General features: G+C 55.0%; 216 protein-coding genes, 7 tRNA genes and 1 pseudogene (2 of these 224 only partly in view). 119 read left to right on the forward strand and 105 right to left on the reverse strand.

Annotation, left to right across the window (positions count from 1 at the left end; translation table 11 throughout):
* The 5 genes in view from BLR97_RS02440 to BLR97_RS02460 are tightly spaced (at most 12 nt apart) and all read left to right on the forward strand, a layout consistent with a single transcriptional unit that may run on beyond the window.
* A protein-coding gene (locus tag BLR97_RS02440; protein WP_089702124.1) for a nitrate reductase subunit alpha crosses the window boundary here: on the forward strand, positions 1-798 show its 3' end. 2973 nt of this gene lie to the left of the window's left edge; the window shows 798 of its 3771 coding nt (coding positions 2974-3771); its start codon lies beyond the left edge, outside the window; the stop codon is at positions 796-798.
* Positions 795-2357 carry a nitrate reductase subunit beta gene (narH, locus tag BLR97_RS02445; RefSeq protein WP_089702126.1) on the forward strand — a complete coding sequence of 521 codons (1563 nt, stop codon included), beginning with the start codon at positions 795-797 and terminating at the stop codon, positions 2355-2357. Before BLR97_RS02440 ends, narH begins: the two co-directional genes overlap by 4 nt.
* A complete protein-coding gene (gene narJ / locus BLR97_RS02450; protein ID WP_089702128.1) occupies positions 2350-3138 on the forward strand; it encodes a nitrate reductase molybdenum cofactor assembly chaperone in 789 nt (262 codons plus the stop codon). The genes narH and narJ overlap by 8 nt, the downstream gene beginning before the upstream one ends.
* 12 nt (positions 3139-3150) lie before the next feature.
* Positions 3151-3834 (forward strand): respiratory nitrate reductase subunit gamma, encoded by a 684-nt coding sequence (narI, locus tag BLR97_RS02455; protein ID WP_089702131.1) that lies wholly within the window; start codon positions 3151-3153, stop codon positions 3832-3834.
* Positions 3835-3845: 11 nt separating this feature from the next.
* Positions 3846-4658: a peptidylprolyl isomerase gene (locus BLR97_RS02460; RefSeq protein ID WP_089702133.1), complete on the forward strand. Its 813-nt coding sequence runs from the start codon at positions 3846-3848 to the stop codon at positions 4656-4658.
* 23 nt (positions 4659-4681) lie between these two features.
* Here the strand turns inward: BLR97_RS02460 and BLR97_RS02465 are convergent, their stop codons facing one another.
* Positions 4682-5248, reverse strand: coding sequence for a YIP1 family protein (locus tag BLR97_RS02465; protein WP_089702135.1), 567 nt, complete (start codon positions 5246-5248; stop codon positions 4682-4684).
* A 268-nt stretch (positions 5249-5516) separates the two neighbouring features.
* On the opposite strand from BLR97_RS02465, the gene BLR97_RS02470 reads away from it, so the two are divergent.
* On the forward strand, positions 5517-5822 hold the full coding sequence (locus BLR97_RS02470) for a MarR family winged helix-turn-helix transcriptional regulator (RefSeq protein WP_244511143.1): 306 nt from the start codon (positions 5517-5519) through the stop codon (positions 5820-5822).
* 4 nt (positions 5823-5826) lie between these two features.
* On the opposite strand, the gene BLR97_RS02475 is transcribed toward BLR97_RS02470, so the two are convergent.
* Positions 5827-6354 carry an HPP family protein gene (locus BLR97_RS02475; RefSeq protein WP_089702138.1) on the reverse strand — a complete coding sequence of 176 codons (528 nt, stop codon included), beginning with the start codon at positions 6352-6354 and terminating at the stop codon, positions 5827-5829.
* A gap of 140 nt (positions 6355-6494) precedes the next feature.
* Between BLR97_RS02475 and BLR97_RS02480 the strand changes: the two genes are divergently transcribed.
* The 4 genes from BLR97_RS02480 to BLR97_RS02495 all read left to right on the forward strand — a co-directional run bounded on the left by BLR97_RS02480 (position 6495) and on the right by BLR97_RS02495 (position 9047).
* On the forward strand, positions 6495-6911 hold the full coding sequence (locus BLR97_RS02480) for a DUF488 domain-containing protein (RefSeq protein ID WP_089702140.1): 417 nt from the start codon (positions 6495-6497) through the stop codon (positions 6909-6911).
* Between the two features lie 115 nt (positions 6912-7026).
* On the forward strand, positions 7027-7803 hold the full coding sequence (locus BLR97_RS02485; protein ID WP_211605039.1) for a DUF3750 domain-containing protein: 777 nt from the start codon (positions 7027-7029) through the stop codon (positions 7801-7803).
* A gap of 144 nt (positions 7804-7947) precedes the next feature.
* Positions 7948-8346: an antitoxin Xre-like helix-turn-helix domain-containing protein gene (locus BLR97_RS02490; protein ID WP_089702142.1), complete on the forward strand. Its 399-nt coding sequence runs from the start codon at positions 7948-7950 to the stop codon at positions 8344-8346.
* Positions 8340-9047 carry an RES family NAD+ phosphorylase gene (locus tag BLR97_RS02495; RefSeq protein WP_089702144.1) on the forward strand — a complete coding sequence of 236 codons (708 nt, stop codon included), beginning with the start codon at positions 8340-8342 and terminating at the stop codon, positions 9045-9047. Before BLR97_RS02490 ends, BLR97_RS02495 begins: the two co-directional genes overlap by 7 nt.
* Before the next feature lie 8 nt (positions 9048-9055).
* Here BLR97_RS02495 and mntR read toward each other — a convergent pair whose 3' ends face one another.
* Positions 9056-9532, reverse strand: coding sequence for a manganese-binding transcriptional regulator MntR (gene mntR / locus BLR97_RS02500; RefSeq protein ID WP_089702147.1), 477 nt, complete (start codon positions 9530-9532; stop codon positions 9056-9058).
* 162 nt (positions 9533-9694) lie between these two features.
* Between mntR and BLR97_RS02505 the strand changes: the two genes are divergently transcribed.
* From BLR97_RS02505 to BLR97_RS02515, 3 genes are read left to right on the forward strand one after another with little or no spacing between them, the layout of a single operon-like run.
* On the forward strand, positions 9695-10618 hold the full coding sequence (locus BLR97_RS02505) for a metal ABC transporter substrate-binding protein (RefSeq protein ID WP_089702149.1): 924 nt from the start codon (positions 9695-9697) through the stop codon (positions 10616-10618).
* Between the two features lie 5 nt (positions 10619-10623).
* Positions 10624-11448: a metal ABC transporter ATP-binding protein gene (locus BLR97_RS02510; protein WP_089702151.1), complete on the forward strand. Its 825-nt coding sequence runs from the start codon at positions 10624-10626 to the stop codon at positions 11446-11448.
* Positions 11449-11466: 18 nt separating this feature from the next.
* Positions 11467-12390: a metal ABC transporter permease gene (locus BLR97_RS02515; RefSeq protein WP_089702152.1), complete on the forward strand. Its 924-nt coding sequence runs from the start codon at positions 11467-11469 to the stop codon at positions 12388-12390.
* Between the two features lie 8 nt (positions 12391-12398).
* Here BLR97_RS02515 and BLR97_RS02520 read toward each other — a convergent pair whose 3' ends face one another.
* The 3 genes from BLR97_RS02520 to BLR97_RS02530 all read right to left on the reverse strand — a co-directional run bounded on the left by BLR97_RS02520 (position 12399) and on the right by BLR97_RS02530 (position 15894).
* Positions 12399-13955: a cation:proton antiporter family protein gene (locus BLR97_RS02520; protein ID WP_089702154.1), complete on the reverse strand. Its 1557-nt coding sequence runs from the start codon at positions 13953-13955 to the stop codon at positions 12399-12401.
* 30 nt (positions 13956-13985) lie between these two features.
* The gene (locus BLR97_RS02525) at positions 13986-14435 is read right to left on the reverse strand and encodes an ion channel (protein WP_089702157.1); all 450 of its coding nucleotides are present in this window, start codon (positions 14433-14435) and stop codon (positions 13986-13988) included.
* A 64-nt stretch (positions 14436-14499) separates the two neighbouring features.
* The gene (locus BLR97_RS02530; RefSeq protein ID WP_089702159.1) at positions 14500-15894 is read right to left on the reverse strand and encodes a GntP family permease; all 1395 of its coding nucleotides are present in this window, start codon (positions 15892-15894) and stop codon (positions 14500-14502) included.
* A gap of 199 nt (positions 15895-16093) precedes the next feature.
* Between BLR97_RS02530 and BLR97_RS02535 the strand changes: the two genes are divergently transcribed.
* On the forward strand, positions 16094-17440 hold the full coding sequence (locus tag BLR97_RS02535; RefSeq protein WP_089702161.1) for a Na+/H+ antiporter family protein: 1347 nt from the start codon (positions 16094-16096) through the stop codon (positions 17438-17440).
* A gap of 122 nt (positions 17441-17562) precedes the next feature.
* Positions 17563-18249, forward strand: coding sequence for a type 1 glutamine amidotransferase domain-containing protein (locus BLR97_RS02540; protein WP_089702163.1), 687 nt, complete (start codon positions 17563-17565; stop codon positions 18247-18249).
* A 124-nt stretch (positions 18250-18373) separates the two neighbouring features.
* Here BLR97_RS02540 and BLR97_RS02545 read toward each other — a convergent pair whose 3' ends face one another.
* The 4 genes from BLR97_RS02545 to BLR97_RS02560 all read right to left on the reverse strand — a co-directional run bounded on the left by BLR97_RS02545 (position 18374) and on the right by BLR97_RS02560 (position 21981).
* A complete protein-coding gene (locus BLR97_RS02545; protein WP_089702165.1) occupies positions 18374-19108 on the reverse strand; it encodes an RNA methyltransferase in 735 nt (244 codons plus the stop codon).
* Positions 19109-19232: 124 nt separating this feature from the next.
* Positions 19233-20876, reverse strand: a complete 1644-nt coding sequence (gene groL / locus BLR97_RS02550; RefSeq protein ID WP_089702167.1) for a chaperonin GroEL — start codon at positions 20874-20876, stop codon at positions 19233-19235.
* A gap of 67 nt (positions 20877-20943) precedes the next feature.
* On the reverse strand, positions 20944-21237 hold the full coding sequence (locus tag BLR97_RS02555; RefSeq protein WP_089702169.1) for a co-chaperone GroES: 294 nt from the start codon (positions 21235-21237) through the stop codon (positions 20944-20946).
* A 237-nt stretch (positions 21238-21474) separates the two neighbouring features.
* Complete coding sequence (locus tag BLR97_RS02560; RefSeq protein ID WP_089702172.1) at positions 21475-21981, reverse strand: FxsA family protein; 507 nt, start codon at positions 21979-21981, stop codon at positions 21475-21477.
* Between the two features lie 180 nt (positions 21982-22161).
* Between BLR97_RS02560 and BLR97_RS02565 the strand changes: the two genes are divergently transcribed.
* On the forward strand, positions 22162-22923 hold the full coding sequence (locus BLR97_RS02565; protein WP_089702175.1) for an SDR family oxidoreductase: 762 nt from the start codon (positions 22162-22164) through the stop codon (positions 22921-22923).
* 46 nt (positions 22924-22969) lie between these two features.
* On the opposite strand, the gene BLR97_RS02570 is transcribed toward BLR97_RS02565, so the two are convergent.
* Together BLR97_RS02570 and BLR97_RS02575 are read right to left on the reverse strand one after the other, a co-directional pair.
* Positions 22970-23605: a hypothetical protein gene (locus BLR97_RS02570; protein ID WP_089702177.1), complete on the reverse strand. Its 636-nt coding sequence runs from the start codon at positions 23603-23605 to the stop codon at positions 22970-22972.
* 252 nt (positions 23606-23857) lie between these two features.
* Positions 23858-23942 (reverse strand) — tRNA-Leu (locus BLR97_RS02575).
* Between the two features lie 77 nt (positions 23943-24019).
* Here BLR97_RS02575 and BLR97_RS02580 point away from each other — a divergent pair.
* The 4 genes from BLR97_RS02580 to BLR97_RS02595 all read left to right on the forward strand — a co-directional run bounded on the left by BLR97_RS02580 (position 24020) and on the right by BLR97_RS02595 (position 28119).
* On the forward strand, positions 24020-24727 hold the full coding sequence (locus tag BLR97_RS02580) for a ComF family protein (RefSeq protein ID WP_170832969.1): 708 nt from the start codon (positions 24020-24022) through the stop codon (positions 24725-24727).
* A 54-nt stretch (positions 24728-24781) separates the two neighbouring features.
* Positions 24782-25756: a serine/threonine protein kinase gene (locus BLR97_RS02585; RefSeq protein WP_089702179.1), complete on the forward strand. Its 975-nt coding sequence runs from the start codon at positions 24782-24784 to the stop codon at positions 25754-25756.
* Between the two features lie 247 nt (positions 25757-26003).
* Entirely contained in the window at positions 26004-26558 is a 555-nt protein-coding gene (gene folE / locus BLR97_RS02590) for a GTP cyclohydrolase I FolE (RefSeq protein WP_089702180.1), read from the forward strand.
* A gap of 103 nt (positions 26559-26661) precedes the next feature.
* Positions 26662-28119, forward strand: a complete 1458-nt coding sequence (locus tag BLR97_RS02595; protein WP_089702183.1) for an NAD-dependent succinate-semialdehyde dehydrogenase — start codon at positions 26662-26664, stop codon at positions 28117-28119.
* Positions 28120-28225: 106 nt separating this feature from the next.
* Here the strand turns inward: BLR97_RS02595 and purH are convergent, their stop codons facing one another.
* The 8 genes from purH to ppa form a co-directional block, all read right to left on the reverse strand.
* Positions 28226-29806: a bifunctional phosphoribosylaminoimidazolecarboxamide formyltransferase/IMP cyclohydrolase gene (gene purH / locus BLR97_RS02600; RefSeq protein WP_089702186.1), complete on the reverse strand. Its 1581-nt coding sequence runs from the start codon at positions 29804-29806 to the stop codon at positions 28226-28228.
* A gap of 50 nt (positions 29807-29856) precedes the next feature.
* Positions 29857-30201, reverse strand: a complete 345-nt coding sequence (gene fis, locus BLR97_RS02605) for a DNA-binding transcriptional regulator Fis (RefSeq protein ID WP_089702188.1) — start codon at positions 30199-30201, stop codon at positions 29857-29859.
* A complete protein-coding gene (gene dusB / locus BLR97_RS02610) occupies positions 30198-31238 on the reverse strand; it encodes a tRNA dihydrouridine synthase DusB (RefSeq protein ID WP_089702190.1) in 1041 nt (346 codons plus the stop codon). The genes fis and dusB overlap by 4 nt, the downstream gene beginning before the upstream one ends.
* Positions 31239-31348: 110 nt before the next feature.
* On the reverse strand, positions 31349-32260 hold the full coding sequence (gene prmA / locus BLR97_RS02615; RefSeq protein ID WP_089702192.1) for a 50S ribosomal protein L11 methyltransferase: 912 nt from the start codon (positions 32258-32260) through the stop codon (positions 31349-31351).
* A gap of 74 nt (positions 32261-32334) precedes the next feature.
* Positions 32335-33675: an acetyl-CoA carboxylase biotin carboxylase subunit gene (gene accC, locus BLR97_RS02620; RefSeq protein ID WP_089702194.1), complete on the reverse strand. Its 1341-nt coding sequence runs from the start codon at positions 33673-33675 to the stop codon at positions 32335-32337.
* A 30-nt stretch (positions 33676-33705) separates the two neighbouring features.
* Positions 33706-34173, reverse strand: a complete 468-nt coding sequence (gene accB / locus BLR97_RS02625) for an acetyl-CoA carboxylase biotin carboxyl carrier protein (protein WP_089702196.1) — start codon at positions 34171-34173, stop codon at positions 33706-33708.
* Positions 34174-34460: 287 nt separating this feature from the next.
* On the reverse strand, positions 34461-36347 hold the full coding sequence (gene dsbD / locus BLR97_RS02630) for a protein-disulfide reductase DsbD (RefSeq protein WP_244511150.1): 1887 nt from the start codon (positions 36345-36347) through the stop codon (positions 34461-34463).
* A 177-nt stretch (positions 36348-36524) separates the two neighbouring features.
* Complete coding sequence (gene ppa / locus BLR97_RS02635) at positions 36525-37055, reverse strand: inorganic diphosphatase (RefSeq protein ID WP_089702198.1); 531 nt, start codon at positions 37053-37055, stop codon at positions 36525-36527.
* A 237-nt stretch (positions 37056-37292) separates the two neighbouring features.
* Here ppa and BLR97_RS02640 point away from each other — a divergent pair, with 237 nt between their 5' ends.
* Entirely contained in the window at positions 37293-39008 is a 1716-nt protein-coding gene (locus BLR97_RS02640; RefSeq protein ID WP_089702200.1) for a bifunctional protein-serine/threonine kinase/phosphatase, read from the forward strand.
* A gap of 79 nt (positions 39009-39087) precedes the next feature.
* On the opposite strand, the gene BLR97_RS02645 is transcribed toward BLR97_RS02640, so the two are convergent.
* Positions 39088-40347: a 6-phosphofructokinase gene (locus tag BLR97_RS02645; RefSeq protein ID WP_089702203.1), complete on the reverse strand. Its 1260-nt coding sequence runs from the start codon at positions 40345-40347 to the stop codon at positions 39088-39090.
* Between the two features lie 92 nt (positions 40348-40439).
* The gene (gene rnt, locus BLR97_RS02650; protein ID WP_089702205.1) at positions 40440-41108 is read right to left on the reverse strand and encodes a ribonuclease T; all 669 of its coding nucleotides are present in this window, start codon (positions 41106-41108) and stop codon (positions 40440-40442) included.
* 206 nt (positions 41109-41314) lie between these two features.
* On the opposite strand from rnt, the gene BLR97_RS02655 reads away from it, so the two are divergent.
* From BLR97_RS02655 to BLR97_RS02665, 3 genes are read left to right on the forward strand one after another with little or no spacing between them, the layout of a single operon-like run.
* Positions 41315-42535, forward strand: coding sequence for an argininosuccinate synthase (locus BLR97_RS02655; RefSeq protein ID WP_089702207.1), 1221 nt, complete (start codon positions 41315-41317; stop codon positions 42533-42535).
* 55 nt (positions 42536-42590) lie between these two features.
* The gene (locus BLR97_RS02660; RefSeq protein WP_089702209.1) at positions 42591-42914 is read left to right on the forward strand and encodes an HlyU family transcriptional regulator; all 324 of its coding nucleotides are present in this window, start codon (positions 42591-42593) and stop codon (positions 42912-42914) included.
* 37 nt (positions 42915-42951) lie between these two features.
* Positions 42952-44079, forward strand: coding sequence for a DUF294 nucleotidyltransferase-like domain-containing protein (locus BLR97_RS02665; RefSeq protein ID WP_089702211.1), 1128 nt, complete (start codon positions 42952-42954; stop codon positions 44077-44079).
* Between the two features lie 37 nt (positions 44080-44116).
* Here the strand turns inward: BLR97_RS02665 and BLR97_RS02670 are convergent, their stop codons facing one another.
* From BLR97_RS02670 to BLR97_RS02685, 4 genes are read right to left on the reverse strand one after another with little or no spacing between them, the layout of a single operon-like run.
* The gene (locus BLR97_RS02670) at positions 44117-46861 is read right to left on the reverse strand and encodes a sensor histidine kinase (RefSeq protein WP_089702214.1); all 2745 of its coding nucleotides are present in this window, start codon (positions 46859-46861) and stop codon (positions 44117-44119) included.
* A gap of 2 nt (positions 46862-46863) precedes the next feature.
* A complete protein-coding gene (locus BLR97_RS02675; RefSeq protein ID WP_089702216.1) occupies positions 46864-47073 on the reverse strand; it encodes a hypothetical protein in 210 nt (69 codons plus the stop codon).
* A complete protein-coding gene (locus BLR97_RS02680; protein ID WP_089702218.1) occupies positions 47070-49133 on the reverse strand; it encodes a 3'-5' exonuclease in 2064 nt (687 codons plus the stop codon). The genes BLR97_RS02675 and BLR97_RS02680 overlap by 4 nt, the downstream gene beginning before the upstream one ends.
* Positions 49130-49504: a response regulator transcription factor gene (locus BLR97_RS02685; RefSeq protein ID WP_089702220.1), complete on the reverse strand. Its 375-nt coding sequence runs from the start codon at positions 49502-49504 to the stop codon at positions 49130-49132. The genes BLR97_RS02680 and BLR97_RS02685 overlap by 4 nt, the downstream gene beginning before the upstream one ends.
* A 176-nt stretch (positions 49505-49680) precedes the next feature.
* Between BLR97_RS02685 and BLR97_RS02690 the strand changes: the two genes are divergently transcribed.
* Entirely contained in the window at positions 49681-50775 is a 1095-nt protein-coding gene (locus tag BLR97_RS02690) for a tRNA-queuosine alpha-mannosyltransferase domain-containing protein (RefSeq protein WP_089702222.1), read from the forward strand.
* A gap of 23 nt (positions 50776-50798) precedes the next feature.
* On the opposite strand, the gene nth is transcribed toward BLR97_RS02690, so the two are convergent.
* The 12 genes from nth to BLR97_RS02750 all read right to left on the reverse strand — a co-directional run bounded on the left by nth (position 50799) and on the right by BLR97_RS02750 (position 63010).
* Entirely contained in the window at positions 50799-51437 is a 639-nt protein-coding gene (gene nth / locus BLR97_RS02695; protein ID WP_089702224.1) for an endonuclease III, read from the reverse strand.
* A gap of 14 nt (positions 51438-51451) precedes the next feature.
* A complete protein-coding gene (locus BLR97_RS02700) occupies positions 51452-52153 on the reverse strand; it encodes an electron transport complex subunit E (protein ID WP_089702225.1) in 702 nt (233 codons plus the stop codon).
* The gene (gene rsxG, locus BLR97_RS02705; RefSeq protein ID WP_089702227.1) at positions 52150-52773 is read right to left on the reverse strand and encodes an electron transport complex subunit RsxG; all 624 of its coding nucleotides are present in this window, start codon (positions 52771-52773) and stop codon (positions 52150-52152) included. Before rsxG ends, BLR97_RS02700 begins: the two co-directional genes overlap by 4 nt.
* A complete protein-coding gene (locus BLR97_RS02710) occupies positions 52770-53810 on the reverse strand; it encodes an RnfABCDGE type electron transport complex subunit D (RefSeq protein ID WP_089702229.1) in 1041 nt (346 codons plus the stop codon). The genes rsxG and BLR97_RS02710 overlap by 4 nt, the downstream gene beginning before the upstream one ends.
* A complete protein-coding gene (gene rsxC / locus BLR97_RS02715; RefSeq protein ID WP_089702231.1) occupies positions 53807-55462 on the reverse strand; it encodes an electron transport complex subunit RsxC in 1656 nt (551 codons plus the stop codon). Before rsxC ends, BLR97_RS02710 begins: the two co-directional genes overlap by 4 nt.
* Positions 55446-56054 carry an electron transport complex subunit RsxB gene (gene rsxB, locus BLR97_RS02720; protein ID WP_089702233.1) on the reverse strand — a complete coding sequence of 203 codons (609 nt, stop codon included), beginning with the start codon at positions 56052-56054 and terminating at the stop codon, positions 55446-55448. Before rsxB ends, rsxC begins: the two co-directional genes overlap by 17 nt.
* An 8-nt stretch (positions 56055-56062) precedes the next feature.
* On the reverse strand, positions 56063-56644 hold the full coding sequence (gene rsxA, locus BLR97_RS02725; protein WP_089702236.1) for an electron transport complex subunit RsxA: 582 nt from the start codon (positions 56642-56644) through the stop codon (positions 56063-56065).
* Positions 56641-58239, reverse strand: a complete 1599-nt coding sequence (locus BLR97_RS02730) for a sensor domain-containing diguanylate cyclase (protein ID WP_089702238.1) — start codon at positions 58237-58239, stop codon at positions 56641-56643. The genes rsxA and BLR97_RS02730 overlap by 4 nt, the downstream gene beginning before the upstream one ends.
* 97 nt (positions 58240-58336) lie before the next feature.
* Positions 58337-60373, reverse strand: coding sequence for a methionine--tRNA ligase (metG, locus tag BLR97_RS02735; protein WP_089702240.1), 2037 nt, complete (start codon positions 60371-60373; stop codon positions 58337-58339).
* A gap of 93 nt (positions 60374-60466) precedes the next feature.
* Positions 60467-60748, reverse strand: a complete 282-nt coding sequence (locus tag BLR97_RS02740; RefSeq protein ID WP_089702242.1) for a hypothetical protein — start codon at positions 60746-60748, stop codon at positions 60467-60469.
* A gap of 99 nt (positions 60749-60847) precedes the next feature.
* On the reverse strand, positions 60848-62023 hold the full coding sequence (locus BLR97_RS02745) for a 1-acyl-sn-glycerol-3-phosphate acyltransferase (RefSeq protein ID WP_089702244.1): 1176 nt from the start codon (positions 62021-62023) through the stop codon (positions 60848-60850).
* Positions 62024-62080: 57 nt separating this feature from the next.
* Positions 62081-63010 (reverse strand): recombination-associated protein RdgC, encoded by a 930-nt coding sequence (locus BLR97_RS02750; RefSeq protein WP_089702246.1) that lies wholly within the window; start codon positions 63008-63010, stop codon positions 62081-62083.
* 181 nt (positions 63011-63191) lie between these two features.
* Between BLR97_RS02750 and BLR97_RS02755 the strand changes: the two genes are divergently transcribed.
* The 8 genes from BLR97_RS02755 to BLR97_RS02790 all read left to right on the forward strand — a co-directional run bounded on the left by BLR97_RS02755 (position 63192) and on the right by BLR97_RS02790 (position 74115).
* Complete coding sequence (locus BLR97_RS02755) at positions 63192-63629, forward strand: acyl-CoA thioesterase (protein WP_089702248.1); 438 nt, start codon at positions 63192-63194, stop codon at positions 63627-63629.
* A gap of 141 nt (positions 63630-63770) precedes the next feature.
* Positions 63771-66461 carry a DNA gyrase subunit A gene (gene gyrA, locus BLR97_RS02760; protein ID WP_089702250.1) on the forward strand — a complete coding sequence of 897 codons (2691 nt, stop codon included), beginning with the start codon at positions 63771-63773 and terminating at the stop codon, positions 66459-66461.
* Complete coding sequence (gene serC / locus BLR97_RS02765; RefSeq protein WP_089702252.1) at positions 66445-67548, forward strand: 3-phosphoserine/phosphohydroxythreonine transaminase; 1104 nt, start codon at positions 66445-66447, stop codon at positions 67546-67548. The genes gyrA and serC overlap by 17 nt, the downstream gene beginning before the upstream one ends.
* A gap of 5 nt (positions 67549-67553) precedes the next feature.
* Positions 67554-68645, forward strand: a complete 1092-nt coding sequence (gene pheA, locus BLR97_RS02770) for a prephenate dehydratase (RefSeq protein WP_089702254.1) — start codon at positions 67554-67556, stop codon at positions 68643-68645.
* Entirely contained in the window at positions 68642-70918 is a 2277-nt protein-coding gene (locus tag BLR97_RS02775; protein WP_089702256.1) for a bifunctional prephenate dehydrogenase/3-phosphoshikimate 1-carboxyvinyltransferase, read from the forward strand. The genes pheA and BLR97_RS02775 overlap by 4 nt, the downstream gene beginning before the upstream one ends.
* A complete protein-coding gene (gene cmk, locus BLR97_RS02780; RefSeq protein WP_089702258.1) occupies positions 70911-71600 on the forward strand; it encodes a (d)CMP kinase in 690 nt (229 codons plus the stop codon). The genes BLR97_RS02775 and cmk overlap by 8 nt, the downstream gene beginning before the upstream one ends.
* Before the next feature lie 185 nt (positions 71601-71785).
* Entirely contained in the window at positions 71786-73465 is a 1680-nt protein-coding gene (gene rpsA / locus BLR97_RS02785; protein ID WP_089702260.1) for a 30S ribosomal protein S1, read from the forward strand.
* A 275-nt stretch (positions 73466-73740) separates the two neighbouring features.
* The gene (locus BLR97_RS02790; protein WP_089702262.1) at positions 73741-74115 is read left to right on the forward strand and encodes a histone-like nucleoid-structuring protein, MvaT/MvaU family; all 375 of its coding nucleotides are present in this window, start codon (positions 73741-73743) and stop codon (positions 74113-74115) included.
* A gap of 69 nt (positions 74116-74184) precedes the next feature.
* Here BLR97_RS02790 and BLR97_RS19890 read toward each other — a convergent pair whose 3' ends face one another.
* Both BLR97_RS19890 and BLR97_RS19895 read right to left on the reverse strand, forming a co-directional pair.
* Entirely contained in the window at positions 74185-74637 is a 453-nt protein-coding gene (locus BLR97_RS19890; protein WP_244511197.1) for a hypothetical protein, read from the reverse strand.
* Positions 74638-74718: 81 nt separating this feature from the next.
* A pseudogene (locus tag BLR97_RS19895) lies at positions 74719-75030 on the reverse strand (helix-turn-helix transcriptional regulator); the annotation flags it as partial.
* A gap of 341 nt (positions 75031-75371) precedes the next feature.
* Here BLR97_RS19895 and BLR97_RS02800 point away from each other — a divergent pair.
* Positions 75372-75698, forward strand: a complete 327-nt coding sequence (locus BLR97_RS02800) for a hypothetical protein (protein ID WP_089702266.1) — start codon at positions 75372-75374, stop codon at positions 75696-75698.
* 16 nt (positions 75699-75714) lie between these two features.
* Here BLR97_RS02800 and BLR97_RS02805 read toward each other — a convergent pair whose 3' ends face one another.
* The 6 genes from BLR97_RS02805 to pilB all read right to left on the reverse strand — a co-directional run bounded on the left by BLR97_RS02805 (position 75715) and on the right by pilB (position 81457).
* Complete coding sequence (locus tag BLR97_RS02805; RefSeq protein WP_089702268.1) at positions 75715-76593, reverse strand: DNA replication terminus site-binding protein; 879 nt, start codon at positions 76591-76593, stop codon at positions 75715-75717.
* A gap of 14 nt (positions 76594-76607) precedes the next feature.
* Positions 76608-76841, reverse strand: coding sequence for a DNA gyrase inhibitor YacG (yacG, locus tag BLR97_RS02810; RefSeq protein WP_089702271.1), 234 nt, complete (start codon positions 76839-76841; stop codon positions 76608-76610).
* A gap of 36 nt (positions 76842-76877) precedes the next feature.
* A complete protein-coding gene (gene coaE, locus BLR97_RS02815) occupies positions 76878-77480 on the reverse strand; it encodes a dephospho-CoA kinase (protein WP_089702273.1) in 603 nt (200 codons plus the stop codon).
* 119 nt (positions 77481-77599) lie between these two features.
* Positions 77600-78445, reverse strand: coding sequence for a prepilin peptidase (locus BLR97_RS02820; RefSeq protein ID WP_089702275.1), 846 nt, complete (start codon positions 78443-78445; stop codon positions 77600-77602).
* A 21-nt stretch (positions 78446-78466) separates the two neighbouring features.
* Positions 78467-79699: a type II secretion system F family protein gene (locus BLR97_RS02825; protein ID WP_089702277.1), complete on the reverse strand. Its 1233-nt coding sequence runs from the start codon at positions 79697-79699 to the stop codon at positions 78467-78469.
* Positions 79700-79702: 3 nt separating this feature from the next.
* Entirely contained in the window at positions 79703-81457 is a 1755-nt protein-coding gene (gene pilB, locus BLR97_RS02830) for a type IV-A pilus assembly ATPase PilB (protein ID WP_089702279.1), read from the reverse strand.
* 239 nt (positions 81458-81696) lie between these two features.
* Here pilB and BLR97_RS02835 point away from each other — a divergent pair, with 239 nt between their 5' ends.
* The 5 genes from BLR97_RS02835 (at position 81697) to BLR97_RS02855 (ending at position 85436) form a co-directional block, all read left to right on the forward strand.
* Positions 81697-82215 (forward strand): pilin, encoded by a 519-nt coding sequence (locus BLR97_RS02835; protein ID WP_089702281.1) that lies wholly within the window; start codon positions 81697-81699, stop codon positions 82213-82215.
* A gap of 107 nt (positions 82216-82322) precedes the next feature.
* Positions 82323-82778, forward strand: a complete 456-nt coding sequence (locus BLR97_RS02840; RefSeq protein WP_089702283.1) for an anti-virulence regulator CigR family protein — start codon at positions 82323-82325, stop codon at positions 82776-82778.
* Between the two features lie 26 nt (positions 82779-82804).
* Positions 82805-83623, forward strand: coding sequence for an inositol monophosphatase family protein (locus tag BLR97_RS02845; RefSeq protein ID WP_089702285.1), 819 nt, complete (start codon positions 82805-82807; stop codon positions 83621-83623).
* 124 nt (positions 83624-83747) lie between these two features.
* Positions 83748-83824 (forward strand) — tRNA-Pro (locus BLR97_RS02850).
* Positions 83825-84080: 256 nt separating this feature from the next.
* The gene (locus BLR97_RS02855) at positions 84081-85436 is read left to right on the forward strand and encodes a sensor domain-containing diguanylate cyclase (RefSeq protein WP_089702287.1); all 1356 of its coding nucleotides are present in this window, start codon (positions 84081-84083) and stop codon (positions 85434-85436) included.
* Here BLR97_RS02855 and BLR97_RS02860 read toward each other — a convergent pair.
* The 3 genes from BLR97_RS02860 to BLR97_RS02875 all read right to left on the reverse strand — a co-directional run bounded on the left by BLR97_RS02860 (position 85433) and on the right by BLR97_RS02875 (position 90293).
* The gene (locus tag BLR97_RS02860; protein ID WP_139172887.1) at positions 85433-87703 is read right to left on the reverse strand and encodes an EAL domain-containing response regulator; all 2271 of its coding nucleotides are present in this window, start codon (positions 87701-87703) and stop codon (positions 85433-85435) included. The genes BLR97_RS02855 and BLR97_RS02860 overlap by 4 nt on opposite strands.
* Before the next feature lie 35 nt (positions 87704-87738).
* Complete coding sequence (locus tag BLR97_RS02865) at positions 87739-89202, reverse strand: ATPase domain-containing protein (RefSeq protein ID WP_089702291.1); 1464 nt, start codon at positions 89200-89202, stop codon at positions 87739-87741.
* Positions 89203-90023: 821 nt separating this feature from the next.
* Positions 90024-90293: a diguanylate cyclase domain-containing protein gene (locus BLR97_RS02875; protein WP_089702294.1), complete on the reverse strand. Its 270-nt coding sequence runs from the start codon at positions 90291-90293 to the stop codon at positions 90024-90026.
* A 285-nt stretch (positions 90294-90578) separates the two neighbouring features.
* On the opposite strand from BLR97_RS02875, the gene BLR97_RS02880 reads away from it, so the two are divergent.
* Positions 90579-92219, forward strand: coding sequence for a PilZ domain-containing protein (locus BLR97_RS02880; RefSeq protein ID WP_340147933.1), 1641 nt, complete (start codon positions 90579-90581; stop codon positions 92217-92219).
* A gap of 156 nt (positions 92220-92375) precedes the next feature.
* On the opposite strand, the gene BLR97_RS02885 is transcribed toward BLR97_RS02880, so the two are convergent.
* Positions 92376-92576, reverse strand: a complete 201-nt coding sequence (locus tag BLR97_RS02885; protein ID WP_089702299.1) for a hypothetical protein — start codon at positions 92574-92576, stop codon at positions 92376-92378.
* 82 nt (positions 92577-92658) lie between these two features.
* Entirely contained in the window at positions 92659-94041 is a 1383-nt protein-coding gene (ppnN, locus tag BLR97_RS02890) for a nucleotide 5'-monophosphate nucleosidase PpnN (RefSeq protein ID WP_089702301.1), read from the reverse strand.
* A 129-nt stretch (positions 94042-94170) separates the two neighbouring features.
* Between ppnN and BLR97_RS02895 the strand changes: the two genes are divergently transcribed.
* Positions 94171-95061 (forward strand): LysR family transcriptional regulator, encoded by an 891-nt coding sequence (locus tag BLR97_RS02895; RefSeq protein WP_089702671.1) that lies wholly within the window; start codon positions 94171-94173, stop codon positions 95059-95061.
* A 51-nt stretch (positions 95062-95112) separates the two neighbouring features.
* Here BLR97_RS02895 and gcvP read toward each other — a convergent pair whose 3' ends face one another.
* Positions 95113-98010 carry an aminomethyl-transferring glycine dehydrogenase gene (gcvP, locus tag BLR97_RS02900; RefSeq protein ID WP_089702302.1) on the reverse strand — a complete coding sequence of 966 codons (2898 nt, stop codon included), beginning with the start codon at positions 98008-98010 and terminating at the stop codon, positions 95113-95115.
* Between the two features lie 76 nt (positions 98011-98086).
* On the reverse strand, positions 98087-98476 hold the full coding sequence (gene gcvH / locus BLR97_RS02905) for a glycine cleavage system protein GcvH (protein WP_089702304.1): 390 nt from the start codon (positions 98474-98476) through the stop codon (positions 98087-98089).
* Positions 98477-98888: 412 nt separating this feature from the next.
* On the opposite strand from gcvH, the gene BLR97_RS02910 reads away from it, so the two are divergent.
* Both BLR97_RS02910 and gcvT read left to right on the forward strand, forming a co-directional pair.
* The gene (locus tag BLR97_RS02910) at positions 98889-100277 is read left to right on the forward strand and encodes an alanine/glycine:cation symporter family protein (protein WP_089702306.1); all 1389 of its coding nucleotides are present in this window, start codon (positions 98889-98891) and stop codon (positions 100275-100277) included.
* Positions 100278-100373: 96 nt separating this feature from the next.
* Complete coding sequence (gcvT, locus tag BLR97_RS02915; RefSeq protein ID WP_089702308.1) at positions 100374-101486, forward strand: glycine cleavage system aminomethyltransferase GcvT; 1113 nt, start codon at positions 100374-100376, stop codon at positions 101484-101486.
* A gap of 51 nt (positions 101487-101537) precedes the next feature.
* On the opposite strand, the gene BLR97_RS02920 is transcribed toward gcvT, so the two are convergent.
* The 3 genes from BLR97_RS02920 to BLR97_RS02930 are packed head-to-tail and all read right to left on the reverse strand — an operon-like array spanning position 101538 to position 104279.
* On the reverse strand, positions 101538-102407 hold the full coding sequence (locus BLR97_RS02920) for a LysM peptidoglycan-binding domain-containing protein (protein WP_244511193.1): 870 nt from the start codon (positions 102405-102407) through the stop codon (positions 101538-101540).
* Positions 102408-102433: 26 nt separating this feature from the next.
* Positions 102434-103315, reverse strand: coding sequence for an acyltransferase (locus tag BLR97_RS02925; protein WP_089702312.1), 882 nt, complete (start codon positions 103313-103315; stop codon positions 102434-102436).
* A gap of 52 nt (positions 103316-103367) precedes the next feature.
* Positions 103368-104279 carry a LysR family transcriptional regulator gene (locus BLR97_RS02930; protein ID WP_089702313.1) on the reverse strand — a complete coding sequence of 304 codons (912 nt, stop codon included), beginning with the start codon at positions 104277-104279 and terminating at the stop codon, positions 103368-103370.
* Between the two features lie 187 nt (positions 104280-104466).
* Between BLR97_RS02930 and BLR97_RS02935 the strand changes: the two genes are divergently transcribed.
* On the forward strand, positions 104467-105165 hold the full coding sequence (locus tag BLR97_RS02935; protein WP_089702316.1) for a CoA transferase subunit A: 699 nt from the start codon (positions 104467-104469) through the stop codon (positions 105163-105165).
* Between the two features lie 63 nt (positions 105166-105228).
* Positions 105229-105894, forward strand: a complete 666-nt coding sequence (locus BLR97_RS02940; protein WP_089702318.1) for a CoA transferase subunit B — start codon at positions 105229-105231, stop codon at positions 105892-105894.
* Positions 105895-105945: 51 nt separating this feature from the next.
* Here the strand turns inward: BLR97_RS02940 and BLR97_RS02945 are convergent, their stop codons facing one another.
* Both BLR97_RS02945 and BLR97_RS02950 read right to left on the reverse strand, forming a co-directional pair.
* Entirely contained in the window at positions 105946-106713 is a 768-nt protein-coding gene (locus BLR97_RS02945; RefSeq protein WP_089702320.1) for a VOC family protein, read from the reverse strand.
* Between the two features lie 114 nt (positions 106714-106827).
* A complete protein-coding gene (locus BLR97_RS02950; protein WP_089702322.1) occupies positions 106828-107103 on the reverse strand; it encodes a GrxA family glutaredoxin in 276 nt (91 codons plus the stop codon).
* A gap of 198 nt (positions 107104-107301) precedes the next feature.
* Here BLR97_RS02950 and BLR97_RS02955 point away from each other — a divergent pair, with 198 nt between their 5' ends.
* Positions 107302-108072 (forward strand): 3-hydroxybutyrate dehydrogenase, encoded by a 771-nt coding sequence (locus tag BLR97_RS02955; RefSeq protein WP_089702324.1) that lies wholly within the window; start codon positions 107302-107304, stop codon positions 108070-108072.
* Positions 108073-108124: 52 nt separating this feature from the next.
* Here the strand turns inward: BLR97_RS02955 and BLR97_RS02960 are convergent, their stop codons facing one another.
* The 3 genes from BLR97_RS02960 to BLR97_RS02970 are packed head-to-tail and all read right to left on the reverse strand — an operon-like array spanning position 108125 to position 110392.
* Entirely contained in the window at positions 108125-108664 is a 540-nt protein-coding gene (locus BLR97_RS02960; RefSeq protein WP_089702325.1) for a response regulator transcription factor, read from the reverse strand.
* Positions 108665-108701: 37 nt separating this feature from the next.
* Complete coding sequence (locus BLR97_RS02965; protein WP_089702328.1) at positions 108702-109970, reverse strand: ATP-binding protein; 1269 nt, start codon at positions 109968-109970, stop codon at positions 108702-108704.
* A gap of 5 nt (positions 109971-109975) precedes the next feature.
* Complete coding sequence (locus BLR97_RS02970) at positions 109976-110392, reverse strand: hypothetical protein (protein ID WP_089702329.1); 417 nt, start codon at positions 110390-110392, stop codon at positions 109976-109978.
* A 160-nt stretch (positions 110393-110552) separates the two neighbouring features.
* On the opposite strand from BLR97_RS02970, the gene pyrC reads away from it, so the two are divergent.
* Complete coding sequence (gene pyrC / locus BLR97_RS02975) at positions 110553-111587, forward strand: dihydroorotase (protein ID WP_089702331.1); 1035 nt, start codon at positions 110553-110555, stop codon at positions 111585-111587.
* Here pyrC and mtnN read toward each other — a convergent pair.
* Both mtnN and folD read right to left on the reverse strand, forming a co-directional pair.
* Positions 111580-112287, reverse strand: coding sequence for a 5'-methylthioadenosine/S-adenosylhomocysteine nucleosidase (gene mtnN, locus BLR97_RS02980; protein ID WP_089702333.1), 708 nt, complete (start codon positions 112285-112287; stop codon positions 111580-111582). The genes pyrC and mtnN overlap by 8 nt on opposite strands.
* Positions 112288-112331: 44 nt before the next feature.
* The gene (gene folD, locus BLR97_RS02985) at positions 112332-113195 is read right to left on the reverse strand and encodes a bifunctional methylenetetrahydrofolate dehydrogenase/methenyltetrahydrofolate cyclohydrolase FolD (protein WP_089702335.1); all 864 of its coding nucleotides are present in this window, start codon (positions 113193-113195) and stop codon (positions 112332-112334) included.
* Between the two features lie 211 nt (positions 113196-113406).
* Between folD and BLR97_RS02990 the strand changes: the two genes are divergently transcribed.
* The 4 genes from BLR97_RS02990 (at position 113407) to BLR97_RS03005 (ending at position 113892) form a co-directional block, all read left to right on the forward strand.
* A tRNA-Pro gene (locus BLR97_RS02990) sits at positions 113407-113483 on the forward strand.
* Positions 113484-113570: 87 nt separating this feature from the next.
* Positions 113571-113647: transfer RNA gene (locus BLR97_RS02995), tRNA-Arg, on the forward strand.
* A gap of 52 nt (positions 113648-113699) precedes the next feature.
* Positions 113700-113774 (forward strand) — tRNA-His (locus BLR97_RS03000).
* 43 nt (positions 113775-113817) lie between these two features.
* A tRNA-His gene (locus BLR97_RS03005) sits at positions 113818-113892 on the forward strand.
* A 104-nt stretch (positions 113893-113996) separates the two neighbouring features.
* Here BLR97_RS03005 and amt read toward each other — a convergent pair.
* On the reverse strand, positions 113997-117374 hold the full coding sequence (amt, locus tag BLR97_RS03010; RefSeq protein ID WP_089702337.1) for an ammonium transporter: 3378 nt from the start codon (positions 117372-117374) through the stop codon (positions 113997-113999).
* Between the two features lie 324 nt (positions 117375-117698).
* Between amt and BLR97_RS03015 the strand changes: the two genes are divergently transcribed.
* The 4 genes from BLR97_RS03015 to BLR97_RS03030 all read left to right on the forward strand — a co-directional run bounded on the left by BLR97_RS03015 (position 117699) and on the right by BLR97_RS03030 (position 121841).
* A complete protein-coding gene (locus BLR97_RS03015; RefSeq protein WP_089702339.1) occupies positions 117699-118940 on the forward strand; it encodes an NAD(P)/FAD-dependent oxidoreductase in 1242 nt (413 codons plus the stop codon).
* 74 nt (positions 118941-119014) lie between these two features.
* Positions 119015-119224, forward strand: a complete 210-nt coding sequence (locus BLR97_RS03020) for a putative motility protein (RefSeq protein WP_089702342.1) — start codon at positions 119015-119017, stop codon at positions 119222-119224.
* Between the two features lie 229 nt (positions 119225-119453).
* Positions 119454-121043, forward strand: a complete 1590-nt coding sequence (locus BLR97_RS03025; protein WP_089702343.1) for a peptide chain release factor 3 — start codon at positions 119454-119456, stop codon at positions 121041-121043.
* Positions 121044-121070: 27 nt separating this feature from the next.
* Positions 121071-121841 (forward strand): TatD family hydrolase, encoded by a 771-nt coding sequence (locus BLR97_RS03030; RefSeq protein WP_089702345.1) that lies wholly within the window; start codon positions 121071-121073, stop codon positions 121839-121841.
* Here BLR97_RS03030 and ygfZ read toward each other — a convergent pair.
* A complete protein-coding gene (gene ygfZ, locus BLR97_RS03035; protein ID WP_089702347.1) occupies positions 121838-122800 on the reverse strand; it encodes a CAF17-like 4Fe-4S cluster assembly/insertion protein YgfZ in 963 nt (320 codons plus the stop codon). The genes BLR97_RS03030 and ygfZ overlap by 4 nt on opposite strands.
* 211 nt (positions 122801-123011) lie before the next feature.
* On the opposite strand from ygfZ, the gene BLR97_RS03040 reads away from it, so the two are divergent.
* From BLR97_RS03040 to BLR97_RS03070, 7 genes are all read left to right on the forward strand, one after another.
* Positions 123012-123209, forward strand: a complete 198-nt coding sequence (locus tag BLR97_RS03040) for a hypothetical protein (RefSeq protein WP_089702349.1) — start codon at positions 123012-123014, stop codon at positions 123207-123209.
* Positions 123209-123616 carry an OsmC family protein gene (locus BLR97_RS03045; RefSeq protein ID WP_089702351.1) on the forward strand — a complete coding sequence of 136 codons (408 nt, stop codon included), beginning with the start codon at positions 123209-123211 and terminating at the stop codon, positions 123614-123616. The genes BLR97_RS03040 and BLR97_RS03045 overlap by 1 nt, the downstream gene beginning before the upstream one ends.
* Positions 123617-123642: 26 nt before the next feature.
* Entirely contained in the window at positions 123643-125667 is a 2025-nt protein-coding gene (uvrB, locus tag BLR97_RS03050; protein WP_089702353.1) for an excinuclease ABC subunit UvrB, read from the forward strand.
* Positions 125668-125670: 3 nt separating this feature from the next.
* Positions 125671-126498: an endonuclease VIII gene (gene nei, locus BLR97_RS03055; protein WP_089702356.1), complete on the forward strand. Its 828-nt coding sequence runs from the start codon at positions 125671-125673 to the stop codon at positions 126496-126498.
* A 189-nt stretch (positions 126499-126687) separates the two neighbouring features.
* Entirely contained in the window at positions 126688-128193 is a 1506-nt protein-coding gene (locus BLR97_RS03060) for a fumarate hydratase (RefSeq protein WP_089702358.1), read from the forward strand.
* Between the two features lie 114 nt (positions 128194-128307).
* Positions 128308-129726 (forward strand): cardiolipin synthase, encoded by a 1419-nt coding sequence (gene cls, locus BLR97_RS03065; protein WP_089702360.1) that lies wholly within the window; start codon positions 128308-128310, stop codon positions 129724-129726.
* 46 nt (positions 129727-129772) lie between these two features.
* Positions 129773-130690, forward strand: a complete 918-nt coding sequence (locus BLR97_RS03070; RefSeq protein ID WP_089702362.1) for a LysR substrate-binding domain-containing protein — start codon at positions 129773-129775, stop codon at positions 130688-130690.
* A gap of 7 nt (positions 130691-130697) precedes the next feature.
* Here the strand turns inward: BLR97_RS03070 and BLR97_RS03075 are convergent, their stop codons facing one another.
* Positions 130698-131801, reverse strand: a complete 1104-nt coding sequence (locus BLR97_RS03075; protein WP_089702364.1) for a bifunctional nicotinamide-nucleotide adenylyltransferase/Nudix hydroxylase — start codon at positions 131799-131801, stop codon at positions 130698-130700.
* Positions 131802-131956: 155 nt separating this feature from the next.
* Between BLR97_RS03075 and BLR97_RS03080 the strand changes: the two genes are divergently transcribed.
* Entirely contained in the window at positions 131957-132868 is a 912-nt protein-coding gene (locus BLR97_RS03080; RefSeq protein WP_089702366.1) for a YihY/virulence factor BrkB family protein, read from the forward strand.
* Positions 132869-132889: 21 nt separating this feature from the next.
* The gene (locus tag BLR97_RS03085; protein ID WP_089702368.1) at positions 132890-133165 is read left to right on the forward strand and encodes an acylphosphatase; all 276 of its coding nucleotides are present in this window, start codon (positions 132890-132892) and stop codon (positions 133163-133165) included.
* Here the strand turns inward: BLR97_RS03085 and BLR97_RS03090 are convergent.
* Entirely contained in the window at positions 133162-134103 is a 942-nt protein-coding gene (locus BLR97_RS03090) for a D-2-hydroxyacid dehydrogenase (RefSeq protein ID WP_089702673.1), read from the reverse strand. The genes BLR97_RS03085 and BLR97_RS03090 overlap by 4 nt on opposite strands.
* Before the next feature lie 182 nt (positions 134104-134285).
* Here BLR97_RS03090 and BLR97_RS03095 point away from each other — a divergent pair, with 182 nt between their 5' ends.
* The 13 genes from BLR97_RS03095 (at position 134286) to BLR97_RS03155 (ending at position 145044) form a co-directional block, all read left to right on the forward strand.
* The gene (locus tag BLR97_RS03095) at positions 134286-134570 is read left to right on the forward strand and encodes an FmdB family zinc ribbon protein (RefSeq protein ID WP_089702370.1); all 285 of its coding nucleotides are present in this window, start codon (positions 134286-134288) and stop codon (positions 134568-134570) included.
* 64 nt (positions 134571-134634) lie between these two features.
* Entirely contained in the window at positions 134635-136416 is a 1782-nt protein-coding gene (aspS, locus tag BLR97_RS03100; RefSeq protein WP_089702373.1) for an aspartate--tRNA ligase, read from the forward strand.
* Positions 136417-136487: 71 nt separating this feature from the next.
* A complete protein-coding gene (gene ruvC, locus BLR97_RS03105; RefSeq protein ID WP_089702375.1) occupies positions 136488-137045 on the forward strand; it encodes a crossover junction endodeoxyribonuclease RuvC in 558 nt (185 codons plus the stop codon).
* Between the two features lie 76 nt (positions 137046-137121).
* Complete coding sequence (ruvA, locus tag BLR97_RS03110) at positions 137122-137730, forward strand: Holliday junction branch migration protein RuvA (RefSeq protein WP_089702377.1); 609 nt, start codon at positions 137122-137124, stop codon at positions 137728-137730.
* A 48-nt stretch (positions 137731-137778) separates the two neighbouring features.
* Positions 137779-138816, forward strand: coding sequence for a Holliday junction branch migration DNA helicase RuvB (gene ruvB, locus BLR97_RS03115; protein WP_089702379.1), 1038 nt, complete (start codon positions 137779-137781; stop codon positions 138814-138816).
* A complete protein-coding gene (gene ybgC, locus BLR97_RS03120; RefSeq protein WP_089702381.1) occupies positions 138813-139205 on the forward strand; it encodes a tol-pal system-associated acyl-CoA thioesterase in 393 nt (130 codons plus the stop codon). Before ruvB ends, ybgC begins: the two co-directional genes overlap by 4 nt.
* A 69-nt stretch (positions 139206-139274) precedes the next feature.
* Positions 139275-139949: a protein TolQ gene (gene tolQ / locus BLR97_RS03125; RefSeq protein ID WP_244511158.1), complete on the forward strand. Its 675-nt coding sequence runs from the start codon at positions 139275-139277 to the stop codon at positions 139947-139949.
* Between the two features lie 12 nt (positions 139950-139961).
* Positions 139962-140399, forward strand: coding sequence for a protein TolR (tolR, locus tag BLR97_RS03130; RefSeq protein WP_089702385.1), 438 nt, complete (start codon positions 139962-139964; stop codon positions 140397-140399).
* A 13-nt stretch (positions 140400-140412) separates the two neighbouring features.
* Complete coding sequence (gene tolA, locus BLR97_RS03135) at positions 140413-141546, forward strand: cell envelope integrity protein TolA (protein WP_089702387.1); 1134 nt, start codon at positions 140413-140415, stop codon at positions 141544-141546.
* Positions 141546-142835 carry a Tol-Pal system beta propeller repeat protein TolB gene (gene tolB / locus BLR97_RS03140; RefSeq protein ID WP_089702390.1) on the forward strand — a complete coding sequence of 430 codons (1290 nt, stop codon included), beginning with the start codon at positions 141546-141548 and terminating at the stop codon, positions 142833-142835. Before tolA ends, tolB begins: the two co-directional genes overlap by 1 nt.
* A 35-nt stretch (positions 142836-142870) precedes the next feature.
* Positions 142871-143416 carry a peptidoglycan-associated lipoprotein Pal gene (pal, locus tag BLR97_RS03145; protein ID WP_089702392.1) on the forward strand — a complete coding sequence of 182 codons (546 nt, stop codon included), beginning with the start codon at positions 142871-142873 and terminating at the stop codon, positions 143414-143416.
* Positions 143417-143461: 45 nt separating this feature from the next.
* A complete protein-coding gene (gene ybgF / locus BLR97_RS03150; protein WP_089702394.1) occupies positions 143462-144250 on the forward strand; it encodes a tol-pal system protein YbgF in 789 nt (262 codons plus the stop codon).
* A 29-nt stretch (positions 144251-144279) separates the two neighbouring features.
* Positions 144280-145044 (forward strand): YciK family oxidoreductase, encoded by a 765-nt coding sequence (locus BLR97_RS03155; RefSeq protein ID WP_089702396.1) that lies wholly within the window; start codon positions 144280-144282, stop codon positions 145042-145044.
* Positions 145045-145059: 15 nt separating this feature from the next.
* Here BLR97_RS03155 and BLR97_RS03160 read toward each other — a convergent pair whose 3' ends face one another.
* A complete protein-coding gene (locus BLR97_RS03160; RefSeq protein ID WP_089702398.1) occupies positions 145060-145728 on the reverse strand; it encodes an HAD-IA family hydrolase in 669 nt (222 codons plus the stop codon).
* Entirely contained in the window at positions 145729-146472 is a 744-nt protein-coding gene (ubiG, locus tag BLR97_RS03165; protein WP_089702400.1) for a bifunctional 2-polyprenyl-6-hydroxyphenol methylase/3-demethylubiquinol 3-O-methyltransferase UbiG, read from the reverse strand. It lies immediately after the preceding gene.
* Positions 146473-146618: 146 nt separating this feature from the next.
* On the opposite strand from ubiG, the gene galU reads away from it, so the two are divergent.
* From galU to msrA, 6 genes are read left to right on the forward strand one after another with little or no spacing between them, the layout of a single operon-like run.
* Positions 146619-147509 carry a UTP--glucose-1-phosphate uridylyltransferase GalU gene (gene galU / locus BLR97_RS03170; RefSeq protein ID WP_089702402.1) on the forward strand — a complete coding sequence of 297 codons (891 nt, stop codon included), beginning with the start codon at positions 146619-146621 and terminating at the stop codon, positions 147507-147509.
* Between the two features lie 3 nt (positions 147510-147512).
* Positions 147513-148808, forward strand: a complete 1296-nt coding sequence (locus BLR97_RS03175; RefSeq protein ID WP_089702403.1) for a nucleotide sugar dehydrogenase — start codon at positions 147513-147515, stop codon at positions 148806-148808.
* Between the two features lie 9 nt (positions 148809-148817).
* Positions 148818-149633, forward strand: coding sequence for a coiled-coil domain-containing protein (locus BLR97_RS03180; RefSeq protein ID WP_089702406.1), 816 nt, complete (start codon positions 148818-148820; stop codon positions 149631-149633).
* A gap of 53 nt (positions 149634-149686) precedes the next feature.
* Positions 149687-151543 (forward strand): autotransporter assembly complex protein TamA, encoded by a 1857-nt coding sequence (gene tamA / locus BLR97_RS03185; protein ID WP_089702408.1) that lies wholly within the window; start codon positions 149687-149689, stop codon positions 151541-151543.
* A 9-nt stretch (positions 151544-151552) separates the two neighbouring features.
* Positions 151553-155635, forward strand: coding sequence for an autotransporter assembly complex protein TamB (gene tamB, locus BLR97_RS03190; RefSeq protein ID WP_089702410.1), 4083 nt, complete (start codon positions 151553-151555; stop codon positions 155633-155635).
* 10 nt (positions 155636-155645) lie between these two features.
* A complete protein-coding gene (gene msrA / locus BLR97_RS03195) occupies positions 155646-156284 on the forward strand; it encodes a peptide-methionine (S)-S-oxide reductase MsrA (RefSeq protein ID WP_089702412.1) in 639 nt (212 codons plus the stop codon).
* A gap of 51 nt (positions 156285-156335) precedes the next feature.
* On the opposite strand, the gene can is transcribed toward msrA, so the two are convergent.
* Positions 156336-156983: a carbonate dehydratase gene (gene can / locus BLR97_RS03200; protein WP_089702414.1), complete on the reverse strand. Its 648-nt coding sequence runs from the start codon at positions 156981-156983 to the stop codon at positions 156336-156338.
* Between the two features lie 151 nt (positions 156984-157134).
* Between can and gorA the strand changes: the two genes are divergently transcribed.
* The 4 genes from gorA to BLR97_RS03220 all read left to right on the forward strand — a co-directional run bounded on the left by gorA (position 157135) and on the right by BLR97_RS03220 (position 161113).
* Positions 157135-158514: a glutathione-disulfide reductase gene (gene gorA, locus BLR97_RS03205; RefSeq protein WP_089702416.1), complete on the forward strand. Its 1380-nt coding sequence runs from the start codon at positions 157135-157137 to the stop codon at positions 158512-158514.
* A gap of 212 nt (positions 158515-158726) precedes the next feature.
* Entirely contained in the window at positions 158727-159305 is a 579-nt protein-coding gene (gene ectA / locus BLR97_RS03210) for a diaminobutyrate acetyltransferase (protein WP_089702417.1), read from the forward strand.
* 73 nt (positions 159306-159378) lie between these two features.
* The gene (gene ectB, locus BLR97_RS03215) at positions 159379-160647 is read left to right on the forward strand and encodes a diaminobutyrate--2-oxoglutarate transaminase (RefSeq protein WP_089702419.1); all 1269 of its coding nucleotides are present in this window, start codon (positions 159379-159381) and stop codon (positions 160645-160647) included.
* 73 nt (positions 160648-160720) lie between these two features.
* On the forward strand, positions 160721-161113 hold the full coding sequence (locus BLR97_RS03220; RefSeq protein ID WP_089702421.1) for an ectoine synthase: 393 nt from the start codon (positions 160721-160723) through the stop codon (positions 161111-161113).
* An 80-nt stretch (positions 161114-161193) separates the two neighbouring features.
* Here the strand turns inward: BLR97_RS03220 and BLR97_RS03225 are convergent, their stop codons facing one another.
* Positions 161194-161733 carry a DUF3833 domain-containing protein gene (locus BLR97_RS03225; protein ID WP_089702422.1) on the reverse strand — a complete coding sequence of 180 codons (540 nt, stop codon included), beginning with the start codon at positions 161731-161733 and terminating at the stop codon, positions 161194-161196.
* Positions 161734-161945: 212 nt separating this feature from the next.
* Here BLR97_RS03225 and BLR97_RS03230 point away from each other — a divergent pair, with 212 nt between their 5' ends.
* From BLR97_RS03230 to yidD, 6 genes are read left to right on the forward strand one after another with little or no spacing between them, the layout of a single operon-like run.
* The gene (locus tag BLR97_RS03230) at positions 161946-162782 is read left to right on the forward strand and encodes an ATP-dependent zinc protease family protein (RefSeq protein WP_089702425.1); all 837 of its coding nucleotides are present in this window, start codon (positions 161946-161948) and stop codon (positions 162780-162782) included.
* Between the two features lie 36 nt (positions 162783-162818).
* A complete protein-coding gene (locus BLR97_RS03235) occupies positions 162819-164342 on the forward strand; it encodes an inactive transglutaminase family protein (RefSeq protein WP_089702427.1) in 1524 nt (507 codons plus the stop codon).
* On the forward strand, positions 164339-165337 hold the full coding sequence (locus tag BLR97_RS03240; RefSeq protein WP_089702429.1) for an alpha-L-glutamate ligase-like protein: 999 nt from the start codon (positions 164339-164341) through the stop codon (positions 165335-165337). The genes BLR97_RS03235 and BLR97_RS03240 overlap by 4 nt, the downstream gene beginning before the upstream one ends.
* Before the next feature lie 49 nt (positions 165338-165386).
* A complete protein-coding gene (locus BLR97_RS03245; RefSeq protein ID WP_089702431.1) occupies positions 165387-165848 on the forward strand; it encodes a transcriptional repressor in 462 nt (153 codons plus the stop codon).
* The gene (hisI, locus tag BLR97_RS03250; RefSeq protein WP_089702433.1) at positions 165839-166309 is read left to right on the forward strand and encodes a phosphoribosyl-AMP cyclohydrolase; all 471 of its coding nucleotides are present in this window, start codon (positions 165839-165841) and stop codon (positions 166307-166309) included. Before BLR97_RS03245 ends, hisI begins: the two co-directional genes overlap by 10 nt.
* Positions 166306-166635 carry a membrane protein insertion efficiency factor YidD gene (gene yidD / locus BLR97_RS03255; protein ID WP_089702435.1) on the forward strand — a complete coding sequence of 110 codons (330 nt, stop codon included), beginning with the start codon at positions 166306-166308 and terminating at the stop codon, positions 166633-166635. Before hisI ends, yidD begins: the two co-directional genes overlap by 4 nt.
* Here the strand turns inward: yidD and BLR97_RS03260 are convergent.
* Both BLR97_RS03260 and BLR97_RS03265 read right to left on the reverse strand, forming a co-directional pair.
* Positions 166632-167051, reverse strand: coding sequence for a SufE family protein (locus tag BLR97_RS03260; RefSeq protein ID WP_089702437.1), 420 nt, complete (start codon positions 167049-167051; stop codon positions 166632-166634). The two genes, yidD and BLR97_RS03260, sit on opposite strands and share 4 nt — an antisense overlap.
* A 40-nt stretch (positions 167052-167091) precedes the next feature.
* Positions 167092-168249, reverse strand: coding sequence for a tyrosine-type recombinase/integrase (locus BLR97_RS03265; protein ID WP_089702439.1), 1158 nt, complete (start codon positions 168247-168249; stop codon positions 167092-167094).
* A 213-nt stretch (positions 168250-168462) separates the two neighbouring features.
* Between BLR97_RS03265 and BLR97_RS03270 the strand changes: the two genes are divergently transcribed.
* The gene (locus BLR97_RS03270) at positions 168463-169488 is read left to right on the forward strand and encodes a DNA-binding protein (protein ID WP_089702441.1); all 1026 of its coding nucleotides are present in this window, start codon (positions 168463-168465) and stop codon (positions 169486-169488) included.
* A 91-nt stretch (positions 169489-169579) separates the two neighbouring features.
* On the opposite strand, the gene nfuA is transcribed toward BLR97_RS03270, so the two are convergent.
* Positions 169580-170185, reverse strand: a complete 606-nt coding sequence (nfuA, locus tag BLR97_RS03275) for a Fe-S biogenesis protein NfuA (protein WP_089702443.1) — start codon at positions 170183-170185, stop codon at positions 169580-169582.
* Between the two features lie 280 nt (positions 170186-170465).
* Here nfuA and metH point away from each other — a divergent pair, with 280 nt between their 5' ends.
* The 4 genes from metH (at position 170466) to BLR97_RS03295 (ending at position 177799) form a co-directional block, all read left to right on the forward strand.
* Positions 170466-174161, forward strand: a complete 3696-nt coding sequence (gene metH / locus BLR97_RS03280; RefSeq protein WP_089702445.1) for a methionine synthase — start codon at positions 170466-170468, stop codon at positions 174159-174161.
* A gap of 2 nt (positions 174162-174163) precedes the next feature.
* Positions 174164-175504 carry an MATE family efflux transporter gene (locus tag BLR97_RS03285; protein ID WP_244511161.1) on the forward strand — a complete coding sequence of 447 codons (1341 nt, stop codon included), beginning with the start codon at positions 174164-174166 and terminating at the stop codon, positions 175502-175504.
* A gap of 107 nt (positions 175505-175611) precedes the next feature.
* The gene (locus BLR97_RS03290) at positions 175612-177267 is read left to right on the forward strand and encodes a nitrite/sulfite reductase (RefSeq protein ID WP_089702447.1); all 1656 of its coding nucleotides are present in this window, start codon (positions 175612-175614) and stop codon (positions 177265-177267) included.
* Positions 177257-177799 carry a DUF934 domain-containing protein gene (locus tag BLR97_RS03295; protein ID WP_089702449.1) on the forward strand — a complete coding sequence of 181 codons (543 nt, stop codon included), beginning with the start codon at positions 177257-177259 and terminating at the stop codon, positions 177797-177799. Before BLR97_RS03290 ends, BLR97_RS03295 begins: the two co-directional genes overlap by 11 nt.
* Positions 177800-177874: 75 nt before the next feature.
* Here BLR97_RS03295 and smrA read toward each other — a convergent pair whose 3' ends face one another.
* The gene (smrA, locus tag BLR97_RS03300; RefSeq protein WP_089702451.1) at positions 177875-178465 is read right to left on the reverse strand and encodes a DNA endonuclease SmrA; all 591 of its coding nucleotides are present in this window, start codon (positions 178463-178465) and stop codon (positions 177875-177877) included.
* A 131-nt stretch (positions 178466-178596) separates the two neighbouring features.
* Between smrA and BLR97_RS03305 the strand changes: the two genes are divergently transcribed.
* From BLR97_RS03305 to pdxH, 4 genes are all read left to right on the forward strand, one after another.
* A complete protein-coding gene (locus BLR97_RS03305) occupies positions 178597-179067 on the forward strand; it encodes a gamma-glutamylcyclotransferase family protein (protein ID WP_089702453.1) in 471 nt (156 codons plus the stop codon).
* 24 nt (positions 179068-179091) lie between these two features.
* Complete coding sequence (gene wrbA / locus BLR97_RS03310) at positions 179092-179715, forward strand: NAD(P)H:quinone oxidoreductase (protein WP_089702456.1); 624 nt, start codon at positions 179092-179094, stop codon at positions 179713-179715.
* Entirely contained in the window at positions 179712-180116 is a 405-nt protein-coding gene (locus tag BLR97_RS03315; protein WP_089702458.1) for a DUF2069 domain-containing protein, read from the forward strand. Before wrbA ends, BLR97_RS03315 begins: the two co-directional genes overlap by 4 nt.
* A 222-nt stretch (positions 180117-180338) precedes the next feature.
* On the forward strand, positions 180339-180983 hold the full coding sequence (pdxH, locus tag BLR97_RS03320) for a pyridoxamine 5'-phosphate oxidase (protein WP_089702460.1): 645 nt from the start codon (positions 180339-180341) through the stop codon (positions 180981-180983).
* Between the two features lie 58 nt (positions 180984-181041).
* Here the strand turns inward: pdxH and BLR97_RS03325 are convergent, their stop codons facing one another.
* Entirely contained in the window at positions 181042-183789 is a 2748-nt protein-coding gene (locus tag BLR97_RS03325) for a bifunctional acetate--CoA ligase family protein/GNAT family N-acetyltransferase (RefSeq protein ID WP_089702462.1), read from the reverse strand.
* A gap of 104 nt (positions 183790-183893) precedes the next feature.
* Between BLR97_RS03325 and BLR97_RS03330 the strand changes: the two genes are divergently transcribed.
* Positions 183894-184835, forward strand: coding sequence for a histone deacetylase family protein (locus BLR97_RS03330; protein ID WP_089702464.1), 942 nt, complete (start codon positions 183894-183896; stop codon positions 184833-184835).
* A gap of 108 nt (positions 184836-184943) precedes the next feature.
* Here BLR97_RS03330 and BLR97_RS03335 read toward each other — a convergent pair whose 3' ends face one another.
* The 5 genes from BLR97_RS03335 to BLR97_RS03355 form a co-directional block, all read right to left on the reverse strand.
* Complete coding sequence (locus tag BLR97_RS03335; protein WP_089702466.1) at positions 184944-185294, reverse strand: TusE/DsrC/DsvC family sulfur relay protein; 351 nt, start codon at positions 185292-185294, stop codon at positions 184944-184946.
* A gap of 15 nt (positions 185295-185309) precedes the next feature.
* Positions 185310-185600, reverse strand: a complete 291-nt coding sequence (gene tusB / locus BLR97_RS03340; protein WP_089702468.1) for a sulfurtransferase complex subunit TusB — start codon at positions 185598-185600, stop codon at positions 185310-185312.
* 8 nt (positions 185601-185608) lie between these two features.
* Entirely contained in the window at positions 185609-185974 is a 366-nt protein-coding gene (locus tag BLR97_RS03345) for a DsrE family protein (protein WP_089702470.1), read from the reverse strand.
* A gap of 8 nt (positions 185975-185982) precedes the next feature.
* A complete protein-coding gene (gene tusD, locus BLR97_RS03350) occupies positions 185983-186375 on the reverse strand; it encodes a sulfurtransferase complex subunit TusD (RefSeq protein ID WP_089702473.1) in 393 nt (130 codons plus the stop codon).
* A gap of 173 nt (positions 186376-186548) precedes the next feature.
* Positions 186549-187229, reverse strand: a complete 681-nt coding sequence (locus BLR97_RS03355) for a Bax inhibitor-1/YccA family protein (RefSeq protein WP_089702475.1) — start codon at positions 187227-187229, stop codon at positions 186549-186551.
* A gap of 160 nt (positions 187230-187389) precedes the next feature.
* On the opposite strand from BLR97_RS03355, the gene BLR97_RS03360 reads away from it, so the two are divergent.
* Complete coding sequence (locus BLR97_RS03360; protein ID WP_089702477.1) at positions 187390-188148, forward strand: dienelactone hydrolase family protein; 759 nt, start codon at positions 187390-187392, stop codon at positions 188146-188148.
* A gap of 59 nt (positions 188149-188207) precedes the next feature.
* Here the strand turns inward: BLR97_RS03360 and BLR97_RS19695 are convergent, their stop codons facing one another.
* The 8 genes from BLR97_RS19695 to speB all read right to left on the reverse strand — a co-directional run bounded on the left by BLR97_RS19695 (position 188208) and on the right by speB (position 198044).
* The gene (locus BLR97_RS19695) at positions 188208-188366 is read right to left on the reverse strand and encodes a hypothetical protein (protein ID WP_170832970.1); all 159 of its coding nucleotides are present in this window, start codon (positions 188364-188366) and stop codon (positions 188208-188210) included.
* Positions 188367-188444: 78 nt separating this feature from the next.
* Entirely contained in the window at positions 188445-189455 is a 1011-nt protein-coding gene (locus BLR97_RS03365) for a hydrolase (RefSeq protein WP_089702677.1), read from the reverse strand.
* 79 nt (positions 189456-189534) lie between these two features.
* Entirely contained in the window at positions 189535-191157 is a 1623-nt protein-coding gene (locus BLR97_RS03370; RefSeq protein ID WP_089702479.1) for a BCCT family transporter, read from the reverse strand.
* A gap of 99 nt (positions 191158-191256) precedes the next feature.
* Positions 191257-192420, reverse strand: coding sequence for an endonuclease/exonuclease/phosphatase family protein (locus tag BLR97_RS03375; RefSeq protein ID WP_170832971.1), 1164 nt, complete (start codon positions 192418-192420; stop codon positions 191257-191259).
* An 87-nt stretch (positions 192421-192507) separates the two neighbouring features.
* Positions 192508-193956 carry an aldehyde dehydrogenase family protein gene (locus BLR97_RS03380; protein WP_244511169.1) on the reverse strand — a complete coding sequence of 483 codons (1449 nt, stop codon included), beginning with the start codon at positions 193954-193956 and terminating at the stop codon, positions 192508-192510.
* Positions 193957-193978: 22 nt separating this feature from the next.
* Entirely contained in the window at positions 193979-195622 is a 1644-nt protein-coding gene (locus BLR97_RS03385) for a 5-guanidino-2-oxopentanoate decarboxylase (protein WP_089702485.1), read from the reverse strand.
* 11 nt (positions 195623-195633) lie between these two features.
* Positions 195634-197019 (reverse strand): YjiH family protein, encoded by a 1386-nt coding sequence (locus tag BLR97_RS03390; RefSeq protein WP_089702487.1) that lies wholly within the window; start codon positions 197017-197019, stop codon positions 195634-195636.
* 74 nt (positions 197020-197093) lie between these two features.
* A complete protein-coding gene (gene speB, locus BLR97_RS03395) occupies positions 197094-198044 on the reverse strand; it encodes an agmatinase (RefSeq protein WP_089702489.1) in 951 nt (316 codons plus the stop codon).
* 182 nt (positions 198045-198226) lie between these two features.
* Here speB and BLR97_RS03400 point away from each other — a divergent pair, with 182 nt between their 5' ends.
* Positions 198227-199657 carry a sigma-54 interaction domain-containing protein gene (locus tag BLR97_RS03400; RefSeq protein ID WP_089702490.1) on the forward strand — a complete coding sequence of 477 codons (1431 nt, stop codon included), beginning with the start codon at positions 198227-198229 and terminating at the stop codon, positions 199655-199657.
* Between the two features lie 59 nt (positions 199658-199716).
* On the opposite strand, the gene BLR97_RS03405 is transcribed toward BLR97_RS03400, so the two are convergent.
* Positions 199717-200331 (reverse strand): TetR/AcrR family transcriptional regulator, encoded by a 615-nt coding sequence (locus BLR97_RS03405; protein ID WP_089702492.1) that lies wholly within the window; start codon positions 200329-200331, stop codon positions 199717-199719.
* A gap of 104 nt (positions 200332-200435) precedes the next feature.
* Between BLR97_RS03405 and BLR97_RS03410 the strand changes: the two genes are divergently transcribed.
* The 5 genes from BLR97_RS03410 to BLR97_RS03430 are packed head-to-tail and all read left to right on the forward strand — an operon-like array spanning position 200436 to position 204917.
* A complete protein-coding gene (locus BLR97_RS03410) occupies positions 200436-201500 on the forward strand; it encodes an extracellular solute-binding protein (protein WP_089702494.1) in 1065 nt (354 codons plus the stop codon).
* Complete coding sequence (locus BLR97_RS03415) at positions 201500-202354, forward strand: ABC transporter permease (protein WP_211605041.1); 855 nt, start codon at positions 201500-201502, stop codon at positions 202352-202354. Before BLR97_RS03410 ends, BLR97_RS03415 begins: the two co-directional genes overlap by 1 nt.
* Positions 202355-202357: 3 nt before the next feature.
* On the forward strand, positions 202358-203128 hold the full coding sequence (locus BLR97_RS03420) for an ABC transporter permease (protein ID WP_089702496.1): 771 nt from the start codon (positions 202358-202360) through the stop codon (positions 203126-203128).
* Positions 203125-204189, forward strand: a complete 1065-nt coding sequence (locus BLR97_RS03425) for an ABC transporter ATP-binding protein (protein ID WP_089702498.1) — start codon at positions 203125-203127, stop codon at positions 204187-204189. Before BLR97_RS03420 ends, BLR97_RS03425 begins: the two co-directional genes overlap by 4 nt.
* Positions 204186-204917, forward strand: a complete 732-nt coding sequence (locus BLR97_RS03430) for an MBL fold metallo-hydrolase (protein WP_211605043.1) — start codon at positions 204186-204188, stop codon at positions 204915-204917. The genes BLR97_RS03425 and BLR97_RS03430 overlap by 4 nt, the downstream gene beginning before the upstream one ends.
* Before the next feature lie 63 nt (positions 204918-204980).
* Here the strand turns inward: BLR97_RS03430 and BLR97_RS03435 are convergent, their stop codons facing one another.
* Both BLR97_RS03435 and BLR97_RS03440 read right to left on the reverse strand, forming a co-directional pair.
* On the reverse strand, positions 204981-205442 hold the full coding sequence (locus BLR97_RS03435) for a YchJ family protein (RefSeq protein ID WP_089702500.1): 462 nt from the start codon (positions 205440-205442) through the stop codon (positions 204981-204983).
* Between the two features lie 200 nt (positions 205443-205642).
* Positions 205643-206323: a TVP38/TMEM64 family protein gene (locus BLR97_RS03440; RefSeq protein ID WP_089702502.1), complete on the reverse strand. Its 681-nt coding sequence runs from the start codon at positions 206321-206323 to the stop codon at positions 205643-205645.
* 135 nt (positions 206324-206458) lie between these two features.
* On the opposite strand from BLR97_RS03440, the gene BLR97_RS03445 reads away from it, so the two are divergent.
* Positions 206459-208705 carry a glycosyltransferase gene (locus BLR97_RS03445; RefSeq protein WP_089702504.1) on the forward strand — a complete coding sequence of 749 codons (2247 nt, stop codon included), beginning with the start codon at positions 206459-206461 and terminating at the stop codon, positions 208703-208705.
* 27 nt (positions 208706-208732) lie between these two features.
* On the opposite strand, the gene BLR97_RS03450 is transcribed toward BLR97_RS03445, so the two are convergent.
* The 3 genes from BLR97_RS03450 to BLR97_RS03465 all read right to left on the reverse strand — a co-directional run bounded on the left by BLR97_RS03450 (position 208733) and on the right by BLR97_RS03465 (position 211584).
* On the reverse strand, positions 208733-209014 hold the full coding sequence (locus BLR97_RS03450) for a hypothetical protein (protein ID WP_089702507.1): 282 nt from the start codon (positions 209012-209014) through the stop codon (positions 208733-208735).
* Positions 208992-209651 (reverse strand): metallophosphoesterase, encoded by a 660-nt coding sequence (locus BLR97_RS03455; RefSeq protein ID WP_089702509.1) that lies wholly within the window; start codon positions 209649-209651, stop codon positions 208992-208994. Before BLR97_RS03455 ends, BLR97_RS03450 begins: the two co-directional genes overlap by 23 nt.
* Before the next feature lie 997 nt (positions 209652-210648).
* Positions 210649-211584, reverse strand: coding sequence for an AraC family transcriptional regulator (locus BLR97_RS03465; protein WP_089702513.1), 936 nt, complete (start codon positions 211582-211584; stop codon positions 210649-210651).
* 100 nt (positions 211585-211684) lie between these two features.
* Here BLR97_RS03465 and BLR97_RS03470 point away from each other — a divergent pair, with 100 nt between their 5' ends.
* Positions 211685-212629 carry an alpha/beta hydrolase family protein gene (locus BLR97_RS03470; RefSeq protein ID WP_089702515.1) on the forward strand — a complete coding sequence of 315 codons (945 nt, stop codon included), beginning with the start codon at positions 211685-211687 and terminating at the stop codon, positions 212627-212629.
* A 714-nt stretch (positions 212630-213343) separates the two neighbouring features.
* On the opposite strand, the gene BLR97_RS03475 is transcribed toward BLR97_RS03470, so the two are convergent.
* A tRNA-Ser gene (locus BLR97_RS03475) sits at positions 213344-213434 on the reverse strand.
* A 48-nt stretch (positions 213435-213482) separates the two neighbouring features.
* Positions 213483-215189, reverse strand: a complete 1707-nt coding sequence (locus BLR97_RS03480) for a potassium/proton antiporter (protein ID WP_089702517.1) — start codon at positions 215187-215189, stop codon at positions 213483-213485.
* A 297-nt stretch (positions 215190-215486) separates the two neighbouring features.
* On the opposite strand from BLR97_RS03480, the gene BLR97_RS03485 reads away from it, so the two are divergent.
* Both BLR97_RS03485 and BLR97_RS03490 read left to right on the forward strand, forming a co-directional pair.
* Positions 215487-216479 carry an ABC transporter substrate-binding protein gene (locus BLR97_RS03485; protein ID WP_244511177.1) on the forward strand — a complete coding sequence of 331 codons (993 nt, stop codon included), beginning with the start codon at positions 215487-215489 and terminating at the stop codon, positions 216477-216479.
* 12 nt (positions 216480-216491) lie between these two features.
* Positions 216492-217877 (forward strand): 3'-5' exonuclease family protein, encoded by a 1386-nt coding sequence (locus BLR97_RS03490; RefSeq protein ID WP_089702520.1) that lies wholly within the window; start codon positions 216492-216494, stop codon positions 217875-217877.
* Positions 217878-217884: 7 nt separating this feature from the next.
* Here the strand turns inward: BLR97_RS03490 and BLR97_RS03495 are convergent, their stop codons facing one another.
* From BLR97_RS03495 to BLR97_RS03505, 3 genes are all read right to left on the reverse strand, one after another.
* Positions 217885-218682, reverse strand: a complete 798-nt coding sequence (locus tag BLR97_RS03495; RefSeq protein ID WP_089702522.1) for an alpha/beta fold hydrolase — start codon at positions 218680-218682, stop codon at positions 217885-217887.
* Positions 218683-218714: 32 nt separating this feature from the next.
* Positions 218715-219383 carry a 7-cyano-7-deazaguanine/7-aminomethyl-7-deazaguanine transporter gene (locus tag BLR97_RS03500; protein ID WP_089702524.1) on the reverse strand — a complete coding sequence of 223 codons (669 nt, stop codon included), beginning with the start codon at positions 219381-219383 and terminating at the stop codon, positions 218715-218717.
* A gap of 119 nt (positions 219384-219502) precedes the next feature.
* Positions 219503-221416, reverse strand: a complete 1914-nt coding sequence (locus BLR97_RS03505) for a propionyl-CoA synthetase (RefSeq protein WP_089702526.1) — start codon at positions 221414-221416, stop codon at positions 219503-219505.
* A gap of 279 nt (positions 221417-221695) precedes the next feature.
* Between BLR97_RS03505 and BLR97_RS03510 the strand changes: the two genes are divergently transcribed.
* A complete protein-coding gene (locus tag BLR97_RS03510) occupies positions 221696-222013 on the forward strand; it encodes an ArsR/SmtB family transcription factor (protein WP_089702528.1) in 318 nt (105 codons plus the stop codon).
* Positions 222014-222054: 41 nt separating this feature from the next.
* On the opposite strand, the gene sohB is transcribed toward BLR97_RS03510, so the two are convergent.
* Entirely contained in the window at positions 222055-223086 is a 1032-nt protein-coding gene (gene sohB / locus BLR97_RS03515; protein ID WP_089702530.1) for a protease SohB, read from the reverse strand.
* A gap of 186 nt (positions 223087-223272) precedes the next feature.
* On the opposite strand from sohB, the gene BLR97_RS03520 reads away from it, so the two are divergent.
* Positions 223273-223584 (forward strand): SCP2 sterol-binding domain-containing protein, encoded by a 312-nt coding sequence (locus BLR97_RS03520; RefSeq protein ID WP_089702532.1) that lies wholly within the window; start codon positions 223273-223275, stop codon positions 223582-223584.
* Between the two features lie 8 nt (positions 223585-223592).
* Here the strand turns inward: BLR97_RS03520 and nudC are convergent, their stop codons facing one another.
* The 4 genes from nudC to BLR97_RS03540 all read right to left on the reverse strand — a co-directional run bounded on the left by nudC (position 223593) and on the right by BLR97_RS03540 (position 226380).
* Complete coding sequence (gene nudC / locus BLR97_RS03525) at positions 223593-224372, reverse strand: NAD(+) diphosphatase (protein WP_089702534.1); 780 nt, start codon at positions 224370-224372, stop codon at positions 223593-223595.
* Positions 224365-225096, reverse strand: coding sequence for a DNA polymerase III subunit epsilon (dnaQ, locus tag BLR97_RS03530; protein ID WP_089702537.1), 732 nt, complete (start codon positions 225094-225096; stop codon positions 224365-224367). The genes nudC and dnaQ overlap by 8 nt, the downstream gene beginning before the upstream one ends.
* Before the next feature lie 9 nt (positions 225097-225105).
* Positions 225106-225567 carry a ribonuclease HI gene (rnhA, locus tag BLR97_RS03535; protein WP_089702539.1) on the reverse strand — a complete coding sequence of 154 codons (462 nt, stop codon included), beginning with the start codon at positions 225565-225567 and terminating at the stop codon, positions 225106-225108.
* A gap of 66 nt (positions 225568-225633) precedes the next feature.
* On the reverse strand, positions 225634-226380 hold the full coding sequence (locus BLR97_RS03540) for a class I SAM-dependent methyltransferase (RefSeq protein ID WP_089702542.1): 747 nt from the start codon (positions 226378-226380) through the stop codon (positions 225634-225636).
* 102 nt (positions 226381-226482) lie between these two features.
* Here BLR97_RS03540 and gloB point away from each other — a divergent pair, with 102 nt between their 5' ends.
* The 3 genes in view from gloB to BLR97_RS03555 are tightly spaced (at most 33 nt apart) and all read left to right on the forward strand, a layout consistent with a single transcriptional unit that may run on beyond the window.
* Complete coding sequence (gene gloB / locus BLR97_RS03545; protein WP_089702544.1) at positions 226483-227250, forward strand: hydroxyacylglutathione hydrolase; 768 nt, start codon at positions 226483-226485, stop codon at positions 227248-227250.
* A 26-nt stretch (positions 227251-227276) separates the two neighbouring features.
* Positions 227277-228482 carry a transglycosylase SLT domain-containing protein gene (locus tag BLR97_RS03550; protein WP_089702546.1) on the forward strand — a complete coding sequence of 402 codons (1206 nt, stop codon included), beginning with the start codon at positions 227277-227279 and terminating at the stop codon, positions 228480-228482.
* A gap of 33 nt (positions 228483-228515) precedes the next feature.
* A protein-coding gene (locus BLR97_RS03555; protein WP_089702548.1) for an extracellular solute-binding protein crosses the window boundary here: on the forward strand, positions 228516-230215 show its 5' portion. The gene runs 223 nt beyond the window's last position; 1700 of the gene's 1923 nt are visible here — the first part of the coding sequence; the start codon lies at positions 228516-228518; the stop codon falls past the right edge of the window.

Genomic DNA, 230215 nt, shown 5'->3' on the forward strand with positions numbered 1-230215 from the left:
CACACCCATCTGGCAATACCCAAGCAGGAAGAAAAAATCCGCTTCCGGGACATCGTCGCCCAGCCGCGCAAGATTATCTCCAGCCCAACCTGGTCCGGCCTGGAAGACGAACACGTTTCCTACAACGCTGGCTACACCAACGTCCACGAGCTGATTCCGTGGCGCACGGTGAGCGGTCGTCAGCAGCTGTATCAGGATCATGCCTGGATGCGTGACTTTGGCGAGAGCCTGCTGGTGTACCGTCCGCCGATCAACACCAAGGCAGCCGAGAACTTCCCGCTTCCGGCGGATAACGGCTTCAAGAGCAAGGCGCTCAACTTTTTGACGCCGCACCAGAAGTGGGGGATTCACTCGACCTATTCCGACAACCAGATGATGCTGACGCTTAATCGTGGCGGCCCGGTGGTGTGGCTCTCTGAGGACGATGCGGCCGACCTGGGTATTGACGACAACGACTGGCTGGAGGTCTTCAACGCCAACGGCTCGATTGCCGCCCGGGCGGTGGTCAGCCAACGGATCAAGGTCGGCATGGTGATGATGTACCACGCCCAGGAACGCCAGGTGAACGTCCCCGGCTCCGAGATTACCGGCACCCGTGGGGGGATTCACAACTCCGTTACCCGGGTTTGCCCCAAACCGACGCACATGATCGGCGGTTATGCCCAGCTCGCTTACAGCTTTAACTACTACGGCACCGTGGGCTCGAACCGCGATGAGTTTGTGCTGGTTCGCAAGATGAAGCACATCGATTGGCTCGATGGCGAAGGTAACGATTACGTCCAGGAGGCCGTCAAATGAAAATTCGCTCGCAAGTAGGCATGGTCCTCAACCTCGATAAATGCATCGGCTGCCACACCTGTTCGGTGACCTGCAAAAACGTCTGGACCAGTCGCGAAGGCGTCGAGTACGCCTGGTTCAACAACGTCGAGACCAAGCCGGGCATTGGCTACCCCAAGGAATGGGAGAACCAGGCCAAATGGAAAGGCGGCTGGATGCGCCGTAAGGACGGCAAGATCGAGCCGCGTATCGGCGGTAAGTGGCGGGTGTTGGCCAACATTTTTGCCAACCCGGATCTCCCGGAAGTGGATGATTACTATGAGCCGTTCACCTTCGACTATCAGCACCTGCACACGGCCAAGCAAAGCGAGCACCAGCCAGTGGCGCGACCCCGCTCGCTGATTTCCGGCGAGCGGATGAAGAAGATCGAATGGGGGCCGAACTGGGAAGAAATCCTGGGTACCGAGTTTGCCAAGCGTCGTAAGGATATCAACTTCGAGAAGGTACAGGCCGATATTTACGGCCAGTTTGAAAACACCTTCATGATGTATCTGCCGCGTTTGTGCGAACACTGCTTGAACCCGACTTGTGTGGCGAGCTGCCCCAGCGGCGCGATCTACAAGCGCGAAGAAGACGGTATCGTGCTGATCGATCAGGACAAGTGTCGCGGCTGGCGGATGTGTATCTCCGGCTGCCCCTACAAGAAAATCTACTACAACTGGAAAAGCGGCAAATCCGAAAAATGTATTTTCTGCTATCCGCGTATCGAATCGGGCCAGCCAACGGTTTGCTCGGAAACCTGCGTGGGCCGGATCCGCTATCTCGGCGTGCTGCTCTACGACGCCGACCGTATCGAGGAGGTGGCAAGCGCGCCCAGCGAGCAGGATCTTTACCATCGCCAGCGTGAGATCTTCCTCGACCCCAACGACCCCGAAGTGATCGCCCAGGCAAAACAGGACGGCATCACCGATAACGTCATCCAAGCCGCACAGGAATCGCCGGTGTATAAACTGGCGATGGACTGGGGGCTGGCGCTGCCGCTACACCCGGAATACCGCACGCTGCCGATGGTCTGGTACGTACCGCCGCTGTCGCCGATTCAGTCCGCCGCGGAAGACGGCAAGGTCGAGTTCGACGGTGTGATGCCAAAGATCGAATCGCTGCGCATTCCGGTGAAGTACCTGGCGAATATGCTCACCGCCGGTGAAGAAGCACCCGTGGTGCTGGCGCTCAAGCGCCTGATGGCCATGCGCCTTTATATGCGCGGCAAACACGTTGATGGCAAACCCAACACCGACGTGCTCGACGAGGTGGATCTGACAGAAGCCCAAGTAGAAGAGATGTACCGCTATCTTGCCATTGCCGATTATGAAGACCGCTTCGTGATTCCCACCAGCCACCGTGAAATGGCCACCGATGCGTTTCCCGAGCGCGGCGGTTGCGGCTTGAGCTTTGGCGATGGCTGCCATGGCGAGAGCAAAGCCAGCCTGTTCAACGGACGCTCCAACACTGAAACCCTGGTCAAACCGGTTGAAACCTTTGATCCCAACGCTCACGCCGAGGAGGCCCGTCATGGGTAACGCTGCCGAAAACATGCTTCCCGACGAGCAGGATGAAATGTTGAGTTTACGTGTGCTCGCCAGGCTTCTGGACTACCCAAGCGTTGATCTGCAGCAGGCGGCCGGTGAGATGAGTGACATCATCGACGCAGAGCGTCGCTGGCGTGGGCCATTGCGCCAGCAGCTTATCGACTGGTGTCAGCGCGTCGCTGAAACCGGTCTGCTCGATCTACAGGCAGAGTATGTCGCGCTATTCGATAAGGGCCGGTCAACCTCGCTGCTGCTGTTTGAACACGTGCACGGCGAATCCCGCGATCGCGGTCAGGCAATGGTCGATTTGATGAACGAGTACCAGGCCGCCGGGTTTGAGCTCGATGCGCGGGAGCTGCCGGATTACCTGCCACTGTTTCTGGAGTATCTCTCCACGCGGCCAGAAGGCGAAATTGCCCGTTGGCTGGGTGAAATTCGTCACATTCTGGCGTTGCTGATGGCGCGGTTGGAAGAGCGCGAAGCGGATTATGCCTTAGCCCCCTATGCGTTACTGGCGCTGATTGGTGCCGAAGAAGAGGTCAATGAGCACCGTGATGAGGTGAAGGCCGAGGCGCCTGATGATACCCCAGAGGCGCTGGATGCCGTGTGGGAGGAAGAAGCGGTGCGTTTTTCTGCCGAGTCCGATCAGGACTGTGCGCTGCAGTCCGCCGAAGGGCGTCGGCTTGCCGAGCGCAAGCGCAGCGTTCCCAGCGACCCCGTTACCATTATGCCCAGCAGTGGCGCCGCCAAGCCTGGCCCAAGCGAGCGCTAAAGGAGAATCCCCATGGTTAGCGACTACCTTCATCAACTGATCTATGGCTACTACCCATATTTGGCGGGCACGGTATTTTTGCTTGGTAGCCTGCTGCGTTTTGATCACGGCCAGTACACATGGAAAACCGGCTCCAGCCAAATGCTGTCGTCGAAAAACATGCGTTTAGCAAGCAACCTGTTCCATATCGGCATCATCACCATCTTTTTTGGCCACCTGGTAGGGCTATTGACGCCACATTGGGCCTACGCACCGTTTATGAGCGCGGGCACCAAGCAAATCATCGCCATTGTCGTAGGCGGCATCGCAGGCGTTATGTGCCTAGTGGGCGGCGCCATGTTGGCTTACCGCCGTGTTGCCAACCCAAGGGTGCGAGCCTCATCGAGCCCCATGGATACGTTCATGATTTTACTGCTGGTGGTGCAGGTTTCGTTAGGCCTGCTGACGATCATTCCGGCATTGAATCACCTTGATGGCGGCGTGATGATTCAGCTTGCCCACTGGGCCCAGGCGGTGGTGTTCTTCCAGGGCGGCGCTGCCAGTTACCTCGTAGGCGTTGGCTTTATCTACAAGCTGCACATTTTGGTCGGCTTGACGATTATTTTGATTTTTCCCTTCACTCGCCTTGTTCATGTATGGAGCGCGCCGTTTGGCTATGTCACTCGTCGTTATCAGTTAGTGCGTAAAAGAGGCTAAGGAGTGTTGTCATGCAGATGATAGATATCGAACAACTACCGGGCGAGGTAACGACTCCAGCGGTCAGTGTTGGTGGTCAGCCCATTTTAGACAGTGATATCGCCCAGGAAATGCAGTACCACCCGGCGGATAGCGCCGGGAGTGCGCAGTTAAAAGCCGCCCGGGCGCTGGTGGTTCGGGAACTGCTGCGCCAACGTGCAGCCGCGCTTGGGCTGCTTCAAGAGGGCGACGATGCGGATGACCAGGCAATTGCCGCGCTACTCGAACAAGAGCTTGCAGTGCCGGAGCCCTCAGAAGAAGACTGCGAGCGTTTCTACGCCACTCACCCTGAGCGTTTTTGTGAACCCACGCGAGTGAGCGTTCGTCATATTCTGCTGGCCGCTGCGCCGGACGACGCTGAAGCACGGGACGCGCAGTATCATCAGGGGGTGGCATTGCTGGAAACGCTCAGCCAGACCCCTGAGCGGATGACCGAGTTTGCTCAGCGCTATTCTGCTTGCCCCTCGAATGAGCAGGGAGGTGAACTTGGCTGGCTGGTGCCAGGGCAAACCGTGGCGGAGCTTGATCGCGCGCTGCAACACCTGCCTGAGGGCCTGCACGAGCGCCCGCTTGCGTCGCGCTACGGCTGGCATTTAGTGATGGTGGATGCGCGCGAGGAAGGACAACAATTGGCTTATAGTGATGTAGCCGACCGGGTGAGACTCAGCCTGCATGAACAGGCCACGCGTCGCGGTCTGCGACATTATCTGCTAGCGCTAGAGGCTGATATTGGCGTCGAGGGTGTTGCACTTGACGATGACAGCGGCGATTCGTTAATGCAGTGATCGCCGCGGTTATTCACATAACTCTAGTAAGCCCAGGTAAGTGCCATCAGCACACCCCAGGCAAGCACGCCCGCGGACATGATGATATAGGTCGCCGACATGGTGGCCATATCATGCTCTTCTCGGCCACAAAGTGCTTGCAAGCCGTGATAGATCAGGCTGCATGAGACACCCAGCGCTGCCAATACGACTAGCGCATTGAGAGGCAAGCTCGGGACTAGCAATATGATCGATGATGCCCACAGTGGCAGCGGAGCCAGCGCCGCTAGCAGATAAGCGTCTTGATAGTCGATGGCAAGCGTCCGAGTGCCATTGACCACGGTATGAATCACCCACCCCATCATGAAAAACGTTAACAGCTCTGCCAAAAATAAAATGGTGGTGATAAACCGCCATTCCCGCTCGGCAAAGCCGGGCATCAGCGCATCGCCGTGGTGAGTGCCAGCAAAATAAAGCATTACCGGTGGTAGCAGTGACATCGGGAGTACCACCCAACCTGCCAGCATGGCTATTGAAGGTTTGTGCTCGCGGAGTTCCTGCCACCCGGCTCGGTGATTAAAAGGCATTCTAGCTGCGGTCAGTAAGTTCATCGTAGGCCTCCCCGTTTTCAACGCGTGCCGTGTTCGTTTGACGGTAACGTACTTTATAGGCTAAAAATATCATATTGTGATATTTAATATTTAGGCACTACACTGATGGCTGTCAAGCCATCCATCAGCTAAAAAGAGAAATAGCCAAACGATGTCTAAAAATCAGACTTCGCCATTGAATAAGCAGGATTACCAGCAACTATCCCAGTTTCGTTATCAACTTCGCTGCTTTTTACGTCACAGTGAGAACATTTGTCGCGAGCATGGAATGACATCGCTGCAGTATCAGCTTCTACTGCATTTAAAAGGCTTTGAAGGGCAGGAGTGGGCAACGGTGGGGCAGTTGGCCGAGCGTTTGCAGGCAAAGCATCACGGCACGGTCTCGTTGATTGATCGTTGCGAACAATTGGGGTTGGTGGAACGGCGGCCAGGGCGTGAAGACCGCCGCCAGATAGAAGTTCACTTGCTGGCTGAGGGGGCTAAACGCGTTGAACAAATTGCCGAAGCACATCAGCCAGAACTTCGCCAGTTGCAGGAGGAAATACGCTTACCTGACTGGAAAGGGCGGGAATGACAATTTACCAGTAGCGTGGATAGCGCCGATGGCGGGCAAGGTTATTAATCACAATGGCGACCACCAGCATAATCAAACAGCCTACGCCAATGGGCACCAGGGGGAACCACCAGCCTAAGGCATGGACGTTGTCGCCGCCTGCTACGGCAATCAGCGCGGCGGCGGCCCCCGGTGGGTGAACCGTATGGGTTAACTGCATAACCAAAATTGATAATGATACGGCGAGTGCCATGGCCATCGGCTCGGCTCCTAACCACTGAAAGCAGCCAACGCCTACCGCGGCCGAGAGCATGCTGCCAAATAGAACATGGCTTGGCTGCGCAAAGGGGCTTTCAGGCGCGGCGTAAATGAGTACCGAGGTGGCGCCAAACGAACCTACAATCAGCAGCTCTTTAGATAGCCAGCCAGCGCTTAACCAGCAAATGAGCGCCATGCCGCTAAAAGCGCCCAGCCAAGACCAGAAGGCATCCCGCCAACCCACAAAAGGTCGCTGGATTCGTTCGCCGCGCATTTTGCCTAAATAGGTTTTCATTTGGCGCCTGACTGCATCAAAAGGGTGCAGATGATGCCAAATTGCACCATGTAAAAGCAAATGAGCGGTTTGCATTCAAGAATGAAAAGGCTTCATAACCTTTGCAGTATTAAGTGTTGCCACCTGATCAGGAGGGACTCATGAGCTACGACATCGTATTTAAGCGTATTTATGCGTCGCAAGCGGCCGACGATGGTGCCCGTATACTGGTCGACCGGCTTTGGCCAAGAGGCAAGTCCCGCGCCTCCCTTGGACTTGATGAATGGTACCGCGACGCTTCACCTGCGCCAGCACTACGGCGTGACTATCACCGTCAGAATATTAGCGAAGACGTTTTTCGGGCGCGTTATCGCGAGGCGCTTGAGACACAGCCCGACGTGCTGCTTCCGCTAATGCGCTACGCCCGAAAGGGCAGGCTGACGCTGTTGACCGCCGCCCGCGACCCTGAACACTCGCATCTGCCCGTGTTGAGGCAGGCGGTCATCGATGCACTGCAACGCGAAGATGCGGACGATAGCGAATGTGCATCACCACCTTGTTTTTTAGATCGCTGCTAACCGGTTTGAGTTGAATAGCGTGTGTATCACGTTTAGGCCCACCGCTCGATTTGTGTCCAGCGCCGCGTTAACTTATTAGCCCCGACTTCAGGGCTGTTCGCGATAAGAGGCCTTTATGAACAAAACGCTGGCGGCGCTAGGGCGCTGGGTGGCTGTGTTAATCGCGGTGCTGGTGGTGTTTTTGGCTGGGCCTGTGTGGATGTTGGCGAGCGACCAGGTGGTGACCGAAGGCCATTGGTCGACGTTGGATCGCTCCTCGGCTGACATTGCACCAGCGCCTGCCGAAACATCAGAAGCCGTAGTTCAGGTTTATGCTGCGCGAGCCTATCAATGGCGGGGGGCTTTCGGGGTACATATCTGGATTGCCACGAAAGCGCAAAACGCTGATCACTACCGTTTGCATCAGGTGTTGAGCTGGCGTCGACCCACGGTGGTGTCGTCGATTGATACGCCCGACCGTTCGTGGTTTGGCAACCCGCCTGAACTGCTTGCCGATTATCGCGGCGAGCAAGCCCAGCAGATGATCCCCCAGATTGCCGATGCCGCGGCGCGTTTCCCTTACGCTGACCTGTACCGCGTGTGGCCTGGCCCGAACAGCAACAGCTTTATTGCTTGGATCGCGCGAGAAGTACCCGGTTTTAACGTCTCATTGCCGGTGACTGCCGTGGGCAAAGACTATTTATTTAATGACGTTTTGGCACCAACGCCTAGTGGCACGGGTTACCAGCTTTCGTTAGGCGGTGTGGTGGGGTTGCTCATTGCGCGGGAAGAAGGCATTGAAGTGAATATTCTGGGGTTTGGGTTTGGCATCGACCTTATGCGGCCAGCGTTGAAGCTACCCGGCGTCGCGCGGTTGGGAATGCCGGCTAAGGTGATGGGCAATCGTCATTGATAGTAATTGTTAAAGTGAAATGTACTTCAAGGAAGACGACCAGCTCATCCGGCAATGCTGACCAATATGGTATATACTATTTATAAATACATTTTATATAATTTTGTGTCTGCAGAATTAGTGGAGTAGACAGCGAGGTCAACCATGCAAACGGCAAACGAACTGGCCCACAACAAAGCAGCGGCGGCGGTGGGGTTGACTACAGCAGTGCGTATTTTGGATAAGTGGCAGGCCTCTGGTGAGCAAGGCGAGGCTATTTTGCGGGTCTCGCACAGTACCTATGCCCGCGCTCGGCGAGGTGATCTGGCTGAGATTAAGCTGGATAGCGACCAGCTCACGCGGATTAGCTATCTGCTCAATATTCATGCGGCGCTGCGTATGCTGTTTGAGAACCCTGAAAATCTATATGGCTTTGTTTCGATGGCCAATCACAACCCCTACTTTAACGGCCGTGCGCCGCTAGACGTGATTAGCAGTGGTGATTTTGCCGCGCTTTACGAAACGTTTAAGCGGGTTGATAGCCTGCGGGGTGCGCAGTGGTAACCCTGGACGAACTGCCAGGCTGTGATGCCCGCCAGGTGGAAAGCTACCGCTTGATCAACAGCAAGTTTCCGCCGATTGCGCTGTTTGATGACGTGGCCACTGCAGAGGAATTCGAGGCGCTATATGCGCTCCAGGCGTTGACCAATCCGCGCCTGCGCAATGAAGTCGGCGATCTGGGGCTGCTGCCCGTGAAGGATATTCCCTTCCGTATTCGCGGCTGCTCCTATGCCACCGCGCCCTTTACGCATGTTAACCCCAATGGTTCGCGGTTCAGCGATGGCAGCTTTGGCGTACTGTATGTCGCCGATTCGCTGAACGCCGCCATCAGCGAGGTGAAATACCATCAACAAGCCTACTGGGAGAGGGTGCCGTCGCTGCACTATGAGCGGTTCGTGTTCAGAGGCTTGAAGTGCGTATTCGATGAAGCGGGGTGTCGGGACGCGACCCGGTTGGCGCGGGCGCATGCCATTTATCGACCCGACGACTACCAGGCGTCGCGAGCATTAGGCTCGGCCCTGCGCAACGAAGCAGGGGTAGGGCTGCGTTATCATTCGGTGCGCCATACCGGCGCCACCTGTTGGGCGCTGATGTCGCCGCGCCAGGTCATCGACATTGTTCAGACGACCCACCTGGAAATGATCTGGAACGGCGCCATTGCCCAGGTCAACCGGCTTTCAGCGGTACCGGCACCGCCCCGATAGCGCTCCCGCTATGGCTGATGCTCTTCGGTAAAGCGCTGCATGATGGCCAGCGTTTCATCGCTAACGTGATGCTCCATACCCTCGGCATCGATGCGGGCGGTGGTATCGCGTACCCCCAAGGCGCGCAAGAAATGCAGCACAATGTCATGACGCGCCCGCGACGTTTCGGCCATTTGTTGACCTTCCTGGGTCAAGAACAGCGAGCGGTAGGGGCGGCTTGTTACTAAGCCCAGCTCGTTTAAGCGGCGGATCATTTTCGACACGGTGGCCTGGCTAACCGACATGCGGCTGGCAATGTCGGCCGCCCGCGCTTCGCCCCGGTGGCGCAACAGGTCACCGATCAGTTCAACATAATCTTCGATAAGCTCGGTTTCGTGAGCGTTGCGCACGGTTTCGTACTGCTGTGCGTGTTGCTCGACCGGCGGCAACGCATCGCCACTCTGATGTGGCGTAGGCGGTAAGGGCTGCTGTTCGTGATCGCTCATAGTGGCTTATAGGTTGGCTATATCAGAGTGAGTAAAAACGTTGATTAGGATGGTAGCGTATTTCACGGAATAATTGTTAGCCTAGGCTAAACTAATTGCACAATGCTTTTTTATTGAGCTACAGTTGTCTTTAACGCCATCCTATCATAGAGGAGCCTCATCATGCGCCAGCGAGCTAAGTGGCTGACCTTCAGCGTACCCCTTGCGTTTGCCGGTGCCGTGACCGGCGCCCAGGCCGAAGCCGAAGAAGACGCCTCGCCCATCAAGGTGGCGGTGACGTTTTCGGTATTGGGAGACCTGGTTGAGAAAGTGGCGGGGGATGACGCCGAGGTAACGGTGCTCACCCCGATTAACGCCGAAGTGCACGAGTGGGAGCTGACACCTGATAATTTCGCTGCTCTGGAAGAGGCCGACGTGGTGTTTTACAACGGTTATCAGCTAGAGCAGTGGATGTCGCAGGTTAATGCCACTGTTGATGACAACACGCCCGTTGTGGCAGTGGCCGAAGCATCGGGATATCCGACCCAGAGCATTGTGACCGGTGACTTGGAAGGCGATATTGACCCTCATTTGTGGATGGATCCGCGTGCGGCGGTTGCCTATGGGCAGGCGATCGCTAATCACCTGGAAGACGCACTGCCACGCCAGGCAGATGAGTTTCAGCGCCGTGCTGATGAGCTTGAAGCGTCGCTCGATGACTTGCACGTTGAACTGCAAGAAACGCTTGCCGCGATACCCGATGAGCGTCGCGTGCTGCTTTCCAGCGAAGCCGCGTTTCTTTACTTCGCCGATGCCTATGACTTTGAACACGACGGTATTTGGGGCAATAACGCTGAAACGGAAGGCTCGCCGCGCCAACTGATGCGGATCATTGACATGATCAACGATCGTAAGCCAGCGGCTCTGTTCTGGGAAAGCACTATCTCTGATCGCCATGTCACCAGCGTGGCCAACGATACGAACGTTTCCGTGGCAGGTCCGCTGTATGTCGATTCGCTAAGCGAACCGGACGGCGATGCGCCCGACTACTTCGCAATGCTCCGTCATAACGCTGAGCTGTTGCGTCATCACCTAACGGTCGAGTAATGCCTATGGCAATCAATTCCGATGGGCCGACCGCTGCCGTTGAGGTACATGGTCTTTATGCGGCTTATCAGCGCCAACCGGTGTTGGAAAATATCGATCTGGTATTTCCCACCGGGCAGTGGACCGCCATTGTAGGGCCTAACGGCGCGGGTAAATCGACGCTTTTTCATGTGCTCACGGGTAGCATGAAACCGCTACGTGGCAGCGTGCATGCCTTTGGCCATCCCATTGCCGAGCACCGCCGCGCGGGGCACATTGCCTATATGGCACAGCGCGAAGCGATCGAGTGGGACTTCCCCGTGTCGGTGTGGGAAACCGTGATGGGTGGACGCTTTGGTCATATGCGACAGGATGCATGGTGGCGGCGCTGCCTCCCGGCTCGTTGGTATCATCCCCGCCACCGCGACGCCGTCCGCCAGGCATTGGAAGCTGTCGATATGCTGGCGTATTCGAATCGGCCGATTGGCGCACTTTCCGGCGGGCAGAAAAAACGTGTCCTGCTAGCCCGAGCGTTGGCGCAGCAGGCGCGCATTCTGCTGCTGGACGAACCGCTCGCCGGTGTTGATCCGCCCAGTGAAAAGCTCATTCTGGACGTGCTGCGTCGTGAGCGTCAGGCGGGGCATACCGTCATCATGGTCACCCACGACATGCCCAGTGCACGACGCTACGTGGATCATGTGGTGTTGATCAACCGGATCATTCGCGGCGAAGGGCGACCCGACGACATGCTCAGCGACGCCAAGCTGGCGGCGCTTGCGGTCAGCGCTATTGATACATCGGCTGGCGATGTCGGATCCGTCTCCGGCTCAATTACCACCACAACAAGTTAATAAGGAGGCGCTGCGGTCATGGAGTTGCTACATAGCTTAGGCATCGAGCTCGTGAACGGCCTGATGAGTACCCTCATGGTGGTGGTCAACCTGCTGCCCGATACGCTGTCGGACGCCTTTCAGTACCGTTTTATGCAGCGTGCCCTGTTGACCTCGGTCTTGGTCGGTGCCATTTGCGGACTGCTTTCCTGCTATGTGGTGCTCAAACGTTGGTCGCTGCTGGGCGATGCCATTTCCCACGCGGTGCTGCCGGGGGTGGCGATTGCCTATCTGCTTGGCTGGCCGTTTTTCATCGGGGCCTTTATCACCGGCGCCTTGACCTCGGTCGGGATCGGGGCCATTGAGCGCCACACCCGCATCAAATCGGATGCCGCCATGGGGCTGATGTTTACCGGCGCGTTTGCGCTGGGCATTGTGATCATCAGCAAGATCGCCTCCAGTACCCACCTGATGCACATCCTGTTTGGTAACGTGCTGGGCGTGCGGGAATCGGCACTTGTGCTCACCCTGGTCGCCAGCGTTATCGCGCTGTTGGTGGTGTGGCTTTGTTTTCGACCGCTACTGCTTTACGCCTTCGACCCTCAGCAGGCCCAGGCGCTGGGCTTCAATACCAGCGTGATTCACTACGGGCTGATCCTGCTATTGACGCTGACCATCGTGGCGAGCCTCGAAACAGTGGGTATTATCCTGGTGGTGGCAATGTTGATAACGCCTGGGGCCACTGCTCATCTGCTCACCGATCGGTTTCGCACCATGATGCTGATTTCGGTTTCCGTGGGCGTGAGCTCAGCAGTGATTGGGCTATGGCTCTCGGCCGCGCTGGATGTGGCCTCGGGCGGTACCATCGTGCTGGTCGCCACCGGCTGGTTCTTCATGGCGCTGGTATTTTCGCCCAAGCACGGCGTACTCGCGCGCCAATGGCGACGCTGGCGCATGGGCTGAGTCGCTCATCAAGGCGTGGTGGGTGCCGCCGGCGCCTGTAGACTTTCCCAGGTTTTTTCGGCGATACCGATACCGGCGCCCGCCATCAGCAAGTAGGTTTGATCAGCACCGGCCTCCATCAAGGGGGCTTCTTCGTCGGGATAGTTGATGCCGGCAATGATCGTGCCTTTGAACCCCGCCTTGCGCAGCTGGCGCGTGGCAAACAGCTTGCTTTCGGTGTTGGGCGTTGCCAGCACCACTGCTTCAAGGGCGTGAATATCCAGGTGCGACCAGAAAGAGACGTCTTCCACATCGGCATAGCGTACGTCACGTTGGGAAGCCGCTACCTTGTTTGGATCGGAATCAACTCCCACTACCAGCAAATGGTTCTCGACAAAAAAGTCATAGGCGGCACTGCCGGTTCGGCCCATGCCGATCACCATCAGTTTTGCATCGCCCAGGGTGACGGGCTGCTCATCGGGATGGCGTAAATGACGCTCAAAGCGGGTCAGGCGGGCCTCAAAACGGTCAAACAGGGCGTGGGCGACCCGGTTGAGCGGTGCGGAGATGATAAATGAGAGCGCCACCGTGAGGGCCAGCGGCACCAGCCAGTCTTCCAGCAGGCTAGCCGCCACGATCAGACCGAATTCGCTGTAGGCCGTGAGGCTAAGGCCCCCAAGGAAAGCGCTGCGGGCGCGAACCTTGAAGACAATCAGCAGGGCAAAGAACAGTGTGGCTTTCAGTGGCAGCAGCAGCGCCATGACGCCAGCGAAGATCAGCGCGTTGGTGTCGGGCAGGCCCGACATGCCTATTTGCAGGAAAAAACTGATCAGCAGTATTTCTTTCAGCCCCCACAGCGCCTTGGACATTTCCTGGGCACGCGGATGTTTGGCCAGCAATAGCCCCATTACCAGAGCACCCACTTCGCCGCTGAGCCCCACGACATCGAATCCCATGCCGCCGATGGCAATGGCCAGCACCGCCCCCATGAGCACCAGCATTTCATCGTGCTGGGCAATGCTCATCAGCCAGTAAAGCACTGGCCGTAGTAGCGGCAGGGCCAGGATCCAAAGTGCCCACCAGGAGGGAGACTGGCCGCTGTAAATGCTGATGGCGGCCAATGCCACTAGATCCTGGATAATCAGGATGCCGATCGCCAGTCGACCATGCAGCGCTCGCAATTCTCTTTTTCCTTCGAGTACTTTGGCGGCGAGTACCGTGCTTGAAAACGATAGCGCAATGGACAGCAAAATGGCGGTATCGAGCGCCAGGCCCATAAAAACCACGAAGCCGGCGGTGAAAATAAAGGTGGTGATGCTGAGGTGGATAAAAGCGCCGCCCAGCACGGCGGGTTCGACGAGGTTTCTAAGGTTGAGTTTCAAGCCAATGGTGAATAACAGCAGCAATACGCCCAGATGCGCCAGGTGTTCGAGCAACGGGCCAGCCTCGGTCGGTAAACCCAGATAGGGCCCGGCAAAATTAAGCGCAAAACCGGCCGTTAAAAACCCCACCAGAGGCGGCAGGCTGAGTTGGCGAGCGACAATCCCGAAGATAAAGGCAAACGATAAAATAATGACTTCAAACATGCACAATCCCTAGCGTATGGAACGGACGGGTTATTTTCTTACTCGCCAATGCTTTTGCATTTCAACAAAGGTGAATGACGCCGACCAGGTGATCAATACAAAACCGGTGAGTGCCAGGGTGCCATACAGGAAACGGATCGGGCCGGTGGCATAAATGTCCCCGTACCCCACCGTGGTGTAGGTGACGGCCGCGAAGAAGATATGATCCAGCAGGTTGAAAGCGCTATAGCCGTTCAGCGCGCCGATGCCTTGCAGTTCGGCCATCCACCACCCCGTGAGGCCGAACAGCCAGATTTCGGCGATGTGTGTCATCAGTACGCCGAACGCCATGGCCAGGATACGCTGACGGTGGGGCCTGTGTGATCGCTCGATCTGGCGGGAAATAAGCCAGAGTGCTTCATAGTGCAGCAGAACCGCGAGTACGACGGCGATAGACGTGGTGATGACCACCACGACGTGTTCAGGGTACGGAATCGTCACGTAATGCAGGGCCCGTGGTTGCTAACGCTGGTTTGAGGTTAACTATCTCATGCGCGCGGTTATTTTAGAAGCTGCCGAACAGCGTACCCAGAGTGATCACGCTCACCAGCGCGGCGATGGGCAGCACGATCGTGACCATGGCCACGTTGCCGTAGGCCTGGCGGTGAGAGAGCCCGCAGATGGTCAGCAGCGTTATCACCGCGCCGGAATGCGGCAGGGTATCCATGCCGCCGGCGGCGAGTGTGGCAACGCGATGCATGAGCTCAGGGTCGATGCCGGCCGCTTGCGCCATCGCCAGGTATTCGCCGCCCAGCGTTTCCAGCGCAATCGACAGGCCCCCCGACGATGAACCGGTAATACCCGACAGCACGCTCATCGCCAGCGCCTCGGAAATCAGCGGATTACCCGGCGATGCGTTGAGGACTGTATCGCGAATGATGGTAAAGCCGTCGAGGCTGGCAATCACGGCCCCGTAGCCGACGACGGAGGCGGTGTTGAAAATCGGTAGCAGCGAGTCGACACAGCCGCCGTTAACCGTGTCCTTCAGATCTATCCAGTGTTTCCAGCGGCTGATGACCAGCCAAATCGATGCAGTCAGCAGGGCGATCAAGATCGACCAAAGGCCGCTCTGCCGGGCGGGCGATACGCTGGCGAATTCATCGCTGATAAAGCTCAGATCTATCGACGGGAAAACAAGATACGTCAGCAGGCCATTCAGGCCGATCACCATGATCAACGGAATCAGCGCCGTGGTTAACCGCATGGCGGGCAGCGGATCCTGGGTGTCGTTGTCATCCGTCTCGCGCTCTTTATGCTGGCCGTAGCCCTCATTCAGTGCGGCCGCCCGTTTTACCCGGGATTGCAGGTAGGCCATCCCCAGTCCGAGCATCACGAGCCCGGCGATGATCCCAAGGCCCGGAGCGGCAAAGCTGTTGGTGGCGTAATAAGGAATGGGAATCGCGTTTTGGATGGCTGGGGTGCCGGGTAGGGCGGTCATGGTAAAGGTAAACGAGCCCAGTGCAATGGCGCCAGGAATCAGCCGTTTGGGAATATCGGTGCGGCGGAATAATTCGCGGCTGATGGGGTAGATGGCAAACGCCACGACAAATAACGAAACCCCACCGTAGGTAAGAATGGCGCAGGCCAGCACGACCGTCAGTACCACATGACGGGTGCCCAGCTTGTTGACGATGCCGTTGGCGATGGACTGGGCCGCGCCAGAATCCGACATGAGCTGCCCAAACAGGGCGCCCAGAAAGAACAGCGGAAAAAACTGAATGGCAAAGCTGCCGAGGGCTCCCATGAAAGTGTCGGTATACATCGGCAGCAAAAAGGCCGCTTCACCCGAAAGCGTGACCGCCAGCGCCGCCATCAGTGGGGCAAGCAGCAAGACCGTCAGCCCACGGTAGGCAAGAAAGATGAGCAGCAACAGCGAAATGACAATGGCAAAGGTGCTCATGAGCGCTCCCAAGCGGCATGAAGGTTAGTTAATCCTAAACGCAGGCTACCAACATAGCAGGCTTTGTATTGCATGGCAGCATTCCGGCATCGTTGGCGGTGGTGATATATCGGGTAAATAGCGCCGCGAACAGATGTTTTCTCTGATAAAATCCCGCGTTTTCTCGCTTACCACTTCACTGCCTTTTCTAGGAAGATTGATGAACGCCGTAATTATCGCCGTGCTTGTGATGGTCGCGCTCTCGTTAGCGCGGGTGTCGGTTGTATTCGCCCTTATCGTGGGTGCGTTAGTGGGAGGGCTCGTGGGTGGGCTCTCACTGGATCAGACGCTCGAAGCGTTTAACGATGGGGTGGGCGGCGGTGCTCAGGTGGCGCTGGCCTACGCGACGCTCGGCGCCTTTGCCGTGGCAATTTCCCGCTCGGGGCTGCCGGACATGCTGGCCAACGTGTTGATCAGGATGCTCGGCAAAGAAACCAACGCGGCGCATCAGGACCGCGTGAAGTGGGTGCTGCTTGCGGCGGTCGTGCTGGTCGCGATCATGTCGCAGAACGCCATTCCCGTGCACATTGCCTTTATCCCGGTATTGATTCCGCCGCTGTTGGCGGTCATGAACCGTCTGCGTCTTGACCGCCGCGCGGTGGCCTGTGCGTTGACCTTCGGCTTGACGGCCCCTTACATGCTACTGCCCGTTGGCTTTGGCGCGATCTTTCTCAACGATATCCTGCTGGCCAACCTGAATAGCGCCGGTGACCCGCTGGGCCTGGAAATCTCTCGCGAGATGCTGCCCATGGCCATGGCGATACCCGTCGGCGGGATGCTGATGGGGTTGATCGTGGCGCTAGTGTTCAGCTATCGCGGTCGTCGCGACTATGCGGCCAAGCCGCTAGCGAATACGTCGGCAGGGCAGTCAGTCACGCCCGCCAAGCCGCACATGCTTGGGCTGGTCATGTCGGGGGTCGCCATTGTCGCGGCTCTCGGGCTTCAGCTTTATAGCGGCTCGATGATACTGGGTGGTCTGGTGGGTATCGGGCTGCTGTCGCTGGGCGGCATCTTTAAATGGCGCGAGGCCGATGACTTGTTCACCAGCGGGATGCGCATGATGGCGCTGATTGGTTTTATCATGATTTCGGCGGCAGGCTTTGCGGAGGTCATGAAAACCACCGGTGATATCGATACGCTCGTCGCGGGCGCGGTTGACCTGTTCGGTGATAATCGCGGACTGGCCGCGCTGGTCATGTTGCTGGTCGGCTTGTTCATCACGTTGGGCATCGGCTCGTCGTTTTCGACGATTCCCATCATTGCCGCCATTTTTGTGCCGCTCGCCGTTCAGTTCGGCTTCTCACCCATGGCGACCGTGGTGCTGGTTGGCACCGCGGCGGCCCTGGGGGATGCGGGCTCTCCAGCATCCGACTCCACGCTTGGCCCTACTGCGGGGCTGAATGTGGATGGTCAGCACGATCATATGTGGGACAGCGTGGTACCCACCTTCCTGCACTACAATCTGCCGCTGATTGGCTTCGGCTGGCTGGCGGCGATGACGCTATAGGCTAAATCTGACGATGTCAGCGCCGCTGAAATACGAGACGGCTTGCAACCCGGTGAATCTGCCCCCACCTAAGGTAGGTGACATTCGAAGCGATCCAAGGCTTCACCGTTAGGAGATGATTGATGAGCAAGCGTATTTTGGTAGTACTGACGTCGCATGATCAGCTGGGCGATACCGGCGAAAAGACCGGTTTTTGGCTGGAAGAGCTCGCCGCGCCCTACTATGTGTTCAAGGACGCCGGCGCCGAGGTGACGCTGGCGTCACCCAAGGGTGGCCAGCCGCCGCTGGACCCGAAAAGCGACGCGGAAGACAGCCAAACCGAGGAAACGCGGCGCTTTAAACAGGATGAACAGGCGAACGCTGCCCTGGCCGCCACGCATCGCTTGAGCGACATGAGCGCGGATGACTTCGATGCGGTGTTTTACCCGGGCGGCCATGGTCCGCTTTGGGACCTGGTCAACGACAAGGATTCCATCAAGCTGATCGAGACCTTTATCGAACAGGGCAAGCCTGTGGCCTCGGTGTGTCATGCGCCTATCGTGCTGGTCAACGCCAAGAGTGCCAATGGCGAACCTCTGGTGAAAGGCCGCGAAGTGACCGGCTTTACCAATGGCGAAGAAGAGGCGGTCGGCCTGACCAAGATTGTGCCGCACCTTGTCGAAGATGCGCTGCAGCAATGCGGCGGCATCTACAGCAAAGCCGACGACTTTACGCCCTACGTTCGCGAAGATGGCCAGCTGATTACCGGGCAAAACCCGCCTTCATCTGCCGCAACGGCGGAAGCGCTGGTTGGCTGGCTGGCGCGTTAACGGCACGCGACACGCAGTCAATACATGAAAACGGCGGGCATTGCCCGCCGTTTTTTATTGCGCGTTTGTCGGTCGAGAGGCCAGAGAAGCACACGCCCAGGCGGCCAACCGGTTGAGCGTTGCCTTACCGTTCTGGGAGGTGCGACTCAAGTGAGCTGAGCAGTCCGCGTAATAGCGAAAGCTCTTTGCGACTGGGTTGGGCGCGCGTAAACAGCGCCTGCAGCTGCTCCTCGGTGCGCGCATGCGGCTGGGTAATAAAGCCGCTTTGCTGCATGAGGCGGCCCAGGTGCGCCTGAAAGTGGGTCATTTGCTCGCGGCTGGGCGGTGTGCTTTCGGTTGGCTGTTGATAGGCGTAGTCGCTGTCGTCGCGCTTGCGCCAGGCGCGGTGCACCTCATAGGCGAGTATCTGCACCGCCTGGGACAGGTTCAAAATGCCATAGTCGGGGTTGGCGGGGATACTGACCTGATGCGTACAGCAGCGAATTTCATCGTTGGTCAACCCTGAGCGTTCACGGCCAAAAACCAGCGCCACCGGCGCTGATTGCGCATTTTGTGTCACACTTTCTGCCATGTCATCGGGTTCGTCAAAGTGTGGCAATGGCAGGCTGCGAAGCCTGGCGCTCGCGCCTACGACCTGGACGCAGTCGGCTACTGCCTCTTCAAGATGCGTGACGACGCGCGCATTGTCGATGACATCCGTGGCACCAGCGGAAAGACGGGTGGCCTCTTCATCAGGGAATTGACGCGGGTTGATCAGCACCAGGTTCGTCAATCCCATGGTTTTCATGGCCCGGGCGGTGGCGCCAATGTTGCCTGGATGGAAGGTTTGCACCAGCACAATACGGATATTGGAAAGCACAGTGATAAAAGCCTAAATAGCAATAAAAGAAAGAAGCAATATTAACACGCTTTAACGACAAGAACCCCGCCAAGGCGGGGTTCTTGATGACGACTGAGCGTCAGAGCGGAAAGCTCGGGGGCAATTACATCATGCCGCCCATACCTCCCATTCCGCCCATGCCGCCCATGTCAGGTGCGGCTTCTTTCTCGTCCGGATCGTCGGAGATCATGCACTCAGTAGTGATCATCAGGCCGGCAACCGAGCCGGCTGATTGCAGCGCGGAACGTGTCACTTTGGCCGGATCCAGTACGCCCATTTCAAACAGGTCGCCGAACTCACCGGTCTGCGCGTTATAGCCAAAGTTGCCTTCAGCATCTTTCACGCGGTTAATTACTACCGCCGGCTCTTCGCCAGCGTTGCTGACGATTTGGCGCAGCGGCGACTGCAGGGCGCGCAGCGCCATGTTGATACCGTGGTTCTGGTCTTCGTTCTCACCCGTCAGGCCTTGTACTTTGGCCATGACGCGAACCAGAGCGGTACCGCCACCAGGCACCACGCCTTCTTCAACAGCGGCGCGAGTCGAATGCAGCGCATCTTCGACGCGTGCTTTCTTCTCTTTCATTTCGACTTCGGTCGCTGCCCCGACGCGGATAACCGCAACGCCGCCTGCTAGCTTGGCGACACGCTCTTGCAGCTTCTCTTTGTCGTAGTCGGAAGACGTATCTTCGATCTGGGTGCGGATCTGACCAACACGGGCTTCGATATCTGCTTCAGCGCCGGCACCATCGATGATGGTGGTGTTTTCTTTAGTCATTGTCATACGCTTGGCGGTGCCCAGGTGATCCAGGTTTGCCTGTTCAAGCGTGAGACCGACTTCTTCGGAAATCACGGTGCCGTTGGTGAGGATCGCGATGTCCTGAAGCATGGACTTGCGGCGATCGCCAAAGCCTGGCGCTTTCGTGGCGGCGACTTTCACGATACCGCGCATGTTGTTGACGACTAGCGTGGCCAAAGCTTCGCCTTCGATGTCTTCGGCAACGATGGCAAGTGGCTTGCCTTGCTTGGCAACGGCTTCGAGTACCGGAAGCAGTTCGCGGATGTTGGAGATCTTCTTATCCACTAGCAGGATGTAAGGATCTTCCAGTTCAACCGACATGGTGTCTTGATTGGTGACGAAGTAAGGCGATAGGTAGCCACGATCGAACTGCATGCCTTCAACAACTTCCAGTTCGTCTTCAAAGCCGCGACCTTCATCAACGGTGATGACGCCTTCTTTGCCGACTTTCTCCATCGCCTCAGCAATGATTTCGCCGATACGCTTGTCGCCGTTGGCAGAAATAGTGCCGACTTGAGCGATGGACTTAGTGTCAGTGCAGGGTACTGACATCGCCCGGATTTCTTTGACCGCTGCTGCGACCGCTTGGTCGATGCCGCGCTTAAGATCCATCGGGTTCATACCGGCGGTAACGCCTTTTAGGCCTTCAGCGATAATAGCTTGGGCCAGAACGGTGGCGGTGGTAGTACCGTCGCCGGCGACGTCAGAGGTTTGAGAAGCGACTTCTTTAACCATCTGAGCGCCCATATTTTCGAACTTGTCTTTCAGTTCGATTTCTTTGGCGACAGATACACCGTCTTTAGTAACGGTAGGCGCACCAAAGGATTTTTCAATTACGACGTTGCGGCCTTTGGGGCCGAGTGTGACTTTCACCGCATTGGCAAGAACGTCAACACCACGCGCCATGCGCTTGCGAGCATCATCTGAGAATTTAACTTGTTTAGCTGACATATCTGCTACTTCCTAAATGAAATAAAAACGTGAAACTAAATAGTTGAAGGACTGAGCTTAAAAACCCTTAGCCTTCAACAACCGCTAGAATATCGGCTTCACTCATGATCAAGACTTCTTCGCCGTCGATTTTTTGCTTTTCAACGCCAAAGCCATCTTTAAAGATCACGCTATCGCCAACTTTCACGTCTAGGGGGCGAACATCGCCGCTGTCTAGAATGCGGCCATTGCCTATGGCTAATACTTCACCACGGGTAGGCTTTTCCTGCGCATTGCCCGGAAGCACGATGCCGCCAGCGGTTTTCTGCTCTTCTTCCACGCGACGGACAACAACGCGATCGTGCAAAGGACGGATATTCATGCTCACGTTCTCCTAAGTATCGTCAAAGCCCTATTCAGGGCGGTTAGTGTTAATAGTTTTCGTGGGTGCGGCCCGCGAAAAATGAAGACTAAGGTCTTCTCTGTAAATGGCAGCCGCTGTACATCGTTGAAGCGGCTGCCGAACTTGTGTGCTGTCTGAAAAATGGGGGCTGCGGATAACCTTTCAAGGGGGCGCTGGTAAAAAAATCTTGGTGGTTGGTATTTTGCCAGCGCAGGCTTAACCGCGGTTTTTCGGCTCATCTCGACTGATAAAGTCTCCTTCGATCGGCTCTTGAGGTGCTTCGGACGACGACGCACTATCGGGGCGGTGGTTGCTATATGTCTCTCGTTGGTAGGTATGTGATTCGTAATAGCCGGTGGTGCTCTGAGCCGTGGCTTTAAGGCCTAGTGTTGTGAGTAGTTTGAAAAGCAAACGGCGAGCAGTCGGGATCAGGCAGGCGAGGCCTAGCGCATCAGACAGGAATCCGGGGGCCATCAAAAGGGCGCCGCCGAAGATCAGCGCTGCGCCGGTAAAAAGCTCGCTGGATGGAATTTCACCTGCCTGCATACGCTGGCGAGCTCGGGCAAATGTCGCCACGCCTTCTTTACGGATCAGATGAAGACCCACGACCCCGGTGCCAATCACCAGCAGTAGGGTCACTAGCAAACCGATTTCGCTGCCAATGGTAAACAGGATGACAAAATCAAGCAGCGTAAATAGAGAGACAAAAACCAAAATAGGCATAACAAACTCCGTTACAGGCGTAGCGTAGGATATGGTGACAGTCTGATGGAAAAACAAGCTGAGCTAAATAGGGCGTTCAGTTCTATTGCCCCTTTGGGGAATTGCCGGGTGATAAGTGGCGTGTAACCTTGTAGCGTTAGCTTTCATCGTCATGTTAATTACTGATGCGAGGAGCGTTAAATGAAGCTAGATGGTCGGGTGATAGCGATAACGGGCGGTGCGCGCGGTTTAGGTTATGCGGTTGCGTTGCACTTGGGGCAGCGAGGTGCGCGCCTAGCGCTAATGGATATCAGTGGTGACGCGTTAGATGACGCAGTATCAGCTTTGGCACGCGAGGGTATTGATGCGAGAGGCGTGATTGTGGATGTGGCGGATGAGGCGTCGGTGGAGCAGGCATTTGCGCAGATTGCCGATACGCAAGGCCCGATTAGCGGGTGCATTAATAATGCCGGTATTACTGACGATGCGTTAATGGTGAAAGCTAAACAAGGGCAGGTAGATAAGCGCATGTCGTTGGCGGCGTGGCAGCGCGTGATTGATATCAATCTCACTGGCGTATTTTTATGTGGCCGAGAAGCCGCGACCCAAATGATTGAGGCTAATCAAACGGGTGTGATTGTGAATATTTCGAGTATTTCTAAAGCGGGTAACCCCGGGCAGAGCAATTATGCCGCTGCTAAAGCCGGAGTTCATGCATTAACGGTGACTTGGGCAAGCGAACTGGCAAGGTACGGCATCCGCACGGGCACGGTAGCCCCCGGTTTCATCGACACGGAAATGACGGCCTCGATGCGACCCGATATGTTAGAGCGGATTGCGTCACGTGTTCCGCTCAAACGGCTTGGCGAGCCGGATAACATTGCGCAAAGCGTGGCGTTTGTGTTTGAGAACGATTATTTCTCCGGGCGAATCATCGAGTGTGATGGGGGGTTGCGGCTCTAAGCAGGTGCTGCGGCCGTGTTCTTTTCGCGGCCGTTAATTCCGTGTCTTAGCGGGCTTCAAGGTTTTCGATTTCTTCTGCCCAACGCTTCACTTTACGTCGCTGAAGACGGCTGTTGAATCGCTGAGTGTCCACGTCGAGGGGGATCAATGCTCGATGGGATGTTGATGGGTCATTCAGGTAAAACGATCGGGAAGCGCCTATAGGCCTGTCCTCAGAACCATAGACGGCAATCACGCGTAGCTCTAATCGCAGGTCTGATTGCTCAAAGATGTTGTTATCCAGTCGCCAATAGGTACGAATTTGCTCGGCAATGTCAGCGAATCGCTGCATATGTAAGTAATCGCCAGGGGCGAGGGGCCCCTGATGACTTCTTATCGACTTGGCTTGCTGTTCGCCTTCTTGTTTTTCTTCTTGGTACTCCGCAACGTCGACCATATAGCAATTGTCTGGCGTGTGAAGCAGTGCCATCACATGCTGGATATAGATAGATTCACTGCTCATATTGCTGATCAAACACAGCGCATTCTGCCCGGTGCCCAGTCCTCGGTTGATAATCACGCGAGGTCGACGCTGGCGCACATAGCCGTTATACAAAAGCTGCGCGTAAAAAAACCATACGAAGAGCGTCAGAACGCTGGTAATTGCAGAGATTGCCTGAGCATTGTCGTTTAGCCACTCCATGGATCCGATCCTTATCCTTCCTGCTGATCTATAGCGAATAGCAGAAACGTTAGCTTAATATGCTAGAAATGCCAGTTGGGCAGGGTTTTGCAGATGGTACTTAATTAGGCTATATGAATATAATGGCTAGGCAGGGACTGAATGCGCTTAAGGTTTTATCGGAACGAAACAGACAATCAAACGAGGGAAAGCCGATAACGTCAAAAGTGAACGCTTCAACTAAAAATAAGAGGGGTATAGCTAACACTGAATTGGTGCGGATGGGGAGACTTGAACTCCCACGCCTTACGGCACTAGAACCTAAATCTAGCGTGTCTACCAATTCCACCACATCCGCGGAACGAGGCGTATACTACCAATGTTTCGATTAAAGTCAATCATAAAGTGTTTAATTCGCTAGAAGGGAAATGGCCAATGTCGTGGCAACACTGGATAACCGCCGGTGGTAATGCCGTCAAGCGCGCGCTACCCGGCTACTGCGCTTTCTGTCTGTCGCCTTTGCGTGGGGGCGACAGCTGGTGTTCAGCGTGTTTTGACCAGTTGCCGTGGAATTGGCCCGCTTGTTCGCGTTGTGGCGATGAGATAACGGATAGTCGCCAAGCGCTATGCGGCCACTGCGTCACTAAGTGGCCGGCCTTTGACACCGCGCATGTCGCATTGCGTTATCAGTCTCCTATCAATGCGCTGGTGCGCGATTTTAAGTTTAACGCCAGGCCTCGGGCGGGGATGTTGTTGTGTGAGCTTATGATGGCAAGCCTCCCGACGCCGTCTTTTGAGGCGTTAGTACCGGTACCTATGACTCCTGAGCGTGCTCGCGAGCGTGGCTTCAATCAAGCTCAGTGGCTTGCGACTGAATTGGGCCAACGCAGCGGCCTTGCGGTATTTGAAGTGCAACGGACTAGGCAGGGGCCTTCGCAGCGACGCTTGAACCGGCAGGCACGTTTTGCCAACCTAACGGGCGCTTTTATGGTAAAAACACCACCGCCCGCCCATGTGGCGATTGTCGATGACGTTGTCACCACCGGGGCGACGGCCCATGCGCTTGCCTTGGCATTACGTCGAGCAGGTGCCCAGCGTGTGGAGGTGTGGGCAGCAGCACGCACACCGCTTGTGGTTGATTGATTTGAGCCGCATGACGTCTTAGCCACACCATTATTGATTGCTCCTGGAGTTACCATGACGCACGCTTTTCGCGCTCTCTCGCCTAGCCTAGTAATGTCGGCGGTTGAGTCGTTGGATATTTGGCCAACGTCGGAGCCGTTTGCATTAAACAGCTACGAAAACCGAGTGATGATGTTCCGGGATGAGCAAGGCAGCCAATGGATCATCAAGTTCTATCGGCCAGAGCGCTGGCAAGACGCCACCATTCAGGAAGAGCACGATTTCCTCTCTGAGCTTTGTGAGGCAGACGTGCCAGTGGGTGCCGTTTGGCGTAATGCCCAAGGCGAGAGCCTGCATCACTATCAAGGGTTTCGCTTCGCGTTATTTCCCCATTGCCCTGGCCAAGCCCCTGAGCTGGACAATGACGCCCATCTTTTTGCATTAGGTGAGGTGATGGGGCGCCTTCACGATGTAGCAAGCAAAGCAGCGTTTATTCATCGTCCGCGTTTGGCATTGTTGGATGGCGTGAGAGACGCTCAGCAACGCGTTATTGATAGCCAGCGTTTGGATCGCCACCAGCGCCGAGCCTACGACAGTGTGATCGCCCGTACCATGGAGGCGTTAGCCTCTCATCAATGGGGCGATGAGATGATGACGCGCTGCCACGGCGACTGCCATTTAGGCAACATTTTGGGGCGCGACGAGCAGTTTGCGCTGGTCGATTTCGACGATTGTCTGATGGCACCGGCTATTCAAGATATCTGGATGTTGCTGTCGGCAAATGAACCCGTCGAGTGGCGGCGACAGTTCAGTGAAATTGTAGAGGGGTACGAGGAAGTGCGACCCTTTCCCCATCAGCAAGTTGCGCTGATCGAACCGCTGCGAGCCTATCGGCTAATTCGCTACAGTGCTTGGCTGGTATCTCGCTGGGAAGACCCGGCTTTTCAGTTGGCATTTCCTTGGGTCGCCGATAAAGGCTATTGGGATCAACACATTCGTCAACTTGAGCAGCAGTTGCTGACCCTTAAAGCGCCGCAGTGGCTAGCGTAGCGTATAACGCTCAACCACTTGACGCCTGAACATAACGCACCCGCTGCCACACGGCTTAAGGGTGAGTTAAGATACGTATTTACTATGTTGTATTAATATTTTATTGTACATCTATTATATAGAGTATGCTTTTTGTACATGGCTGTGCGTGGTTTGAACCGACCATGGGCATGTCAGCCAATAGCCGGCTCTATTTAGCGCGATGGATGTTCTCCAGCGCGCTCGACACCTTTTGACGAGGCTTACCATGACGGATGATATCGCCCAGCATTACCAGCACATTATCAGCGCCCTGGGGGAAAACCCCGACCGTGAGGGGTTAAGAGATACTCCGAAGCGCGCCGCGAAAGCGATGCAGTTCTTAACGGCGGGCTATCATCAGTCGCTGGAAGAAATCGTCAACGGTGCTGTGTTTGAGTCGCAAACTGACGAGATGGTGTTGGTCAAAGATATCGAGCTCTATTCGATGTGCGAACATCACCTACTGCCATTCATCGGCAAATGCCACATTGCGTATTTACCCAATGGCAACGTGCTGGGGTTGTCCAAGTTTGCTCGTATCGTGGATATGTATGCTCGGCGTATGCAGATTCAAGAGAACTTGACCCGCGAGATTGCAGAGGCGGTGCAGCAAGTGACTCAAGCACGGGGAGTGGCCGTCGTGATTGAGGCGCGCCATCTTTGCATGATGATGCGGGGGGTCGAAAAGCAAAATTCCAGCATGACCTCTTCAGTAATGCTAGGTGATTTTCGTGCTAACCAAGCGACACGCCAGGAATTTTTGACACTGGTAAGATCATAATACGCCATTCAATGGTTCAGTTCGTTTGGTCTACTGGCCTGTTTCGTCATAGCATGAAGAGGATTATTTGCTGATAAGTCCCTTTGTGGGGCAGGAGCCGGTCATGGAAGCGCTAAAAGAGACACAGTTGTACTGTCCGTTTGCCTATATCGATGGAAGTTGGGTAGCCGCCGACAGTGGAGAGCAGATCAACGTACTCAACCCTGCTACCGGTGAGTTGGTGGGCGATATGCCCAGGCTGGGTAAAGCGGAAACCGAGCGGGCGATTGACGCTGCCGATGCCGCACTACCCGCATGGCGTGCCTTAACCGCGCAAGAGCGGGCAGACTTACTGTTGAAGTGGCATGACCTGATGCTTGAGCATCAGAATGACTTGGCCATGCTGATGACCTACGAGCAAGGCAAGCCACTGAAAGAAGCGGCGGGTGAGATTGCCTATGCAGCAAGCTTTCTACGTTGGTTCGCCGAAGAGGCGCGTCGCGTCTACGGTGAAACCATTCCCGCTGCCAACCCCAATCAGCGTATCGTGGTTACTAAACAGCCCGTCGGCGTGGTTGGGGCGATTACTCCATGGAATTTCCCTGCCGCGATGATCACCCGCAAGGCGGGTGCCGCGCTGGCGGCGGGGTGCACTATTGTCGTCAAGCCGGCCAGTCAAACCCCGTTCTCGGCGACGGCGCTCGCCATGCTTGCAGAACGAGCAGGCATCCCACGTGGGGTCTTCAACGTAGTACCGGGTAGCGCTGCCGACATCGCCCAGGCGCTTACCCAGTCCTCTAAAGTGCGCAAAATCACCTTTACTGGTTCAACGGAGGTGGGTCGCAAGTTGATGGCGCAGGCCGCCGAGCATGTGCAAAAAATATCCCTTGAGCTGGGGGGGAATGCGCCCTTTATTGTCTTTGAAGACGCTGATCTTGACGCGGCGGTAGACGGTGCCATGGCCGCTAAATTCCGCAACGCCGGGCAAACGTGCGTGTGCACCAATCGTTTTTTGGTGCAGTCGAGCGTCATTAATGCGTTTTGCGAAAAGCTGGCCGTGGCGATGAACAGCGAGCTATACGTCGGTGATGGAACGCAGAAGAACATTAATATTGGCCCGTTGATCGACCAAGATGCGGTCAAAAAGGTTAGCGAGCACGTTCAGGATGCGGTGGACAAAGGCGCCGAGCTGCTGTCGGGTGGTCATCCTCACCCCTTGGGCGGCAACTTCTTTAGTCCTACGCTGATCAGCTTTGCCACACATGAAATGAAGGTGGCTCAAGAAGAGACCTTTGGTCCCTTAGCGGCGGTGTTCCCCTTCGATGACGAAGAGACCGCGATCGAAATGGCCAATGATACCCAATACGGGTTGGCGTCCTATTTTTATTCGAAGGACTTGTCGCGAGTCTGGCGGGTTGCCGAAGCACTTGAGTATGGCATGGTCGGCATTAACACCGGATTGATTTCCAACGCGGCGGCGCCGTTTGGCGGTGTTAAAGCATCGGGCCTGGGCCGCGAAGGCGGGCACCAGGGTATTGAAGAGTACCTGGAAACCAAGTACCTGTGTATTGACCTCAGCTAAACGGTCAATCGTCCCTTAGCTATATACAAAGCCCCGGTTGGCAGGCCAATCGGGGCTTTAAGTGTTGGGGCCTCTAAAACCCAATGGCATCAGGGGCTAAAAGTGCTTAGTGGCGGAAGTGGCGCATACCGGTAAATACCATGGCAATGCCCGCTTCATTGGCCGCATCGATTACTTCCTGGTCGCGCATTGAGCCGCCGGGCTGGATGACAGCGGTAATACCTGCAGCAGCGGCGGCATCAATGCCGTCACGGAACGGGAAGAACGCGTCCGATGCCATCACGGAACCGGGGACTGAAAGGCCTTCATCGGCGGCTTTGATGCCAGCGATTTTGGCGGAATAAACGCGGCTCATTTGGCCTGCACCTACGCCTATCGTCTGACCGTTATTGGCGTACACAATGGCGTTTGATTTGACGAATTTGGCGACTCGCCAGGCAAACGTTAGATCGCGCAGTTCCTGCTCAGACGGAGCGCGGTTACTGACGACCGTCAAACCATCACGCGTTACCATGCCGTGGTCGCGTTCTTGAACCAGTAGCCCACCATTAACGCGTTTGAAGTCCAATGCTGGAAGTGTTTCCCCCGGCCAATTCGCGCTTACGTCCAACAGTCGAACGTTCTGCTTTGCGGCAACAATGGCGGCGGCATCGGCGCTGACCCCTGGGGCGATAACAACCTCGACAAATTGACGCTCAATAATTGCTTTCGCAGTATCGGCATCAAGCGCCACGTTGAACGCGATGATGCCGCCGAAGGCGCTGGTGGGGTCAGTGGCAAAGGCCTTGTCGTAGGCTTCCAAGGCCGTGGCCCCGATGGCCACACCGCAGGGGTTGGCGTGTTTTACAATCACGCAGGCAGTGTCTGTAAACGCCTTGACGCATTCAAAAGCGGCATCGGTATCAGCGACGTTGTTATACGACAAGGGCTTGCCCTGCAGCATTTTGGCCGTGGCCACGCTAGGTTCGTTTGTGTCGGCTTCTACGTAGAAAGCAGCCTGCTGGTGAGGGTTTTCACCGTAGCGCATGGCCTGCTTTTTGTGCAGTTGCAAATTGAAGGTGCGCGGAAAGTTAGCGTCCGTGTCTTCAACCTGACGACCCAGGTACTGAGCAATGGCACCGTCGTAGCCAGCGGTATGTTCAAACGCTTTTACGGCAAGATCAAAACGGGTGTCGGGGCTGACGTGGCCATCCTGAGAGGCAAGTTCACCCAGTACGCGAGCATAGTCGTCGACGTTGACGACTATCGTCGTGTAAGTGTAGTTCTTGGCACAAGCACGCACCATGGTTGGGCCGCCAATGTCGATATTTTCAATCGCATCTTCCCGCGAGCAGTCGGGGTTGGCGACGGTATCGGCGAAGGGATAAAGATTCACGACGACCATGTCAATCGGCGTGATATCGTTAGCGGCCATTACCTCATCGTCTTGGCCGCGACGAGCCAGAATGCCGCCATGAATTTTGGGGTGCAGTGTTTTCACGCGGCCGTCCATGATTTCGGGGAACCCCGTATGCTCGCTGACTTCTTTAACCGGGATATTGCGCTCTTGAAGCAGCCGGAAGGTGCCGCCCGTAGACAGGAGCTCGATGCCGTGCTCGGACAAGCCGCGGGCAAACTCGACAATGCCGGTTTTATCAGAAACGCTCAGAAGGGCGCGGCGGACGGGTGACGCAGTACTATCAGCCATGAGATTGCTCGTGTGCAGGGTGAAGAATGAATAACAATAACGCCCCATGGTTAGGGGGCGTCACCTTCAATAAGTCCATAAAGCTTTAGTTTCTTACGCAGCGTGCCACGGTTTAGGCCCAACACATCGGCGGCTCGGGTCTGGTTGCCTTCGGTGTGCTCAAGGACACAGGCAAGCAATGGAGCCTCTACTTCGGCCATCACCATCGCATACAGGTCAGTCGCCTGGCTGCCATCGAGATGCTCGAAGTAGCGACGCATCGCCGTTTCTACTGCTTCGCGCAGGGGTTGCGGCGGTGCGCTAGCCGCGGGATCCGCCAGCGTGCCGGATAGCCGTATATGGCTGTCGCTAGCGTCGCTGTTGCTGGAAAGAAGATCAAGATCGCGTTCTGTCATGCTGCATAGCTTCCTTTGGCTAGCAGACGCTTAATGGCGTCGGGGGCCATAGCGTCATTGATCCAGTGTATTTGTGTTTCAGCGGATGCCAATCCGTTGAACTGCTGCTTTAACTCACGCTGTTGCGCTGGGGTAAAGCGGGCATCATCGCTCAAATACCAGCCAAGATGCTTGCGCGCAATACGCACGCCCATAGTTGAGCCATAGAACGCATGCAGAGCGATTAAATGGTCCATCAAGACGCCGCGCCGTTCCTCTAAGCTGGGCAGCGCGCAGCGCTCGCCATGCTCAAGAAAATGCTGGATTTGATGAAAAATCCAGGGGTTACCCTGAGCCGCTCGTCCGACCATTACCGCATCTGCTTGGGTGTAGCGCAGTATATCGGCTGCTTTTTCAGGGCTGGTAATATCGCCGTTAGCAATAACAGGAATGCCTAGGCGTGACTTGATATCGGCAATGGTGTCGTATTCCGCCCATCCAGTATAGCGCTGCTCGCGATGTCGGCCATGAACTGCCAGCGATTGAATGCCGGCTTGCTCTGCAAGCCGCGCAATGCGCACGCCGTTGTTGGAATGAGCGCACCAGCCAGTGCGTATTTTAAGCGTGACGGGAATGTCGACGGCGTTGACCACCGCCTCAAGAATTTCGCCGACGAGCTTTTCATCGCGGAGCAATGCAGAGCCTGCCGCTTTATTGCAGACTTTTTTCGCCGGGCAGCCCATGTTGATATCAATGACTTGCGCGCCAAGCTCGGCATTCAGCTTGGCGGCATGGGCGAGCATTTCGGCATCACCGCCGGCAATTTGCACCACGCGTGGATCGGGCTCGCCGCTATGATCCATACGCAGCTTTGATTTACGCGTATGCCAAAGATTTGGATCAGCGGTGACCATTTCACCCACCACCCAGCCAGCCCCCAGTCGCCGGCAAAGCTGGCGAAAAGGTTGATCGGTCACCCCGGCCATGGGCGCTAACATTACTCGGTTAGACAAGACGTAAGGGCCGATTTTGAGTGGTTGAGGTGTTGCTAAGGTCATGTTAGCTAAGCTTCGGTGGTGCGGTTAACGACCCCCTTGGTCGTTCGAGGGGGCGTATGATACGCCTAGTCGGCGATGGGGTGAAGACGGCCTATGTCGTAAACAACGTGTTAACCGTCGCGCTGCCCGGTAAGCCGAACCCAGCCCTCTCGTGTTTCGGGAGGCGCCATGTTAAGACCCAGCGCTTGGTAGGCTTGCATCACCTCATCCGCTTGATTGGCCAAAATGCCCGAGAGCGCGAGTTTGCCACCTGGGGCGACGTGGCCAGCAATCGTCGGCGCGAGTTCTACCAGTGGCCCCGCCAGGATATTAGCGGTCACGATCGGGTATTGCTGCACGGGAAGTTGCTCCGGGTAGTAAAGGGCCAGCGTGTCCTCAGTGATGTGATTGCGCTCGGCATTTTCACGGCTTGCCTGCAATGCCTGAGGGTCGATATCAGTACCATCGGCATGTGCGGCGCCAAGCTTTAATGCGGCGATGGCAAGAATGCCCGAGCCGCAGCCAATATCCAGCACTTGCTGATCCGCTAGCTGGCCGCTCACCGATAATCCATCCAGCCATTCCAGGCAAAGTGCAGTAGTTGGATGGGTGCCCGTCCCAAAGGCCAACCCGGGATCGAGGACTAGATTCACCGCGTCGGATTCTGGTGGTTCGTGCCAGCTAGGCACAATCCAAAGTCGCTCCCCCATCTGTAGGGGCGTAAAATCTTCCATCCACTCGCGTTCCCAATCCCGGTCGGCCAACAACTCGTATTCAATAGGTGGGCAGGGTTCGCCAGGTAGTTGTTCTGACCAGGCGGCTTCGATACGCGAGAGCATAGCGTCGATGCCCTCTAAATCGTCGTACAGTCCGGTGACAACGGTGTCTTGCCACAAAGGTGTCGTGCCGCGCTCGGGTTCGAATACTGGGTCGTCGTGGGCGTCTTGAAACCCAATGGCTGTTGCGCCCTCGTCCAGCAGCAGCTCTTCCAGCAGTTCTGCCTGTTCGGGCGCAACGTGTGCTTTTAGTTGAAGCCAGGGCATGCCGGTTCTCCGCAATATCAAAAGAGGCGGGGTGGCTGTGCCACCCCGCATTGATGGGACGCCGCCATGGGACGTTAGCTACTGAGTTTCTTTTCCAGATAGTGGATGTTGACGCCACCCTGGCGGAAGTAGCTGTCGCGCACTAAATCTTTTTGTAGATCGATATTGGTTTTGATGCCTTCAACCAGCAGTTCATCCAAAGCGTTACGCATTCGCGTTAAAGCGATATCGCGGTTCTCTCCCCAGGTAATCAGTTTACCAATCAGCGAGTCATAATGGGGAGGGACGGTATAGCCGGTATATAAGTGGGAGTCCATGCGCACGCCAAGCCCGCCGGGCGCGTGATAAAGCGTTACCTTGCCGGGAGAGGGCATAAAAGTGCGCGAGTCTTCAGCGTTAATGCGACACTCGAAGGCGTGACCGTTAATCACGATGTCTTCTTGGCGAATCGACATCGGCAAACCGGAGGCAATGCGTAGCTGCTCTTTGACAATATCGACGCCGGTTACCATCTCGGTTACCGGGTGCTCTACCTGAACACGGGTATTCATTTCGATAAAGAAGAAATCGCCGTCTTCATAGAGGAACTCAAAGGTGCCTGCGCCACGGTAGTTGATTTCGATACAGGCCTGGCGACACGCTTCGAGTACCTTGGCACGCGCATCAGGGTCGATGCCGGGCGCGGGGGCTTCTTCAAGGACTTTCTGATGGCGGCGCTGCAGCGAGCAGTCCCGATCAAAAAGGTGAATGGCATTGCCTTGACCGTCGGCGAGTACCTGGACTTCCACGTGGCGTGGGTTTTCGAGAAACTTCTCCATGTAGACGGTGCCATCGCCAAAAGAGGAGTGGGCCTCGGTTCGAGTGACGTTGATGGCGGAAAGCAGGTGTCCTTCAGTGTGAACGACGCGCATGCCGCGTCCACCACCACCGGCTGCCGCCTTGATGATAACCGGATAGCCGATGCGTCGGGCTGTCGCGAGATTGATTTCATCATCGTCGCCCAGCGGGCCGTCTGAGCCGGGAACAGTGGGCACGCCGGCCGCCTTCATGGACTCAATGGCGCTGACTTTGTCGCCCATCAAGCGAATAGTCTCGGCGCGGGGGCCGATAAAGGTGAAGCCAGAGCGCTCCACCTGTTCAGCGAAATTAGCGTTCTCGGATAAAAAGCCATAACCGGGATGAATCGCGCTGGAGTCGGTGACTTCGGCGGCGCTAATCAAAGCTGGAATATTAAGATAGGACTGCGCAGAGGAGGCTGGGCCGATACACACGGCTTCGTCGGCTAAGCGCACGTGCATTAACTCGCGGTCCGCTTTGGAATGAACCGCCACGGTTTTAATGCCTAGCTCTTTACAGGCCCGGAGGATACGTAGAGCTATCTCGCCGCGATTGGCGATAAGTACCTTGTCGAGCATGGGAGAGTCCACCCGTATTGAAATGAAGGATTAAGCGATGACGATCATAGGCTGATCAAATTCCACCGGCTCACCGTCTTCAACGAGAATGGCTTCCACCACACCGTCGCGATCCGCTTCAATTTGGTTCATCATCTTCATGGCTTCGACGATACATATCGTATCGCCTTGCTTAACCGTATCGCCTATTTCAACAAAGGACTTAGCGCCTGGTGCAGGGCTGCGATAAAAGGTGCCGACCATTGGTGAGTTGACCGCTTCACCGCGATAGCTGTTACCGGCGGGTTCTTCCTCGGCGGCCGGGACATTGGCCGCGGGCGAGGCCGGCGCTTGCTGGGGAGCGGGCTGCGCATACTGGGGCATGGATTGTGGCTGCCACGTTGCGCCATTGGGATGGCGGCTAATACGAACAGACTCTTCGCCTTCTTGGATTTCAATCTCGCTAATATTGGACTCTTCCAACAATTCAATCAGTTTTTTTACTTTGCGAATGTCCATTACCTAGCCCCATCACTATCGTTGAGAGTGGTGTGAATACCACGCGCTAGCGGCGCAGTAAACCAAATTAAAAAATATAGAGAACGCCGCATGATGACGAACGTTACCCTTTTTTATCGCTTAAAAAAGCAAAAGTTTAGTCAATATGGGGGCGAAGTGTGCCGAAAAATTCAAACGATGTCCAGCCAACGTACAAGGGGGCGCACAAGGCTTATTTTAAACAACCGTTTGACGAACTTCGCGACACGAACCAGCCCATTCGCCACTTAAGTAAGCGCTATCCCTGTCTAGCGACTTGTGGCCCAACGAGCCAACTCCTGAAGATGCTGGGTAAACTCAGCGGCGTTAACATCACCTTGGATACGCGCTTGGCGGACTTCTTTACCTTGATGGAAGAATAATAAGCTAGGTGGGCCGAACAGTTGGTAGTGGTTAAGCAATTCGCGGCTTTGCGCATTGGTGTCGGTGACATCGACGGCAATGCGCGCAAACCCCGATAGCTCGTCGATGACGGCCGGGTCGGTATATACCTCGCGCTCCAGTTGTCGGCAGGAAATACACCAATCCGCCGTGAAATGAACGAACGCCGGCTGACCGGCGGCTTCGGCTGCCCGGATAGCCTTGTCGAGTGCTGATAAACGTTCTACACGTTGGAAGTCCAGCGGTTCTACGGAAGCGCTGGTGTTGGCAGCAGGTAACTGAAGCGGGCGTAGTGGGTTGTTTGACCCTTGCGCAGCGCCGAGTGTGAGGGCGACGCCCCAGGTTAAGAGCATAAGGCCTAGCGTTTGGCGTGCTTTAGGCCAGCCGGCGGGCGTATTGGTTTGCACGGCCCCCAATGCAAGTGCGCAGCCTATGGCGAGCGCTGCCCAGAGTAATAGCCCGAGTTGAGCGGGAACCAAGCGCTCTATCATCCAGATTGCTACACCGAACAGCAGTAGCCCAAAGGCAGTTTTAACCCCGTTAAGCCACGCGCCCGAGCGCGGCAATAAGGTCGCGCCAAAGGTGCCTACCAACAACAAAGGCACACCCATCCCCATGCCCAGGGCAAATAGCATGGCGCCCCCAGTGATTGCATCGCCGGTGGTTGAGATAATCACTAGCGCACCTGCCAAAGGGGCCGTCACACAGGGGGAAACCACCAGCACCGATAAGGCACCTGCCAAGGCCAGCCCTGGTGGGCCGCTGCGTTGAGCACGTGCTTGCCAAGCCTCGACTGTTTGAGCAAAGCGCGAAGAAAGACGCAGGTCAAATGTGCCGAGCATCGCCAAGCCAAACAGGCTGAACAAAATAGCAAAGGTGATCAGTACCGGGGCGGACTGGAGTTGCGCCTGCAGATTTAGGCCAGCCCCGAACAGCCCCATCAGAACACCGACTCCGGCGTAGGTTGTCGCCATGCCGAGGACATAACTGGCCGATAGCACAAAAGCGCGGGGCCGGGTGGGCTGTTGGCCGACGATAATCGACGACAGAATCGGCACCATGGGTAACACGCACGGTGTGAATGTGAGTCCAATACCGGCCAAAAAGAAAAGCCCTAGTGCTAGAGGGAAGCTGGCCTCGGTGATGAGCGAGCTAAAGCGACTGTCGGGGCTTTGTGGCGCAGCGAACGACGCAGCGTTGCCTGTTTCGCTGTCGACACTGTTTTGAATAGATGGGGACGATAATGTAGAAGTGGACGCCTCGGCGTTCGTGTCTTCAGGCGTATAGTCAGCAAATTGGCTGGGCGGCTGGCTTTCAATTGCCTGGAGCGCCAGCGTTTCCGGCGGGTAACACAGGCCTGCATCAGCGCAGCCTTGAAAAGTGAAATCGAGGTCTAACGGGCCCGCATGGGGACTTCCTAAGGGTACCTCCATGACCACCTGATCACGGAAAATATACACATCCCCCATATACTCATCATTGGTGAACGTCCCATCGGGCAGATCGAGCTCGCCCAGGCGAACGCCGCTGGTCAGGCTTTCTACGCTAAACTGGTGGCGATAGAGGTAATAGCCCTTGGCACTTTCAACCCCGATGAATAGCGTCTCGCCATCGTGCCATGCAGCGGGTTGGAAAGCCTCTAAAACGGGAAGAAAATCGCCATCTTGGCCACTTGAAGAGAACCACTGCGCTTGGGCTAAAAGCGGGAGCGTGCAGAGGAGTAGTAAAAGGCCTAACCGTTGAATCGATCGCACAGTACATCCTTGGTCGATAGGGTCACATTCGGCTGCCAGCATACCGCAACCTGTATCGCTGGCAATGGGCTGCGACGCGATGTAGCGCACGCATTAAGGCTCAGTTAATACGGCGTTCTATAACGCAACAGGGCCACCCGTAGGTGGCCCTGTCAGAAACGGCGTCGAGCGAGCGGGTTAGGCTTTTTGGTAAGCCGCCGCCGATTTTTCAATCGCTTTGCGTGCTGCGTCTACGCCTTCCCAAGACTCAACCTTAACCCATTTGCCTTTTTCGAGATCTTTATAGTTTTCGAAGAAGTGGGCAATTTGCTGACGCAGCAATTCAGGTAAGTCGGTGACTTCCTGAACGTCGTCGTATAGCGAGCTGAGCTTCGGATGGGGAACACAGACCAGTTTGGCGTCTTCGCCGGCTTCATCGGTCATGTTGAGAATGCCCACCGGACGCGCACGGATAATGCAGCCTGGCTGAACCGGATGAGGGGTAACGACGAGGGCATCCAGCGGGTCGCCATCGTCGGCCAATGTGTGGGGAATGAAGCCGTAGTTGGCCGGGTAGAACATAGGTGTGGCCATAAAACGGTCGACCAGCAGTGCCCCCATGTCTTTATCGATCTCGTACTTGATCGGCTCATGGTTGGCAGGGATTTCAATCACCACGTAAAGGTCGTTGGGCAGATCCTTACCAGCGGGGATGTTGTCGAAGTTCATTGTTGATTCCTTGGTCGTACAATGGCTAGGCAAACGAAGTTGCTATATGAATAACCACGAATTATACGAACATGGCTGCAAGATTACCAATGCGACATAGGTGTTGCGCCGACTATGAGTGAAGCATGTCCTTAGGCCGCGACGTTTGGCGGGCATCGTTTAATACATTCAACGTGTATCATAGACGCTTTCAGACAGTGACATCCGTTGCCAACGCCGTATGCTCAGGAGGATGACTTGGCACATGCCCAATTGCTGATCAGTTACGGTCAGGCTTTCGTTGCCCCTGACCGCCGCTTACACCGTAGCTCCATGTCGGTGCGTTTTCCCGAGCCGCCGCTGCTCAAGGCAAAGGGCGGATGTGCAGTGATTAGTGACTCGCTCTCACGCAATACGTTGGCCAAACAGGCCGGGGATTTGAGTGTGCGCGGCTTTTTAGCGGATTATTTCTCTACCCCCGATCACTGGGATGTCAAAACGTCCGCCACGCGCGTGCTTCGAGCGCTCAATAGCTGGTGCTATGGCCAAAGCCAGCATGTGCAAACCGGCAGTTTCGTCTCTTCGCTATCGGCCGTGGTATTCCGTGAACGGGATGCCCACCTGTTTCACATGGGCGACACCCTGGTGTTTCGACTGCGAGGTGCCGAGTTTGAACAGCTGACTCGCGATCACGTCACTGACCTGGGGGGCTATCGTTATCCTTCACGGGCGCTGGGTATGGACGGCAGCGTCGATATTGACTATACCCACTTGCCCATGAAGCAGGGCGACTTGTTCTTATTTACCACCCAAGCGGTGGGCGGAACCTTGCTGCCCTCGGACTATGTGCGCCTGATTCGTGAGGACGCCAGCGATCTCGATGCGGCTTGCGAGCGTCTTGCTAACGAAGCAAAGCAGCGCGCTCAAGAGCGTGGGTATGGCGGAGACCAATTCTGTTTTCAACTGGTGCGCATAGACGAGCTGCCCGAAGAAAGTAGTGATCACCCCGGCCAGCTATACGGCGAGTTGCCGATACCGCCTGAGTTAGCCCCTGGGTCGAGGCTGGATGGTTTGGAAGTGGTGGCGGTTCTGTCGCGTACCGCGCAGTCGCGTGTTTACCGCGTGCGTGATGTCTATACAGACCGCGAAATAGTAATGAAAGCCCCTAGCCCCGAGCTTTCCTTGCGCAACGCTTATCTCGAACACTTTTTACTGCAGCAGTGGGTCGTTGAGCGGGTCAATTCGCCGTTTGTTGTCAAAGTGGTCGAGCCTTCGCGGCCACGTCGCTACCTTTATTACCTGATGCAGCATGTTGAAGGCGAAACACTGCGCCAGTGGGCGGAGCGCCACCCCCAGGCGAATCTGTCTCAGCGGTTAGATATCGCCAATCAGCTGGGCAAAGCCGTTCAGGCGTTGCACCACCGTGACATCCTTCATCAACAGATTAACCCGGACAATGTGTTGATCGACCTACACGGTAAGGTCGTGTTAACCGATTTCAGCGCTTGTCATATGCGCGAAGTTGATGGTCATCGCCACTCAGGTGAGCTGTTGAGGCAGGTAGGTTTCAACGAACATACCGCCCCCGAATATGCCCTGGGCGATAGTGTCGGGCGGCGCAGCGACCAGTATTCATTAGCCTCGACCGTGTACTGGCTATTGACTGGCGCGCTGCCCTACACGCTGACGCCTAACCGGTTGCGTAGCCACACTGATCTGGAAGGCTTGACCTATCGCAATGCGCGAACCTCAAATCCGGAGATCACACCGGATCTTGATGAAGCCCTACGCCGCGCGCTGGATCCTCAGCGGGCGCTGCGCTTCAGGCGGTTATCCGAGTTCATATATGCCTTGCGGCTGCCGTTGGGCCGGCGGACGGTAAGCGAGAAACCACGCCAGGAATCGCGTCATTTCTGGCAAGGTGTAGCGGGTATTTTACTGTTGCTGCTCGTGCTCTCGTGGCTGCTGCGTTAGGCGTCGCTACGCTGCCTTGTATTAAAAAGCCCAAGCCCCGGGGTGCGGGGCTTGGGCGTATGGCACTGAATAAACAGGGTTACAGCGTAAAAACGGGCAGCTTGCGCTCGACCTTGGCCAGTTTCAACTTCGCCACTTTCGGCAATCCATTTTCAAATGGTGGGAAGTCTTCCCCCTGGATCAGCGGTGAGAGATAGTCTCGACACGTCTGAGTAATGGCAAAGCCGTTTTCGCTGATAAAGTCGCGAGGCATAAACTTCTCTTGGTTGGCCACCTGAGATAGCGGGGCGGAGATTACATCCCACTGGTAGGGCGCCTGAGAAATACGCCGAATGGCTGGCATCATGGCATTTTTGCCGGCCAGTGCCAGCGTTACCGCTTCGCGTCCGACGGCGTAAGCTTGTTCAACGTCGGTTTTAGAGGCCAAGTGACGCGCTGCACGCTGAAGATAGTCGGCTACCGCCCAGTGGTATTTATACCCTAAGTCCTGTTTGATCATGCCCGCCAGTGTCGGCGCTACACCGCCCAGTTGGCGGTGGCCAAAGGCGTCGGTATTGCCCGCGTCGGCTAAGAAAGTACCGTCTTCATAGCGTGCCCCTTCCGATACCACGATGACGCAGTAACCGTTCTGCTGGACGCTTTGCTGGACTCTTTCCATCACCGCTTGACGATTAAATGGAATTTCCGGGAACACGATTAAATGCGGTGGCTCGCCCGGGCCGTCTCCAGCCAATCCGCCAGCCGCTGCGATCCAGCCTGCATGGCGCCCCATTACTTCAAGCACAAACACCTTGGTGGAGGTGGCGCACATCGAAGCGATATCCAGCGAGGCCTCGCGGGTAGACGTGGCAATATACTTGGCCACACTGCCAAACCCTGGGCTGTTATCGGTAATGGGTAGGTCGTTATCGACGGTCTTGGGCACGTGGATCGCCGTGAGTGGATAGCCTAGCTTTTCGGAGAGCTGCGACACTTTTAAACAGGTATCAGCGCTATCGCCACCGCCATTATAGAAAAAGTAACGGATATCGTGGGCTTTGAAGACTTCGATAAGCCGTTCGTATTGGGCGCGATGGGTGTCGATGTCTTTTAGTTTATAGCGGCACGAGCCAAAGGCACCGCCGGGGGTGTGACGCAAGGCTGCAATGGCGTCATCGCTCTCTTGTGTCACGTCAATGAGGTCTTCCGTCAAGGCCCCAATAATGCCGTTGTGACCGGCATAGACCTTGCCAATCTGGTCGGGGGCTTGTCGGCAAGCTTCGATGACACCACAAGCACTGGCGTTGATCACAGCGGTGACACCGCCTGACTGGGCGTAAAAGGCATTATGCTGAGCCATGGAAACGTCTCATCTCCTGGGGGTAGGAAGGCGTAGTGAACGCAGAAATAAGTGAGCGAAGTTTAGCGTAAAGCGACATAGCCTGCATCCGGCTAATCGCCGCTGTCCATCGCCTGTTCGCGTTGTGCCAGTTGCCATCCGCCTAAATCCTTATAGCGGTTGACCATGGCACAGAATAGCTCGGCGGTACGCTCGGTGTCGTAACGTGCCGAGTGGGCGGCTTTGTTATCAAATTCGATGCCGGCGGCGCGGCACGCGCGAGCCAGTACCGTTTGACCATACACAAAGCCTGCCAGCGTCGCGGTATCAAAGCTTGAAAACGGATGGAATGGGTTACGCTTAATGCTACAGCGGTTAGCGGCTGCATTTAAGAAGCCGTGATCAAAGGCGGCGTTGTGCCCCACCAGAATCGCTCGTGAGCAGCCATGGGCTTTGATCGATTTGCGGATCGGTCGAAATATTTCACCTAGGGCTTCTTCTTCACGCAGCGCGACCTGACGACGTAACGGGTCGTCCAGGTTAATGCCAGTGAAGTCCAGTGCGGACTGTTCAACATTGGCCCCTTCAAATGGCTGAATATGGTAGGCATAGGTGGCATCCGGCAGAAGATTGCCTTCTGGATCCATGGTTAGCGTAACGGCGGCAATTTCAAGCAATGCATCACCGTGCGCATTAAAGCCACCCGTCTCCAAATCAATGACAACGGGCAGGTAACTGCGAAAACGTTGGGCCATCAATTCGCGGGCAATTGCCTCGCTCATGCAGCTCTCCTTAGTAAGCGAGTAATCAGTGGGCAAAGAGCATCTAGCGCTTTTCGTGGGGAGATTCTAGCAGTTTCCTTTTATGGCGTCGTTGGCGGTATTCGCTGAGCACTGAGAACGCTATACTTAGTGTCTACCCGATCGTGTGGTCCGATAACACCGCCGTGTGTGTCTGGCGCACATTTTGCTGAGAAAAGGAGTCAAGAATGTCCGATGTCAAAAAGGTTGTGCTGGCATATTCAGGCGGCCTGGACACATCCGTTATCGTTAAGTGGTTGCAAGAAACCTACAACTGCGAGGTGGTCACGTTTACCGCCGACATCGGTCAAGGCGAAGAGGTAGAGCCCGCACGTACCAAGGCAGAGGCGCTTGGCGTGAAAGAAATCTACATCGAAGACCTGCGTGAGGAGTTTGTGCGCGATTACGTCTTCCCCATGTTTCGTGCCAATACCATCTACGAAGGCGAATACTTACTGGGCACCTCCATCGCCCGCCCTTTGATCGCCAAGCGGTTGATTGATATTGCCAACGAAACAGGCGCTGACGCGATCTCTCATGGGGCGACCGGTAAAGGCAACGACCAGGTGCGTTTTGAACTGGGTGCCTATGCCCTGAAGCCCGGCGTGAAAGTCATCGCCCCTTGGCGCGAGTGGGACTTAACCTCGCGTGAAAAATTGATGGCCTACTGCGAGCAGCACGACATTCCCGTCGACTTTTCCGGTAAAAAGAAAAAATCGCCTTATTCCATGGACGCCAACCTGCTGCATATCTCATACGAAGGCGGCATTCTGGAAGACCCATGGGCCGAAGCCGAAGAAGACATGTGGCGCTGGAGTGTGTCGCCTGAAGCGGCACCGGAGCAGCCTACCTATGTGGAGCTGACGTTCGACAAGGGCGATATCGTTGCGATTGACGGCGAAGCCCATAAGCCTCACGAAGTGCTTGAAAAACTCAACAAGCTCGGTGGTGACAACGGCATCGGCCGCCTGGATATCGTTGAAAACCGTTATGTGGGTATGAAATCCCGCGGTTGTTATGAAACGCCAGGGGGATCCATCATGTTGCGTGCTCACCGGGCGATTGAGTCGCTAACGCTGGATCGCGAAGAAGCGCACATGAAAGATCAGCTAATGCCCAAGTACGCCGAAGTGATTTACAACGGTTACTGGTGGAGCCCCGAGCGGCGCATGCTGCAGGCGGCCATCGACGAAACCCAGCACAACGTCTCCGGCGTCGTGCGCATGAAGCTTTATAAAGGTAACGCCATCGTGGTGGGCCGTAAGTCCGACCAGTCACTGTTTGATGAATCAATCGCCACCTTTGAAGACGATGCGGGCGCTTACGACCAAAAAGACGCCGAAGGCTTTATCAAGCTTAACGCACTGCGCCTGCGGATTGCCGCTGGCAAAGGTCGTCAACAGAGCTAACCGGTTGGCCAGGCGGCAAGTATGTCTTGCCGCCTAGTCAGCGTGAGGAGTCAACATGCTTAAAAAAATACTCTCAGCTTTGTTGGGTGGTGATCGAGAGAGCGCTACTAGCAAAACGCAGGCGTCGGAGCCGGTAGAGTACCGTGGTTACATCATCACCTCTCAACCCGATAACCAAAGCGGTCAATACCGCGTTAGCGGTTTGATTCGTCGTCCGCAGGCCGAAGGGGATGATTTAGAACATCGCTTCGAGCGCTCGGATATGTTGCCCAGCCGCGACGCTTGCGATGCGATGATGATCACCAAAGCCCAGCGCTATATTGATGAAGTGGGCGATGAGATGTTCAAACCCGACCCGCGTCGGGCGAGCGACACGTAACAGCGAATTTGAATGAATAACGGTTAAGGAGAGGCGTATGCGTGTTGTACACCAAGCCTCACCCTGGCGCTGCCTGTTTCATCATGATGGGACGCTCAATACCTCGGCGCTCACCGCGCCGTTGGATAATCTCTTTACCCATATCTCTTCACCGACAACCTCGTTAGCCGACGCCCACGCATGGCAATTGTCTCTGGTTGAAACGCTGGCGCATTACGATCTGCCTGCCTGGCGTATTAGCCAAATAATTAGTGATCATAATGCCTTTCTATATCGCCAAGCGGTCGCGCTATCGCTTGACGAAATGCAAGCGCAAGGCTGGGGGAGCCCGCCGGTGGACTACTGCGTATTGCTGTTAGGCTCGGCGGCGCGCTACGAGAGCCTGCTCGGTCCCGACCAGGATAATGCGCTGATTATTGATGATTATCCTGATCACCGCCACGTCGAGATCGATGGCTACTTTCAAGCGTTAGGCGAACGTTTTACCGCGCGCCTGGATGAGGCAGGCATTCCGCTTTGCCGTGGTCACGTGATGGCGCGTTGGCCGATGTGGCGTAAACGGCTTAGTGAGTGGCACGCGCAGCTAGAAATTTGGAGCGCGGATCGTCAGGTCAAGCGCGTACAGCAAACCAATATCTTACTTGATTTTTCCCCAGTAGCGGGCAACACAGCACTAGCCGAACATTTGGGGGAGAGCATTGCCGCCACGCTGCCCAAAGCGTCCCTGTTTATGCATGAAATGGCCGCGTTACTGGAAGAGCTACCGGTGGCGCTGGATCGCTTTGGGCGGATTGCCTCAAGCCCGGGCCTTGATACACCCCACGACCACGCCATCGACCTTAAACATCAAGGCTTGATGCCCCTGATTAGCGCTGCGCGCTTGCTGTGTGTTCGACACCAGCGCCACGAAATTAGTACTCGCGAGCGGTTAGTTGCGCTCAGCCATGCGTCAGACGCCTTAACGCCGCCGCAATCCGAATTACTTATGGCGGTCTTTGAACGTTTGCAGCAACGGTTACTTGATCAGCAGCGTGTTAATAAAGCGCATGGTCAAGCCGCCGACGGCTGGGTGGATCTACGCCGCCTGCGCGAGGACGAACGCCTGCTTTTAAAATTTGATCTTCAGCAGATTAAAGCCTTTGTAAAACGGGTAAAAAGCCCATAGCAGAAGGGCGGAACGGTCACCGCCGTCGCGTCGGTATTTATGCTACCGAGCTATCATCCGGCGCGGCCGGTAGCTCCAATGTCAGGCAGGCACCGCCAAGGGTTCTGGCGTCTTCCACCCAGAGTCGACCACCCAGGTGGGCGATAATGCCACGACTAATGGGCAACCCAAGCCCGCTTCCCTTGGGGCGTCCGTGGGGGACGTCGCTGTCTTGCTGGATTTGGTGGAATTTTTCAAACACGCGCTCGCGCTCGTCAGCGCTAATGCCGGCGCCGTTATCTTCCACGCTTAAGCGGAAATGACGGCGGTGGCGGTAGAGTGCCAAGCGGACTTTGGGGTGCTGGCGATCGGCAAATTTACCCGCGTTATCGAGCAGATTAATAATCACCTGTTCCAAACGATCCTGGTCGCCAATCACCATCGCGGGATCAGCTTCTAGACTGACCGCTAACTCAATGCCGCGTTCTTCATGTAGGCGCGCAACCGCGTCGATGCTGTGCCGGGCCAACGCCGCAAGGTCGAGCGGCACGGGATTCAGTGTTAAACGACCGCTTTCAAGGCGGGCAAGGTCGAGAATCTCTTCGATTAAGCGTGATAGTCGCTGGCTCTCGTAGACGATAACCCCCAAAAAGTGTTGGCGCTTTTCGTCGGGTAGCTCGCTGTTATCACGCAAAATTTCAGCGAAGGCGCGAATCGAGGTGAGCGGTGTACGCAGTTCATGGCTGACCATGGCCACAAACTCATCTTTCAATCGATCAAGCTCGCGCAGCCGTTCATTGGCGCTGCGCAATTCTTCACCGATTTGCGCAAGCTCCTGGGACTTCTGCTCTAAGCGGCGGTTGTACTCGATGGTTTGTGAGGTGGTATCCAAAATGCTTAGGATCGACTCAATGTCCAACGCTTCCCCGCGCACCACCGAGTTGATCAATACGCGTGCCGAGGCGCTGCCCAGCGACCCTGCGAGTGCCTGTTCGGCGCGGGTAATCAACTCGGGATGGGCGGGCTCATCGGCAACAAAAGCGCTTTTGCTGCCACTGTGTCGAAATACACGACGTGTTGCTTGGTCGCCGAGATAGCGAATAAGTAACTCGCTGAGAGCCCCTTGCGTGGTTTGCCCACGCCACAGCGGAGCGGTTTTCAGGTTTGGATGCATCGCCCCGGTGAAAAGCGCCGCTTGGGTCTGTTCAAGGGGGCTGGGGCGAGTAAACAGTGATACACCGACCAGTAGCCCTACGTTGGCCAGCATGCTCCACAGCAGCGAATGGGTATAAATGTCCCAGCCTTCCAGGCCGAATAAAGCGTAGGGCATCAGCCAGGTGATGTCCCAAGGACCTTGTGTGAGCAACGATGCATCCAACCAGCCGGACTGTGCAAAGCCCGGCAGCAGTAATGTGTAGCACCAGACCAGGAATCCAGCGATTAACCCTAATGCGGCCCCTTGGCGAGTCGCCCCGCGCCAGTAAAGGCCAATTAACAGTGCAGGGGCAAACTGTGCGGCCCCGGCGAAAGACACCAAGCCAATGGTGACGAGGCTATAGGAATCGCCAATCAGCGCGTGGTAGAGATACCCCAGCAGCAAGATAAGCACGATGGCCACCCGACGGATGCCGAGCAGCAAGCCAGCCAGCTCGCCCTTGGTACTCAGGTGCAGTCGTTTCGAGCGCAATAACAGTGGCATGACCAGTTGGTTGCTTACCATGGTAGACAGCGCAATCGTTTCGACGATGACCATGCCGGTTGCCGCCGAAAGGCCGCCAATAAACACCAACAGCGGCAATCCTTCTAGGCCGGCCGAGAGCGGTAGTGTAAGTACAAAGCTGTCGGGGTCGCCGGCGCTTACGCCTAACATCAGGCCCGCTAGGGCAATGGGAATAACGAACAGGTTGATCAGCAGCATATACAGCGGAAACAGCCAACTCGCTCGGGTTAAATGCTGTTCATCGACATTCTCAACCACCAAAACCTGGAATTGTCGCGGCAGGGTTAAAAACGCCAGAAAGGCCAGGATTAGCATGCCGACCCAGCCGGTAACGCCGCCGGGCACACTGTCTAAGCGCATGCTGTCGACCAACGCTGGTGTGTCTGCGACCTGGGCAAACAGGGCGGCCGGGCCTGAAAACATCACAAAGACCACAAATACCCCGACGGCCATAAAGGCGACTAGCTTGACGATGGACTCTAAGGCGATGGCCGCCACCATGCCTTCATGTCGTTCGCTGGCATCCAGGTGGCGGGTGCCAAATAAAATGATAAACACGGCCAGTACCAGAGCAATCCACAGGGATTTATCCATCCAGAAGCGTTCATCGACAAGCGTGGTGTCAGCCGTATTTGGGTAGTTGATTAACACCGCGTGGCTCACGGTAATGGCTTTTAACTGCAGGGCGATATAAGGGGTGATGCTGATTAGCGCCATTAACGCCACCAGCGCGCCTAGGCTGCTGCTTTTGCCGTAGCGGGCGCTGATGAAATCGGCAATTGAGGTGATCCGCTGGCGTGCGGCGATGCGCACCATCTTACGGATAACAAAGGGGGCCAGTAGCATCGCAAGCGTCGGCCCTAAGTAGATCAGCAGAAAGCTGGGACCGTGCTCGGCGGCTCGCCCCACGCTGCCGTAAAAGGTCCAGGCGGTACAGTACACCGCAATGGACAGTGCATAGACGGTGGGTGAACCAATTAGTGAACGGCCTTGCTCGGCCCGCCGGTCGCCCCAGGCAGCGACCACAAACAGCAGTGCTAAATAGCCAAAGGCGGTGCCCAGAATGATCGGGTCAGTACGCATGGTCAGCGGCCCGCACGGTGTTCCATCAGCCAGGCCGCCAAGCCAATGACGATCGCCCAGGCGCTAAATAAATACACCGGTAGCCAACCCACGGAGAAAGCGGGAAGGCGGTCGACCACGATAATCATCGGCGGGCAGAACAGTAGCAACGCAATCGCCACCAGGGCCATAAGGCGCTCTGTTTTGCGCGATTTCAGGCCAAAAGGTTTCATGAGGCACTGGCATCCTGTCGGTCGAAGGCATTGGCTTGTAGCGTGAGTAGTTGCTCTAGGGTATTAATTCCGCGGGCTTCCAACCGCGGCAGCAGAGCGAGCCATAGCTCAGCGGTGACGCGGGCATCGCCTAGTGCAGTGTGGCGCGTGCCGGGTGGAAAAGCCAAGTCGTAGCGCTGAGCAAGACTATCTAAATCGTGTCCATCGAGCGCTTCATCCAACGCGCGCGAAACCAGCAAGGTGTCGATCACGGGAACATCAAAGGTTACGCCCTTATGGCTGATAGCCAGCAAATCAAACGCGGCGTTATGCGCCAAAAGCACTGCTTCTCCTACATAGTCGCGAAAGCGTGTCAGTACGATATCCAGCGGCGGAGCGCCAGCGACATCAGCATCGGTAAGGCCATGAATAGCGGTGCTGGCCAGCGGGATAGGCCGTTTGGGGTCAACTTTTTGATCGAAGACCTCGCTGGCTAATAGCCGCGCGTTAACTACCCGGCAGGCGCCGAGACTAATCACGGTATCCCCCCGGCGCAGCTCAAGCCCGGTGGTTTCAGTATCAAAGGCCACGACCTCCAGGCTGCGCAGCGAGCGGCTGGCCAGAGCTTCATCGGGTGGTGGAAGGTCGGCAATGCCAAAATCGTGGAATTCTGGGCGCGGTGGCGCGGTTTCGCGCGGAGCACCCACGCGTTCCATCGCGGGCAGCGGTAGGCGTAGACGGGCATGAACACGATCCTCATCTGCCAGGCTCCAGATATCGCTGGCGTGTTGGCGTAGCACGTCGGCAACACTGGGGGTCAGCGGCAGTGAGGGCAGCGTTTGTTGCCGCCATTCGGTCAACTCATGCTCGGGAAGCGCCTTACCATGCCAAATAAGGTCTAAATAGACGCGTTTATTACCCAGGCAGATTTCGCCTTCAAAGCCATTGTCGGGAAGGTGAGCATTGAGGTGTTTGACTAACGAATCAAACAGCGCAATCAAGGCCGGGGCATCGCCTTTAAACCAAGCAGGCATGCCCACCGGGGTAATTAAACGGTGCTCGGGGTCAAGGCGCTCGTCCAGGGCTTGCCAGAAGTCGTTTGACCACATGGGCGTTAAGCGTTCGCCCTGATGTTGCATGTCATCGAGTAGCTGGCCGATTTTAGCGACGTTATCGCCAAGTGATGCCCCTTCTTCTTGAATGACGCGTTCAAAACGTTGGCGCAATGGTAAGGTGTCGATGTCGCCTTGGTGACGCAGTTGGATCAGCGCGTCGGCAGCACTGGTCAGGCTTGCGGTATGTTGGCGTAGCGGCGTTAGCATATCGGCAAGCTCGGCTCTTACGCCCATTTCGCTCGACCACGAGGCCGTGGCGTCACTAAACGTCAGCAGGGTTTCGCCGTCGCTACCCGGTACGCGGCGCAACATAACCTTTAGCCAGCGGTTGTCGCAGGGGGCGAGCAGCTCGCGGGGGGAGCCGTCGTTAGGCAATTGGCTAAGCGCTTGCTGTAAGCTGGCGACGGGCAGCAGCGCTTCCAGGCGTTTGCCTAAACCAAGGCCGGTATTGTCGGCAAAAAAGTCCTCAGCTGCCTGATTGAACAGCATGACGCGGCGGTGATAATCACAGAGTAATAGCGGTGTCTCGAGTACCTGTAGCAGAGTTTCCAACTCCTGGCGGATTCTGGCCGCGCTGCGTGCGCCTTCGGTATGCGCCGTGGCCAGGCGGCTGCGATCCTCTCGCCAGCTCTCGCGCACGCGCTGCAGATCCGGGCCTAGGCCTTTTAGCCAGCCTTCGGGGGGATATTCGTCGCGCGCATCAGGATTAGCTACCAAGCGTGCTAGCTGCACCTGTAGGTGACGTAGCGGGGTAAACAGCATGCGCTCAAGCAGCAAACCGGCTAAAAAAATCGTCGCCCCGCCTGAAAAGCTGCCTAGCCATAGTGCTATCCGGGTACTGCCAGTCGGGGCAAGTTGGGCATCCAGCCAGGCGGCAAAAATAGCCCCGCCCAACAGGCTGATGCCGCTGAGAATAAGCCATAAGCCGATCAAGCGTTGGCGTTTGGGCAGCCCACCTCGTGTCATGGCTGATCCCCAATTAACAGCGCGTTGACTTTTTCTACCAGCGCTTGGGTAGAAAAGGGCTTGGTAATGTAATCATCCGCGCCCAGTGCCATGCCTTTTTCCCGCTCTACCTCACGGCCATGGGCAGTCAGCATAATGATCGGCAGTGTCGCGGTGGTGCTGTCCTGGCGTAACTGCTCCAATACATCAAAGCCACTTATGCCCGGCAGGCTAATGTCGAGCAAGATAAGATCGGGCTTGGCTTGCTGCACATGCGCAAGCGCTTGTTCGCCATCTTCTGCCGTGAGGACGTCGAAGCCCGCTTGTTCCATGAGAAACTCAAGCGATATGAGGATATTGGGTTCGTCATCGACCACAAGCACTTTGGCCATCATGCTCTCCCGAAAATGAAGGGTTATTGGGGCAGTTTATGTTTCCCCTCGCTTAGCCAGAGTGTAGGTAGGTGAATCTGCTGCGCCAAGACGACCTTGGTAACAAAGCGGTCGATGGGTGACAGGAAACCGTCGGGTACGACACAATGACAGGCTGTTTATTCGATAGGCGATGAATGCACACCTCATTAACCCCCCGAACACGCGTCCTGCTGCTTTCCGCTTACGATGCCATCAGTCACCGTTACTGGGCCGATAGCGTCATGCAGCACGTCGATGGCGTGGAATGGACGGCGCTGCGTTTGCCGGCGCGTCATTTTCGCTGGCGGGTCAGGGGCAATCCGCTAACGTGGCTGTTGAAGGAGGGAGACACCCTCAGCCAGCCTTACGATGTGGTGCTGGCGACCTCGATGGTCGACTTGGCAACATTGGCGGGCTTATTCCCCTCCCTGGGGCGCGCGCGCAAAATCGTTTACTTCCACGAAAATCAGTTTGCCTATCCCGTTTCAGAAGAGCAAAAGCCCCAGGTGGAAGGCAAGATGGTGAATCTCTATGCGGCATTAGCGGCGGACACCGTGGTATTTAATACTGCGTATAATCGCGATTCATTTATCGATGGTGCGCGGGCTTTTTTGAAACAAATGCCCGAGAACGTCCCTGCTGTGAAGCCCTTAGAAGCGCTTCGGCAACGCGCTAAGGTACTGCCGGTGCCGATTATGCCGCTTGACCGCCACCCATCGCATACTCCACCTAATCCTCGACGTATCCTGTGGAACCACCGCTGGGAGTACGATAAGAACCCGGAAGATTTTTTTGCGGCGTTGTTTGATTTGAGTGAACAAGGCGTCGCGTTCGACTTGGCGGTGCTGGGTCAACGCTTTCGCCACGTACCGCCCATTTTTGCCGAGGCCGAGCAACGTCTTGCGTCGCATATCACGGCCTGGGGGCCGCAGCCAGAAGGTCGCTATCAAGCTGAGTTGGACAAAGGCGGCATTGTGGTGTCGACCACCCGGCATGAGTTTCAAGGGCTGGCGATTATGGAAGCCGCCCAGCGTGGGGCGCTGCCGCTGGTGCCTGATCGGCTATGCTTCCCAGACCTTTACCCAAAGGCTTATCGCTACGACGGTACGCGTGGCGGGCTTTATGAGCGTCTATACCGTTGGCTCACGACACCGGCGTATCAGCCAGCGCCTCTGGATAGCGCCCGCTGGGAATGGCCCAGCTGGCAAGCGGCCTATGCGTCACTACTAACTGAGGAGGTGGTTGATTGATCAAGACGGAATCAGGCAACCATTTAGGCGAGCTCAGTTTTCTCTTTATAGTCGCATAAATCTTCAATAATGCAGCTACCGCAGCGTGGTTTGCGGGCGATGCACGTATAGCGGCCGTGGAGGATCAGCCAGTGGTGAGCATCCTGTAGAAAAGGTTTGGGTACGTGACGCAACAGCTGTTGTTCGACTTCGACCACATCCTTACCTTTGGCAATGCCTGTTCGGTTGGCTACGCGGAAAATATGCGTATCCACCGCCATGGTCGGCTGGCCAAACGCCGTATTCAAAATGACGTTAGCCGTTTTACGCCCGACGCCCGGTAAGGCTTCCAGCGCCGCTCGCGTTTGGGGCACTTCGCCACCGTGACGCTCAACCAGCAGATGGCAGGTTTTCATTAGGTTTTCGGCTTTGGTGTTGTACAGGCCGATGGTCTTGATATGCATTTTTAACCCATCAATGCCCAAATCAATAATGCCTTGAGGCGTATTGGCTACGGGGAAAAGACGGGCGGTTGCCTTATTGACGCCCACATCAGTTGCCTGGGCGGAGAGAAGGACTGCCGCCAGCAGCTCGAAGGGCGTGTTCCAGTTGAGCTCGGTTGTCGGGTGAGGGTTTTCTGCCTGTAGGCGAGCGAAAATTTCATGACGCTTTTGGGCATTCATGGCAAACCTCTGGGTTATTTGATCGTACCGGTGACGCGGACACGGCGCTGCTCGCGGGGCGTCACTGTCTTGGGTTGTGAATAGGCCTTGCGCCGTTGATCAACGACATTTTTTAGCGCGATCAACAGCCCCGCCACAAAAAACGCGCCGGGGGGAAGTATAAAAAACAAAAACTGATAGTCGTCGATCAAGGTCAACTGCCAACCATCGGCGATAGGGCCTAACAGCAGCGACATTTCGCGAAACAGGGTGCCCTGGCCCAGTAACTCGCGTAGCACCCCCAGGACAATCAGCACGGCGCCAAAACCGAGTCCCATCATTAGGCCGTCAACGGCGGCAGGCAGTACCGGCTGGCGCGAAGCAAACGCTTCGGCGCGACCTAAAATCGCGCAGTTGGTCACAATCAGCGGAATAAAAATACCCAGCACCTGGTAAAGCGGGTAGGCGTAGGCGGCCATTAGCAGTTCGGCACAGGTGACGAAGGCGGCAATGATCATCACAAACGCCGGCAGGCGGACGGCACTGGGCACCTGATGACGAATCAGCGAGACCGTGGTGCTGGCGCCGACCATCACGACCAGCGTGGCGATGGCCAGGCCCAGCGCGTTGACCACGCTAGCACTCACGGCCAGTAACGGGCATAACCCTAATAGCTGAACGAGCGCTGGATTATTCGACCACAGCCCTTCGCGGGTAAGCTCGCGTAGCTGGCTCATGGCGCGATCTCCTTGGGTTCGTTGAACAAGGGGGTGTTATCTACGTATTGCAAGGCGTTATGCACGGCACCCACCACGGCGCGGGGCGTAATGGTCGCTCCGGTGAACGCATCAAAATGCCCGCCGTCTTGGCTGACCGCCCAGCCTCTAGGTGGTAGCGAATCCAAGCGTAATCCATCAAAGCGCGTGATCCAGTCGCTACGGCGGCGCTCGATATCATCACCCAGGCCCGGGGTTTCCTGGTGCTGGGTGACGCGTACGCCGGTGATGCGTTGTTGCGCGTCGATTCCCACGAGCAGATGAATCGCGCCGTTGTAACCCCGCCGGGTCACCACCGGTATGACGAAGGCGTGCTGCCCGGTGTTTTCGACCCGCCAGCCGGTCGCACCTTCGGGATAGCCAAGTTGTTCAGCGTTGGGTAACGAAATGGGCGATGCGGATGCCTGGTGGGTAAGCGTCTCGGGAAGCACGGCCTGGCGTTGGCGTTGCTGATAAGCTTGCTGGTGCGTATCGATACGGTCGGCGGTCAAGGCGCGTAGGGTGGCGACACTACCCGCGGTGATTAGGGCGAACAAGCCCAATACCAGCGCGCCACGCTGCATGGCGTTGAAGTGACTCATGATCGCTCCTTGTCAGCCGCGGGTTGTGCGCCGGCAGGGCGAGGGATGGTGTATAGATCCAGCAAGGGTACACACAGGTTCATGAGTAGGACGGCAAAGGCCACGGCATCGGGATAGCCGCCCCAGGTACGGATCAGCATGACAAGTACGCCAATGCCCGCGCCGTAAATCAGTTTTCCTCGTTGGCTGGTGGCGGCGGACACCGGGTCGGTGGCAATGAAGAACGCGCCAAATATGGCAGCCCCGGTTAATAAGTGCAGTAAAGGCGAGGCAAAATGACTTGGGTCAAACAGGTATAACAAGGTGGCGATGACCAGCATGCTGGACAACATAGAGGCGGGAATATGCCAACTGATAATGCGTTTGGCGAGTAGTAGCGAGCCGCCTGCCAGCCAGGCAATCGCTATCCACTGCCAGGCATTCAGAGTGCCGCTAGGCAGCGGTTGACTGGCCCAAAATTGGCTGGCCGAAAGACCATCGCCTTTGTGTTTAAAGGCATCAAGCGGGGTGGCGCCGCTCAAACTGTCTATTTGCTCAAGCGACACGCTGCCGGTGATTTGGCTCCACAATGCGTCGGGCCATAATGGCTGAGGGGATGACCATAACGTCATGTAGGTCGGAAACGACACCAGCAGCAGCGCATAGCCCACCATGGCTGGGTTAAACGGATTGTGCCCCAGCCCGCCGTAGAGCTGCTTGGCCACCACAATGGCGGCGAGCATGCCGACCCCGATGAGCCACCAAGGGCTCGCGGGGGGGAGCGACGCACCCAATAATACGCCGGTAAGTACTGCGCTTGCGTCGTTGAGCGCCGGGTGCAAAGGGCGCTGGCGCAGCCGCAGGATAAGCGCTTCAAAGCCGAGGCCAAAGGCGGCGGCGAGCAGTACGTTGCTGATCACGCCCAGGCCGAAAAAAAACGTCATGGTCGCCAGGCCAGGCAGGGTAGCAATGATGACCCAGCGCATGATGCCGCCTGTGGTTGGCGTCGTGCTTACGCGGGTTCGATCATTTACCTGGGACGCATGCAGCATACTTATAGGGTCTCTTTGGGTTCGCTCGTTTCACGGGCTTCGGCGAGGCGTGCTTCGGCTGCCTGTAAATTTTCCTGCGCGGTGGCAAGCTGAGTTTCTAGGTCATCATGGGCTTGTTGAGGATCCTGCTGGGCCGCTCGGGCTAGGTTTTTTTCGGCTTTTCTTACCGCCGCTTTGGCCGCCGTTTGCGCGATGCGTAAACTCCTCAGATCGGCTTGGGGTGACGCCGCTGGCGAGTCGGCGTCCTGAGAAGACCGCTGCTTTGAAAGGCGTGCCTGACGCCGTGCCTGCTTTTGGGCCTGTTCCCGGGCGAGCCGGGCTTGACGCCATTCAAAGCGATGTTTGGCGTGTTCGGCTTTGGCGGTTTCAAGCTGTTGATGGCGAAGCCGTGATTTAGCACTGCGATAATCGTCCACTAAGGGAATATGGCTTGGGCATACGTAGCCGCAGGCATTGCATTCTATGCAGTCGAAAAGACGGTGGCTTGCCAGTTTTTCATCGTCGCTGGCTCGCGCGTACCAATGCAGTTGCTGCGGTAATAAATTCGCGGGGCAGACATCCTCGCAAGCCCCACAGCGGATACAAGGCGACTCAGGTGGCGTAGGCGGTAACTCGTCGATTGTGGCGGCAATTAAACAGTTCGTCGCTTTGGTAACGGAGCCGTCGAGGTTAGGCAGGGGCGTTCCCATCATGGGGCCACCCTGAATCAACTGATGAAGCGCGGCGCGATTTAAGCCGGCCTCATTCAGCAAAGCGGCCATTGGCGTGCCGATACGCACCCAGCGGTTACCAGGGTCGGTAATGGCATCGCCGGTTAAGGTTACCAATCGTTCCACCAGAGGTTCGCCATCGCGAACCGAGCGTAGCGCGGCCAATAGCGTGCCGGGGTTATGGCACAACACTCCTACGTCTGCGGGTAGGCCTTGGTTGGGCACGTCGCGGTTGAGCAGCGTTTTAATCAGCTGGCGCTCACCACCACTGGGGTAGCGGGTGGCAATGACAGAAAGCGTGACCGTGAGCAGTTGGCTGTCTGCCATCGCCTGCCTGAGAGCGAGGATGGCATCAGGCTTGTTATCTTCGATACCCACCATGATGTGATGCGCGCCACACAGTGAGGCAAGGAGCTGGGCACCTTCGAGGACATCCGCTGCGTAGTGTTGCAGCGTAAGATCATCGGCGGTGATATAGGGTTCGCACTCAGCGGCGTTAACCACCAAGGTATCGATACGCTGGCGCTCGCTGACGCGCGCTTTGATATGGGTAGGAAACCCCGCCCCACCGAGTCCGACGACACCGCTTTGCTCTAGACGCGTTATCAACTGGTCGGGGAGGGCATTGCGCCAGTCAATCGGCGCAAGCCGCTGCCAGGTGTCGGTTTTATCGCCGTCGATGGTAATGGCATGGGTATCAACGTGCGTCACCTGGCCGCTAATGCTGGCGTGGATATTGGCTGAAATCATGCCGTCGCGTTGAGCCACCGGCGTGCCGACCTTCACAGTGTCGCCCACCGCCACGGTAGCCGTGGCCGGACGACCGGCGTGCTGATCCAATCGCAGTACAACGCGCTTAGGCAACTCGGCATATCGAAGTGGCACCAAAGAGCGCTGCTTTCGTTCGGGCGGCAATACCCCACCATGAAACTCAAACGTGCGAGCCATAGAACCTCTGTGTTGAGTGCGGACGATCGCTGGCAATCACGTGTGGGGGCACTGTCACGGGACGCCACTGGCTCAACGGCGTACTGCGCGGCAGCATGTCGATGCAATCCACCGGGCAGGGCTCAATGCATAAATCACAGCCGGTGCATTCATCTTCGATGACGGTGTGCATTTGTCTGGCTGCGCCGATAATCGCATCCACCGGGCATGCTTGAATGCATTTGGTGCAGCCGATGCATTCATCTTCGCGGATAAACGCGACCAAAGCCTCACTCGGGGCTTCGCCATCTAACGGCTCAGGCGCTCGGCCGAGGAGATCGGCCAGCGCGGTAATGGTGGCTTCGCCCCCAGGCGGGCATTTGTTAAGCGCGTCACCCTGGTTGATCGCCTCGGCGTAAGGTCGACAACCAGGATAGCCGCATTGACCGCATTGGGTTTGGGGAAGCAAGGCGTCAATTTGTTCGACGAGGGAGGACTCATCGCTCTTAAAACGCTCGCTGGCCGCCCCTAGCAGGGCACCAAAGCCCACGCCTAAGCCGGTGAGGACTCCGATGGCGCTGAGCAAGCCGACCATTGAAAATGCATCGTTCATTGGCACACCTATCCTTGTACCAAGCCAGAAAAGCCCATGAAGGCTAGCGACATCAGGCTGGCCGTAATCATCGCAATGGCGGCCCCTTTAAACGGGTGCGGAATATCCGCTGCCGCCAGGCGTTCGCGCATGGCGGCAAACAAAACCAGTACCATGGAAAACCCCAGGGCTGCGCCTAGCCCATAAAGTGTGGTGGAAAAGAAGCCCAGCTCGCGATTCAGCGATAATAACGCCACGCCCAGTACTGCGCAGTTGGTGGTGATCAGAGGGAGAAAAATCCCCAGCACGCGATGCAGCAAAGGGCTTAGCTGGCGCACCATGATGTCGGTGAACTGAACCACAGCGGCAATGACGACGATAAAACTGATGGTGCGTAAATAGGTAACGTCTAAGGGAACCAGCAGCCCGTGGTACACCACGAAGCTAGCGGCAGAGGCAAGCGTCAGCACAAAGGTCGTCGCCAACGACATTCCCATCGCCGATTCCAGTTTATTGGAGACGCCCATGAAGGGGCACAAGCCCAAAAACTGTACCAGGACAAAATTATTGACCAGCGCGGTGCTGACCAAAATGACGAAGAGTTCATTCATGGCGGCGTATTGTGCGTAGAAACCTCAGCGCTGGCTAGAGGCGAATTAAACTGGCTAACTCGATGCCGGCCCGCCGCTTTGGCTTGGTAAAGTGCTTGATCCGCCGAGCGCATCAGCGAAGACGCATTAGCTGGCTCCTCAGGGTCAAGTGCGCTAACGCCAACGCTTAGCGTAACATGCGGGGCAAGAGGGGACATGTGATGAGGGTAAGCCAGTGCGTCGACCGCATCGCTAATTGCCTGACCAAGTTTAATGGCCTGTTGCAGAGACGTATTGGGCAGTAAGGCGCTGAATTCTTCTCCGCCGGTACGGGCTATAAAAAAGCCATGTGTCTGGGCTACTTCGTACATAGTGTCGGCTATTCGCTGCAAGCACGTATCGCCTTCAAGATGACCATAATGATCATTAAATAACTTAAAATAGTCGATATCGATCATCATTACCGCCATAGGCGTAGATTGGTTGAGCGCTTCTTGGGTAGCGTCGATAAGGTTCTTATCGAACAAGCGACGATTGGCTAAACCGGTCAAGGGGTCATGAGTTGAAAGCTCGGTTAACTCGGCGGTTAGCTCTGCCTGGCGCTCGAACTGCTTGAGAAAGGATTGCGCTAATTGGCCAATTTCATCGCGTCGTTGGGTCAACGGGTTGTTCGTCAATGCCTCTATATTGGCGTCTTGGGCAAAGCGAGCCAACGATTTTAACGGTCTTAGCACCATGCGCTCCAGCAGCAACAGCACCAGACCGATGACGATCAACATCAGCCCAAAGGTCCACAACAGCACGTAGCGGAAGGTATCCAGACTGGCGAAATAGCGACTGCGGTCTAGCCGAGTTCCCAGTGCTAGTTGGCGATCAGGACGGTTTAGCGGCAAGAACCGCTGGGCGTGAATCGTGTTGCTAAAGCGTAGCAGATCCGTTTGGGTCAGCTTTGTTTCATCGACAACGTCCAGCGAGATGATAAGACCTGTGTAGTCTTCTAAAAGCGCAAGCCAGTTGTTGTCCATCTTGCGGACTTTAAATAACCAGCCTGTGGGCGGGCCGCTACCGTCGGTGCGAAGGATAGGCGCTGAGGCCACGATAGCCGGCGGGATATGCGCGTACAGCGCTGTTTTTTCTTGCTCGGGATCCTCGTTGATAGACGCTTGCATGGAGGCGACGAGCGGTGCCATCCAAGCGCACTCATTGGCAAGGTCGGCGCAGGTCTGATACTGGCCACTACTAGGATTCAGCCCGGCTAGAAAGTGAATATCGCCCCGGGCGTTAAAGAACGCCATGAGCTGGTAACGCATGTCCTCAAACATTTGCTGGCTGAAATTGACCTCGCTGTAGCGTGGTGCATCGCCGTTAATAAAATCGTAGGTGTCATCCCAGGTCGCCCAGTCGCGCACTTTGGCAAGTAAATCCTGTTCTTCTAGCTTCAGGCTCCGCTCTAAGCGATCCAGTTCCTGCTCAACGACGCTGCGTTCTTCGGCTAGCAACGCGGGGAGAATGAGCCATTTACTAACCCCTGCTAGCGCAAGTAGCGCCAAAATCAATGCAGCACAGAGCGCGGTTAAAAACCGGAAGCGCAGCGAGGGCGAGTAACGCTGGAACATAAGCGAGCCTGTAAAACGTGATGAATGTGTTAGCGAGTCATCATACGAAAAGGGCAGCGGCGATTAGCCGCTGCCCTTTTCTAGTCGCTGGGCACGCTTAAGTGACTCGTTGACCCGGTTCAGCACCAGAATCCGGTGAGAGTAAGTAGATACCGTCTTGGTTGGCCGATGCAAGCACCATGCCTTCGGAGACGCCGAAGCGCATTTTGCGGGGAGCAAGGTTGGCGACCATGACCGTTAAGCGGCCTTCCAGCGCTTCCGGCGCATAAGCGGAACGAATGCCGGAGAAGACAGTACGGGTCTCTCCGCCAATATCCAGTGTAAGCTGAAGCAGCTTATCAGCCCCTTCGACATATTGGGCTTTGGCAATACGGGCAATCCGTAAATCGACTTTTGCAAACTCATCAAAGCTGATTTCGGGCGCGATGGGGTCATCGGTCAAAGGGCCTTTGGGTGCCTGTTTGAGTTTTTCTTCTTCCACGAGATCTTCCTTTGATACATCAATCATGGCATCTATCTTATCGCGCTCGACGCGTTGCATCAGCGGTTTAAATTTATTGATCTCGTGGTCTACCAAAAGATCATGGCGGCTGTGCCAATTCAGCGTGTCGATGTTTAAAAACTCGCGGGCTTGTTCGGCCATCTTGGGCACAACCGGGGCGAGGTACACCATCAGTTGCCGGAAGAGGTTGATGCCGACTGAGCAAATGTCCAACACTTCCGCTTCTCGCCCCGTCTGTTTGGCTAAAACCCAGGGCTCTTTTTCAGCGATATAGGTATTGGCTTCGTCGGCCAGCTCCATAATATTGCGCATGGCGCGGCTGAATTCACGTGCTTCGAAGTCTTGAGCGATGTCGTCACCAGCGGCGATAAACCGGGCCACGATTTGCGGTTCGCTGCAATGGGCTGACAAACGACCGCCGCCTAGCTTCTTAACAAAGCCCGCGCAGCGGCTGGCAATATTGACCACTTTACCAACCAGGTCGGCGTTAACACGCGCGGCAAAGTCGTCAAGATTCAAATCCAGGTCGTCTACTTTGGAAGTGAGCTTGGCGGCAAAGTAATAGCGCAGGTATTCGGGATTAAGGTGGTCGGCATAGGTGGCGGCTTTGATAAAGGTGCCCCGAGACTTCGACATCTTGGCCCCGTCCACGGTTAAGAACCCATGACAGTTGACTGCGGTAGGGGTTCTCAGGTCTGCGCCATGCAGCATCGCGGGCCAAAATAATGCGTGGAAATAGACAATGTCTTTGCCAATGAAATGGTAAATCTCAGCATCCGAGCTTGGCTGCCAGAAGCTATCGAAATCAATGTCTTCACGGTCGCATAAGTTTTTGAAGCTGGCTAAATAGCCAATGGGGGCATCGAGCCATACGTAAAAGTATTTGCCGGGTGCATCGGGGATTTCAAAGCCAAAGTAAGGCGCGTCGCGGGAAATGTCCCACTCGTTAAAGCCTGATTCAAACCACTCCATCAACTTGTTGCGAATTTGCGGCTGAACATGGCCGTCGTTAATCCAGCTCTGAAGAAAATCGGCAAAATCAGGCAGTTTGAAAAAATAATGCGTTGAGCTGCGGACTTCGGGCGTAGCGCCAGAGATAGCCGATACCGGGTTGATCAGTTCTGCCGGGGTATACGTGGCACCGCATTTTTCGCAGTTGTCACCATACTGATCGTCGGAACCGCATTTAGGGCAAGTGCCTTTGATAAATCGATCGGCCAGGAATAAGCCCTTTTGCGGATCGAACATTTGCTCTATCTCTCGCGTGGCAATATGCCCTTTATCGCGTAACCGCTGGTAGATCAGCTCGCTGTAATAGCGATTTTCCTCAGAATGGGTTGAATGGTAGTTATCAAAGCCAATGCCAAAGCGGGCAAAGTCGGCTTGATGGTCGCGTGATACGCGGTCGATGAGGGCCTCGGGTGTGATGCCTTCCTGCTCGGCACGCAGCATGATGGCAGTGCCGTGCGCGTCATCGGCGCACACGTAATAGCACTGTTGACCACGGCTTTTCTGGAAACGAACCCAAATATCCGTCTGGACATATTCAAGCAAATGACCCAGGTGAATAGCGCCGTTAGCGTAAGGCAGCGCACTGGTCACAAGGATGCGGCGCGGGGAGGTAGTTGACATGATGAATGAAGGTCCCGATCAGGCGTAAACAAAAAAACATTACGGCGACGCAATTGGATGCTTCGCCGTAGAAAGATACCGTGAGCGTGGGCGCTAGTAGAGCGCTTGCTCCTCTTGAACCACTTCACGCAATAACTCTAGAAACAATTTATCTGCTTCTGAGTGTTCCGAGGAATCCTCGGGGATATGTACGCTAGTGGTATCGGATATTTGGTTGGCAATGCGTGCCATGACCGCTGGGCTGTTGCCTTCGGTCAACTCTTCACGGGCAATCGCAAGCGACTGCTCAAGAATTTTGGGGTCTTGCAGCAGCTTGCGTATAAAACCGCTTAGCTCATTAATAATGCGTGTCTTCTGGATTTCTGAAGCGGACATAGGGTTCTCCTTTAGATCGCGATTAGCGAGAGCGCCAAGCGAGACCAATGAATGCTTTGACCATAGCATTTTTTCCGCCCACGAGCATGGCGGTTGTATTTAGTTATTCAAGCGCCCGGCTTTATGTTTTACCGGGTTGGCGTATTGTGCCAACCAATACGGGCGTAGTGCGTCTGGAACCCCTGCGAGTCGCGCATTAAAGCGCTCCCGGTCTTCGCGGGTAATCGCGCGACGGGCAACCAATTCAGGCGCATCGCCTAACGCTTCAAGGGCTAAATAATGGCTGGGAAATAACCGGTAGCCCCCAATGACCTGGCGATCAATTTCGGCCGCCACTTCGTCAGGGGTCGCCATGTCCGCCCCTACCGGCGTGCCGAAGCGCAATTGAACACGTCCCTTGGTGCCGGTAATGCCGGCCACGATTGAGCTTATGTCTTCAAATTCGCTTTTAGCATAGCTGCCTTTCGTGTCGATATCGTAAAGCTCTTGGGCTTTTTGCACGTCGCAGGGGTCGTATTCGTAGCTGATCGAAACCGGAACAAGCTTGAGTTCGGCAATCGCATCGCCAAACGCTGCGTCGCGGTTGCTAGTGCGGCTCGCGATGGTCAGCATTTTGATGATGGCCGGATCGGTTTGATCAATTCCGTTTTTGGCGCGGCCCTCCCGCTGTGCCATCCAAATCGAGTGCTTGTCCTCGGTAATAGAATGACGAATGTAGGCAGAAAGCTGTTGGAAGGCGGCCAGCATGGCGCGCTTACCCCGTGCGCTGCGGGGAACAATAAAGCTCTTGTTCAGCCGCATCAGGTCGGTGACATAAGGCTTTTTTAATAAGTTGTCGCCAATTGCAATGCGCACTGTGTCGCGGTCTGCTTGGTACAAGGCGTAGTTAACGAAGGCCGGGTCTAGCGAGATATCCCGGTGATTGCCTATAAATAAGTAGGCCCCGTCAGTGTCGAGTTTATCTAAACCAGTGACGTCGAAAGCATCGGTGGTGGTGCGGATCATGCGAACCATGTAGCTGGCGATACGCATTTGAAATTCGCGCACACTGTCGGCGCCCTTGATTTCCCGGCGCACCGCGTGGCTGGCCAGCGCCCGAGCAAGCGGAGGCGCCCAACGGGCCAAGCGGGGTAGACGGAAACGGGTGAGTGCATTGAGCAGCTCATTATCCCGCGACAGTCTAGCCAGCACGTCGGCGACTTCATGGTCCATGTAGGGGCGGATATTCGCCCAAGGATCTGATGGGGTCGAGGTAGCGTTATTGTGATGTGTCATGCGAGCCGTTGTATTTAACCAATAGATCAGATGTATGGCAGTCGTTAAACGGGGTGATCATGGGGCGGAAGGTTCCCGCTGCGTTTCACCACCCAGCCATTCTATTAAGCGGACGATATCGTCAGACAGGGCGTTCGCCATCAAAATAAAGTCGGTCTCAAGACGGGCTAATGCATCGTCACCGTCATCGGCGTGGTCAGCTTCTTCTATTAAGGCGTCGCCAAAACGGAGTGACTTCAGAGCCAAGTCTTCATGTAATACCAAGCTTAGGCGACCTTCTATATGCATGGCGAGTTTGCTAGCTTGGCGTCCACTTTCAAGTAACTGCTGAATTTCGTCACTATCCAAATCGACCTGTCGCGCGCGTAATACGCCATCATCGCCCTTGGCTTTAAGTTCTACCTGGTCGCCAAGTTGAAGGTCAGCCGGGCGGCTGGCGGGATCTCCCAGCCAAGTGGTCATGGCGCGCATGGGCAGCGTCTGAGAAGTGAGTGGGGTAACGCTTAAGCTACCTAGCGATTCACGCAACAAATCGAGAATGTCTTCAGCACGGGTGCGCGAGCTGGCATTAATGCCAATCAACTGGCGGCGAGTATCCCACCACACATCAGTTTTTTGGCTGCGTACAAAGGCGCGAGGCAGCAGCTCTTCAGTGACTTGCTCTTTGAGAGCGGTTTTTTCTTTGCGGGTCACTTTTCGGCCTTCGCTGGCTTCAATTGTGGCGACCTGTTCGTCGACTTCCTCTTTGACCACTGAGGCGGGTAGTAACCGTTCTTGACGCAGCGCCGAGAGCAGCCGGTGCCCCTGGATTTCATGTAGCCGCTGGTCGCCGCCAAGCCGACCGGCAGGTGCCGTCCATCCGAGGCGGCGGGCATCGGCGCTGCCCAGTGGCATGGCGGCGTGGGCGTCCAACGCGTCACTAAGTTCCGCCTGGGTCAGGTCCGGGGCGCTGTGTATACGGTATAAATGCAAGTGTTTGAACCACATGTCGCCTGTCCTGTGTAAAAGGTGGCACATTATGGCGAAAGCGAGGCTTTCCTACCAGCATCGTAACCCATAGGTCGATTGTTGCGAGTGTTTCAAACTTGTGTTTGATTAAGCCTTCTGGTTTTGCTGAGCAAGTTTTGCCAGTGGGTCAGTCATTAATGTATCAACCCTAGGAGTTATTATGTCGGTTGCACCGGTTTCGCAAACCCATCTGCGCGTACGTGGCTATCATTTGGACGGTTATGGGCACGTTAACAACGCGCGCTATCTGGAATTTATGGAAGAGGGGCGTTGGGCCTTCTTCGATGAGCACCCGGCGCTGATGAAAGACTTGCACGACGCAGGGCAGGCATTTGTCGTGGTCAACTTGAATATCGATTACCGTGCCGCTGCCGTTCAAGGCGACGATTTGGTGGTCATGACAGGTATTATCGAGGTGGGGGATCGCAGTGCTATTTGCCATCATCAGATTCGCGGTAGAGACGGACGTTTGGTAGCGAAGGCGGATCTTACCTTTGTGCTGCTGGACGTGCGGGCGAACAAAGCCAGTCCGATTGAAGGCCATGTCCGTGACACATTGGCATCATTAACCGTCGAGAAGTCGGTATTTGCGGATTGAGTCGCGTTGTCGATATGACCGGCTGCCCATGGTGCGAATGCAGTGGTATGATGGGGAGGTATCTGCGCGCCGTTATCATTCGGTTTTCAAAAGCGCTTTCAACTCTCGCAGTGCCAATGCAGTGCAAAGGATCTGACTTTCATGGGTGACATCGCCAGAGAAATCTTGCCCGTCAATATTGAAGACGAGCTCAAACAGTCGTATCTCGACTATGCGATGAGTGTCATTATCGGCCGCGCGCTACCTGATGTGCGCGACGGCCTGAAGCCTGTTCATCGGCGTGTGCTGTTTGCCATGCATGAACTGAGCAATGACTGGAACAAACCGTACAAGAAATCGGCACGTGTGGTCGGTGATGTCATTGGTAAATACCACCCGCACGGTGACAGTGCGGTGTATGACACCATCGTTCGCATGGCCCAGCATTTCTCCATGCGCCACGTGCTGGTCGATGGCCAGGGTAACTTTGGTTCCATTGACGGCGATAATGCCGCGGCCATGCGTTACACCGAAGTGCGTATGTCGCGCCTGGCCCATGAACTGCTTGCCGATCTTGAAAAAGATACCGTCGATTGGGTGGATAACTACGACGGTACCGAGCGAATTCCCGAAGTACTGCCCACTAAAGTGCCCAACCTGTTGATCAATGGGTCATCAGGTATTGCCGTGGGTATGGCGACCAATATTCCACCGCACAATATGCGTGAAGTCATCGAAGGCTGCCTGGCGCTTATCGATGACTACACGCTGTCGGTGGATGACTTAATGCAGTACATCCCCGGCCCCGACCTTCCCACCGGCGGCATTATCAATGGTCGTGCGGGCATTTTAGATGCGTACCGCACCGGGCGTGGGCGCATTTATGTGCGCGCCTGCCACACCATTGAGCACGATGATAAAACCGGTCGCGATCACATTATCATTACCGAGCTGCCTTACCAGGTGAACAAGGCGCGCTTGATTGAAAAGATCGCCGAGCTGGTCAAAGAGAAAAAGATTGAAGGCATCGCCGAACTGCGCGACGAGTCGGATAAAGACGGTCTGCGTGTGGTGATCGAAATTAAGCGCGGCGAGTCCGGCGAAGTGGTGGTGAATAACCTATTCGCCCAAACGCAGTTGCAGAACGTTTTTGGTATCAACATGGTGGCGCTTGAGAACGGGCAGCCACGCACGTTGAACCTGAAGCAAATGCTCGAAGCGTTTATTCGTCACCGCCGTGAAGTGGTAACACGGCGCACGCTGTTTGAGCTGAAAAAGGCCCGCGATCGCGGCCATATTTTGGAAGGCTTGGCGGTCGCTATTTCCAATATTGATGAGGTAATTGAGCTCATCAAAGCGTCGCCCAATGCTTCTGAAGCGCGGGATAAACTGCTGGCGCAAGTCTGGCAGCCGGGCCAAGTGACCAACATGCTGGAACGTGCTGGGGCCACCTCGTGCAAGCCAGAAGATCTTGACGAAGGTTTCGGGCTTAACCCGAGCGCTACGCAATATCGCCTATCGCCCGCCCAGGCTCAGGCGATCCTCGAGCTGCGCCTGCATCGCCTCACAGGGCTTGAAACCGAGAAACTGCTCGACGAATACCTGTCCATTTTGCAAAAAATCGCTGAGCTAACTGAAATCCTCGCCTCGCCGGATCGCCTGATGGAAGTGATTCGTGAAGAGTTGAACGCGGTGCGTGACCAGTTCGGCGATGACCGTCGCACGGAAATCCAGGTCAGTCACCTCGATTTGTCGATCGAAGACTTGATCGCCGAAGAGGATATGGTGGTAACGGTTTCGCGTTCGGGCTACGCCAAAACGCAGCCGCTTTCCGATTACCAGGCCCAGCGTCGCGGCGGTCGCGGTAAATCCGCCACGGCGATGAAAGACGAAGACGTGATTGAGCACCTGCTGGTGGCGTCGACCCACGACACGGTGCTGCTGTTCTCTAACCGCGGCAAAGTGTATTGGCTAAAAGTCTATGAAATGCCCAACGCCAGCCGTGGTTCGCGTGGCAAGCCGTTGATCAATATGTTGCCGCTTGAAGAAGGTGAGTCGGTTAACGCGATTCTGCCCGTGCGTGACTACGACCCTGAGCATTACATCTTCTTTGCTACTGCCCAGGGTACGGTTAAGCGTACCAGTCTGGAGCAATTCTCTCGCCCACGCAGCGTAGGGCTGATTGCGATTGACCTGGAGGAAGGTGATCGTCTGGTAGGCGCAGCGATTACCTCGGGGTCTGATCACGCCATGCTGTTGTCTTCCAACGGCAAGGCGATTCGTTTTGAAGAAGGCAATGTGCGGGCGATGGGCCGGACGGCCCGTGGCGTGCGCGGTATGCGTCTGGCCGACAAAGCTGAAGTGATTAGCCTGATCATCCCCAAAACGCAGCAGATCGACGGCGAAGACGACACCACCGATGGCGCTGTCGAAAGCCAGGCTGAAGGCGGCAATATCTATATCCTGACCGCTAGCGAGAACGGCTACGGCAAGCGCACGCGCCTTGAAGCGTTTCCGTTGCGTGGGCGTGGCGGCCAGGGCGTTATCGCCATGCAGACCAGCGAGCGTAATGGATCGCTGGTTGCTGCCATGCAGATCTACGACAGCGATGAAATGATGCTGATTACCGACCGGGGCACACTGGTACGTACCCGGGTAGAGGAGGTGTCGACCACCTCTCGTAACACCCAAGGGGTGATGCTGATTCGTCTGGGTAAAGATGAAAAGTTGGTAAAAACCGTGCGCGTCGATGAGCCAGAAGAAAGCGAATTTGAGGTGCTGGAAGAGGCGGATACACTCGACGCCAACGATAATGACGCACAGGATGCCGGAGCCGATGACACGTCGTTATAACTTTTGCGCGGGCCCCGCCGCACTGCCTGAAGCGGTGTTGGCGCGCGCCCGTGACGAACTATTGGACTACCACGGGCGTGGCTTATCAGTGATGGAGATGAGCCATCGTAGCAATGAGTTTGTTGCGATTGCCGAGCAGGCGGAAGCCGATTTACGCCAGTTGCTGGGGGTTCCCAGCAACTACAAGGTGCTTTTTCTGCAAGGGGGCGCCAGCCTACAATTTGCCATGCTGCCGATGAATCTGTTGGGGCAGGGTGGAAGCGGCAACTTCATTCAGACTGGTATCTGGGGCAAGAAAGCCCTCAACGAGGCTAAGCGGCTGGGCTTTAGCCATAATGTGGCGGCCAGTAGTGAGGCGAGTAACCATACGGCGGTACCAGCGCAAGACGCGTTGCAGGTTAGCGCTGATGCCGCTTATCTGCATTACACGTCTAACGAGACGATTGGCGGTCTGGAGTTTGATTATACTCCCCATGCGCAGCGCGATGATGGCGCTAACGTGCCGCTCGTCTGTGATATGTCCTCGAATATTCTTTCTGGCCCGCTGGACGTCAGCCAATTTGGCGTGATTTATGCGGGAGCGCAGAAAAATATCGGCCCCGCTGGGTTGACCCTGGTGATGGTGCGTGATGATTTGCTGGGTCATGCCCCTTCGACGACACCTTCGCTGTTTGATTATCAGCTGTTGGCTGACGCTGGTTCGATGGTCAATACACCACCGACCTACGCTTGGTACTTGGCCGGCCTGGTATTTCAGTGGCTAAAAGACGATATGGGTGGGCTTAACGCCATGGATGCGCTTAATCAGCGCAAAGCAGATAAGCTTTATGCCGCGATTGATGGCAGTGGCTTTTATAGTAACCCTATTGCTCCGCGTAACCGGTCGCGGATGAATGTGCCCTTTGTATTGGCCGACGCAACGCTGGAAAGTGCCTTTTTAGCGGAAGCGGAAGAAGCTGGTCTGTTGAACCTCAAAGGTCATCGTAGCGTGGGGGGGATGCGCGCCAGCTTATATAACGCCGTGCCAGAGGCGGCAGTGGATGCTTTGATTGCCTTTATGGCAGATTTCGAACAACGAAGGGGCTGATCACCATGTCCGAGACGTCGATCAATCTGGAAGCCTTGCGCCAGCGCATCGATCAGTTGGATGACGATATCTTGCGTTTGATTAGTGAGCGTGCCGACTGCGCGCAGCAAGTCGCCCATGTGAAGCTTAGCCAAGACGAAGATGCGGTGTTTTACCGCCCTGAACGCGAAGCCCAAGTGCTGCGTCGCATCATGTCATTAAATAAAGGCCCTCTGGATTCGGAAGAAATGGGCCGCTTGTTCCGCGAAATCATGTCCGCTTGCTTGGCACTGGAAAGGCCTATCAAAGTATCCTACCTAGGGCCCGAAGGTACCTTTACGCAGCAGGCGGCGCTCAAGCACTTTGGGGAAAGCGCTGTGAGTCTGCCTATGGCGGCTATCGACGAGGTTTTTCGGGAGGTTGAGGCCGGTGCCGTGAACTACGGCGTGGTGCCGGTAGAGAACTCGACCGAGGGAGTGGTTAACCATACTCTCGATACCTTCATGGATTCCTCTATTCGTATTTGTGGTGAAGTGGTGCTGCGTATCCATCACCACTTGCTGGTTAGTGAAACCACGCTGCGTGAAAAAGTCTCGCGTATCTATTCGCATCCGCAATCTTTTGCCCAATGCCGTAAGTGGCTCGACGCGCATTATCCCCACGCCGAGCGCGTCCCTGTGGCGTCTAACGCAGAAGCGGCCAAGCTAGTCAAAACCGAATGGCATAGTGCAGCGATTGCCGGCGACATGGCGGCCAAGCTTTACAATCTGGAGCGCGTGGCAGAAAAAATTGAAGACCGCCCGGATAATTCCACGCGGTTTTTGATTATCGGCAACCAAGATATTCCCATGTCGGGAGAGGATAAAACCTCGATTGTCGTCGCGATGCGCAATCAGCCTGGTGCTCTTCATGATCTGCTCGAACCGTTCCATCGCCATCAAATTGACTTAACCCGTTTGGAAACGCGTCCGTCGCGAACCGGTGTATGGAATTACGTCTTCTTTATTGATTTTAAAGGTCATTGTGATGAGCCCCGCGTGGCGGCAGTGTTGGAAGAAGTCCAACTGCGTGCAGCGGAGCTTCGCGTGTTGGGTTCCTATCCCCAGGGCGTGTTGTGACACAAGCGGCTACTGATTCTGGCGTCGATGAACCCCGGTTGTTAATTGTGGGGTTGGGGCTGATCGGTGGGTCGTTAGCGGCCGCCTTGCGCGCCGCTAACTTTAAAGGATGTATCGTCGGCTGCGACCCTAACCCTGATGAAATCGCACTCGGCATGGAGATGGGGCTGATTGACGCTGGCGGAACCGAACTTGTCGATCAGGTTGCTGATGCCTCGCTCATCGTGCTTGCCGTTCCTGTGCTGGCCATGGAAACGGTGATGACAACGCTTGTTCGCACCTTGCCCCGTGCGGCGGCGAATGTAGTTGTCACTGATGTGGGTAGCACCAAGGCGACGATTCGCGCCTGCGCAGAACGTGTATTTGGCTGCGTGCCTGCCAATATGGTGTTGGGTCATCCGATTGCCGGATCGGAAAAGAGCGGTGTGTCGGCGGCCAACCCGAGGCTCTACCGTCATCATAAGGTGATTTTGACCCCCGAGCCGGATGTTGATCCGGGCGCGTTAGCGCGTGTAAGAGCACTTTGGAAAGCCTGCGGTGCCGACGTGCTAGAGATGAGCGTGGAGCATCACGATCACGTGCTGGCGCGTACCAGCCATTTGCCGCATTTGCTTGCCTTTTCGTTGGTCGATACGCTGGCGCGTCAAGATGATCGGCTGGATATTTTTCGCTACGCCGCCGGCGGTTTTCGAGACTTTACCCGTATTGCCGGCAGCGATCCGGTCATGTGGCGAGATATCTTTATAGCTAATCGCGAAGCAGTGCTGACGTCGCTGGATGATTTTGAAGCGGGACTCGCCCGACTGCGGGACGCCGTTGAGCGTGGCGATAGCGATGCCCTGATTGCCACGTTCGACCGGGCCAGTCACGCGCGTCATTATTTTGATACGTTATTGAACAAAACTACTTACCAGGCGGAATATCATATGCAACCACAAGGTAAGGTGACCTACCGGGTGCAGCCGGGCGGCCAGGCACAAGGTCGCCTACGCGTACCCGGCGATAAGTCCATGTCGCATCGCTCCATTATGCTAGGCGCACTGGCAGAGGGTGTTACCGACGTAAAAGGCTTTCTTGAAGGCGAGGACAGCCTTGCGACCCTACAGGCGTTTCGTGAGATGGGGGTGGCGATTGAAGGCCCTCACGACGGTCGCGTGACGATTCACGGCGTGGGTATGCGGGGCTTAAAAGCACCTTCTGGTCCGCTGTATGTGGGTAATTCAGGCACCGCGATGCGCCTGTTTTCGGGTTTGTTGGCTGGCCAGGCATTCGACAGTGAGTTGACCGGCGATGAGTCACTCAACAAGCGTCCTATGGCGCGGGTTGCCGACCCGCTACGCCTGATGGGCGCGACCATCGATACCGCTGAAGGTGGCCGCCCACCGCTTAATATCAAAGGCGGTGCTGCTCTTAAAGGTATTTATTATGATATGCCCATGGCCAGCGCCCAGGTGAAATCCTGTTTGTTGTTGGCCGGTTTGTACGCCGAGGGCGAAACCCGCGTACGCGAACCTGCCCCCACCCGCGATCACACCGAACGGATGCTCAACGGTTTTGGTTATGCTGTCTCACGGGATGGCGACACTTGTTGGCTGCAGGGCGGCGGGACACTAACGGCGGGTCCGATTGATGTGCCGTCAGATATTTCATCGGCGACGTTTTTTTTGGTTGCCGCAGCGATTACGCCGGGTTCAGACATTACCCTGGAGCATGTGGGCATTAATCCGACCCGGATTGGCGTCATCAATATTTTGACGTTGATGGGCGCGAATCTGGAGCTGGACAATCAGCGTGAAGTGGGCGGCGAGCCGGTGGCGGATATTCGCATTCGCTACGCGCCTCTGACCGGTATTGATATTCCCGTAGATCAAGTGCCCTTGGCGATTGACGAGTTCCCGGCGTTATTTATCGCCGCCGCCAATGCAAGTGGCACTACTCGGCTACGCGGTGCGGAAGAGCTACGTGTCAAAGAGTCCGACCGCATTCAGGCGATGGCGGATGGGTTGGCTATCTTAGGCGTTGAGCACACGGTCGTCGCGGACGGTATCGATATCGTTGGTAATGGCGACGCTCAAATAGCCAGCTACGGTGGCGGCCGGATCGATAGCCTGGGCGATCACCGAATTGCAATGGCCTTTGCCATCGCGGCATTGCGCGCGGATGACGATATTGTGATCGACGACTGCGCTAACGTGGCTACCTCATTCCCGGGTTTCGTGCAGTTGGCAACCCGCGTCGGGATGGCTATTGCCGTGGAGGGTGCTGATGGCTGAGCAAGCCCCTGTTGTGACCATCGATGGCCCTGGCGGTGCGGGTAAAGGCACTATCAGCGGGCTGATGGCCGACCGTCTACGTTGGCATTTGTTGGATAGTGGCGCGCTTTATCGTTTAACCGCTCAGGCGGCGTTGAAGCACCAGGTCGCACTCGATGACGAAGCGAGTTTGGCAAAAATAGCCCAAACGCTAGACGTTGCGTTTCCGGTTGAAAACGGTCAGCCGCGCACGCTCTTGGAAGGTGACGACGTTAGTCGGGCGATTCGCACCGAGCAAGCTGGCGAGCGGGCTTCCCAGGTGGCCGCGTTGCCTAGCGTCCGCCAGGCGCTGCTGCAGCGTCAACGCGACTTTTGCCAAGCACCGGGATTAATTGCTGATGGCCGTGACATGGGAACGGTCGTTTTTCCCAGCGCCACCTTGAAGATATTCCTAACCGCCTCGGCCTCTGAGCGGGCTAGACGACGTCATCAGCAGTTGCAGGAAGCGGGCGTGGATGCTAGTCTTTCGAGTCTTTTAAAGGAGATTCAGGCACGCGATGCACGCGATACGCAGCGCGAAGTGGCTCCACTCAAGCCGGCAGACGATGCTATTACGCTTGATACCACGTGCCTGAGCATACCGGAAGTGGTTGATCGGCTGACCGAACTGCTTGCCCAACGTGGCATAGCATTCGGCTCCTGATACTCCCTTGCGGCGTTTTTGGACAGGTGTCACGACATGGCAGGGCGCTATACTCACATCGGAGAGCCCGGTCAGGTCTTAACCAGCGTTAACACCTCCAAAAGCAGAGTGACATTAGGCCCGTACTTGCTGGTGGTACGGAGAAGGCATTTATGCCTCAACAACGTTGATCACGTAGGAACACCATGAGCGAAAGCTTTGCTGAACTGTTTGAACAGTCTCTTAACGACATCAATATGGAGCCAGGCGCCATCGTCGCGGCCCAAGTTGTCGATATTGACGGTGACTGGGTTACCGTTAACGCCGGTCTGAAATCTGAAGGTCAGATCCCCGCGGCTCAATTCCGTGATGAAAACGGCGAACTAAACATTGCGATCGGTGACGACGTACACGTTGCGCTAGAAGCCGTTGAAGATGGTTTCGGTGAAACGCGTCTGTCCCGTGAAAAAGCCAAGCGCGCAGAAGCTTGGAAGGTTCTGGAAGCCGCCTTCGAGAAAGATGAAGTCATCAAGGGCGTGATCAACGGTAAAGTCAAAGGCGGCTTCACCGTCGAAGTCGACTCGATCCGTGCCTTCTTGCCGGGCTCTCTGGTCGACGTACGTCCGGTTCGCGACACCGCGCACCTGGAAAATAAAGAGCTGGACTTTAAAGTCATTAAGCTCGACCCGAAACGCAACAACGTCGTGGTTTCACGTCGTGCGGTTCTGGAAGCAGAAAACAGCGCCGAACGTGAAGCGCTGCTGGCCACCTTGCAGGAAGGTCAGCAAATCAAAGGTATCGTTAAGAACCTGACCGATTACGGTGCCTTTGTTGACCTAGGCGGCGTTGATGGCCTGCTGCATATCACTGATATGGCGTGGAAGCGCATCAAGCATCCGTCTGAAATCGTCGCCGTTGGCGATGAAGTTAACGTCAAAGTGCTGAAATTCGACCGTGAACGCAATCGTGTTTCGCTGGGTCTGAAGCAGCTGGGCGAAGATCCGTGGGTCAACATCAAAGCCCGTTACCCGGAAGGCACCAAAGTGCACGCAGTGGTCACTAACCTGACCGACTACGGTTGCTTTGCTGAGCTGGAAGAGGGCGTTGAAGGTCTGGTTCACGTTTCTGAAATGGATTGGACCAACAAAAACATCCATCCGTCCAAAGTGGTTCAAGTGGGCGATGATGTTGACGTTATGGTATTGGATATCGACGAAGAGCGTCGTCGTATTTCCCTGGGTATCAAGCAGTGCACTGCTAATCCGTGGGAAACCTTCAATGCTGAGTACAACAAAGGCGACCGCGTTTCTGGCACCATCAAGTCTATTACAGACTTTGGTATCTTTATCGGCCTAGAAGGCGGTATTGATGGTCTGGTTCACCTGTCCGATATTTCTTGGACGGATACCGGCGAAGAAGCCGTGCGCAATTTCAAGAAAGGCGACGAAGCAGAAGCGGTTATTCTGTCTATCGACCCTGAGCGTGAGCGTATCTCCTTGGGTATTAAGCAAATGGATTCCGATCCGGTTGCTGAATACCTGTCGGTGAACGACAAAGGTAGCATCGTTACTGGGCGCGTCGTTGAAGTTGACGCGAAAGAAGCGCATGTAGAGCTGGCGACCGACGTCGTTGCTGTGCTGAAAGCATCTGAAATCGCCGCTGATCGCGTTGAAGACGCACGCAACGTACTCACCGAAGGCGATAGTGTTGAAGCGCGTATCGTGAGTGTTGATCGCAAGAGCCGTCAGATTAATCTGTCGGTAAAAGCGAAAGAGCAAGACGACACGCGTCAGAACCTTAAGAAGCTGCGTGATCAAGATTCAGAAGCCGGTGGTGGTGCTACCACTATCGGTGAGTTGATCAAGCAGCAAATGGGCCAAGACTAAGACCTCATTAGTCACGGCTTTATAAAAGCGCCGCCCCTTTGGGGCGGCGCTTTTTTTTGGTGCCAAATTCTTTCTTGGGAACTTAGTGATAAGCCTTTTTAAAGTTATTCCTTGCTAAGTAATATTTAAAATATTATCGTAATTGGCTAAAAATCAACTAGACTGTTGTCAGTCGGTTTTTTTACAGCAATAATGATTGTGCATTCTGAACTAATGGATACTGGCAACGTCAGTTCAGTATCTTATCTGGTTTGACTTGAGTTAAAGGATCCCCCATGTCATTACTAAACGAATATATCCAAAAAGAACAGCAACTGAAGCAGCTGCAAGAAGATCTGCAGCGTCTAGAAGGCGATCAACGCCTCAAGAGCGAACTAGAGTTTAAATCAAAGCTAGAAGCGCTGATGAACGAGTTTGGTAAGCGCCCCGCTGATGTTGTTGCACTGCTTGATCCCGCCGCTGACCAGCGTGGTACAAAAGCGACTAGTAGCAATGCTGGCCGTCGTAAGCGTCGTCTTAAGATCTACAAGAACCCACACACGGGCGACGTGATTGAGACACGTGGTGGTAACCATAAAGGCCTGCGTGCCTGGAAGGACGAACACGGTGATGAGGCCGTTGAGTCCTGGCTTGTCCGGATGGAAGACTAAGCATCGCCAAGCCGGTATTTCTTGTGAAATGCCGGTTTTTATTTTTAACCTCGACGAACAGCAGTACCTTCAGTGGGCCAGCGGTATCCTTAATTCCAAATAATCTGACTGCCACAATACGATGGGCGCCTCGCCGCTGATGTAGTAACCTTTTGGCTTTTGCATAAGATCCAGTAGCGCACTGGTCAGCACTTGTGAAAGCTGCGAAAACTCGTCAAAGCAAGTGCTCGCATAGTGGCGCACCGCAATATTCACGCGACGGTAGGGCGCAGGTAGCGGAATGCTTTTGATATTGCTAAGCGTTTCCAGGTATAGCCCAATATCGGTGCGTATTGGATGAGGTGGCTGGCCGTTTAGGGCGTCGATCTTTTCACTCAGTAAATCGGGCAACGATACTGCTGGTGTAGACGCTGCTAAACGTGCTTGCAGGCTTTCCAACTGATGACTATGGTAAGAGCTGTCCCCAAGGCCTTGAAGATGCTCTGGCGATTTATATAGCCGCATTAAAACGGCTTGTCGCATGCAGCCTTTTTCAATGTGCGTCGTATACCCCTGTGGGGGTGTCTGTTGGTGCAATACACTGCACTGTGTATGGCGATAGTGTCGCGGGGTTAACTGAAAATGACGCTGGAAGGCACGCGAGAAAGACGAGTGGTTTTGGTAGCCGCACCGTAGCGCGATTTGCGCTATATTATAGGGAGTGAAAGCAAGTAAAACGGCAGCACGCTCCAAGCGGCGTTTTTCTCGATAAGCGCTCGGCGAGGTGTGAAAATAATGTCGAAATTGTCGCCGTACTTGAGAAGCTGAATAGCCTAGGTGTTGAGCAAGATCTTCGATACTTAATGGCTTTTCAAGTGTGTCTTGCAGCCAGATCTCAGCTCGCGTCATTGCATTGAACATTATCTGGCCTCCCATGCATGTGTCTTACAGGCAGGTGCCACATCTGCCTATAATGAGCACCCTCCCGGTGCGTTGGTATTGCGAATGTGCCAATACATTAGGTCAGCGCCCTATTGGCTTGCCATTAGCAGTGACGGTTACGTTGCATCTTACTGTTGTAGTGATCGTAAAATGGGCAACGATTAAGTAAGCGTTTTTTCACTAATGACGCCAATGTATATCGACGCTCTCTTTATGCTGGTAACAGAACACGAAGGCAAATTTGCTTTGGCTTTTTACGCGTTTGAGCACAGTTTTTGAGAAAATAGCTAACGAGCAGGTAGGCTTACAACCAAAAGGGTGTAAATGAAACTTAAATGAAATATCAAAAAGTTCACAAACCGTTGGACGAGCGCGACAAGCTGCGTAAATTTCGCGAATTAGATGATGAGTTTGCGCAAGCGCTACGCCAGCTAGACGACCCTAACAGTACGATGGATATTCCCACTGGGCCGCCCGTGCGCTCTTTGGAAGCACTCGAAGAGGAAGAAGCCGAGAAGGGTGTCCAAGTGCGCGAGGAACTGTTTCAGCAGCGTTTTGAAGCCTTGTTGACGGAGTACGGTATTTCACAGCACGACCTGAGGCTGTTAATCGAGACGCTACTGACGGCGGGCCGATGGACAGAGGAACAGGTGCCGGTCTAATGGCTAGTCAATCAGGCTACTCGCGATAGCGATACACACGTAGGCTGGGTAAGAATACGTCAGGTTCGAGTTTCTCATCGCGCCGTGTTGCCCGTGTACGAGCTGGCTGGGGATGAGAGGGCGGTGCCTTGATGTTGGGTAGTCCAGCGTTCGTGCTGGGAACGAAGAGAGGCATCGCGACGTTTAACGCCCGCCTTGTGTGCCCATCCGCCAGTGGATGGGTAAAAAACAGGTTAGCCCGCATTAACGGTGCCTGCGACTGTACCTGGGCGAGCGCTTCGCCGCTGGGCAAACCCGCAAGGCGTTTTAACTGGAGCATTATATGCGGTGCTTTGGTATCAAGCTGGAGAAGTTTTTGTTCTGCCTCTCGAACGGTGATGCGTTTAATTGACCGCCCGCTTTGGTACCAAGCAAAGCGCACTTTGGCGACCTCCGCATCCGCCACAGGCAGTTGACGCCAGCACTGCTTTAAATGCAATCGTGCCAGGCCTTCTTTACGCAATATGGTCTGCACATCCGGGTGGCGTGCGGGTAGATTTGCTTTAGCGTCGCTTAGGGCATTAGGTGCTGTGGTTTTAATCTGCTGTAAGCCCTCATTAAAGGCCGCTTTCGCTAGGTTTACGTGGTTAACAGCCGCCATCAGTTCATCGTTGGCAACGACGATGCCTAGGTAATTGCGTGTTTCTCGCCCGTCTTGCCCCGTTTGGTGCCAAACATCAAACAGTGCCGTTCTCAACCAGTTGGATGATGAGTCGTCTGCGGGCAATAGTTGCCAGGTGGGAGGTGTCTGCTGTTCGTAGCGGGATGCGAGGGCCTCCAGAGCCAGCATGAGGTCGTCAAAGCGTCTCTCAAGCTGCTCCAGGAGGTGGTAGGCCGGGTAGTGTTGATCGGTCATGGGGCTAGGTTTATTCAGGACAGCGGTGCATCGCGATCTGCCTGGGCTAAAAGCGCATCGATATCGGCCTCGTCCATGGCATTTTCGCCGGCGATACGGTGAGATTCTTCCGCCCAGGCACCCAGGTCGAGCAGTTGGCAGCGCTTGCTACAAAACGGCCGAAAGAGACTTTCACCGCACCACGGAACGGCTTTAGCGCACTGGGGGCAAGCAACTTCAAATGGGCTGTCGTTAGCAGGTTGAGACATAAAAATCCGAATTGGTGTCAGCAAATGTAGGATGAATTAAACAGAAAATTGCGCACGGTAGGCTTGATCCAGGCTGGCGACTTGGCGCTTCATGTAGGCCTCGTCTCCACTGTTGTCGATGATATCATCAGCCTGCTCGCGTCGCGCCTCTCGCGACATTTGTGCGTCCAGAATAGCACGCACGTTTGCCTCACTGACAGCGTCGCGCTGAAGGGTTCTTGACAGCTGTATGTCGGTAGGGACGTCGACCACGACCGTACGATCAACAAGCGCCGCTTGGCCAGACTCAAACAGCAACGGCGACACGAGTAGCGCGTAGGGTGAAGATCCCGCTTCGAGGCGCTGTAGTGTCGCGACGATGCGTTCGCGAATGAGTGGGTGAGTAAGTTGTTCAAGCCAATGACGCTGGTCAGGATCCTCAAAGATAACCTCGCGAAGCGCCCCGCGGTTGAGCGAACCATCCTCGGCAATCACCGTTGGCCCGAACCGCTGACGAATAGCCGCGAGGGCGGGCTCCCCCGGGGCCACCACCTCCCGCGCAACATCGTCGGCATCGACCCACGCGATGCCGCGCTCAGCAAAAGCGCGAGCGACGGTGGATTTTCCCGAGCCGATGCCCCCTGTTAACCCAATAATCATGGCGTTCCTATTCACTTAATGCTTGTCGGCTGATGCTTATCCATTCGGTGCCTGACAATCGAATAATAATCTACCTTTTGCGGTCTATCCTAGGTCATTGGTGCATGTTAAGTGCGGTGTTAACTGACGATATTTAAATACAACGCGAGCACATCGTCGCCAGCAAGCAGCATAATCCAGCCAGCGAGCGCTAAAAAGGGGCCAAACGGCATGGGGGTGCCGCGGGCTTGCGGCGATGAGGCTTGATACAGGATACCCAGCAGGGCGCCTAGGCCAGCTGAAAACAGCAACACCAGAGGCAGCGATAACCAGCCTAGCCAAGCGCCGAGCGCGGCCAGCAGTTTGAAATCCCCGTAACCCATGCCTTCTTTACCGGTCGCCAGTTTAAACAACCAATAAAAGCACCAAAGGCTGATATAACCCACGGCGGCACCGATGACGGCATCTGTTAGATAGGCGGGTTGAAACAGCCACTGGTAGAGCAATCCGGCCCATAGTAGGGGTAAGGTCAGTACGTCGGGTAGCAGTTGCACTCGCCAATCGATAACCGCTAGGGCGAGTAGCGTTAAGCACGCACCGTAAAGCCATAGGGCCTGCCAGCTCATGCCGTAGAGGACAACAAGGCTTATGGCGACGACGCCACCGGCAAGTTCAATCAACGGGTATTGTGCGCTGATGCGGGCATCGCAATGCGCACAGCGGCCGCGTCGTTTCAGCCAGCCGATTAGCGGTAGGTTGTCGTGCCAGCGTAGGGTGGTTTCGCAGTTAGGGCACATCGAACGCGGCTGAGCGATATTAAACCGAGGTGTGGGCTCATCAGGTAGCGCTAATTGGGCGCGGGCTTCTTGACGCCACTGCCGCATTAGCATGACGGGCAGGCGGGTAATCACAACATTTAGAAAACTACCCAGGCATAAGCCCAACACAAAAATCAGTGGCCAGAAGGCTAGCGAAAAATACGGCATGACAGGCCTTTGCACGACCCCTTATAGGGCCGAGCCTAAGTTAAAGATGGGTAAATACATCGACACGACGACACTGCCCACTAACAAGCCGAGCACCACAATAATGAGTGGTTCCATCAGCGAAGTGAGAGCATCAACTTTATTGTCGACTTCTTCTTCGTAGTAGTCCGCAACGCGGTTTAGCATGGCATCCAGTGAGCCCGCCTCTTCGCCAATGCTGACCATTTGCACTGCCAAAGGAGGAAACTGATTGGTCATGCGCATGGCAAAGTGTAACTGTTGCCCGGTGGCGACGTCTTGTCGTGTCCGGGTGACCGCGCGTTCGTAGACTTTGTTGCCGGTCGCACCCGATGCCGTATCCAGCCCCTCGACCAGCGGTACGCCGGAGGCAAACGTGGTGGCAAGCGTTCTCGCGAAGCGTGCAACGGCAGATTTATGTAAAATGTCGCCGACAACGGGCAGACGCAAGATGACGCTGTGGGCGCGGTAAGCTACCCGAGGGGAGCGGCTAATCGCCTGTTTAAGAAGCAGGATGCTGACGATAAATACCCCCAGCGCGTGTAACCAAAAGCGCTGCGCAAGCTCGGATAAATTCACTGTCATTTGCGTTAAGGCGGGCAGCTCAGCACCAAAGCTGTCAAACATGCTGTCGAACTCAGGAACAACCTTAACCAATAGCAGCAGGGTAACCCCAACGCCAATAAGCAACACGGTTGAAGGATACCATAAGGCTTTTTTAACGCGGCTTTTAAGCGACTCAACCTTTTCCTTATAGGTCGCCACGCGGTCGAGCATTTGATCCAATGCCCCCGCTTGTTCTCCGGCTTCGACGAGGTTCACAAACAAGCGGTCAAAATGCTTGGGATGGCCGCGCAATGCATCGGAGAAGCTGGAGCCAGCGGATACATCGCTCATCATTTGCTGCACCAGCGCCACCATTGCCGGTTTTTTGAGACTCTCGGCCACCACCTGAAAGGCCTGAAGTAGCGGAATGCCTGCTCGAATCATGGTGGCCATTTGGCGGGCAAACACCATAATGTCGTGTGGGTTGATACGTCCCCGGCCGCTGAGGCCACCTTTTTTGCGTAGCCGCTTTACGGTGATTTGTTGATTGGCAAGCTCGTTGGCCACTTCCGTTTTGCTCCGGCCAATGATCTCACCGCTGAGCGTACGATCCTGTGGCCCTGTGCCTTCCCATTTCCAACGGTAAAGCTGAATGGTTGACTGACGACGAGTCCTAGGAGTCTTGGCCATGATTTACTCCTTGCTGACTCGGTTAACTTCTTCAAGGCTGGTAATGCCTTGCATCACTTTGATAAGGCCGCTGCGGTGCAGGCTTGGGTAGCCTTCGCGGCGCGCCAACTTGTCAATATCAAGGGCGTTGGCGTCGCGCATGATCAACTGGCGCATGGCCTCGGTTATTGGCACCACTTCGTAAATCCCGATGCGGCCTTTGTAACCCTGGGTACACTGCTTACAGCCAACGGCACGGTAGAAAGTGGCCTGCTGAATTTCCTGCTGATTAAACCCTTCGCGCCTTAGCGCTTCATGGGGGATCTCAACGGGTTCTTTGCACTGGGGGCAGAGCTTACGCGCCAAGCGCTGGGCAATGATCAGCGTGACCGCACTGGCTATATTGAACGACGACACACCCATATTCGATAAACGGGTCAGCGTTTCCGCGGCCGAGTTGGTATGCACCGTCGATAGAACCAGGTGGCCGGTTTGGGCTGCCTTGACCGATATCTCGGCGGTTTCTAAATCACGTATTTCCCCCACCATAACCACATCGGGATCCTGGCGCAGGAACGCCCGCAGCGCGCTGGCAAAATCCAAGCCGATTTTGGGCAGCACGTTGACCTGGTTAACGCCGGGCACTTTGATTTCCACCGGATCTTCCGCGGTGCAAATATTGCGCTCTACCTGGTTGAGAATATTAATGCCCGTATAGAGCGATACGGTTTTACCACTACCCGTTGGGCCGGTGACCAGAATCATCCCCTGAGGCTGTGCCAGCGCCCGTTCGTAGAAGCCTCGCTGGTCATCCGTGAAGCCTAATTGCTCGATGCCTAGCTGCGCGGCAGTGGGGTCGAGAATCCTCAGTACGAGTTTTTCTCCGTAAACAGTGGGTAGCGAGTTAACCCGGAAGTCGAGTGAGCGGGTGCGCGATAATTTTAGCTTGATGGCCCCGTCCTGGGGCAAACGGCGCTCTGAAATATCCAGCCGTGCCATGATTTTTAAACGCGCGGCAATACGGTTGCGCATGGCGAAAGGAGGCCGTGCGACTTCAATCAACATGCCGTCTATCCGAAAGCGCACCCGGTACTGGGTTTCGTAGGGTTCAAAATGGATGTCCGAGGCGCCACGTCGAATCGCATCCAGCAGCAATTTGTTGACGAATTTGACGATCGGTGCGTCGTCGCTGTTTTGAGGTGCGTCTTCCAAAGGCGCGTCATCATTGGCCCCCTGGACAACATTTAACGAACTGACGGCATCGTCGACGTCGTCAAGCTCCTCAAGCATGCTGCGTTCGCTTTGGGTGAGGTAGTGATTCAGCGCTGTGGTGATCTGGTCGACAGGCGCCAGCACCCCCTCAACACTTAGCCCCGTCGCAAATTGCAGTTCATCCAGTTGGGTCAGCGTAGCGGGGTAAGGCACGGCGACGGTTAATCGGTGACCATGACGCGCCAACGGCAACACCGTTAAATGCTGGAGCACTTTAACCGGGTATTCAGCGGCAGGGGGCAGGGAGGATAAACGCACGGCATTAAGGTCAATGACCGGCAACCCGTACTCCCAACCGGCCGCGAGCGCCGCCTGCTTGGAGTCGACTAAACCACTATCGACCACATGCTGCAGCAGCGATAGATCCAAATCAAAAGCCGTTGCCTCGGCAGTTGCCGCTTGCGATTCGGTGAGTAAGCCGTGCTTGACCAAGCGCTGGGCGATGCCACGCAGTCCGCCCCGGGCGGCGGCATGACTTAAGGTGGACTCGAAATTAGATTCGCTCATGCGTGACTCGTTGGTGAAATAGCGCTGCGTGGGTACTTGTACCATATTTGGCATCACAAGGCAGTAATACGGCTTAAGCCGATCGGCTCAAGAAAGGCGGGATTAGGCCGATAAATCTAATGCACGAAGGTTGAAGTGTGTAGTTGATATATAACAGACCGTAAGTTAATGTCATTCCATATTTTTTATCGAGAAGCTTAGCGCCAACGCTGAGTACGAATTCCCAAGGAGACGCCTTCATGCAGCATTCTGCACAACCGGCAACCCGTAACACAAAACAAGGCGGCTTCACGCTGATCGAGCTGATGATCGTTGTAGCGATTATTGGCGTACTGGCCTCCATCGCCGTGCCGCAATACCAGAATTACGTAGGTCGTGCACAAGTGAGTGAAGCGATTTCACTCGCCTCCTCGGCTAAAACAGCAGTTTCTGAGTACTATATCACTACTGGAAATTGGCCAGAAGATAACGAAGAGGCTGGTTTATCAGCACCTGAACAAATTAGTGGGAGCTATGTTAATAATGTAAGCGTTGCAACCGTAGGCGGACAAGGTGGCGGTATAGTTGTGACTATGCATGGCGAAGATGCGGATGTAGTGGATGCCATTGAAAATGCTCGCTTGGTGTTTGAACCGCAGGTTAATGAAGATGACGGTGGAAATAGTGGCTCTGTTGAATGGAATTGTCGCCCTGCTTCTTCTAATACAATCCCTACGCGCTTCTTACCAGCTAGCTGCCGTAACAGTGACGATGATTAATTAAAAGAATTACAATCTAACAAGGGCCTTCGGGCCCTTTTTTATTTTCTCAATCCCTGCGCATTTGCTCGCTACACTGTAAGCACTAAGCAAAAAAGGAGCTTACAGTGAATCCCTCTAAAATCGCCGCTCCATGTGTGCTTGTTGCGCTTCTGCACAGTAGTGTCGCAATAGCTCAACCTGACCATGCCCCCGCCCACGGCGCACGAGATAACCCGTCATCTCAGCACCGCCAAAACGACCGCGGTGATCATCGCACAGGTAAGTCCGATTACCGCCACGAACGCCATCGGGATCGCCCTGTCATTGATGAACAAGCGCTGCGCCGATTGTTGCGCGAGTATGGTGTCGTCAATGCTGAGCCGTTGCCACCCGGCATTCAGCGCAATCTTGCGCGTGGCAAACCATTACCGCCGGGCATTGCCAAACGTTTTGATGGCCCGCTGGCCAATGAGCTTCCCCACTACTCCGGCTATGAATGGCAGCGCGTGGGGGCCGACGTCGTACTGATTGATGCGGCCACGCGGGTAGTTGTCGATATTCTGGTCGATGCCTTACGCTAATCGCTGGCTTATTAAATGGAGAGGGTATGGCAGCCTATAGCCTTAAAGAACGGCTGGACATTGCACAGTCGATAGCCGAGCAGGCGGGGCAAATGATTCTCAAGGCCCGTGATGAGCAATCGTTTAGTCGGCGTTACAAAGCCGGTGATGAATTGGTGACCGATACGGATGTGGCGGTAGACCGCTTTATCAGCGATCAGCTTGCGGCGTATTTTCCTGACGAGGATCAGCTAAGCGAAGAGCTGTCCCCCGAGCAGGCATTAGATGCGAGTGCGCCTAAGCTGTGGGTGGTTGATCCCATTGACGGAACGGTCAACTTTGCCCAAGGGCTTCGCCATGTGGCGGTATCAATTGGTTGGGTGGAAGACGGCGTGGCGAAAGTGGGCGTTGTGCATGCCCCGTTTCTGCAAGAAACCTTTACTGGCGGGCAGGGGCTAGGGGCGCACTGTAATCAGCAGGTGATCCAACCAAGCGTTGCCAGCGAACTGTCGCGGAGTTTGGTGGCCACCGGTTTTCCGTACCAGCGTGCCGCCCGCGATGCGCTGTTACCTCGGTTAGCTGCGGTATTGGCCAACTGCCGCGATATACGCCGCAACGGGGCGGCTGCCTTGGATATTTGCGATGTTGCCTGCGGGCGCTTGGACGCTTATTACGAGAGTGTCTCGCCCTGGGACTTTGTCGCCGGCTGGGTGATCGCGCGGGAAGCAGGGGCCTTGGTTGGTCACCTGTGCGACGTGCCAGAGGAGGTGCCCGAAGACCTCTACGCCCAGCACTTGTTAGTCAGTACACCGGCGATTTACTCGGCGATGAAGGCCTTGCTGCTTGACGCTGACAGTCGGGCATAGGCGGTAATTGCTAATCGGCGTGCGAGGCAAACGCTTGAAAAGAAAGCGCAAAAATAGCTTTTCATTTGGTGGATAAAACGCTAGTATACGCACCGTCTTGAGGCAGAAGCATACGCCTTAAACTCGGAGCGTGGCGCAGCTTGGTAGCGCGTTGCAATGGGGTTGCAAAGGTCGCAGGTTCGAATCCTGTCGCTCCGACCAAATGTTTAAATATAAACGGCCACATAGCTCATTGCAGCGGTGGCCGTTTTTATATGCGTTTGTCGCTAGGTGACATATAGGTCACGCGTCCGAAACGCTTGGCTGATATCTGGCCATTTCCATTGCCCTCAATGGTAAATTCTGATTGTCCAGTTGGAAGCTCAGTGACGCTGAACGCAGCACATACGATGCCCAGGGCCGGGCGCCCATGAACTGAATAATATCCACCAGCATATCGCCAAAAGGTCCCAAACTAATGAAGCTTGCCCGATTTATACAGACAGAAAGGGAGCAACTGCTTAAGGACTTTGGGGAAGCCGCACTGGAAATTGCGCCGGAATTGAGGGGAGAAGATAGCCGCGCCCGGGAAGACCATGCTCGAGAAATGCTGGAGTTCATCACTGAAGACCTCCTGACACCCCAGGCCAATCGAGAGTCGGCACGCAAAGCGCTGGGCAAAGCCAGATCCCCTATTTCGAAAGCCGCTGACCAGCACGGCACAGGCCGCCACAGTCAAGGTCTGTCGATGGTTCAGATGATTCAGGAGCTGCGGGCCCTGCGGGCGAGGGTTATGCAGGTCTGGGGCGATTCGCAGCAAGGCCTCAGCACTAACGACATTGATGAGCTTTTACGTTTCAATGAGGCCATCGACCATTTGATTGTTAACTCGGTGGCGAGCTACTCCGACCTTAAAGAACAGGAAACACACTTGTTCGAAGCGATGTTGAGAGTCTCCCCCGATCCATCTGCCATATTCGACCCCGGTGGTAAGTTTCTGTTTCTTAACACTCCGATGGCTGATATGGCGAATATAACGATTGCGGATGCTGTGGGTAATACCCCGCTTGAGCTGGCACTGGGTTTTGCCACAAAGTTGCACGACGCGATTGCAGCAACTGTTGCCACCGGCCAGTTCCAGCGCAAGGAGTTTCATTATACGTCTCCCTCAGGCCAGGAGTTGTATTTTGATTGCCAGCTTGTACCGGTATTTGACGACCAGAACGAAATTAAAGCGGTTGCCAAAACTTCGCGGGACATTACTGAGCGGAAACAGGCTGAACGCCAAGTCTGGCGAAGTGCCAATTTTGATTCGCTCACCGGTATCCCCAACCGTCGGCTGTTCCTCGACCGGCTTGAGCAGAGCTTGCAGGAAGCTAAACGACATGATTGCTCCTTTGCCTTACTGTTCATCGATCTGGATCGCTTCAAGCAGGCCAATGACGAGCTTGGACACAAAGCCGGTGACTTGCTTCTAGAGCAGGTGGCCGAACGGATAAGCACCAATGTCCGGGCCATGGACACAGTGGCCCGGCTTGGTGGAGACGAATTCACCCTGATCTTTAAGGACATCACCCGGGAAAATGCAAAGAAAGCCGCTAAGGTATTGCTGGGTAGTCTCGAACGATCGTTTTACGTTGAGGCTCACGAGGTATATCTTTCCGGCAGTATCGGCCTGGCCCTGTACCCTGAAGACGGCACGGATGCCGACCAACTGATGCACAACGCCGATCAGGCCATGTACGCCGCTAAGGAGCGTGGAGGTCACCAAGTTCTGCTTCATCAGGATCTAGGTGGAGCAGAGCAATCTTTTGACCGAACCCTTGTGGACTAATTAAGATTACGATGCTGCTCTTTAAGACGCAGTTCCAGTTCGTGAGCGGGTACCGCACGACTAAGCCAAAAACCCTGGCCCCAGCCGTTGGCTTCGGTTGTCGTCTGCAAAAATCGGCGTTGCTCATCGGTTTCAATGCCCTCAGCAATGGTGTTTAGGTTCAAGCTTGCGGCCATTTGCTGAATGATGGAGACAAGCGCCGCCCCTTTGCTGTCTGGCTTGCCCAGCTCGCTGATGAAGCTGCGATCGATCTTCAACGTTTGAATCGATAGGTGTTGTAGTCGACTCAGCGAGGAATAACCGGTGCCAAAGTCGTCGATGGCGAGCTGAAAGCCTTTTGCATGCAGTTCCTCCAGAATCATCTCGATGGCTTCCGGGTCGTTCATCAAGGCATTTTCGGTGACTTCTAAGTGTATCCAGCGCGGATCGATATGCGGTCTGACCAGAGCTGCAAAACTCTCCGCGATACAACCCGAATGCAGCTGGTTAAGGCTGACGTTGACTGCCATATCCAACTGGTAACCTTGATCATGCCAGACCTTTAGCTGCCGAGCGGCGGATTCCAGTACCCAGTCACCGAGAGGCTTGATCATGCCGGTTTCTTCAACTACTGGCATGAAAGAACCGGGCATTAGGATTTCTCCATCAGACTGAGGCCAACGAATCAGCGCTTCGGCAGCAACAATCCTGCAGCTGTCGAGTTCAAATATTGGCTGGTAATAAAGTTCGAATTCTTCGTTGTCCAGCGCTTCACGCAGACGCGATTCCATAGCAAAGCGCTGCTGGCGGCTGGCCGAGAGATCTTCTGAAAACAGTAAGTAACGGTCGCCGCCTTGGCGCTTGGCCTCGAACATGGCCTTGTCGGCATTTTCAATCAACAGGGTGGCATTCTGCCCATGATCGGGATACAAGCTGATACCAATACTGGCGCCGAGATGGTGCGTGAAGTTGCCTGTCGTTAGGGGTTCTGTCAGGTGGGCGATAATCCGATTGGCCAGTGCATAGGCGTTGGTGATGAGCTGCTCCCGCGTCGAGGTGCCACCTTGGCGAGGCTCATGATTCATCAACACCAGGAACTCGTCGCCTCCCTGACGAATCACTTGGTCGTCGTTACGTACGGCACTTTGCAGGCGCTGCCCAACTTGAACAAGAACTTGATCACCCACCTCATGGCCCAAGGCATCGTTGATCAGCTTGAAGCGGTCAAGATCGATGAACAGCACCGCACCGGAGGTATCGGAGTGATTCGCGGTGTCCAGCATACCGTCTAGGGAATGGATGAGATGTCGTCGATTGGGCAGGCCGGTCAATGCATCGGTGTAAGCCAGATAGTGGATTTTGGCGGATTGATGCTCGCTTTCACGCAGGGTGCGTAATGCCTTCAGGCCGAACACCAGGTTGTCGGCGAGCCGCTCCAGCAGTTGGCACTCCTCGTGACCGAAATGCCCCGGATTCCGTGAGTAAATAGCCAGGCAGCCAGGGAGGCCGGACTCGAAGATTAGCGGTAGAGTGATGGCCGAGGCCAGACCGTGACAGCGCGCACGCTCCTTGATGTGAGCCAGGGAGGGTTCATGGGCGATGTTGTTAACGACGCGGGTCTTGCCCGTCCGTAGTGCCTGGCCAACGGTTCCCGAGCCCTTAAGATCCTTACCCCAGCCGAGCTTAAGCTCGGACAGAAAAGCTGCTGCCGGCCCGGCACTCGTATGAATCTGGATGGGTTTGTCAGCCTGATCGATGGCAAAGCCCACCCATGCGAGGTCGTAGTTCTCCTCATCGACGATTGTCCGACATATCGCGCTGAGTAACTCGTCTTCGCTCTTGGCGCGGACTACGACGCTGTCGCAGGCGTTCAATGTGCGTAGGGCGCTGACGACGCCCACGAGCTGTTGGCGATTGCTTTCTTGTTCTTGCGATAGGGCACGTAGGCGCAGCAGATTATTGATCCGTGCCGACAGTTCCGCCTGAGTAGTGGGAATGCGCAGTATGTCATCGACACTATGGCCCAGCTCGGCGGTGATGCGTGGCGGAACCTGGGTTCGGCTGTCGGTGACCAGGAGCACCGGTAGCGTTATTGGATCCGCTCGGTTGCGCAGGTGAAGAATCTTTTTATGATAATGCTGCAGTGATGCCGTGTCCGCGACGATCAAGTCGACACCCAGGGCTGCCTCCTCGCTTTCGTCAGCCAGCGCATCCTGCACGTGAAAGTCGTGACCAAGCATCCGCTTGAGCAGATTGGCATTGGCCCTGTTCGCCAGAGCGATGCTCATGACGGGCTGGCTTTGAATCTTGTGTTCGCGGTGTGTCACGACATGTCACGACGGTGATTGGGTTGAATCATTTCCGGTACGCCACTCATCAGGCCACGCATGCCGTGAAGTGCTCGGCCTACCTGAAGCCCATCCTGGTTAATATCGAACTCGCGCAGGGCTTTTTCGAAGCTGCCAGTTCGTTTCTTGAGTACGCCGATGGTCTTGCATAGCTCGCCGTCCAGTTCGATGTAGCGAAGCATAATGATGTTGTCGGCGACATAGCTTAAGCCTTGTTCCGTCACGCGAGCCTGGGAGCCGGTAATCGTAAAGACTTCATTGACCAGCACTACGGTCACGCCCATGTTCACCAGGTAGCGGCACAAAGCGTGAACCCGTGCCTGTAGGTTCTCGCCGCACATCGACTGCTGGTACCCCGACAGGCTGTCGATCATCACCATGGTCGTGCCAGCTTCTTCGACCTCCTCGCGAACGCTCGCCGCAAATTGATCAGGGTGATAAAGGAGGGGCTCGACGGCCTCGAAGCGCAGGTTGCCCGTATCAACCATGTCCTCAACTGGCAGCCCGATCTGCCGACAGCGGGTGAAAAAAGTCGATGCATTCTCATCGAAATTGTAAATCACTGCTCGCTCACCGCTGGCTGCCCCCTGGCTCATCAGTTGGGCGCCCAGTGTGGTCTTGCCTACACCGGTTGGCCCGGAAAGCAAGGTCACCGTGCCGCGCTCAATGCCGCCATGGGTGAGTGCGTCGAGCTCGGATAGGCCGGTACTGATCTGGGTGTGCGAGTGGGTGCGGAAAAACTTGTTAGGCATTAGGCGCGGATAAAGCGTCATGCCTTCCTTGCCAAGCTGATAAAAATGCGTGCCTTCTTCGAAACCTGAACCGCGAAACTTGGTGATCCGGCATAGTCGGCCATATTCCGTGGGTTCTAGGCTGATCACGCCGTCGCTCAAGAAGGGCAGGGCCTGGTCGTCTTCGTCGGCGCTTTCCTCTGAGGTGAACATGACCGTTGCCCCTTCGCTGGTCAGTGTGCGCAACAATGACAGAACTTGCTTGCGAAACTGGAAGGTGTCAGCCGACAGATAGCGCATCTGGCTGAGCGAATCGATCAGAATACGCGCTGGCCTATGCGCACGAACATGGTCGAGAATTCTGTCGTGGATGCTATTGCCTTCAACGTCCCAGCTCTCTAGCAAGTTATAGGCCTCACTACCGATATCGCTGGCTTGGCCAGGCGACACGTCCAGCACGTTAACATCCTCAAATGGGAGCCCGCTGCGTCGGGCATTGTCGCGCAGTTGTTCCTCAGCCTCCCCCAAAGACACCAACAGGCTCTCTGAAGGACGCTCGGCAACCAGGAAATGCATGCCGAGGGTGGTCTTGCCCGATCCCGGGCCACCCCGAATCAGGTAGGCCCGACGTGGTATCAAGCCCCCATGAAGCACCTGATCTAGACCGGTGACTCCGATAAGTGAGCGTGGATCTTGGGTGTGGGTCATCCTTACTCCTGTTTAGCAGCGAGTCCGACGTACGGTCTATTTACCAGGCGGCATTTAGCAATCGGCATAAAGCCAAGCTATATAGCTGAGGTGGATAACTTGAAGTAGCCATGAGGTTAACGGGAAAAATCAAACCACGGTTGTAATGTGCAGAAACGGCAGATTGTTTAGTTTGAATTTCCTTTATAAACCAGGACGTTAATCGTTGTGCGGATAATTAGCAAGACGGTCTCTGTGACAAATTGCAACACTTCTCTCATCTTAAAAGTTAATGCCATAAAGCATTTTTTGATATTCCATTACCGAAACCTCCATCCGAGAGACAAACCGAAATCGTCCGCCGACTGAGCCAGCGGGAGGCACGGTGAAGGCACTAGGTTTCTAAATGCACCGTAACCGTCAGCCTTATCCCACACACAATGGCTAGCTTTGACTTTTACTTTTTGGCAGCGGGCAACACATCAGGGAGTGCTACTACGGCATCCCTTGGCATGGGTCTAGCGAATAGGAGACCTTGTAGCAAATCGCAGTTACGTCGAACTAAATCCTGTTGCTGCTCTCGCTCTTCAATGCCTTCTGTTACCACTACAGTAGACAAGCGCCACCTTAATACCCATCGATTTAAGCCCGTTGATCAATCCAATTGCTCGCTCGGCTCCGTCCAGCAGCACGCTTTCGGCCACCTCAAGTTCAAGACACGCAGGTGGCATACCGGTCTCGACTTCTACATCAGCTCATAGGTGTGCTTGATAACGAAGCAAGGCCAATGCAGGGACGGCATTATCAACGCGTTCAGGATACGCTCCAGCCTGACGATCTTCCTAGTTAGCAAGCACTAAAGCAAACTCATCGCTAGTCAGCCAGGCCACGGTATCGCTCGGTTCGACCAGAAGCTGAAGGCGCGCTGCGACAGCTACCAGCAACAAATTACCGATTTGATGCCCCAGTCCATCGTTGACTATCTTGAAGTCATCCAAATCAAGGTGCATAACCACGAGCATGCCTTGCGACTGTTGGGCGCGCTCGAAGGTTTCCTCAAGGCATTTATCCAGCGCTGTGCGATCTGCACCAATAGATAGCCTTCTAAGAATACAAAAGAGGGTGGACTAGTTATCTGATGCAGGCAAGGCGGGATTGGTATTGCATACTTTAAGCACAAAACATTACAAGTCTAGTGATTGCCCCGCTGATTAAAGTCTATATAGTCTGCCATATAATAGAAAAAACCTATGCTCTTGATATAGGAATAATAATTATTAATAGCGCATGCACAGGTATTTCAAATGGCGGCTCCAACTCTGTACGAAAACCCATCAGCAAGCGTGATTCGTTCATTGCTTCAACACACTCATGAGCTATCTATATATTGCAAGGACATGCCCTATGCCTTAAAGGCTGAAGTAATTGAGTTGAATCTGGATATTGGACGGATGGTGTTGGAGGTGGAGTACGCTGGGTCAGACATTGAGCGATATGTAGCCGCCGGCAGCCTGAGTTTTGACCTGGAGGCGTTGAAGGGGCCTCACGGAAATGAACGCGATACCTACAGTCTCAGTAATGTTACCGCCAAGCTGCTCAAGAAAGACAGTACGTTGTATAGTCTTGAGTGCCAGCTTCCAGAAACAGTGTTCGTTAAGGAGAACCGAGGCGCCGTTCGTATCCCGTTCATTCTGGGTATGCATACCCGGGTCGGCATCGAAGTTTATCTGCATGATCTCAATGTGCCAGGTAGGCTGCGAAACCTGTCGATTGGCGGTTGTATGGTCGACATTGATCTTGCGGACAGCATTGCGATGGGCGTAGGAAAGGAACTTCCTGGGGTAACGCTGGAGTTTCCTAACGGCGAGAGTTTTTTTGCCGAAGGCATTATCCGGCATATACGCCCCTTCGGTAACCACGGCTATGCGGCTGTGGGTATTCAGTTTATCAATCTGTCGATGTCCCAGACTGAAACCCTGTTTCACTTTGTGAATGAGTCAGAGCGAGAGGCCGCCTACCGTACCGGAACGAACGACAAAATGGTTTATCACTCATCCTTATTCATTCCAGGTACTAAGGAGAAGAAAATCCAGCAACGAGAAGCTCAGGAACGTGATAAGCGCTCTCGCCAGTCGCCCATGGAACGCGGTGTGATGGACGTGTCTCACCAGTTGCAAGTAGGGTTGATGTACATGAACAATCGGCAGCTGTTCCCAGCGGAGATTTTCTACGATTGCGTCGATACCATGCGCTACCTTGTGGAGCAGGATCGCAAGACATTTCTCTATGCCCTTGCATTTTTACGTGACGAGCCAGACTGGGTCAGACATGCCGTTCAGGTCGCTGGGCAGCTGGCTGACATGCTGTTGGCCCGCGATCCGCATGACCCTCAGGTGCGGGAAGCGGTGCTGGGTGCTTTATTGCATACCATGGGGAAGCCCTTGCTGATCAGCGCGAAGCTGCCGTCGCTCAAGGCCAACATGAACCCCGCTCAAAAAGCAATTCTTAGTGGCCATGTGGCAGCGCTGCATGAAAAGCTTGGCGAGCTTGGCTTGGCGCTTAGCCCGACCTGCCGCGATGTCATCGAGAATGCCAACGAACGCCTGGATGGCTCCGGTTATCCGGCGGGTAAGCGCGGCGAACAGCTATCAGAGTTAGTGCGGGTTGTGTCGGTGATCAAGGCGATTAATAAACTCCTCCACGCGCGTAACGGGGAGCCTCCACGCCCACCGCTTGACGCCTACCGCAGGATTCATGAGGCAGACACGGTTTACGACAAAACGGTACTGGTTGAGTACATTCAAATATATGGCCTATACCCAATTGGTAGTCTGGCCAAGTTCTCGGGTGGCTTCCTTGCCTGGGTCATGGACATCAATGGTAAGGGCATGCCAAGCCAAGTCCACGTCGTTAAGAACCTACGCTTTCTGAATACCAACATCAGTAGCGTCATTAATCAAAACGACTTGTCGCAAATCGGCAAGCTAGAAGGCATCGTTAACCCTTCGGATTACGGGGTGACGGTGTTAAAAATATAGAAGTACTAGGCGATGTAGCCTGTATGCGTAGTAACAAAGGCTTCTACGTCTATAAGAAAACGCCGCTGGCTTAACCGTCAGCGGCGTTTTTGTGTCTAGCTTCAGTATTTCGTTAAGGAGTACCAAGCCACGTTGGGCTCGATACTGTCGGGTTGACTAGCCCTTTGATTGGAGGTCGGCCAGCGCCGCGGCAACGGCTTCTTCCCACTCACCTTGGCTAATGCCCCAGTGCTCCATTTCGGCTTGATTGGCGCCACCCTCAACGGCAGCTTCTAACTCATCTTTCGAATGGCTCTCAAAGCAGTGCTTGGCAAAGGCTTTGGTTTTGCCTGCATTTAACTGATCAATCATTTCCATGCTGGTCTCCTATCCGTGGTGAGCAAAATGCGTCATCGTGACGAGTCAAGTGTAGCGGATTGGCCAGGCTTTGCCCGGCACATCACGTCAGCACATAGCAAGGGGTATAGGCTTGCCCGTCTAGCTTCATCCTGCCCTGATCCACAAAGGAGCTCAGCAGCATGTCCAGACGCTGCATTAGCTCGGGTTCGGCGTTTAAAACGAACGGGCCGTGAGCCTCAATGGCGCGAATCCCTTGTTCTTTGACGTTACCAGAGACGATGCCCGAGAAAGCGCGGCGTAAGTTGGCGGCAAGCTCATGGGTAGGCTGCTGGCGATGAAGTGCCAGGGCGCGCATGGCCTCGTGGGTGGCTTCAAAAGGGGCCTGGAAGTCACGGGCAATGGTGAGTCGCCAGTTGTAGTAAAACGCATCCTGGTGAGTGCGGCGGAATTCGGTAATCTCGTCAACGCTTTGACGCATCTGTCGCGCCACGGTCACCGGGTCGCCCGTAATGATGGTGTAAAAGCGGCGCACGTCTTCGCCTAGGGTGTACACAAGAAATTCATCAATTTTTTCAAAGTAGGCCGCTGAGTCAGCCGGTCCGGTGAGTATCAGCGGAAACGGCATGTCTTGATTCGAAGGGTGTAGCAAAATCCCCAACAGATAGAGGATTTCTTCCGCTGTGCCCACACCACCAGGGAAGACGATAATACCGTGGCCCAATCGTACGAACGCTTCCAGGCGCTTTTCGATATCGGGCATGACCACGAGTTCATTGACGATTGGGTTGGGCGCTTCGGCGGCGATGATACCGGGCTCTGAAATCCCCAAATAGCGGCCCTCATGGCGGCGCTGCTTGGCGTGTGCCACATTCGCCCCCTTCATTGGGCCTTTCATGGCACCGGGGCCACATCCTGTGCAGATGTCTAAATCGCGCAGGCCTAAATGATAGCCGACGTCCTTGGTGTACTCGTACTCTTCCCGCGAAATTGAGTGCCCGCCCCAGCATACGACCAAACTAGGGTCGCGCCCCGGCTTTAGCGTGCCCGCTTTGCGTAAAATATGAAACACCGCGTTGGTGGTGCCTTCCGCAGTGGAGAGATCAAAACGATTGTGGTGCTGGATTTCGTTGTAGATATACACGATATCGCGGATCACCGAGGAGAGGTGTTCGCGAATACCGCGGATCATCCGGCCATCGACGAAGGCTTCGGCGGGTGCATTGGTCAGTTTTAGACGAATGCCACGATCCTGCTGAAGCACTTCAATATCGAAGTCTTTATAAGCCTCTAAAATGGCCAGACTATCGTCGGTGGGGCTGCCACAGTTTAAGACGGCGAGAGCACAGCATCTAAGTAATTCATGCTGTCCGCTTTTTGACGTGCGCTGCAGTCGATGGACTTCGTGCTGGGAAAGTACTTCGAGGCTGCCTTCGGGCGAAATAGTGCTAGAAAGGGTCTCGCGCGGTTGAACGTTGTAGGTCATTAGTGGTGGAGTTCCTGACGATGTGAGGTCTTATCGCATATTATCATGCCCCCTGAGTTGGTACACCGTCAGGCCGTGGTCAGTCAGTGTGGTATGATAAACGTCATTGCTAACCTGATGATGCCTAACATGTTTAATGCGCAATACTTTCGAACGTACATCACTTTAGTAGAAACTGGCAGCTTTACGCGCACGGCCCAACGGCTTGATATGACGCAGCCGGGGGTGAGCCAGCACATTCGCAAGTTGGAGCGTTACTTAAATAAGACCTTGTTGGAGCGCCGGGGCCGAGGCTTTACGGTAACCGAGTCGGGGCGTCGCGCTTACGACTACGCGTTAAAGCTGTTTGCCGAGCACGAGCAGTTTCGCCATGCCTTGGATGACGATCTAACCGATAGCGGTGAATGCCGTATTGCCTCCCCAGGCAGCGTTGGATTAATGTTTTATCCGTATATTTTGGGGCAACAGCAAAGGCACCCTAATCTAACGGTCAGTTATAGCTTCGCGTTTAATCACGAAATCGTGAATGACGTACTAGAAGGGCGTTACGACATTGGGATTGTCACCGAAGCGGTTAACCATCCGGATCTGGAGTGTCATATATGGCACCAGGAACCGCTGTGTTTGGTAGTGCCCGCGGACTTTGTGGAAGGGACGCTTACCGACTTAATGGGCATTGGGTTCTTAAATTATTACGATGGTATCAATCACGCCAATGCGCTATTACGCGCCAACTACCCCGATGATTTTCGTTCCATGACGCATTTTCGACACCAGGGGTTTACCAATGAGGTGAGCATGGTACTGGACGCTGTCGCGCGTGGGCTGGGGTTTACGGTGGTATCTCGTTTAGTGCTGGAGACCTCCCCGTGGCAGCGCCAGGTAAAAGCCCTTGCATTGCCAAACGCGGTTAATGAAGTGCTGTATTTGCTTCGCCGTCGTGACTCCGTGCTCCCCAAACGTTATGAAAAGCTATTGGATGGCTTTCACCAGCAGCGTTTGCAAGAAAAAACGCCTTGAAGCTCGCTGGCAAGCAGTAAGCCTCAAGGCGTCTGGCAATCGATCAAGCCGTTACGCGTCGCGGTATTCGTCGATACTAGGGCAAGAACAAATCAGTTGGCGGTCGCCAAAGACGTTATCGACGCGGTTCACCGCCGGCCAGTATTTGGATGCTTTAACCGCCTCAGTAGGGAAGGCAGCCAGTTCACGGTCGTAAGGGCGTTGCCACTCACTGTCGATGAGATCCGCCTGGGTATGCGGGGCATTGACCAAGGGGTTGTTGCCCACCGGCCAATCACCACTTTCGACTCGCGCGATCTCTTCCCGGATAGCAATCATCGCATCGCAGAAGCGGTCGATTTCATATAGCGATTCGGATTCCGTGGGTTCAATCATCAGCGTGCCCGGTACCGGGAACGACATGGTCGGGGCGTGGAAGCCGTAATCCATCAAGCGCTTGGCAATATCTTCTTCACTGATACCCGAAGCACTTTTAAGCGGGCGAATGTCGATAATACATTCGTGGGCCACAGTGTCGTTCTCGCCGCGATACAGAATCGGGTAAGAGGCTTCCAGGCGCTTAGCAATGTAGTTGGCATTTAATATGGCCAACTCGGTGGCTTCGCGAAGCCCGCGCGCGCCCATCATTTTGATATACGCCCAGGAAATAGGCAGTATCGATGCGCTACCGAAAGCGGCGGCGGCAACCGCACCGCTAGTCGGATCGACGCCGTTAATGGGCGTCACAACATGGTTGGCGACATAGGGGGCCAAGTGGGCTTTGACACCAATGGGCCCCATGCCCGGCCCGCCACCGCCGTGAGGAATACAGAACGTTTTGTGCAGGTTGAGGTGTGAAACATCGCCGCCAAAATCGCCGGGGCGCGTTAACCCGACCTGGGCGTTCATGTTGGCACCGTCGACATACACCTGGCCACCGTGCTCATGAACCACTTCGCACACCTTCCGCACATGGGATTCAAATACGCCATGCGTCGATGGGTAGGTGATCATCACCGCAGACAGTCGCTCGCTATGCTGCTCGGCTTTGCGGGTTAGGTCGTCTAGGTCGATGTTACCGTTCTGGTCGCATTCAACGACTACCACTTCCATGCTCAACATGGCGGCAGATGCGGGGTTGGTTCCGTGGGCCGAGCTAGGGATTAAGCACACCTTGCGGTGGGCTTCCCCTTGAGCGGCTTGGTAACGACGAATCGCCAGAAGGCCCGCATATTCGCCTTGGGCACCAGAATTAGGCTGCATGGAAATATGATCGTAGCCGGTCACTTCGACCAAGAAGGCCGCCAGCTCATCGATCATTTGATGGTAGCCCGCCACCTGATCGCGAGGCGCAAATGGGTGAAGATGCGCAAAAGCGGGCCAGGAAACCGGAATCATTTCGCTAGTGGCGTTGAGCTTCATGGTGCACGAGCCGAGCGGAATCATCGCGTGGGCCAGGGAAAGATCTTTGTTTTCCAGGCGCTTTAAGTAACGCAGCATCTCGGTTTCGCTGCGGTAGCGCTTAAACGTGGGATGCGTCAGAAAATCGCTTTCGCGCCGGTAGCCATCAGGAATCCCCGAGATGCGGTTGGTGACCACCTGTTCGTCAAGGGCTGTAATCGAAAGCCCGTGCTCATCAGATAGCAGCACGTCAAAAAGTCGCGCGACATCATGAGCGGTGGTGGTTTCGTCCAGGCTAATGCCCACATCGCCGTTGGCGAAGTAGTGCAGATTGATGTCGTGGGTCATGGCGCGGCCATGGATTTTACCCGCATCTACCTGGGTTAAACGCAGCGTATCGAACCAAGTGTGGTGTGCGAGCGTGATGCCTGCCTGCTGAAGGCCTTCCGCCAACAGTGTGGTCAGGCGGTGAACGCGTCCAGCAATGGTGCGCAGCCCCTCCGCGCCGTGGTATGTGGCGTAGAAGCCGGCAATGTTGGCGAGCAGCGCTTGCGCGGTACAAATGTTAGACGTGGCTTTCTCGCGGCGGATATGCTGCTCGCGCGTTTGCATCGCCATACGCAACGCGGTGTTGCCTCGGCTATCTTTGGAAACACCAATAATTCGGCCTGGAATCGAGCGTTTGAGCTTGTCTGAGGTGGCGAAGAATGCTGCGTGGGGGCCACCAAAGCCCATGGGCACACCGAAACGCTGCGAGTTTCCCACCACAATATCGGCCCCCATGGCGCCCGGCTCTTTAAGCAGCACGAGGCTTAATAAGTCGGTGGCGACACAGGTCATGATGGAACGTTCAGCGGCTGCGTTTATCAGTGGTGCTAAATCACTAATCTCGCCGCTGGCCGTGGGATATTGGAGCAACGCACCAAACACCTCGTGTTCGGGGAGAGACGCGGCCGGTCCGACAATTAGCTCAAAGCCAAAGCAATCGGCGCGGGTTTTAACCACATCCAAGGTTTGCGCGAACACATCATCGGCCACAAAGAAGGCGTTGGATTTATTTTTCTTGTTGGCCCGCTTGCATAGCGCCATTGCCTCGGCGGCGGCTGTGGCTTCGTCCAACAGCGAGGCGTTGGCAAGTTCCATACCGGTCAAATCCATGACGACCTGCTGGAAGTTGAGCAATCCTTCCAGGCGGCCTTGGGATATCTCCGGCTGGTAGGGCGTATACGCCGTGTACCAGCCAGGGTTCTCAAGGACGTTGCGCTGGATCACCGCGGGCATGTGAGTGCCGTAATAGCCTTGGCCAATATAACTTTTGGCAACACGGTTTTGGCGTGCCAACTGGCTTAAATAATCCAGGGCCTCGGCTTCGCTTCGGGGCTCGTCAAGCGCGAGTTCGCGGCCAAGGCGAATGTCGCTGGGAACGGTTTGCTCGATCAGGTCATCCATGCGCTGCAGGTCGAGCGCTTTTAACATGGTGGATACGTCGTCGGCGCTGGGGCCATTGTGACGTTTGATAAAAGCATCGTGGTCAGCCAGTTCGGCTAATCGGCGTGTTTCAAAAGGCATGGAGAGGATTCCGGACGTGATGAGAAAACCGTTCAGTGCAAAAAGACAACGCCTGCCCGCGGGGCAGGCGTTAACATTAGGTGTCGCTGCTTAATGTCGCTTGGTAGGCGTCGGCATCGAGCAGGCCGTCAAGTGAGCGGTCGCTCAACTGTACCTTCATTATCCAGCCGCCTTCATAGGGGGCGTCATTGACCGTTTCAGGTGCGTCTTCCAGCGCCTCATTGATTTCGATGACCTCGCCTTCAACGGGAGAGTAAAGGTCAGAGGCGGCTTTAACAGACTCAATGACGCCGAACTCTTGGCCTTTGGTTAGCGTAGCGCCGACTTCAGGTAGCTCGACAAACACGACATCGCCAAGCGCGGCTTGTGCATGGTCGGTAATGCCAATGGTGACCGTACCGTCTTGATGATCAAGCACCCATTCGTGGCTCTCAGCGTAACGAAGGTTGGCAGGAAGGTTGCTCATGGTGATTCCCTATACGAAACGGATGTGGAGCCGTCATGTTAGCGCTTGTTCGACAGCTTGGCGATGGGCGCTATTCACGGCAAGCGTTTAACGTCGCATGGTAACGTGTTTCCGATACGAAACAAGCTTCTTGAGTCTCACTGATAGAGGGCATTGACTGTCTATATCGAGCATGGGGGATAATCGGGTAGTGAATTGACAATATAGCGATATTAACTGCACTAAGACGACAAGAGCATGGCAAGCAACCGAACTTATGGTGTAAAACATGACGATCTAATGTCGGTTGTAGTTCGCGAAAGGGTCGTGACACAGCCACGTTTGATGGCCAGAATAAATTGACGAATAGGCAAGGGGCCTATTGGCGTTACCTCAAATAAGACAAACCATGACAGGGTTAAGGAGATAGCGAGTGGACACATTAACCAGTATTTTCGGAGCCATTAACGGGGTGGTATGGGGCCCGTTGATGCTCATCTTGCTGTTAGGGGTGGGGATCTACCTGCAGCTTGGCTTGAAACTGATGCCGATTAGGAAGCTGGGCATGGGTTTCAAGCTAATGTGGCAAGGGCGCGGTGCCAAGGATAAGAGCACCGAAAAAGACGGTGAAATATCCCCCTTCAACGCGCTGATGACAGCGTTATCCGCGACCATTGGAACCGGCAATATTGCCGGGGTGGCTACTGCCATCGCGCTTGGGGGCCCCGGGGCTGTTTTTTGGATGTGGATTACCGCACTGGTCGGCATGGCCACGAAATTTGCCGAGGCACTGCTGGCGGTGCGTTTCCGTGAAACTGATAGCACCGGCTACCATGTTGGCGGGCCGATGTTCTATATCAAAAACGGTCTCGGCAAAAAATGGATGTGGCTAGGCGTATTGTTTGCTTTCTTCGGTGCTGTTGCGGCGTTCGGTATTGGTAACACCGTCCAGTCAAACTCGGTTGCCGATGCCATGAACACCACCTTTGGTGTGCCAACCTGGCTTACCGGTGTGGTGATTATGGTGCTAGCCGGCGCGGTGATTCTTGGTGGTATCAAACGTATTGCCAAAGTGGCGGGTAAACTGGTGCCGGTGATGGGTATCGCATATGTGGTGTCGGGCATTTTGGTGTTGATTGTTAATGCCGGGCAGATTGGCGAAGCCTTCGGGTTGATTTTCTACTACGCCTTTAATCCGGTTGCTGCTGCCGGTGGTTTTGCAGGGGCTGCCGTTATGGCCGCTATTCGCTTTGGTGTGGCGCGGGGGATTTTCTCCAACGAAGCGGGCTTGGGCAGCGCGCCGATCGCCCACGCCGCAGCGCAAACCAAAAACCCCGTGCGCCAGGGGCTGATTGCCATGTTAGGCACCTTCATCGACACAATCGTTGTGTGCACGATTACCGCCTTGGTGATTCTTACTTCAACGGTATGGATTGATGGCGAAGAGGGGGCGTCGTTGACAGCGCTTTCGTTTGACGCGGCATTACCCGGTTTCGGTAATCAAATCGTCGCGGTTGCCCTGGCTGTTTTTGCCTTCACTACGATTCTGGGCTGGTCTTTCTATGGCGAAAAATGCTTCCAGTTCCTGTTTGGTACGCGCTCGATTATGTTGTACCGCGTGTTGTTCGTGTTGGCGATTCCGCTGGGGGCGATGGCGCAGTTGGGCTTTATCTGGTTGATGGCGGATACCTTCAACGCCATGATGGCGATTCCCAACTTGATTGCCTTGGCACTGCTGTCCCCCGTCGTCTTCAAGCTGACCAAAGACTATTTTGATGGCAAAGACGTGTTGCCGGGCGAAGCACTGGATCATGATCAATAGCATCTGCTAGGCGCGCATGCGCATCTAGCAATGCGTTAAGCAGAGTCGGGAAGGCACTCGGGTGGCTTCCCGCTCTTGTTTGTAAAGGAGTGAACAATGGCTGAGTTAAAACAAACCCCACTGCACGCGCTGCATCGCCGACTAGAGGCGAAGATGGTGCCTTTTGCCGGTTACGAAATGCCTGTTCAGTATCCACTGGGCGTTAAAAAAGAGCACGAGCACACACGTCAGCAATGCGGACTATTTGACGTCTCGCACATGGGGCAGGTGGCCGTCTACGGTGAAAACGTGGCTGGCGCATTAGAAACGTTGATCCCTGCTGACTTGGCGGGATTGACCGAAGGTGCACAACGTTATGGTCTGTTCACCAGTGCCGAAGGCGGTATTCTTGACGATCTGATGGTCGTTAATGCAGGGGATCATTTTTATCTGGTGGTCAATGCGGCCTGTAAAGAGCAAGACATTGCGCATCTACGATCCCATTTGGGAAATAGTCACACTATCGAGCCGCTGAATCGCGGGTTGTTGGCGCTACAAGGTCCCAGTGCTCACCAGGTGATGCAGCGCATTTGCCCAGCCGCATGCCAACTGGTGTTTATGCAGCACGGGCGTTTCAAAGTGGCCGATCAAGAGGTATGGATCAGCCGCAGTGGTTACACTGGAGAAGATGGTTTTGAAATCTCGGTGGCCGCCGATGCCACTGAGGCCTTTGCCGAGCGCTTGCTGTCTGAACCCGAGGTGGAGGCAATCGGGCTTGGGGCGCGAGATTCGCTGCGTTTGGAGGCGGGCCTATGTCTTTATGGCCACGATATGGATACGACGACCACGCCCGTTGAAGCCGGTTTGATCTGGGCAATCAGTAAACCACGCCGCCGCGGAGGTGAACGAGAGGGAGGATTCCCAGGTGCGGATTTGATACTTCAGCAAGTCGAGGCCAAAGACCATCGCCGTAAACGCGTCGGTTTGGTCGCCGAGGGGCGCGCGCCGGTGCGTGAAGGCGCCTCGCTGGTGGACGAAGCGGGTAATGAAATAGGTCAGGTAACCTCGGGCAGTTTTGGACCTACCCTAGGTAAGCCCGTGGCGATGGGCTATGTCACGCGGGACTTTGAAGCCCCGGGTACCACGGTGTATGCCGAGGTTCGCGGCAAGCAATTGCCCATGACGGTTAGCAAAACGCCTTTTGTGGCGGCAAACTACTACCGTGGATAATCGGTAAGCCATTAAATGAGCCCCGCTATGGCGTTCGCAGCGGGGCCGTTGTCAGTTTAATACCTTCCGGGGATCGATAGGTTTCCCACCCTGACGCAAATCAAACAGCAGATCATAACGTCCGGTCGCGCGACTTTTGCCTATTTGGCAAACGGGGTCGCCCGCCGTGACCTGATCGCCTTGCTTCACTGTTAACCGCTCACAAAGGGCATAGACGCTTTGCAAATTATCGGCATGGTGAATAATTACCACTTTTTCAAGTTGCCGCATGCTGTTGGCAAAGCGAACCTCGCCTGGTGCCACAGCGGTTGCGTTGGCGCCGGCCTGCGTTGCCAGCAGCATGGGCTGAAGTGTGCCACGGCTATCAGGTCCAAAACGACGCACGATACGGTAATCGTCGAGCGGCCAGGGCCAGCGTTTGGCAGATGTAGGTAGCGACGATGAAGGCGTGCTAGGCGTCGGTTTGGCAGCTGAGCGGGTGCTGGGCTTACCTGAAGGCGCGCTGGATGTCGCGGTACGACTCGACCCCACAGGAATATTGATCAGTTGGCCAACGCGCAGCGATGTTGCTGAGATACCGGCATTCGCGCTTTGCAGCCGAGACGCCGTGGTGCCGAAGTGACGAGCCAGGCTCGAAAAGGTATCGCCAGGGCGAATTTGATAGCGATATGGCCCGCTTGCCGGGGCGCGTTCCTGCTGAGTAGGGACGAGCAAGCGTTGCCCAACGGCAAGGTGTCGGGCTTTGACGCCTGGATTGAAACGCTGCAAACGTTCAAGAGGGACGTTGGCGCGTTTGGCTAACTGCCCCAGCGTATCGCCGCGTTTAACTGCAACCCAGTTGCCGCTGATTTGTGTCGCCGCCGGGGCCGCTACCCGTTGAGAAGACGCTGGTGTATTCGCGCAGCCAGCCAGTACGCCCATTACCATCAGAGCGCCCAGCCATTGGCTTATGCGTGATCGATTTGACCATCCAATTGAGCGTCTTTTTCCTGCCAGAGCGCATTGATCCATGTGTGGAATTGTTCCTTGTGCTGCGTTTCGGCGTGATAGTTAGCAGTTAGCATCCATTTTGGTACCTCAAGGATGCGAGCCCGTAAGGTGACCGGTGCTTCCTGGCCGCATAAGAAGCCCCAAAAACTGGGATTGGGGTTGGCGTAGCTCAAGGTAACGTCGAGGATGCCGTCGAGTTGATCGCCCAGCAAGTTGAGTACTTGGGCCACTCCGCCCGCTTTGGGGCGAAGCAGGTGGCGATAAGGGCTTTGTTGCCGAGCATGTTTGTGTGGGGTGAAACGGGTACCTTCCACAAAATTAAATATGGCAATGGGGGCCTGACGGGCGCGTGCGCACATGCGCTCAGTGGCTTCTCTATCTAAGGTTGCGAGCGTCGGATTCTGGGCAATTTGCGCACGGGTGATGCGACGCATAATGGGAAATTCGAGAGCCCAAAAGGCTAGGCCAACAACGGGGATCCACAGTAATTGCCGTTTAACAAAGAAACGTGGCATGGGGATCCGCCGATGCAGCACCATCAGCAGCATGAAAATGTCGGTCCAGCTACGGTGGTTAGAAATAACCAACCACCACTGATCGGGGCGCAGGTTGTCAGGTAAAGACGCATCCAGCCGTGGTTTGATCCAGCGGCGCATCCACCATAAGTTGCCGCCAATCCAGTTCAGAGCAACGCGGTTAATCCCTTCTTGCACGGTTTTTCTGAGGCGACCCGCGGGCGTCACGAGTTTGACCAGCGTCAGCGTCGTCAGCGGTATCCCCCAAAAAAGCGTATTGAGCGTTAACAGGGTGACGCTAACCACCCCTTTCAACATCGGCATACCGCGTTTCCTTAGCTTTCTAATGCGTATTGATGAATGCTAAAGGATATTGCTAACCCTGCCCAGCCTCATGCTCAGGTAAGTAGGGCGCTTGAACCGTTTCCATCAATACAGCGCGCAGCGCATGAGCGGCCACAGAGAGCTCTTGCTGGGTTAGGATGCCAACGTGGCAGGCAATGGTGGGCGACGTTAATGGCAAGCAGCGAGCGCCCAGTGCCTGCATTTGGCGCAGGCACATCGAGGGTACCGCGCTCACCCCTAGGCCCTCCGCCACCATGCGCCCGACAGTCGATAATTGATGGCTTTCAAAAGCGACGGGTAAATCAATATGTTGTTTAGCAAGTGCTTGTTCTAATAAGCGGCGAACCATCGATGGGCGCTGTAAGGTCATAAAATCTTCGCTAAGCAGCTGTTCCCATGATAGCGATGTATATCGGTTTAACGCTGAGGTTGGCGAAATAATGGCGACAAAATGGTCTTCGAATAATGGGGTGAAAGACAGGCTCCCGCTGCCTTCCGGTGAGAAGGCGATGCCCATTTCTACTTGGCGCGAGCGCACCATGTCGGTAACGTCTTCGTTGATGACATCGTGAACGGTCACGTTGATTTTGGGGTATTGTTGACGAAATCTAACTAAGGCACCGGGTAGCAAGTTGCAGGCAAATGCAGGCATGGCGGCCACACTTAGCCTACCCAGTTGCAATGTGAAGCGCTGTCGCAGGCGTTCTTCGGTATTGTCCCACTGGGCCAGCAAATGCTTGGCCAATGGCAGTAGGGACTCGCCTTCGGGCGTTAACCGGACGCTCCGCGTGCTGCGCAGCAATAACTTGCCCCCCAGAGCGTCTTCCAGTCCTTTTATGGCTAAACTAAGGGCAGGCTGCGATAAATGAAGCCGCTCGCAGGCCTGGGTAAAGCTCAGGGTTTGGGCAACGGCCAAGAAGGCGCGTAATTGCTTCACGGTCATGGGCGACTCTTTTATTAGTTGTATAAATATATTGATAAAAAAAACAAACTTAACAAATATATTATCTGGCATAACACTGCTAGAAGGAAGTCTACGTAGCGTTAGTCGAGGTAGCACCGTAGCGTGGTCTTAGCGACATTGGCGTATCACCGACAACAATTCATCGACAACAAGGCGAGGCATAACAATGGCAGGATTCGATAAGCGAGTTTCTTCCTACGAAGAAGCGATGGAAGGCATTGAAAGCGGCATGACCGTATTGGCCGGCGGCTTTGGCCTGTGCGGCATCCCCGAAAACCTGATCGCGGAAATAAAACGACGCAAGGTCAAAGATCTAACCGTTGTATCAAACAACTGTGGCGTCGATGGGTTTGGTTTGGGCTTGCTGCTGGAAGATCGTCAGATCCGCAAAATCTTAGCGTCCTACGTAGGCGAGAACGCCTTATTTGAGCAGCAAATGCTCAATGATGAAATCGAAGTCGTGTTAACGCCTCAGGGCTCCCTGGCGGAAAAAATGCGCGCTGGTGGTGCTGGGATTCCGGCGTTTTTTACCGCGACCGGCTATGGCACACCCATTGGTGAGGGTAAAGAAGTTCGCGAGTTCAATGGCCGCCCGCATATTCTGGAAGAAGCCATCACCGGCGATTTCGCCATTGTAAAAGGCTGGAAAGCTGATCGTTACGGCAATGTCATGTATCGCCATACGGCGCAAAACTTTAATCCCATGGTGGCAACGGCAGGCAGAATTACCGTCGTTGAAGTTGAAGAGATCGTCGAGCCAGGCGATTTGGAACCCAGTCAGATTCATACGCCGGGTATCTATGTAGACCGACTCATTCAGGGCTCGTTTGAAAAACGTATCGAAAAACGCACGGTGCGTAGTTAACGCGGCCTAGCGAATAACCCCGGTTGCTTCGGCTTTTAATCGATTCTCTATGAGGTACAGACCATGGCATTGACACGTGAACAAATGGCCCAGCGTGTGGCCCGCGAACTTGAAGACGGTTTTTACGTTAACTTAGGCATTGGCATCCCGACCTTGGTGGCTAACTATATTCCCGATGGCATGGACGTGATGCTTCAGTCGGAAAACGGGCTGCTGGGCATGGGGCGATACCCCACCGAAGACGAAGTTGATCCCGATATGATCAACGCTGGGAAACAAACGGTGACGGCCCGTCCAGGGGCGGCGATTTTTTCATCCGCAGAATCATTCGCCATGATTCGCGGTGGTCACGTTGACCTTACTGTTTTAGGCGCCTTTGAGGTGGATCAAAACGGTAACATCGCCTCGTGGATGATTCCCGGTAAGCTAATCAAAGGCATGGGCGGTGCCATGGATTTGGTGGCTGGCGCGGAAAATATTATCTGCACCATGACCCACGCGTCTAAGCACGGCGAATCCAAGCTGCTAGAGCAGTGCAATCTTCCGCTGACCGGTGCCGGCTGTATTAATCGCGTATTGACGGATCTTGCCTACCTCGAAATCAAGGATGGGGCCTTCATTCTGAAAGAGCGGGCGCCCGGCGTGAGCGTTGAAGAAATTGTCGAAAAAACAGCGGGTAAATTGATCGTGCCGGATCATGTACCCGAAATGACGTTTGTTGAAGGCTAAACTGCCGAAGTGTGTTTTGGGGATTACCCAGGCGTAAGCGTTTAACGGCGTTTACGCCATTTCACAGCGGGTGTGTAAGGGCAACAATAATTCCGCTACCCGTTCATGATCACTGTCGAGATGCTTTTGGACGATCGCCAAGCCGCCTAGGCACAGTCGGTGTTCATCGCCTTGGCTGAAAATTACTTTTTGCGGCGTAGCAGGATAAAAACGGTGGGTAAGCAGGCTAGAAACACCAAATACACCGTTCTGCTGTCCGGCTAATTGGCTGAGGCCGCTTTGTAGAAGCTGCTCGTCGAGCATCTCAATGGAGTTTCCCAACTTTTCACAATCAAAGCCTGCATGGTGCAACCTGGGCCCCATGACGGCGAGCCAAGCGGCCAATGGGTGCGCATCGTGCAGTTGCTGGTACAGCGCCCAGGAAGGCATTGGCCAAGGACGACCTCGGCAGAGCAAGTTTTGTCCCTTGGCGTCCTGCGGATGGGTTTGTTGTACGATCGCGAGCAGAGCTTCTCGAGGAGATTTTGAAAGCGTACCTGTTTGCAGCTCGGCGAGTACCAGCCAACTGCCACCGTCCGCTGGCGCTAACAGATAGATTAAAAGCCCTTTATCGGCCATGGCGTAATGCCCAACGTGACGATAGCCCAGGTGTGAAAGCGCTGGTGTTAGCGCTTGGGCTGAGAAGGCGCCATGGTTTAGGGTCACCAGCGTAAGATAATCTGCTGGGGTGGACAGGAGCCATAAGCGAAGCGCCCCAATGTCGGGGTGTGTATGGACATAATCCAACCATAGCTGCTGGATGAACTCCTCGCGATGCATACTGCCTTCCTTGCCAACGTGTCGGCCCATTTGAGTCTGGGGTTACATCGGTTCAAGTATAGGCAAGTGGCAATGTCTTGGTTCAACGCAGCTAAACGGCGGATTAACGGTGGCTCACGATGTCGATGGTGCGCTGAGTAATTGGCGGTCGCGCACGAACTGGTCGAACTCGCTGAAGCCACCCACATGCTGCTGGTCAACAAACACCTGAGGAACCGTATGAATGGGTTTGCCAACGGTTTTTGCGATGTCCTCTTTGCTCACGCCTTCTGAGGGCATATCAACATAACGGTAACCTTCAATATTACCGAGTTCTTCTAACTGTTCAGCAAGCTGTTTGGCGCGAACACAGAACGGGCAGGATAAGCGCCCAAAAATGACGACGAACATGCAAAACTCCTTTGCTAGCACCATTAAAAGTTGTTCATTGTGGACTAGCCATTGGAGGTTCGCCAATAGGGAGTCCCTACAAAAGGTATTGAGTCACGTTATCATCAACGCCAGCGTATCAAATGGGCGCACTACGGGTGCGGTGAATCGACTAGACTGACCTCAGTCCCACTTTGCTTGACACTAAAAGGATCAATCATGACGACAACAACGGTTATACCCCGGGTTGCCCTGGTAACAGGCACCAGCAGCGGTATTGGCGAAGCGGTAGTGAAGCATTTTTGTGAATTAGGCCACCAAGTATTAGCCGTCGATTTTAATCCGGACGGTAAGGCAATTGCCGAGGCGGCGGGTGCGGCCTTTTACGAGGCTGATTTGACCGATCCGGATGCCTGTCGTGGTGCTGTTGCAGACGCGGTCAAACGTTTTGGTGGGGTGGATATTCTGGTTAACAACGCTGGGATTCAACATGTGGCGGCCATTGAGGAGTTTCCCGAAGCGAAGTGGCGGCAAATTATCGACCTGATGCTGACCGCGCCTTTTTTACTTACCCAAGCCGCTTGGCCGCATATGCGCCAGAAGGGTTGGGGGCGCATCGTTAACATTGCGTCTATTCATGCGCAGGTCGCATCGCCGGGCAAGGCCGCCTACATCAGTGCTAAGCATGGCATGATCGGGCTGACCAAAACGGCGGCGTTGGAAGGCGGCGAGCAGGGTATCACGGCGAATGCGATTTGCCCTGCTTACGTCAAAACCCCGTTGGTCGATAATCAGATTGCGGATCAAGCTAAGTTGCATGGCATGGGCGAGCAAGAAGTGATTGAAAACATCATGCTTAAAAACGCGGCGGTTAAACGTCTGATTGAGCCTATTGAAGTCGCCCAGTTGGTGGCCTACCTAACGTCCGATGCAGCGGGTGCTGTGACGGGGGCAAGCTGGAATATCGATCTGGGCTGGACCGCTCATTAACAAGCCTTTCAAGCCACCGGTACATTGGTAACGGTGGCAGCCCTTTAGGCCTCTAGCGACGCACAGGGCGTTTTTGTAATTTGCGCTGCAGCGTGCGGCGATGCATACCCAGCGCCCTGGCCGTGGCTGAGATATTGCCATCGTGTTCCTGTAATACCTTTTGGATGTGCTCCCAGGTAATGCGATTAATCGAGGGCGGGTTATCGGCAACTTCTATATTGGGGTCGCCATCTTCCCGTTCGAAGGCGGTAAGCACGTCGTCAGCGTCAACCGGTTTACACAGATAGTTCATGGCCCCGAGTTTAATGGCCTCAACCGCTGTTGCGATGCTGGAGTAGCCGGTCAGCACGACGACGTGACAGTGAGGCACCACGGCCAACAGATCGGGCAGCAGCTTGAGGCCCGAAGAGTTTTCCAATTTCAAATCTAGCGTGGCCATGGTCGGCTTGTGTTGGGCTGCCAGAGTGAGCGCTTGATCGGCATCGTGCGCGATCACCACCTCAAAACCCCGCCGGGTCAGCGAGCGGCTTAATACATGGCAAAACATTTCGTCGTCGTCGACAATCAGCAGACGTTGCTCTTGCGTTTGCATGATGACCTCAATAAAAAGCTGAAAGCGGAGCCAGGCGTTAAGCCGCCTCGGCGCGAGGCAATGTGACTTCGGTTAACGTCCCGCCCTCTGGATGGTTATACAGACTGACGCCACCGCCAAAACGGTTGATGGTGGCGTGAGTCAAAAATAGACCAATGCCCATTCCCTTACTTTTGGTGGAAATAAACGTATCGCCGAGCTGGTCGGCGATAGACAAAGCAACGCCTGGGCCATGATCCCGAATGTCGATGACGATGTGATCCGCCTGCCAATCTAACCCGATGGCGATACCTTCAGGGTTGGCGTCTGCGGCATTGTTTAGCAGGTTGGTTAATGCCTGATCCAACGTGGCGTCGACGGCTAGCCAAGGCCGCCCACGTCGCTCGGCTATCTCTAGCCGATGGCTGACGTCGGGTCTCAGCACTAGCCAGCGCTGTACCACCCCGGTTAGCCATGTTTCAGCGTCGAGCACTTCAGGCTCGGCCATGCGTCGGCGGTCTGCCTGGCTAACTAGGTGCTGTAAGCGCGATTTGCAAATGTCTACCTGCTGGCGCAGCAAGGCCACATCCTCCTGGCGCTCGGGATCGCCTTCAGCTTCTTCCTGCATATCTTTAAGTAACACCGCCATGGTTGATAAAGGCGTGCCGAGTTCGTGCGCCGTGCCAGCGGCCTGGGTGGCAACGGCCAGCACTTGTTCATTACGCAATGCTGCTTCCCGCGTGCGAGAAAGCGCTTGATCGCGATGGCGTAGCGCATGCGCCATTTTGTAAATAAAGAAGGTGACCAACCCCGCTGATAGACCGAAATTCACCCACATGCCCAATACATGCAGGCTTAGCGGGCTACTGCTATTAATGTGGCCGAGCTGGGGAATTGGGTGATAATCGATCATCAAAAAGCTATAAGCTGCCATGGCGCAGCCTGCGATAATCCATGCATGGCGCCAGGGCAGAGTGGCTGCAGCAATGGTAACCGGCACCAGGTAGTAGGTAATGAAGGGGTTAGTTGAGCCACCGGAAAAATAAAACAGCAGCGTTAAGCCGAGTATGTCGGCCAGTAAGTGCAGCAGATATTCCAGGTGTTCCACTGCCCGTGGGCGTCCAAGGCGCCACCAGGTGGCGATGTTAAGGATGCCCATTGCCAGCACGACACTGACTACCTCTGTGATGGGCAGTTCAAATGCCAGCAGTTGCGTGCCGACTATGATGGCAATTAAAAAGCCCGTCCAGGTGATGCCCCGCACGATGGTTAAACGCACCAAATTGCGATTAGGCGTCGATAACGGGAGGGGCAGCTCAGTCGGCATTTCACTCACTTGGCGGTCTTTTTAAAGCGGTGAATTAAAAACTTAATACACAGTGTAACCACAAAGGTGAGCCACCCTGCTGTTGCCACAATGTTAACCATCAGCATTTTAGGCGGCAACCAAGCGCTACCCAGCACGCCTTCAATCATAATGTGAAAAAACATCGCGATCAGCAGCGGCAGGGCTAGCAAATGAATCCACATGTCCGTACGACGTTTGCGGACGTGGTAGCGGCGTAGCAGGCAGCGAAACGGGCGATGCGCCCAGCTAAAGAACGCCAGCGTGGCAATGACCAGCAACATGGCAAGCGTTGCTTCTGTACTGCCGTAATACACGGAAAACGACACCGACCAAGCCAGGCCAAGCCATATCAGGCCTTCTAGGCTGGCAATAATATCGGCATAGCGCCGCACGTTCTGCATGAAGAGTTTCCTTTAACCAAACAATGGCCGATATCATACGCCAGATTATCAAGGCTGTGGGTGCCCGATGGTCGATTTAACCCGACGGAGGATCCGGTATACTGCGGTATGTTGACGCATCGTGTGTGTCATTTTTTATTGACTATGTACAGGATATTTCGTGGACGAGATTACGTTGATTCGGCCAGACGATTGGCATCTTCACCTACGCGATGGCGAGGCGCTTAAAGCGGTGGTAGGGCATACGGCTGCCCAGATGGGCCGCGCGATTATTATGCCCAATCTAACGCCGCCCATTACCACTACAGAACAAGCAATCGCCTATCATCAGCGAATATTGGCGGCGTTGCCTGCTGGTAGCCGTTTCGAGCCATTGATGACGCTGTATTTGACCGATACCACACCGCCCGAGGAAATCGAGCGGGCCGTTAACAGCGGTATCGTCAAAGCCGTTAAGCTCTATCCGGCGGGAGCAACGACAAACTCAGCTTCAGGCGTAACCGATTTATCGCACTGTGACGACACCATCGCAGCACTTGCCGAGGCGGGAATGCCGTTATTAATGCACGGCGAGGTCACGGATAATGAGATCGATATTTTTGATCGTGAAGCGGTGTTTATCGAGCGGGTTCTCACGCCTCTGCTGGCGCGTCATCCCACCCTGAAAGTGGTCTTTGAGCATATCACCACTCAACAAGCGGCCGAGTTCGTTGCCCAAGCGCCGGACACGGTCGCCGCGACGATCACTGCGCATCATCTATTGTTTAATCGCAATAAAATGCTGGTAGGTGGAATTCGCCCGCATTACTACTGCCTGCCGATTTTAAAACGCGAACAACATCGCCAGGCGTTGCTCAAGGCGGCGACCAGCGGTAGCGGGAAGTTTTTCCTGGGAACCGATAGCGCGCCTCATGCGCAATCGGCCAAAGAGTCTAGCTGTGGTTGCGCGGGAGCCTACACGGCCTCGACGGCTATTGAATTGTATGCGACGGCGTTTGAAGAAGCCGGTGCGCTAGCGGCGTTGGAAGGTTTTGCCAGCTTGAATGGCCCCCGCTTTTACGGGCTGCCCCCTAACCGCGACAGCATAACGTTGTCGCGGCGTTCGCAGTCGATACCTGCCAGCTACCCTTATGCGCAGGGGGAGGCGATTATTCCGTTATTAGCCGGGGAAACGCTCGGCTGGTCAATTAGCTAGCGCTCAGCGTGAGTAGCATCTGGTCGACCATTCGCGAAGAGTGGTCGGCGGCTACGTCAAGAAACTGCTCGAAGGATAAGTGGTTGTCACCGCTGCCGGGAATATCCGAGAGCGCGCGAATGACCACGAACGGGCACTGGTACAAATAACATGTCTGGGCGATCGCGGCCGCTTCCATTTCCACCGCTAGCATGCTCGGAAATGACGCGCGTGTCGCTTCGACGCGTGCCGGATCCGCCATAAACGCATCACCCGTGGCAATTAGCCCTTCGCGAACGTTAACTTCCCCCAGCGTTTTAATTGCGCCGCGAGCGATATCCCGCAGCGAGGCGTCGGCTAGATATGCCGCCGGCATGCCGGGCACTTGGCCGATTTCATAGCCAAACACAGTGGCGTCCACATCGTGGTGACGAACCTCGTCAGAAATAATGATGTCACCGATGTGCAAGTCGCTGGCAAACCCACCCGCTGAACCGGTATTGATCACCGCGTCCGGTTGGTGGCGCTCTAACAGTAGCGCTGTGCCGACAGCCGCGTTTACCTTGCCAATACCCGATTGCAGTATGGTCACGTCAAGGCCATGGCGTGTGCCGCGATGAAAGACAAAGCCGGCGTGCTCATAGCGCTGCGGATTGTCGAGCTGTGACGCCAGAATGCTGACTTCTTGCGCCATCGCGCCAATAATACCAATACGCTTCACAGTGTTAGTTTCCTTTGGGTAGCAGGGGTGTTTATTTGACGAGGTTAAGCTTGAACTGAGTCGTGTTGTTCAGCGGCTGCCAAGGTGTTTTCAAGTAGTGTGGCGACTGTCATAGGGCCCACGCCGCCGGGAACCGGGGTGATGAAGCTGGCGCGCTCGGCGGCGGCCTGGAAATCAACATCCCCCCTCAGCGTGCCGTCGTCATGGCGGTTAATGCCTACATCGATGACGATGGCGCCAGGCTTTATCCACTCGCCTTTAACGATGCCGGGCTTGCCAACGGCGACCACCACAATATCGGCCCGACTGACATGCGCCGCCAAGTCTTGCGTAAAACGGTGACATACCGTGGTCGTTGCACCGGCTAGCATGAGCTCCAACGCCATGGGGCGCCCGACTATGTTGGAAGCGCCCACAACAGTGGCGTCTAATCCGCGTACTTTGATATCGCTTTGTTCAAGCAATGTCATAATGCCTTTAGGCGTGCATGGGCGCAGCGCGGGTGTTCTCTGGGCGAGTCGGCCGATATTGAAAGGGTGGAAGCCATCGACGTCTTTATCGGGGCGTATACGCTCTAATATCAGGCTGGCGTCGAGATGATCAGGCAATGGCAACTGAACCAAAATGCCATCGACGGTGGGATCGTTGTTCAGTTGATCGACCAGTGATTCCAGTGTTTGCTGTGTAGTGTCGGTGGGTAGCGCGTGCTGAAAAGACAGGATGCCTGCCTGCTCGCAGGCGCGGTGCTTGTTGTTCACATAAAGCTGCGAGGCGGGATCATCTCCTACCAACACAACCGCGAGTCCTGGTGCTCGTTTGCCGGCTTGTTGGCGGGCAGTGACCTTTTGAGCAACGTGTTGACGGACATTAGCGGCGATAGCTTTGCCATCGATGAGTTGGGCGGTCATTTAGAGAAATCCCCTGGCGGTTGAAAGGCGAACACGAAGAAATAGACAGGTGTATTAACTAGAACTCTTTCGGTGTTAATTTTCGCATGAAGGGGCTGCTAGGCAAAGTACCAGGATTAGTTGTTGCCTTGATGGTTGACTTTAAAATTAAAAACAGTAATATATGCCTCGCTTGAGACGGGCCATGCGGCAGCGTTTAGGCTAGAAAAATCGGGGTGTAGCGCAGTCTGGTAGCGCGCCTGCTTTGGGAGCAGGATGTCGGGGGTTCGAATCCCTCCACCCCGACCACGTCTAACGCGAAAGGTAGTTTTGCTTTTCCAGGCAGTGGTTGTGGCCAAGTGCTCATCGATGTCTTTGCTTACAGATATTACATGTGCGCTCATAGCTCAACCGGATAGAGCAACGGCCTTCTAAGCCGTAGGTTGCAGGTTCGAATCCTGCTGGGCGCGCCATTTGTACCAGTAGCGATCAGCCGTTAAGTCTCTTAACTAGCAGTTGTCAGTGGTGGATGTAGCTCAGTGGTAGAGCCCCGGATTGTGGCTCCGGTGGTCGTGGGTTCGATCCCCATCATCCACCCCAGCGACAACTCAGCATGTAAGTTCAGTTCCCTTTTTAGGTTATGGTGGATGTAGCTCAGTGGTAGAGCCCCGGATTGTGGCTCCGGTGGTCGTGGGTTCGATCCCCATCATCCACCCCATTAACCTCCTCTTATGTTCTAGTAAGTTCTCTCTTTTCCCTCCTCGTTGTTCAGTTTTAATCTCCCGCAATTTTTTTCTACTTTATTTATTTTCGCTTCCTTTTTTAGCGCGGCATCACTTTGATGGGACGCCCAGCCGCCTGGGTGAGTGGCTCAGGGTGTCCTAACAAAAATCCTTGAGCGTAGTCGATGCCTAATGTTTTGAGCGTATCGAGGGTTTGCTGGGTTTCAACGAATTCGGCAATGGTTTCAATGTTAAGCGCTTTCCCCACCGCATGAATGGCCTCTACCATGGCCCTGTCGATAGGGTCTTCGTGAATATTGCGGATAAAATGACCGTCGATTTTTAAGTAATCGACGGGAAGCTGCTTTAAGTAGCTGAAGGAAGACAGGCCGGTGCCGAAGTCATCCAGGGCAAAACGGCAGCCTTGCCGTTTCAGTGTGTGAATGAGTTCAATCACGCTTGATAGCTGGGCAATCGCCACGCTTTCGGTAATTTCAAAGCATAGACAGCCAGCGGGAAGATGTGCATTTTGTACCTGAGTCACCAAGTCGTGGCAAAAGTCGCGATCAGACAGCGAAGCGCCTGATAGATTTATTCCCCAACAACCCCAGGCAGTGTTTGGCGATGCGCGCGTGACATCAGACAGCCACGCCAGGGTGTTGCGGACTACCCATCGATCTATGCGCGGCATAAAGTGATAGCGCTCCGCTGCGGGTAAAAAACTCCCAGGAGTGATCATCGAGCCGTCCTCTTCAAGGCGTAGTAATATCTCTTGGTAGGCTGCACCTTGGGTGCCAATGGCCTCGATAGGTTGGGCATACAAGCGGAAGTGGTCATTATCAAGGGCATTTTGTAGTCGTTGAACCCAGCGAAGCTCGCCATTGCGCTCCAGTAATGTGTGATCGTTGGGTTGGTGGCAATGTAGCCGATTGCGACCTGCTTCTTTAGCGGTATAGCAGGCCGCGTCAGCGGCATGAAGCGCATCGCTGAGCTGCATCGGTTGACTACCCAAAGCCACCAGGCCAATGCTAATGCCGATACCAAAGGTGTGTTCTTGCCAGACGAAACGATACTTCTCGATATCGCAGCGAATAGCGTCGGCAATTTGTTTGGCTTGATGCATGGGGCAGCTGGGTAGCAGTAGGGCAAATTCATCGCCGCCTAATCGGGCAACCGTGTCGCTGCTGCGCACGTAGGCTTGTAGCTTCACCGCCACTTGCCGGAGGAGCTCATCGCCGGCGAGGTGGCCGCAGGTATCGTTGACGATTTTGAACTGGTCGAGATCCAGGTAGCATAAAACATGCTCTCCCTCATCGCTCTCCAGTAGTCGACTTAGCGTCGTTTCAAACGCGCGTCGATTGACGAGGTCGGTCAAGTTGTCGTGGCTGGCTTGATAGGTAAGCTGGTCGGCGAGCTGTCGGGTGATGCTTACGTCCTGAAACACGACCACAGCGCCCAGCGTAATACCGCTACGCGAGCGGATGGGGGCCGCGCTATGCTGGATGGGGGTGCGCTTTCCGTCGCTGTGTTCGAGCCAGCCGTCTTCCGTTGAATGAATGGCGCGATGCTGCGTCAGCACTCGGCGTGCCGGATTGCTAATGCTGTGGCCGGTGATATCGTCAATCAAACGATAAACGTGCTGGATGGGCTTTCCCTGCGCGTCAGCTAAGCCCCAGCCAGTGAGTCGTTGAGCTTCGCTATTGATAAACGTAATCAAGCCACTGGCGTCGCAGGTGATCACGCCGTCGCCGATGGACGCAAGTGTCGTTCTGGCCAGATCTCGCTCGCGGTTAAGCTGTTCTTGTAGGCGTTTGCGTTCGGTAATGTCGCGTACCATGCCGGAGCGTTCAGAAGCCGAGCCACTGGCGCCTTCGCTCACCTGGATTTCCAGGTAACGGACTTCCTGAGTAGCTGAACGCCGCTTAATTTCGTGGCGCTCGCCTGGGGTCAAGCGGTGATGAGGTAGTAAACGGTTTACGGGCGTGCCCACTAGCTGATGAGCGCTCACGCCGAATAACTGTTCCGCCCCAGGATTAAGGCTGGTCAAGATCCCGTCGGCTTGCCAGGTGATTACACCGTCGCGCAAGTTGTGCAACATGACCCGGGTATGCCCAATAGCGCTTTCCAGCGCGGCCGCTACTCGGTTATATCCTGCTGCAATTTCACCCACCTCGGTAAAAGGATCCGCGTCGATGCGCTGGCGCATATCGCCTTGTTGCTCGTGACGACGCATGTGCTCTAACAAATGGGTTAGCTCATTATGGGTGCCGTGTTCAGCCAGGTTAAGGCCCATTTTTTCAGCGTCATCGCTAACACGCAGCGGAAAATAGCGCCCTGAGATACGAAATAGCAGCCACGCGATACCAAAGCTCCACAGGCCGCAGACCACTACGCCAAGCAATTGAATGCCTGCTTGCTCGGCGGCATTAAGGCCCGTACCTAGCGCAGCGGGCTCGGCCACCCAGGGCAGTGCTAGCGTGCCCCAAATGCCGGGAATTAAATGCGCAGGAATCGCCCCCACCGCGTCATCAATGCGACGGCTTAACAGGCATTCGCTTGTGATGACCATGAGAATGCCACTCACTACGCCGAGACCAAGCGCCGCCGACATGGAGATGGCATGGGCGCCCGCGGTGACAGCCACCAACCCTGCAATAGCGCCGTTGATGGCATACATCACGTCAGCATAACGACGTGTCCGCCACCCCATCAGCATGGCTGATAAAATGCCGCCAGCAGCGCCTAATATAGTGTTGGCGATAATGCTGGGAATTTGGTCGTTAGCGGCCAGCGTGCTACCGCCATTAAAGCCAAACCAACCCAATACCATAAACAGTGCACCGAGCATGGCTAAAGGGAGGTTGCCCGCTGGAAATGCAGTGGGTGGCTGATGTTGGTTGAAGCGGCCTTGGCGAGGGCCAATGCAAAGTACTGCGGCGAGGGCGACCCAGCCCCCCACGCTATGCACGACGGTGGAGCCTGCAAAATCGACAAACCCAAGGGAGGCCAGCCAGCCACTACTACCGCCTAATAAGCCACCCCAGGCCCAATGGCCAAAAACAGGGTAGATGAGTAGCGCAATCCAGAGTGCGGTCCATAGATACGCAGCAAATGGCATTCGCTCTGCCACCGCGCCCGCCACAATGGTCGCCGCAGTGGCGCAAAACATGGCTTGAAAAATAAACACCGTCACGACCCAGCTAGACGCCGTGTTGAGCTGCCAGCCAAAGAGGCTAGTGCCCACCCAGCCGTTTTCCGATAGGCCGAACATCAAGCCAAAGCCCACCAGCCAAAAGGCGCTCACGGCAATGGCAAAGTCGGCAATATTTTTCATTGCAACATTGATGGCGTTCTTACTTCGCGTTGTCCCTGCTTCAAGGCATAAAAAGCCCGCTTGCATGACAAACACCAGTGCCGCTGCCCATAATACCCACAGCGTGTCGAGAAGTTCGGTGTCAGCGGCGGGCGTGTCAAGCATGGCAAATATCCTCGGTATTATTTGGTGCGCTACATGCACTTTTAAGGTGCGTCATTGTGCAGTGAAGGTTATTAAGACGACGCTGATTAACCTCTTATGGCTGCATGGTGTGCGAAGTGCAGGTAATACCAAGCAATTGCTGTGCCGCTAATAGTGACATTTGCGTATTTATGGATTTTTGTAGCTATAAATTCTAATTTTTGTATTAAAAACAGTTTTTTAGGCTGTTTTAAAGGCTTCTAAACAGTGTTATTTTTTAATCATGATAAGTGCGCTGGTGGCTCGCCTGCGTGTCGACTGATGGTTAACTAGGAGGGCATTACGATGTCGCGTCACGCAGTAGTATTAGGAGCAGGCATGGTGGGTGTCAGCATTGCATGGCACTTGCAGCAGCGAGGGCGGCAGGTCACGTTGGTAGATCGACGCCAACCGGGGCAGGAAACGTCATTTGGTAATGCCGGTATTATCCAACGTGAATCGGTACGGCCGTACCCATTTCCTCGCGATATAAAGACCATCCTGAGTGTGCTGCCTAATCGGCGCGTGGATATTCGCTATCGCCCCAGGGGGATGTGGAATGCGGTATCGCCTTTGCTGAGTTACTGGCATCACTCGTCATCGCGTCGTTATCAGCAAATTGTTCCGGAATATGCATCACTCATACAGTTATGCCTTAAAACCCATGGGCCAATGATTGAAGCGGCGGGAGCCGAGCATTTGGTACGTCGGGAAGGGTGGCTTGAGATCTATCGAACGCCGGAAAAGCTCGCCAAACGGGTCAAGGAAGCTGAAGAAGTTCGTGACCTCTATGATGTGCAGTTCGAGGTGTTGGATCGCCAGGCATTGTTAGGTAAAGAGCCTGATCTAAGCGATGACATTATAGGGGCTATCCATTGGTTGGATCCTTGGACGGTGGCAGATCCAGGGGCATTGGTGGCGGCTTATGCGGCATCCTTCGTGGCGCAAGGGGGCCGAATCGTGCAAAGCGATATTCAGTCGGTAACCCAAAACGAAGCCCATTGGCAGGTCACTACTGCTGATGAAACGATCTCGGCCGAAGACGTAGTGCTTGCCTTGGGCCCCTGGGCGGGCGATTGGCTGAAAGGGCTCGGCTACCGCTTTCCTACCTTCGTTAAGCGGGGCTATCACATGCACTATTCAACGCAAGCACCGTCTCGCCTTCACAATTGGCTGATGGATGCGGAGGTTGGCTACTTGCTGGCGCCGATGAATGCGGGCGTACGGCTTACCACCGGCGCTGAGCTGGATCGTCTTGAGTCACCCGCTGATGAGCATCAGCTAGACGCTGCGGAAAAGGTGGCGCGGCGTATCTTTCCATTAGGTGAACGACGAGAACAAACCGCGTGGAAAGGCGCGCGTCCGTGTCTTCCCGATATGAAGCCGGTCATCGGCCCCGCTCCTCACCACGACGGGCTGTGGCTGGCTTTTGGCCACGGTCATCAAGGGTTCACCCTGGGGCCGGCAACGGGTTACCTGCTTGCCGATATGATGGATGGCAAAACGCCTGAGATTGAAATGGCGCCTTTTCGAGCTGAGCGGTTCTGAGGCGTTTGTTTTTTGCGTGTTCTAGTACTCTTTGCTAATCTTTTCATACATTCGAACTACATTGAGGTAATCGTATGGATGTAGCCGTTAGTAATGCGGTAAGCAATTCGCTGTATATGAATCAGGCGCAAACCGCTGAGCAAGCGCAAATGCAGGTGTTCAAGGAAGCGCTGGACACGCAAGCGCAGCAAGTTACCGATATTATGGCGTCCGCCGATACCGGTGCTCAACCTGATCTTGCCAAAGAAGGTACTGTGGGCACGATGGTTAATACGTTCGCTTAAGCGCGTTCGCCTTAATATTTAAGTGTCACTATCTTAAACGCCGGCTTGCCCGGCGTTTTTCATGTGCGTGTGTTTTATATGGTGCCTTTTAACGGAACCGATAGCTTACCTGCCTGCTTGTGGCTGAATGTCCACGGCAAGGGTACAATCCACGTCAATGCTATTTAGCTCAGCCGCTGTCACTTGGCACTCACGTGCATGGCTGAGTCTACGTTAATGATGAGGCCCGATGAACGATACTCAATTAGCCCAGGAAGCCGGGCTTAGAAGAACCTTTGCTATCATTTCGCACCCTGACGCGGGTAAAACCACCATCACCGAAAAAATGCTGCTGTTTGGCAATGCGATTCAGCTAGCCGGTTCGGTGAAGAGCAAGCGCAATGATCGCCATGCCACGTCAGACTGGATGAAAATGGAGCAGGAACGCGGTATTTCGGTGACGACCTCCGTGATGCAGTTCCCCTATGGCGGACGTATCGTCAACCTGCTCGATACACCAGGCCACGAAGACTTCTCTGAAGATACCTACCGCACCCTGACGGCGGTCGACTCCGCCCTGATGGTGATCGACGGGGCGAAAGGCGTCGAAGATCGGACCATTAAATTAATGGAGGTGTGTCGTCTACGTACCACCCCAATTTTGACGTTTATTAACAAGATGGATCGCGATGTTCGCGACCCTATTGAGGTGATGGACGAGGTCGAGACCGTCCTCAATATCCAGTGCGCGCCGATGACATGGCCGATTGGTATGGGGCGCCACTTCCTAGGGGTTTATCATCTTTATAATGACGTGGTTCATTTGTATACCCAGGGACAGGGCAGTCATATTCCTGAGGACAAGCGTATAGAAGGGCTAGATAGCCCGGAAGTCGACGAGGTGCTGGGGGAAGAGCAAGCCGAAGAACTGCGTATGGAAGTAGAATTGGTGCGTGGTGCTTCCCATCAGTTTGATCTTGACGCTTATCGTCGCGGTGAGTTAACGCCGGTTTATTTCGGTACCGCAATGGGTAACTTTGGCGTGCGCGAGATGCTCGATGGGTTTGTCGAGTACGCACCTGCACCTCAAGCAAGGGAAACCGATGTGCGCGATGTGCCGGCCGACGACCCGCGTTTTACCGGCTTTGTCTTCAAGATTCAGGCCAATATGGATCCGAACCATCGGGATCGTATCGCTTTTCTACGGGTTTGCTCGGGTAAGTACGACAAGAACATGAAGATGCGCCATGTGCGTATCGGTAAGGATGTCAAAATTGCCGACGCGCTGACCTTTATGGCGTCTGATCGCTCTCAGGTCGAGGAAGCATGGCCCGGTGATATTATCGGTCTGCATAACCACGGCACGATTCAGATCGGCGATACGTTCACCGTTGGTGAGGATATGCGCTTCACCGGGATACCGCACTTCGCACCTGAGCTTTTCAAACGCGTTCGTTTGAAAGATCCGCTTAAAACCAAGGCATTACAGAAAGGCTTGCAGCAGTTATCGGAAGAAGGCGCCACACAGGTCTTCATGCCGATGGATAACAATGACTTAATTCTGGGCGCGGTGGGCACCCTGCAGTTTGATGTGGTGGCACACCGCTTAAAAGAAGAATACAAAGTCGACTGTATTTATGAAGCCGTGAATGTTCAAACGGCCCGCTGGGTATATTGCGAAGATGCCAAAATGCTCGAGGAGTTCAAGCGTAAGGCGAGCACCAACTTAGCCATCGATGGTGGCGGTTACTTGACCTACATCGCACCGACCCGAGTTAACCTGCAAATGACGCAGGAGCGCTGGCCGGATATACGCTTCCAGCCGACTCGCGAGCACTAACACCTAACTTTGGACGATGAGGTGAGCATGCTGATTGACGCCCACTGCCATCTGGATTTTGCGGCGTTCGATCAAGACCGTGATGCGGTGATAGAGACCGCCAAAAGGGTGGGCGTTGAGCACTTTATTGTGCCGGGCACGACGCGCCAGCGCTGGCAGCAAGTGCTGGCGCTGGGGCAACGCGCCGAGATCAGCGTTTGCGCTGGGTTGCATCCCTACTTTATCGCGGATCATCGCGAGTCGGATCTCACGGAGCTTGATGACTTGCTCAATGAGCATCCAGAGATTGTTGCGGTGGGGGAATGTGGTATCGATGCGCGCTTTGGCGATACCTTACCAGCCCAATGGGATTATTTTGATGCCCAGTGTGCCTTGGCAAAGCAGCATGCGCTGCCCGTGGTGGTGCACTGTGTCAAAGCCAACGACACCGTCGCTAAAAGGTTACGCCAACGCGGCCTTGCTAGCGCTGGATTGATCCATGCGTTTGCAGGGTCTTACGAGCAAGCAATAAAATTTGTCGAGCTGGGCTACGTATTGGGCTTGGGAGGCGCGGCAACTTACCCGCGAGCCAAGCGCTTGCACCGCGTTATCAAGGCATTGCCTGATGATAGCTTTGTGTTGGAAACGGATAGCCCCGACATGCCGCTTAGTGGTTATCAAGGCCTGCGAAACGAACCCTGCCGGGTGAGCGAGGTGTGTCGCGTGGTCGCGGCATTGCGCGACCAAACAAGCGAGCATGTGGCCGCCTGCAGTCGCGCCAATACCCTACGCATGTTCCGGTTGTTCATCAGGCCTTAATTGGCCAGCCCCATGGCGAGTTGCTCGGGATCGAGTCGCTCGATGGGGTAAGGCAATGTGAGTAGGCTTAATGGCGTATCGTCTAGATAAACCGGTGTTACCTCTTCGACGACTTTAGTGTTCATCACCGCCAGTAGCTCAATCTCACCCGTTTCTCGCAAGGCGCTAGTGACGACTTCGCCAACGGCTTTACCGGCATCGTTGACGATGCTGGCGCCAGTAGTGGGCTCCGTCGTCGTGGAAAGTTCGGCACGTACCAAGCGCTTTTTTACTTGGCCACGGAAGTGTGCCCGGGCTACCACCTCTTGGCCGGTGTAGCAGCCTTTTTTAAAGCTAATGCCTCCCAGCGCTTCCCAGTTAAGCATCTGCGGCAAGAAGTGATCCTGTTGTGCCTCGGTAAGCCATGCCAAGCCACTACGAATATCGGCCAATTGCCATGCGGCACGACCGGCGTTGTCGTCGAGCACTTCAATCGCCGTATCGCTCTCTAGACAGAATAACCAGCGCGGTGTGTCACCTGGATAACACAGCACGCTGGCACGCGCATTGGCCGATTGCGTACCCGGCGCGTTAGGCAAGGGGAGATCCAATGCGTCCGCGAAGGAGCTGGCGTTCTCACCAACGCCGATAAGCGGGAGCTCAGACAATGGAATCAGTTCGGCTTGATAGAACGCCGCGAATTTTTTTAAGTGGGCGGTAAGTGTCTCCAGTAACGACGTACTAAGCAGTAATCGGTAATGAGCATCGCCTATCTTCATAAGCTGGGCATTGGCCAGCATTCGTCCCTTGGGCGTGCAGAAGCAGGTCAGCGGCGCAAAACGTCCATCGGCGAGGCTGACCTGGGCGCTGGTTTGGCCCTGCAAAAATTTCTCGGCGTCGGCTCCTTTCACGTCTAACGCCGCTAAATGGGTAAGCCGCACACCGCTGTCGAGGGCATTGAATGAGGGAACAGTTGCCATGGCAACTCCTGATGAAAAGGGGTGGCTGAAACATTAATTGATTCGCTTAATGTTCATCGTGTGGGCGGTGGACAACGATTGCAAGGTGCACCCCGCATGCTAGACTCGTTTGTCTGTATCAGTTTTGCATAGGACGAAACGCGAGGGCTTACAGAACCCAGACGCCTAGCGTTGACGCGTAACAAAATCGCAATCGTAATGAGGGTAGGCGATGGCACAGCAATCATTAAGCTTTCAGGGTGTGAAATCAGCCGAGCAAGTCAATCAAATTACCACTGCCTTGATGATGCTTGATGGCGTAGATAGCGCCGAGGTCGGTCGCTACGGCGCAGACGTAGATGGCAGGGTAAAGCGCGAGACGCTTATTCGGGTGGTTGAAAAACTCAACCTCGGCATAAAGGTATCGTAATGCATAAGCCCATTATCGTGATCAGTGAACGCAACCATGTTTTCCGCCAGCGAGTGGAGGTTAGCGGCCTGGAGGATCTTTACGCCGATGTGCCGCCAGCGGTAGGAGGAGAAGGCAGCGCGCCCGACCCCCATGACTATTTCGATATTGCTTTGGGTACTTGCAAGGCTATTACGGTGCAAATGTACGCCAAACGTAAGCAATGGCCGCTGGAAGGCATCACCGTTAAGGTTCAGCGCGACGATCGCCAAGAAATGAAAGGGATCTATAAGCTGGCGGTGACGTTAACGTTTCACGGTATTGATGACCCCGAGCAGCGCGCCAGACTTGAAGATATCAGTCACCGCTGCCCCATCCAGCGGCTGATGACCCAATCAACCGTGGACATTACGACGAGCACTGAGTAGCTCGACATTCTCAGCCAGGAGCGACGATGAGCAAGAATTTTCGGTTGCAATCGAAGTTTAAGCCCGCGGGCGATCAACCCAACGCCATCAAGGAGTTGGTTGGTGGCCTTGAGTCGGGGCTTGCCCATCAAACGCTTCTGGGTGTGACCGGGTCGGGTAAAACCTTCACCATGGCCAATATCGTGGCGCAGCAGCAGCGCCCGACGATTGTCATGGCGCCCAATAAAACGCTCGCGGCGCAGCTTTATGGGGAATTCAAAGCGTTCTTTCCCGACAATGCGGTGGAATACTTCGTTTCCTATTACGATTACTACCAGCCCGAAGCCTATGTGCCGTCGTCGGATACCTTTATTGAAAAAGACGCCTCGATTAATGATCACATCGAGCAAATGCGCTTGTCGGCGACTAAAGCACTTTTGGAACGGCGAGATGCCCTTATTGTGGTATCGGTGTCGGCCATATACGGGCTGGGTGATCCTGACCAGTACCTGAAGATGCGCTTGCACTTCACGCGTGGCGAATTAATTGATCAGCGCGCCTTTTTACGACGGCTGGCCGAACTCCAATATACCCGCAATGATATGGATTTCCGCCGCGGCACCTATCGGGTGCGGGGCGATGTGATCGATATTTTCCCAGCTGACGCAGAGGAAGAAGCGGTTCGAGTCGAGTTATTCGACGATGAAATCGACACAATACGGTTATTTGACCCGTTAACGGGTGATGTGCGCGGCCAAGTGCCGCGCATGACGATCTACCCTAAGTCCCACTATGTCACGCCACGCGAAACAATCTTAGGCGCGATTGATGACATCAAAGCCGAGCTGAAAGAGCGTCTGGAATGGCTGCGTAAGCACGAGCGACTGGTCGAGGCCCAGCGGCTTGAACAGCGCACCCTGTACGATATCGAAATGATGCTGGAGTTGGGCTACTGCAACGGCATCGAAAACTACTCGCGCTATTTATCAGGCCGCGCGCCTGGCGAGCCGCCGCCGACATTTTTTGACTACTTACCCGATGATGCGCTGCTGTTTATCGATGAATCCCACGTAAGCGTGCCCCAAGTGGGCGGTATGTACAAAGGCGATCGCTCACGCAAAGAGACGCTTGTTGAGTATGGCTTCCGCTTACCGTCAGCCCTTGATAACCGACCTATGAAATTTGAAGAGTGGGAGGCTATTTCTCCACAAACGATCTTCGTATCGGCCACTCCTGGCCCCTACGAGGCCAACCATGCAAGTCAGGTCGTTGAGCAGGTGGTGCGCCCAACCGGCTTGCTTGATCCCCAGATTGAGGTGCGCCCAGCCAGCACGCAGGTTGACGACCTGCTATCAGAGATTGGTCTGCGGACGGACGTCGGCGAACGTGTGTTGGTCACGACCCTCACCAAGCGTATGGCGGAAGACTTGACCGAATACCTGGACGAGCATGGTATCCGCGTGCGCTATTTGCACTCGGATATCGATACCGTCGAACGGGTGGAAATCATTCGTGACTTGCGCCTTGGCAAATTCGACGTCCTGGTGGGGATTAACCTGCTTCGAGAAGGTCTGGATATCCCTGAGGTATCGCTGGTCGCCATCCTCGATGCCGATAAAGAAGGCTTCCTGCGTAACGAGCGCTCATTGATCCAGACCATTGGCCGTGCCGCGCGTAACGCCCAGGGCAAAGCCATTCTCTATGGCGACCGAGTGACTGATTCCATGCGTCGGGCGATGGATGAAACCGAGCGCCGGCGTGACAAGCAGAAGGCACACAACGAAGCCCATGGCATTACTCCCACCACGATTACCCGCTCAGTAACCGACATAATGGAAGCCGCCCAAGCGCCCGGCAAGAAAAACAGCCGTAAACGCGGCAGCGATCGTAAGGTTGCCGAGGCCGCAGCCGAATACGATACGGCCAATATGAACAAGCACGATTTCCTTACAGCGATTAGTAAGTTAGAAGATGCCATGTTTGAAGCGGCGCAAAACCTCGAGTTTGAGGGAGCTGCACGTTTGCGCGATCAACTGCATAAGATGAAAGAAAAACAGCTGGCGCTAGGCTAAGGCATGCCTGAAGGGCCGGAAATTCGTCGCGCAGCGGACAGGATTCAAAGGCAAATTGGCGGCAGGGTCGTCGACGATGCGTGGTTTGCCTTCCCCGAGCTGGCGAAGCAATCCAGTGAGTTAGAGGGTGTTCGCGTAGCGGCGGTCGACACCTGGGGAAAAGCGATGCTACTGCGCTTTTCTAACCAGCAGGTGCTGTACTCACATAATCAGCTGTACGGCGTTTGGAAGCTTCACAATGCCGCAAAACCGCCGAGCACCAAGCGTTCGTTGCGCGTCCGCCTCATTGCAGACGGCAGGGCGGCTAGTCTGTATAGCGCGTCTGATATTTCTCTCTGGCATGAAAGCGACTTGGTTCATCACCCGTTTTTATCGCGGTTAGGCCCTGATTTGCTCAGCCAGAAGCTTACCCCCGAAGACGTACTAACACGGCTGGAATCGCGACGCTTTATGCGTCGCCGCCTGGGTGGACTATTGCTCGATCAAGGCTTTGTAGCCGGGTTGGGCAATTATTTGCGTTCAGAAATTCTTTTCTTTGCCCGGTGCCACCCGCAACAACGTCCGGTTGATTTAACCGACGTCCAGCGACAGCAGCTGGCGACTTACGTTATCGAGATAACACGCCAAGCATACCAACAGGCGGGTGTTACCAATACAAAACCATGGATTGAACAGGCGATTGCCGCAGGAGAGCCACGCCGTCAGTGGCGGTTTAGCGTTTTTGAGCGGGCAGGGCTGTCGTGCCACCGCTGTGGCAATGTTATCGAGCGCATGATGGTCGGCTCTCGTCGTCTTTATTGGTGTCCTGGCTGCCAAGTACATGCTTCATAATTTATACCGTTATCTTGTTTGTATTCCTATATCTGTTCAGCTTCTGGGAGTTCATCAGCATATGAGGAGCGAGTGGCTGCCGGGTCGATAGCAATACGTTATACTTATGGCACGCAGAAACTGAGACAGCCACTGCATTAGTAACCGCAAAGGCTGCAGATAAGACGATAACCGAGGAGTTGTTTGTCCATGACCGTGATCCGCCAGGACGACGTGATTCAAAGCGTTGCCGATGCGCTACAGTACATTTCTTACTACCATCCCAAAGATTTTATTGACGCCATGGCAGCCGCTTATGAGCGTGAAGAGAACCCTGCCGCCAAGGATGCCATTGCGCAAATTCTGATTAACTCGCGGATGTGTGCCACCGGCCATCGGCCCATTTGCCAAGACACCGGTATTGTGACCGTGTTTGTGCATGTGGGGATGAATGTCACCTGGGATGCCGAGATGAGCCTTGATGACATGGTCAATGAAGGAGTGCGGCGCGCCTATAAGTTACCCGACAATGTCCTGCGGGCATCTGTTCTGGCGGATCCTGACGGCAAGCGTCAGAATACCAAGGACAATACGCCGGCGATTATTCACCACAAAATCGTTCCGGGTAATACAGTTGATATTTACGTGGCGGCCAAAGGGGGAGGTAGCGAAGCCAAATCCAAATTCGCTATGCTGAATCCTTCGGATAGTGTGGTGGACTGGGTGATGGAACAGCTGCCCAAAATGGGGGCCGGCTGGTGCCCACCTGGTATGTTAGGCATTGGGATTGGCGGCACGGCTGAAAAAGCCATGGAGATCGCTAAAGAGTCATTACTTGATCCGATCGATATTCAAGACCTTCAAGCGCGTGGTGCAAGCAACCGAGCAGAAGAACTGCGTCTGGAGCTCTTCGACAAAGTGAATAAAAGTGGCATTGGGGCCCAAGGGCTTGGCGGTTTAACGACAGTGCTGGACATCAAGGTCAAAGACTTCCCAACTCACGCGGCCAACAAGCCTGTCGCCATTATTCCCAACTGCGCGGCCACTCGCCATGCGCACTTCACACTGGATGGCTCGGGTCCGGTTGCGCTACCGGCGCCCAAACTTGAAGATTGGCCAGAAATTACCCGCGAAGCGGGCGATAACGTCAAGCGGGTTAATCTCGATACCGTCACCCCGGAAGACGTTAAAACCTGGCAGCCTGGCGATACGTTGCTGTTAAATGGCAAGCTGCTAACCGGTCGCGACGCTGCTCACAAGCGTATGGTCGATATGCTTGCTAAAGGTGAACCGCTGCCGGTGGATATGAAAGGGCGGTTTATTTATTACGTGGGCCCCGTTGATCCTATCGGCGATGAGGTCGTTGGTCCTGCGGGGCCGACTACCGCCACGCGAATGGACAAGTTTACCCGCACCATGCTTGAACAAACCGGTTTGCTGGGTATGGTGGGTAAAGCAGAGCGAGGCCAGGAAGCGATTGACGCTATTCGTGATAACCAAGCGGTTTATCTGATGGCGGTAGGCGGGTCTGCCTACCTTGTTGCCCAAGCGATTAAGAAATCTCGCGTGGTCGGTTTTGAAGACCTGGGCATGGAGGCTATCTACGAGTTTGAAGTGGAAGACATGCCGGTCACCGTGGCAGTGGATAGCGCTGGAACCTCGGTGCACCAGACAGGACCGGCCAAGTGGAAAGAAATCATCGCACAAACAGCTTAAAAACTGCACCTGCTGGGTATTTTTTTGGCCTAGAAGGCCCCGTCACTGACGGGGCCTTTATCCATCTTGGTAAGCTCAGCGAAATGGATTTAACCCCGGAATGAGGACACCACTATGACCTCGTGGTTGCTAGGGACAGGCATACTCATCATGTATGTACTGGGGATTGTTTCCGCCGTGATGGCGTTGATGTCCAGTCGAACGTCGCAAGGCGCCGTCGCCTGGATTATCTCTCTATTAACATTCCCCTACGTGGCTGTGCCTGCTTACTGGCTATTTGGGCGCCCGCGATTTTATGGTTATGTGACTGCTCGTGGTGTGCGGGATAACATCCTACGCCGCATGCTGGTGCGCTACCGTACCCACGTTGATCCATACGCCGTCACGTCAAAAAGTGCTGATATTCAAGCGATTGAGCAACTGGCCATGATGCCAATGACGCACGGCAATCAGGCAACGCTACTGATTGACGGAGAGGAGACCTTCGAAAGCCTGTTTGAAGGCATGCAGCGTGCGCAGCATTATATTTTGCTCCAGTTTTTTATCGTTCGAGACGACGCACTTGGGCGCCGTATGATGGCTCATCTACAGCAAGCCGTTCGGCGCGGCGTAAGCGTCTATTTCTTATACGATGAAATGGGCAGTCGTAAACTTAGCGATCGCTATTTAAATGATTTAGCACTCTCAGGTATTGAAGTGAGTGCCTTTCGATCCTCGCGCGGGTTCAAACACCCTTTCCAGTTAAACTTTCGTAATCACCGCAAAGTAATGGTGGTCGATGGACAGGCAGGGTGGCTAGGTGGGTTTAACGTCGGTATTGAGTATTTGGGGCAGGATCCACATCACGGCGATTGGCGAGATACTCACCTCAAGCTCCAAGGGCCTAGCGTGATGGGGCTCCAGGAAGCCTTCTGGGAAGATTGGCACTGGGCCACAGGCGAAGTTATTACGCTTAACTGGCAACCCCAGAAAACCTATGCCAGCGACCAGCACGTGGTAATAGTACCGTCAGGACCGGCCGACCGACAGGACACAGCGAGCTTGCTGATACAGCAGGTGATACAAAGTGCGCAAGAACGGCTTTGGGTGACCAGCCCCTATTTTGTGCCAGACCAAGGCGTGCAGGATGCTTTGCGCTTAGCCGCCATGCGCGGCGTCGACGTTCGAGTGATGATTCCCGAGCGTCCCGATCATCTATTGGTTTTCCTATCCGCTTTTTCGTTTTTACCTGATATGCTTCGTGCAGGGGTGAAAATATACCGTTATCTCCCAGGTTTTTTGCATCAAAAAGTCATGCTCGTAGATAACAAGGCATGCACAGTCGGCACCGTTAATATGGACAATCGTTCCTTTCGCTTAAACTTTGAGATTACCGCGTTTATGCCCAGTGCATCGATTGCCTCTCAAGTGAAGCTGATGCTGGAAAAAGACTTTTCCCAATGCCGCCGTATCGGGCTCGATGAAATAGCCCAGCGCCCCTGGTGGAAGAAAGTTGTTTCCCGAGCCGCCTATTTAATGGCCCCCGTTCAGTAGAGCGGTTTAAGTTCCTATTAATACGTAAGGTCACAAGGAGTAACGGGTGAACCTTGAAACAAAATGGCTAGAAGACTTTGTTGCTTTGGCCAACACAAGAAGTTTTTCCGCCTCAGCAAGGCAACGCCATGTCACGCAGCCCGCTTTTAGCCGCCGTATTCGCGCGTTGGAACAAGCCGTCGGTGTCACCCTGGTAGACCGCTCAACCACACCCATTGGCCTGACATCCGAAGGGCAGCTGTTCCTAGTCACCGCGCGAAACCTGGTCGAACAGCTGACTGAGTCGCTTGGCCATTTACGTGGGCTTTCGATGGCTAACGAAGCGCTGGATATTGTCGCGGCCCACTCGTTAGCGCTTAGCTTTTATCCGCCCTGGATATCGCGCCTGCAGAAAGGGTTAGGCGAGTTACCCACTCGCTTGGTGGCGATGAATGTTGGGGAAGCGATTCACGTTCTGCGTGAGGGGAACTGTGATCTAATGCTGGGCTACTATGATCCCTTTGCCACCATGCAGCTGGATGCAGAGGTGTTCCCATCCTTTTCCATTGGCAAGGTTAATATGCTACCGGTCTCACTGCCCGATGCGCAGGGGAAGCCGTTGTTTTCTCTTCAGCACGATACCTCTGTTCCTTATTTGGCATATACCCAGGCGGCTTTTTTAGGCCGCAGTGTCCGTATGCTGTTAAAGAACGATCCGCTACGGATGAAACTACGCACCGTTTACGAAACCGCCATGGCGGAGGGGTTAAAGGGCATGGTGCTACAAGGCGTGGGGGTGGCCTGGATTCCCGATTTTTGTATCCGCGAAGAGCTTAAGAGTGGGCGCTTGGTTCGCGCGGCTGAAGCGAATTGGGATATTCCTTTGGAAATACGTCTCTATCGCTGTTCTTTGGTGCATAAACCCGGCGTAGAGCGCTTATGGCGGCAAATGATGAAGTTGCCGCGGGATTTTTTACAAGGCTAGCTAGGCGCTAATGGGTTTGCATCGCGCTGAAATCAGCAGGCAAGCCTAGAAAATTTTGAATAATAAAAAAGTGATCTTCAAAAAGACTATCAGGCTCCAAGTCAGCCAATGCTACCCAGCGGGCGTGATCACCCCCTTTAACGGGTTTTAAGCGCGGTAGCTGCTGGTCGGGGCGCAAGGCAAAATAAAACGCCTCGGCGAGCGTGCGCCCTCGCCAACTGCGATGGGGCTCGTCAAATAAACGCTGGCCTCTCAACGATCCCTTAAGGACTGGCTCAGGTACTTTTAAGCGAATGCGTTCACGCAGCTCGCGTAGGCATGCATCCAGCAACCGTTCGTGGGGGTTAATAAAGCCTCCCGGCAAGGCGAATAGCCCTTTACCCGGTGCCGATGTGCGCCGCACCAGTAAAACGTGTCCCGATTGCACGACCACGGCATTGACCGTGACAAAAATAGGCGGGTAGGGCGCTTGTTGCCAAGCTTGACGATATTGGTCGAGCAAACGTTGCTCTTCCAACAATTGCTCGTAATCGCTGCCGCCGCAGAATTGCTGTACACCTTCGACCACACCTGGTGGCAAATCGTGATAGGCCCCGGTGCTGAGATAATCATTAGTAGCGCCGGGCGAGCGGAAAAGACGCTCGCGAATACGGCTAGCGGAAATTCCTTCTACCAACGGAACGCTGACCGATTCCCACTGCGGAAATAACGATAGGTAATAGCTGGATTGCCCTCTGCTTGCCCCGATGAGACCGATCCGCGGTAGCCGGGCGTTGGCCGGGGTCGCTAAGTCACGCACTTTACGCTGGACGTCCCGAACCCACACATCGTCGTTATATAGCGCATCAAGCAACGGGGTGATTTCTAGGCGCTGATTTTCTTCCTCATCAAAGCCCGAGCGAAGCATCGCGTGGCGCTCTTCAAAACGCCAAGGGTTTCTCAGCGAACGCGCCTGCCAAGACGAGCCCACTAACACGATTACTTGGCGGGCTTGTTTAAGTGCCTCACGAATAACCGCCAGGTGACCCAGATGAGGTGGTTGGAAGCGGCCTATGAAAACCAGGCAGTCGAAGTCATACGCTTGGGCCGGATGAGGGGCATCGTTTGCCATGAAGGCTGTCCTGTATCCGCGTTTAGAAGGGAACATCATTATGGTGGGGTTGATTAGGCGGCGCAATGTCCCTCTGCATCAATCCATTATATTGGGTATGCTAGTGGCTTTGTGTCGTTAATTGTTGATCATACAAGCCAAATTAGGGGATCGTAATGCTGAAACGCAGCGTTTATTTTTGGGGCAACGTGATCAAAGATTCAGCTACGTTATGGCTGCATCGCAATGCATTCAGCTATGCGGGTTCCCTTGCTTTTTATACGCTGTTTTCTTTAGCCCCTACCATCATTATTGCGGTCAGTGTGATCGGTCTTGTATTGGGAGAGGAAGCCGCCCAGGGACAAATTGTGGCTCAATTGCAAGGTACCATGGGCGCTGATGCTGCGTTGATGGTTGAGCAAGCCGTCGCCCAGTCGCGAATAGAAGAAGCCGGCATCATGCCCACCCTGTTAGGTCTTGCCGCCCTAGTCGTTGGGGCGACGACAGTGTTTGCGCAAATGCAATTTTCGCTTAATACGATTTGGGGCGTGACCGCTAAGCCCAGCGCTAATGGGGCACTGGTCTTTATTAAAAATCGACTGCTCTCGCTAACGGTGGTGTTATCGATCGGCTTTATATTGCTGGTGTCGTTGGTGATAGGCGTTGCCCTGCGGGGATTGCTTAACGCGGCGGATCATCTGCTTCCCTTTGTTGGTTTTCTGAGTCAGTTAGCCGAATCGCTGGTGTCGTTATTCGTGGTGGCACTGCTTTTTGCGACGATTTTTAAGGTATTGCCCGACGTTGTGTTGAGTTGGCAGGATGTTCTGATCGGCGCGTTAGTAACCGCCGTATTGTTCACGATTGGTCGCAGCGTCATTGCAATGTATCTTGCCTACACGGCAACTGCTTCAACCTACGGTGCGGCAGGGTCGGTGGTAATGATTCTACTGTGGGTTTACTACTCATCGCTTATCCTGTTGTTTGGTGCGGCGTTTACACGTTCGTTATTAGTGCGGCGTGGGCGCCCATTGGTACCGCGCAATAGCGCTGTCCTGATTCAGCACACGCTGAATGAGGATCATCGTTAAGAAGGCATAGAGGAGGGAGCAATGGCAGACTGTTGTGTCCGTGCATGGGTGACAGGGAAGGTGCAAGGTGTGTTGTTTCGGCGTTCCACTCAGCACCAGGCGCTTGCGCAGAACCTCACTGGCTACGCTAAAAATTTACCTGATGGTCGCGTTAAAGTGCTGCTTTGCGGCAGCCGTGAGGGTGTCAAACTCGTGAGTGAATGGCTATGGAAGGGCCCTGAAGGGGCGCAGGTGACCCACGTCGAGTTTGACGTGTTGGATCAATGCCACGCCCCGGATCATTTTGCCACTTATTAATTTTCCGCTTTCCATTGGCGAATATTGTCAGCGGTTAAGCTGACAATATTTTGCCGTGCCTCTGGGGTAACCCAGGCGTTATGCGGCGTAACAATTAAGTTGAGCGGCTCGTCCAACGCCGCGAGCAGCGGATGGCCATCCCGGGGTGGCTCATGAGGCAGTACATCCACGGCTAGGCCTCCGATTTGTTGGTCGCGCAACGCCGATAACGCGGCTTCTTCGTCGATAATCCCCCCGCGGGCGCAATTAATGAGCAGTAACGATGGCTTAGCCTTGGCCAGCCTTGCTGCGTTAATCAAATGATGGGTCGACTCATTCAGCGGGCAGTGAAGGCTAATGACGTCGGCTTGGGGCATTAATTCGTCTAGCGAGGGGCGATCATCCTTGGCTTCGTTACCCGGACGAGCCGCAAAGCTGATGTGCATACCCAGCGCTTCAGCCAAGCGTGCGACTTCCGAGCCCAGCTCGCCTTGACCGACCATCACTAAGTGTTTGCCTGCCAGCTGCAGCGTTGGGTAATGTTGCAAGCAAAAGAAATCACTTTGCTGCCATGCACCCGCTGTCAGGTCGCGCTGATAAAGAGGCAATCTGTTGGCGAGCGTCAGCATGAGCATCAGGGTGTGTTGCGAGACACTCGCGGTACCGTAAGCAGCGACGTTTTTGACCACAATATCTTGGTGCTTGGCTGCATCTAAATCAATATTGTTAAGCCCAGTGGCGAGCACGCAAATTAATTTAAGCGAAGGAAGCTGCTGGAGCGTCTCGGCATCTAAGACGACTTTATTTACAATCGCTATGTCGGCATTAGCCAGACGCTCCCGGGCTTGCTGCGTTGTACTTTGGCCAAAAACCTCGAGATGCGATACCACGCTGCGGATAGCCGCTAAATCAATTTGTGGGCCGAGACTTTCGGCATCCAACATCACTGCATTAAGCATTTTTTTGATCTCCAAAACCCACTGGTGACGCATAGCCTTGCTCGGCAGGGGGCACAAAAGGGTATAATAACTCGGCGTGAATAATCATCGCCTTGGAATTTATCCCGACGGGCCGCATATCGCAGCTTGGCAGCCTTGATGCTGCTGTATTGTCGGAGTTGAGCTTTTTAGGAGTCATCAACATGCCCATCTATGAATATGAGTGCAAGGCCTGCGGCCATCGCATGGATAAATTGCAAAAAATTAGCGCAGAGCCGCTGACGGACTGCCCCGCCTGTGAACGCGATAGCTTATCGCGCCTCGTATCGGCGGCGGGCTTTCGTTTAGCGGGCGGTGGCTGGTACGAAACAGATTTTAAAACCGGCAGCAAAAAGAATTTGGTTGCTGACGCGAAGGGCACGACTACAGAGACCAGCAGCCAAAAAGGCGACAGTCAAACGCCCAAGAAAAAAGACACGGCGGCCTAGCCGACGTTGTTAGGGTCGAAAGACCCATGATCCCTCTTTGCCACGAAACACAACAGGATGAAACATGCGCAGTCATTATTGCGGCCAGCTGAACGAAACATTGGTGGACCAGACGGTCACCGTATGCGGATGGGTGCATCGCCGCCGTGACCACGGTGGGGTTATCTTCCTCGATATGCGCGATCGCGACGGCGTCGCTCAGTTCGTAGTGGATCCGGATACCGCCGAGGCGTTTGCCAATGCCGACCGCGCCCGCAGTGAGTACGTTCTGCGCATTTCGGGCCGTGTTCGGCCGCGCCCTGAAGGAACGCAAAACCCCAATATGCCCACTGGGATGATTGAAGTACTGGCAAAAAGTGTCGAGGTGCTCAATACCGCGGTTACGCCACCTTTCCAGCTTGATGAACACGGCAAAGTGGGTGAAGAGGTGCGTCTAAAGCACCGCTACATTGATTTACGCCGCCCCGACATGATCGACAAGCTGCGCCTGCGCTCACGGATATCGCACACCGTTCGTGCGTTTCTTGAGAACCAAGGGTTCTTGGATATTGAAACGCCGGTGCTCACACGTGCGACGCCAGAAGGGGCACGTGACTACTTGGTACCCAGCCGTACTCACGCCGGTAGCTTCTTTGCGCTACCGCAGTCACCACAGCTGTTCAAGCAGTTACTGATGGTGGCTGGGTTTGATCGCTATTATCAAATTGCCAAGTGCTTCCGCGATGAAGATCTGCGCGCTGACCGTCAGCCTGAGTTCACACAGATCGATATCGAGGCCTCGTTCGTCGAAGAAAACGACATTATGGACATCACCGAGTCCATGATTCGCCAACTCTTCCAGGAGGTTCTCGACGTCGGGTTACCCGCTTTTCCGCGTATGACCTGGCAGGAAGCCATGGATCGATTCGGTTCTGACAAGCCGGATTTGCGCATTCCACTCGAGCTGACCGATGTAGATGATCTGATGAAACAGGTCGACTTCAAAGTCTTCTCTGGCCCCGCTTCGGCTGACGATGGTCGTGTTGCTGCATTAAAAGTACCCGGCGGCGCATCGCTATCGCGCAAGGAAATCGACGAATACACCAAGTTCGTGGGTATCTACGGCGCAAAAGGGCTGGCCTGGATCAAAGTTAACGAACGGGCTAAAGGACTTGAGGGCCTGCAGTCGCCGATTGTGAAGTTCATGGAAAACGTGGTGGAGGAGCTACTCGACCGTGTTGATGCCAAAGATGGCGACATTATCTTCTTTGGCGCCGACAAGGCGCGCATTGTGAATGAAGCCATTGGCGCGCTGCGAGTTAAATTGGGCGCAGACCTGGATCTGTATACCCAAGCATGGGCACCGCTTTGGGTGGTCGACTTCCCGATGTTTGAAGCAGACGATAACGGTCGACTCAGCCCATTGCATCACCCCTTTACTGCGCCTGCATGTTCGCCAGAAGCGCTCAAGGCCGACCCGGCCAACGCGCTATCTCGCGCCTACGATATGGTGCTTAACGGCACTGAGCTTGGCGGCGGTTCAATCCGTATTCATGATCAAACCATGCAAAGCACGGTGTTTGATATTTTGGGGATTGGCGAAGAAGAGGCACAGGAGAAATTTGGCTTCTTACTCGATGCCCTGCAGTACGGCGCGCCACCCCATGGCGGCCTGGCATTTGGTTTAGACCGCTTGGTGATGCTGATGGCCGGTGCCAAAACGATTCGTGAAGTTATCGCCTTCCCGAAAACCCAAAGCGCTGCGTGCTTAATGACCGACGCGCCGGGCGAGGTTAGCGCGGAGCAGCTAAAAGACCTCAACATTCGTCTGCGTCAAAAAGCCAAGGCGGAATCCACCGCTGAGTAAGCGATGAATGTCCTTGTAACACCGGCGCCCAGGCGTCGGTGTTTTTGTATGGATCACCCGAGTGCTGTCATATGCAGGCAACATCCTCCCCTTCATCGCTGCGAATTCTGGGCATTGACCCCGGCTCGCGGATCACCGGCTACGGCGTTATCGATCTTGTCGGGGTAGTGCCGCGTTATGTCGCCAGCGGCTGTATTCGCACCGCTGAAGGCGCGCTGGAGCAGCGGTTAGCCCAAATATACGCCGGCCTTGGTGAAGTAGTGGGCTTGCATCGGCCTGATGCGGTGGCGATAGAACGCGTTTTTATGGCCAAAAACCCTGATTCAGCGCTAAAACTCGGCCAGGCAAGAGGGGCGGCGCTGGTGTGCATGGCTAATCACGGTCTAGCGATTGACGAATATGCCGCGCGACAAATTAAGCAAGCCGTCACCGGCCAGGGGGGCGCTGATAAGGGCCAGGTACAGCACATGGTGACGGCTATTTTGCGGCTTGCCGACTCGCCGCAAGCGGATGCCGCGGACGCGTTAGCTATCGCGTTGACCCATGCCTACGCGAGCAACGGTGTGCCAACGTTGTCCGCCCGAGGCAATGGTCGCCGCCGCTCGACAGGCCGTTGGCGGCTGTCTTAGTGGCACGCAAACCACTGGTCACTTGTACAGAGTCGCTTTATAGTGGCGGTTGGTTTTGCTTAGCGCGAGCGTAAATATGATTGGACGGCTTCAAGGCCAGTTAATAGACAAGCAACCTCCCTGGATTGTCGTCGATGTACAGGGAGTGGGGTATGAGTTAGAAGCGTCGATGACGACGCTGGTCGCACTACCGTCGGTCGGGGAGCAGGTTTTTTTATATACCCATCTAAGTATTCGTGACGACGCGCACCTGCTCTATGGGTTTGGCCGTGCGCACGAACGCGCCCTGTTTCGTGCTTTGATTAAGGTCAATGGCGTTGGGCCAAAGCTGGCATTGGGCATCTTGTCGGGCATGGACGAAGATGCTTTTATGCGCTGCGTGCGCGATGATGACAGCAAAGCTTTAACCAAGCTTCCCGGTGTGGGTAAGAAAACCGCTGATCGACTCATCATCGAAATGCGTGACCGTTTTCCCGAATGGGAGAATGGTCAGGACGGGTCGCTACTGCTTGAAGCTAGCAACGGTCAGAGCGCTACACGCAACAGCGTGGCGGATGCTGAGGCTGCCCTGGTAAGCCTTGGCTATAAATTGACCGAAGCCTCAAAGATGCTGGCGGATCTCGACAGCTCTCAGTCGACCGAAGCACTCATTAAAGCGGCGCTGACGCAGCGTATGAAGGGCTAATCGCGATAATGTTCTCGCCTTTAACGATGGACGTAAAAAAGAGCGCTTATGCTAGAGCACGATCGATTGATTGCCGCTGAACCAGAGCAGGGTGAAGTCCGCATCGACCATGCGATTCGTCCTAAACGGCTCCAAGACTATATCGGCCAACCGCGGGTACGCGAACAGCTGGAAATATTCATTGGTGCTGCCCGGCTGCGCGGCGAAAGCCTGGATCATACCCTGGTATTTGGCCCCCCCGGCCTGGGTAAAACCACCTTGGCGAACATTATTGCCACGGAAATGGGCGTCGGGCTTAAAGCTACCTCCGGCCCGGTATTAGAGCGTGCCGGTGATTTAGCCGCGATGCTGACGAATTTAGAGCCGGGCGACGTCCTGTTTATTGATGAAATCCACCGCTTGTCGCCCGTGGTCGAGGAAGTGCTTTACCCGGCGATGGAAGATTTCCAGCTCGATATTATGATCGGGGAAGGGCCCGCCGCGCGTTCGATTAAGTTGGATTTACCACGCTTTACGCTGGTTGGGGCGACTACGCGAGCCGGGCTACTCACCTCGCCATTGCGCGACCGTTTTGGCATTGTCCAGCGGCTGGAGTTTTACAATCTAACGGAACTGACTGAAATCGTCACCCGTTCAGCCAAACTGTTGGGCGTAGAAGCTCATCATGAGGGGGCCGTTGAGGTGGCGCGCCGGTCGAGGGGAACCCCGCGGATAGCCAACAGGCTGCTGCGCCGAGTGCGTGACTACGCTGAAATGAAAGGCAACGGCGTCGTCGATGCTACGTTGGCCGATGCCGCACTCAATATGCTCAATGTCGACCACCACGGTTTAGACCATATGGACAGGCGATTGCTATTGGCGATGATCGATAAATTCGACGGCGGCCCGGTGGGCGTCGATTCGCTCTCTGCTGCTATCAGCGAAGAGCGTGACACCATCGAAGACGTCATTGAGCCTTACTTAATTCAACAAGGGTTGATGATGCGAACCCCAAGAGGACGGGTTGTCACGCGCCAGGCCTGGCTGCATTTTGAACGCGTACCCCATGAAGCGGCCATTGAACCCCAGGGTGAGCAGCGCCCATGAGTCAATCGTTACGCTTTCCGGTTCGCGTTTACATGGAAGATACAGACGCGGGCGGTATTGTCTACTACGTTAACTACCTGAAGTTTATGGAGCGTGCCCGCAGCGAATGGCTGAGAGCCCAGGGGCTTGACCAACAATCGCTGCTGGACGAAGGCACGCAGCTAGTGGTATATCGCTTGTCCTGTCACTACACCCAACCTGCGCGGTTAGACGATGCGCTTGAGGTCAGTGCCGAAGTGGTCAGTATTGGCCGCTGCCGAATGACATTTGAGCAGTGCGTGTGGCGGGGAACGGAACGTCTTTGTGCTGCCACGGTCGAGATAGCGTGCTTAAGCGCGCAGCATCTTCGCCCCATGGCATGGCCGTCTGCACTCAAGTCGGTAATGTGATTCACGATGCGGGCAGGTTATTTCCACACTTATTAATGATTGATGAGGGCACTTGTGAACGATAATGCCATGTCTATTCCCCACCTGGTCATGAATGCCAGTTTTGTGGTTCAACTGGTCATGCTGCTCTTAGCAGTGGGATCGATACTCTCGTGGATAGTGATTTTCCAACGCGGCATTGCCATTCGCCGTGCTCAAAATGAATATGCCCAGTTCGAGGAAACATTCTGGTCAGGCGTTGATTTAAATGAGCTTTACCGGGAAATTCCCACCGACGACCCTCGCCACGGTGCTGAGCATGTTTTTCAAGCGGGATTCCGCGAATTCAATCGTTTAATGCCTAAAACGCGCAATACCTCAACGATTTTGGAAGGTGTTCAACGCAGCATGCGGGTGGCTTGGTCACGTGAAGAAGACCGGCTCACGCAGCATCTGGTGTTCCTGGCAACGGTTGCCTCTGCCAGCCCCTATATCGGGTTATTTGGCACCGTATGGGGCATTATGGGGTCTTTCCAATCGCTTTCGATGACGCAGCAAGCCACCCTGGCCACGGTCGCTCCTTGGATTGCAGAGGCCTTGATTGCGACGGCGATGGGGCTATTTGCTGCGATTCCCGCGGTTATTTTCTACAACCGACTCTCCAATAGCGCTGGCCGTCTGCTGGGCAAATACGAAGATTTCGCCGAAGAATTTCACGCTATCTTGCATCGTAACCTGCAAGGGCGTGACAGCGCGTCAAGCTAAGGGAGTAACCCCATGCAAGGACCGTTTAAACGCGGCGGACAGCAAAAGCCCATGGGCGAAATTAACGTTGTCCCCTTTATTGATGTCATGCTGGTTTTGTTGGTCATCTTCATGATTACCGCTCCAATGTTAAATCAAGGGGTGGATGTGGAGCTGCCTCAGGTTAACTCAGAGCCAATTGAAAGCCAGGACGATAGCGACCCGATCATCATCTCCATTGATCGAGAGGGCGCCTATCACATTAGCCTGGGTGACGAGGCAACTCAGGTATCCCTTGATGAAATCACCAGCCGGGTTAACGCCATCTTAGGACAGCGTCCTGATACCCCCGTGATGGTGCGGGGCGACCAAAGCGTGGCTTATGGTGAAGTCGTCGTCTTAATGAGCACTTTGCAGCGTTCGGGCGTCGCCAACGTGGGGCTCATTTCTGAGCCGCCACGGAATGAGTAAGGGCGCACAGGACATGGCTGTAAAGAAACCTCGTGATCCTCAAGACGTTAGCTATACCTGGCCAGTTATTTTCGCAGTTGCGGTGCATTTGTTGATCGTGCTGATATCGGTGATTCATTGGCCTGAGGGAGACGCTGAACCGGATTCGTCGTCTATCGTTCAGGCAACGTTGGTTCGTACCGACGCCTACACTGACCAGGCCCCACAAGCCAACGATCAATCAGCGGCGATGGAAGCCGCTGATGAGACGGCCGAAGAACCCGTCGTCGACACCCAGTCGGAGGATGAAGAAGCCGCCGAGCAAGCGCAAGCCGCTGAGGAACAAGCCGAGCGAGAAGCCGCTGAGGCAGAAGCTCAAGCCCTTGAAGAGGCTAGAGCCGAAGCTGAAGCTGAGGCGCAGCGTCGCCAAGAAGAAGCCGAAGCGTTGGCCGAACGCCAGCGCGAAGCTGAGCAACAGCGCCGTCAGGAAGAAGCCGAGGCCGAGCAACGGCGTGAAGCCGAAGAGCAACGCCGCCAGGAAGAGGCGGAAGCTGAGGCCCAGCGTCAGCGCGAAGCCGAAGAGCAGCGCCAACAGGAAGAGGCGGAAGCTGAGGCCCAGCGCCAGCGTGAAGCCGAAGAGCAACGTCGCCAAGAAGAGGCTGAAGCGGAGGCCGAACGTCAGCGTGAAGCAGAGGCAGAAGCCGAACGTGAGCGTGAAGCTGAACAACAGCGCCGTCAGGAAGAAGCCGAAGCGGAGGCCCAGCGCCAGCGTGAAGCTGAAGAACAGCAGCGCCTCCAGGCAGAGGCGGAAGCCGCCATGCAGCGCCAGCTAGAAGGTGAAGCCCAGGCTGCTGCTGAGGCACGCCAGGCTGCGCAAGCCGCCAACAGCTTCTTGACGATCGTCAAGCGGGCCGTTGAGCAGGCATGGATTATCCCGTCAGAGGCAGGTGACTCAATGAGTGCTACGCTTCAAGTCAGGTTAGGCCCGTCTGGCGAGGTATTGGCGACGTCGGTGGTGTCGTCTAGTGGTAATAACACGTTTGACCGCTCGGCGATGCAAGCAGTTGAGCATGCAGCACCGTTCGGCGAACTACGCGAGTTGCCAACCGAACAGCAGCGCAATTTACGTCAATTCAATCTGCGATTTACCCCGGGGGATGTTCGCTGATGCACACCATAAGTAAGGCATGGCTATTCTGTTTATTGCTCGCAATGAGCTCGGTTGCGAGTGCAAACTTAACCATAGAGATAACCCGCGGTAGCGACGAAGCGCTACCCATTGGCGTAGTGCCGTTTGAGGGCTCGCAAGGAATGCCCGAAGACGTGGCGCAAATTATTCATAATAATCTGGAGCGCAGCGGTTCTTTTGACCCTCTAGAGCGCAGCTCGATGTTTGAACAGCCAAGTCAAGCAAGCGACGTCCGATTCAGCACCTGGCGTTCACTCGATGTTCGTTACTTGGTGGTTGGACAAGCCGAGCGCACCAGTGAAGGCTACCGGATTCAGTATGACCTGATGGACATCAGCGGTCAGCAGCGCATGATGAGTGAGACCGTTACCGCTCGCGAAGGTGACCTGCGTGGTGCCGCTCATTACATCAGCGATCAGATTTTTGAGGCGATCACTGATATTCGGGGCGCCTTCTCGACGCGTATTGCCTACGTGACTGCCCAGGGGGTGGGGGATAACACCGCTTACGGTCTGTACGTTGCCGATGCCGATGGTCGCAACAGCCAGCAGATTTTGACGTCGGATCAGCCGATTTTATCGCCCGCCTGGTCGCCGGATGGCGGCAAGCTTGCTTACGTTTCCTTCGAGAGTGGGCGCCCTGAAATCTTTGTACAGGAAGTTAATAGCGGTAATCGTGCTCGCATTACCTCCTTTGAAGGGATTAACGGCGCGCCCGTCTGGTCACCCAATGGTCGCCGGCTGGCTATGTCGTTGTCCAAAGACGGGCAACCTGAGATCTACATCATGGAGATTGCGGATCGCTCGTTAACCCGCATCACGCAAAACAACAGTATTGATACCGAGCCTGCCTGGTCGCCGGATGGCAACCGCCTGCTTTTCACCTCTGACCGCAGCGGTGGCCCACAAATTTATCAGCACACGCTTGGCAGCGGCGAAACCGAGCGTATGACCTTTACCGGTAATTATAATGCCCGGGCACGATTCTCACCTGACGGCGATGACATCTTTCTTATTCACCGTTCGGATCGTGGTTTTCAAGTTGCTCGGCAGAATATTGAGAGTGGCCGCTTGATCACGCTGAGTGATTCCACCCGTGATGAATCTCCTAGTGTTGCGCCGAACGGGACCATGGTAATCTTCGCTACCCAACAAGGTAACACTGGGGTGCTGAGTGCCGTTTCCGCCGATGGCCGTTCGTCATTCAGGCTTCCCGCAGCACAAGGTGATGTGCGTGACCCCGCATGGTCGCCGTTCTTAAACGAATGAAGTACATTCACATTTTTCAGACAAGGAGTCTGATTATGCAACTTAAACCGTTGGCTCGCTCATTGGCAGTCGCGTTATCTCTTGCAGTTATTGCTGGCTGTTCCAGCACCGGCGGAACTCAAGATGGGGATTTATCTGGCAGCCAGACTGGCCGTGACGGCACAGGCAGCACGACAGCTGGGGCAGGTACAAGTGGTCAATACGGCAGCGGCACCTCGGGCGCTGATCGGGGCCAACAAGCTGACTCTCGTATCCCAGATGTCAAAACCATCTACTTTGATTACGATCGCGACACAATTAAGAGCGAATACGAATCCGTCGTGTTAGCTCATGCGCGCTACCTCCGCTCAAACCCTAACGCCAATGTCGTGTTGCACGGTCATACCGACGAGCGCGGTACCCGCGAATACAACATGGCTCTTGGCGAGCGTCGTGCCAATGCCGTTGAGCGATTCCTGAACATTCAGGGTGTGTCGCCATCGCAAATGAGTGTGGTGAGCTACGGTGAAGAGCGTCCTGCAGAGCGTGGTCAAAGTGAAGCAGCGTATTCACAAAACCGCCGCGTTGTGTTCAATTATTGATGACCCGCGGGAGAAATAATTCGCTTTAGTCATTTTGGAGTCATCATGAATCACAGTCTCAAGCGTTACGTTGAGAGGCTGTGCGGTGCGGGAGCCTTAGCGCTCCCGCTATCCGTATTGCCCTTAGTCAGTGTTGCACAACAACCCGTTGTCGAAGACCTATCCGGTTCTGGCAGTGGGTTTTATGAACAAGCGCAAACCCAAAACTCTTCCAGTGGCAGCCTGGTGTTGTTCAACCAGGTTCAGGAGCACCAGCAAGAAATTCAGCGGCTGCGTGGCGAAATTGAGGAGCTACGCCACCAGATGGAGCAGCTGCGTCGCCAGTCACAGCAGCAGTATCTCGACATAGAAGACCGCTTGATGAGCAGTCGTCCGAGTCAAATCGAAGAGTCGACCCCCGAGGTTGAGCCGGAAGTGGCCGAAGAAGTGGCGAGCGCACCATCCTCTCGCGACGTCAGTGAAGAGGCTCGGGATGCCTATCAAGCTGCCTTTGCCCACGTCCAGGCACGCCGCTTTGATGAAGCCATTGCTGCCTTTGAAGCCTTTGTCGAAGCGCACCCCGATACTAGCCTAACGGCCAACGGCCATTATTGGCTGGGTGAGCTTTATTCAGCGGAAGGCCAGTTGGATGCTGCTGAACAATCATTTACCCGTGTGATTGATAACTACGATGGCAGTAGCAAGGTGCCCGATGCGTTGTATAAGTTAGGCCTAGTCAAAGCCCGTCAAGGCGAAGCGGAGGCGAGTCGTGCGCTTCTCGAACAAGTACAGGATGATTACCCGCAAAGCAGTGCAGCGGGGCTAGCCGATGATTTCCTTCGCCAAGGCAGTTAACCAGGGCGAAGATAAGAGGAGGGTCTGCGATGACATGTAAAATTGATTATCAGCCAGCGCCCGATGTACTCCACGACCGTGTCGTGCTGGTGACGGGCGCTGGTGACGGTATTGGTCGGGCCGCGGCGCTTAGCTATGCACGCCATGGCGCGACCGTGATCCTTCTTGGCCGCACCATTTCAAAACTTGAGCAGGTGTACGATGAGATTGAGGCCCAAGGTGGCCCTCAACCCGCGATCTTTCCTCTTAATTTTGAGGGGGCGACATTAAAAGACTATCAGGAGATGGCCGACACGCTCGATAAAGAATTCGGGCGTCTTGATGGTTTGTTGCATAACGCTGGCTTACTAGGACGTATAACCCCTTTTGAACAGTATGATCCCGCGCTCTGGGAGCGTGTCATGCAGGTCAATATCAACGGCCCTATTTGGATGACGCAGGCCTTGTTGCCGTTATTGCAGCGTGCCAACGATGCGTCGGTGATTTTTACGTCTTCGAGTGTCGGGCGCAAAGGGCGGGCTTATTGGGGGGCCTATGCTGTGTCTAAGTTTGCAACGGAAGGCTTCGTAGAAGTGCTGGCTGACGAACTGGATAGTCAACCTAACGTGCGCGTGAATACGCTCAATCCAGGTGCGACGCGTACGCAAATGCGTCGCACTGCTTATCCTGGCGAAGATCCTGCCCGCTTGCGCACCCCTGACGATATTATGCCGACTTATTTATGGCTAATGGGGCCCGACAGCGCGGGCACCCATGGAGAGAAAATCGACGCGCAGCCTCCCAAACAGCCTTAATATGTAATTAGTTACTTAAGCGATCTTAGGTAGCGCATCGACCAGCTCGGCACACTGCTGGTACCAGCAGTGTGCCGGCCATTGGTGATAATCATCGCCCTCAGCGATATAACCGTAGCCAACAGCCACCGCCGTCATTCCCGCCGCTCTGGCAGCCTGCATATCCCTTAAATGGTCGCCGATATACCAGCATTGCTCAGGTGCGACACCCAGGCGAGACGCGGCTTCCAGAAGGGGCATGGGGTCGGGCTTTTTGGCGGCTAGGTCATCAGCGCACAAAAGGGCGCCTGGAGTTAGCGACAACGCCTCAAGCAGCGGTGTGGTATAGCGGCGCGGTTTATTAGTTACAATGCCCCAGGGTTGTTGCTCCAGCTGCCAAGCGTTTAACCACTGATCCAATGGGGGGAACACCCGGCTATGAACCGCCAGAGACCGTTCATAGGCGTCCAATAAAAACGCGCGCGCCTCTGCTTGATGACTGTCACTCAGATCATACCCCAGCGACAAACTGACTAGTGCGTTGCCGCCATTGGACACTTCCCTACGAATCGTCGTGAAGGGCAGCGGTGCCAGCCCGTGGTGCTGGCGTAACGCATTGGTAGCAACGGCTAAATCTGGGGCGGTATCCACTAAGGTGCCGTCCAGGTCAAACAGCACGGCGCTTGGCGTTGAGCAGAAAGACATTTAGGCCTGCACCTTCCGGCAATACATCATGTAATTAACCGATACATCGTTTTCGACCAGCCGATAATGGCGTGTGATGGGGTTATAGGTCAGGCCGATCTGTTCGCGAACCTCAAGGCCACTACGGCGGTTCCAAGCGGCCATTTCAGAAGGCCGAATAAACTTTGCGTAATCATGCGTTCCCCGAGGCAGTAATTTCAGCACGTACTCTGCACCGAGAATGGCAAAGGCGTAGGATTTGGGTGTTCGGTTAAGGGTGGAGAAAAACACATAGCCGCCCGGGCGCACCAGGGCCGCGCAGGCGCGCACCACTGAAGCGGGATTGGGGACGTGCTCCAACATTTCCATGCAGGTCACTACGTCGTACCTGCCCGGCTGTTCGTCAGCCAGGGCTTCGACACTCACATGGCGGTATTCAATCGCCACGCCTTGCTCTTCGGCATGCAGGCGGGCGACTCCCAAGGGTGCTTCGCCCAAATCAATCCCGGTGACTTCCGCACCCCGGCGTGCCATGGACTCGCTTAAAATACCCCCGCCACAGCCCACATCAAGAACCTTCTTACCCGCTAAACCGGCTCTTGCGTCAATAAAGTCAAGGCGCAATGGGTTGATGTCATGCAGCGGCTTGAACTCACTCTGCGGATCCCACCAACGGCTGGCAAGTACTTCAAATTTCGCGACTTCGGCATTATCAACATTGCCTTGGTATTGGTGAGCAGTGCTATCCTGAGGTGTCACTGACATGTTTTGACTCCATCAACTGTGAGCAAACACGGTTTATACCGCGGCTCGATGCTTGCAGTGTAACGGCGAACTGGTAACCAACCGCGCGTTCAGTATGATAGTCATTCTAACCACTCCTGAGCCGGAACGCATGAAAAGGACCTCTTATGATTCGTAAGGCCGTACTCCCTGTGGCGGGATTTGGCACCCGCTGTTTGCCTGCTTCAAAAGCGATCTCCAAGGAAATGATCACCATTGTTGATCGGCCGGTGATTCAGTATGTGGTGGAAGAAGCCATTGCCGCGGGTATTAGGGATATCGTCTTTGTCACTAGCAGCAACAAAGGGGCTATCGAAAACCACTTCGATAGCCATGCAGAGTTAGAAGCGAGTCTCGAAGCAAAAGGCAAGCACGATCTGTTAGCGTCGTTGAGAGCCATGGTGCCTGACGACGTTAATATCATCAGTATTCGGCAAGGCCAGCCATTGGGATTGGGCCATGCCGTGCTTTGCGCCCAGCCTATCATCGGCGACGATGAACCCTTTGCCGTGCTATTGCCGGATGTATTAGTGGATAATAGCAACACACCGCGCAGTGATCTGGCCGGTATGCTCGAGGCTTACGATCAACATTCAACGGCCCAACTGATGGTTGAAGAAGTTGACTGGGATCAGGTCGAAAAATACGGCATCGTCGCCCCCGCAGGCGATGCCCCGGCACCGGCAAGCTCTGCCGACCTGGTCGGCATGGTAGAGAAACCCCCGCGGAATCAAGCGCCTTCCAACTTGGCCGTGATTGGCCGCTATGCATTGCCTGGGGCGATATTCCCTATTTTAGAGAAAACGCCTCCCGGAGCGGGCGGCGAAATCCAGCTAACCGACGCCATAGAAACTCTCCGCGAGCAGCAGGGCGTTCAGGCCTACCGTATGCGCGGCACGACTTACGATTGCGGGCAGCCCCTGGGGTATCTCGAGGCCACGTTGGCTTATGCTCGTCGGCATCCCGAGTTGGGTAATGATTTCAAAGCGCTGCTTGAGCGCTATCACCAGGGAGCGTGATCAATGCGGGTGCTTCTCTACGGCAGTGAATTAAGCACCGCGACGGCTGCCGCGGCGTTGTCCTCGGTAGGGCACTGTGTTGAATGGCTTCCCCACGAAGACACGCCGTGGTCCACCCTGGTCAACGAGGATTGGCTACGTCGAGAGCCGCAACTCCTTGAGCAGATCCACGACGCTCAAAACGGCGGGGCGCTGCAACTACTTAGCGAGATCAACGCTGACCGGGTTGTTGATGTCGTTTGGTTAGCGCTCTCACCGGCTCAGCGTGATTCAGCCGCCGCGCTGCTCAGCCATCCTTCTCTCGCTCACGGCGAGGCCGGCGTTGTGCTGGTCAATAACTCGACCTTCCCGGTAGGCGAAACAGAGCGTTTACACCGTATAATGGGCGCGCAGCACACAAGCGTTGCCTTGCCCGATACGTTAGAAGAGGGTCGTGCCTGGGCATCTTTCACACGTCCGTCGCGATGGCTGTTAGGTTGCGACGACCCACTCGCAGAAAAACAAATCAGGGAGCTATTGCGCGCCTTTAACCGACGCCGCGATGCGTTTCAGGTAATGCCTCAGCGTGCCGCCGAGCTAACCAAATTGGCGGTTAACGGGATGTTGGCCACCCGCATTAGCTATATGAATGAAATTGCCGGTTTAGCCGATACTCTGGGGGTTGATGTGGAGCATGTACGCCAGGGTATGGGGGCTGATTCGCGCATTGGCTATGAATACCTGTATCCCGGCTGTGGTTTTGGCGGGCCGAGTTTCTCCCGAGACTTAATGCGCCTGGCAGACGTGCAAGTTGCCAGCGGGCGCCAATCGGCCTTGTTGGAGCATGTGCTTGATATCAATGAACAAAAGAAAGAGACGTTGTTCCGCAAGCTCTGGTCTTATTACAGCGGGATGCTGGAAGGCAAAACGATTGCCGTTTGGGGGGCTGCCTTCAAACCCGGCACCGCCCGCATTGACCACGCGCCGGTACTGACGCTATTAAACGCACTTTGGGCGCAGGGCGCTCACGTTCAGCTACATGATCCAGCGGCAACGCCCGCGTTAAGAGCGGCTGTAGGCCCAAGGAATGATTTGGTGACCTTTGTCGATAGTCCGTACGATGCGTGTGAGAATGCAAATGCGCTTATGTTGGTGACTGAGTGGAAAATGTATTGGAACCCTGATTGGCAGCGTTTGGCTGGGCAACTTACTGATAAACTTGTGCTGGATGGCCGAAACATTTACGACCCTGATTTCGTTGCCAGCTGTGGGTTACAGTATCGAGGAATAGGTCGGCGCGCCGATCCAACGCCGTTGTGAGGAAATTGAATGTCCGATAAAGCCCCGACGTCACGCATTGTGCCCGATGCCGATCAGAGTATCGCATCACAGCATGTCCGGCACCGTAAGGGTCCTTCGCTATGGCCGCTTTGGCTTTGTATCCTATTACTGATTGCTTTGCTCGCAGCGGCCGCCGCAGGTCTTTACTGGGAGCGCGAGCGGCTGCTGGGCGAGTTGCAGCGGGTTAGTGGTGAAGTGTCGAATATGCATGCCCGACTGGACTCGGGTGACAATGATGTACAAGATACGTTAACCTTTGTCCAAGCTCAGTTGGCAACGTTGTTTCAAGAGCAAGAGCAATTAGCCGTTGCGCTGACCGATACGCGCAACGAGCTTTACGACATGCTCACTGAGAATGAAGACAATGTCGCCAGTGACACTATCAACCCGTTGCTTGAGCGTTTGGAGCAGCAACGTGAGCGTGCGGCTCTTCGCGACAGTCAGCTTGCCGCTATCAACGCATCGCTTGATGCGCTGGAGCAAGCCGGTACTTCAGGGCGAACCTCGTTGGCTGAAGAAATAGCCCATGTTGAAGCCCAAAACCGTGAACAATTGGCGGCATTGGAAAGCTCAGTGACCGCTTTGGCGAATGATATTGACGAGCGCTTTGAAACACGCGAGGCCGAACAGCAAGCGCGATGGTCGAGTTTCGAAGAATCGATAAGTGCGCTCGAAAATACCAGCGAAGGAAATGAAACACTCGAGACCGAGTTGTCACAACGTATCAATGAGCTTGAAAGCGATGTCCGCCAAGTTCGTCAAGCACAGCTAGCGTTTAGTGCTCAGCTTGAAATGTTGCGTTGATCTATACCAGTGGCTGAAAGGCAATACGCCGATGATTAGGTTAGGAAAAATGTATGGGACGACAACGGCTATGGCCTTCAGCATCGGTAATCGCCCAATTGATGGTCTTGCCGCTATGGACAGTTGCGCCTGCGGTTTGGGCGCTGAATGCCGACCTTGAAGGGGTAGATGATGAGGTAGCGGTCAACATTCGTGCTTACTTGCAGAATATTCAGGAAGACGAGTACACCGAAAGCCGTCTGCGCGGTGAGATACGTCAACGTACCCAAGAAGCCATGCGCGTGTACGGGTACTACGAGCCCGATATTTCGATCGATCTGCCTAACGAAAATACCGCTCGTCTGACCATCGATCCCGGCCCCCAGGTAATCATTGAAACGCTGGATATCAATGTGCGCGGTGAAGCCGCAGACGATGAACCGTTTCAGGAGGCACGGGAACGGTTCCCTCTGGAAGTTGGCGATACCCTACGACATGCGCCCTGGGATAGGTTACGTGGTGAATTTTCCGGTTTAGCCATCGAGCGTGGCTACTTTGATTGGGGGTTCAGCGACCGTCGTATGGAGGTGCGTCCCTACTTACAAAGCGCTCGTCTTTACATGGACTTTGACAGTGGCCCTCGTTATCAATTTGGCGAAACGAAGATTACCGGGAGCCATATTCAACTCGATCGTCTTCAAAGAATGCGCCCTTTTAGAGTAGGCGAGCCTTATTTGGCTGAATCCTTAGCGCGTTATAATCAACGGCTGGCCGAAACAGACTGGTTCAGCTCTGTTTCCGTTACCCCTCGACTAAAAACCGCTCAGGAACTCACGCTTTCGCCGGTGGGCGGTGGCGACCCTTGGTGGGTATCGGCAACCGAATCTCAGCCCGAACGCCCCAAAATTAGCAGTGCGGCACTATCCAGCGTATTAAGTGTTCGTCCATCAGATGACACCTTGCTGCCCATTGATGTCAGCGTTGAGCCAGCCAATCGTCACCAGTTTGAAGTCGGCATAGGCTTCGCCACGGACGTAGGGCCGCGTTTACGTTTTGGTTGGGATCAGCCCTGGATCAACCGTTATGGCCATAGCCTGAATCATGATCTTTACCTGTCAGCGCCGGAGCAGCGTTTTACCGGCCTTTACGATGTTCCCCTGGAAGACCCGCTACGCGACAGCTATCGCCTACAGTATGGTGTTCGTAATGTTGACGACAGCGATACCGACTCGTTGGAAGGCACCGTGGAAATCGCCAGGCGGTGGGAGTTTGATAATGACTGGGTTCAGTCGCTGTACTTTCGAACCACTTATGAAGACTTCATCCAAGGCGGTGAGGCCGATCAAGTGTGGCTATTTTATCCCGGCATTCAATGGTCACGGACACGGACACGACCTCAACGTTTCCCATTATGGGGCGACCGCCAGCAGTTTTCTGTAGAGTACTCCGACCCCGCTTGGGGATCGGATGCGCAATTTTTACGCATCACCGGCGATACCGAGTGGATTCGCACTTACGGCGATGATAATCGTTTTTCCGCTCGGGTCAGTGTCGGGGCAATTGAAACCAATGATTTCGCTAAGATCCCCCCGTCGCTGAGGTTCTTTGCCGGCGGCGACAGCAGCGTTCGCGGTTATTCCTATGAGGGCCTCTCTCCACGAAACGAGCAAGGCAAACTGCGCGGCGGACAGCAAAAACTCACCTCTAGCATTGAGTACCAGCGTCGCGTCACCGGCGACTGGTGGGGGGCTACCTTTGTTGATGCAGGGGATGCCTTTGACAACTGGGGTCCCAGCGACCTGAAAAAAAGCGCCGGCATTGGGGTGAGGTGGATATCCCCCGTCGGCCCTATCCGCTTCGATATTGCCCACCCCTTTGACGATGACGACGACAACTGGCGTCTGCATTTTTCGATTGGACCAGAATTCTAGGAGAGCGATGTGCCTCAAGCTAAGCAAACGCTTGCGACCAGTCGCCAAGCGTTAACACATCGCTATCGCCTATGGCTGCTAGGTTGGAGCATATTACGCCTGTTAATTGTGTTTCCGCTGTGGCTTATAGGGGCGTTAGCGCTGCTATTAGGGGTCGCGCTATCGCCTTGGGGAACCGGCGTGTTGCTATCGCAAGGCCAAGACCGCGGCTGGTTTAGTGTTGATCAGCACGAAGGTGGTTTGCTTGATGAGTTCCAGCTTACCGGCTTTCAGCTTAGCGCTGCGGGGGCTGAGGTGCATATCGATCACCTCGAATTAGCTTGGGCTGATGACTGTGTTTTATCCGGCAAGCTATGCCTGGACACGCTACGCGTTGAGGGGGCTGACATTCGCTTGTCTGGTGGGGGTGCCAATGAAGAGCCGCCTGCTGAGTCCGACACATCAGGTACATCAGCCATTAATTTTCCCTTTCCTATCGAATTGCGCGAACTGGTGCTGGACGATGTGACACTGCATTTAGCCGATGGCACTCAATTTTCTTGGACGTCGTTTCGCTCATCAATTGAAGCCGGTAGTGAGGGTGTCGCGATTGCCGCCACCCATTGGGAAAACCCTCGGCTTTATTTGCCCCCCTCAGAGGGAACACGTCTAGCGCCAGCGGAAGACGCCACAGGGTTGAGTGCGGCTGCCATCGACGCCTCCATTGCGGTACAAAATCCACCAGAAGCATCGCCCAGCGACGCACCCACCAATGACGTATCGGCAGAACGTTCGTCGATTGAACTACCTGAGGTTCGATTGCCGGTGGATATTCGTCTCGCTACGTTAACGGTCAATGATTTTGCCGTTGCCGGCCGCTTTAACTACCTCATAGACCGATTGAGCCTCGGGATGGAAACCCAGGGCAGTGACGTTCTCATCGACCACTTTGAGATAGAGTCCGCCGATGCCACGTTTAACCTGGCAGGCAACGTGACGCTACGCGATGACTATCCGTTAGAACTACGCGCTGAAACTACGTTGTTCCTCGATGAGCCGTTACCCGCCCTCAACGGCCAAACGGCTACGCTTGAGCTGTCTGGCGCCCTCAGCGATTTGACAGCGAGACTCAACACAGAAGGGGCGGTAAACGCAGCGCTGGAAGGCCAGGTTAATGCGCTCGCCCCTGAACTGCCGTTTCAACTGAGTCTGCAAAGCGATCGCGTAACGTGGCCGCTGCCCACGGCCAGCGCATCGTTTGACGATGCCGCAGAAGCAGAAGCAGAAGCAGAAGCAGAAGCAGAAGCAGAAGCCACTCAGGATGAGGCATTTATCATTGATGATATTGACCTTAAAGTCAGCGGCGATATTGACGCCTATGAAGCCCAACTAGGGTTGAAGGCACAAGGCCCGGGCATTCCTGAAACCAACGTATCGGTGAGTGGCCAAGGCGATGCTGAGCATTTCAATTGGCAGCCGTTGACGCTTGCGGCAGGCGAAAGTCGGCTAACCAGCCATGGCCGGGTTAATTGGACGGCCCCACTAACGGTCGACGCACGCATTGGGCTTGAACAGTTTGACCCGGCATTATTCAGCGGCCAGCTCAATGGTGATATTGACGGCGAACTAGCGTTTACCCTACGTCAGCAGGACGCACTATGGCAGATAGACGTTCCGACGTTAACGCTAAGCGGTGTGCTTCGTGACTACCCGTTGCAGCTGGATGCTGCCTTCAATGCTAACAGCGACTTACAGGCCAACATCGAGCGTTTTCAATTTAGGCAAGGCGAAAACCGCTTGTCCGCCAGCGGCTCAGTGCAGCCAAATGAACTTTCTCTGAACGCTGATATTGACCTGCGTGAGCTGCAAACGCTGTCGCCCGATCTCGCTGGCACAATCAGCGGTGAGATCGAGGCCAGAGGTAGCATCGAGCAGCCACAGCTTCAAGCAACGGTCAACGGCGATACGCTACGTTTTGCGCAAAACCGTGTAGAACAGCTACGCCTAACCGCCAACGTGGACGGCATAGAGGATCCGCAGTTAGACGTTTCGTTGATGCTGAACGACGTACTCGCCGGTGGTCAATCGCTGGCAACGGCTAGCCTGACGATGCAGGGGCGGGTGTCATCGCATCAATTAGATATTAGTGTCGACGGCCAGCCTAACGGAACACTTGAGCGTGCCTTACTGAGCCTGAACGGTGAGTTCGATCAGGCCGCACAGCGTTACCGCGCCCGGTTGTCGCCACTGGAAATCGATGCCCAAGCAGGTGATATTCGGTTAGAGGATCCGCTTGATATTAGCTACAACTTAGCCAGCGGTGAGGCCCGCCTAACGCCGTTTTGTTTACTCCGAGAGCAGGGTGGACGGGTATGTGCCGACCAGCCAATAGTGGCATCACCGGCCCAAGGGGAAGCGGCGCTCAGTGTGCGAGATATTCCTATCGAAGCCCTCGAGCCTTGGCTACCTGAAGAGTGGCAGGTTGACGGCGATACTACCGCTGATCTGTCCGGCCAATGGAGTCAAGGTGGCCAACGTTGGCAGGCGGACGCCGAGGTGCTAGGGAATCTAACCGTGACGGCGGTGAATGATTATGGTCAACCCGTCGAGTTGCCGCGAATTTCGTTGGATACCCAGCTAACGGCCAACCAAGCGCAAGCCGATGGCAACGTGTTGCTATCGCTTCAAGAAGCCGGGGACATTGAATTAGCTTTCTCTGTTGCAGACCCGCTCGGTGCCGGTGAATTATCCGGATCGCTTGAAGCCAATCAGGTATCGTTGACTCCCTATCAGCCCATGCTGGTGGGGTTAGATCAGCTTGCGGGCTACCTTGATGGCCGAGTGGAGATTGCCGGTACAACGCGCCAGCCGAACCTTCAAGGTGAGCTTTCATTGCTGGGTATTGAAGTCAGCGGCCCTGACATTCCCGTCGACATACAAGACGGTGAGATCCATATCACCTTCGCTGGCGAAGAAGGCGCTATTGATGGATTTTTGGCGGCTGAGCGCGGTCAGCTTAACATTGACGGTAACGCTTACTGGCCAAGCGGCGAACCATGGCGAGTGGGCGTTGACCTAAACGGAGTACAGTCACCGATACTCGTTGTGCTACCGCAATTTGGTCGTTTGGAAGCCGCGCCGGATATCCGCATTCGCGTTACGCCTGAGCGTCTGCAGGTAAGGGGAAACGTTAATATCCCTTGGGCCCGCCTAGAAGTGGGAGACCTGCCACAGTCTGCCATCTCACCTAGCCCAGACGAGGTGATCATCACCGAGCGTCAAGACAATCAAGCAGAGCGCGCCGCGCGCCGCGCCGCCGAACGTGGCGACGACGAGCCAAGCGCTGCTGATGAGTTGGCGAGTGGCGGGATGGCACTTGATGTATTGATTACCCTGACGTTGGGCAACGATGTGCTGATTTCTGCGTACGGGTTGGAATCCGGGCTATCGGGGACCTTAGAAGTTCGCCAGGATAGCGGTTCACTACAACTGTTTGGCGACGTCAACTTGGTCGACGGTCGCTTCCAGGCGTTCGGACAAGATCTGCTTATTCGCCGCGGTGAGCTATTATTCAGCGGCCCGCCTGGGTTGCCTATTCTCGACTTTGAAGCTATACGTAACCCGGATGTTACCCAAAATGACGTCATTGCTGGCCTTAGAGTCACCGGTAATGCTCAAACGCCGAATGTTGCGATTTTTTCAGAACCGGCAATGAATGAATCGCGAGCGCTTTCTTACGTATTGAGAGGCCGCGCACCCGACGATTCAGGCGGGGGTGTTGACAGCGCCATAACAACGGCGCTGATTGGCATGTCGTTGGGCCGTACCGGTGGGGCGGTAGGCTCTATTGGCGAGGCCTTTGGCATCGACGATTTAGCCCTCGATACCGCAGGTTCCGGGGATGAAAGCCAAGTCGCGTTGAGCGGCCAGTTAACCGATGATCTCCGGATTAGTTACGGTGTGGGAATTTTCTCGCCGATTGCGGAACTAACGTTACGCTATACGCTGTGGCGTAACCTCTATCTACAAGCGGTGTCCGGGGCCAACCAAGCGGTCGATTTGATATATACCTTTAGCCGCTCTGGCAATCCAACTATTTTAGAACAGCAATGAGGTAAGCACTATGCATCTGTTTGAGCGTAATGAGGCCACCCGCCAGGCCGATACTGCCTTACCTGGCCGTCAGGCGCCCATTGCCACCAGTGAGCACCATGCGGTTAACGGGCATCCACTGCATCCGCCTTTTCCGCCCGGCTCTGAAGAGCTCGTGGTAGGTATGGGCTGCTTTTGGGGAGTGGAACGACTATTTTGGGATCTGCCGGGCGTCTATGTGACGGCGGCAGGTTATGCTGGCGGCGAAACGCCCAACCCGACCTATGAAGAGACCTGTACAGGGCGAACCGGCCATACCGAGGCAGTGCGGATCATTTATCAGCCAAACCAAGTTTCACTGGTCACGCTACTGAACATTTTTTGGGAACAGCACGACCCTACGCAAAAAGACCGCCAGGGCAACGACATTGGTTCCCAATATCGTTCGGCAATTTACACCACAACAGACGAGCAATATGATGCCGCTATCAGTAGTGCCAAGGCATTTCAAGAGGCGCTTCATAACGCAGGAAAAGGCGACATTACGACTGAAATCAAGCCATTAGACGCTTTTTATTATGCTGAGGCATATCATCAGCAATACTTGTATAAAAACCCTAATGGCTACTGCGGCATTAAAGGCACAGGGGTCAGCTGCCCGATTGGATAACACGCACTGATAGACCGCCCGCTGGCACAAAGTGCTGCGGGCGGTGTTGGTTTAGTCGCTGGGTTGAAGCCGATCGATGCGGTACAAGGTTTCGACTTGATCAAGGCCTTCAATGGTGCAATTTAAATCCTTGACGCGTCCATCGCTCAAGCCATATACCCAACCGTGCACAGAGATCTGCTGCCCACGTTGCCAGGCACGCTGGAGGATTTTGGTACGGCAAAGGTTGTTAACCTGTGCTTTAACATTTAACTCACACATGCGGTCGATTTGCTCGTCAACCGGTAGATGCTCAAGCGAAGCACGGTGGTGGTTGTACTGCTCACGCACAGAGTGCAGCCAATAATCGACAACACCGCATTCGCCGCCGGTGACTGCGGCTCTTATGCCACCGCAGCCGTAATGCCCCACAATCATGATATGACTAACTTTGAGCACGTCCACAGCGAATTGCACCACTGACAGCGCATTCATGTCGGTGTGATGGAGTAAGTTCGCGACGTTACGGTGGACAAACACCTCGCCAGGCGGTAGCGCGATGATTTGATTGGCGGGAACACGGCTGTCAGAACAACCAATCCAAAGGTAGTCAGGATTCTGTTGCTGCGATAGTCGTTTAAAATAATCAGGGTCTTCGTCGCACATGCGTTCTGCCCATGCGCGGTTATTCTCTAATAAAGTCTCAATAGGGTCGGACATTGGGTCTCCCATTACATACGTTGCCCATCATTACATACGGCATGTTCGTCGTTACAACATAACAGCCAGCACATCCACTAGTAGGAGGAGGTTTTAACCTTCTCGTGTCATCTGGTCAATACGTTGAGTGTTGACGGTATAGGAGTTTGAAATGTCAGAGGTTGAAGATTACGACTACGACTTATTGGTGATTGGTGCCGGGTCCGGCGGGGTAAGGGCTGCACGCATGGCCGCGGCCACCGGGGCCAGCGTCGCGATTGTAGAAGACCGCTACCTGGGTGGCACCTGTGTCAACGTGGGCTGCGTCCCCAAAAAACTTTATGCTTACGCGGCTCACTTCCACAGCGCATTCGAGGATGCAATCGGTTTTGGTTGGCAACTGCCCGGCGCCGCTGGCTTCGACTGGGCTACGTTAAGAGATAACAAAACCAGCGAAATTAAACGGCTTAATGGAATTTATCAGCGCTTGCTCGAGAACGCCGGGGTGAACCTCTACACCGGACGAGCAGAACTGGTGGGAGCCCACTCAGTCGTCATCCGAAATGCCCAGGGCGATGAGCAAAATGTCTCTGCGCAGCGGGTACTACTCGCCACTGGCGGCTGGCCCTGGGTGCCAACCTTCCCCGGCAGTGAGTATGCGCTGACCTCTAATCAAATTTTTGATCTTGAACGCTTGCCCGAACGTTTTTTAGTGCTAGGGGGTGGCTATATTGCCGTGGAATTCGCCAGCATTTTTAACGGCCTGGGCAGCGAAGCGCACTTAATCTACCGTGGCGAACTATTTCTCAAAGGGTTTGATAACGAAGTCCGGGAATTTACGCGTCAGGAAATGTCACGCCAAGGCGTCCAGTTGCACTTTAATACCAATATTGAGGCGATCGAAAAAACACCATCAGGCTACCAAGTGACATTGACCAATGGCGATCAAATGGAAGTGGATGCTGTTCTTGCTGCCACGGGGCGGCGTGCCAATGTAACCGGCTTGGGATTAGCGTCGGTGGGGCTTTCACTAGATGAAAACGACAAATTGCCGGTCAATGAGCATTTTGAAACCGAGGTTCCCTCGATTCTGGCGCTCGGGGATTTAATTGACACGCCCGAGCTGACACCGGTTGCCATTGCTGAGGCCATGCAGTTAGTCGATGTCCATTTTGCAGCGGCTTCGCCCGAACCACTGGATTACACACGCGTGCCTACCGCGGTTTTCTGTCACCCCAATATTGGGACGGTAGGGCTTTCTGAAGAGGCCGCGCGAGCGAAATTCGGTCGTATCCGTGTATATCGGACTGACTTTCGAGCCATGAAGCACACCTTGTCAGGCAGCCAAGAGCGTACCTTGATGAAATTAGTGGTGGATGACGCAAGCGATGTCGTGGTCGGTGCGCATATGGTCGGTGATGATGCAGGCGAGGTGATTCAGGGAATCGCTATTGCGGTGCGCGCGGGATTAACCAAGGCAGACTTTGATAGAACGGTGGGCATTCACCCCACTGGCGCAGAAGAGTTCGTCACGCTGCGCACGCCCAATTAATGCTGAAAAGCTCAAAGGCGGGTGGCTGCTGGGCAGCCACCCGCCTTGGGCTAAACTAGCAGCATAGCGAGCGCACCGGTTCTGCAGAGCAGACATATAGACGATGTATAATAAATATTTATCGAAACAGGAGGGTTGAATAACATGCTTTTTGAATTGGTCATAATCAGCTGTTATAGTGATGTTCAAAATCGCAACAGCGAAGCATAACCATGAGTACGCCAACACCGCCGTTTACACCTTCAGCTGACTTGGCTAGGCCAACGGTTGCCGATGCCGTTGTAGGCCATGCGGATACCCCTTTGTATATCCGCAAACCCAACGCGGAGGATGGTTGGGGGGTCTACGAATTGATCAAATCCTGCCCGCCGCTTGATGTGAATTCCGCCTATGCGTACCTCTTGCTCGCAACCCAGTTTCGTGACACTTGTGCGGTGGCCACGAATGAAGAAGGCGAAATCGTGGGTTTTGTCTCTGGTTACGTCAAAGATAATGCACCGGATACGTATTTTCTATGGCAGGTGGCCGTAGGGGAAAAGGCGAGGGGGACTGGCCTGGCGCGTCGTCTTGTAGAAGCCATCATGTCACGGCCTGAATTAGCGGATGTGCATCACCTCGAGACAACGATCACCCCGGACAATCAAGCCTCTTGGGGCTTATTTAAACGGCTTGCAGGGCGCTGGCAGGCGCCGCTCAATAGCCGCGAGTACTTTTCCACGGAACAACTCGGAGGAGAGCACGATCCGGAAAACCTAGTCCGTATTGGTCCCTTTAATACGCACAGCATCTAACGGGTTTTCCCGCTCGCGTTGCCTTCATTTCTTTTCGCTTGGCAAACTGATTATATTTTTAAGGAGGTCGCTAATGCAGACCCAGACGCTTGAACGCATGGAATCCAATGTTCGTACTTATTCACGCTCTTTTCCGGTCGTGTTTACCAAAGCTCAGAACGCCCGGTTAACCGACGAGAATGGACGCGAATATATTGATTTCCTCGCCGGCGCGGGCACATTGAACTACGGCCATAATAACCCACACCTCAAGCAAGCCATGATCGATTACTTGGCGACGGACGGTGTCGTGCATGGTCTGGATATGTGGACCGATGCTAAACGCGACTACCTGGAAACGCTTGAGAATGTAATCCTTAAGCCCCGTGGCCTGGATTATAAGGTGCATCTACCAGGGCCAACCGGTACTAACGCGGTTGAAGCAGCCATCCGTCTGGCGCGTGTCGCCAAGGGTCGACACAATATCGTCACCTTCACGAACGGCTTCCACGGCGTCACCATGGGTGCCTTGGCGACTACCGGTAATCGCAAGTTCCGCGAGGCCACCGGCGGCATTCCGACCCAGGGCGCAAGCTTCCTCCCCTTTGATGGCTACATGGGTGAGCACGCCGACACTCTCGATTACTTCGAGAAACTATTGAACGATAAATCCGGCGGTTTGGATGTGCCCGCTGGCGTTATCGTTGAAACGGTGCAAGGCGAGGGCGGTATCAATGTCGCCGGGCTTGAATGGCTGAAGCGCTTGGCTGAGATTTGTAAAGCCCACGACATCTTGTTGATTATCGATGACATCCAAGCGGGGTGTGGTCGCACGGGTAAATTCTTCAGCTTCGAACATGCTGGCATTACCCCGGATATTGTGACTAACTCCAAATCCTTGTCGGGTTTCGGTATGCCATTTGCCCATGTCCTAATGCGTCCAGAATTAGATATATGGAAGCCTGGGCAGTATAACGGTACCTTCCGTGGCTTTAACTTGGCGATGGTGACCGCAACCGCAGCGTTTAAAAAATATTGGTCAAACGATACGTTTGAGCGTGACGTTCAGCGTAAAGCACGTATTGTGGAAGAGCGCTTTCAGTCATTGGCGGCTATCCTGACTGAAAATGGCATTCCAGCGACCGAGCGCGGACGTGGTTTGATGCGCGGTATCGATGTCGAATCGGGCGATATTGCCGATAAAATCACCGGTATGGCCTTTGAGCACGGTCTGATCATTGAAACCAGCGGCCAGGATGGCGAAGTAGTTAAGTGCCTATGTCCGCTGACAATCAGTGACGAAGATCTGTTGGAAGGGTTGGATATTCTGGAAAAATGTGTCAAAGCTGTCGCTAGCGAGTAACAAGATTTCTGTTATCGCGCTAGGATGTAATGATGGGCGGCCTAACGTGGGCCGCTGCTAAAGGAGTTTGAATATGATCGTTCGTAACCTTGAAGAAGCACGCAAATCAGATCGTTTGGTGGCAGCAGAAAACGGCAATTGGGACAGCACCCGCTTGGTGTTGGCTAATGATGGTGGAAACTTCTCATTCCACATCACTCGCATCTTTGAAGGCACCGAGACCCATATTCATTACAAGCATCACTATGAATCCGTGTTCTGCATTGAAGGTGAAGGCGAGGTGGAAACCCTGGCAGATGGCAAAATCTGGCCCATCAAGCCCGGCGACATCTACATTCTTGACCAGCATGACGAACACTTGCTGCGTGCCCATAAAACCATGCATTTAGCGTGTGTGTTCACGCCGCCAATCACAGGTAACGAAGTGCACCGTGAAGATGGTTCGTATGCGCCAGCTGACGATTGAAGCCATCTAGCTCATTAGTCCGCAAACAGCCTGCTGATTTAGCAGGCTGTTTTGGTTTTTGAAGGCGTTACCTCCGCTGATTACCGATCAACTTGCTCAAAAACCAAGGTGATTTCACCCAGGGTTAAGCCAAATTTTTGCATGGCGGTACGATTTATCAAGCGACCATCTGACTGCAGATACATCCAATCATTCATGGTAAAGCCAATCGTTCTGTCGCCAATATCAATATCCAATGGATAGTTCATGTGAAAGGCGTGTCCATATTGATGCGCCTCAACGGAGCCTTCAACGTCGTTGGCGGATCCAATCCAATGGTGTTCATCGACGCGTTCAAATCGCCACACACGGCGATCCGTCTCACCGTCGGCAAACACAAAGTCTTCGTCTAGGATGAGGGTGTCATCATCAACGCGACCTTCAATGGTGACGGTAAACCGACGCTGCACCTCACCACTGTAATCCTGAACCATTCCCCAGGCACGGGTAGTGCCGGTGAAGTACTCAGCGATATCCAAGCGCGGCTCAGTGCCTGCATAATCTTCAACGTCGACACTGGAGCAAGCCGTCAGAAAAAAAGCAAGAAGGGCGAAGATGATAGCATGACCGGGTATTTTCATTATGCCTGTCCTATATGGCTTCGTTAATTGGTATAATCATTGTCTAGTTTATAGAGGAGATTTGCCCAATGCCAATAGGATTAGATGAGTTCGCATAATATATATTATGTTAAATATGCTAACCTGGACATGAAAATACCATGCGGTGTTGGACATTGGGTCTTACTACTCCTTATCATTCTTCCTCTTATTGTCTATGGATGTTCCTCATTATGCGCCCAGGTGTTGTATGGCTAATAATTGGTTTGGCTTTCTTGGTGACTGGCTGTGCCATGCAAAAGCCCGCCTCGAACGAGCCCCCTCCTGTTAACGAAGCTGCTTTTAATCTTCGTATGGACGAATTGCAAACTCAATTATCCCAACAGTGCGGCGAAACCGCGTCATTACAGCAGCGACAGCTGGAGCAACAACGGGTTTTTACCGCCGATGTACGTGAAGTCGGTAGTCTTTTGCGCTCGTTACGAAGCGATGTCCAGCAGCTAAGCACCCGCAACGAAGAGCCGGTGATTGTCCGTGAGGAATGCGATCTCGAAGATAACCTTGAAGGTAAAACACTCCTCGGCCGCAATGAATGGGTGGGCTTACCCAGCGTTGGCACTTATCTGCAAGCCCGCATCGACTCAGGCGCGAACACATCCTCACTCTCGGCTAGCGACATTACGCCTTTTGAACGCGACGGCGAAGACTGGGTTCGGTTTAAGTTGGCGCTAAACGATGATGATGTCGTGATCGACGCCGTACGGGACGAATGGATAGAAGCCCCTGTTGAGCGCCGCGTACGCATTGTTCAAGCATCGGGCGACGATTCTCGCCCGGTTATCTCCCTGCCGATGACCCTAGGGCCGCTACGGGAAAACGTCGAATTCACCCTTAACAACCGTAGCCACCTGGAATACCCCGTTCTGCTGGGACGGCGGTTTATGCTGGATATTGCCGTTATAGATGTGGCTGAAACCTACCGCTTCGACCGGCCTGAATTTCCAGGTGGCGAACCTGCCGACCAGGCCGCTGAGGATGAAGCAGCCGACGCGGACGACACTGAAGAATAACGACGGCTTGCGCTGTCATTGTAGAAAGGAATCTTGATGTCTCGGTTACCATTTTATTTTATCGTCGGCTTTTTGCTCATCGCGGGCATTGCGATGAGTATCCATCGCCACGTACAGTTCGAAATCCCCTGGATACCAGGCGAGCAGCGCCAAGTCTGGGAAATTGAAGCCGTTATCACCTTTGATGCCCTGGATGGCCCTGTGCAAGTGGATTTAGCGTTGCCAACGCACCAGGCAGGCTATCGTGTGCTGACGGAAAATACCGCGTCGTCTGGCTATGGACTGGCCTATCAAGCTGACGAGTTCGGACGTCGGGCCGAGTGGACAATTCGTGAGGCTGAAGGCGACCAGCAACTCTATTACTCGGTACAAATGCTAGTATCCCCCGATGCCCAAGCCCCCGTCCAAACCGCACCGACGTTGCCGCCTACGATTGAATGGGAAAGCCCTTTCAACTCCGCTGCCGAACAACTTATCGATCAAGCCTGGGATCGCAGCGCTGATAATGCCACCTTTGCCCGTGAGCTGATTCGCAATGTCAACGGCGAACGTCAGGACGAAAATGCCCGTTTGTTACTGGGTGAAAATGAGCCAGCACAGTTGGTTGTCCGCTTGCTGAACCAAGCCGATGTTAGAGCGCGGGTTGTGAGCGGGTTAATGTTAGAGGATGGTCGTCGTCGACAAACGCTCAGTAGTTGGATTCAAGTTTTCGCAGAAGACGGCGAAACATGGTCGCTTTTCCATCCGCTAACCGGGGCACAAGGTAAGCCAGAAAATTTACTTCTGTGGGAAAGCTCGGGAAATGCTGTGCTTGAGGTTCAAGGCGGCACCAATTCGCGCGTCAGCTTCTCGATGATGACGCATTACCAGCCAGCGTCGGCGGCGGTGCGTAACCATAACTCCAACGACACCTTCCTCAATTTCTCGATTCATAGCCTACCGTTAGAAGAGCAGGCGCTCTTTCAAACGATTTTGCTGATTCCTATCGGTGCTTTAATCGTGGTCTTACTGCGGGTTTTCGTCGGCATTAAAACCTCGGGTACCTTCATGCCGGTGCTAATCGCCCTCGCCTTCATTCAAACCAGCCTGGCAACGGGGTTGATTGGTTTCCTATTGATCGTGGCGGTTGGTTTGGTTATCCGCAACTATTTGTCTTATCTGAATTTATTGTTGGTCGCCAGGGTGTCAGCGGTGATCATCACGGTGATTGCAATTATCTCGGTATTTTCGGTGCTGGCCTACCGAATGGGCTTGAACGCGGGACTGACGATTACCTTCTTCCCCATGATCATTCTCGCGTGGACGATTGAGCGTATGTCGATTTTATGGGAAGAGGAAGGCCCCAAACAGGTTCTCATTCAAGGTGGAGGCAGCTTATTAACCGCAGTGATTGCCTATCTGGCCATGAACAGCCCGTGGGTACGCCATATCACGTTTAATTTCCTGGGTGTTCAATTCATTTTGATGGCACTGATTTTATTATTGGGTAATTACACCGGTTACCGGCTGTTAGAACTGCGTCGATTCAAACCCATTACCGAAGAAGACAAACCCTCATGAGTTGGCTGAGCAACTGGACATGGCCGTCGCAGCTGCGCGACAAGGGTATTGTCGGCATGAATCGGCGTAACATCCGCTATATTGGTCGCTACAATAATCGGCGCCTATACCCATTAGTTGACGACAAGCTTAAAACCAAGCTGTTGGCGGAACGCTACGGCATTACCTCTCCGGCATTAATCGGCACGGTAGAGACGCAGTTTGGCGTTAAACACATCAGCCAAATGTTGACCGGCCACCATGGGTTCGTGATCAAACCGGCTAAAGGTAGCGGCGGCAAAGGGATTTTGGTGATTGAAAAAGTCGAAGATGGCGATTTCATCAAGCCCAGTGGTGTTCGTCAGACGATTGTCGATATTGAGCGGCATGTGTCCAATATTCTATCGGGGCTTTACTCGCTAGGCGGTTCACCGGATGTCGCCGTGGTTGAAACGCTAATTAATTTCGATGAAAGCATGATGGCTTACACCTATGAAGGTGTGCCCGATATTCGCGTCATCATTTTTAAAGGCTACCCTGTCATGGCGATGATGCGGCTCTCAACCGCGGCCTCGGATGGTAAAGCGAACCTTCACCAGGGGGCTGTCGGGGTGGGGCTTAATATGGCCACTGGTGCAGCGCTTCGCGGGGTTCAGTTTGATCGTCCTTGTTTTGTCCATCCCGATACGGGCCATGAACTAGCGAGCCTGGTCGTTCCGCAATGGAAAACCTTGCTGGACTTAGCCGCAGGGTGTTACGAAATGACCGGACTCGGCTATTTGGGAACCGACATGGTTCTCGATCGCGAGCATGGCCCGATGCTGTTAGAGCTCAACGCGCGGCCTGGTCTTGCTATCCAAATGACCAACGGCGAAGGGCTGCGCCGCCGGCTAGACCTTATCGAGCGTCAGCCCGAGGGCGTCCCCGTCCAGGAACGCGTGGCTTTTGCGCAGCATCATTTTGCTCGCAAAAGTGAGTTGATTGATCCGTCTGACACGCCCTCGGCAAGCGCGTAAACTAATGTTCAAAGCGTAAACTGCGCTCACAACGGTCAACGAGACGTCTATGACAAACGCCAATACGCTATTGCTACAGGCGGAATCACAATGCCACACGCGGGGTGTGCGATTCACCCCCATTCGACGCCGAGTTCTTGAACTCATTGCGCGTCATGGCGGCGGGTTAAAAGCCTACGACCTGCTGGATAAGCTTTCTACCGAGCATGCGGCTGCCCGCCCGCCTACGGTTTACCGCGCCCTGGAATTTCTCATTGAGCAAGGGCTTGTTCACCGCATTGAATCGCAGAACGCCTACGTTGCCTGCGCGTGCCCCGAACATGCTCACGGGTTTCAACTACTGATTTGTCGGCATTGCGGCTATGTCGAAGAGCTTCACTTGGACGAAATAAGCGATCAGCTAGCCTCACGGGCAAAGCGACAAGGGTTTAATGTCGAACGCCAAACCATAGAATTACAAGGGCTATGCCAGAACTGCCTAACCACTAATGAGTCGTCATCATGTCAGTGAACCCGGAAGCCAGTCGCCGTTTATTTAAGGATCTTGAAGCGGCCTCTTCATCAGATACCCTGCCCTCATTAGCCACGCTATTAGACGCGGTTCAGTTTAATGCGGACGGGCTACTGCCGGCGATCGCCCAGCAGCACGATACGGGCGAAGTATTAATGATGGCGTGGATGAACCGTGAGGCGCTGGAAGAAACCCTGCAAACGCATCGGGTATGCTATTACTCGCGCTCTCGCGGCAAGCTCTGGCGCAAAGGTGAGTCATCTGGTCAGCAGCAACATTTGCAATCGGCAGCGCTGGACTGCGATGGAGACACCCTACTGCTCCAGGTCGAACAAACCGGGCCTGCTTGCCATACGGGGCGGCGCAGCTGCTTTTATCTGTCACTAACAGAAGACAGTGTGACAATTAACAGCGAGCCACTGATCGATCCTGCCGAACTCTACGCTAAGCCGTCATCATGAAAGGCGTGTATCGCACGCTGATTAATGCGCTGCGCTGGCTGTTGGGCCATGCGTTGATCGCCGCTGTGCGTTTATATCAATACACCTTGAGCCCGTTGCTTGGGCCACGTTGTCGTTTTTGGCCAAGCTGTTCGTCATATGCCATTGAAGCCATCCAGGTACATGGCCCTCTCAAAGGCACCTGGATGGCTTTTAAGCGTATTATGAAATGTCATCCAGGTAGTGCTGGGGGAATGGATCCAGTTCCCGGCGGGCGCAGTGAAGCGCTGTGTCGCGACGACGAAACCCACCACGCATCCCCTTCAAGCCCCTCTTCGCGGGATTAAGCTGCCTGTTGAGCCACCTGGTAGATACGCTCCAGCATGGCGTGCAGGCCGTTGCTGCGGGTGGGTGACAGATGTTTATCCAACCCTAGCTCGGCAAGGAAAAAAGGTTCCGTGTTACGCACTTCATCGGCTGTCCGCTCGCTGTAAATGCGTAAGAGTAGCGCAATCAATCCCGATACAATTGCCGCGTCCGAGGTCGCCTTAAAAATCAGCTTATCGCCCTGCTCTTCATGGCGCATCCAGACATTCGACTGGCAGCCTTGTATTTTAAACTCCTCGGTTTTCCACTCGTCGGGAAAATTAGGCAGCTGTTTACCCATATCGATAATGTATTGATAACGATCCATCCAATTATCAAATATCTCGAATTCTTCGATCAGCTCTTTCTGGGCTAGCTCGGCACCGGACGTGCTCATGATGGTTCCTTCGGCGTTGGTGTCACTAAATGATGACCCATTATAACGACTCAGTGTCGTCTTGGGTGGTTCTGGACACAATCTGGTGACGTTGTTGCTCATCGTGCCACTCAATGGCTTCGTTATGCAGGTAGCGCGCCGTCGTATCAAGGCGCGCATGGCGCGCGCTGTCGGCTAAGTGGCGCAGGCTAATGCCTGCTTGGGCTTGGTGAGTAATCGAAGTATGCCGCAGCCAGTGAGGCGTTGCCCGGCGCAGCGCGGCTATATGGGCTTGGTTACCCTGGGTTGCTTCTAGCGCATCGGCAGCCTCGTTGAACGTATCGCGTATCAGCCGATAAAGCTGGTTATGGCCAATGCCGCGTTGTTTATCCAAAGCGCGAATGGCTGACGTATCATCGTGGTGTTCAGGCATTCCCACCAAGCCCAGTGCTTGGCGCCAATCCGCCAAACAAGCCTGCATGTCATCGGGCAGCGGAATACGCGCGATCTTATTTCCCTTGCCCACGACAGACCACCACCAGCGCCCTTCACTTTGATGGAAATCGCCCATTCGGCTATCTGACATTTCACTGATGCGGGGGGCTAACAGGTAGGCAAAGCCAAAGATAAACCGACGTCTGGCGCTTTCATAAACCTCACGCTCGCCCTGCCCCACTGACTGATTGAGCCATTGCCAAAACCATTCCCATAACTCGCGCTCTAGATAACGCTCAATGCGCGGCGTTTGATTATTCAACCGGCGCGACTTATCGCGCATCAGTCGAAACGGGTTATGGCGCACCCACCCGGCTTCCACTAGCCAGCTGAACAGCCCTTGCAGAATAATCAAGCTTTGTCGCCGACTAGCCGGCGCGAGCGCGCCTCGGAACGGTCGCCATTCAGGGTGGTGCCGAGGTTTTACGGGCCCTACCCATTGCGCACTTGGCTGTGGGTCACCAAGAAAAACCTCAAAATGACGCAGCACCTCGCGGTTAACCTCGGCAAGCGTCATATCCTGGGCGGTCAGCCAAAGCAACAGCCGCTCGGCTTCGCGGCGATAGCACTTCCAGGTTTGAGGACTTTCTTGATACTCCGCAAGCCACGCCGATACCGCTTCGACATCGGTGGTGGCCGTAATACGTAGATCCGCAGGCCAGTGGCCTACAGTCTCTAACGAGGGCAATGCATAGGCGATAGGTGCATTCTTCTCCGAGTCCATGCCCTCTCCTGCCTGATTTTAATGAATTTATGCTGTGCCACCGGCACGCCTAAGTCTGCATTTATCGTCTTAAAAATTCAAGATAATACGGGTAATCTTGAATTTATTCTATTTAAGATAAATAAATTACATTTTACGTATTACGTAATATTGCTATGTTCTTTAAGAAGCGGGACAATCGCGACCATCAGGTCACGCAAAAGGAGCCAGCGTATGGCACGTAGCGGCATTCAATATTCAGATGTTCAGCAAGCCGTCGATACCCTGCTTAGCCGAGGCGATACCCCAAGCGTGCAGCGCATTCGTGAAGTGCTCGGCACGGGCAGCTTTACGACCATCAGTGAGCACTTCCGTCAGTGGCGAGCTGAACGGGAACAAAATCGCGATGTACCCCCGCCTCAGGGGCTACCCACATCAGTGGTCAACATCGCGACTGAGTTATGGAAAGAAGCCCTGGAGGCGGCTCACCAGGCGTTGCTCCACTACCGAGAGGAAGCCGACCGCCAAGTCGAGGCCGCTCAGCGCGAGGCGAGCGATGCCGACCTGCGAGCCGCCAATGCGGAACAGCGTGAAAGCGCCCTGGCCGAACATCTGCGACATACAGAGAGTCGGGTTGAGGCACTTAATCGTGATTTGGCGGCAAGCCAAGCCGACGAAGCGTACTGGCGGGCTCAGGCCAACGACGCGCAAGACACCATCAGGCAGCTACAGCAAACCCATGAACGAACTCAGCAGCACTTGGCGGAGCAACAAGAAAGCCACGCGGAAGCGTTAGCCCAACGCCAAGCCGAATGGGAGCAACGTCTGGCACAAGAAGTACAGCGCCACGAAGCGGCCGAAGACCGCCTAATGGGGTTGTTGGATAGCGCGCGACAAGAGCGTGCGCAGGAAGAAAGCGCTTATCAGCAACGCTTGAAACAGGCAGAAAAACGTAACGAGACGTTGGTTAATAACGTGAAGACGCTAGAGCAGTCGCTTCATCAATACCAACTTGAGGCCAGTCAACAGCAGCAGGCGCAACAGCAGTTGGAAACCAGGATGGAGGCGCTTCAGCAACGCTACGAAGAGGTCACTGAAAAACTCGACAGCGCCGAGTCGGCGTTGGCTCACCAGACGCACCAGCATCAGGCCCGTGAACAGGCTTGGCAGGAACAGCTTTGGTCAAGAATGGAAACTATGCAGCGTCAGTTATCCGACTTGCCCACGTCGCTTGCACGTCATCAAGATGATGAGCGGTAAATAAGCCAGCGTAGCGACAACCGATAATGCTTTCTACACAGCAAAAAGCCCAGCAAACGCTGGGCTTAATGGAACTGGCGGGCGGTATAAATTACCGGTAGTAGGCGTTGGTAGTATCCGAGTGATCGGTCACATCGCGGATGCCGGCCAGCTGGGGAATACGCTCCATCAGCGTTTTCTCGACGCCGTCCTTTAGGGTCAGATCCACGGCCGCGCAGCCTTGACAGCCACCGCCGAAGGCCAGCACCGCCATGTTTTGCTCGGTGAGCTCAACCAGTTTTACTTCACCGCCATGAGAGGCCAGGCCAGGATTGATTTCGCTGTACAGAACGTAGTTGACCCGGTCTTCCATCGGACTGTCGGCATTGACCTTGGGCATTTTGGCGTTAGGCGCCTTGATGGTCAGCTGACCACCCATGCGGTCGGCATTAAAATCGACCACGGCTTCTTCCAAAAACGCCAAGCTATTTTTGTCGAGAAAAACGTTGATCTTCTCAAGTTTCATCTCGACGTCAGTGGGCTCTTCTTCACCCGGACGGCAGTACGCTAAACAGGTTTCAGCGTAGGGCGTGCCGGGCTGGGTAATAAAGATGCGCACAGCAATCCCTTCAACGTTTTGCTTTTCCAGCAATTCCGCTAGGTAGTCTTGTGCACTGTCGGTAATGTCGATACCGGGGGCTTCGATAGTCTCGGTCATGAGGGTTGTCTTCCTCCCGTGGCAGTGGCGTGGCCACTTCACATGTCATTTATCCCTTATAGTAAGCAAAATGGCGCGCCGACACAATCCCGAGTATTTTAGTAGACTATTACGGCGACGACAGCCCTTTTTAGTTTACACACACGGTATTCGGCGCAAACATTGCTGCCCCGCATGACCCGCTTTGTTATGATAGTGCCCCGCTGATCCATTGGGGCTTCTGTTGCCGACGATAAACACCCCTTCTTTTTGACTGAAACGCTGGAGAGCATCCCCTGCCATGGCTGCTAGTGATTTGATTGCGACCCTTACCCAACGCCTGACTCAACGCATCCATATATTGGATGGCGGTATGGGAACCATGTTGCAGAATGCCGAGTTGAGCGAGGAAGAGTTCCGAGGCGAACGTTTCAGTGATTGGCCGTCAGACCTAAAGGGCAATAATGACTTGCTGGCATTGACCTGCCCCGACGTGGTGAGCCGCATCCATCGCGATTATTTGGAGGCCGGTGCCGACATTATCGAATCCAACACCTTCAACAGCACGCGCCTCTCCCAAGCCGATTACGGCATGGAGGCGATTGTACCGGAGCTTAATCGCGAGTCGGCGCGGTTAGCTCGGGAAGTGTGCGATGCGGTGGCCGAGGAAACCGGTGTGCCGCGCTATGTGGCAGGGGTATTAGGCCCTACGTCGCGCACTGGCTCGCTCTCGCCAGACGTTAACGACCCCGCTAAGCGCAACGTGACCTTCGATGAGCTGCGCGAAAATTACTATGAGGCTGCTGAGGCGCTAATCGACGGCGGTGCCGATCTGATCATGATCGAAACCATCTTCGACACACTGAATGCCAAAGCGGCCATCTATGCTCTTGAAGAACTGTTTGAGGATATTGGCCAGCGGCTACCGGTAATGATCTCGGGCACCATTACCGATGCATCCGGCCGCACGCTATCCGGGCAGACCACCGAGGCCTTTTGGAACTCTATCCGCCACGCTGCACCGTTCTCTGTGGGACTTAACTGCGCGTTAGGGGCTGAAGAGCTACGCCAGTACGTCGAAGAGCTTTCCACCAAAGCGGATACCTTTGTGTCGGCCCACCCCAATGCGGGTTTGCCCAACGAATTTGGCGAATACGACCAGACGCCCGAGGAAATGGCCGCTATTGTTGGCGAGTTTGCTGAAAGTGGCTTAGTCAATATTATTGGCGGCTGCTGTGGCTCAACGCCGGAACATATTCGCGCCATTGCGCAAGCCGTTCACGGTTTAGCACCCCGCCACGTGCCTGAGCGTTCTCGCGCCTGCCGTTTATCGGGGCTAGAGCCGTTTAATATTGAAGCCGATTCGCTATTTGTGAACGTTGGTGAACGTACCAACGTGACCGGCTCTGCACGCTTTAAGCGGCTGATCGTCGAAGAGGACTTCACCACCGCCCTGGAGGTCGCTCTGGAGCAGGTGGAAAACGGCGCTCAAGTGATCGATATCAACATGGACGAGGGCATGTTGGAGTCCCAGGAAGCCATGGTGCGCTTTCTGAACCTGATTGCCGGCGAACCGGATATCGCCCGCGTGCCGATCATGATCGACTCCTCCAAGTGGGAGATCATCGAAGCGGGCCTCAAATGCGTTCAAGGCAAGGCCGTGGTCAACTCTATCTCGCTCAAAGAAGGCGAGGAGGCGTTCCGCGAACAGGCCACCAAATGCCGCCGCTTTGGCGCTGCGATTGTGGTCATGGCGTTCGACGAAGAAGGTCAAGCCGATACCTTCGCGCGCAAAACCGAAATCTGTGAGCGTGCCTATCGCCTGCTAGTCGATGAAATCGGCTTTCCCGCCGAAGACATTATCTTCGACCCGAATATCTTTGCTATCGCCACGGGGATCGAAGAGCACAACAACTACGCCGTTGACTTTATTGAAGCGTCTCAATGGATTCGCGAGCACCTACCCCATGCGATGATTTCCGGCGGCGTGTCCAACGTCTCGTTTTCATTCCGGGGGAATAACCCGGTACGCGAGGCGATTCACTCGGTATTCCTGTACCACGCGATTCGCGCGGGCCTGACCATGGGCATCGTCAATGCCGGTCAGTTGGCGGTTTACGACGACTTGCCTGCCGAGCTTCGCGACGCCGTGGAAGACGTGGTGCTGAACCGCCGCGAGGATAGTACCGAGCGGTTGCTCGAGCTGGCCGACAAGTACAAAGGCAACGGCAGCGGCGCGGCAAAAAAAGAGGATTTGGAATGGCGCAGCTGGCCGGTTAATAAGCGCATTGAACACGCCTTGATCAAAGGCATCACCGCTCATATCGAAGACGACACCGAGCTGGCCCGCGCTCAGGCCGAACGGCCCATCGAGGTCATTGAAGGGCCGTTGATGGACGGCATGAATGTGGTGGGCGACTTGTTCGGCGCAGGAAAGATGTTCCTGCCCCAGGTGGTCAAATCTGCTCGTGTAATGAAGCAAGCTGTCGCCTACCTGATCCCCTATATCGAAGCGGAAAAGAGCGAAGACACCAAGGCCAAGGGCAAAATTGTCATGGCGACGGTGAAAGGCGACGTTCACGATATCGGTAAAAATATCGTCGGCGTGGTGCTTCAGTGTAATAACTACGAAGTGATTGACCTCGGCGTCATGGTGCCCACTGAGAAAATTCTACAGGCCGCCCAGGATCACAACGCCGATATCATTGGTTTGTCTGGCCTGATTACACCATCACTCGACGAGATGGTGCATGTCGCCAAAGAGATGAAGCGCCGTGGCTTGGATCTTCCCTTATTGATTGGCGGAGCGACCACCTCTAAAGCTCACACCGCGGTCAAAATCGAGCCCCAGTATGACCATCCGGTGATTTACGTCACCGACGCCTCCCGGGCGGTCGGGGTGGCGAGTCGGCTGCTTACCCCTAGCCTGAAAACTCCATACGTCGCTGAAATACGCGAAGAGTACGAAAAAGTTCGCGAGCGCAATGCCAAGCGACGCCCCAAAGCCGCCGACCTCGACTACACTCAGGCGCGCAAGCGGCGCTTTCGCACCGACTGGAGCAGCCACACGCCTGCCAAGCCTAATATGCTGGGGCTAAAAACGTTCGACGATTATGACCTCGACGAGCTTGTTGAGCGCATCGACTGGACGCCCTTCTTCATGAGCTGGCAGCTTGCAGGCAAGTACCCCAAAATTCTTGACGATAAGGTCGTCGGTGAAGCCGCACGCAACCTGTTTGACGACGCCAAGGTAATGCTACGCAAGCTGGTCGATGAAAAGCGTGTCCAGGCGCGCGGGGTTATTGGCTTGTGGCCAGCCAATACCGTCGACGACGATGTTATTGAAGTGTACGCGGACGAATCGCGCAGTGACGTCGTCGAACGCCTGCATCATATCCGCCAGCAGACCACCAAAGGGCGTGACGGTATTTGTTACAGTCTCGCGGATTTCATTGCGCCCAAAGAAAGCGGCCAAGCCGATTGGATTGGTGGCTTCGCAGTGACCACCGGGCACGGCGTTGATGAGCTGGCCAAAGAGTATGAGGCAGCGGGCGACGACTACAACGCCATTATGGTTCAGGCGCTGACGGATCGTTTAGCGGAAGCCTTTGCCGAGCGTATGCACGAGCGCGTGCGCAAAGAATTCTGGGGGTATGTGCCGCAAGAGGCGCTGGATAATGATGCGTTGATCGCTGAAAAATATCAGGGCATACGCCCGGCTCCCGGCTACCCTGCCTGCCCTGACCACACCGAGAAGGCAACGCTGTTCAGGATGCTGAATGCTACTGACAACACCGGGCTTGATCTGACCGAAAACTTCGCCATGTGGCCTGCTGCCGCCGTATCGGGTTGGTATTTTTCGCACCCGCAATCCAAGTACTTTTCCACCGGTAAGATTACCCAAGACCAGGTCAAAGTACTCGCCGAGCGTAAACAAATGCCGCTTGAGGAAATGGAGCGCTGGTTGTCGCCGGTGCTGTCTTACGACCCACGCTGATTGTGGCCTATGTCGAGCGCCGCCACGGCAAAGTGGTTCGTTTAGCCTGGCCGATCATGTTGGGGATGCTTTCGCAAAGCATGCTCAATTTGGTCGATGCGGCGATGGTGGGTCGTTTAGGCGAAACCGCCCTGGCGGGGGTAGGGCTTGGCGGTTACGCCATGTTCATGATGACGGCGCTGGTGTTTGGTTTGTCTTCCAGCGTTCAGTCGCAAACGGCCCAACGCATGGGGGCAAATCACTCAGCATTACCACAACCGCTCCATGCCGGCCTGGTGCTGGGGCTGGCAAGCGGCACGCTACTGGCCTTACTGGCATGGTGGCAAGCGCCCAGCATTTTGCAGTGGATATCACCGGCAGATGACGTTCATCGCGTGGCCGTGGCTTATTTTCGCTGGCGCGTGGTGTCGCTGGTGGCCATTGCTTTAACCCTATGTTTTCGAGGGTATTGGAATGGTCGTCAGCAAACATATTTGTATTTTCGTATCATCGTGGTCGTACACCTGCTTAACGTGGCGCTTAGTGCCGGCTTGATTTTTGGCTTTGCCGGGTTGCCCGCGATGGGAGCCAGCGGTGCAGGGATGGGGACGACGCTGTCACTGTTCGTAGGGCTGTTGATGTGGCTATGGGTTAGCCGTCATCACGGCGCGCTAGCACGTTGGCGCCAGGCTTTGCCTAACCAACAAGTGCTGAGAACCACGCTCAGGTTGGCACTGCCCCACTCGGCCCAACAGCTGTGGTTTGCCGCGGGTTACGCCGTGCTTTTCTGGCTATTAAGCCAACTTGGCACCGCAAGCGTCGCCGTTGGGCATGTGTTAATCAACCTGTCGCTGCTACTAATACTCCCCGGCGTTGGCGTGGGGGTCGCGGCGATGAGCCTGGTCGGCGAGGCGCTCGGCCGTGAGGCAGAACAGGAAGCGCACCGCTGGGGGTTGGATGCGCTGAGAGTCGCGTGGCTGTTGCTAGCCGTGCTAGCGCTGCCCATGCTATGGGTACCCGACAAAGTGCTAGGACTGTTTTTTAGCACCCCGGCTTTAATTACCTTAGGTACCCTCCCGCTTCAATTAACCGGCTTAATGATGGTGATTGATGCCGCGGCCTTGGTATTAGCGCAGGCGCTCATGGGGGCTGGGGCTCAGCGAACCGTGATGCTATTAACGCTAAGCATGCAGTGGCTACTATTTTTACCACTGGCGTGGTGGGTTGGGTTGGAATTAGGCCATGGGCTACTCGGCATTTGGCTGACACAGCTGCTTTATCGAATAGCCAACTCGGCAGGATTTTTGTGGATATGGCAGCGCCGCCGCTGGGCAGTGCCTAGCTTAAATACTATTTCGAAATAAAAAGATAATTATATATTCTTTTGTAGAATATAACGCCCGCGTTAAGGTGGCGATACTGATTCGTCCCGTTGCAACGTGACAACTTCGCTTTAGCAGGACCGTGCCCCATGTACCGTTATGATATTCATGACCAAACGCTGGTAGATGAGCGTGTCGCTCAATTTCGCGATCAAATGGATCGCTACCGCGCCGGGCGTTTGGGAGAAGAAGAATTTCGTCCGCTGCGTTTGCAGAACGGGCTTTATATCCAGAGGCATGCGCCGATGCTGCGCATTGCCATTCCGTATGGCATGTTGGCCGGCCATCAGTTACGCGCATTGGGTGAGATTACCCGCCGTTACGACCGCGGTTACGGCCACTTCACCACGCGGCAAAATCTGCAGCTTAACTGGCCCGCCATAGAAGATGTGCCGGATATTTTGGCGGACTTGGCCAAGGTGCAGATGCACGCCATCCAGACCAGCGGCAACTGCATTCGCAACACCACCAGTGACCAGTTCGCCGGCATCGCCAATGACGAAGTGGAAGACCCGCGCCCCTGGTGCGAGCTGATTCGCCAGTGGTCGACGCTGCACCCTGAATTTGCCTATTTGCCGCGCAAATTCAAAATCGCCGTCAGTGGCGCATCGCAAGACCGTGCAGCGATACAAGTCCACGATATCGGCCTGCGCCTGTGGTACAACGAGGCAGGCGAACTGCGCGTCAGAGTGCTGGCCGGTGGTGGCCTGGGCCGTACGCCGATGATCGGCGATGTGGTTCGCGACGACCTGCCCTGGCAGCACCTGCTGACCTATCTGGAAGCCTGCGTGCGGGTGTACAACCAGTTTGGCCGCCGTGACAACAAGTTCAAGGCGCGGATCAAGATCCTGGTCAAGGCGCTGGGTATCGAAGAGTATCGCCGCCGCGTCGAGGAAGAGTGGGCGCATTTGAAAGACGGCCCGCAAACGCTCAATCAGGCGGCCGTCGAGGCGGCGAAAGAGCACTTCCCCGAGCCGGAGCGTCGCGACGTGGGCGAAGCGGCCGTGGCGGAGTTCGAGCGTCTGCGCCAGGAAGACCGTGGCTTTGCCCGCTTCGTGACCAATAACGTCACCGATCACAAGGTGTACGGCTACAAGGCTGTGACGCTATCACTGAAGCGCCGTGAACACGCCCCGGGGGATGTAACAGCCGACCAAATGGACGCCATTGCTGATCTGGCTGACCGCTATAGCTTTGGTGAAGTCCGCGTGACTCATGAACAGAACCTGGTGCTTTCCGATGTGCCGGTGGATGAACTGGAAGCGCTTTGGCAAGAGCTAGACACACTAGGCATGGCCAACCCAACAGTGGGCACGCTTAACGACATTATCTGCTGCCCTGGCGGCGACTACTGCAGTCTGGCCAACGCCGTGTCGATCCCCATTGCTCAGGCCCTGCAGGAGCGTTTTGAAGACCTCGACTTCCTGTATGACCTGGGGCCGCTGGATCTTAATATTTCCGGCTGCATGAACGCCTGCGGCCACCACCACGTGGGCCATATCGGCATCCTGGGCGTTGATAAGAAAGGCGAGGAGTACTATCAGGTATCGATCGGCGGCAACTCCACCGACGACGCCTCACTGGGTAAAATCCTCGGCCCTTCATTCTTCCGTGAAGACGTTCCTGGCGTGGTCGAAAAAGTGCTGGAAGTATATGTATCCCAGCGTCACGAAGAAGAGCGCTTCCTGGATACCTATCGCCGCATTGGTCTAAAACCCTTTAAGGAGCATGTTTATGCCAAGTAACGCCACGGAAAGCGACGCACCGTCATTGGCCCCTGTGCATGCCGACCACCTGATTGCCGACGGCGAGCTGGCGGCCGAAAACGCATGGTGTGTGTCCTACGATGCTGAGCAGTTACCCGAGCAACGTCCGGCTTTTGTCCCCTTTGCGCTCTGGGAAGCCAATCAGGAAGACAGCGAGTTGGCACCATTGCTGGCAAGCGATAGCGAACTAAGCGCCACCTTAGCCGCTGAGATAATTGCAGCTCCGGCGATCGCCATTGATTTCCCGGCGTTCACCGACGGTCGCGGCTATACGCTGGCAAGGCTACTGCGCGAGCGCTATGGCTATCGTGGCGAAGTCCGTGCGGTGGGCGATGTGCTGGTTGATCAGTTGGAATATATGCGCCGCTGTGGCTTTACCGCCATGGCACTCCGCGAGGATCAGCACCCTGAAGATGCCCTGCGCGCACTAAGCTTTATCAGCGTTCGCTACCAACCCGATGTTGAACAGCGCCAAGCGCTGTTTGAAAAGCGCCTTAACGCTGACCATTAAACAGTGCATCAGCGATTAAGTTAACAGGGGCAGCCGTTTGGCTGCCCTTTGCATTGGCGGCGAATTGGTTGGCCACTACCCGCGACGTTTTTGCTGTCGCTCACGGTTGTTGGCTTTTGCCCGATCGCTTTTGCGCAACATGACCCAGGTCGCCCCTAGCCCCCCATCAGAGGGTTGAGCGGAAATGTAGGCCTGTACTTCGTCAAACTGGGTAAGCCACTTGGCAATATAAGAGCGCAGCACATTAGCTGGGCTATCGATGTCGCGGCCGCGTCCGTGGACAATCAGCACGGAGCGCAAATCGTGCGCATAGGCATCTTGAATGAACGGAAAGACGAGCCCTCGGCACTCTGCCAGCGGACGCCTGAGTAAATGAAGCTGGGCTTGCACCGGATAGCCGCCGTGCTTGAGTTTATCCACGACGCCTTGCTGTATGCCCTCACGCCGGAACTCAATGGGGTCGAACGGCGGCGTTAAGTCGACAAAATCGTCCGACAGAAAATTGCGTTCCTCAATCGCCGCTTCGGCGCGTTCACGTCTGGCCAGCTGTGCTTCGGAAGGACGCTTGCGGGAAGCACCGGTATCGGCATGGTTTTTACGCGGAAGAGGTTTAACGTCGCCTACCAGCGCTCGAAAATCTATCTCATCACGAAATGGCTGATTCATGGCAAGCTCTCCGATAGGATCCAAAGCCATCGTATCAAACCCGTACCGATTGCTTAAGCATCTTATTGCGCTTGTTTTCCTAATGGTCACACGCCAAGCTAATGGGCTTTCGCGCTGACAAGGGAGATACCATGGCCTGGGTCAAACGCCTGCTGGTGTTGTGTGTAATACTCATGGCTGGCCTTGCGGGGTGGTTGTGGCTGACCATGCTTAGCCCATGGTTTTACGAACGCCCCGATGATCTGGCCGCCATCGAACAACGCACACATCACGTCTTTGTGTATGGCACGCTGCGTTATGCGCCCGTCCGCTGGGTCGTTATGGGCGGGTCAGGAAATCCCCGAGACGCCACCCTGACGGGCTATCGCCGTAACGGCCTGGATTTGTCGCCGGCGCCGGAGCACCAGGTTGAGGGCCTGCTTTTACGGGTCAGCGCTGATCAATTAGCGCGTCTTGACCGCTACGAGCGATTGGGTATTCGCTATGAGCGGGTTAAAAAGCAGTTGGCCGATGGCACGCGCGTGTGGGTCTATCAACGCTTACCCAACGCACAAGCAATGCGCACATCATTACCTGCTGGCCACATTGCTCTGGTACCCTAAAGCACTATCTTGTTTGGAGTTATTATGTCCGGCTCATTACCTTACGTGTTGATACTCTATTACTCGCGCTCGGGGGCAACCGCCACCATGGCCCAGCAGATGGCCGATGGAGTCGAGCAAGTGGCCGGCATAGAAGCGCGCCTGCGCACCGTGCCCCCCGTTTCGCCAACTTGCGAAGCGACATCCCCCGAGATTCCCGACGAGGGCGCCGTATACGTTGAGCTTGACGATCTGCGTCACTGTAGCGCCTTGGCGCTGGGCAGCCCCACCCGGTTTGGCAATATGGCCGCGCCGCTCAAGTATTTTCTCGATACCACGAGCAGCCTATGGATCAATGGCGCGTTGATTGATAAGCCTGCGAGCGCCTTCACTTCGAGTGCAAGCCTGCATGGCGGCCAGGAAAGCACTTTATTGACCATGTTGGTTCCCCTTCTCCACCACGGCATGGTCTACGCTGGCGTGCCCTACAGCGCCACCGAACTGATTGCCACGCAAACCGGGGGCACCCCTTATGGCACCAGCCATCTGGCAGGCCCGCGCAGTGATCGCTCGGTGGATGAACACGAACGCGCTTTATGCGTCGCTCAGGGTAAACGATTGGCAAAACTGGCGCTCGCAATGCAAACGATGCGAGAGGAAGCGTCATGAGGCAATGGCTCGAGCGGCTTGAGCAGCAGCACGGGATTGATCAACTAACCTCACGTTCACGGCGATGGGTGCTGGTGAGTTTTAGCTTGCTATTGCTGATGATGCTGTTTCGCGGTTTTATGGTTCAGGGCGATGATGCTTTTAACTGGCGCCCCATGATAGCGTTTGTGCTGCCGTTAGTGCTGTTTTTGCCGTCAATCATTGCCCAGCGTCCGCGAGGGCATGCGTGGCTGGCTTTTGTCAGCCTGTTGTATTTTAGCCAGGGTGTGATGGTGGCAACCTTGCCGACGCAAACCCTACGCGGAGTCGCCGAAGCTACCCTATCGCTTGCTTTGTTTGTGGGTTGTATGGCCTACGCGCGATTTAGGAGTCGCCAGGTACGCGCTCAAGGAAAATCCTGACGCGTATCAACCAGCACCGCAAAAAAAATCGCATCAAGTAGCAAGACAACAGCACCATTCACTGATTTCCATTATCATAAATGGATAGACGCTGACAAAACGTTTATGGTTCGGCGGGTGTGTAAATCACTGAAAGTTTATGTTTTTATCGCATTGATAAAAGCTTGAGCTTTAATTTCAGCCCCGCCACCATGGTAAATATTCTTGATGGAGAGCCTAGCAATGGCACGCGACATAGCGGATATCAGGCGTGATTATGAAGGCGGCCGACTCGATGAGTCTCAGGTTCCCGACGATCCTTTCGAGTTATTTGATGAATGGTTCACCCTAGCGCTAGAGCAGGAAAGTCGCGATGGCAACGCCATGACCCTGTCGAGTGTCGACAGCCAGGGCCGCCCTCACGCACGTGTGGTATTGCTCAAAGGGTACGACCAGGATGGCATGGTGTTTTACACCAACTACTACAGCCACAAAGGCAGTGAGCTCAGCAATGTACCTTACGCCGCCCTAACCTTCTGGTGGCCTTCGATCTCCCGGCAGGTGCGTATTGAAGGCACCGTAGAGCAAGTTGCAGCAGAAGAGTCCGACGACTACTTCGCCAGCCGCCCGCGCGGCAGCCAGCTAGGCGCGTGGATTGCCACGCAAAGCGTGGTAATACCCGACCGCAACTGGATTGAAGAGCGTCAAAAACGCTTTGAACAGGCTTACGAAGGGCAAGCTATTCCACGTCCCATCCACTGGGGCGGCTACCGCGTTAATCCCGATATGATCGAGTTTTGGCAGGGCCAACCTAGCCGCCTGCATGACCGCATCCGCTTTGAGCGCCGCGACGGCGGTGAGTGGAGCTATTTTCGCCTGGCACCCTAGGGCCTACCTACCCTGTTGGCTCGCCGCTATTGAGTCATAGCGGCGAACCAAGCCAAGCTTAGTCGGGCAGGCTTTCCAAGCGGTGACGTTGCCACTCGCTGGCAGGCTCGTTAAGCCGCATGATGGCATCGATAACCTGCTCTTCCATGTTGTAACGACAAGTGAAGCCTAAATGCTTCATCAACGCCCGCATCGGGTGATTATCCGCCATAATCTTACCCACCATTTCCAGCGTGCCAATGTGGGTGCAGTAGTCGATCATTTTCTTCATTAACAGACTACCGATCCCAAGCCCTTGCAGATCGTCGCGTATAATGACCGAGAATTCCGTTCTGATATTGTCGGGATCATTCCAAACCCGCACCACGCCCAGCATCTCTTTGCTGCCGTCATCGCGCTGGTGCTCCGCGATGAACGCCATTTGTCGATCGTAATTGATATGCGAAAGCACCGATAGGTCGCGCTGGGTTAAATCCGACTTGTTATGGAAATAACGAAAGCGGATGCTTTCCTCAGACAATTGACGATGGAAGTTGGTGATCAACGGTGCATCTTCGGCGCGAATAGGCCTCACTTCAACTTGCCAACCGTTTTTCAGCGTAATCCACTCACGCAGCTCCTCTGGGTAAGGCATGATGGCAAAACGTGCCGGTGGCCCCAAATCCATGGCGAAGTCGACCGCTAGCATGCCGTCCCGGTTAAGCAACAGCGGGTTGAGTTCAAGTCCGCGCAGCTCGCCCAAGTCCGAGGCCATTTGCGAGAGTTTAACCAACAGTTGGCATAGGTGATGGGTATCCCGGTCAGGGTCTGACGAATGCTCGCGAATCAAAGACGCCGCATGGGTGCGACCCACCACATCCGCCGCCAAACTCATGTTAAGCGGCGGTAGTGCGACCTGTCGGTCAGCCAGCACGTTAACTTTATAGCCGCCAATACCAAACACAATCAGCGGGCCGAACACCGGATCCCGGGTAATACCCGCGCACACCTGCATAGAATGCTTGCCGCGCTGCATGGGCTGCAAGCAATATTCATGAACGGCGTACTCGGGGAATTTTTCATTAACTTTTTCACCCAGCTTAATGACGCCCTCGGCTACCTGCTCGGGCGTTTCAAGGTCTTGCAGCAGCCCTGCCGATATTTTATGCGGGTGTTTACGGTAGCGATAAGGTCGGCAATTGCCCTCGTGAACGACCTTCAAGGCTTTAGGCCCCTCAATCTTGGCGGCAACCTCAAGCGCCTGCTCAGCGCTGGTGAGGTAATAACTGGTGGCGGCAGGTATGCCGTACGCTTCAAGTACCTGCGCCGTCTCAGAGTGACTCAACGTTTGACGCCCTTCCGCCTTGGCATCGCTGATCAAGGTACGACATTGGGCGCGAATTGCGGCGCTGGTGGAAAATGGCAAGCTGGGGGGTGTTTCCTGTAGCAACTGCTGCACGCGCTGGTAGTCCACCATGTGCATGAAGGCTTTTACCGCCTTTTCGGGTGAAATATAGGTGGGAATGCCCGCTATGTTGCATTCGTGGCGGGCATTAAGCGCCTCTTTCAAGCCCATCCAACTGGTCAGCAAGTTACGGCGAAACGCTTTACGGTTGGCAATTAACGCTTGTGCCGTCACTAATGAGGGCGCTAACCGAGTTGGTGCGTGTACCACTAGTACCGCATCCACATTGGCATCTGCCGCCACAATACGCAGCGCCTCAACAAATCGCTCAGGTGTCGCATTGCCCCCCAAATCGACAGGGTTTTCACCCGGCTTGCTCATATCGACTTGGCTTTTATGCAGCGCGTTTTGGGTTTCTTCGCTAAATTCAGCTAATTTTCCGCCTGCACTGATGAGCTTATCGATGGCCAGCATCGCAGGGCCCAAGCCGTTAGATACGACCGCCAATCGATCGCCACGCAGCGGCTTCATACGCGAAAGCGTTTCAAGAGCATCCAGCAGCTCGTCTGAATCATCCACCCGCACCACACCCGCACGGGAGAAAGCCGCGTCAAACACTACGTCGCGATTGGCAATGCCCGGTGTCGGCGCCATGCCGGAAATATCCGAGGCAAAGGTTCGCCCGCTTTTAATCGCCAGTACAAGCCGGTTACGCGAGGCATCACGTACCGCGGTCATAAAATGCTGAGCGTTGGAAACCCGCTCTAAGTGAAGCAGGATTGCCTGAGCAGGAGAGAACTGATTTACGTAGTCAATTAAATCAGGCAACAGCACATCGACGCTGTCACCGACGGTAATCAAGTGGGAAAAGCCCACGTCGCGCCCCGCTGCCCAGTCAATCATCGCATTGGCTAACATGCCCGACTGGCCCAAATAGGCCACGCGCCCGGCCTTGATCGGTTGGCTAGCGTAGGAAGCGTTGAGTTTTTTAGCCGGCACGATGACGCCCATGCACTCCGGCCCCAGAACGCGAATACCGGATTCCCGTGCGGCGCTTAACATGCGCTCTCGGATAGAGCCTTGGTTACCCTTTTCTCGATCCAGGTAGGCCCCACCGGATAACACCAACGTAGCTTTTACCCCAAATTTGCCTAACTGCTGAATCAATTTGGGCACGCCCTCAATGGGCGAGCAGATAACCGCGAGGTCAGGTACCTCGGGCATATCTTCAATACGTTTGACACAAGGGTCGCCGAAGACCTGATCATAACCTCTCAAATTAATCGCCCAGCGCTGCCCCTTGAACCCCGCCTCTTGAAGATTCCGCAGAACCAGCCCCCCTAGCGATTCGGGTTTTTCGGACGCACCGATCACGGCAAGCGTGCGGGGTTCAAAAAAATGGTGCAAGAAACGTGTGCTCACGTTTACCTCTCCTCAAGCGGTGCAGCGCGATGTAAGACTTATGGACACTGTCGCGTATCATCAGGTCGCGATTAAGGTAGTACTAGTCATAATGGAGCGCTTGAATGATCACTGCCTACCTTACCCATCCGGACTGCTCATTGCATCACATGGGGCCGGGACATCCTGAAAATCCGCAGCGACTGGAGGCAATCCGAGCGCGTTTGTCGCTGTCTGGTCTATTACAGCAAACCATGCAAGCCGATGCCAAGGAAGCCGACGATGAGTCGCTTCGCCGGGTTCATGCAACCCGACATCTCAACGCACTGACGAAGTGCTTGCCCGAAGAAGGTATTATACCGCTTGATAACGATACCTTGATGAATCCGGATAGCTTAAAAGCCGCTCGGTTAGCCGCGGGAGCAGTCATCAAAGGCATTGACCAAGTATTTAAGCGTCAAGCCGATAATGTGTTTTGCGCTATCCGCCCGCCTGGTCATCATGCCGAAGCGGCCGAGGCAATGGGGTTTTGTTTCTATAACAATATTGCCGTCGGGGCGGCTTATGCCAAGGAACGCTATGGTGCCCAGCGCATTGCCGTGCTGGACTTTGACGTACATCAGTGCAACGGTACAATCGATATTTTCAAGAATGACCCCAGCGTTCTGATTTGCACCAGCTTTCAATACCCTTTCTACCCATGGCGGTATTTACGCAGCGAATGGCAAAATGTGGTTAACACGCCTTTAGAAGTGGGTACCGATGGGCCCGAGTTTCGACGTCTGATCGAAAGCCAATGGCTACCGGCACTTCATCGCTTCAAACCTGACCTGGTACTCATCTCCGCTGGGTTTGATGCCCACCGCGACGATCCCATGGGCGATGTATGCCTTACCGACGAGGATTTTTACTGGATCACTCACATGGCGATGGAAATTGCCACACTCTATGCCGATAACCGTCTCGTATCGTCACTCGAAGGTGGCTACAACCCGACCTCGTTGGCAAGCGGCGTTGAGGCCCACCTGAAAGCATTGCTGGGACAACCCTTTACCAATGCGCCCTAAACCCAGAGGCAAGCCTGTATATCCACGGTGCTGGAGAAGCATGCCAAGTTTGGTTGGGTCGCGCCGCATGGGATGCAGGCTAGCGACAGCTAACCAGTAACGCGAGTATTACAGGCAATTGGTAGGTTTGGGGAGTCCCGCAATACGGGCAACTACCTTGGCTGTACTGCCCGGGAATAGGCGCATCAAGTAAATAGAGCGCCCTTTCTCTTCACCTAAGGATCGCTGCGTGGCTTTGACCAGCGGTCGCATGGCGGGGGCCATTTCATAGCGCGCATAGAACGACCGCACTAGATTGATAATTTCCCAGTGCTCGGGCGTTAATTCGATGCCTTCATCGTCTGCCAATTGACCGGCCACGGTCTCCGACCAGTCACTCAAATCGACAAGGTAGCCTTCCGGGTCTAGCTCGATGTTGGATTCGGTACTCAGGTAACGCGGGGTGTCGGTATTGTTCATCGGTGTGCTCACTGTCTAATACCAAGTAATCGATTGTTCGTATTGCTCGGTTAACTGAACAAAACCTTCTATATCGACGGTGGCGAGCCTGTGATGGCTTGCAGCGTTGGCAAATCCTCTTGCGACAAGATCCTCTTCAAGCAAAAACACCGGGTAGTCGGTTTGTTTCCAACAGTCCAAGTCGGGCTGTAGCGCCGCGCTGACGGCTTCTTCAATGAGTAGCAACGCATCCCCGGGGTTAATCGCCTGCTCAGCCTGCCGGGCCGCATCGCTGAGGGGAGCGGTGGTTAGAATGTGCAGGATCATAGCGCTCCCTAAAAGTTGAATATCAGCCGGGGTTGGCTAAACAACGCTTTAACTTGTGACTCACTCAGCGGTGTCACGCCGTTTACCAGCGAGGCCAAGGGGATATTGAGTTCCTCAAGCGTTTGATCGGGGACATTTAATTGATCAATCTCGTACATTTCCAGCATGTCGATGGTGGGCAACGTGGCTTTTTGCCCTGGCGCACCGGCCTGCTGTTCTTTACACAGCGCCAATGCGCCCTGCCCCATAAAAAGCAGCCTGACGGATTGGCCAAAGGCGGCGGCCACCAGAGCTGCGTCCAAGCCTTCACGCAACCAGTTGGAATTATGCGGGGCATGACGAATGATCACCATCAGGTCTTCTGATTTATCCATGAGCAATCTCAATTGGCGAACGTTATCAAGCGCTGGCATCGCTGCTGAAGAGTGAGCAACTGGCCCAACCCGGTCAACTCAAAGGGTGCTTCAAGGTTAAACGCGGTGTAGCCATGACGTGCAGCTTCGGATTCACTGACGACGCCGCGCCTTAGTGCAGCCGCAATACAAACATCCAATGGCACGCCGTGTTGCTCGTGCAGGGCCTTCCAGGCTTCACGAATGTTAAGTTCATCCTGCGGCGGGGTCATGAGCGATGAGGCGTTATGAACCCCGTCATGATAAAAGAAAACACCGGCCAGTTGATGCCCCCTTGCCAAGATAGCGTGCGCAAACCTAAGTGCCGAATGCGGCGCAGGCTGGCTATAGGGAGCCCCCATCACTAACAATCCGTAGTCCATTTGCTCTTACCTATCACAGCTTGACGAGTAACATCTGGTGACCAAGATCTGACGTTGATGATCTATTGATCCGATCACTATTTGCCTGTTCATGGTAATGCCTAAAGCAAAAAAACAGACCCTAAACTAATAGGGTCTGTCGAGACATTACCTGACGTCAACGAATCTGCGTGTTAATCGCTACTCATAAAACCGAGCAGCGACAGCAGGCTGATGAACAAGTTATAGATAGACACGAACAGTGTAATGGTCGCTAAAATGTAGTTGGTCTCACCCTGGCGATGAATGATTTCACTGGTTTGATAAAGAATGGCGGCTGAAGAAAACAGCACAAAGCCAGCCGATACCATTAGCGACAACGCAGGGATGTTAAAGATAAGCGCGGCGACCATCGCCAATACCAGCACAATCGCGCCAGCTATCATGAAGTTACCGAGGAAGCTGAAATCTTTCTTTGTGATCAGCGCCACTGCCGAAAGACCGATAAAGGTGATACCGGTCATGGCCAAGGCATTCATGATCAACGCGCCGCCGTTCGGCAATGCCAAATAAGCGGACAAAATAGGCCCTAAGGTGAAGCCCATAAAGCCCGTAAAGGCAAACGTTGCGGCTAAGCCAGCTGCCGAATTGGCCGTTTTATGGACCAAGAACATCAAACCATAGGCACCGATAAAGAACACGAAGATGTTCATTTGCTGAACACCCATCGCCACGGCCGCCCCTGCAGTAGCCGCAGAGAACAGCAGTGTCATGGCCAGTAACGCGTAGGTGTTACGTAGCACTTTGTTGGTGCTCACCGAGTTGGCGACACCGCCCGATGCTGATTGCGCAATATGTGAGTCGTTGTAACTCATGTGTTCATGCTCCGTAATGATCTGTCGAACAGTTGACCAGCATGCCGTCACCGAGTTCCAGACGCAAGCCTTTGTCTTCCACGCAAATAGTTTTTCAATGTTGTACCAGTTTAGCAAGTATTGTCTATGCTTGTTGAACATCTCATTGGACACTACAGCGATGAAGAAAATTCTACTCCCCACCAGCACATTAGCGCTACTAACGTTGACGCAGGCGGCGCTGGCTTTCTCCCCCGCTGGGGAAGATATTGCTTACACCGTGAACGAAGAAAACTTCCAGGGCTATTTTGTCTCCGGCGGTGAGGATGCAAAAGGCAGTGTCCTGATCGTTCATGATTGGGACGGGTTGGATGATTACGAGCGCCAACGCGCCGATATGCTGGCCGATGAGGGTTACGATGTCTTCGCCGTGGATCTGTATGGCGAAGGCAATCGCCCCCAGGCGGTCGAGGATAAGCGTGCGGCCACCAATCGACTGTATGAAAACCGGGAACGGATGCGCATGCTCACGCTGGGCGGCCTGGCACAGGCAAGGCAAGAAGGCGCGGCTGAGCAGACAGTTATTATAGGGTACTGTTTTGGCGGTGCGGTAGCGTTAGAAATCGCACGTTCGGGCGAAGCAGAGGGCGTTGCTGCCTACTCCACCTTCCATGGTGGCTTAACCACGCCCGAAGGCCAATCCTACGCCGGTGATACCGCGCCTATCTTTATTGCCCACGGCGGAGCCGACAGTTCAGTAAGCCTGGACGATGTTGCCACCTTGGCTGGCGAGTTAGAAACCGCAGGCGTTACCTACGAAGTCGGCATTTATTCCGGTGCCCCCCACGCGTTTAGTGTTTTTGGTAGTGATGCCTATCACGAGCGGGCTGACCAGCGTTCGTGGACAGCCTTTAATGCTTGGTTGGAGGAAAGGCTTTAACAATCATCTCATTCCAGCGACGCCAAGCGTCGCTGGGTGCGTGCCAACAACCACATTGCTTAGCTTTGCACATCTTCTTCATCGTCTTTCTGCGGTGTAACCGTTTTCATCGCCGCGTGACGAACATCTTGGGAATTGTAGAGACGCGCATCAATCACGTGCAATACCGCTAATTGCGCGAATAGCACCGCAAAACAGACAATCAGACCTTTTAGCATGGCGGCTTTCCGGATGGGCTCAAAATAAGCCTTAACGTTTGCATAGTAGCGCAACGCCGCCAGGACACAATCAATAATCTAAGCGCAGGTCGCCCATTTTTTTACCGTCAATGGCGTTGACGCCAACCAGGCTGGCAGCCGCCGTTCCAGGTAATAATCGGGCTCCCAGGGAGCGCCTTCAATAAAGCCCACATGGCCGCCTTGGCGATGAAATTCCAGAGCCACATTTTGCGGCAACGCCGCCTTGTTTGGAGCGCTGTGAGGATAAACAAACGGATCGTCTTGCGCCTGGATAATCAGCGTCGGCACGCTAATGGCGGATATAAAATAAACACTGCTGCAACGCTGGTAATAATCGCTGGCGCTTGAGAAACCGTGCAAGGGCGCGGTTACCCGCTCATCAAATTCCCATAGGGTGGTAACACGCTTAAGCGAGCTTAAGGCAAGAAGTTTGGCGTACTCGTCGGGGTCGCCATTAATAGCGAATCGGTGACGTTTATCTGCCATATAGCGTCTTAGGTCGCGTAAAAAACGCGCTTGATAGATTTTAGACATTCCCTGGCTGATTCGTTCGGCACTGTGATCCAGACGAAACGGCACCGAAACCGCCGCGGCCGCCTGCAATGGTGTTGCACCGCCCTGCTCGCCCAAGTACTTAAGTAACACATTGCCGCCAAGCGAATAGCCAATGGCCGCCAAAGGCTGGGTTGGTCGACGCGAGGAAAGCAGGTCGACTACCTCCTCTAGATCCTCGCTGACGCCAGAATGATAACCCCGCGCTCGACGGTTAGGCTCTCCTGAGCATCCCCGCCAATTCACCGCCACACTCTGCCAGCCTTTCAAGGCCAATGCCTGCTGCTGACCCAGAATATAGCGCGACGAAGAGCTACCGGTTAGCCCATGAAGAAGTATCACGCACGGAGTATCATCATCCCCCTGACCAAGCCAATCGAGATCCAGAAAATCCCCATCCCTTAGCGTCATTCGCTCACGCTCGCGTCCTAAACAAAGTTCAGAACGAAAAAGCGGACTATACAGCGTTTGAAGATGACCTGCAGACAACCACCGAGCAGCACGAAATGAGGACATAAAGTAAATAAACCATGGGCAGAAAGTGAATGGCGCAGGCTTAAAGCCATTGTCCGTTGATGTCAGTGCTGCATGCCGCCTAGTCATCCGGTGCCAACTCCTCTCGCTTCGGAGGGCTGCCCACCTTCACTTCGCTAAGTTCCTCATGGGACAGGCCGCGGTACAACGCGAACATCATGGCAAACACCAGAATGAACATTGGCAGGCCGACAACGGTGATCACCTCCTGCAGAGCGGTAAGCCCGGCGTCGCCGGCAAGCACGATGAGCATGGCCGCCAACATACCTTCAGAGACGCCCCAGAAGACCCGTTGGTGCCAGGGGCCGGGATCTGCACTGCCTGTGCACAGCATATCGACTACCAGGGACGCGGAGTCCGATGACGTGGCAAAAAAGATGGCGACGATAACAACCGCCAAGCCCTGGATTAACGTGGCCGCTGGGAAACTCTCGAAAAACGCAAACATGGCGAGTGGAATACTTTCGCCCACGGCAGCGGACAAGGCACCGGCCTGCTCTCCCATGGCTTCCCGGGCATCGGGCCCAATCCCGTCAATCTCCATGGCAGACCAGCCAAAGATCGCAAACCAAACCAGCGTAAAGATGGAGGGAGCGAACAGTACACCAAGGACGAACTCACGGATGGTTCGCCCGCGGGAAATCCGCGCCACAAATATCCCGATGAAAGGCGACCAGGTCACTGTCCAGGCCCAATAGAACACCGTCCAACTGCCCTGCCACCCCCAGGCACCGCCATCGCTGGAATAGCTTGCCAGCGTATCATTCCAGAATGCCATTGGCAGCAGGTTCGTTATGTAGAGACCAAAGGTCTCGACAACAGCACGTAAAAGAAAAACGGTCGACCCTGTAAACAACACAAACAGCATCAAGCCAACAGCCATGCCAATATTGATATTGGAAAGCCGCTTCACGCCTGAGTCCAGCCCCGCCACGATCGATCCCACCGCGACGGTCGTCAAGACAGTGATGATGAGCACCTTGGTAATCACAGCATCCGGAATATCAAATAATTCCGTTAGCCCCGCATTGATCTGCTGGGTGCCCAGGCCAATAGAAACCGCCACACCAAAGAGCGTCCCGAGAATGGCAAAGATATCGAGGGTTTTGCCGAAAGGACCGTAAATGCGATCGCCTATCAGCGGATAGAACACTGAGCTGAAACGCATCGGCAGGTTGTAACGATAGATAAAGTACGCAAAAGCCAGGCCAGGCATAGCGAAAATCGCCCAGGTGTGCAGCCCAAGGTGATAGATCGAAAAACTCATGGCATCGTCGGCGGCTGCTACAGAGAAGGGCTCGACATCCGGTCTCGGGGGAGTTGCAAAGTGGGAAATAGGCTCAGCCACGCCCCAGAACATCAACACCGTGCCAATACCGCCGGCGAACAGCATGCTGAACCAGGAGAGGTTGCCATAGGCTGGCTTCGCATCATTGCCCCCCAGGCGAATCGCCCCGAAACGGCTGATCGCCACCCACAGCAGAAACGCCACCCAACTCGTCACCCCTAAAATAAAGAACCAGCCAAGGTTGGTAACGATCCATTCCCGCCCCGCGCCAAAGGCATTCCCTACTGGGCCGGGCGCAATCAAAAGCACCACTAAAAAAACGATCATGATCCCGGCAGATGTGAAAAAAATCGTGGGATCCGTCTTAAGGCCCAGCTTCTTCGCCAGTGCTTCCATCACCATTACTCCCAAGTCTTTCCGACAACATAGGAGTTATTCGTCGGTCACGCCAAGTGGTCAGCGAAACTTGATTTTTTACGGTTGTTAAAGAGATTCTCAGTTTGACTCTGACTCCCTTTCTCCTTCCCCTGCCTCCGAGGAGCTAACATCATGCTCCTCTGCGTCTTCGGCGCCTTCCTCGACCATCTCTTGGGCTTCCTGCTCGTCCTCAGCTGACGCCTCTGGCTTTCCGTGATCTTTCCGAGCAACAGTTAGCGTTGTAGAGAGTCCGAAGTGATCCGAGCCTTGCACCTTCACTCTGTCGATATCAATAAGATGGAAACCATCAGAAACGAACAGGTGATCAATCGGGTATCGCCACCATGGATATTTAGCATGGTAGGTACTCAGCAACCGCCGACCAAGGCGGGGATCTTTTAGGTCACTCAAATCGGCGAATAGCCTGGTGGTGTCAGACCATGCAACGTCATTGAAGTCCCCGGTGACAATCCAGCGGTTGTCCGGGTCTTCTTCAACATGGCGAGCAATGAGCATAAGCTCTGCATCGCGTTCACGGCTGTCCCGTCGCCCTTCCTCGTTGCTGAAGTTTCTTTCCTGCAGCCCTGGAGGAACTGGGTGGGCGCCGACAAAGCGCACTGGGCCAATGTCTGGAACGTCAATCGTCGCGAAAACGGAAGGTCGACGCTCAGAGACCAAATGTTCAACCGCCTGCTCCAGCAACGGAATCCGTGACCATAGCACTATCCCCAGCCCCTCACCGCGAACCTCTCCAACGCGATGGGCATAATGCTCATCTAGCGGCGCCATCCCTTCGGCCCAGGCGCTATCGACTTCGATTAGCAATAGTAGATCGGGATCCTCGCGACGAACCATCGCCAGTACCTCAGCGTAATGGTCGTTCGTGTAGGTAACATTCGCGGTCAGCACTTTAAGAGTCGTCTGGTTTTCGCCGGGTTGTCCTTCAGCGGTGGGTACCTCGGTCGACCAAATGGTTGTGAACGGCAGGATGTGCGTTAAGTGCCAACCTGCTATCGCAAAGATGACCACTATCCACACTGCGTGCTCTTTTCTCGGGCGCTTTAGCCACGCGTGCACTCCCAGAAGCAGCACTGGCAAAACCAGCACGCCAGTCAACTGTAGCCGCGGAAAATCCCACAGTCTGATCCACCATTGGCCACTAGGTATTAATGGCAGTAAGGCCACCACTACCATCAAAAGCACCAACAACCGGATGCCCCAGAGAAGGAGTTTTAAAAACATGAGGCCTCTCAACATGGCAATGTTGGCCGCGGAAATCCCGGCCATACTTGTCTAAAATGCCGCAAACATTGTTACAATTTAAGCAAGTTAGCTTTCAGGCCCCATAAGGTGCTTAACCTGAAGATATTCTGCCAAACCCCAGGGACCCAACTCACGGCCGATACCACTAATCCCAAAGCCGCCCCAACTGGCTTCTGGCATGACGAGCTGCTCGGTGTTGTACCAGACGCTGCCGGCACGCAGCTGTTGACCAATTCGACGTGCACGCTCGACATCCCCGGCGATCACCGTGGCTGCCAGGCCGAATGGGCTGGCGTTAGCGAGCTCGACGGCTTGCTCATCGTTACTCACACTGCGCCCACACAGTACGGGCCCGAAAATCTCTTCCTGCCATAATTGGCTTTCGACGGGTACGTCGCGAAACAGCGTCGGGGCTACAAACTCACCCTGCTCGGGAAGTTGACGGTGACTGCTATCTCGCACCGCAACCAGCGCTTCTTTTCGGGCAATCTCAAGATATTCCTCGACCACCTTGCGCTGCTTAGAGCTGGTCATTGGCCCCATGTCTGTATCGTCGGCCAGCGGGTCTCCCAGCCGGATAGCATCCATTCTCTGGCCCAGCGCTTCGTAAAGGGCATCGGCCAATGACTCGTGCACGATAAGCCGCGAAGTTGCCGAACACACCTGCCCAGAGTTAAAGAAGATGCCTGCCATTACCCAATCGGCGGCCTGGTCAACGTCGGCATCACTAAGCACCAGAACGGGCGACTTGCCCCCCAGCTCCAGCGAGACATTGCGGACGCCCCGGGCGGCGGCATGCATTACCTGTTCACCAACCGCATTACTCCCGGTGAAGGAAAGCTTATCAACATCAGGATGGGCGGTTAACGGCGCTCCAACATGCTCACCATCACCATGCACCAGGTTAAAAACGCCCGGCGGCAGTTCCACTTCCTCGGCGATCTCAGCCAGCGCCTGCTCGGGTAGCGGCGTCACTTCCGAGGGTTTGAAAACCACCGTGCAGCCCGCCGCCAGAGCCGGTGCAATCTTCCAGGCACTGGTGACCAGCGGGAAGTTCCAGGGAGAAATCAGCCCTACCACGCCCGCAGGATCCTCGAATGTCTGAACCCGAACCCCCTCCATGCTGTGGGACACATTACGCCCCTGGCGCGCTTCCAGCTCATGGGCCAATCCTGCGTAGTAGCGATAGCAGGCAATCGCATCGTCGAGATCAATCGCCGTCTCGGCGAGCGCCTTGCCGTTATTGCGTGATGAAAGGCGCATTAACGACTCGCGTCGCGCTGTCAGCGCATCGGCGAACGCCGCCAAATACTCGCCTCGACGACCACCCCCCAGCGCTTGCCACCCTGGCAAAGCACGCCGAGCAGCGGCCACCGCCGCCGCGACATCAGCCGGATCACCGACTGTGACCTCAGCAATGATTTCCTGACGATAGGGATCAGTAACAGGCAGTCGCGCTTGGCCGTTACTTGCCACCCAGCAGTTGTCGATGAAGTGTTGTGTCAGTTGTTGCAAGAGAGGTACCTCTCGATAGAAATCAATGGGAGTCGGGCGAGTTATGCGTCTCGGGTTGAACCGCTTCGCTCCAGGCAAAAGCATCAATCTCGACCAGAATCGGCCCGGTCAACGGTCTGTTGCGCAGCACAGAGGCCAGCTCTTCCGGGGTTTTAATGCGCTTTGACATGCACCCGAAGCCAGCAGCCAGCATCTGAAAATCTGGGGCCTGAATATCCACCCCTAGACGAGGCACCCCGGCGCCGTCCATAAAACGGCGAATCTCTTCATACCCTTGATTGTGCCAAAGCACTACGACGACCGGCAGTGTCTCCTCTACCGCGCAGGCCAATTCAGAAAGCGTAAACATGATGCCACCGTCACCCACTAGCGCTACGACCGGCAAGTCAGACCGCCCCAGGCTTGCCCCCATAGCGGCGGGCAAGCCATAGCCCAGCGTACCGTAGCCGGTGGAGGCATTGAAAAAACGCCTTGGCGCCGGTTGGGAAACGAGATGATTGGCGGCGTAGGTGGTAGCGCAGGAGTCGCCCACCAGGATGGCATCGGGTAAGCTTTCACGAAGCACCTCAAATAGCGGCACATAAGGGGCGAAGGCAGGATCTGCCTCCATCTCAAGCGCTTGCCAGGCAGCTGTCACCCGAGCCTCACCGTCCCGCTGTCGGGGCAACTCGGCACAGCGTGCAGCCAGGGCTTGAAGGGTTAGCCCGGCATCCGCCACCAGTGCCAGCTCGGCGTACTGGTTACGCGCCAACTGCTCGGCGTCGATGTCCACCCGGATCAGACGCCCCGTAAGCTCAAAGCCATCATCAAAGACCACATCGTAGTCGGTCTCGCCCAGCTCGGTGCCGATGGCCAGGATAACGTCGGCCTCCTTGGCCAACTTACGCACTGGCGGCAGGGAGACATTGGCGCCCAGATCCAGAGGGTGATCGCGGCCCAGCAACCCCTTGGCATTGATGGTCGTGACCGTCGGGGCATCAAGCGCTTCCACCAGCGTGCGTGCCGCATCAGGCGCTGATACACAGCCACCCCCCAGCAATACCAGTGGGCGATTTGCCGCTGAAAGCCACTCCATGGCTGTCTCTAGCGCCGCAGGGTCGGGTGCCGGCTTGGCCATTGTAGAACGCTGCCAGCGAGCCGGCTTCGCGACCGGTGCGTTGAACAGGTCAATTGGAATTTCAATATGCACGGGGCCCGGTCGCGCCCCTTCAAACACGGCAAAGGCCCGGGCCAATGCATCGGGGAGCCCGTCGGGCGTTGCCAGCGTGTAGCTGAAGCGCGATAGGCCTGCCGTCAGCTGCTGCTGGCTGGGTAGCTCGTGAAGTCGACCCTGACCGCGACCCAGGGTGTCGCGGCGATTGACGCTGGAAATCACCAGCATGGGGATGGAGTCAGCCAGTGCTTGCCCCATGGCCGTGGCAATATTGGTCATGCCGGGGCCGGTAATGATGAAACAGACGCCCGGCTGCCCGGTCGCCCGGGCGTAACCGTCGGCCATAAAACCCGCACCCTGTTCGTGGCGTGGGGTAATATGGCGGATCCCGCCCGCCTCGCCTCCATCCAGTCCCCGATAAAGCTCTACGGTGTGCACACCGGGAATGCCGAAGACGGTATCTACCCCATAGGTGTCGCGCAGCAATCGAATGAGCAACTCTGCACAGGTCATACTTGCGCTCCTCATCCTACTAGCCAGTGAGCCATGACCACGATGATCGGCAACGTGATGGCGGTGCGAATCAAGAAGATCGCGGCCAGCTCCCAAAGTTTCAGCGGTATCTTCGACTTGAGCAGCAAGGCGCCAATCTCGGACATGTAAACCAATTGGGTCAGCGACAGACAGGCAATGACGAAACGCGTCAGCTCGCTTTCAATATTGCTGGCCAGCACTGCCGGCAGAAACATATCGGCAAAGCCCACTAATGTCGCGGGCGCTGCGGCCTCCGCTTCCGGTAAACCCATCCATTGCAGCACGGGCACCATGGGCATCGACAACCAAGTAAATATGGGTGTGAACTCCGCCAGGATAAGCGCCACGGTGCCGATGGCGATCACCAGCGGCAAAAGACCAAAGAAGATATCCGCAACGTTGTACAGCGCAATCCGCACCAACTGACGGGGGCCCGGCGCCTTTTCGGCACGTGCCACCGCCATTCCCAAGCTATAGCGTAGCAGGCCTTGTTTACCGGTACGCTCTTCCTGCAATTGACAGCCAACCGGCGGGTAGTAGCTATTCGACTTGAGTGATAAAGGCGGTAGCCGAGGCACGATCACTGCCGCTATCAGCCCCGCCACGACGACCGTCAGGTAGAAAGGCACAAAGAGGTGGTTAATACCGATAAAACTGGTCACCAAAATCGCAAAGGCAATCGACACGATAGAGAAATTTGTTGCGATGGCCGCTGCTTCGCGGCAGTTGTAGAAGCCCTTCTCATACTGCTGAGTGGTAATCAACACGCCGACGGTGCCGGAGCCCATCCAAGAAGCGGTGGCATCGATGGCGCTGCGTCCCGGCAAGCCGAAAATCCACCTAAAGGGCGTGCGCAGTAGGCTTCCAATGAACTCCATAAAACCAAAGTCGACCAGAAAAGGCAGCAGAATGGCGGCAAAGAAGAAGAACGTCAGCAGCACAGGGGCCAAGTCGTTGAGCATCACACCACCTGTGTAAGAGGCGATGGCAAATTCAGGGCAGAACTGGAAATACGTCATGAGCGCAAAAATCGCCCCAAGCCCCCGCATGGCAACCCACACCGGCGCCACGTCAAAAAGCTCGCCGAGCGCATTGTCCTGAGCCCAAACTGGCTTGGAAAGCTTCACATACGCCGTTATCACCAGCGACAGGCACAGAACTACCGTGGCAATCGCGGGCAGCGCATCACCGAGTAGCGTCTGCAGACCATCAGCGGCCAGCCCCATGCCGATATTGATGGTGTCGCCGAAGGAGAAAGGCACCAGGAACAATAAAATGCCGATGATTGACGGCACGAGAAACTTGATCAGGCCGTGACGCGAGAGAGGAACCTCTTCATTCGCGATATCATCAGAACTATCAAGGGAAGAAGGCATTGGTTACCTCGGAATAAGTTGTCATTGTCATGGAGTTAGTGATCGGCCACGTTCGAGGCCGATATGCTTGGTGCTTAGTCGCGACGCGTAACGCCCGGCAAAATGCACAGCATTTCATAGAGCAAGGTGGCGCCTATCAGGGCGGTATTGCCGCTAGGGTCATAGGGTGGTGAGACTTCCACCAGATCGCCGCCGACAATATTGAGGCCCGCTGCGCCACGAAGGATCTCAAGACCCTGCTGCGCGGTTAGGCCGCCCATTTCCACGGTGCCGGTACCTGGAGCAACGGAGGGATCCAGCGCATCAATATCGAAGGAGATATAAACGGGTCTGTCGCCCATCTGTTCATGCACTTCTGCCATCAGGGGGGCGAGGGATTGGTACCAACACTGCTCGGCCTGAACAACGCGAAAGCCCTGGTCACGACACCAGTCGAAGTCTTCAGCGGCATAGCCAGTACCCCGGAGGCCAATCTGGACAACTCGTTGGCTATCCAGCAGGCCCTCTTCCTGCGCGCGCCGGAACGGGCAACCATGTGCTACTTCCTCACCGAACATCGTCTCGTTGATATCGGCATGGGCATCAATATGAATCAGGCCAACCGGGCCATGCTTTTTGGCAATAGCGCGCAGCACCGGCCAAGTCAGGGTGTGATCGCCACCCAGTGTTAGCGGCACGCAGTCGTGCGCTAAAACCTGATCGTAGAAACCGGAGATGATGTCCAGGTTCTTGGGCAGATTGAAGGTATTGATCGGCACGTCGCCGATGTCTGCGACCTGAAGGCTGTCGAAGGGTGCTGCACGCGTGGCCATGTTGTAGGGACGCAACATCCGCGACTCATCACGAATCTGCCGCGGCCCCAGGCGCGTGCCAGGGCGATTGGAAGTGCCAATATCCATCGGGATACCAATGAACGCGGCATCTAGCCCCTTGGCGCCCTCCTGAGTGGGCAAGCGCATCATAGTGGCAGGGCCACCAAACCTGGGCATGTCGTTGCCACCTAGTGGCTGGTTGAAGCGAGTCATGAACAACTCCTCTTGTTATCAGGTTCCTATCGTCCTCGACAGGGCGCCCTGACTACTGCAGGAATCATGCCAGGCCGTATAATACGCAATCTGGAAGCAAACGATTCATTAATGGATCGTTTGGCGGCTGCATTTGATACAATTATGAATCAAAGATACAAAAATGGATCGCTCGCCTCCCCATGAACACCATCGATCACCTCATTCTAGGCACTATCATCGATACCGCCCATGATCACTTTTTTGTGGTCGCTGCCAACGGCACAATTGACTATGTAAGCCCAAGCGCGGCGGCGGTCTACGGTATCTCCTGTGAGGAGCTGCGCTCGAGCAATGTGCAACGTCTGGAAGCCGAAGGAGTGCTGAATCCATCCATTAGCATGGAAGTGATGCGCACCGGGCAGCCAGCGCAACTCATCCAGCGAACCGCCACCGGACGTCGCGTCATTGCTCAAGCTCACCCGGTCTTCGAGGATGGAAAACTGGTGGCGGTTGTCAGTCGCTCAATGGATCTCACTGATCTGCAGCTGTTGCAGCAGGAATACGCGTTTCTTCAACAACGTTTCAGCGAGCACCTTAAACGCAGTCAGGAACATGAACAGGGAGATTTGTCGCTAGAAAGTGAACTAAACGAGCTGCAAATCAAAAGCCCCTTGATGCGTGAAATAGCCTTGCTGCTAAAGCGTGTTGCCCCAACCGATGCGACGGTGATGCTGCTGGGTGAGTCTGGCGTTGGAAAGACTGCTTTCGCTCGACAACTTCACCACTGGAGCTCAAGAAACGCCGGGCCCTTTGTGGACGTCAATTGCGCCGCCATACCTGACAGTCTCTTCGAGGCCGAGATGTTCGGTTATCGGCCAGGGGCATTTAGCGGCGCCGCCCCCGGCGGGCGCGTGGGTCTCATCGAGCAGGCAGCAGGCGGTACGCTATTTCTTGATGAGATTGGCGAGCTCCCGCTGGCCATGCAAACCAAGCTGCTGAAGGCCATTCAGGACGGCCGCATTGCACGACTGGGTGAAAACCTGTCTCGCCAGGTTGATTTCCGCTTGGTCGTTGCCACCAACCGAAATCTCATTCAACGCGTTGAAGAAGGCACCTTTCGGCTCGATCTTTACTACCGGCTGAATGTTATCCCCGTCACGCTGCCTCCTCTTCGTGAGCGCCGTGAGGACATCCCCGAATTGGTAAATCGCCAACTGGAACGGCTGAATCGCCGATATAGCCAGGAGAAGCTGCTTGATCGCACCATCTGGCGACCGCTGATGAGGCATGAGTGGCCAGGCAATGTGCGGGAATTGGAGAACTGGCTGGAACGGGCTTGGTTGTCTTGCAATGACGTCATTCATGCCGACGTCCCCGGTTTGACTCACCCCGATGCAACTGGGCAGCAAGAGCCTACCCAGGCTAGGCCGTCACCAGGGGCGGCTGACGTGTCGATAATCGGCGAGAGTGAAGGTCTCAAGGACGCAGCCAATCGTATCGAACGCAGCATTCTTGCTGAGTTATGTGAGGCATTACCCTCTACCTATGCCATCGCAAAGCGGCTGGATATTAGCCAACCGAGCGTTGTCAGGAAGCTCAAACGCCATCGTTTGCGGGTTAAAAATAGCTAGCACTGCTCGTTTGTTTACTGGTAATTATCCACTCAAATTGTTTTGGCTCGGTTGGCTCGTCAAGGCACGAGCCATTGGGCAATCATCTCCAACTGACGATGCAATTGCGTTTTCAACGATTCCAGTTCCATGTCGTCCGACTTGATAAATTCCATGAAAAGCATGTTGAGTACGTTAAACAACAGGCTCCCCACCACCGCAGCCTCCAAGTCCGCGGCGATATCTCCTCGCTCCTTTAACACTAGAATCAAACGCTGCACCTGATCTTTAAGACGCTCATCCAAAAGATTGTACTTGAGACCATTCGGGGTCTGAGGCGCGTCGATTGAGGTCGCCATGGCGGTGCGCCACATTTGCTTGTTCAGATAATGCAGCGAGTGGTCGTAATAGTGATCAATCAGACGCGTAAGGGCCTTGAGTGCTGGCTGCGGCGGAGACGCCAACAGGCATTCACCCGCTTCCAGCACCTCTTCAACTTCCATGGCAACGATGGCAATGAGGATATCGCCTTTAGTCGCGTAATAGTTATAGACAGTGCCCACTGACACATTTGCCTGATGGGCCAGATCCTCAATGCGCACATGCCGATAATCATCCCGCCGAAACAGCTTGGCAGCAGTCGTTAGGATGCGCCGATTACGGTCGGCTTTCTGTCTTTCACGTAAACCCGTCAAGCCGAACCTCCAAAACGTTAAATTGCGTTAAACGGTAGCATCAGCTACAAAAATGAATAGGTTCAACTTTTATGAAATAACGCCAACCCCACAAGAGGCTTACCATGCACCCTTCCTGCTTCCGCTACTCCCTCACGTTGCCGGCCACTCTGATACTGACTGGCATGGGGTCGGCTCAAGCCAATGAGACCCTTAACGCATTGGTTTGGTGCGATCATACCGACCCCGCCCTCATTGAGCCATTTGAAGAGCGTCATGACGTCAGCATTAACCTACGAGAGTACGAAGGCACAGGGGCCGCTTTCGCCATGCTTGAACAGTCACGCCCCGGTGATTGGGATGTCCTGGTGATTGATACGGTTGACGTGCCGCGCGCCGTGGAGGCGGGACTGCTCGCCCCACTTGATGCTTCGGCGCTGCCTACCGATGACTTTTTCCCCGAGATTGTGATGGCTTCCAGCAATCAGATGGATGGGAATACGTATGCCGTTACCGAAAAATTCGGCTTTAATACGATTTCCTACAACGCCGACAGCGTGGATCCTGCTGATCTCGACAACCTGTTATCCATCTGGGGTGATGAGCCCGCCGGGCGCATCGCCATCTATGATTACTATCTGCCGGTCATCGGCTTGGTAGCAACCGGTCTTGGGTTGGACACCAGTGAGCTCACAGCGGAAGACCTGCCCGCTATCCGCGAAGAACTACTCAAAATGAAACAAGCGGCCAGCTCTACCGGTGGCGTGGTCGCCAGCCAAACGGCGCTTGCCACCGGAGAAGCCGAAATTGTGGTCGGTGGTGGTGAATGGCTGACTGCAGTACTCGCCGAAGAGCAACCCAATCTGACCTGGACTATTCCCGAGCAAGGGGCCGTCCGCTGGTCGCAGTCCATTGGCGTTGTCGCCGATAGTGAAAAATCAGCGTTGGCCGAAGCCTTCGTTCAACACTTGGTTAGCCCTGAAGGCCAAGCCGCCCTTGCCACGTCTTCCTGTTACTGGGGAATGCCTGCTAACCAGCAAACAGGCGAACACCTGACAGAGGCGCAAAAGTCAGTTTTACGCTGGGATCAACAAGAAGACTATTTAGCGCGTAGCCAGCTTTATCCGGCACCCGATGAGCAGTTGGACGCGGCGATGCAAGACCTCTGGTTTGAAATGCTGCAGCACTAATGACCATGGCTTCTTCATCGACTCGCCGAGGCTGGGGCTTTTTGGCCCCAGCCGTGCTGTGGACGCTTGCCTTTTTTGTCGCGCCTTTCACCATCATGGCGGCCATGAGCCTTGCGTCGCTCGAAGGGCGTGAATTGGTCTGGGCAATCAGCTTCGACAATTATCACAAGCTGTTCACCCAGCCCTTTCTCACCAAGGCGATCTGGGTATCACTGCAAATCACCCTGACCGTCACCGTGATCTCCGTCCTTCTAGCCTACCCGTTGGCATGGATTATCGCCTTTCGAGTTCCCAAGCGTTGGCAACGTCTGGTGCTGCTTCTCAGCATCCTGCCTTTCTGGACCTCCTACGTGGTGCGCTCATATTCCTGGCTACTGGTGATGTCACGCGAGGGGGTCATCAATAACTCGATGCTGTCCCTTGGGCTGATCTCGGAGCCGTTGCAGATGGCAAGCTCCCGGTTGGCTACCGTGACCGGCTTTGTGCACTTCTTTGTCATGCTGCTGACATTGACAATTTTTGCCAACCTCGTGCAGCTATCTCCCAACTATCGCCGGGCCGCCGTGGATCTCGGTGCCTCAAGCTGGCAAGCCTTTCGTCATGTGATTCTTCCTCTGACGATGCCTGGCATCATGGTGGGCGCCTTCTTGACCTTCGTGCTCTGCATCGGCGACTACATCACGCCGCAGATCCTTGGCGGGAATAACGAGCTAACCGTACCTCAAGTGATCATGATGCAACTCGGGCGGCGCGGTGACTTCCCACTGGCATCCGCTATGTCGTTGGTGCTGATGGGACTTGTCACGCTGGCTTATATCGCTACGGCCAGATGGCTGCGACTGGACAGGATATAGACTATGCGCATGATTCAGTGGTTTTACCTGGCCGTCGCCTTTACCTTCATCTATTTGCCGGTCGCCTCGCTAGTGCTGTTTTCGTTGAAAGATGGCAACTTGCCACTGCCGCCCTTCGAGGGGCCTACGCTCAGGTGGTATCAAGATGTTTTGAGCGACAGTCAATTGATGGCCGCTCTCGGTCACTCTTTGCTAGTCGCGGTGAGTTCCTCGCTAGTGGCCTGCACGTTGGGCTTCCTCGCCGCTTACGGGCTGGCAAGGCATGTACTGCCAGGCAGCGTGTTCATGCGAGGCTTGCTCATCGCCCCGATGACGGTCAGCTACTTGATCGTTGGCCTTGGGCTGTTAATCGTATTCAACCAACTTGGCATCGGCGTTTCACTATGGGCGGCCGGTATTGGCCACGTGGTGATTAACCTTCCGCTCTGCTTTGCCATCATCTATGCCTCCATGGGCGCTCAGCAGCAAAATGCCGAACACGCCGCCAGAGATCTCGGCGCCAACGAAGGCCGAGTTATCACCTTGGTCACCATCCCCATGCTGGCCCCGGCCATACTGGCCGCTTTCTTTCTGGCTATGACGCTAAGCTGGGACGAGTTCGTGATTGCCTTTCTGCTGACCCGCTTTGAAGTCACCTTGCCCGTCGAAATTTGGAGCCTGTTGCGCTCCGGGCTCTCCTCCAAGACCAATGCTATCGGTAGCCTGGTATTCCTAGGCTCGGTAACCGTGGTATTGCTGCTTGAAATCTTTCTTTTTGGACGACGCCGCGCATGACTGCATCTATCTCTATCAAAGGATTGCACCACACTTTCGGTGCCTTCCAGGCTTTAAAAAACATTGATCTCTCAATCGACGCCGGGGAATACACGGTATTGCTTGGCCCATCCGGCTGTGGCAAAACAACGTTACTATCGATTCTGGGTGGTTTTCTGGTGCCTACGCAGGGTCTTGTCATGATCGGAGAAAAAGACATGACACAGGTGCAACCGGCCAAGCGCCCTACCACCACCATGTTTCAGGATTATGCGTTGTTCCCGCATATGTCACTCAAGGATAACGTCGCCTTCGGTCTGCGGATGCGCGGTATGCGCAAACAAGCACGCCACGCCAAAGCGGATCAGTTTCTGGAGCTGGTTGGGCTTTTCCATGATGGTAACAAGCGTCCACACGAACTCTCTGGAGGGCAACGCCAACGGGTCGCGCTGGCTCGGGCGTTGGCGGTCAATCCTGACGTGCTGCTGTTGGACGAGCCGCTGGGAGCGCTTGATCTAAAACTGCGCCGCTCGATGCAGGACGAGCTAAAAGCGATTCAGCGCGAAGTGGGCACCACTTTTGTGCATGTTACCCATGACCAGGAAGAGGCCATGGCGATTGCCGACCGCATCGTGGTGATGAATGCCGGCCAAATAGAAGACCAAGGTGCCCCGGATCGCGTATATCGCCGACCTTGCAGCTTATTCGCTGCCAACTTTATGGGTGAAATCAACCAAATCCCGGCGTGGCGTGAACAAAACCGCTTGGCAACTCTCCTGGGGCATCCGCCCATAGCGCCGCCCGACAGCGACGCAGAGCAATGGGTAGCCTGTGTGCGGCCCGAGCAATTGAGTTCCGAACCACGTGAATGGTCGCTAGGAACCGCCACGGTCGTCAATAATGCCTTTTTCGGTGCCCATTATCGTTGCCACCTGCGCAGCGATAAAGCACCGAACCTGACGTTTGTGGCGCACTTCCCGCCTAGCCACGAGCCCAAGGTGGGAGAAAGTCTCGCGCTGTATGTCGACCCGCAGCATATAAGCCTGTTTGCCGACACCCACGTAAAGGAGGCCGTTGCATGATGACTCGCACCCGCCCACAAGACTGGTATTCCACCCAGCGCGTGGGAGACGATATCACGCTGATTTCCGAGCCCTTCATCAAGGCATTCTACCGCTGTAATATCTGGCACGTTCGGGGCCGTGACCGAGACATGCTGGTCGATAGCGGCATGGGCGTGCTTTCCCTACGAGAATGGGTGCCGCTAGTTACGGAACGCCAGCTGTCCGCCGTGGCCAGCCATACGCATTTCGACCATATTGGCTGCCACCATGAATTCAGCGACCGGCTCGTCCATCCTGCTGAAGCGGATATCCTGGCAAACCCGGGCCGCCGCGCAACACTCGCCGACCCCTATGTCACTGATGATATCTTTGACCAGCTCCCGCCTGAGCCCTACCGCTCGACAACCTATTCAGTAACATCAGCGCCCGCAACGCGACTAGTCGAGGACGGCGACGTTATCGATTTGGGCGACCGCGTGTTCGAAGTCATTCACACCCCAGGCCACTCGCCTGGTGGCATTGCCTTGTGGGAAGCGAAGAGCGGAATACTGTTCAGCGGCGATATCGTTTACGACGGGCCGCTCATTGAAGACACCTATCATGCAAACGCTGCTGACTACATCCGCTCAATGAAGCGCCTTTACGACCTTCCCGTGCGCATTGTCCACGGCGGGCATTTCCCCAGCTACAGTGCAAATCGCCATCGGGAAATCATTCGTCAATGGCTGGATGAGAAGGGGGTGTGAAGTCAATTTCCCTAAAGTGGAGTGCTAATGGCCGATCCAACAGCTCGACGCGGCCCTGATTTTTTATGCCAGACCACAGCAGACCTTAAACTTGCGCCCGCTGGCGCATGGGCAAGACGCATTGCGGCCGGGCTTGAGTGAGCGGATAACAGGGTTGCCATCGAGATAGAGCCAACGCCCCGCTTCTCGCACGAAGTTTGAGGACTCCTCCAGTACTGACCAGCGGCGGCCCTCCCGAAAGGTAGCGCGGAAATGCACCGATCCCCGTTCGTCTTTCTCATCACTCTCCAGGATCTCAAGCCGTTTCCAGGCGGTCGCGGCGTCAAGTTCCAAACGCGCTGGCCGGGTACTCGGGTGCCAGGTTGTCAGTAGGTAGTCGGCTAGGTCGAGCACAAAGGCGCTGTAACGCGCGCGCATCAGCGCCTCGGGAGTCGATGCCAGCTCACCGGCGTGATAGCGCCCGCAGCAGTCGGTAAGCGACCAGCCGCTGCCGCAGGGACAAGCTGTGTGGTTAGTGTGCTTCATGTAAGGCTACTACCAGGCTAATGCTCATTGGGTTTATACGCTCGCTACAATGAAAAAGTGGTTTGATACTGAGCTGATCCGTACCTTCTATATGTTATTGAAAATTGGACTAAAAACGACACGTTAGCTTAATGTGCTGGTGAGATACTCGGTATTTGCTCACTCGCTTGTCGGTGTCTTTGCTACGTCCAGGCAAGCCGCTAGCGCGAACGTGATTTACGCCGGGAATATTGGCGCAGCGCGAATAAAAGCAAGACGCCAATCCCTAGACCGGCCAATGCCAGCAGGACATCGCGGCGGTCACTGGCGGTGGCAAGCGCACCAAGCTGGCTGCCCAACAGCGTGACCGCCGCCAGCCCCGGCACGATGCCCAAGGTCGAACCGATCATATAATCGCGAAACTTGATGTGAAAAGCGCCCGCCATCATGTTGGTCAGCGTGAAGGGGGCCAACGGGAGCAGGTTAATCAGTGTCATTGCGCGGATGCCGCGCCGGGAGAGGTAGCGCGAAAGCCCATTCATGTGTTTGCCGCCGTAGTTCATCAAGGCCTCGCGTCCCAGGCGGTGCCCTACGCCGTACGACACCACCGATGACGCCAGTGTCCCGAGTGTTGCATAAACGAACCCCCACACCGGGCCGAAAATCAACCCGGTGACCGCCACCAGGATACTCAGCGGAAACATCACCAAAAGTGCGGCCACATAGACTGCCGTTACCAGCGCAAACGCCCATGACGAATCGCGCCACTGGGGTGACGCTGCGACCCACGCACGGATACTATTAACCGTCACCATGTCATTGACCGTCAGCCACTGCCATAGTCCACCGAGTGCTAGCAGTACCGCTAAAACGCTTAGCGCTAGAGTAATGGAACGCGCCATCCGCTTTGTCTCCTGTTTACGCCAAAGTCCGATTACGCAACGTGGCGAAAATAAATAGTGTTGTCGACGTGCGAATCCGTTTGTGGCAGCTTATCGCCCCTATTGCCAACCACCCCTGTCTAGGAGACACGCCGAGTGCCCCGCCAGCGACTCATTTCGTGGTTTTTTTATCTCAACCTTGCCCTCATTGCCGCGCTGCTGGGTTACAAAGCCTATCTGAACTTTTTTGAACAAGATTTTGCCAGCGCCCACGCTGAACAAGTCAACGCCATCGAAACGATGCTGGCCGAGCGTGAGGCGTATCGTTTTGCTGTGCTGGGCAACATTAACAACTCGGTGGGCATTTTCGAGCGCAAAATTATCCCGCGCCTCAATCGCGAGGGCTATGACTTTATCATCTCGGCAGGTAATGCCGTCGCGAGCGGCGGCGAGGATAAATACCGCGCGCTGTTTGGCACCCTGAATCACTTGGAAATGCCGTTCCTTTTGACCTTCGGCCCCCGCGAGGAAAGTCGCCTCGGTGGCTTTCGCTTTTATGACCACTTCGGCCCTTATCACTTTAGTTTTGCCGCAGGCAAAAGCCGCTTTACCTTTCTAGACAGTACCGGCACCACCGATTTCGGTTGGCAAACGCGCTGGCTTAAGGAAGTGCTCGCCGCAGGGCACGAACCAAATCAGTTTCTATTCAGTGCTCACCCGCTCTACCCGGTGGATCACACAGGGCTTTTCGGCCTAGAAGATGACGAAGACTACCACCTTGAGAACGACGCACGCCAAGCGTTTACTCGCCAGATCGAACAGGCCGATGTAGATGCGGTGTTCTCCTCTCAGGTACCGCTCTTTGATCGCCAGCGCCATGGCGACACCGACTACATCGTTACCGGCGGCGCCGGTGGGCTCGTGCTCAATGACGACGAGAGCTACCACCATTTCGTCTCGGTCAGCGTTGAGGGCGATGAGATCCAGATCAACGAACAGCGCTTGGATATCGGCCAGCACCCGATTTGGCGCACGCTGGAGAGTTTATGGTTTTTCGTCTACTCGCTGTTTTACGTCGGCTACTTAAACTTCATTTTGATTGTTTCGACGTTCATTGCCATCGCGCTGTGGCTGTACAAGCGTATTTTTACCGAGCAGGATTACTACCCCGATTTCGATATCGACCCGGACGCCGGTAGCGAGACACCGCTAAACGTGGCCATGTTCACCAATAACTACCTGCCCTTTATTGGCGGCGTGCCGATCTCCATCGAGCGCTTAAAACGTGGCCTGACCGAGCTTGATAACAGCGTACTGGTCGTCGCCCCGCGCTATCCTCAGCAATCGACTACAGAGGAAGCCGATGTGCTGCGTCTGGCCCCGCTTTTACCGCTGGGCCGCCATAAAGAGTTTCGCCTGGCGAACATTTTCTCTTGGCGCCTGTTTAAGCGCGTGCGCGCCTTTGCACCGCAGGTGATTCACGTGCACCACCCATTCTGGATTGGCCGCGCCGGTCAGCTTTTGGGCCGGTTATTACGGGTGCCAGTGGTTTACACCTACCACACGCGCTTGGAGCACTACGCCCATTATGTACCGTTGCCGGGGCCGCTGTTTCGTAATTTGATCTCCCATGCGCTGGTCAAGCGCTTTGCCAATGGCTGCGACGCAGTGATTGTGCCCACCAGTTCCGCCGAAGAGTACCTACGTATCATCGGCGTTAAACAACCGGTTTTTGTCCAGCCAACCGGCATTGAGTACGCACGTTTTGCGGCCGCTGACAATGCTGCGCTCGATACGCTACGCCAGCGCTACCGGCTTGAGGGCAAGCGCGTGCTGGTATCGATTTCACGCTTGAGCAAAGAGAAGAACATCGATTTTATGCTCGATGGATTGGCGCTGTTGCGAGACAAAAGCCCGCATAATTTTCATTTGTTACTACTTGGCGAGGGCAACGAATCCAACCGGCTACAGGCGCGTATCGAGGCGTTAGGGCTTACTGAGCACGTCACGCTGGTCGGCGCCGTCCCGCCCGACGAGGTGGCGTTGTACTGCCATCTGGCCGAGCTTTTTGTCTTCGCATCGCGCTCGGAAACCCAAGGCATGGTCGTGCTAGAAGCCATGGCGGCGGGGCTTCCGGTGGTGGTCATTCGCTCCAGCGGCATTGAGGATATCGTCCAGCACGGAGTTAATGGCTACAAAACCGCGCCGGATCCCCAAGCCTGGAGCCAACGTATCGACACCCTGCTCAGCGATGACGCGCTTAAAGCGCGCATGAGCGGTCATGCCTCCGACTCTGCCGCCGAGCAGTGCATCGAGAAGTTTGCCGTAGCGGTACTACGCGTGTACCGCTACGTCATCGAGGCACGGCGTAAAAAGCGCGCTAATTCGTCATATCACCGTTAACCGACATCATCATGGCTATGCTTTGCACTATGTAAGCTCGCGCAAGGCCGCAAGATTGTCCTGGCGTTTGAGATCGCTTGCAGTCTTCTTATTGCGATGACCACCGTTTGGCACATGGAACGTGGCGTCATACAACTCGCCTACCGGATTGCCGCGCATCTTCTCCCCATACAGCCAACGGATGAGCACGGCTTGCTCCTGCCCTTCCCAATCAACGGCCCTCGCCCGCAGGGCGCCGTCATTCTTGAGCGCCCGTGGGCGACGTGGCTTTTTGGCAATGGTTTGCTCATGCCAACACCTCTCGGGCATTGATCAACGTCAACCGGCCCGTCTGAAAGGCACCGGTGTCGATATAGAACACATTGCCCAGCCAAGTAGGCTGCTCAAGAATGGTGTGCCCGACCACTACGGCGTCGATGCCGGACACTGGCGTCGTGTCCCTGGTCTTTATACGAGTCCGACCCCATACCATTTCCTCTTTGCCTACATCGTCCGCCATTTCAACCTGCGACCAGTCCGCAGGTGGTTCGGCATGAACGATACCAACCTGCTGTCCCGACACCTCAACCTGGCGGGCGTAAGGCAGATACTTCAGCGCCTCGCGCAGAATTTGTCGGACTTCGATCATGTTCTCTGTGATCGCCCAGGTGCCGCCGTTGATCATCCAAAGGTCTTCCGCGCTTCCCCCACGCTCAAGCGCATCAATGGCCAACATCTCGTGATTGCCACGCACGCCGAAAAACCAAGGCTCAAAGGCTAGCGACAAGCACTTGAAAGAATCCGCACCCCGGTCGATCAAGTCACCCACACAAAACAAGCGATCCTTTGCCTTATCGAAGTCAACGCGCGCCATGGCCTCAAGCAACAGGTCGTACTGCCCATGAATGTCGCCAACGATAAAGTCTCTTCCATCCATGTTCTGGCCGTGCTTTTGAATCAAGCTCATAGCCCTAACTCCTGGTTTAGTTCCCAATCCATAAACCGATGATAAATCCACTCCAAAGCCTTGCGCCTCTGATCTCTATTCAAGCGATACCTCCAGCTATCTGGTCGAGTAACCGTTGCTGGCGCTCCCAGCGTTGATAATCGACCACGATCCGCTCCAGCATCGCCCACACCGTATCGTTGTGATCCAGCTCAGTACGGCAACAAACCTACAGGGCGCACCCGGGCGGTGGCATACTGGTTGTTCAGTTTCACGTAATGGGTGGCGACTCACAGGGACACGCTCTGCCCCCGCGTGGTCGACCAGATCGGAAGTCGCTCAGTACGGAGCACGCCGGCAGAGGTTGTCGAACATTCCCAGACACAATCTGGACACAGTGAAAGACCGGTGCATTTAATAGAAGCATGCTAGGAAGGAAATGGAAGACCTAGAAACAAAAAAGCCCTAGACGTGAAAAAAGCCGCCCGTAGGCGGCTTGGCGACACACTATTTTAGTGTGTCAGTTTTTATCGGTCAAAGCTCACGGCTTGCGTGCTGACGCTCTGGGCTATGCCAATGACTTGTTCGAGCTTGGCAGCACTGCTTTCCAGGTGGCGCCGATTCGGGGAGATTGAAGCAGCGGCGCCCTACCGCTTTTGGATGCGACAACGACCAAATCGTACCCTTAGAAATCTCGGGCCAAGCGTCTGCGGCATTGGTAGAAGGCGCGGAATTGATCGTGTACGAGGGTGCTACCCACGGTTTGACCGATAGGCTCAACCAGGATCTGCTCAACTTCCTTCAAAACTGATCGTTACCCCACTGGCCCACTGCCCTGCAGTGGGCCAGTGGGGTAACATCTTTGATAGAAAAACTCAGCATACTGTCATGCCAAATTCAGTGAGGAATCCTGATTCAGGAGCAGTGCTTTGGCCTGTTCGCGGTGAATTCGCACTTTGAGTCCCAACACAGCATTGCTCCATGAGTGGAGACAACCTGTACATCATAGCCACTGTCATCAAGCCACTCCCTTTGAACCTCTCTTACGGCCTTGCTTGCCTGCAAACGCACCGGGAGAAAAGCCCTCGTGCCGAACAAATGCCATACCGAAGGCACTGGCGGATCCGTAGCCGACCCGCAGAGCTATCTCCGTGTTGGTAAGTTTGCCCTGCCGTAGCAGCGTCTTGGCAATGGCCATGCGCCAGTCCGTTACGTATTCCATCGGCGCGCGTCCGATTTCCTTCCGGAACTTCTCGAAGAATCCGGAGCGGGACATACCCGCGTCTTTCGCCAGCCCGGAGACGGAAATCTCGCCACCTGCATCCGCGTGGATGCGTTGCAAAGCGGCGGCCAGTCGCGGATGGGACAGCCCGCGCAGTAGCCCCGGCGGCATGTCCACGGCAGGCCCCGAGCGGAACGCCTCAATAAGCAGCACCTCCAGCAGCCGCTGGAGAATCAGCTCACGCCCCGGCCGGTCGGCGCGGGTCTCCTCGTGGATCACCGGCACCAAGGCCATCAGGCGATCGTGCCCGGAGACATGGATCATCTCGGGCAGCAGTGACACCAGCAAGTCGCTCGCGGGCGTATCGAAGCGGCAATGCCCAACCAGCGCGCGCATCTCCACGGGGGCGTCCGCCGGGCCGAGGCGAACCCGCCCGGGTTCGATTTCAAGCGGCCGGCCTGAACCTCTTGGCTCCGGCGGCACCTCGCTGGTCATGCGAAAGTCATGCAGATCGGGGATCAGGACGAAGTCTCCGGCCACCAGCGTAACCGGCTTCCGATCGGTCACCTCAACCCGACAGACCCCTTCGACCATCGCGCAATAGAAGGGGCTGGCCATGTCATACCGCTCGACCTGCCACTGGCCACCCGCCTCGACCAGTTTTGAGATAGACACCGCAGGTTTGAGCAACGTGACGACACTGGACAGGGGGTCTTCGATACCATCGGGCATACTCCTGGACTCCTGATGAAACAATTTGGACATTTGTGTATCGCATGAACGGGTAATCGCTGTCTATACTCTCCTGCTCATCAAACAAGGAGGCTAATAGATGAACCGACTGATCAACCTGTCCCGCGCACTGCCGACGCCGGATCCCTCCATGACAGTGGCCTACACGCCGATCTGCCTGGAGATGCCTGGCCGCCAACCCCTGGAGCTGCGCCTTACTGCGCCGGCAGCCGGGGACGCCCTGCCGATCGTGATCCTGTCGCACGGCTTTGGTCCATCGAGCTATATTCCCTCGAAAGACGGCTATGCCCCGCTCGCCCAGTTCTGGGCAGAACGGGGCATCGCCGTCATTCAACCGACACACGCTAGTTCACGGGTCGGCGGACTTGACCCCGACCGACCTGAAGGCCCCTTCTACTGGCGTGAGCGAGTAGTCGAGATGCGTGCCATCCTCGACCAGTTGGCCGAGATCGAACGGCAGGCTCCCGCCATCGCAGGACGTCTGGATCACGACCGGATCGCGGTGGCGGGCCACTCCTTCGGCGGCCACACCTGCAGCCTGCTGCTTGGCGGACGTTTGTATGGGGAGGATTTCTCCGATCCGCGCATCCGTGCGGGTGTCTTGCTGGCGACTCCAGGGCGTGGCGGTGCCGATCTGACGCCCGACCATGCTCGGCGCTTTCCCTTCTTCGACGTGGATTTCAGCGGCATCGAACTGCCCACCCTTGTGGTCTGCGGCGCGGAAGATGACCCGCATTTCACGCCACGCGGCCCCGAGTGGCACGCGGATGTCTTCCACGACGCGCCGGGGGCCGATGCCCTGCTGGCAATCAGTGGCGTGGGCCACGGGCTTGGCGGAATCGCGGGGCTCGACGCGAAAGAAACCGAGGCAGAGGATCCCGAGGCGCTGGAAGCGACCCGGCGGTTGGTATTGGCTTGGCTGCGGCGCATATTCTCCATCGAGCAAGATGCCTGGACACTTAGCCAGGCTGCGCTCCGGGATAGAGCGGCCGCCGTCGCGAAGATCACCGTGAAAGAGCGCTAAGACGAGGTCTCATTGTCAGCTCGCCTGAAGGCTTTTCAATGCGCACCGAGGAGAAACCGAGATTTATCGGCCCGGTTGACCAAGCGAAAAAGTCACCAGCTAACTGGGTGTTGGAAGCAGTAATTGCCCAAGCTTACGAGCGGCATATTTAGCCTGTGCACGTGTTAGCGCTGCGAAGCCTAAAAAAAAGCTGATGCGTATTTCAATGGCTATTTGGAACTGCTTGATGCCAGGAAAATGACGGCAGTGGCGGGAGGCAGGCACATAGGCACGGCTATGTGCGACGCAGGCCCCTTACGCCTGACAGTGAGGACATTGTGCCGGATGCCACTATCCTGCGGAATCGCTAATTCGCGTTGGCAGAGCCAAATGTGACATTGGTGGCCGATCTCACGGCGATTAGGGGGCACTAGGAGGCGGCTGGTGAGCTAGGCAAGAGCCGACCACATGCGAACGTCGTTGGTGCTGAGTTTTCTGGGGGACTTACCTCAACTTCGGCGAACTCAATCTACTGTTGGAGCCGCCCATGTCGGCCCTAGAAATCTCTCTATGGCAGAAGTTCACTTTAGATTAATTCTTGAAAGATGCGCACAAGGTTATGAGTAGGTATAGGTGACCTGTCTGATAAATATCAGTATGGGGAATAAATGGTGGGACTGCTTTATTTCAGACAAGAAAAAAGCCCCTGACGAATCAGGGGCTTTAATATCGAGGTGGCGGAGGGACAGGGATTCGAACCCTGGAAAGGCTATTAACCTTTGCCGGTTTTCAAGACCGGTGCATTCAACCGCTCTGCCATCCCTCCGGCTTACGGCTGCATATACTACCAGCTTTTCCTTGGAAGTCAACGCCTTTAGTACAACCTTAGCCCGACACGGGTAATTCTGCCGCCCTGCATATCACTAACAACCCAGTGGATGCCATGCCAATCGACATCGTCTCCAACCACTGGGTGCCCGCCTACGCGTAGGGATACAAAATCAGCCAGGGTCATTTCCTTTTCACCTGGGCTTAGGGTTAAGCCGTAGGCTTGGGCGATGTCTTGCATTTGCGCGCTGGCATCAAGGGTAAAGGTACCGAAGAAGGCACGCTCTTGCTTGAGCTTTGAGTCGCCGTTAAAGAGACGGTTGAGTGCGGTGAGGTCTTCCGAACGGCCAATGACACAAATTACATCGCCAAGCTTGAGTCGGGTGCTGCCCTTGGGGTGAAGCATGGCATGTTCACGGAACAACGCTGAAATCAGTGCCCCAGAGGGAAAGCGCAGCAGACGAATAGGCACATCTTCCAGGTCTTTGTTTTCAACCGGGTAAACGAACATTTCATAATCGTTTTCCGGCAATATACCCAGCGGCCCGCGACGGTCTGGCGTGGTACCCGTCGGCACCTCTACCTTGAGCCACCGGGCCACCAGTGTAAGCGAGCCACCCTGGATGAGCAGCGACATTAACACCACCGCAAAGGCAATATTGAAGTAGAGCGAGGCATCTTCCACCCCGCCAATCAGCGGGAAAATCGCCAGCACGATTGGCACCGCCCCACGCAGCCCTACCCAGGCAATAAACCAGGTTTCTCGCCAGCGAAACTTAAAAAACGGCTTGATGGTAATCAGCACGGCCAGGGGGCGGGCGATAAAGATTAGCGCGAGAGCGACGAGCCCAGCCGGCAAGGCCACTTCCCACAGTTCGCTGGGGGTAACCAACAGCCCTAGCACCAAGAAGAGCCCAATCTGGCTGAGCCATGCCAATCCATCGTGGACGGGCAGTATGAAATTGAGGTGGCGCCCCGGCTGGTTGCCGATCATCAGGCCCGCCAGGTAGATGGCCAGGAAGCCGCTGCCGCCGAGTACGCTGGTGAGGCCAAACACGCTGAAACCCAGCGCAAGGGCCAGCATGGCGTAGAGCCCCGGCGCCAGGTCGAGCCAGCGCAGCAGCTTAGCACTCAGCCAGCCGCCGCCAATCCCGACCACCAGGCCGATGCCGAACTGGGCGGTGAAAAACAACAGCGTCTCGAGCGGGCCGCCAATGTCGCCTACCAATATGTCGACCAGCATCAAGGTCAGGAAAATGGCCATCGGGTCGTTGGTGCCCGACTCGATTTCGAGCGTGGCCCCGACCCGCTCGTTGAGGTTGACGCCACGCCCGCTGAGCATCGAAAACACGGCTGCCGCATCGGTTGAGCCTACAATGGCGCCGACCAGCAAGCCTTCCACCAGGGTTAAGTCGAACACCAGCATCGCGATGCCGCCGATAATGGCGCTGGTGATAAACACCCCGAAGGTGGAAAGCGAAAGCGCCGGCCTGAAGCCGACACGGAAGGTTTTGAGGCGGGTGCGAAGACCGCCATCGAGCAGGATCATCGCCAGGGCGAGATGGCCGATCGTAAAGGCCATGAAGTAGTCATCGAACTCGAGCCCTAGCAGCCCTTCTTCGCCGGCCACCATTCCCAGACCCAGGAAGATAAGAAGAAGCGGCACGCCCATCATGGCGGATAGGCGGCTCCCCAAAATGCTGAGCGCCATTAAAGAACCGCCGATCAAAAAAAACGTATAGATTGCGTCCATGACTCTCCGTCTGTTCTTAATGCCGCTTCATTATCGCATGCTACCGTTGAAGTTACTGCGCCATGTTTGTCGACAATCGTCAATTGAAGGCTGGTCAGAAGCTTTCCAGGCCAGATACACTTTGGTCTACGTTACTGGGAGTTGATGACAATGCTGACTTATTTGTGTCGCACTAGGTACTTTTTACTGATCATCCAGGTTTTTGTATTATTCGTAAGTTCAATCACATACGCAAATGAGTCAGAAACACCGAATGACGCCAGTGGTGACTCGCTCGAACTCAACACTCGAGTGATCGTGCCCCCTGCTTGGTGGACTACCGAACCCGATGCCAACGAGGCGTTTCAAGAGGCACCCAGCAAAGCCGATACGCCCGCTCTACCGCTTGAGCCGCCGCCGATTCAACGTATCCGCATTATGCTGGATTGGTTTTTGAGTCCGCAGCATGCCGGGCTGATTATTGCCCAACAGCGCGGGTTATTTGCCGCGCAGGGAATGGAAGTGGAGCTTCAAACCCCTGCGGATCCGACCATTGCGCTTAAGTTATTAGCCGCGGATGAGGTCGATTTTGCCCTTAGCCGCCAACCAGCACTGCACCTCTATGCGCATAACGGCGCGCCCGTCGTGCGTATTGCAACGCTGATCGAAACGCCGCTTAGGGCGGTGGTGGTGTCCGGAGAGCTTGACGAGCCTATCAAAGAGGATTTAGCAACGTTACGTTATGGCTACTCGACCCGTGAAGGTCGTGATCTATTTATTCCCCTCATCGTGCCCGATGCACTTACCCAGTCAGGCAATCTAGCTCCACCCGCCAACCTTCATTTTGATGCTCGGCGCGCCTTCGAGGAGGAACAGGTTGATGCAGTGGTCGATGCGCCTTTCCAGTCATTGCCAGCGCAGTTAGCGAGTGAAGGGATTAATACGCGAGTCATTCGCCACGATGCATTGGATATTCCACGCTACGACGGCCTTGTCTTGCTAGCCAACCGTGATGGTGCTGCCCGACGCGCGGATACCTGGGCTCAAGTGGTGGCGGCCATTGAAAAGGCTCATCATTGGATGCTGGAAAACCCCGATGCTGCCTGGCAGTTGCTGATTGATGCCGAGCCTGTACTTGATAACCCCATCAATGCGGACAACTGGCCAGACATGCTGAGGCGTATCGCGTTGTCACCAGGCGCAGTGAATAACCGGCGCTATCATGCCTTTGAGCGGTTTCTGCAAGAAGAAGGCGTTACCCAAGAGCAGCTTCCCGTATCGCGCTTAGCCATCGACCCTCACGCCCTTTAGCAAGGCAGATGCATGACCCAGCCAACGCTTGTATTGATCGATGTTGAGACCACCGGCACGCGGGCCACACGATATCGAATCACCGAGATCGCCGCGTTAAAAATTGTTCAGGGCGAACAAGTCGATCGCTGGACAAGCCTGGTCAATCCTGGGAGCCGAATCCCTAATCAGGTGTCTCAGTTGACAGGTATTGATGATGCCATGGTGTATGCCGCTCCTCGCTTTGAGCAAATCGCCGAATCACTGCGGGCGTGGTTAGGCGATGCCACCTTGGTCGCGCACAATGCGCGCTTTGATGAGGGATTTTTACGCCATGAATTTCAGCGCGTTGGGTTTAATTACCGCCCTTCACTGATATGTACGCTGCGTTTATCGCGCCGCATGTCGCCCGACGCTCAGCAACACCATCTGGGTGCCGTACTCGACCGCTACCAGATTGAAACCATAGGCCTTCATCGTGCCGAGCAAGATGTCATGGGCTTATGGCGTATTTGGCAAACGTGGCAGCAACAGCTCACCGAAGAACAATGGCAATCCCTACTCGATGAAGAGCGCAAGCGTCGTCATCTGCCTACGCATCTTGATAGTGATATCCTCGACCAACTGCCATCTGGCCCAGGGGTTTACCTGTTTTACGGCCATAACCGGCTGCCGCTTTATGTCGGCAAAAGCGTTAGGTTGCGTGACAGGGTTCGCGATCATTTTCAGCGTGCCCGCCAGGATGATAAAGAAATGCGACTTGCCGAGCAGATACAGCACATTGAATGGGAAGAAACGGCGGGTGACTTAGGCGCCCAGCTGCGCGAAGCACAACTGGTCAAATCTTTGTTGCCGATCATGAATCGCCAATTGCGCAAACAACGTAAGTTAACCACCTGGCACTGGCCAGATGATGCCTCCCAGCCCGAGCTGCTCAGCGGCAACGTGCTCAATCATTCATCAGCCGGCGTTTTCTATGGGTTGTTTCGTAATGCCCGTGAGGCGAAAGAAACCTTGCGTACCCTGGCCGAAACTCACCAACTTTGCCCCCGCGTGCTTGGCCTGGAAAAGGGCAAAGGCCGCTGTTTTAGCAGCCAAGTCGGTAAATGTCGCGGCGCTTGCTGGGGTAACGAAACGATCACTGCTCATAGCCAACGAGCACGCCGAGCATTGCACCCCTTGCAGGTCAATACGTGGCCATGGCCAGGACGAATTGCCATTAAGGAAGCCCCGGCAGGGAGTGACAAAGCCGCTTGGCATATTGTGAATCAATGGTCTTATCTGGGCTCTGCCGCGACGCTTGCAGCGGCAGAAAAACTCGACCCCATCCCCGCCAGCTTTGATATCGATAGCTATCGCATTCTGCAGCGTTTTTTACGCCAGCCGGATGAGCACGGTTTATCCATAACGCCTTTGTAAACCACTATCAGGGGGTTTGCGCCGCCAAAAATGCCTCAACCGATTGTTGAAAGGCAGTTGGCTGATCGGCATGCAGCCAGTGCCCGGCTTGCTTAAGCGTAACCACGCGCGCGCTGGGCAGCATATCGCGCAATGCAGGCAGCATGGCATCGGAGACGTAGGGTGATTCATCGCCGCGCAGCACCAGGGTTGGCCCCTCGTAGGCCGCCGTACCTGCGGGTACGCCGATGATAGCTTCGTAGTCTTGACGGATATGATCCAGCCCAACGCGCAGCGTCAACCCACCTTGCTCGCTCCGCACTAAGTTAGTAGCCAGAAAAAGCCGAGTCGGCCGCGAATCCACGTGCTCTGCGAGCAAATCATCGGCTTCTCTTCGATTAGCCGGCTGCCCTTCTCTCACGCGCTCTAGCGCAGCGAATACATCGTCATGGCCGTGCTGGTAGGTCACCGGCGCAATATCCGCTACCACCAACGAGGCAACACGCTCGGGATGCTGGCGCGCTAAGCTAATCGCCACCTTCCCGCCCATTGAGTGCCCCAGCACGTGTACGCGAGAAAGCGATAGCTTGTCCATGACAGCCAGCACATCAGCGGTCATCTGCGCGTAGCTCATCCCGGCTGCATGGGGTGAGCGGCCATGGTTACGCAAATCGATCGCAATCACCCGACGCGATGTCTGCCACACCTTAAGGTGCGAACGCCAGTTATCGGCGCTACCCAAAAGCCCGTGAATCACCACCAGCGGTGTCGCGTCGGGATGCTCATCCGATGGCTGGTCGAGGTAATACAAGTCTACCGGTGTCATGGAGGCTCCTTGGTAATTAGCGTATTAGGCGTCTATGCGGTACGCGGCGCGGTGTCGGGCTGGTCTGTCCACACCACCAGCCTGCGGGTTAGCCAGGATAACAATAAGCCATACAAAGGCAGAAAGAACAGCAAGCTAACCGCCAACTTAATAGCGTAATCGACGGCGGCGATTTCTACCCAATGGGTGGCCATAAAGGGGTCAGGACTTTGGTAGAACGCCACAGAGAAAAACGCAAAGGTGTCGGCCAAATTACCCAATACGGTCGAGCACACCGGAGCCACCCACCACACCCACTGGCGCAAACGATCAAACACCTGTACATCCAGCAATTGCCCGACGACGTAAGCTAAAAAGCTCGCCAGGGCAATCCGCGCAACAAACAGGTTCCACTCGCTTAATGCCTCCAAGCCGGCGTAACGCCCCTGGGGGAACACCACCGATACCACATAGGACACCACTAGTGCAGGCAGCATGACACGCAACACAATGGCACGCGCAGGCCCCTTGCCAAATAGGCGGACGGTCAGGTCGGTGGCCAAAAAGATGAAGGGAAAGCTAAAGGCACCCCAGGTGGTATGAAAGCCAAACAAGGTGAAGGGAAGCTGAACGAGATAATTACTGGCCGCAATAATGCCAATATGAAATGCCACCATCACGGCGAGGCAACGGCGGTGCTGAGCGTCGCTTAATACGAACATACGGAGCCTTTTTATGAAGACGAGGGGTTAGGGAACCCTCAACGCATTGCGCACCTGAGTGCGGTGAGAGGCGCATTATACGCCTTCTCGACCGCAATAAAAGTAGGCGCTAAGCAATGCTAGATAAGCGGAGGCGCCTTATTCGCGCTGCCCACCTGGTGGTCGCACATGGCACGGTGGACATCATCCACGCTGGTGGGGTCATCGATGGTTGACGGGATCCCCACCTCTTGGCCATCGGCAAGGTTTCTCAACAGTTTACGTAAAATTTTGCCTGACCGTGTTTTGGGCAGTCGATCCACAACAATGACTTGCTTGAAGCAAGCAATGGGGCCAATTTGCTCACGGACGCGGGCGATCAACGCTGCTTCTAGGGCCTCAGGCCCGTCAGTATAGCTATCTTTGGGAATCACTAAGCCTACGGGCAACTGCCCTTTAAGGTTATCGTGAATACCGATCACCGCACACTCGGCCACCGCTGGATGCCCGCCTACTACTTCTTCCATTTCCCCGGTCGAAAGTCGGTGGCCGGCCACGTTTATCACGTCATCCGTGCGGCCCATAATGAAGAGATAGCCTTGCTCGTCAAAAAAACCACTGTCTCCGGTTAAGTAGTAGCCTGGGAATGCGGCCATGTAGGCAGAATGAAAGCGTTGGGGGTCGCCCCAAACGCCCGTCAAACAACCCGGCGGCATGGGTTGTTTGATAACCACACTGCCCTGCTCCATGGGATTTGCTTGCTGACCGTCTCGGTTCAGCACCTGCACATTAAAACCTGGTACGGGAACGGTCGCCGACCCGGGTTTAGTGGGCATTGGCTCAATGCCTGGGAGGTTCGAGGCGATAGGCCAGCCGGTTTCTGTTTGCCACCAGTGATCAATCACTGGAACGTCAAGCAGATCGTCAAGCCAGTGGTAGGTTGGCGGATCAAGCCGCTCGCCCGCCACATAAAGATGCTTAAGGCTGCTGATATCGAATTGCGACAGATATTGCGCGTCCGGGTCTTCTTTTTTGATCGCTCGAAAGGCAGTGGGCGCACTGAAGAAGCTGGTAACGTTATATTTTTCGATGAGACGCCAAAAGCTGCCCGCATCGGGCGTTTTCACTGGCTTACCCTCGAACAGCACAGTCGTGCAGCCACGAAGCAACGGGCCGTAAACAATATAAAAGTGGCCCACCACCCAACCGACATCCGAGGCGGTAAAAAACACATCGCCTGGCGCCAGGTCATAAACCGCCTCCATCGAGTAGGCAAGTGCTACAGCATAACCAGCGGTGTCCCTAACGATGCCTTTAGGTTTTCCCGTGGTGCCAGAGGTATACAGCACGTAAAGCGGATCGGTGCCTTTAACCGGTACCCAGTCAGCCGGTGAGGCCTGGCTTACCAACGTATCCCAATCATATTGGCGCTCATCAAGCGGCGCCTCGCATTGCGCACGCTGCTTGATAATGAAGGCTTCCGGCTGATGCGTGCTTAGCGCAATCGCTTGATCAAGAATGGGTTTGTACGCCACAACTTGACTCACCTCGATGCCGCAGGAGGCGGCCACCACCACTTTAGGCGCGGCGTCTTCAATACGCGCGGCGAGTTCGTTGGGAGCAAAGCCGCCAAATACCACGGAATGAACCGCGCCAAGCCGGGCACAGGCGTACATGGCGACAACGGCTTCCGGAATCATCGGCATATAAATGACCACGCGGTCGCCCTTTTCGACGCCTAATTGCGCAAGCGCTCCGGCAAAAGTGGCCACCCTTTCCAACAGCTCACGGTAGGTAATTGTTTGCTGCGCGTGGGTAACGGGAGAATCCCAGAAGATAGCGGCTTGGTCGCCTCGGCCGTTTTCAACATGATAATCCAGCGCAGCATGGCAGAGGTTCATCTCACCATCGGGAAACCAACGTGCATGCTGCTGGTCGTCATAGCTCAATATCGTTGCCGGAGGGATTAACCAGGGAATTCGCTTCGCCTGATCGGCCCAGAAACGTTCTGGCTGCTCGATGGACTGCTGGTAAATCTGCTGATAACGGCGCATAGGAGGCACCTATTGTTGTTGTGGTTAGGAAAAGCCCAGATGATTGTTGACACTTTATGCGCAAAACAAGCGAAAAACCTTACGACGATAGACTGAAATCCTTCAAAAGGCTCATCGCTCTGCTTCATTGTCGACAAATACCGCTGATTAACCGTTAAACCACCACTTGGACAAATCCCGCTAAATTATTGATCATTAAATAATCAGAACCTACAACGTGACGATGCCCTCAACAACCTATAACAATGCTACCTCTCGAGGGTAGGCTAGGAGATACCCATGTCGGCTTCCACAAGTGCTGCCCGCCTGCTAGACAATAACGGACGCGCCATTGAGGCAGGAACCAATTTATTAAAAGCGTTGGCGAATGAGAAACGCTTACAAATATTGTGCTTGTTAGCCGGGAAAGAACTATCGGTAACGCAAATCAATCAACAGCTTGCACTGAGTCAATCGGCGTTATCACAACACCTTGCGATTTTGCGACGCGATCATTTGGTGGATACACGACGCGAATCGCAAACAATTTATTATTCGCTTAGCAGTGATAGCGCCAAGGCCATTATCAGCACCTTGGCGGATCACTTTGCGGCCTGAAACTTTTAAACAGGGGTAGGTTAGCTTAAACGCCAAGTGTGTTAGCGCCGATGCCAACCGGTCGCTTCCAGCATACTTACCCCTTTTAGCACGGCGTTTTCTACTCCGCTGGCCATTGCCAGTCCAAATTTACGGCCTATCGTTTTGGGGGCTTCTAATGTGACGCGATAAACATAGGCTTGTCCGATACGCTCCATCAAATAGGCTTCGCTGGTGCCCACGCTGTCGACTAAGTTTCGCTCGAGTGCTTCGCTGCCATACCAAATCTCGCCCGTTGCCAGCGCATCGATGTCCATGGCGGGGCGGCGCTCGCCAACGTAATGCTTGAATAAGCGGTGCGTGTTCTCCAGGTCTTCGAGGAATTTTTCGCGCCCTTCTTCGGTATTCTCCCCCAGCATGGTCAGCGTACGTTTATATTTACCCGCCGTTAGCATTTCAACATCTACATCGTGACGCTTCAGTAAGCGATGAATGTTAGGAATTTGTGCGACGACGCCAATGGAGCCAATGACGGCGAAAGGCGCTGCTTTGATGTGATGCGCGGTGGATGCCATTAAATAACCACCGCTTGCCGCGACTTTATCGACACAAACGGTCGTCGTAAGCCCCGCCTCTCTTAAACGGTCAAGCTGGGCGGCAGCTAAACCATAGGCGTGAACCAACCCGCCGGGCGACTCAAGGCAAATCACTACTTCGTCGTCGCGTTTAGCCACCTCGATAAGCGCCGAGATTTCTTGAGCAAAGTGTTCAGTGGCTGACGCTTTTATATCGCCTTTGAAGGTGAGTACCCATACATTTGGGGTCTCGATGTCAGCCTTTTGCTTACGACGGTGCTTATCCTCTTTTTGAAAGGTTTTGAGTAATTTTTTACGGATGCCAGCAGGTGTTGTGGCAAGGCGGATGCGTCTTGCACGGCTACGCCGACGATCGTGTAACGCTTCTACGTGAAGCGTTAAGTCCCGATCACCTTCGGATTTAGCACGTGCAATAAGCAATATACCAATACCCACGATGGCCGCGATAATGCAGGCTTGTACGATAAACGTACCTATCTCTACTACCCATTCGCTCACGTATATCTCCTTGAACAATTGACATTAAGCCGCTACTCACGCGACCGTTGGTGGTCAGCGCATTAAAACAGTGCTTGATATGAAACGTATGTTTGAAATATCCTCTTTGCAAAGTCGCAATATTGTACAGTGATGCTACAACTTGCCCGACAATATTATCTACATTGCAATTAACGGAACTTTATTATGTCAACGAATACCCTAGAAAAGTTGCAGTCCCGCTTTGATCCGAAAGCAGCTCAAGGGATGGATGAGGTTTTCCAGTTTCATTTCTCCGATGCCGGCAGCCATTATCTCGATATTCAGGATGGCAAGCTCGATATTCATGAAGGCGAGCATGACGACCCATCCGTGAGCTTAAGCATGAGCACTGACACGCTAAAAGGCATCATGAATGGCGATATAAACGGCATGACGGCGTTCATGACGGGGAAACTCAAAGCCACGGGCAACGTGATGCTAGCCACCAAGCTCACCAGCTTATTTCCTGGCGAGTAATCGCCAGGCTACCGCCAACGAGCTAAATGGGTTTCAATCAGCTCACGCGAAATCGAGTAGACCGGCGGCAGCGCGGGCAACTGGCGTGGTGAAAACCACGCCGCATCGCTTATCTCCACGCCGTCAATGCGGATTCTGCGCGTGGTGGCTTCGGCAAAATAGCCTAGCATCAGCGAGTGGGGAAACGGCCAGGCCTGGCTTTGATAATATTTCAACTGGCTGACGTGAACGCCGACTTCCTCAAAGATTTCCCGGTGCACGGCTTCTTCGGCCGTTTCCCCCGGCTCTATAAAACCTGCCAGGGTCGAATAGCGTCCAGGTGGAAAACGCGGGCTACGGGCCAAAAGCATGGCTTCGCCACTGGTGACAAGCGTAATAATGCAGGGAGAAATCCGCGGATAGTTACGATGGCCGCAAGCTTGGCAATGCATGGCAAACTCTGTTGCCAGCTTGGTGGCTTCTGCGCCACAGCGGCCACAAAAGCGATGATTCTCAAGCCATGCGCCTACTTGCAAGGCGGTTGAAAGCAGCGAATACCACTGCGACGGCAGTTCGCTCATCCACTTACGCCCGTCTATCCACTCGTCTCCAGGCGACGACGCTAGCTGCAGCGCGACGGGCTCGTCTTCCCAGTAGCACAGCGGCTGCATGTCACTGGTCCATGGCTGCCAACCCTGCAGTGGCGTTAACGTCTTATCGACTGAAGGTGATGCGGGGGCCAACCGGCTGCGCGAAATAAGCAGAACGCGCCCTTCGCGCGCCTGGTGGGGAATTTCTCGTTTAAGCATCGCGTACCGTATCCCCAAACCAGCGAAGCTGATGTGTCTCACACTTTGCCCGGTGGGCTTGCTGCTCTTGCTCATTCGGCGTAATGACACGCAGCTGGCCGGGCGTTAGCGTCATGCGCTGAATGGATAAACCTGTCTCAGCGGGTGTATCGCTGTTCTGTGATTGGTTAGCTTCAGCATCCAGCGTCAGCGCAGTTTGCCCGCCGGTCATGGCCAGATATACTTCAGCCAGGATCTCCGCGTCTAATAATGCGCCGTGCAATACGCGGTGGCCATTATCGATATCGTAACGCTTACATAACGCATCGAGACTATTGCGCTGGCCAGGGTGCATTTTTCTGGCCATGACCAGTGTGTCGAGGACGCGACAGTGATCACGGACTGGCCCCAGCGGGTTAGCGCGGCCCGACAACATGTTTAATTCGTGGTCAATGAAACCCACATCGAAGGGCGCGTTATGAATAACCAGCTCGGCCCCTTCGATGAATGACCAAAAAGCGTCAGCGACTTGAGCAAATACCGGTTCGTTGGCGACTTTCGCGTCATCAATCCCGTGTACCGCCACCACTTCTGCGTCGATGTGCCGCTCGGGGTTGATGTACTGATGATAAGTGCGGCCCGTGAAACGCCGGTTGACCATTTCCACGGCACCGATTTCTACCAAGCGGTGACCATCTTTAGGATCGATGCCGGTCGTTTCCGTATCCAATATGACTTGGCGCATCTGAGTCTCCTATGCGTTTTGTTTGGCTTCATCAATCGCTTGGTTGGCAAGTGCATCGGCGCGCTCGTTGCCGGGATGACCGCTATGGCCTTTTACCCAATGCCACTCAACCTGATGCCGTTGGGCTTCGGCATCTAACTGCTGCCACAATTCGGCGTTTTTTACCGGCTGTTTGGCGGCGGTTTTCCACTGACGCTTCCGCCAATTATGGATCCACTGGGTAATGCCCTGCCGAACGTATTGAGAATCGGTCCAAATCGCGACCTGACACGGTTTATTCAGCGTGCGTAGCGCCATAATAGCCGCCATCAGTTCCATTCGGTTATTGGTGGTAAGTGCTTCAAACCCATAGAGGGTTTTCTCATGCTCACCACTGGCTAGCACGACGCCCCATCCACCTGGGCCCGGGTTGCCCCGGCAGGCGCCATCGGTATACACGGTTACTTCTGGCAACCGGTCAGTCTCTGTCACGTTGAGGGTCCTTAGATCTATGAGGTCGCGTTCTTAATCTCTTACGCTATGCTGTTCATGACGTTGCTAATCACTCTTGGAGCGCGTAGCACCCAGTGAGCTGGCAGTTAGCGGCGCTTTTAACCCAAACTTAATGCGCTGCGCAGGCGCATGACGCTGGCGACGCTTGGCCAGCAACATATAGCTTTCTCCCAGCGGGCAATTATAGCGGCGGCCCAGAGATTCCCAATGCTCGATGCAGCGGCTTCCAGGCCAGCCTCTAAAGCAGCAATAGTCTACTCGCTCGACCTCAAAATCGACAAACCTCAGCCAGTCGCCCATCTGGCTGGCGGTGCGCCATTGCCCATTCCAGGGATATTGGCCTTGGCGTTTACGCCATTGTTTGACGAGGCCGCTAATACCCACCGGATTAAAGCCAAAAAGTACCAAGATGCCGCTATCCGAGGTTACTCGCGTAGCCTCTTGCAAAACATGGTGGGCATCGGGTAAGTGCTCCAACCAATGATGCAGCACCACGACATCCAAGCAGCGATCGGGTAATGCCAATCGCTCGGCTGGACAAATCAGGGTCTGCTCGCTTGTGGCACTATCCCGGGTGGGTGACCATTGAAGTTTATGCGCAATATCCGACATTGACATCAGCGGCGGCCCCATACTGACCTCAAGACTATGACCGCCCGATCGCGAGTCAACAACCGGCCCTAAGCAGGCTCGCTGGGACGCCCATAGCGATTTTCCGGCCTCCGAATCCCAGTAGATTCGGCTCGCTGATAGCTGCTTCGCTAGTGACGCTGGCGCTGCTGAATTTGACATGTACCGCTCAACCTTCCAAAGTAGCGACTTTTTGGCGTCTTGCATGCATCATAGAAACACTATCAAATGCAAGTGCTAATTCATCTTTAAAGGATCTCGCCAATGTTGAGCGTGACACCGATTCCCGCCTTAAGCGACAACTATATTTGGCTGCTTCGTCAAGATACCAGCCAAGAAGTGTGCGTAGTGGATCCAGGTGAAGCGCTCCCCGTGATTGAGTTCCTTGAACGTGAATCGTTGTCTCTCAGCACCATCCTGATTACACACCATCACCCAGATCACACAGACGGTTTAGGTGAGTTAATCAGGCGTTATACACCGAGGGTTATCGGCCCTAATAACCCCTCAATTGAGGGTATTGACGAGCGTGTTGGCGACGGTGACGAAATCCGCGTTATGGGCCGTCTATTTGAGGTCTTTGAGACGCCTGGACACACGTTAGACCATATCAGTTATTTTACACCAGGGATTCCCCCTTTACTGTTTTGCGGTGACACCCTGTTCTGCGCCGGTTGCGGCCGCCTCTTCGAGGGCACGCCGGAGCAGATGCATAAGGCCCTAACTCGTTTTGCAGCGCTGCCAGAAGAAACGTTTGTATTCGCCGCCCACGAATATACGCTGGCGAACCTTCGCTTTGCTAACGAGGCTGATCCGGAAAATCCAGACGTCAAACACGCCTTAACGGAGTGTGAGAAGGCACGGGCATTAGATCGCCCCACCTTACCCAGCACGATAGGACGCGAGCTGAAAATCAATCCCTACTTGCGCGTGAATACCGAAAGCGTACGCACAGCGGCAAGCAAACAGGGATCCATTGATGATGATCTCGCAACGTTCGCCACTCTTCGCGAGTGGAAGAATCGTTTCTAAACGCTATCGCAACGACGTAAACCACTATGACCTATCGCACGATTCGCCAACGCCTTTTATTAAGCGCTGGCAGTACGGTGATCATGAGCCTGATATTGGCGGCTGCGGCAAGTTCGCAAGCCTCTACAACAGACTATGACGCCTCTCCACGCATGGCGTCTAGCGACGCCAATAGCTTAGCCACCGCTCGTCCGTCCCCGATGCACTTCTGGGAGGAGCTTACGCTGGAGCCTCAGGATGCCTGGAGCAAACTGCGAGAAAGCTTTCATTGGCGTGATCAGTCGCTACCGGCTGACGCTCAAGCGCGCGTGGACGAATGGATTGATCATTATTTAGCGAGTCCTGAAAACATCGCCACCATCACCAAGCGCGCAACGCCTTGGCTCGCATGGATCACCCAGCAAGTAAGCGAGCGGCAATTGCCGGGGGAACTGGCCCTCATTCCCTTTGTTGAGAGTTCTTTCGACACGGGCGCCTATAGCCACATGGGCGCAGCTGGCCTGTGGCAATTTATGCCTCGCACCGGCGACGCACTCGGTCTGGTTCGTAATGGGCATTATGATGGTCGGCTCGATGTGGTTAGCTCGACAAATGCCGCGCTCGACTATCTCGAAATGCAAGCTGATCAATGGTACGAAGGTGATTTACAACTTTCGCTCGCGGCTTACAACGCGGGAGCTGGCACGGTGAATAAAGCGAAACGTCGCGCCGAAAGCCAGGGGAAAATTGGCGAGTATTGGGATCTGAAGCTGCCAAATGAAACCATGCAATACCTGCCCAAGTTACTTGCCATCGCCACCATCATCGATGACTCAGAACGCTATGGCATCAACTTGCCGGACATTCACACCGATCCTGCTTTCGCCAAGGTAAAGCTTGAGCATTCGGTCACTTTGTCTGAAGCATCCAGGATGCTGGACGTAGACAAGTCGGCGTTGGCCGATCTCAATCCTGGGCTCTTAAATGGGTCTCTACACCCATCGGATGCTCAAACACTGCTGGTGCCGGAAGAAGTCAGTCATCGCAAACTCGCCCAGCTTTCTAACGGTGCCAACGACCGTCAGATTGCTGCCCGTAACGCGCCGGATACTTACCGGGTTGAACGCGGCGATAGTTTATCGGCGATTGCTAATCGCTATAATCTCAGCGCGCAAGAATTAATTCGATTGAACGCGATTGAGCGTCCCGATGCTTTACAAGCGGGCCAACTCCTGACACTTTCAGAACGTTAAGAATATTTGCCTTGTCGATAGGGAAATTGCCCCATGCACTGCGGCGTTATTGTGCGGCCCGTTTTAAGCGTTACTCGCTTCGTTCTACTCGCGTTACTGGCGTTGGCAAGCCCTTACGCCAATAGCGACGATGCCAATAGCGACGATGCCAATAGCAACACACCGACGCCCGCCACGGATGGCGCGACACCCATTGAAACCCGACATGCGTTGTCGCTGTATGGCTCTCCAGCCCTTGGAGAGGAATTTCCGCACTTTCCCCACGTCAATCCTGATGCGCCAAAAGGCGGTAGCATCAAGCACACCGCTGTGGGTGGCAGTTTCGATTCGACGAATCCGTTTATTATTCGGGGCACCCCGGCAACAGGTGTCATTCGAATCTATGACACCTTATTGGCGAGTAATCCTAACGAACCGTTCAGCTTATACGGTTTGCTTGCTGAAGGTGTACGCCTTGACCCTGACCGCCAATGGATTGAATTCGATATTCGGCCTGAGGCACGTTTCCAGGATGGTGAGCCCGTCACCGCCGACGATGTCGTGTTTTCATTGGATCTGTTGCGTGAAGAAGGCAATCCCTTCTACAGCAGCTACTACGCAGGCGTTGAGCGAGCCGTGGCGGTGAATGAGCACCAGGTACGTTTTATCCTTAGCGACCAAGAATCCCGCGAACTGCCGCTTATCATTGCCCAACTGCCTATCTTACCGCAGCATTATTGGGAAAAGCATGATTTCACCGCGCCGACGCTGGCAGCCCACCCTGGCTCTGGCCCTTATAAAATAGCCGAGGTAAACCCTGGACGTCAGATTGTTTACCAGCGCGACGAGCAGTATTGGGGCAAAGATCTGCCGGTTAACGTTGGCCGCTATAACATAGACCGTGTGATCTATGATTATTACCGAGACCGGGATATTGCCTGGGAAGCTTTCAAAGCGGGACTTACAGACTTCCGTATTGACGCCCGCGCCGCCACTTGGGCCATTGGTTACGATTTTCCTGCCTATGAAGAAGGCTTGGTGAAACGCATCACCGTCCCCGACGTTAACCCGTCCATGATGCAGGCGTTTGTATTTAACTTGCGCAAGGAAAAATTCCAGGATCCCCGCGTTCGTGAAGCCTTGAGCCTAACGTTTGATTTTCCTTGGCTGAATACCAATATTTTCTACGATACGTATCGACGCACGGAAAGTTTTTTCCAGAACTCCGACATGGAAGCTGAAGGCCTCCCCTCGGAAGAAGAGCTAGCGCTGCTAAAGCCCTTCAAGGAAGAACTGATTGCCTCCCATGGGTCGGATCGCTTATTCACCGAGCCGCTTCCTATCCAAGAGCCCACAGATCTACGCGAGCGACTACGCAAAGCGCTGAATCTACTCCGCGACGCTGGCTACCGGGTAGAGGACGGTATTTTAGTTGACAAGGACACCCAGCAACCATTGCGCTTGGAAGTATTACTCTACGATTCGGGACTCGAGCGTGTCGTGCAACCGATGCTGCGCAACATGGCGCGACTAGGGGTACAAACATCACTGCGCATTGTCGATATCAATCAATATCTTAATCGGCAACGCAATTTTGATTTTGATATGGTGATTAGCCACTTTCCTCAGTCCAATAACCCAGGAAACGAGCAGCGTGACTTCTGGACCAGCGACGCCGCAGATTCACCACAAAGCCGCAACCGCATGGGCCTACAAAACCCCGCGGTTGATGCGCTGGTAGAGCAACTTATTCG

The sequence above is a fragment of the Vreelandella arcis genome, assembly GCF_900103865.1.
Lineage (GTDB): Bacteria > Pseudomonadota > Gammaproteobacteria > Pseudomonadales > Halomonadaceae > Vreelandella > Vreelandella arcis.

Bases quoted from the DNA above. Each gene is read 5' to 3' on its own strand.
- narH (WP_089702126.1), top strand. From the start codon at position 795: ATGAAAATTCGCTCGCAAGTAGGCATGGTCCTCAACCTCGATAAATGC.
- narJ (WP_089702128.1), top strand. From the start codon at position 2,350: ATGGGTAACGCTGCCGAAAACATGCTTCCCGACGAGCAGGATGAAATG.
- narI (WP_089702131.1), top strand. From the start codon at position 3,151: ATGGTTAGCGACTACCTTCATCAACTGATCTATGGCTACTACCCATAT.
- BLR97_RS02460 (WP_089702133.1), top strand. From the start codon at position 3,846: ATGCAGATGATAGATATCGAACAACTACCGGGCGAGGTAACGACTCCA.
- BLR97_RS02465 (WP_089702135.1), bottom strand. From the start codon at position 5,248: ATGAACTTACTGACCGCAGCTAGAATGCCTTTTAATCACCGAGCCGGG.
- BLR97_RS02470 (WP_244511143.1), top strand. From the start codon at position 5,517: ATGACATCGCTGCAGTATCAGCTTCTACTGCATTTAAAAGGCTTTGAA.
- BLR97_RS02475 (WP_089702138.1), bottom strand. From the start codon at position 6,354: ATGAAAACCTATTTAGGCAAAATGCGCGGCGAACGAATCCAGCGACCT.
- BLR97_RS02480 (WP_089702140.1), top strand. From the start codon at position 6,495: ATGAGCTACGACATCGTATTTAAGCGTATTTATGCGTCGCAAGCGGCC.
- BLR97_RS02485 (WP_211605039.1), top strand. From the start codon at position 7,027: ATGAACAAAACGCTGGCGGCGCTAGGGCGCTGGGTGGCTGTGTTAATC.
- BLR97_RS02490 (WP_089702142.1), top strand. From the start codon at position 7,948: ATGCAAACGGCAAACGAACTGGCCCACAACAAAGCAGCGGCGGCGGTG.
- mntR (WP_089702147.1), bottom strand. From the start codon at position 9,532: ATGAGCGATCACGAACAGCAGCCCTTACCGCCTACGCCACATCAGAGT.
- BLR97_RS02505 (WP_089702149.1), top strand. From the start codon at position 9,695: ATGCGCCAGCGAGCTAAGTGGCTGACCTTCAGCGTACCCCTTGCGTTT.
- BLR97_RS02510 (WP_089702151.1), top strand. From the start codon at position 10,624: ATGGCAATCAATTCCGATGGGCCGACCGCTGCCGTTGAGGTACATGGT.
- BLR97_RS02515 (WP_089702152.1), top strand. From the start codon at position 11,467: ATGGAGTTGCTACATAGCTTAGGCATCGAGCTCGTGAACGGCCTGATG.
- BLR97_RS02520 (WP_089702154.1), bottom strand. From the start codon at position 13,955: ATGTTTGAAGTCATTATTTTATCGTTTGCCTTTATCTTCGGGATTGTC.
- BLR97_RS02530 (WP_089702159.1), bottom strand. From the start codon at position 15,894: ATGAGCACCTTTGCCATTGTCATTTCGCTGTTGCTGCTCATCTTTCTT.
- BLR97_RS02535 (WP_089702161.1), top strand. From the start codon at position 16,094: ATGAACGCCGTAATTATCGCCGTGCTTGTGATGGTCGCGCTCTCGTTA.
- BLR97_RS02540 (WP_089702163.1), top strand. From the start codon at position 17,563: ATGAGCAAGCGTATTTTGGTAGTACTGACGTCGCATGATCAGCTGGGC.
- groL (WP_089702167.1), bottom strand. From the start codon at position 20,876: ATGTCAGCTAAACAAGTTAAATTCTCAGATGATGCTCGCAAGCGCATG.
- BLR97_RS02555 (WP_089702169.1), bottom strand. From the start codon at position 21,237: ATGAATATCCGTCCTTTGCACGATCGCGTTGTTGTCCGTCGCGTGGAA.
- BLR97_RS02560 (WP_089702172.1), bottom strand. From the start codon at position 21,981: ATGCCTATTTTGGTTTTTGTCTCTCTATTTACGCTGCTTGATTTTGTC.
- BLR97_RS02565 (WP_089702175.1), top strand. From the start codon at position 22,162: ATGAAGCTAGATGGTCGGGTGATAGCGATAACGGGCGGTGCGCGCGGT.
- BLR97_RS02570 (WP_089702177.1), bottom strand. From the start codon at position 23,605: ATGGAGTGGCTAAACGACAATGCTCAGGCAATCTCTGCAATTACCAGC.
- BLR97_RS02580 (WP_170832969.1), top strand. From the start codon at position 24,020: ATGTCGTGGCAACACTGGATAACCGCCGGTGGTAATGCCGTCAAGCGC.
- BLR97_RS02585 (WP_089702179.1), top strand. From the start codon at position 24,782: ATGACGCACGCTTTTCGCGCTCTCTCGCCTAGCCTAGTAATGTCGGCG.
- folE (WP_089702180.1), top strand. From the start codon at position 26,004: ATGACGGATGATATCGCCCAGCATTACCAGCACATTATCAGCGCCCTG.
- BLR97_RS02595 (WP_089702183.1), top strand. From the start codon at position 26,662: ATGGAAGCGCTAAAAGAGACACAGTTGTACTGTCCGTTTGCCTATATC.
- purH (WP_089702186.1), bottom strand. From the start codon at position 29,806: ATGGCTGATAGTACTGCGTCACCCGTCCGCCGCGCCCTTCTGAGCGTT.
- fis (WP_089702188.1), bottom strand. From the start codon at position 30,201: ATGACAGAACGCGATCTTGATCTTCTTTCCAGCAACAGCGACGCTAGC.
- dusB (WP_089702190.1), bottom strand. From the start codon at position 31,238: ATGACCTTAGCAACACCTCAACCACTCAAAATCGGCCCTTACGTCTTG.
- prmA (WP_089702192.1), bottom strand. From the start codon at position 32,260: ATGCCCTGGCTTCAACTAAAAGCACACGTTGCGCCCGAACAGGCAGAA.
- accC (WP_089702194.1), bottom strand. From the start codon at position 33,675: ATGCTCGACAAGGTACTTATCGCCAATCGCGGCGAGATAGCTCTACGT.
- accB (WP_089702196.1), bottom strand. From the start codon at position 34,173: ATGGACATTCGCAAAGTAAAAAAACTGATTGAATTGTTGGAAGAGTCC.
- ppa (WP_089702198.1), bottom strand. From the start codon at position 37,055: ATGAACTTCGACAACATCCCCGCTGGTAAGGATCTGCCCAACGACCTT.
- BLR97_RS02645 (WP_089702203.1), bottom strand. From the start codon at position 40,347: ATGGCTCAGCATAATGCCTTTTACGCCCAGTCAGGCGGTGTCACCGCT.
- rnt (WP_089702205.1), bottom strand. From the start codon at position 41,108: ATGAGCGAGGCAATTGCCCGCGAATTGATGGCCCAACGTTTTCGCAGT.
- BLR97_RS02655 (WP_089702207.1), top strand. From the start codon at position 41,315: ATGTCCGATGTCAAAAAGGTTGTGCTGGCATATTCAGGCGGCCTGGAC.
- BLR97_RS02660 (WP_089702209.1), top strand. From the start codon at position 42,591: ATGCTTAAAAAAATACTCTCAGCTTTGTTGGGTGGTGATCGAGAGAGC.
- BLR97_RS02665 (WP_089702211.1), top strand. From the start codon at position 42,952: ATGCGTGTTGTACACCAAGCCTCACCCTGGCGCTGCCTGTTTCATCAT.
- BLR97_RS02670 (WP_089702214.1), bottom strand. From the start codon at position 46,861: ATGCGTACTGACCCGATCATTCTGGGCACCGCCTTTGGCTATTTAGCA.
- BLR97_RS02675 (WP_089702216.1), bottom strand. From the start codon at position 47,073: ATGAAACCTTTTGGCCTGAAATCGCGCAAAACAGAGCGCCTTATGGCC.
- BLR97_RS02680 (WP_089702218.1), bottom strand. From the start codon at position 49,133: ATGACACGAGGTGGGCTGCCCAAACGCCAACGCTTGATCGGCTTATGG.
- BLR97_RS02685 (WP_089702220.1), bottom strand. From the start codon at position 49,504: ATGGCCAAAGTGCTTGTGGTCGATGACGAACCCAATATCCTCATATCG.
- BLR97_RS02690 (WP_089702222.1), top strand. From the start codon at position 49,681: ATGCACACCTCATTAACCCCCCGAACACGCGTCCTGCTGCTTTCCGCT.
- nth (WP_089702224.1), bottom strand. From the start codon at position 51,437: ATGAATGCCCAAAAGCGTCATGAAATTTTCGCTCGCCTACAGGCAGAA.
- BLR97_RS02700 (WP_089702225.1), bottom strand. From the start codon at position 52,153: ATGAGCCAGCTACGCGAGCTTACCCGCGAAGGGCTGTGGTCGAATAAT.
- rsxG (WP_089702227.1), bottom strand. From the start codon at position 52,773: ATGAGTCACTTCAACGCCATGCAGCGTGGCGCGCTGGTATTGGGCTTG.
- rsxC (WP_089702231.1), bottom strand. From the start codon at position 55,462: ATGGCTCGCACGTTTGAGTTTCATGGTGGGGTATTGCCGCCCGAACGA.
- rsxB (WP_089702233.1), bottom strand. From the start codon at position 56,054: ATGAACGATGCATTTTCAATGGTCGGCTTGCTCAGCGCCATCGGAGTC.
- rsxA (WP_089702236.1), bottom strand. From the start codon at position 56,644: ATGAATGAACTCTTCGTCATTTTGGTCAGCACCGCGCTGGTCAATAAT.
- BLR97_RS02730 (WP_089702238.1), bottom strand. From the start codon at position 58,239: ATGTTCCAGCGTTACTCGCCCTCGCTGCGCTTCCGGTTTTTAACCGCG.
- metG (WP_089702240.1), bottom strand. From the start codon at position 60,373: ATGTCAACTACCTCCCCGCGCCGCATCCTTGTGACCAGTGCGCTGCCT.
- BLR97_RS02740 (WP_089702242.1), bottom strand. From the start codon at position 60,748: ATGTCCGCTTCAGAAATCCAGAAGACACGCATTATTAATGAGCTAAGC.
- BLR97_RS02745 (WP_089702244.1), bottom strand. From the start codon at position 62,023: ATGACACATCACAATAACGCTACCTCGACCCCATCAGATCCTTGGGCG.
- BLR97_RS02750 (WP_089702246.1), bottom strand. From the start codon at position 63,010: ATGTGGTTCAAACACTTGCATTTATACCGTATACACAGCGCCCCGGAC.
- BLR97_RS02755 (WP_089702248.1), top strand. From the start codon at position 63,192: ATGTCGGTTGCACCGGTTTCGCAAACCCATCTGCGCGTACGTGGCTAT.
- gyrA (WP_089702250.1), top strand. From the start codon at position 63,771: ATGGGTGACATCGCCAGAGAAATCTTGCCCGTCAATATTGAAGACGAG.
- serC (WP_089702252.1), top strand. From the start codon at position 66,445: ATGACACGTCGTTATAACTTTTGCGCGGGCCCCGCCGCACTGCCTGAA.
- pheA (WP_089702254.1), top strand. From the start codon at position 67,554: ATGTCCGAGACGTCGATCAATCTGGAAGCCTTGCGCCAGCGCATCGAT.
- cmk (WP_089702258.1), top strand. From the start codon at position 70,911: ATGGCTGAGCAAGCCCCTGTTGTGACCATCGATGGCCCTGGCGGTGCG.
- rpsA (WP_089702260.1), top strand. From the start codon at position 71,786: ATGAGCGAAAGCTTTGCTGAACTGTTTGAACAGTCTCTTAACGACATC.
- BLR97_RS02790 (WP_089702262.1), top strand. From the start codon at position 73,741: ATGTCATTACTAAACGAATATATCCAAAAAGAACAGCAACTGAAGCAG.
- BLR97_RS19890 (WP_244511197.1), bottom strand. From the start codon at position 74,637: ATGCGACAAGCCGTTTTAATGCGGCTATATAAATCGCCAGAGCATCTT.
- BLR97_RS02800 (WP_089702266.1), top strand. From the start codon at position 75,372: ATGAAATATCAAAAAGTTCACAAACCGTTGGACGAGCGCGACAAGCTG.
- BLR97_RS02805 (WP_089702268.1), bottom strand. From the start codon at position 76,593: ATGACCGATCAACACTACCCGGCCTACCACCTCCTGGAGCAGCTTGAG.
- yacG (WP_089702271.1), bottom strand. From the start codon at position 76,841: ATGTCTCAACCTGCTAACGACAGCCCATTTGAAGTTGCTTGCCCCCAG.
- coaE (WP_089702273.1), bottom strand. From the start codon at position 77,480: ATGATTATTGGGTTAACAGGGGGCATCGGCTCGGGAAAATCCACCGTC.
- BLR97_RS02820 (WP_089702275.1), bottom strand. From the start codon at position 78,445: ATGCCGTATTTTTCGCTAGCCTTCTGGCCACTGATTTTTGTGTTGGGC.
- BLR97_RS02825 (WP_089702277.1), bottom strand. From the start codon at position 79,699: ATGGCCAAGACTCCTAGGACTCGTCGTCAGTCAACCATTCAGCTTTAC.
- pilB (WP_089702279.1), bottom strand. From the start codon at position 81,457: ATGAGCGAATCTAATTTCGAGTCCACCTTAAGTCATGCCGCCGCCCGG.
- BLR97_RS02835 (WP_089702281.1), top strand. From the start codon at position 81,697: ATGCAGCATTCTGCACAACCGGCAACCCGTAACACAAAACAAGGCGGC.
- BLR97_RS02845 (WP_089702285.1), top strand. From the start codon at position 82,805: ATGGCAGCCTATAGCCTTAAAGAACGGCTGGACATTGCACAGTCGATA.
- BLR97_RS02855 (WP_089702287.1), top strand. From the start codon at position 84,081: ATGAAGCTTGCCCGATTTATACAGACAGAAAGGGAGCAACTGCTTAAG.
- BLR97_RS02860 (WP_139172887.1), bottom strand. From the start codon at position 87,703: ATGAGCATCGCTCTGGCGAACAGGGCCAATGCCAATCTGCTCAAGCGG.
- BLR97_RS02865 (WP_089702291.1), bottom strand. From the start codon at position 89,202: ATGACCCACACCCAAGATCCACGCTCACTTATCGGAGTCACCGGTCTA.
- BLR97_RS02880 (WP_340147933.1), top strand. From the start codon at position 90,579: ATGCCCTATGCCTTAAAGGCTGAAGTAATTGAGTTGAATCTGGATATT.
- BLR97_RS02885 (WP_089702299.1), bottom strand. From the start codon at position 92,576: ATGGAAATGATTGATCAGTTAAATGCAGGCAAAACCAAAGCCTTTGCC.
- ppnN (WP_089702301.1), bottom strand. From the start codon at position 94,041: ATGACCTACAACGTTCAACCGCGCGAGACCCTTTCTAGCACTATTTCG.
- BLR97_RS02895 (WP_089702671.1), top strand. From the start codon at position 94,171: ATGTTTAATGCGCAATACTTTCGAACGTACATCACTTTAGTAGAAACT.
- gcvP (WP_089702302.1), bottom strand. From the start codon at position 98,010: ATGCCTTTTGAAACACGCCGATTAGCCGAACTGGCTGACCACGATGCT.
- gcvH (WP_089702304.1), bottom strand. From the start codon at position 98,476: ATGAGCAACCTTCCTGCCAACCTTCGTTACGCTGAGAGCCACGAATGG.
- gcvT (WP_089702308.1), top strand. From the start codon at position 100,374: ATGGCTGAGTTAAAACAAACCCCACTGCACGCGCTGCATCGCCGACTA.
- BLR97_RS02920 (WP_244511193.1), bottom strand. From the start codon at position 102,407: ATGGGCGTACTGGCTGGCTGCGCGAATACACCAGCGTCTTCTCAACGG.
- BLR97_RS02925 (WP_089702312.1), bottom strand. From the start codon at position 103,315: ATGCCGATGTTGAAAGGGGTGGTTAGCGTCACCCTGTTAACGCTCAAT.
- BLR97_RS02930 (WP_089702313.1), bottom strand. From the start codon at position 104,279: ATGACCGTGAAGCAATTACGCGCCTTCTTGGCCGTTGCCCAAACCCTG.
- BLR97_RS02935 (WP_089702316.1), top strand. From the start codon at position 104,467: ATGGCAGGATTCGATAAGCGAGTTTCTTCCTACGAAGAAGCGATGGAA.
- BLR97_RS02940 (WP_089702318.1), top strand. From the start codon at position 105,229: ATGGCATTGACACGTGAACAAATGGCCCAGCGTGTGGCCCGCGAACTT.
- BLR97_RS02945 (WP_089702320.1), bottom strand. From the start codon at position 106,713: ATGCATCGCGAGGAGTTCATCCAGCAGCTATGGTTGGATTATGTCCAT.
- BLR97_RS02950 (WP_089702322.1), bottom strand. From the start codon at position 107,103: ATGTTCGTCGTCATTTTTGGGCGCTTATCCTGCCCGTTCTGTGTTCGC.
- BLR97_RS02955 (WP_089702324.1), top strand. From the start codon at position 107,302: ATGACGACAACAACGGTTATACCCCGGGTTGCCCTGGTAACAGGCACC.
- BLR97_RS02960 (WP_089702325.1), bottom strand. From the start codon at position 108,664: ATGCAAACGCAAGAGCAACGTCTGCTGATTGTCGACGACGACGAAATG.
- BLR97_RS02965 (WP_089702328.1), bottom strand. From the start codon at position 109,970: ATGCCGACTGAGCTGCCCCTCCCGTTATCGACGCCTAATCGCAATTTG.
- BLR97_RS02970 (WP_089702329.1), bottom strand. From the start codon at position 110,392: ATGCAGAACGTGCGGCGCTATGCCGATATTATTGCCAGCCTAGAAGGC.
- folD (WP_089702335.1), bottom strand. From the start codon at position 113,195: ATGACCGCCCAACTCATCGATGGCAAAGCTATCGCCGCTAATGTCCGT.
- amt (WP_089702337.1), bottom strand. From the start codon at position 117,374: ATGCTTGACACGCCCGCCGCTGACACCGAACTTCTCGACACGCTGTGG.
- BLR97_RS03015 (WP_089702339.1), top strand. From the start codon at position 117,699: ATGTCGCGTCACGCAGTAGTATTAGGAGCAGGCATGGTGGGTGTCAGC.
- BLR97_RS03020 (WP_089702342.1), top strand. From the start codon at position 119,015: ATGGATGTAGCCGTTAGTAATGCGGTAAGCAATTCGCTGTATATGAAT.
- BLR97_RS03025 (WP_089702343.1), top strand. From the start codon at position 119,454: ATGAACGATACTCAATTAGCCCAGGAAGCCGGGCTTAGAAGAACCTTT.
- BLR97_RS03030 (WP_089702345.1), top strand. From the start codon at position 121,071: ATGCTGATTGACGCCCACTGCCATCTGGATTTTGCGGCGTTCGATCAA.
- ygfZ (WP_089702347.1), bottom strand. From the start codon at position 122,800: ATGGCAACTGTTCCCTCATTCAATGCCCTCGACAGCGGTGTGCGGCTT.
- BLR97_RS03040 (WP_089702349.1), top strand. From the start codon at position 123,012: ATGGCACAGCAATCATTAAGCTTTCAGGGTGTGAAATCAGCCGAGCAA.
- BLR97_RS03045 (WP_089702351.1), top strand. From the start codon at position 123,209: ATGCATAAGCCCATTATCGTGATCAGTGAACGCAACCATGTTTTCCGC.
- uvrB (WP_089702353.1), top strand. From the start codon at position 123,643: ATGAGCAAGAATTTTCGGTTGCAATCGAAGTTTAAGCCCGCGGGCGAT.
- nei (WP_089702356.1), top strand. From the start codon at position 125,671: ATGCCTGAAGGGCCGGAAATTCGTCGCGCAGCGGACAGGATTCAAAGG.
- BLR97_RS03060 (WP_089702358.1), top strand. From the start codon at position 126,688: ATGACCGTGATCCGCCAGGACGACGTGATTCAAAGCGTTGCCGATGCG.
- cls (WP_089702360.1), top strand. From the start codon at position 128,308: ATGACCTCGTGGTTGCTAGGGACAGGCATACTCATCATGTATGTACTG.
- BLR97_RS03075 (WP_089702364.1), bottom strand. From the start codon at position 131,801: ATGGCAAACGATGCCCCTCATCCGGCCCAAGCGTATGACTTCGACTGC.
- BLR97_RS03080 (WP_089702366.1), top strand. From the start codon at position 131,957: ATGCTGAAACGCAGCGTTTATTTTTGGGGCAACGTGATCAAAGATTCA.
- BLR97_RS03085 (WP_089702368.1), top strand. From the start codon at position 132,890: ATGGCAGACTGTTGTGTCCGTGCATGGGTGACAGGGAAGGTGCAAGGT.
- BLR97_RS03090 (WP_089702673.1), bottom strand. From the start codon at position 134,103: ATGCTTAATGCAGTGATGTTGGATGCCGAAAGTCTCGGCCCACAAATT.
- BLR97_RS03095 (WP_089702370.1), top strand. From the start codon at position 134,286: ATGCCCATCTATGAATATGAGTGCAAGGCCTGCGGCCATCGCATGGAT.
- aspS (WP_089702373.1), top strand. From the start codon at position 134,635: ATGCGCAGTCATTATTGCGGCCAGCTGAACGAAACATTGGTGGACCAG.
- ruvC (WP_089702375.1), top strand. From the start codon at position 136,488: ATGCAGGCAACATCCTCCCCTTCATCGCTGCGAATTCTGGGCATTGAC.
- ruvA (WP_089702377.1), top strand. From the start codon at position 137,122: ATGATTGGACGGCTTCAAGGCCAGTTAATAGACAAGCAACCTCCCTGG.
- ruvB (WP_089702379.1), top strand. From the start codon at position 137,779: ATGCTAGAGCACGATCGATTGATTGCCGCTGAACCAGAGCAGGGTGAA.
- ybgC (WP_089702381.1), top strand. From the start codon at position 138,813: ATGAGTCAATCGTTACGCTTTCCGGTTCGCGTTTACATGGAAGATACA.
- tolQ (WP_244511158.1), top strand. From the start codon at position 139,275: ATGTCTATTCCCCACCTGGTCATGAATGCCAGTTTTGTGGTTCAACTG.
- tolR (WP_089702385.1), top strand. From the start codon at position 139,962: ATGCAAGGACCGTTTAAACGCGGCGGACAGCAAAAGCCCATGGGCGAA.
- tolA (WP_089702387.1), top strand. From the start codon at position 140,413: ATGGCTGTAAAGAAACCTCGTGATCCTCAAGACGTTAGCTATACCTGG.
- tolB (WP_089702390.1), top strand. From the start codon at position 141,546: ATGCACACCATAAGTAAGGCATGGCTATTCTGTTTATTGCTCGCAATG.
- pal (WP_089702392.1), top strand. From the start codon at position 142,871: ATGCAACTTAAACCGTTGGCTCGCTCATTGGCAGTCGCGTTATCTCTT.
- ybgF (WP_089702394.1), top strand. From the start codon at position 143,462: ATGAATCACAGTCTCAAGCGTTACGTTGAGAGGCTGTGCGGTGCGGGA.
- BLR97_RS03155 (WP_089702396.1), top strand. From the start codon at position 144,280: ATGACATGTAAAATTGATTATCAGCCAGCGCCCGATGTACTCCACGAC.
- BLR97_RS03160 (WP_089702398.1), bottom strand. From the start codon at position 145,728: ATGTCTTTCTGCTCAACGCCAAGCGCCGTGCTGTTTGACCTGGACGGC.
- ubiG (WP_089702400.1), bottom strand. From the start codon at position 146,472: ATGTCAGTGACACCTCAGGATAGCACTGCTCACCAATACCAAGGCAAT.
- galU (WP_089702402.1), top strand. From the start codon at position 146,619: ATGATTCGTAAGGCCGTACTCCCTGTGGCGGGATTTGGCACCCGCTGT.
- BLR97_RS03175 (WP_089702403.1), top strand. From the start codon at position 147,513: ATGCGGGTGCTTCTCTACGGCAGTGAATTAAGCACCGCGACGGCTGCC.
- BLR97_RS03180 (WP_089702406.1), top strand. From the start codon at position 148,818: ATGTCCGATAAAGCCCCGACGTCACGCATTGTGCCCGATGCCGATCAG.
- tamA (WP_089702408.1), top strand. From the start codon at position 149,687: ATGGGACGACAACGGCTATGGCCTTCAGCATCGGTAATCGCCCAATTG.
- msrA (WP_089702412.1), top strand. From the start codon at position 155,646: ATGCATCTGTTTGAGCGTAATGAGGCCACCCGCCAGGCCGATACTGCC.
- can (WP_089702414.1), bottom strand. From the start codon at position 156,983: ATGTCCGACCCTATTGAGACTTTATTAGAGAATAACCGCGCATGGGCA.
- gorA (WP_089702416.1), top strand. From the start codon at position 157,135: ATGTCAGAGGTTGAAGATTACGACTACGACTTATTGGTGATTGGTGCC.
- ectA (WP_089702417.1), top strand. From the start codon at position 158,727: ATGAGTACGCCAACACCGCCGTTTACACCTTCAGCTGACTTGGCTAGG.
- ectB (WP_089702419.1), top strand. From the start codon at position 159,379: ATGCAGACCCAGACGCTTGAACGCATGGAATCCAATGTTCGTACTTAT.
- BLR97_RS03220 (WP_089702421.1), top strand. From the start codon at position 160,721: ATGATCGTTCGTAACCTTGAAGAAGCACGCAAATCAGATCGTTTGGTG.
- BLR97_RS03225 (WP_089702422.1), bottom strand. From the start codon at position 161,733: ATGAAAATACCCGGTCATGCTATCATCTTCGCCCTTCTTGCTTTTTTT.
- BLR97_RS03230 (WP_089702425.1), top strand. From the start codon at position 161,946: ATGCGCCCAGGTGTTGTATGGCTAATAATTGGTTTGGCTTTCTTGGTG.
- BLR97_RS03235 (WP_089702427.1), top strand. From the start codon at position 162,819: ATGTCTCGGTTACCATTTTATTTTATCGTCGGCTTTTTGCTCATCGCG.
- BLR97_RS03240 (WP_089702429.1), top strand. From the start codon at position 164,339: ATGAGTTGGCTGAGCAACTGGACATGGCCGTCGCAGCTGCGCGACAAG.
- BLR97_RS03245 (WP_089702431.1), top strand. From the start codon at position 165,387: ATGACAAACGCCAATACGCTATTGCTACAGGCGGAATCACAATGCCAC.
- hisI (WP_089702433.1), top strand. From the start codon at position 165,839: ATGTCAGTGAACCCGGAAGCCAGTCGCCGTTTATTTAAGGATCTTGAA.
- yidD (WP_089702435.1), top strand. From the start codon at position 166,306: ATGAAAGGCGTGTATCGCACGCTGATTAATGCGCTGCGCTGGCTGTTG.
- BLR97_RS03260 (WP_089702437.1), bottom strand. From the start codon at position 167,051: ATGAGCACGTCCGGTGCCGAGCTAGCCCAGAAAGAGCTGATCGAAGAA.
- BLR97_RS03265 (WP_089702439.1), bottom strand. From the start codon at position 168,249: ATGGACTCGGAGAAGAATGCACCTATCGCCTATGCATTGCCCTCGTTA.
- BLR97_RS03270 (WP_089702441.1), top strand. From the start codon at position 168,463: ATGGCACGTAGCGGCATTCAATATTCAGATGTTCAGCAAGCCGTCGAT.
- nfuA (WP_089702443.1), bottom strand. From the start codon at position 170,185: ATGACCGAGACTATCGAAGCCCCCGGTATCGACATTACCGACAGTGCA.
- metH (WP_089702445.1), top strand. From the start codon at position 170,466: ATGGCTGCTAGTGATTTGATTGCGACCCTTACCCAACGCCTGACTCAA.
- BLR97_RS03290 (WP_089702447.1), top strand. From the start codon at position 175,612: ATGTACCGTTATGATATTCATGACCAAACGCTGGTAGATGAGCGTGTC.
- BLR97_RS03295 (WP_089702449.1), top strand. From the start codon at position 177,257: ATGCCAAGTAACGCCACGGAAAGCGACGCACCGTCATTGGCCCCTGTG.
- smrA (WP_089702451.1), bottom strand. From the start codon at position 178,465: ATGAATCAGCCATTTCGTGATGAGATAGATTTTCGAGCGCTGGTAGGC.
- BLR97_RS03305 (WP_089702453.1), top strand. From the start codon at position 178,597: ATGGCCTGGGTCAAACGCCTGCTGGTGTTGTGTGTAATACTCATGGCT.
- wrbA (WP_089702456.1), top strand. From the start codon at position 179,092: ATGTCCGGCTCATTACCTTACGTGTTGATACTCTATTACTCGCGCTCG.
- BLR97_RS03315 (WP_089702458.1), top strand. From the start codon at position 179,712: ATGAGGCAATGGCTCGAGCGGCTTGAGCAGCAGCACGGGATTGATCAA.
- pdxH (WP_089702460.1), top strand. From the start codon at position 180,339: ATGGCACGCGACATAGCGGATATCAGGCGTGATTATGAAGGCGGCCGA.
- BLR97_RS03330 (WP_089702464.1), top strand. From the start codon at position 183,894: ATGATCACTGCCTACCTTACCCATCCGGACTGCTCATTGCATCACATG.
- BLR97_RS03335 (WP_089702466.1), bottom strand. From the start codon at position 185,294: ATGAACAATACCGACACCCCGCGTTACCTGAGTACCGAATCCAACATC.
- tusB (WP_089702468.1), bottom strand. From the start codon at position 185,600: ATGATCCTGCACATTCTAACCACCGCTCCCCTCAGCGATGCGGCCCGG.
- BLR97_RS03345 (WP_089702470.1), bottom strand. From the start codon at position 185,974: ATGGATAAATCAGAAGACCTGATGGTGATCATTCGTCATGCCCCGCAT.
- tusD (WP_089702473.1), bottom strand. From the start codon at position 186,375: ATGGACTACGGATTGTTAGTGATGGGGGCTCCCTATAGCCAGCCTGCG.
- BLR97_RS03355 (WP_089702475.1), bottom strand. From the start codon at position 187,229: ATGAGTTACAACGACTCACATATTGCGCAATCAGCATCGGGCGGTGTC.
- BLR97_RS03360 (WP_089702477.1), top strand. From the start codon at position 187,390: ATGAAGAAAATTCTACTCCCCACCAGCACATTAGCGCTACTAACGTTG.
- BLR97_RS19695 (WP_170832970.1), bottom strand. From the start codon at position 188,366: ATGCTAAAAGGTCTGATTGTCTGTTTTGCGGTGCTATTCGCGCAATTA.
- BLR97_RS03365 (WP_089702677.1), bottom strand. From the start codon at position 189,455: ATGTCCTCATTTCGTGCTGCTCGGTGGTTGTCTGCAGGTCATCTTCAA.
- BLR97_RS03370 (WP_089702479.1), bottom strand. From the start codon at position 191,157: ATGGAAGCACTGGCGAAGAAGCTGGGCCTTAAGACGGATCCCACGATT.
- BLR97_RS03375 (WP_170832971.1), bottom strand. From the start codon at position 192,420: ATGTTTTTAAAACTCCTTCTCTGGGGCATCCGGTTGTTGGTGCTTTTG.
- BLR97_RS03385 (WP_089702485.1), bottom strand. From the start codon at position 195,622: ATGACCTGTGCAGAGTTGCTCATTCGATTGCTGCGCGACACCTATGGG.
- BLR97_RS03390 (WP_089702487.1), bottom strand. From the start codon at position 197,019: ATGCCTTCTTCCCTTGATAGTTCTGATGATATCGCGAATGAAGAGGTT.
- speB (WP_089702489.1), bottom strand. From the start codon at position 198,044: ATGACTCGCTTCAACCAGCCACTAGGTGGCAACGACATGCCCAGGTTT.
- BLR97_RS03400 (WP_089702490.1), top strand. From the start codon at position 198,227: ATGAACACCATCGATCACCTCATTCTAGGCACTATCATCGATACCGCC.
- BLR97_RS03410 (WP_089702494.1), top strand. From the start codon at position 200,436: ATGCACCCTTCCTGCTTCCGCTACTCCCTCACGTTGCCGGCCACTCTG.
- BLR97_RS03415 (WP_211605041.1), top strand. From the start codon at position 201,500: ATGACCATGGCTTCTTCATCGACTCGCCGAGGCTGGGGCTTTTTGGCC.
- BLR97_RS03420 (WP_089702496.1), top strand. From the start codon at position 202,358: ATGCGCATGATTCAGTGGTTTTACCTGGCCGTCGCCTTTACCTTCATC.
- BLR97_RS03425 (WP_089702498.1), top strand. From the start codon at position 203,125: ATGACTGCATCTATCTCTATCAAAGGATTGCACCACACTTTCGGTGCC.
- BLR97_RS03430 (WP_211605043.1), top strand. From the start codon at position 204,186: ATGATGACTCGCACCCGCCCACAAGACTGGTATTCCACCCAGCGCGTG.
- BLR97_RS03435 (WP_089702500.1), bottom strand. From the start codon at position 205,442: ATGAAGCACACTAACCACACAGCTTGTCCCTGCGGCAGCGGCTGGTCG.
- BLR97_RS03440 (WP_089702502.1), bottom strand. From the start codon at position 206,323: ATGGCGCGTTCCATTACTCTAGCGCTAAGCGTTTTAGCGGTACTGCTA.
- BLR97_RS03450 (WP_089702507.1), bottom strand. From the start codon at position 209,014: ATGCCCGAGAGGTGTTGGCATGAGCAAACCATTGCCAAAAAGCCACGT.
- BLR97_RS03455 (WP_089702509.1), bottom strand. From the start codon at position 209,651: ATGAGCTTGATTCAAAAGCACGGCCAGAACATGGATGGAAGAGACTTT.
- BLR97_RS03465 (WP_089702513.1), bottom strand. From the start codon at position 211,584: ATGCCCGATGGTATCGAAGACCCCCTGTCCAGTGTCGTCACGTTGCTC.
- BLR97_RS03470 (WP_089702515.1), top strand. From the start codon at position 211,685: ATGAACCGACTGATCAACCTGTCCCGCGCACTGCCGACGCCGGATCCC.
- BLR97_RS03480 (WP_089702517.1), bottom strand. From the start codon at position 215,189: ATGGACGCAATCTATACGTTTTTTTTGATCGGCGGTTCTTTAATGGCG.
- BLR97_RS03490 (WP_089702520.1), top strand. From the start codon at position 216,492: ATGACCCAGCCAACGCTTGTATTGATCGATGTTGAGACCACCGGCACG.
- BLR97_RS03495 (WP_089702522.1), bottom strand. From the start codon at position 218,682: ATGACACCGGTAGACTTGTATTACCTCGACCAGCCATCGGATGAGCAT.
- BLR97_RS03500 (WP_089702524.1), bottom strand. From the start codon at position 219,383: ATGTTCGTATTAAGCGACGCTCAGCACCGCCGTTGCCTCGCCGTGATG.
- BLR97_RS03505 (WP_089702526.1), bottom strand. From the start codon at position 221,416: ATGCGCCGTTATCAGCAGATTTACCAGCAGTCCATCGAGCAGCCAGAA.
- BLR97_RS03510 (WP_089702528.1), top strand. From the start codon at position 221,696: ATGTCGGCTTCCACAAGTGCTGCCCGCCTGCTAGACAATAACGGACGC.
- BLR97_RS03520 (WP_089702532.1), top strand. From the start codon at position 223,273: ATGTCAACGAATACCCTAGAAAAGTTGCAGTCCCGCTTTGATCCGAAA.
- nudC (WP_089702534.1), bottom strand. From the start codon at position 224,372: ATGCTTAAACGAGAAATTCCCCACCAGGCGCGCGAAGGGCGCGTTCTG.
- dnaQ (WP_089702537.1), bottom strand. From the start codon at position 225,096: ATGCGCCAAGTCATATTGGATACGGAAACGACCGGCATCGATCCTAAA.
- BLR97_RS03540 (WP_089702542.1), bottom strand. From the start codon at position 226,380: ATGTCAAATTCAGCAGCGCCAGCGTCACTAGCGAAGCAGCTATCAGCG.
- gloB (WP_089702544.1), top strand. From the start codon at position 226,483: ATGTTGAGCGTGACACCGATTCCCGCCTTAAGCGACAACTATATTTGG.
- BLR97_RS03550 (WP_089702546.1), top strand. From the start codon at position 227,277: ATGACCTATCGCACGATTCGCCAACGCCTTTTATTAAGCGCTGGCAGT.